The 174,330-nt window shown below is 67.5% G+C and carries 155 protein-coding genes and 5 pseudogenes (1 of these 160 cut by a window edge); 92 read left to right on the plus strand and 68 right to left on the minus strand.

The features are described from left to right. The 10 genes in view from ABNQ39_RS34225 to ABNQ39_RS34270 are tightly spaced (at most 49 nt apart) and all read left to right on the plus strand, a layout consistent with a single transcriptional unit that may run on beyond the window. Positions 1-991: the 3' portion of an acyl-CoA dehydrogenase family protein gene (locus ABNQ39_RS34225; protein ID WP_376966910.1), read on the plus strand. 191 nt of this gene lie to the left of the window's left edge; only the last 991 of its 1,182 coding nucleotides appear in the window; its start codon lies off the left edge, out of view; its stop codon occupies positions 989-991. A 12-nt stretch (positions 992-1,003) separates the two neighbouring features. Continuing rightward, positions 1,004-1,885 (plus strand): branched-chain amino acid ABC transporter permease, encoded by an 882-nt coding sequence (locus ABNQ39_RS34230; protein ID WP_376966912.1) that lies wholly within the window; start codon positions 1,004-1,006, stop codon positions 1,883-1,885. Then, complete coding sequence (locus ABNQ39_RS34235) at positions 1,882-2,850, plus strand: branched-chain amino acid ABC transporter permease (RefSeq protein ID WP_376966914.1); 969 nt, start codon at positions 1,882-1,884, stop codon at positions 2,848-2,850. The genes ABNQ39_RS34230 and ABNQ39_RS34235 overlap by 4 nt, the downstream gene beginning before the upstream one ends. Further along, entirely contained in the window at positions 2,843-3,625 is a 783-nt protein-coding gene (locus ABNQ39_RS34240; protein ID WP_376966916.1) for an ABC transporter ATP-binding protein, read from the plus strand. The genes ABNQ39_RS34235 and ABNQ39_RS34240 overlap by 8 nt, the downstream gene beginning before the upstream one ends. Then, positions 3,622-4,344 carry an ABC transporter ATP-binding protein gene (locus ABNQ39_RS34245; protein ID WP_098734966.1) on the plus strand — a complete coding sequence of 241 codons (723 nt, stop codon included), beginning with the start codon at positions 3,622-3,624 and terminating at the stop codon, positions 4,342-4,344. Before ABNQ39_RS34240 ends, ABNQ39_RS34245 begins: the two co-directional genes overlap by 4 nt. A gap of 24 nt (positions 4,345-4,368) precedes the next feature. Next, positions 4,369-5,532 (plus strand): thiolase family protein, encoded by a 1,164-nt coding sequence (locus ABNQ39_RS34250; protein ID WP_376966918.1) that lies wholly within the window; start codon positions 4,369-4,371, stop codon positions 5,530-5,532. Then, positions 5,532-5,948: a Zn-ribbon domain-containing OB-fold protein gene (locus ABNQ39_RS34255; RefSeq protein ID WP_376966920.1), complete on the plus strand. Its 417-nt coding sequence runs from the start codon at positions 5,532-5,534 to the stop codon at positions 5,946-5,948. The genes ABNQ39_RS34250 and ABNQ39_RS34255 overlap by 1 nt, the downstream gene beginning before the upstream one ends. A gap of 49 nt (positions 5,949-5,997) precedes the next feature. After that, complete coding sequence (locus ABNQ39_RS34260; RefSeq protein WP_376966922.1) at positions 5,998-7,197, plus strand: amino acid ABC transporter substrate-binding protein; 1,200 nt, start codon at positions 5,998-6,000, stop codon at positions 7,195-7,197. A 1-nt stretch (position 7,198) separates the two neighbouring features. Then, positions 7,199-7,969: an enoyl-CoA hydratase/isomerase family protein gene (locus tag ABNQ39_RS34265; protein ID WP_376966924.1), complete on the plus strand. Its 771-nt coding sequence runs from the start codon at positions 7,199-7,201 to the stop codon at positions 7,967-7,969. Further along, positions 7,962-8,801, plus strand: coding sequence for an amidohydrolase family protein (locus ABNQ39_RS34270; RefSeq protein WP_376966926.1), 840 nt, complete (start codon positions 7,962-7,964; stop codon positions 8,799-8,801). Before ABNQ39_RS34265 ends, ABNQ39_RS34270 begins: the two co-directional genes overlap by 8 nt. A 288-nt stretch (positions 8,802-9,089) precedes the next feature. Here the strand turns inward: ABNQ39_RS34270 and ABNQ39_RS34275 are convergent, their stop codons facing one another. The 8 genes from ABNQ39_RS34275 to ABNQ39_RS34310 form a co-directional block, all read right to left on the minus strand. Then, the gene (locus ABNQ39_RS34275) at positions 9,090-9,461 is read right to left on the minus strand and encodes an ATP-binding cassette domain-containing protein (RefSeq protein WP_376966928.1); all 372 of its coding nucleotides are present in this window, start codon (positions 9,459-9,461) and stop codon (positions 9,090-9,092) included. Positions 9,462-9,550: 89 nt separating this feature from the next. After that, complete coding sequence (locus ABNQ39_RS34280; protein ID WP_376966930.1) at positions 9,551-10,837, minus strand: NAD(P)/FAD-dependent oxidoreductase; 1,287 nt, start codon at positions 10,835-10,837, stop codon at positions 9,551-9,553. A gap of 45 nt (positions 10,838-10,882) precedes the next feature. After that, entirely contained in the window at positions 10,883-12,319 is a 1,437-nt protein-coding gene (locus tag ABNQ39_RS34285) for an FAD-binding oxidoreductase (RefSeq protein WP_376966932.1), read from the minus strand. A 58-nt stretch (positions 12,320-12,377) separates the two neighbouring features. Then, on the minus strand, positions 12,378-13,454 hold the full coding sequence (locus ABNQ39_RS34290; RefSeq protein WP_376966934.1) for a polyamine ABC transporter substrate-binding protein: 1,077 nt from the start codon (positions 13,452-13,454) through the stop codon (positions 12,378-12,380). A 47-nt stretch (positions 13,455-13,501) separates the two neighbouring features. Beyond that, positions 13,502-14,626, minus strand: a complete 1,125-nt coding sequence (locus ABNQ39_RS34295) for an ABC transporter ATP-binding protein (protein ID WP_376966936.1) — start codon at positions 14,624-14,626, stop codon at positions 13,502-13,504. After that, positions 14,623-15,429, minus strand: a complete 807-nt coding sequence (locus ABNQ39_RS34300; RefSeq protein WP_376966938.1) for an ABC transporter permease — start codon at positions 15,427-15,429, stop codon at positions 14,623-14,625. Before ABNQ39_RS34300 ends, ABNQ39_RS34295 begins: the two co-directional genes overlap by 4 nt. Next, a complete protein-coding gene (locus ABNQ39_RS34305) occupies positions 15,426-16,310 on the minus strand; it encodes an ABC transporter permease (protein ID WP_376966940.1) in 885 nt (294 codons plus the stop codon). Before ABNQ39_RS34305 ends, ABNQ39_RS34300 begins: the two co-directional genes overlap by 4 nt. A gap of 171 nt (positions 16,311-16,481) precedes the next feature. Next, positions 16,482-17,111, minus strand: coding sequence for a cupin domain-containing protein (locus ABNQ39_RS34310; RefSeq protein WP_376966942.1), 630 nt, complete (start codon positions 17,109-17,111; stop codon positions 16,482-16,484). 220 nt (positions 17,112-17,331) lie between these two features. Between ABNQ39_RS34310 and ABNQ39_RS34315 the strand changes: the two genes are divergently transcribed. After that, positions 17,332-18,819, plus strand: a complete 1,488-nt coding sequence (locus ABNQ39_RS34315; RefSeq protein ID WP_376966944.1) for an aldehyde dehydrogenase — start codon at positions 17,332-17,334, stop codon at positions 18,817-18,819. 79 nt (positions 18,820-18,898) lie between these two features. Further along, entirely contained in the window at positions 18,899-19,798 is a 900-nt protein-coding gene (locus ABNQ39_RS34320) for a dihydrodipicolinate synthase family protein (protein ID WP_376966946.1), read from the plus strand. A gap of 57 nt (positions 19,799-19,855) precedes the next feature. Here ABNQ39_RS34320 and ABNQ39_RS34325 read toward each other — a convergent pair whose 3' ends face one another. Beyond that, the gene (locus ABNQ39_RS34325) at positions 19,856-20,080 is read right to left on the minus strand and encodes a hypothetical protein (protein WP_376966948.1); all 225 of its coding nucleotides are present in this window, start codon (positions 20,078-20,080) and stop codon (positions 19,856-19,858) included. A 257-nt stretch (positions 20,081-20,337) separates the two neighbouring features. Between ABNQ39_RS34325 and ABNQ39_RS34330 the strand changes: the two genes are divergently transcribed. Genes ABNQ39_RS34330 through ABNQ39_RS34340 form a run of 3 tightly spaced genes read left to right on the plus strand, consistent with a single transcriptional unit; the run spans position 20,338 to position 23,026 of the window. Continuing rightward, complete coding sequence (locus tag ABNQ39_RS34330; protein WP_376966950.1) at positions 20,338-21,597, plus strand: DUF2325 domain-containing protein; 1,260 nt, start codon at positions 20,338-20,340, stop codon at positions 21,595-21,597. Continuing rightward, entirely contained in the window at positions 21,594-22,430 is an 837-nt protein-coding gene (locus ABNQ39_RS34335; protein WP_376966952.1) for a substrate-binding domain-containing protein, read from the plus strand. The genes ABNQ39_RS34330 and ABNQ39_RS34335 overlap by 4 nt, the downstream gene beginning before the upstream one ends. Before the next feature lie 2 nt (positions 22,431-22,432). Beyond that, positions 22,433-23,026 carry a DUF2478 domain-containing protein gene (locus ABNQ39_RS34340; RefSeq protein WP_376966954.1) on the plus strand — a complete coding sequence of 198 codons (594 nt, stop codon included), beginning with the start codon at positions 22,433-22,435 and terminating at the stop codon, positions 23,024-23,026. A gap of 114 nt (positions 23,027-23,140) precedes the next feature. Here the strand turns inward: ABNQ39_RS34340 and ABNQ39_RS34345 are convergent, their stop codons facing one another. After that, positions 23,141-24,373 carry a benzoate/H(+) symporter BenE family transporter gene (locus tag ABNQ39_RS34345; protein WP_376966956.1) on the minus strand — a complete coding sequence of 411 codons (1,233 nt, stop codon included), beginning with the start codon at positions 24,371-24,373 and terminating at the stop codon, positions 23,141-23,143. 114 nt (positions 24,374-24,487) lie between these two features. Here ABNQ39_RS34345 and ABNQ39_RS34350 point away from each other — a divergent pair, with 114 nt between their 5' ends. From ABNQ39_RS34350 to ABNQ39_RS34360, 3 genes and pseudogenes are all read left to right on the plus strand, one after another. Further along, positions 24,488-25,978: a PLP-dependent aminotransferase family protein gene (locus tag ABNQ39_RS34350; protein WP_376966958.1), complete on the plus strand. Its 1,491-nt coding sequence runs from the start codon at positions 24,488-24,490 to the stop codon at positions 25,976-25,978. A gap of 416 nt (positions 25,979-26,394) precedes the next feature. Further along, positions 26,395-26,526, plus strand: a pseudogene (locus tag ABNQ39_RS34355) (IS256 family transposase); the annotation flags it as partial. 72 nt (positions 26,527-26,598) lie between these two features. Continuing rightward, positions 26,599-27,163 (plus strand): annotated as a pseudogene (locus ABNQ39_RS34360) (transposase). 16 nt (positions 27,164-27,179) lie between these two features. Here ABNQ39_RS34360 and ABNQ39_RS34365 read toward each other — a convergent pair. The 7 genes from ABNQ39_RS34365 to ABNQ39_RS34395 all read right to left on the minus strand — a co-directional run bounded on the left by ABNQ39_RS34365 (position 27,180) and on the right by ABNQ39_RS34395 (position 36,356). Then, positions 27,180-28,067 carry an MBL fold metallo-hydrolase gene (locus ABNQ39_RS34365; protein WP_376966960.1) on the minus strand — a complete coding sequence of 296 codons (888 nt, stop codon included), beginning with the start codon at positions 28,065-28,067 and terminating at the stop codon, positions 27,180-27,182. 298 nt (positions 28,068-28,365) lie between these two features. Further along, positions 28,366-29,775, minus strand: coding sequence for an amidase (locus ABNQ39_RS34370; protein ID WP_376966962.1), 1,410 nt, complete (start codon positions 29,773-29,775; stop codon positions 28,366-28,368). A gap of 146 nt (positions 29,776-29,921) precedes the next feature. Then, entirely contained in the window at positions 29,922-31,256 is a 1,335-nt protein-coding gene (locus ABNQ39_RS34375) for an MFS transporter (protein WP_376966964.1), read from the minus strand. A gap of 191 nt (positions 31,257-31,447) precedes the next feature. After that, positions 31,448-32,479 (minus strand): ABC transporter permease, encoded by a 1,032-nt coding sequence (locus tag ABNQ39_RS34380; protein ID WP_376966966.1) that lies wholly within the window; start codon positions 32,477-32,479, stop codon positions 31,448-31,450. After that, positions 32,476-33,957: a sugar ABC transporter ATP-binding protein gene (locus tag ABNQ39_RS34385; protein ID WP_376966968.1), complete on the minus strand. Its 1,482-nt coding sequence runs from the start codon at positions 33,955-33,957 to the stop codon at positions 32,476-32,478. The genes ABNQ39_RS34380 and ABNQ39_RS34385 overlap by 4 nt, the downstream gene beginning before the upstream one ends. Before the next feature lie 92 nt (positions 33,958-34,049). Continuing rightward, positions 34,050-35,150: a TMAO reductase system periplasmic protein TorT gene (gene torT / locus ABNQ39_RS34390; RefSeq protein WP_376966970.1), complete on the minus strand. Its 1,101-nt coding sequence runs from the start codon at positions 35,148-35,150 to the stop codon at positions 34,050-34,052. A 291-nt stretch (positions 35,151-35,441) separates the two neighbouring features. After that, positions 35,442-36,356 carry an alpha/beta fold hydrolase gene (locus ABNQ39_RS34395; protein ID WP_376966972.1) on the minus strand — a complete coding sequence of 305 codons (915 nt, stop codon included), beginning with the start codon at positions 36,354-36,356 and terminating at the stop codon, positions 35,442-35,444. 412 nt (positions 36,357-36,768) lie between these two features. Here ABNQ39_RS34395 and ABNQ39_RS34400 point away from each other — a divergent pair, with 412 nt between their 5' ends. The 7 genes and pseudogenes from ABNQ39_RS34400 (at position 36,769) to ABNQ39_RS34430 (ending at position 42,520) form a co-directional block, all read left to right on the plus strand. Further along, the gene (locus tag ABNQ39_RS34400; protein WP_376966974.1) at positions 36,769-38,163 is read left to right on the plus strand and encodes an amidase family protein; all 1,395 of its coding nucleotides are present in this window, start codon (positions 36,769-36,771) and stop codon (positions 38,161-38,163) included. 227 nt (positions 38,164-38,390) lie between these two features. Next, positions 38,391-39,386, plus strand: a complete 996-nt coding sequence (locus ABNQ39_RS34405; protein WP_376966976.1) for an AraC family transcriptional regulator — start codon at positions 38,391-38,393, stop codon at positions 39,384-39,386. A 584-nt stretch (positions 39,387-39,970) separates the two neighbouring features. Further along, a pseudogene (locus ABNQ39_RS34410) lies at positions 39,971-40,126 on the plus strand (integrase core domain-containing protein); the annotation flags it as partial. A 422-nt stretch (positions 40,127-40,548) separates the two neighbouring features. After that, positions 40,549-40,926: a response regulator gene (locus ABNQ39_RS34415; RefSeq protein ID WP_376966978.1), complete on the plus strand. Its 378-nt coding sequence runs from the start codon at positions 40,549-40,551 to the stop codon at positions 40,924-40,926. 5 nt (positions 40,927-40,931) lie between these two features. Further along, positions 40,932-41,309, plus strand: a complete 378-nt coding sequence (locus tag ABNQ39_RS34420) for a response regulator (RefSeq protein WP_376966980.1) — start codon at positions 40,932-40,934, stop codon at positions 41,307-41,309. Positions 41,310-41,499: 190 nt separating this feature from the next. Continuing rightward, positions 41,500-41,943 carry a response regulator gene (locus tag ABNQ39_RS34425; RefSeq protein ID WP_376966982.1) on the plus strand — a complete coding sequence of 148 codons (444 nt, stop codon included), beginning with the start codon at positions 41,500-41,502 and terminating at the stop codon, positions 41,941-41,943. A gap of 70 nt (positions 41,944-42,013) precedes the next feature. Beyond that, positions 42,014-42,520, plus strand: a complete 507-nt coding sequence (locus tag ABNQ39_RS34430) for a response regulator (RefSeq protein ID WP_376966984.1) — start codon at positions 42,014-42,016, stop codon at positions 42,518-42,520. A gap of 43 nt (positions 42,521-42,563) precedes the next feature. Here ABNQ39_RS34430 and ABNQ39_RS34435 read toward each other — a convergent pair whose 3' ends face one another. Together ABNQ39_RS34435 and ABNQ39_RS34440 are read right to left on the minus strand one after the other, a co-directional pair. Continuing rightward, on the minus strand, positions 42,564-43,700 hold the full coding sequence (locus ABNQ39_RS34435) for a mandelate racemase/muconate lactonizing enzyme family protein (RefSeq protein ID WP_376966986.1): 1,137 nt from the start codon (positions 43,698-43,700) through the stop codon (positions 42,564-42,566). Next, on the minus strand, positions 43,697-45,031 hold the full coding sequence (locus ABNQ39_RS34440; RefSeq protein ID WP_376966988.1) for an MFS transporter: 1,335 nt from the start codon (positions 45,029-45,031) through the stop codon (positions 43,697-43,699). The genes ABNQ39_RS34435 and ABNQ39_RS34440 overlap by 4 nt, the downstream gene beginning before the upstream one ends. A gap of 147 nt (positions 45,032-45,178) precedes the next feature. Between ABNQ39_RS34440 and ABNQ39_RS34445 the strand changes: the two genes are divergently transcribed. Next, positions 45,179-46,075 (plus strand): LysR family transcriptional regulator, encoded by an 897-nt coding sequence (locus tag ABNQ39_RS34445; RefSeq protein WP_376966990.1) that lies wholly within the window; start codon positions 45,179-45,181, stop codon positions 46,073-46,075. A 160-nt stretch (positions 46,076-46,235) separates the two neighbouring features. Here ABNQ39_RS34445 and ABNQ39_RS34450 read toward each other — a convergent pair whose 3' ends face one another. From ABNQ39_RS34450 to ABNQ39_RS34470, 5 genes are all read right to left on the minus strand, one after another. Then, positions 46,236-47,441, minus strand: coding sequence for a CoA transferase (locus ABNQ39_RS34450; RefSeq protein ID WP_376966992.1), 1,206 nt, complete (start codon positions 47,439-47,441; stop codon positions 46,236-46,238). A gap of 197 nt (positions 47,442-47,638) precedes the next feature. Continuing rightward, on the minus strand, positions 47,639-48,391 hold the full coding sequence (locus tag ABNQ39_RS34455) for a glucose 1-dehydrogenase (RefSeq protein ID WP_376966994.1): 753 nt from the start codon (positions 48,389-48,391) through the stop codon (positions 47,639-47,641). A 150-nt stretch (positions 48,392-48,541) separates the two neighbouring features. Continuing rightward, complete coding sequence (locus ABNQ39_RS34460) at positions 48,542-49,501, minus strand: LysR family transcriptional regulator (protein ID WP_376966996.1); 960 nt, start codon at positions 49,499-49,501, stop codon at positions 48,542-48,544. Positions 49,502-49,603: 102 nt separating this feature from the next. Continuing rightward, positions 49,604-51,307 carry an acyl-CoA dehydrogenase family protein gene (locus tag ABNQ39_RS34465; RefSeq protein ID WP_376966998.1) on the minus strand — a complete coding sequence of 568 codons (1,704 nt, stop codon included), beginning with the start codon at positions 51,305-51,307 and terminating at the stop codon, positions 49,604-49,606. Between the two features lie 87 nt (positions 51,308-51,394). Further along, a complete protein-coding gene (locus tag ABNQ39_RS34470; RefSeq protein ID WP_376967000.1) occupies positions 51,395-54,079 on the minus strand; it encodes a 2-oxoglutarate dehydrogenase E1 component in 2,685 nt (894 codons plus the stop codon). A gap of 508 nt (positions 54,080-54,587) precedes the next feature. Between ABNQ39_RS34470 and ABNQ39_RS34475 the strand changes: the two genes are divergently transcribed. The 8 genes from ABNQ39_RS34475 (at position 54,588) to ABNQ39_RS34510 (ending at position 64,235) form a co-directional block, all read left to right on the plus strand. Next, the gene (locus tag ABNQ39_RS34475) at positions 54,588-55,673 is read left to right on the plus strand and encodes a TRAP transporter substrate-binding protein (protein WP_376967002.1); all 1,086 of its coding nucleotides are present in this window, start codon (positions 54,588-54,590) and stop codon (positions 55,671-55,673) included. Positions 55,674-55,786: 113 nt separating this feature from the next. Then, entirely contained in the window at positions 55,787-56,434 is a 648-nt protein-coding gene (locus ABNQ39_RS34480) for a TRAP transporter small permease subunit (RefSeq protein WP_376967004.1), read from the plus strand. A 169-nt stretch (positions 56,435-56,603) separates the two neighbouring features. After that, a complete protein-coding gene (locus ABNQ39_RS34485) occupies positions 56,604-58,394 on the plus strand; it encodes a TRAP transporter large permease (protein WP_376967190.1) in 1,791 nt (596 codons plus the stop codon). A 19-nt stretch (positions 58,395-58,413) separates the two neighbouring features. Then, entirely contained in the window at positions 58,414-59,397 is a 984-nt protein-coding gene (locus ABNQ39_RS34490; RefSeq protein WP_376967006.1) for a ketopantoate reductase family protein, read from the plus strand. Positions 59,398-59,459: 62 nt separating this feature from the next. Beyond that, complete coding sequence (locus tag ABNQ39_RS34495) at positions 59,460-60,914, plus strand: aldehyde dehydrogenase family protein (RefSeq protein ID WP_376967008.1); 1,455 nt, start codon at positions 59,460-59,462, stop codon at positions 60,912-60,914. 29 nt (positions 60,915-60,943) lie between these two features. Beyond that, on the plus strand, positions 60,944-62,458 hold the full coding sequence (locus ABNQ39_RS34500) for an FAD-binding oxidoreductase (RefSeq protein WP_376967010.1): 1,515 nt from the start codon (positions 60,944-60,946) through the stop codon (positions 62,456-62,458). Then, on the plus strand, positions 62,455-63,330 hold the full coding sequence (locus tag ABNQ39_RS34505) for an FAS1-like dehydratase domain-containing protein (protein ID WP_376967012.1): 876 nt from the start codon (positions 62,455-62,457) through the stop codon (positions 63,328-63,330). The genes ABNQ39_RS34500 and ABNQ39_RS34505 overlap by 4 nt, the downstream gene beginning before the upstream one ends. Continuing rightward, complete coding sequence (locus ABNQ39_RS34510; RefSeq protein WP_376967014.1) at positions 63,327-64,235, plus strand: aldolase/citrate lyase family protein; 909 nt, start codon at positions 63,327-63,329, stop codon at positions 64,233-64,235. The genes ABNQ39_RS34505 and ABNQ39_RS34510 overlap by 4 nt, the downstream gene beginning before the upstream one ends. Before the next feature lie 77 nt (positions 64,236-64,312). Here ABNQ39_RS34510 and ABNQ39_RS34515 read toward each other — a convergent pair whose 3' ends face one another. Further along, the gene (locus ABNQ39_RS34515) at positions 64,313-65,551 is read right to left on the minus strand and encodes an MFS transporter (RefSeq protein ID WP_376967016.1); all 1,239 of its coding nucleotides are present in this window, start codon (positions 65,549-65,551) and stop codon (positions 64,313-64,315) included. Positions 65,552-65,657: 106 nt separating this feature from the next. Here ABNQ39_RS34515 and ABNQ39_RS34520 point away from each other — a divergent pair, with 106 nt between their 5' ends. Then, positions 65,658-66,110 carry a winged helix-turn-helix transcriptional regulator gene (locus ABNQ39_RS34520; RefSeq protein ID WP_376967018.1) on the plus strand — a complete coding sequence of 151 codons (453 nt, stop codon included), beginning with the start codon at positions 65,658-65,660 and terminating at the stop codon, positions 66,108-66,110. Positions 66,111-66,178: 68 nt separating this feature from the next. On the opposite strand, the gene ABNQ39_RS34525 is transcribed toward ABNQ39_RS34520, so the two are convergent. Next, complete coding sequence (locus tag ABNQ39_RS34525; protein WP_376967020.1) at positions 66,179-66,571, minus strand: winged helix-turn-helix transcriptional regulator; 393 nt, start codon at positions 66,569-66,571, stop codon at positions 66,179-66,181. A gap of 114 nt (positions 66,572-66,685) precedes the next feature. Between ABNQ39_RS34525 and ABNQ39_RS34530 the strand changes: the two genes are divergently transcribed. Next, positions 66,686-67,411 carry an SDR family NAD(P)-dependent oxidoreductase gene (locus ABNQ39_RS34530; protein ID WP_376967022.1) on the plus strand — a complete coding sequence of 242 codons (726 nt, stop codon included), beginning with the start codon at positions 66,686-66,688 and terminating at the stop codon, positions 67,409-67,411. A gap of 123 nt (positions 67,412-67,534) precedes the next feature. On the opposite strand, the gene ABNQ39_RS34535 is transcribed toward ABNQ39_RS34530, so the two are convergent. Both ABNQ39_RS34535 and ABNQ39_RS34540 read right to left on the minus strand, forming a co-directional pair. After that, entirely contained in the window at positions 67,535-67,987 is a 453-nt protein-coding gene (locus ABNQ39_RS34535; RefSeq protein WP_376967024.1) for a hypothetical protein, read from the minus strand. Continuing rightward, the gene (locus tag ABNQ39_RS34540) at positions 67,984-68,967 is read right to left on the minus strand and encodes a GlxA family transcriptional regulator (protein ID WP_376967026.1); all 984 of its coding nucleotides are present in this window, start codon (positions 68,965-68,967) and stop codon (positions 67,984-67,986) included. Before ABNQ39_RS34540 ends, ABNQ39_RS34535 begins: the two co-directional genes overlap by 4 nt. A gap of 170 nt (positions 68,968-69,137) precedes the next feature. Between ABNQ39_RS34540 and ABNQ39_RS34545 the strand changes: the two genes are divergently transcribed. Genes ABNQ39_RS34545 through ABNQ39_RS34565 form a run of 5 tightly spaced genes read left to right on the plus strand, consistent with a single transcriptional unit; the run spans position 69,138 to position 74,035 of the window. Further along, positions 69,138-70,196 carry an ABC transporter substrate-binding protein gene (locus tag ABNQ39_RS34545; RefSeq protein ID WP_376967028.1) on the plus strand — a complete coding sequence of 353 codons (1,059 nt, stop codon included), beginning with the start codon at positions 69,138-69,140 and terminating at the stop codon, positions 70,194-70,196. A gap of 12 nt (positions 70,197-70,208) precedes the next feature. Then, positions 70,209-71,297 (plus strand): ABC transporter ATP-binding protein, encoded by a 1,089-nt coding sequence (locus tag ABNQ39_RS34550; protein ID WP_376967030.1) that lies wholly within the window; start codon positions 70,209-70,211, stop codon positions 71,295-71,297. After that, a complete protein-coding gene (locus tag ABNQ39_RS34555) occupies positions 71,294-72,178 on the plus strand; it encodes an ABC transporter permease (RefSeq protein ID WP_376967032.1) in 885 nt (294 codons plus the stop codon). Before ABNQ39_RS34550 ends, ABNQ39_RS34555 begins: the two co-directional genes overlap by 4 nt. After that, entirely contained in the window at positions 72,175-72,963 is a 789-nt protein-coding gene (locus ABNQ39_RS34560) for an ABC transporter permease (RefSeq protein ID WP_376967034.1), read from the plus strand. The genes ABNQ39_RS34555 and ABNQ39_RS34560 overlap by 4 nt, the downstream gene beginning before the upstream one ends. A gap of 58 nt (positions 72,964-73,021) precedes the next feature. Further along, on the plus strand, positions 73,022-74,035 hold the full coding sequence (locus ABNQ39_RS34565) for a proline racemase family protein (protein WP_109445676.1): 1,014 nt from the start codon (positions 73,022-73,024) through the stop codon (positions 74,033-74,035). Between the two features lie 706 nt (positions 74,036-74,741). On the opposite strand, the gene ABNQ39_RS34570 is transcribed toward ABNQ39_RS34565, so the two are convergent. Continuing rightward, a complete protein-coding gene (locus ABNQ39_RS34570) occupies positions 74,742-76,256 on the minus strand; it encodes a TolC family protein (protein ID WP_376967037.1) in 1,515 nt (504 codons plus the stop codon). 192 nt (positions 76,257-76,448) lie between these two features. On the opposite strand from ABNQ39_RS34570, the gene ABNQ39_RS34575 reads away from it, so the two are divergent. Genes ABNQ39_RS34575 through ABNQ39_RS34585 form a run of 3 tightly spaced genes read left to right on the plus strand, consistent with a single transcriptional unit; the run spans position 76,449 to position 79,756 of the window. Continuing rightward, positions 76,449-77,147, plus strand: coding sequence for an ABC transporter ATP-binding protein (locus ABNQ39_RS34575; protein WP_376967039.1), 699 nt, complete (start codon positions 76,449-76,451; stop codon positions 77,145-77,147). 11 nt (positions 77,148-77,158) lie between these two features. After that, positions 77,159-78,421, plus strand: a complete 1,263-nt coding sequence (locus ABNQ39_RS34580) for an ABC transporter permease (protein ID WP_376967041.1) — start codon at positions 77,159-77,161, stop codon at positions 78,419-78,421. 3 nt (positions 78,422-78,424) lie between these two features. Continuing rightward, on the plus strand, positions 78,425-79,756 hold the full coding sequence (locus ABNQ39_RS34585; RefSeq protein ID WP_376967043.1) for an efflux RND transporter periplasmic adaptor subunit: 1,332 nt from the start codon (positions 78,425-78,427) through the stop codon (positions 79,754-79,756). Positions 79,757-79,813: 57 nt separating this feature from the next. On the opposite strand, the gene ABNQ39_RS34590 is transcribed toward ABNQ39_RS34585, so the two are convergent. From ABNQ39_RS34590 to ABNQ39_RS34600, 3 genes are all read right to left on the minus strand, one after another. Then, entirely contained in the window at positions 79,814-80,593 is a 780-nt protein-coding gene (locus ABNQ39_RS34590; RefSeq protein WP_376967045.1) for a hypothetical protein, read from the minus strand. A gap of 70 nt (positions 80,594-80,663) precedes the next feature. Further along, the gene (locus ABNQ39_RS34595; protein WP_376967047.1) at positions 80,664-81,098 is read right to left on the minus strand and encodes a hypothetical protein; all 435 of its coding nucleotides are present in this window, start codon (positions 81,096-81,098) and stop codon (positions 80,664-80,666) included. Positions 81,099-81,245: 147 nt separating this feature from the next. Continuing rightward, positions 81,246-81,947 carry a calcium-binding protein gene (locus ABNQ39_RS34600; protein ID WP_376967049.1) on the minus strand — a complete coding sequence of 234 codons (702 nt, stop codon included), beginning with the start codon at positions 81,945-81,947 and terminating at the stop codon, positions 81,246-81,248. 339 nt (positions 81,948-82,286) lie between these two features. On the opposite strand from ABNQ39_RS34600, the gene ABNQ39_RS34605 reads away from it, so the two are divergent. The 3 genes from ABNQ39_RS34605 to ABNQ39_RS34615 are packed head-to-tail and all read left to right on the plus strand — an operon-like array spanning position 82,287 to position 86,525. Then, positions 82,287-83,381 (plus strand): hypothetical protein, encoded by a 1,095-nt coding sequence (locus ABNQ39_RS34605; protein ID WP_376967051.1) that lies wholly within the window; start codon positions 82,287-82,289, stop codon positions 83,379-83,381. A 16-nt stretch (positions 83,382-83,397) separates the two neighbouring features. Next, a complete protein-coding gene (locus ABNQ39_RS34610) occupies positions 83,398-85,218 on the plus strand; it encodes a type I secretion system permease/ATPase (protein WP_376967053.1) in 1,821 nt (606 codons plus the stop codon). Then, positions 85,215-86,525, plus strand: coding sequence for an HlyD family type I secretion periplasmic adaptor subunit (locus ABNQ39_RS34615; RefSeq protein WP_376967055.1), 1,311 nt, complete (start codon positions 85,215-85,217; stop codon positions 86,523-86,525). Before ABNQ39_RS34610 ends, ABNQ39_RS34615 begins: the two co-directional genes overlap by 4 nt. Positions 86,526-86,904: 379 nt before the next feature. On the opposite strand, the pseudogene ABNQ39_RS34620 reads toward ABNQ39_RS34615, so the two are convergent. The 3 genes and pseudogenes from ABNQ39_RS34620 to ABNQ39_RS34630 form a co-directional block, all read right to left on the minus strand. After that, positions 86,905-87,564: pseudogene (locus tag ABNQ39_RS34620) on the minus strand (IS6 family transposase); the annotation flags it as partial. Positions 87,565-88,198: 634 nt separating this feature from the next. Further along, positions 88,199-89,023 (minus strand): response regulator transcription factor, encoded by an 825-nt coding sequence (locus tag ABNQ39_RS34625; RefSeq protein ID WP_376967057.1) that lies wholly within the window; start codon positions 89,021-89,023, stop codon positions 88,199-88,201. Continuing rightward, entirely contained in the window at positions 88,941-91,232 is a 2,292-nt protein-coding gene (locus tag ABNQ39_RS34630) for a sensor histidine kinase (protein WP_376967059.1), read from the minus strand. Before ABNQ39_RS34630 ends, ABNQ39_RS34625 begins: the two co-directional genes overlap by 83 nt. Before the next feature lie 374 nt (positions 91,233-91,606). On the opposite strand from ABNQ39_RS34630, the gene ABNQ39_RS34635 reads away from it, so the two are divergent. Beyond that, entirely contained in the window at positions 91,607-93,382 is a 1,776-nt protein-coding gene (locus tag ABNQ39_RS34635; RefSeq protein ID WP_376967061.1) for a sulfatase-like hydrolase/transferase, read from the plus strand. A 152-nt stretch (positions 93,383-93,534) separates the two neighbouring features. Here the strand turns inward: ABNQ39_RS34635 and ABNQ39_RS34640 are convergent, their stop codons facing one another. The 5 genes from ABNQ39_RS34640 to ABNQ39_RS34660 all read right to left on the minus strand — a co-directional run bounded on the left by ABNQ39_RS34640 (position 93,535) and on the right by ABNQ39_RS34660 (position 97,865). Further along, on the minus strand, positions 93,535-93,879 hold the full coding sequence (locus tag ABNQ39_RS34640) for a transposase (protein WP_376967063.1): 345 nt from the start codon (positions 93,877-93,879) through the stop codon (positions 93,535-93,537). A 424-nt stretch (positions 93,880-94,303) separates the two neighbouring features. After that, entirely contained in the window at positions 94,304-95,230 is a 927-nt protein-coding gene (locus ABNQ39_RS34645; protein WP_376967065.1) for a ParB/RepB/Spo0J family partition protein, read from the minus strand. After that, on the minus strand, positions 95,223-96,242 hold the full coding sequence (locus tag ABNQ39_RS34650; RefSeq protein WP_376967067.1) for an AAA family ATPase: 1,020 nt from the start codon (positions 96,240-96,242) through the stop codon (positions 95,223-95,225). The genes ABNQ39_RS34645 and ABNQ39_RS34650 overlap by 8 nt, the downstream gene beginning before the upstream one ends. Positions 96,243-96,402: 160 nt before the next feature. Next, entirely contained in the window at positions 96,403-97,023 is a 621-nt protein-coding gene (locus ABNQ39_RS34655) for a hypothetical protein (RefSeq protein ID WP_376967069.1), read from the minus strand. 11 nt (positions 97,024-97,034) lie between these two features. Next, complete coding sequence (locus ABNQ39_RS34660; RefSeq protein WP_376967071.1) at positions 97,035-97,865, minus strand: helix-turn-helix domain-containing protein; 831 nt, start codon at positions 97,863-97,865, stop codon at positions 97,035-97,037. A gap of 794 nt (positions 97,866-98,659) precedes the next feature. Between ABNQ39_RS34660 and ABNQ39_RS34665 the strand changes: the two genes are divergently transcribed. Continuing rightward, on the plus strand, positions 98,660-99,889 hold the full coding sequence (locus ABNQ39_RS34665) for a plasmid replication protein (RefSeq protein ID WP_376967073.1): 1,230 nt from the start codon (positions 98,660-98,662) through the stop codon (positions 99,887-99,889). Between the two features lie 23 nt (positions 99,890-99,912). Here the strand turns inward: ABNQ39_RS34665 and ABNQ39_RS34670 are convergent, their stop codons facing one another. From ABNQ39_RS34670 to ABNQ39_RS34690, 5 genes are all read right to left on the minus strand, one after another. Next, positions 99,913-100,422 (minus strand): c-type cytochrome, encoded by a 510-nt coding sequence (locus ABNQ39_RS34670; RefSeq protein ID WP_376967075.1) that lies wholly within the window; start codon positions 100,420-100,422, stop codon positions 99,913-99,915. Between the two features lie 19 nt (positions 100,423-100,441). After that, on the minus strand, positions 100,442-101,413 hold the full coding sequence (locus tag ABNQ39_RS34675; protein ID WP_376967077.1) for an alpha-ketoacid dehydrogenase subunit beta: 972 nt from the start codon (positions 101,411-101,413) through the stop codon (positions 100,442-100,444). 17 nt (positions 101,414-101,430) lie between these two features. Then, positions 101,431-102,396: a thiamine pyrophosphate-dependent dehydrogenase E1 component subunit alpha gene (locus ABNQ39_RS34680; RefSeq protein WP_376967079.1), complete on the minus strand. Its 966-nt coding sequence runs from the start codon at positions 102,394-102,396 to the stop codon at positions 101,431-101,433. A gap of 150 nt (positions 102,397-102,546) precedes the next feature. Then, on the minus strand, positions 102,547-103,908 hold the full coding sequence (locus tag ABNQ39_RS34685; protein WP_376967081.1) for a GAF domain-containing protein: 1,362 nt from the start codon (positions 103,906-103,908) through the stop codon (positions 102,547-102,549). Further along, complete coding sequence (locus ABNQ39_RS34690; RefSeq protein ID WP_376967083.1) at positions 103,905-104,459, minus strand: hypothetical protein; 555 nt, start codon at positions 104,457-104,459, stop codon at positions 103,905-103,907. The genes ABNQ39_RS34685 and ABNQ39_RS34690 overlap by 4 nt, the downstream gene beginning before the upstream one ends. 306 nt (positions 104,460-104,765) lie before the next feature. Here ABNQ39_RS34690 and ABNQ39_RS34695 point away from each other — a divergent pair, with 306 nt between their 5' ends. The 9 genes from ABNQ39_RS34695 (at position 104,766) to ABNQ39_RS34735 (ending at position 114,805) form a co-directional block, all read left to right on the plus strand. Further along, positions 104,766-105,089, plus strand: coding sequence for an STAS domain-containing protein (locus ABNQ39_RS34695; RefSeq protein ID WP_376967085.1), 324 nt, complete (start codon positions 104,766-104,768; stop codon positions 105,087-105,089). A 4-nt stretch (positions 105,090-105,093) separates the two neighbouring features. Beyond that, entirely contained in the window at positions 105,094-105,462 is a 369-nt protein-coding gene (locus ABNQ39_RS34700) for a response regulator (RefSeq protein ID WP_098734809.1), read from the plus strand. Then, on the plus strand, positions 105,459-107,468 hold the full coding sequence (locus tag ABNQ39_RS34705) for a chemotaxis protein CheA (protein ID WP_376967088.1): 2,010 nt from the start codon (positions 105,459-105,461) through the stop codon (positions 107,466-107,468). The genes ABNQ39_RS34700 and ABNQ39_RS34705 overlap by 4 nt, the downstream gene beginning before the upstream one ends. Before the next feature lie 53 nt (positions 107,469-107,521). After that, positions 107,522-107,974, plus strand: a complete 453-nt coding sequence (locus tag ABNQ39_RS34710) for a chemotaxis protein CheW (RefSeq protein ID WP_098734811.1) — start codon at positions 107,522-107,524, stop codon at positions 107,972-107,974. Positions 107,975-108,064: 90 nt separating this feature from the next. Further along, entirely contained in the window at positions 108,065-110,293 is a 2,229-nt protein-coding gene (locus ABNQ39_RS34715) for a HAMP domain-containing methyl-accepting chemotaxis protein (RefSeq protein ID WP_376967090.1), read from the plus strand. A gap of 81 nt (positions 110,294-110,374) precedes the next feature. Continuing rightward, the gene (locus ABNQ39_RS34720; protein WP_376967092.1) at positions 110,375-110,905 is read left to right on the plus strand and encodes a chemotaxis protein CheW; all 531 of its coding nucleotides are present in this window, start codon (positions 110,375-110,377) and stop codon (positions 110,903-110,905) included. Continuing rightward, complete coding sequence (locus ABNQ39_RS34725; RefSeq protein WP_376967094.1) at positions 110,902-111,789, plus strand: CheR family methyltransferase; 888 nt, start codon at positions 110,902-110,904, stop codon at positions 111,787-111,789. The genes ABNQ39_RS34720 and ABNQ39_RS34725 overlap by 4 nt, the downstream gene beginning before the upstream one ends. A gap of 3 nt (positions 111,790-111,792) precedes the next feature. Continuing rightward, entirely contained in the window at positions 111,793-112,917 is a 1,125-nt protein-coding gene (locus ABNQ39_RS34730; RefSeq protein ID WP_376967096.1) for a protein-glutamate methylesterase/protein-glutamine glutaminase, read from the plus strand. A 46-nt stretch (positions 112,918-112,963) separates the two neighbouring features. Beyond that, positions 112,964-114,805, plus strand: coding sequence for a methyl-accepting chemotaxis protein (locus ABNQ39_RS34735; protein ID WP_376967098.1), 1,842 nt, complete (start codon positions 112,964-112,966; stop codon positions 114,803-114,805). Between the two features lie 48 nt (positions 114,806-114,853). On the opposite strand, the gene ABNQ39_RS34740 is transcribed toward ABNQ39_RS34735, so the two are convergent. From ABNQ39_RS34740 to ABNQ39_RS34765, 6 genes are all read right to left on the minus strand, one after another. After that, a complete protein-coding gene (locus tag ABNQ39_RS34740; protein ID WP_376967100.1) occupies positions 114,854-116,002 on the minus strand; it encodes an acyl-CoA dehydrogenase family protein in 1,149 nt (382 codons plus the stop codon). Between the two features lie 32 nt (positions 116,003-116,034). After that, a complete protein-coding gene (locus ABNQ39_RS34745; RefSeq protein ID WP_376967102.1) occupies positions 116,035-117,135 on the minus strand; it encodes an acyl-CoA dehydrogenase family protein in 1,101 nt (366 codons plus the stop codon). A 6-nt stretch (positions 117,136-117,141) separates the two neighbouring features. Further along, complete coding sequence (locus ABNQ39_RS34750) at positions 117,142-118,311, minus strand: acyl-CoA dehydrogenase family protein (protein ID WP_376967104.1); 1,170 nt, start codon at positions 118,309-118,311, stop codon at positions 117,142-117,144. A gap of 26 nt (positions 118,312-118,337) precedes the next feature. Then, complete coding sequence (locus ABNQ39_RS34755; RefSeq protein WP_376967106.1) at positions 118,338-119,555, minus strand: thiolase family protein; 1,218 nt, start codon at positions 119,553-119,555, stop codon at positions 118,338-118,340. Positions 119,556-119,557: 2 nt separating this feature from the next. After that, positions 119,558-120,466 carry a 3-hydroxyacyl-CoA dehydrogenase gene (locus tag ABNQ39_RS34760; RefSeq protein WP_376967108.1) on the minus strand — a complete coding sequence of 303 codons (909 nt, stop codon included), beginning with the start codon at positions 120,464-120,466 and terminating at the stop codon, positions 119,558-119,560. A gap of 76 nt (positions 120,467-120,542) precedes the next feature. Next, on the minus strand, positions 120,543-121,349 hold the full coding sequence (locus tag ABNQ39_RS34765) for an enoyl-CoA hydratase/isomerase family protein (protein ID WP_376967110.1): 807 nt from the start codon (positions 121,347-121,349) through the stop codon (positions 120,543-120,545). Positions 121,350-121,606: 257 nt separating this feature from the next. Here ABNQ39_RS34765 and ABNQ39_RS34770 point away from each other — a divergent pair, with 257 nt between their 5' ends. Beyond that, positions 121,607-122,560 (plus strand): IclR family transcriptional regulator, encoded by a 954-nt coding sequence (locus ABNQ39_RS34770; RefSeq protein WP_376967112.1) that lies wholly within the window; start codon positions 121,607-121,609, stop codon positions 122,558-122,560. A 76-nt stretch (positions 122,561-122,636) separates the two neighbouring features. Here the strand turns inward: ABNQ39_RS34770 and ABNQ39_RS34775 are convergent, their stop codons facing one another. Then, complete coding sequence (locus ABNQ39_RS34775) at positions 122,637-124,652, minus strand: FAD-dependent oxidoreductase (protein WP_376967114.1); 2,016 nt, start codon at positions 124,650-124,652, stop codon at positions 122,637-122,639. A gap of 274 nt (positions 124,653-124,926) precedes the next feature. Between ABNQ39_RS34775 and ABNQ39_RS34780 the strand changes: the two genes are divergently transcribed. The 8 genes from ABNQ39_RS34780 to ABNQ39_RS34815 all read left to right on the plus strand — a co-directional run bounded on the left by ABNQ39_RS34780 (position 124,927) and on the right by ABNQ39_RS34815 (position 132,342). After that, positions 124,927-125,610, plus strand: coding sequence for a TetR/AcrR family transcriptional regulator (locus ABNQ39_RS34780; protein ID WP_376967116.1), 684 nt, complete (start codon positions 124,927-124,929; stop codon positions 125,608-125,610). Between the two features lie 267 nt (positions 125,611-125,877). Next, on the plus strand, positions 125,878-126,639 hold the full coding sequence (locus ABNQ39_RS34785) for an ABC transporter ATP-binding protein (RefSeq protein ID WP_376967118.1): 762 nt from the start codon (positions 125,878-125,880) through the stop codon (positions 126,637-126,639). Next, entirely contained in the window at positions 126,632-127,354 is a 723-nt protein-coding gene (locus ABNQ39_RS34790; RefSeq protein WP_376967120.1) for an ABC transporter ATP-binding protein, read from the plus strand. The genes ABNQ39_RS34785 and ABNQ39_RS34790 overlap by 8 nt, the downstream gene beginning before the upstream one ends. An 18-nt stretch (positions 127,355-127,372) precedes the next feature. Continuing rightward, positions 127,373-128,260 carry a branched-chain amino acid ABC transporter permease gene (locus ABNQ39_RS34795; RefSeq protein ID WP_376966670.1) on the plus strand — a complete coding sequence of 296 codons (888 nt, stop codon included), beginning with the start codon at positions 127,373-127,375 and terminating at the stop codon, positions 128,258-128,260. Between the two features lie 9 nt (positions 128,261-128,269). Further along, entirely contained in the window at positions 128,270-129,223 is a 954-nt protein-coding gene (locus ABNQ39_RS34800; protein ID WP_428846427.1) for a branched-chain amino acid ABC transporter permease, read from the plus strand. A 40-nt stretch (positions 129,224-129,263) separates the two neighbouring features. Beyond that, complete coding sequence (locus tag ABNQ39_RS34805; RefSeq protein ID WP_376966674.1) at positions 129,264-130,040, plus strand: SDR family NAD(P)-dependent oxidoreductase; 777 nt, start codon at positions 129,264-129,266, stop codon at positions 130,038-130,040. Further along, positions 130,037-131,122, plus strand: coding sequence for an NAD(P)H-quinone oxidoreductase (locus ABNQ39_RS34810; RefSeq protein WP_376967122.1), 1,086 nt, complete (start codon positions 130,037-130,039; stop codon positions 131,120-131,122). Before ABNQ39_RS34805 ends, ABNQ39_RS34810 begins: the two co-directional genes overlap by 4 nt. Then, complete coding sequence (locus tag ABNQ39_RS34815; RefSeq protein WP_376966676.1) at positions 131,119-132,342, plus strand: ABC transporter substrate-binding protein; 1,224 nt, start codon at positions 131,119-131,121, stop codon at positions 132,340-132,342. Before ABNQ39_RS34810 ends, ABNQ39_RS34815 begins: the two co-directional genes overlap by 4 nt. 50 nt (positions 132,343-132,392) lie before the next feature. Here the strand turns inward: ABNQ39_RS34815 and ABNQ39_RS34820 are convergent, their stop codons facing one another. Then, entirely contained in the window at positions 132,393-133,592 is a 1,200-nt protein-coding gene (locus ABNQ39_RS34820) for an NADH:flavin oxidoreductase/NADH oxidase (RefSeq protein WP_376966678.1), read from the minus strand. 53 nt (positions 133,593-133,645) lie between these two features. Then, positions 133,646-135,325 (minus strand): AMP-binding protein, encoded by a 1,680-nt coding sequence (locus ABNQ39_RS34825; protein ID WP_376966680.1) that lies wholly within the window; start codon positions 135,323-135,325, stop codon positions 133,646-133,648. Between the two features lie 460 nt (positions 135,326-135,785). On the opposite strand from ABNQ39_RS34825, the gene ABNQ39_RS34830 reads away from it, so the two are divergent. The 6 genes from ABNQ39_RS34830 (at position 135,786) to ABNQ39_RS34855 (ending at position 143,004) form a co-directional block, all read left to right on the plus strand. Continuing rightward, positions 135,786-136,844, plus strand: coding sequence for an amidohydrolase family protein (locus ABNQ39_RS34830; RefSeq protein WP_376966682.1), 1,059 nt, complete (start codon positions 135,786-135,788; stop codon positions 136,842-136,844). Between the two features lie 88 nt (positions 136,845-136,932). Further along, entirely contained in the window at positions 136,933-138,174 is a 1,242-nt protein-coding gene (locus ABNQ39_RS34835; protein ID WP_376966684.1) for an ABC transporter substrate-binding protein, read from the plus strand. Positions 138,175-138,295: 121 nt separating this feature from the next. Then, positions 138,296-139,873 carry an AMP-binding protein gene (locus tag ABNQ39_RS34840; RefSeq protein WP_376966686.1) on the plus strand — a complete coding sequence of 526 codons (1,578 nt, stop codon included), beginning with the start codon at positions 138,296-138,298 and terminating at the stop codon, positions 139,871-139,873. 18 nt (positions 139,874-139,891) lie between these two features. Next, complete coding sequence (locus tag ABNQ39_RS34845) at positions 139,892-140,752, plus strand: MaoC/PaaZ C-terminal domain-containing protein (protein WP_376966688.1); 861 nt, start codon at positions 139,892-139,894, stop codon at positions 140,750-140,752. Then, positions 140,749-141,738, plus strand: coding sequence for an NADPH:quinone oxidoreductase family protein (locus tag ABNQ39_RS34850; RefSeq protein WP_376966690.1), 990 nt, complete (start codon positions 140,749-140,751; stop codon positions 141,736-141,738). Before ABNQ39_RS34845 ends, ABNQ39_RS34850 begins: the two co-directional genes overlap by 4 nt. A gap of 45 nt (positions 141,739-141,783) precedes the next feature. Next, entirely contained in the window at positions 141,784-143,004 is a 1,221-nt protein-coding gene (locus ABNQ39_RS34855) for a CaiB/BaiF CoA transferase family protein (RefSeq protein WP_376966692.1), read from the plus strand. Here ABNQ39_RS34855 and def read toward each other — a convergent pair. The 3 genes from def to ABNQ39_RS34870 all read right to left on the minus strand — a co-directional run bounded on the left by def (position 142,952) and on the right by ABNQ39_RS34870 (position 145,536). After that, a complete protein-coding gene (gene def / locus ABNQ39_RS34860) occupies positions 142,952-143,488 on the minus strand; it encodes a peptide deformylase (RefSeq protein ID WP_376966694.1) in 537 nt (178 codons plus the stop codon). The genes ABNQ39_RS34855 and def overlap by 53 nt on opposite strands. Before the next feature lie 89 nt (positions 143,489-143,577). Continuing rightward, positions 143,578-144,438 (minus strand): urea carboxylase-associated family protein, encoded by an 861-nt coding sequence (locus tag ABNQ39_RS34865; protein ID WP_376966696.1) that lies wholly within the window; start codon positions 144,436-144,438, stop codon positions 143,578-143,580. A gap of 165 nt (positions 144,439-144,603) precedes the next feature. Continuing rightward, positions 144,604-145,536, minus strand: a complete 933-nt coding sequence (locus ABNQ39_RS34870; protein ID WP_376966698.1) for a LysR family transcriptional regulator — start codon at positions 145,534-145,536, stop codon at positions 144,604-144,606. Positions 145,537-145,786: 250 nt separating this feature from the next. Here ABNQ39_RS34870 and ABNQ39_RS34875 point away from each other — a divergent pair, with 250 nt between their 5' ends. The 10 genes from ABNQ39_RS34875 to ABNQ39_RS34920 all read left to right on the plus strand — a co-directional run bounded on the left by ABNQ39_RS34875 (position 145,787) and on the right by ABNQ39_RS34920 (position 155,133). After that, a complete protein-coding gene (locus ABNQ39_RS34875; RefSeq protein ID WP_376967124.1) occupies positions 145,787-146,731 on the plus strand; it encodes an ABC transporter ATP-binding protein in 945 nt (314 codons plus the stop codon). Continuing rightward, positions 146,728-148,245 carry an ABC transporter permease gene (locus tag ABNQ39_RS34880; protein WP_376966702.1) on the plus strand — a complete coding sequence of 506 codons (1,518 nt, stop codon included), beginning with the start codon at positions 146,728-146,730 and terminating at the stop codon, positions 148,243-148,245. Before ABNQ39_RS34875 ends, ABNQ39_RS34880 begins: the two co-directional genes overlap by 4 nt. 65 nt (positions 148,246-148,310) lie before the next feature. Then, on the plus strand, positions 148,311-149,333 hold the full coding sequence (locus ABNQ39_RS34885; protein WP_376966704.1) for an amidohydrolase family protein: 1,023 nt from the start codon (positions 148,311-148,313) through the stop codon (positions 149,331-149,333). Further along, on the plus strand, positions 149,330-150,310 hold the full coding sequence (locus ABNQ39_RS34890) for an ABC transporter substrate-binding protein (RefSeq protein WP_109050181.1): 981 nt from the start codon (positions 149,330-149,332) through the stop codon (positions 150,308-150,310). The genes ABNQ39_RS34885 and ABNQ39_RS34890 overlap by 4 nt, the downstream gene beginning before the upstream one ends. A gap of 14 nt (positions 150,311-150,324) precedes the next feature. Then, a complete protein-coding gene (locus tag ABNQ39_RS34895) occupies positions 150,325-151,143 on the plus strand; it encodes an SDR family NAD(P)-dependent oxidoreductase (protein WP_376967126.1) in 819 nt (272 codons plus the stop codon). Beyond that, a complete protein-coding gene (locus ABNQ39_RS34900) occupies positions 151,140-151,946 on the plus strand; it encodes a sugar phosphate isomerase/epimerase family protein (protein ID WP_376966709.1) in 807 nt (268 codons plus the stop codon). Before ABNQ39_RS34895 ends, ABNQ39_RS34900 begins: the two co-directional genes overlap by 4 nt. Before the next feature lie 26 nt (positions 151,947-151,972). After that, a complete protein-coding gene (locus tag ABNQ39_RS34905) occupies positions 151,973-152,533 on the plus strand; it encodes a hypothetical protein (protein WP_376966711.1) in 561 nt (186 codons plus the stop codon). A gap of 178 nt (positions 152,534-152,711) precedes the next feature. Continuing rightward, positions 152,712-153,500, plus strand: a complete 789-nt coding sequence (locus tag ABNQ39_RS34910) for an SDR family NAD(P)-dependent oxidoreductase (RefSeq protein WP_376967128.1) — start codon at positions 152,712-152,714, stop codon at positions 153,498-153,500. Then, positions 153,497-154,195 (plus strand): ThuA domain-containing protein, encoded by a 699-nt coding sequence (locus tag ABNQ39_RS34915; protein WP_376967130.1) that lies wholly within the window; start codon positions 153,497-153,499, stop codon positions 154,193-154,195. The genes ABNQ39_RS34910 and ABNQ39_RS34915 overlap by 4 nt, the downstream gene beginning before the upstream one ends. A 32-nt stretch (positions 154,196-154,227) precedes the next feature. Beyond that, complete coding sequence (locus ABNQ39_RS34920; RefSeq protein WP_376967132.1) at positions 154,228-155,133, plus strand: TauD/TfdA dioxygenase family protein; 906 nt, start codon at positions 154,228-154,230, stop codon at positions 155,131-155,133. A 128-nt stretch (positions 155,134-155,261) separates the two neighbouring features. Here ABNQ39_RS34920 and ABNQ39_RS34925 read toward each other — a convergent pair whose 3' ends face one another. Next, positions 155,262-155,669, minus strand: coding sequence for a DUF7079 family protein (locus ABNQ39_RS34925; protein WP_376967134.1), 408 nt, complete (start codon positions 155,667-155,669; stop codon positions 155,262-155,264). Between the two features lie 212 nt (positions 155,670-155,881). On the opposite strand from ABNQ39_RS34925, the gene ABNQ39_RS34930 reads away from it, so the two are divergent. Beyond that, on the plus strand, positions 155,882-156,586 hold the full coding sequence (locus ABNQ39_RS34930) for a YoaK family protein (protein WP_376966721.1): 705 nt from the start codon (positions 155,882-155,884) through the stop codon (positions 156,584-156,586). Positions 156,587-156,616: 30 nt separating this feature from the next. Here the strand turns inward: ABNQ39_RS34930 and ABNQ39_RS34935 are convergent, their stop codons facing one another. After that, positions 156,617-157,549, minus strand: coding sequence for a LysR family transcriptional regulator (locus tag ABNQ39_RS34935; RefSeq protein WP_376967136.1), 933 nt, complete (start codon positions 157,547-157,549; stop codon positions 156,617-156,619). Positions 157,550-157,682: 133 nt separating this feature from the next. Here ABNQ39_RS34935 and ABNQ39_RS34940 point away from each other — a divergent pair, with 133 nt between their 5' ends. The 3 genes from ABNQ39_RS34940 to ABNQ39_RS34950 all read left to right on the plus strand — a co-directional run bounded on the left by ABNQ39_RS34940 (position 157,683) and on the right by ABNQ39_RS34950 (position 159,364). Beyond that, complete coding sequence (locus ABNQ39_RS34940; protein WP_376966725.1) at positions 157,683-158,381, plus strand: pirin family protein; 699 nt, start codon at positions 157,683-157,685, stop codon at positions 158,379-158,381. A gap of 70 nt (positions 158,382-158,451) precedes the next feature. Beyond that, positions 158,452-159,027: a TMEM175 family protein gene (locus tag ABNQ39_RS34945; protein ID WP_376967138.1), complete on the plus strand. Its 576-nt coding sequence runs from the start codon at positions 158,452-158,454 to the stop codon at positions 159,025-159,027. A gap of 106 nt (positions 159,028-159,133) precedes the next feature. Continuing rightward, positions 159,134-159,364 carry a hypothetical protein gene (locus tag ABNQ39_RS34950; protein ID WP_098735113.1) on the plus strand — a complete coding sequence of 77 codons (231 nt, stop codon included), beginning with the start codon at positions 159,134-159,136 and terminating at the stop codon, positions 159,362-159,364. Positions 159,365-159,417: 53 nt separating this feature from the next. Here ABNQ39_RS34950 and ABNQ39_RS34955 read toward each other — a convergent pair whose 3' ends face one another. From ABNQ39_RS34955 to ABNQ39_RS34970, 4 genes are all read right to left on the minus strand, one after another. Further along, positions 159,418-160,221 carry a FadR/GntR family transcriptional regulator gene (locus tag ABNQ39_RS34955; protein ID WP_376967140.1) on the minus strand — a complete coding sequence of 268 codons (804 nt, stop codon included), beginning with the start codon at positions 160,219-160,221 and terminating at the stop codon, positions 159,418-159,420. Positions 160,222-160,351: 130 nt separating this feature from the next. Continuing rightward, positions 160,352-161,116: an SDR family oxidoreductase gene (locus tag ABNQ39_RS34960; RefSeq protein ID WP_376967142.1), complete on the minus strand. Its 765-nt coding sequence runs from the start codon at positions 161,114-161,116 to the stop codon at positions 160,352-160,354. 17 nt (positions 161,117-161,133) lie between these two features. Beyond that, positions 161,134-162,333, minus strand: coding sequence for a mandelate racemase/muconate lactonizing enzyme family protein (locus ABNQ39_RS34965; protein ID WP_376966732.1), 1,200 nt, complete (start codon positions 162,331-162,333; stop codon positions 161,134-161,136). Positions 162,334-162,390: 57 nt separating this feature from the next. Next, positions 162,391-163,428 carry an L-idonate 5-dehydrogenase gene (locus ABNQ39_RS34970; protein WP_376967144.1) on the minus strand — a complete coding sequence of 346 codons (1,038 nt, stop codon included), beginning with the start codon at positions 163,426-163,428 and terminating at the stop codon, positions 162,391-162,393. Between the two features lie 720 nt (positions 163,429-164,148). Here ABNQ39_RS34970 and ABNQ39_RS34975 point away from each other — a divergent pair. The 4 genes from ABNQ39_RS34975 (at position 164,149) to ABNQ39_RS34990 (ending at position 168,706) form a co-directional block, all read left to right on the plus strand. Next, the gene (locus tag ABNQ39_RS34975; RefSeq protein WP_376967146.1) at positions 164,149-165,189 is read left to right on the plus strand and encodes a 2-hydroxyacid dehydrogenase; all 1,041 of its coding nucleotides are present in this window, start codon (positions 164,149-164,151) and stop codon (positions 165,187-165,189) included. 207 nt (positions 165,190-165,396) lie between these two features. Next, positions 165,397-166,806 (plus strand): MFS transporter, encoded by a 1,410-nt coding sequence (locus ABNQ39_RS34980; protein WP_376967148.1) that lies wholly within the window; start codon positions 165,397-165,399, stop codon positions 166,804-166,806. Between the two features lie 91 nt (positions 166,807-166,897). Next, entirely contained in the window at positions 166,898-167,860 is a 963-nt protein-coding gene (locus ABNQ39_RS34985) for a DUF4862 family protein (RefSeq protein ID WP_376967150.1), read from the plus strand. A 369-nt stretch (positions 167,861-168,229) separates the two neighbouring features. Next, positions 168,230-168,706 carry an Lrp/AsnC family transcriptional regulator gene (locus ABNQ39_RS34990; RefSeq protein WP_098734844.1) on the plus strand — a complete coding sequence of 159 codons (477 nt, stop codon included), beginning with the start codon at positions 168,230-168,232 and terminating at the stop codon, positions 168,704-168,706. Between the two features lie 75 nt (positions 168,707-168,781). On the opposite strand, the gene hpaE is transcribed toward ABNQ39_RS34990, so the two are convergent. After that, the gene (gene hpaE, locus ABNQ39_RS34995) at positions 168,782-170,305 is read right to left on the minus strand and encodes a 5-carboxymethyl-2-hydroxymuconate semialdehyde dehydrogenase (RefSeq protein ID WP_376967152.1); all 1,524 of its coding nucleotides are present in this window, start codon (positions 170,303-170,305) and stop codon (positions 168,782-168,784) included. A gap of 336 nt (positions 170,306-170,641) precedes the next feature. On the opposite strand from hpaE, the gene hpaR reads away from it, so the two are divergent. Beyond that, positions 170,642-171,064, plus strand: coding sequence for a homoprotocatechuate degradation operon regulator HpaR (hpaR, locus tag ABNQ39_RS35000; protein WP_376966744.1), 423 nt, complete (start codon positions 170,642-170,644; stop codon positions 171,062-171,064). A gap of 5 nt (positions 171,065-171,069) precedes the next feature. On the opposite strand, the gene ABNQ39_RS35005 is transcribed toward hpaR, so the two are convergent. From ABNQ39_RS35005 to ABNQ39_RS35020, 4 genes and pseudogenes are all read right to left on the minus strand, one after another. Next, entirely contained in the window at positions 171,070-172,524 is a 1,455-nt protein-coding gene (locus ABNQ39_RS35005; RefSeq protein ID WP_376966746.1) for an NAD-dependent succinate-semialdehyde dehydrogenase, read from the minus strand. A gap of 28 nt (positions 172,525-172,552) precedes the next feature. Next, positions 172,553-173,377, minus strand: a complete 825-nt coding sequence (gene hpaI / locus ABNQ39_RS35010) for a 4-hydroxy-2-oxoheptanedioate aldolase (protein WP_376966748.1) — start codon at positions 173,375-173,377, stop codon at positions 172,553-172,555. Between the two features lie 20 nt (positions 173,378-173,397). Further along, entirely contained in the window at positions 173,398-174,201 is an 804-nt protein-coding gene (gene hpaH / locus ABNQ39_RS35015) for a 2-oxo-hept-4-ene-1,7-dioate hydratase (protein WP_376966750.1), read from the minus strand. A 15-nt stretch (positions 174,202-174,216) separates the two neighbouring features. Further along, positions 174,217-174,330, minus strand: a pseudogene (locus ABNQ39_RS35020) (5-carboxymethyl-2-hydroxymuconate Delta-isomerase); the annotation flags it as partial.

Raw genomic sequence — 174,330 nt, forward strand, 5'->3', positions numbered from 1 at the left:
CATCTACGGCTACAACATGCCGGAGGAGATCGGCGGGCCGGGGTTGAGCCGGGTCGCCATCTCGGCCATCGACGAGGCGACCGGCCACACCAGCATGCCGCTGGCCGAGGCCTGCGGCCATCTGCCGGGATCGCTGCTGTTCGCCGACGCGGCCCAGCGCGACTGGTTCGTCGGGCCGCTGATGCGCGGCGAGCGCACCGTCGCCTATGCCCTGACCGAACCGGACGCCGGGTCCGACCTGAACGCGCTCAGGACGCGGGCGCGGCGGACAGACGGCGGCTGGCGGCTGTCGGGCGCCAAGACCTTCATCTCGCACGCGGAGACCGCCGACCACACCATCGTGCTGGCGGTGACCGAACGCGACGCGCCGCTGAAGGGGCGGCTGACCACCTTGATCGTGCCGCGCGGGGCGCGGGGCTTCACCATTGAGCGCCGGTTCCGCAAGCTGGGCTGGCACGGCTACCACCTCTCGGCGCTCAGCTTCGACGACTGCTTCGTGCCGGACGACCATGTGCTGGGCGCGCCCGGCGCCGGCTTCGGCGTGATGATGGCGACCATCAACAACGACCGGCTGTTCGTGTCCTGCCGCTGCGTCGGCATGGCCCAGCGGCTGATCGATCTGGCGGTGCCGTACGCCCGCGACCGCACCACCTTCGGGCGGCGGCTGGCCGACCATCAGGCCATCGCCTTCATGCTGGCGGACTGCGACGTGGAGATCGACGCCGGCCGGCTGCTCTGCGCCAAGGCGGCGCGCCTGTCGGACCAGCAACATCCCGACGCCCGCATCGCCGCCTCGCGCGCCAAGCTCTACTGCACCGAGATGGTCGGGCGGGTGGCCGACCGGGTCCTCCAGATCTTCGGCGGGGCCGGCTTCATGGCCGACCTGCCGGTGGAGCGCATCTATCGCGACGCGCGCGGCTTCCGCATCGGCGAGGGCACCTCGGAGATGCAGCGGCTCCAGATCGCGCGCAGCCTGATCGACCGGATGTGAGGACAATCGCGGATGGAAACCACGCTTCTGGCCCAATCCCTGCTGCTGGCCCTGACCACCGCCGGGCTCTACGCCGCCATCGCCTCCGGCCTTACCCTGGAATTCGGCGTCACCGGCATCATCAATTTCGCCCATGGCGAGTTCGTCATGCTGGGCGCCTTCCTGACCTATTTCCTGTACGAGACGGCGGGCGTGCCGCCGCTGGCCGGCATGCTGCTCGCCGGTCTGGCGATGACGGCGCTGTCCTGGCTGGTCTTCGACGGCTTCCTGTCGAGGGTGCTGAAACAGGACGAGCACAACCAGATCCTCGCCACCATCGGGCTATCGATCCTGCTGATCAATCTGGCGATGATCGCCTGGACGCCGGATGCCCGCGTGATGCACGCCCCGCCCCTCCTGCCGGCGTTGCAGCTCGGCGACGTCATCGTTCCCGGCAACAATCTGGTCGTGCTGCTGGTCGGCATCGCGCTCTATGCCGGGATGATCTGGTTCATGCGGCACACCCGCCAGGGGCTGCTGCTGCGTCTGGCCGCCGATGACCCGCAGCTGGCGGTTCTGGCCGGGGTGGACGTGACGCGGATGTTCCGCCTGTCCTTCCTGATCGGCGGGCTGACGGCCGGCGTCAGCGGCGGTCTGGTGGCGCTGATCCTCTATGTCCAGCCGCTGGTCGGCGTCGATCTGGTGATGCGTGCCTTCGCCATCGTGGCGCTGGGCGGGCTGGGCAGCATCGGCGGCGCGCTGATCGGCGCGGTGCTGCTGTCGGCGGCGGAGAACCTGACCGCCACCTTCGTGCCGGGCGGGGGAAGCTGGGGCTACGGCGTCGCCTTCGTCATCATCGTCCTGGTGCTGGTCGTGCGGCCCACCGGCCTGTTCGGATCGGAGCGGCGCGCATGAAGACCGGATTGACGCGGCTCCTCCCCTATATCCTCATCCTCCTGGTCACGCTGGCGCTGGTCTGGATCGACAAGCCCTTCTGGATCCAGCTCGCCATCGGCGTCGCCATCACCGCGATCACGGCGCTTGCCTGGGACATCCTGTCGCGCACCGGGCAGGTGTCGCTGGGCTCGGCGGCCTTCTTCGGCATCGGGGCCTACACCCTGGCGATCTCCGAACCGCTGATCGGGCTGACGCTGGCCTGGATCGCGGTCGTGGTGGTCTGCGCGCTGGCGGCGACCCTGCTCGGCCTGCTGACCCTGCGGCTGCGGCGGATGTATTTCGCCATCGCCACGCTGGGCTTCGCCCTGTCGATGCAGGTGTTGGTCGTGGTCTTCCCCGACTGGACCGGCGGCTCGGGCGGCATCGCCCCGCCGGTGCTGGCGGACGGCGATCCACGCTGGCAGCTCGGGTCGATCGGGCTTCTGCTGCTGGCGGCGGTGGCGCTGTCGGACGCGCTGCTCGGCCTGCGCTTCCGCCCGGCCTTCTTCATGATCCGCACCAAGCCGGAACTGGCCGCGGCCAGCGGCGTGCCGGTGGTCCGCATGAAGATCTTCGCCTTCATCGTCTCGGGCGTGCTGATCGGTCTGGCCGGCGCCTGCTACGGCGGCCTCTACGGCTATGTCGTGCCGACCGACGTCTTCACCACCAACTGGAGCGTGCTGCCGCTGGCCATCGCCACGCTGGGCGGCATGGACACCACCATCGGCCCGCTGCTGGGCGCCATCGCGCTGAAGGCGCTGGAGGAGGTGGCCCGCTCCGTCATCGGCGGCACCGGCTATCAGGTGGTCTACGGCGCCGTGATCATCCTGTTCGTCATCGGCATGCCGCAGGGGATCGTCGGCCTGCTGCGCAAGGCCGCAACGCTGGCCGGACGCCGCACCGCGGCCGGCGAGAAGAAGAAGGAGCGGGAACGCCATGCCTGACACAGCTTCTCCCGATCCCGCCCGGCGGTCTGCGCAGCCATCCGGCGGCGCGATCCTGGCGGTCGAGGATCTGACCGTGGCCTTCGGCGGCCTGAAGGCGCTCGACGGCGTGTCGCTGTCCATCGCGGCAGGCGAGATCACCGGCCTGATCGGCCCCAACGGCTCGGGCAAGAGCACGCTGGTCAACACCGTGTCGGGCCAGCTTCCCGTCCGCGGCGGACGCATCCGCCTGCATGGCGGCGACGTGACCGGGCGGCGCCCCGACCGGATCGTCCGCGCCGGGATGGCCCGCACCTACCAGATCCCGCGCGTTCCTCCCACCCTGACCGTCGAGGAGGTGCTGTCGGTTCCCCTGCTCTATGCCGGGCGCGACCGCCACCGGCTGCCGGGGCTGGGCGACGCCGCCGCCATCGCCGCCTTCTGCGGGCTGGGTCCGCTGTTCCGCCGCTTCTGCGGCGACCTGTCGGTGACCGATCTGCGGCGGCTGGAAATCGCCCGCGCGCTGGCCTGCGCGCCGGACCTGCTGCTGCTGGACGAGGCGATGGCCGGCCTGTCGCATGAGGATTCGGTGGAGGTGATGGGCCTCATCCGCAATGTCCACGAACAGGGGATCAGCATCGTGATCATCGAGCATCTGATGCGCGTCATCACCACCCTGTGCCACCGCGTCGTGGTGCTGAACAACGGCCGTCTGCTCGCCGAAGGGGCGCCGGCCACGGTGCTCGCCGACCAGGCGGTGCGGGAGGCTTATCTGGGCAAGGGATTCGCCTCATGAGCCGCTTCGTCGGACGGATCGGCGGCGCCTCCTACGACCGCCTGCGCGTCCTCCACCAGCTCGACATCGCGGTGGAGAGCGGGCACATGCTCGTCATCCTCGGCTCCAACGGCGCCGGCAAGACCACGGCGCTGCGGGCGCTCGCCGGCACCGTCGCCACCAGCGGCCGCCATCTGGCGCTGGACGGCGAGGACCTGAGCGGCTGCGCGCCCTGGCAGCTTCCGGCCCATGGCGTGGTGCTGGTCCCGGACGGGGCGCGCTGCTTCCCGAACCTGAGCGTCGAGGACAATCTGCTGGGCGCCCACGGCGCTGCGGCAGGTCGGCGGCGGCAGGCGCCCTACGGGCAGCTGCGCGACATGGTGTGCGGCTATTTCCCGATCCTGCGCGACCGCAGCCGCCAGATCGCCGGAACCATGAGCGGCGGCCAGCGCCAGATGTTGGCGATCGGCCGCGCCCTGATGGCCGAGCCGTCGGCCCTGATCCTGGACGAGCCCTCGGCCGGGCTGGCCCCGATCATCGTCGAGGAGCTGTTCGTGACGCTTGCCAAGATCAAGCGCGAGACCGGCTGCGCCATCGTCATGGCCGAACAGAATGTCGGCTACGCCACCCACATCGCCGACCATTGCGTCGTGCTGGAGGAGGGGCGGACCGCCCTCTCCGGACCGATGGCAGAGGTCGTCACCCATGAAAAGCTGCGCAGCGCCTATCTGGGCATCTGACGCAGCGGAAACGGAGGACACCCCATGCCGGCAGTCGGTTCCGACGTCGTCATCGCGGGCATCGGCGAAACCCCCGTCGGTCGCCTGCCCGGCTGGTCGCCGGTCGAAATCCAGGCGGCGGCGGTTCTCGCGGCGCTGCGCGACGCGGGCTTCGCCCTGTCCGATCTCGACGGGCTGATCAACCTCGATCCCTACGCCACCCCGAACAGCATGTTCTCGTCCACGCTGGCCGAGCATCTGGGCGTGGCGCCGCGTTTCGCCTGCACGGTCGACGTCGGCGGCACCGTCACCGGCATGACCATGCTGCAGCAGGCGGTCTGGGCCATCGAAAGCGGCTATTGCGACGTGGCCGCCTGCGTCTATGGCGAGAACGCCCTGACCGGCCGCCCAGTCGGCGCCCAGGGTCTGCACATGCACAACCTGCTGGGCGGGGAGGAGTGGGAAGAGCCGTTCGGCCTGCACGGCATGGTCATCCCCTACGCCCTGCTCGCCCAGCGCTATCTCGACCTCTACGGCGCCACCGACGCCGATCTGGCGGCGGTCGCCCTGGTCACCCGCCGCCACGCCCTGCTGAACGACAACGCGCAGATGCGCAAGCCGATGACGCTGGAGGATTACCGGGCCAGCCGCCTGATCAGCAGCCCGCTGCGCCTGTTCGACTGTTCGCTGGTGTCGGACGGCGGCGGCGCGCTGGTTCTGACGCGGGCCGGACGGGCACCGCAGGGCCGCGGCCGTGGCGTCGCCATCCGCGCCATCGGCATGAAGACCACCCACAACTCGGTGGCCCTGATGCCGGACATTCCCGGACTGGGGATGGCCGCCGCCGGTGCCGACGCCTATGAGGCGGCCGGGCTGGGGCCGGAGGACATCCAGATCGCCAACCTGCACGACGCCTTCACCATCTCGGTCCTGGTGTCGCTTGAGGCGCTGGGATTCGCCCGGCCGGGAGAGGGCGGGGCGCTGGTCCGGTCGGGCGCCATGGATCTCGGCGGCCGCTGGCCGCTGAACCCGCATGGCGGCCTGCTGTCCCAGGCCCACATCGGCGGGATGCTCCACATCACCGAGGCGGTGCGCCAGCTGCGCGGCGAGGCCGGGCGGCGGCAGGTGGAGGGCGCGCGCCGGGCGCTGGTCAGCGGCAACGGCGGCATCTTCTCGGTTTGCGGCGCCATGATTCTGGAGAAACCCTGATGCTGGATCTGCTCGCCACCCCGCCGAACCCGACGGGGGCCAGCGCCCCCTTCTGGGACGCCTGCGACCGGGGAGAGCTGCTGTTTCCCAAATGCGGACGCTGCGGCCATCTCTTCTACTACCCGCGCCGGCACTGTCCGCTCTGCGGTGACCCCGGCCTCGGCTGGCAGCGGATGTCGGGCCGGGGCACCGTCTTCTCGCACAGCCATGTCCATGTCGCCTTCCAGGGCGGGGCGTGGGACGGCCAGCTTCCCTACACGGTGGTGCTGGTCGATCTGGCCGAAGGCCCGCGGATGCTGAGCCGGCTGATCGGCGGCGATGCCGCGGCCGTGCAGGGCGGCGATGCCGTGTCCATCGTCTTTCCCCAGATCGGCGGGCGCCGATACCCCTTCTTCGAACGCGCCGCCGCCGGCTGAACCGGCGGAGACCACCCGCGGACAACGACCATAAAAACAGGAGGAAACCATGCGCTTCGTGAAACGGCTGGCGGCCGGCGCCGCAGCATTGGGCATCGCCGCGCTGGCGATGACCGGACCAACCCCAGCCGCCGCCCAGACGGCGGAGCCGATCCGGATCGGCGTGCCGCTGCCGCTGACCGGCGTGCTGGCGGTTGGTGGCCAGACCATCCTGGCCGGCGTCCAGTTCGCGGCGGATGAGATCAACGCGGCCGGCGGCCTGCTGGGCCGTCCGGTCTCCCTGCTGATCGAGGACACCAAGAGCGAACCCAACACCGCCGCCACCATCGCTTCCAAGATGGTCACCGAGGACAAGGTCTACGCCTTCGTCGGCGGATACGGCAGCACGGCGGACTTCGCGCTGCTCTCCAGCGTCAAGCGCTACAAGCCGCTGTTCATCCACACCGGTTCCTCGTCCGTCCGGCTGGAAAAGACTTTCGGCACCGAGGACTGGTACTATCATGTCTACATCTGGGACTATCACCGCCAGAAGGCGGCTTCGAGCTTCCTCGCCGCCATCGATCCCAAGGTCAAGACGGTGGCTCTGGCCTATGAGGACGGGCTCTACGGCGCCGATGCCGCCAAATACGCCGAGGAATATCTGACGAAGGCCGGCATCAAGCTGGTGATGAAGGAGCCGTTCAAATCCGGCTCGCCCGACTTCTCGCCGGTGCTGACCCGCGTCAAGTCGCTGAACCCCGACGCCTTCTTCTCCGTCGGCTATTCGGGCGACAACCTCCAGCTCGTCCGCCAGATGAAGAGCCTGGGGATCAAGCCGAAGCTGACCATGGTGGTGTCGGCCGGCGACCGCCGCGCCGACTATGGCGACATGAGCGAGGGGCTGACCATGATCACCGAATGGTCCACCGCCGACCGCACCCCGGCCGCCGCCGAACTGATCCGCAAGGTGGAGGCCAAGGGCCAGACCATCGCCCCCGTCTTCCCCCAGGGCTATGTCGGCATGATGACCTTGGCCAAGTCCATCGAGAGCGCCGGCACGCTGGATCAGGACAAGGTGCGCCAAGCACTGTCCACCGCCACCTTCGACACCCCCTACGGCAAGATCGGCTACCGGCCGTCTGAGGGCGGCGGGCTGCACCAGCTTCTGTCGGACGAGACGATGGTCATCGTCCAGCACCGCAAGGAGGGCGAGGAGATCGTCTATCCGGCGGCCAAGGCGAGCGGCAAGCTCGTCTATCCGGCACCGTGAGATGACGGTCCGCTTCGAACGGCGCGGAACGGTCGGGCTGATCACCCTGGCGAAGCCCGACCGCCACAACGCGCTGGCCGCCGATCTGGTGGCCGACCTGCTCGCCACGCTCGACCGGCCCGAGGCGCGTCAGGCCGCCGCGCTGGTCATTGCCGGCGACGGCCCGTCCTTCTGCGCCGGGGCCGACATCGGCGACCTGCTCGACGCCGGCTGGATGACCCCGGCTCCTGCCGGGCCGACGCCGATGGATCTGTTCGAACGGCTGGACGGCCATCCCCGCCCGACCATTGCCGCCGTCCATGGCCGGGCGCTCGGCGGCGGATTCGAGCTGTCGCTGTGCTGCGATCTGGTGGTCGCGGCGGCGGATGCCGTCTTCGCGCTGCCCGAACTGGGGCTGGGGGTGGTGCCCAACACCGGGCTGGCGCGGCTGGCACAGATCGCCGGCCCGCGCCACGCCCTGGACCTGATCCTGACCCGCCGCCGCATCGGAGCGGAGGAGGCGGCGGCATTGGGGCTGGTCTCCCGCGTCGTTCCGTCCGGAAGCGCCGTGGACGCCGCGGTGGAGCTGGCGCGCGCCATCACCGACGGGGCGCCGCCGGGGGCCATCGCCACGGTCAAGCGCGCGGTCCGCCGCGCAGCACCCCTCGACTGGACGGCGGTGCGCACGATGCTGGCCGAGCTGCCCCCCGGCGAATGTGCGGAGGGGCTGGGCGCCTTCCGCGACCGGCGGCGGCCCGATTACAGCGAATTCTGGAGGACATCGGATGCGTGACGCCAAATCCTTCCAGGTCTTCGACCTGCATCACCATGTCGGCTCGCTCGACATTGTCGGCGCGAACGGGGGCGGGGCAAGAGGCGGCGGGGCAGGGGAGGGAATGGCGGCGGATGCCGAACAGCGGATCGCCTTCATGGACCGCCACGGCATCGCCCAGGCCCTGCTGATGCCGTCGAACGGCTATCAGGCGCCGAACGGCATCGCCGACACCCGCCGGGTCAACGATTCCGTCGCCGAATACCGCGACCGCTGGAGCGACCGTTTCCCGGCGGCGCTCGCCACCGTATCCCCGCTGGAAGGGGATGCGGCGCTGGACGAGATCGACCGTTGCATCCAGGTGCTCGGGATGAAGGGCATCGTCTGGCACCACCGCTTCCAGGGCTGCGCCATCGACCATCCGCGCATGGACGCGCTGCTGGAGCGCGTGCGCCATCACGGTGTGCCGGCCTTCATCCACATCATCGGCGATTCGAAGCTGGAATCGCCGTGGAAGCTGGAGGTGCTGGCCGAACGCTTCCGCGACGTGCAGTTCGTCGCGCTGGACGCCTTCTCCTCACCCGATTTCGCGCATTGGATGCCGCACATCGCTCGGCGTCATCCGAACATCCTGTTCGACACCGGGGTGATGGTTCCGGTTTCCCACATGATCGAGCGTTTCGTGCGCGAGGCCGGAGCGCACCGGCTGCTGCTGGGCACGGATTTCTACTCCTCGCCTAAACTGTTCAGCGTTCCTTTCCCCCTGCTGGAGATCCTGGCCTCCGACCTGACCGACACGGACTGCGCGGAGATCCTCGGCGGCAACGCCCGCCGCCTGCTGGGGCTTGCCTGAGAAACCGGCCCGGGCGGTGCATCGACGTACCGCCGGGCCGACGTGAAGCGCTTCATCCGCCGCTGTCGGCTCCCGCGCCAATTCTCCAGTTCCGGCGCGGGGACTGACGGAACCATCAAGCGATTTAAGACGAATGCCTTTAATTTCCATAATAAATCTTATGCGTTATTTTTGTGTAAGCACAATGTCAAAATGTCAGTCCAGCGCAACATAGAACTGTCAATCCGCGGCCGGCAGCCGACGCGTATCGGCTTTTGCGTTATGCGGCGTCGCATAAGCTACGCGGCCTCAAGCCAGTGCGTGCAGGCGGCCAATTTTCCAAGCGCAAGCTGCGGTCGGCCCAGCCGGAGAGCGGCTACCGCCAGCACACCTAGGGCGTGTGCGGCACGCCCTGGGTCCAACCCGCTCAGCGGCTCGTCGAGCAGTCAGGGCGAAGCCGATCTCCGTCCGCACCGTCTCGGCGAAGAAATGACGCGGCAGGTCCTGGCGCAGGAAACCGACACGGCCCGGCAGGTCGCGCAGGCTGGGATTGCGCAGGTCGGTGACGGTACCAGCCTCCAGCGGTTCCGCACCGTTCAGACAGCGCAGCAACCTGCTCTTCCCTGCCCCATTGACGCCGCTGAGGTGAAAACGCCGCGTCGCCGACCGGGTGGTTTTCAAGGATGCGGGATGGATCGTCGAATGTACCGGGCCCGACGGGTTCTTTGGCTCCCCACGTCACGAACGGACCCGCAAGCACCGGACAGGCTTTAAAGCCCCAGCCGGTCCATGATGCGGCCGTGCTGCACGACGCTCCAGACGCCCAGCGGCCACAGGGCGTGGAAGCGGATCGCCTTCGGCTCGACGACCGGCAGGTCGAGCCGGGCGGCACTCCCGTCGATCAGCCGCCGCGCCAGCTGCTCGGCAATCGCCGTTCCCAGCGCCACGCCGCGCCCGTTGCAGCCGAGATAGGCGAGCACGCCCGGCGCCGGTTCGTGCAGATGGGGCCAATGGTCCTTCGTGATGGCGAGCCTGCTGTTCCAGCCATGGGTCCAGCGCAGCCCCGCAAGCTGGGGCCACAGTATCTCCGCATAGTCGGTCAGATAGGCCAGTGGTGCCGGCGTGCCGATCGGCCGCATCGGGCCGCGGCCCCCCATCAGCAGCCGCCCCTTGGCGTCGATCCGGTAATAGACGGTGATCCGGCCGCTTTCGTAGACCGCCGGACGGTCGGGCAGAACGCCGCGCAGGCGGTCGTCGCCGAGCGGCTCGCTCGCCGCGATGGCGCTGAACACCGGCACCACCGTGCGCCGCAGCCCCTGCCACAGGTCGTCGGTGAAGCCGTTGGTGGCGATCAGGATCTTTTCGGCCTCGATGGTGCCGGCCGGCGTCTCGATGGACCAGCCGCCGGAGCGCCGGTTCAGCGCCCGTGCCGGCGTGCGGCCATGGACCGCGGCACCGGCGGCGATGGCCGCCGCCGCGAGGCCGCGCACATAGGCCAGCGGATTCAGATGGCCGCCGCGCCGGTCGAGCATCGCGCCGTGATAGGCCGTGGTCCCGGTGGCGCCGGCCGTCTCCTCCCGGTCGAGGAAGGACACCGGCATGCCGCGGACCATGCATTGGCGCGCGGTCTCCGCCACGCCGCCCGTCGATCTGGCGCTGCGCGCGACCCGGAGCGTGCCGCCTTGCCGCGCCTCGCAGGCGATGCCCAGCCGGTCGATCAGCGCGAAGGTCCGGTCGGTCGTCCCATAGGCGAACTCGACCATCCGGGGACCGAGATCGGGTCCCCAGATCCGTTCGATCTCGTCGGGATCGAACTTCAGTCCGGGATTGAGCTGGCCGCCATTGTTTCCCGAGGCGCCCCATCCCGGCTCGCCCTGGTCGATCACCACGGTGTCCACCCCGGCTTCGGCGAGGTGGAGGGCTGTCGTCAGCCCGACGATGCCGGCGCCGACAATCGCCACCGAGGCCCGGCGCGAACCGCCGAGCGGCGGGGTCGGCGGAGCCGGCGGTGCGTCCAGCGAATAGACATTCGGAGGCAAGGCGAGAGGCGCGGTCATGAGGACGGCTTTCCAGAGAGAGGCGACGATTTTCCGGCGAAACTCTCAGGCCGGTTCGGCCGGCAGGAAGATCTTGCCCGGATTCATCAGCCCGTTCGGATCGAGCATCTGCTTGATCCCGCGCATCAGCAGAAGCTCGTCGGGGTTCTTGGTCCGCGCCAGCCGCTTGCGGTAGGTATAGCCGACGCCATGCTCGGCCGTGATGCTGCCGCCGAGATCCATAGCGATGTCGTCGATGATCACATCAACGTCGTCGGACGCGGCCTCGAACGCCTCGGCCGTCGCGAAACGCTCGTGCGGGAACAGCACCACGACGTGGATGTTGCCGTCGCCGATATGGCCGACCATCATGACGTTGGCGTCGGGATAGGCGGCGAGCACCGCCGTCTCCACCCGCTCGACGAAGGCCGGCTGCTCGGCGACCGGAACCGAGGTGTCGTGCGACATGGTCTTGCCGGCGAGCTTGAATTCGCCGGTGACGCCATGGCGCAGCTTCCAGATCGCCTCCTCCTGGGCGAGGCTGGAGCCGATGACGGCGTCGCTGACCAGACCGGCCTCGAAGATCTCGCCGAGAAACGCCTCCATGTCCGCCGCGAGCGGGGCGTCGGGCCGCGAATCCCCCACCTCCAGCAGCAGATACCAGGGGGCCGGCTGGGCGAAGGGCATCACCGTGCCGGTCACGTATTTCAGCACGAAATCCATATAGGACGAGCCGATGATCTCGAAGCTGGAGATCCGCTCGCCGAAGGTCTTCCGCGCCTGTGCGAACAGGGTCAGCGCATCCGCCACGCCCGCTATCTGCATCATCGCGATGGAGCGCGAGCGGATGGCCGGGAACAGCTTCAGCGTCGCGGCGGTGACGATGCCGAGCGTGCCCTCGGCACCGACGAACAGCTGCTTCAAATCGTAGCCCGAATTGTCCTTGCGCAGCCGGCGCAGGCCGCCCAGCACCGTGCCGTCGGCCAACACGACCTCCAGCCCGAGCACGAGCTGGCGCATGTTGCCATAGCGCAGAACGGCGATGCCGCCGGCGTTGGTGGCGATGTTGCCGCCGATCTGGCAGCTGCCCTCGGCGCCAAGGCTCAGCGGGAACAGCAGCCCGTCACGGGCCGCCGCCGCCTGGATGTCGGCGAGGATGCAGCCCGCCTCCACCGTGATCGTCTCCTCCGCCGCGGAAACCGCGCGGATGCGGTTCATGCGGTCGAGGCGCAGGACGATGCTCGGCCGCGGTCCGACCGGCGTGGCGGCGCCGCACAGGCCGGTGTTGCCGCCCTGCGGCACGATGGCCACCCCGGCCGCGGCGCAGGCTTTCACCACGCCGGACACCTCCGCCGTGCTCGCCGGCTTGACCACGGCCAGCGCCTCGCCCGTGTAGCGGCCGCGATGGTCGGTGAGGAAGGCCGCGGTGTCGGGGGCGGCGGTGACGACATACCGCTCCCCGACAATCGAGATCAGTTCGGCAAGCAGGGCATCGTGGGACATGGCATTCGCACCGATGGCAGCGGCAAAGGGCAGGATGGAGGACGGGATCGTCCGGCGGTCAGGTCAGCATCCACTCGGCATAGCGTTTCTGCATCGCCGTGTAGTTCTCGCTCCACCATTGGGAATCGACGATCACGTTCTTGCCGTTGGTGAGGTCGGGCAGATACTGGCTGGCGGGGCCGGCCTTCACCTCGTCCATCGCCGCGACGCTGTTCGGCAGATAATAGCCGCGTGTCGCCCAGGCGACCTGACGGTCCGGCCGCAGGCAGAAGTCGATGAAGCGCATCGCCGCTTCCTTGTTCTTCGTGCCCTTGGGAACGGCGAAATAGTCGAGCGAATTGATCGTCTGCGCGAAGGAGAAGTCCAGGCTGGCGCCCGCCTTCTGGGCCGATTTCACCCGGTTGAAATAGCTGTAGGAGAAGTCGGCCTCGCCCTGGACAATGGCGTTCACCTGATCGGGGGTGGTGGCCGCCCATTTGCTGACATGGGGCTTGATGCGGTCGAGCATGCGGAACGCCCGCTCGACGTCGAGCGGATAGAGATCCTTCGGCGCGACGCCGTCGGCGATCAGCGCGGCCTCCAGCGTTTCCGACGCCAGCGACCGCATCACCCGGCGGCCGGGGAAGCGCGCGACGTCGTAGAAGCCGGCGAAATCGACGGGATGCTTGCCGTCGGGAGAGCGCTTGGTATCCCAGACCAGCCCGCCGCTGTAGAGATAGAGCGGCATGTAGTCGGGCGCCGCGGCCTGCACCAGCGGACCCGGCTTGATGATCGAGAGGTCGAGTTCCTCCCACAGCTTGTCGCGGGCGCCGGAGGTGGCGAAGGCGGCGGGGGCGTCGATGACGTCCCACTGCACGGCCTTGCTCTGCACCTGCGCCTTCACCTTGGCCATGTCGCCGTTGTCGACCAGCGCGACCTTGATGCCGGTCTCCTGGGTGAAGGGGTCGGCGAAGATCTCGCGGACCATCTTGTTGTAGTCGCCGCCCCAGGAGGTGACGGTGAGGGTGGTGTCGGCGGCATGGGCGCGGCGGGAGAACACCGCCGGAGCCGCCGTCAGGCCCACGATGCCGGCGAGGCCGGCGGCACCGCCCTTCAGCAGCCCGCGCCGCGAAGTCAGGAACGTCGTCTTGGTCATGGGCACTTTCCCCCTCGTTTTTCGGCAGTGGTCAAAACCGGTCGGCGTCAGCCGGCGGGCAGCATTGTGTTGGGCAGCTGTGTGTTGGGCGGCGGCAGCAGCCGGGCGTGGTCCATCGTCCAGCCGGCGCGGACCGTCTCGTCGCGGCGGGCGCCGGCCCGGCCCGGCTGGTTGAGTTCCTGGACGATGACCATGCTGCCGTCGGCGCAGCGCACGAAGTGCCGCACCACCCCGCCGAGCAGGATCGAATCCTCGATCCGGCCGGCGACGCTGGTGGGATCGGCGCGGTCGGTCAGCATCATGTTCTCCGGCCGGACCAGCAGGACGCCGCGGTCGCCGAGCCTGACCGGCCGGTCGGGCGCCGGGACCGGGAAGGCGCCGAGCGCGGTCTTCAGCGTGACGGTGCCGCCCTCCCCCGCCGCGATCTCGCCGGGAATCAGGTTGGAGCTGCCGATGAACTCGGCGCTGAACACGGTCTCCGGCTTGAAATAGAGGGTGTCGGGCTGTCCCTGCTGCTCGATCCGGCCGCCGTTCATCAGGACGATGCGGTCGGACATCGTCAGCGCCTCGTCCTGGTCGTGCGTCACGTAGAGCATGGTGATGCCGAGTTCGGCATGGAGCCGCTTGATCTCCAGCTGCATCTGCTCGCGCAGCTTCTTGTCGAGCGCGCCGAGCGGCTCGTCCATCAGGATCAGCGCCGGATTGTAGACGATGCAGCGGGCGAGCGAGACGCGCTGCTGCTGGCCGCCCGACAGTTCGCGCGGCTTGCGGCCGGCGACATGGCCGAGCTGGATCAGGTCGAGCACGCCGGTGACCTTGCGCCGGATCTCGTCCTTGGGCAGGCCGCGCACCTGCAAGGGGAAGGCGATGTTCTCGAACACCGTCATGTGCGGCATCAGCGCGTAGTTCTGGAACACCATGCCCAGGCCGCGCCGGTTGGTCGGCAGGGTGGTGGCGTCGCGGCCGTCGATGATGATCCGGCCGGAACTAGGGCCGATCATGCCGGCGATCAGGTTGAGCAGGGTCGACTTGCCCGAGCCGCTCGGCCCCAGCAGCGTGACGAACTCGCCCTTGGCGATCGACAGGTCGATGCTGTGCAGGGCCTCAAACTCGCCATAGCGTTTCGTGACGCCCTGGAGCTGGACCATGGCGGGAGCGGACGGAGCGTTCATGAGTGCGCCTCGGTCTTGCGCTGCAGGGCGATGATGCCCAGAGCGATGAGCAACGACAGGACGGTGAGCAGGGTCGATACCGCAGCCAGGACCGGCGTCAGTTCCCAGCGGATGGAGCTGTACATCTTGACCGGCAAAGTCATGGCGTCGGTGCCGGTCAGGAAGTAGGCGACCACCACCTCGTCCAGCGACATCAGGAAGGCGAAGAGCGCGCCGACAGCAATGGCGGGCCCGAGCTGCGGCAGCACCACGCGGAAGAACACCACCCGCCGCGAGGCCCCCATGATCGACGCCACGGTCTCCAGCGCGATGTCCGAATGCTGCAGTCCCGACATCACCGAGATCATGATGTAGGGCGTGGTCAGCATGACATGGGCGAGGACGACGCCCGCGGTGGTGTCGAGCAGCCCCCAGTTGGAGAATTGCAGGTAGAGGCCGAGCCCGAGGACGATGACCGGCACCAGCATCGGCATCATGAAGAGGCCGCGCAGCAAGCCCCGGCCGGGCAGCTCCGACCGTGCCAGCGCATAGGCGGCGGGCACCGCCAGCAGCAGGGCGATCACCGTGGTGGCGACGGCGACGACCAGGCTCTGCACCATCGATCCCCACCAGGCCGGATCGGTGAAGAACTGCCGGTAGAGCCCGAGGGAGAATTCCCGCGGCGGGAACTCGATCTGTCCGGAATTGCCGAAGGAGATCGGCACGACGATCAGGCTCGGGACCAGCAGGAAGAGATAGCAGAGCCAGGCGGCGGCGGTGACGAGGCGGCGGGCGATGTGGCTGGAGCCGAACAGCGGGTTCATGCCGCACCTCCCGACAGGCCGCCGCGCACCCGGCCCAGCATCGCGACCAGCAGGCCCGAGATCGCCAGCAGGGCCACGGCCGTCGCCGAGGCGGCGGTCCAGTCCAGCGTCTGGCGGGTGTAGAAATCGACGAGGTTGGCGACCATCATGTCCTGCCGCCCGCCGAGCAGGGCCGGGGTGATGTACATGCCGATCGACAGCGTCACGTTGATCAGCACCCCGGCGACGACGCCCGGCATGCTGAGCGGCAGGATGATCTTCCAGAAGATGCGCAGCGGGCCGGCGCCCATCGTCTCGGCGGCGAGGATGAGCCGGCGGTCGAGCGCCAGCAGGCTGCCGAGGATCGACAGGATCATGAAGGGCAGCAGAAAATTGATCATGCCCAGCACCACGCCGACGCGGTTGAACATCATCGGCAGGTTGATCTGGCCGCCGCTGAGGAAGCCGAGAAGCTGGTTGACCAGCCCCTGGTTGCCGAACACCGCCACCAGCGCGAAGCTCTTGACCAGGATGCTGGTCCAGAACGGCAGCATCACCATCACCAGACAGGCCGTCCGCCGCCGCGGCGGCTGGGCCGCCAGATGCATGGCGACCGGATAGCCGAAAATCAGGCTGACCAGCGTGCCGGTGATCGCGATCTCGAAGGTGTTGCGCAGGACCTTGAGGAACAGGGTGCTCGACGCCAGCTCGGCGTAGGCCCGCAGGGACAGATGGCCAGACAGCTGGCCGGACGTCTGGCCGTCATAGAGGCTGGTCCACAGCGTGAGGCCCAGCGGATAAAGCAGGATGGCGAACATCAGAACGGTCAGGGGGGCCAGAAGCACTATCGCCGACCAGGGACCGAGACCCGATGCGCCCGATGCGGTGGATGAACTGGTCAACGCAGCACGTCCTTCAGTTCCGGCACGGGATCCGGGGGGCGCCTGCGGCGCGCCCCGGCGGGGTGTGTTGAAACTATGGGCGCCAATTTTCAGTAAGGCAACGGGTATTTTCAATATTCTAAAAACAGCGGACCGGATGGGCCTTGGGGAATCCGCATAGCGGCAGCCGCATCAGATGTCGGCGTTCACCCAGAACACCGTGGCCGGGCGCGCGCTGCTGTTGGCGAAGCGGTGCGGCTTGTCGCTGGAAAAGGCGAAACAGTCGCCCTCGTAGAGCATGAAGGTCTCGCCGTCGATCTGAAGCTCCAGCGCGCCGGACAGGACGAAGCCGATCTCCTCGCCCTTGTGCGTGTAGGGTTGCGCCCCGGAATTGCAGCCCGGCTGGATCGCCATGAAGAAGCCGCGCAGCCGCTTGCTGGCGACCGGGGACGCGACGTCTTTGCGGATTCCGTCGAGGTCGAGCAGCTGCGACCGCTCCCCGGCCCGCACGATATAACGGCTTTCGGTGGTTTTCGACGATGACGGGTCGATCAGCCAGGCCGGCATCACCCCGAAGGCGGCGGCGACCGTGTAGACCGTCCGCACTGTCGGCGACACCAATCCGCGCTCCAGCTGCGACAGCGTGCCGATGGACACGCCGGTCGCCTTCGCCAGATCGGTCAGCGTCATGCCCGCCTTGAGCCGCAGATCCCGGATCCGCTGCCCGAGCTTCTGCGTCTCCTCATCCACATTGGTGCCGGGGTTGGCACCGTTCGCCTGGACGCGCTCGGCGCCATCCTCAGCGGTCTTCGTGTGCGGCATCGACGTGGCGCATCCGTTCCTGTGATCAGGACCGGTATCGGCGAAGCCGGGCGGTCCCATAATGATCGCCAGGATAGCAACCGGTTTCAGTGGTGTCAGTTCATTTTTCAGAAAACCAAAAATTTGCGGTGGAGCGATCCGCCGGGATCACCTATCATCCCGTCACCTGATGATGGCCGGACGGCCTCTCAACCGACCCCCCCTGGCGGAAAGAACCCCCATGTCAGCGACGATCGATTGGCACGCTCGCGCCGCCGCGCTCAGCGTTACCGGCAGCGCCTTCATCGACGGGCGCTATGTCCAGGCCCGTTCGGGCAAGACCTTCGACTGCATCAACCCGGCGACCGGCAAAATCCTGGCGCAGATCGCCGCCTGCGATGCCGAGGATGTCGACCATGCGGTCGCGGCGGCGCGCAAGGCCTTCGACTCCGGGGTCTGGTCGCGCATGGCGCCGCGCGAGCGCAAGAAGCGCCTCGCCGCCTTCGCCGACCTGATCGCCGCCAACACCGAAGAGCTGGCGCTGCTCGAGACGCTCGACATGGGCAAGCCGATCCGCGACAGCCTCGCGGTCGACCTGCCGCTGTCGGCGCAATGCATCGACTGGTACGCCGAAGCCATCGACAAGCTCTATGACGAGATCGCGCCGACCGCGCCGACCGCGGTGTCGCTGATCCGCCGCGAGCCGCTCGGCGTCGTCGCCGCGGTGGTGCCGTGGAACTTCCCGCTGCTGATGGCGGCGTGGAAGCTCGGCCCCATCCTCGCCGCCGGCAATTCGGTGATCCTGAAACCGGCGGAGCAGTCGCCGCTCACCGCCATCAGGCTCGGCGAGCTTGCCGCGGCGGCCGGCATTCCCGACGGCGTGTTCAACGTGGTTCCCGGCTTCGGCGAGACCGCCGGGCGGGCGCTCGGCCTGCACATGGACGTCGATGCGGTGGCCTTCACCGGCTCGACCGAGGTCGGGAAATACTTCCTCCAATATTCCGGCCAGTCCAACATGAAGCGGATCGGCCTGGAGTGCGGCGGCAAGAGCCCGAACATCATCCTGGCCGACGCGCCGGATCTCGATGCCGCGGCGACCGCGGCGGCCTGGGGCATCTTCTATAACCAGGGAGAGGTCTGCAACGCCGGCTCGCGCCTGATCGTCGAGCGGAGCGTGAAGGACGAGGTCGTCGAAAAGGTGATCGCGGTCGGCGGCGCCATCAAGGTCGGCGACCCGCTCGACCCGGCGACGGAGATGGGCGCCATGGTCGATGCCCGGCAGGCCGAGCGGGTCATGGAGTACATCGACAAGGGAAAGGCGGAGGGCGCCACCCTCCGGCTCGGCGGCAAGCGCATCGCGTCGGACGGCTGCTTCATCGAGGCGACGCTGTTCGACGACGTCACCGGCGGCATGACCATCGCGCGCGAAGAGATCTTCGGCCCGGTGCTGGCGACCATCGCCGCCAACGACGTGGACGATGCGATCCGCATCGGCAACGACACGGCCTACGGTCTCGCCGCGGCGGTCTGGACCCGCGACCTCAACACCGCCTTCAAGGCGTCCTCGGCGCTCCGCGCCGGCGTGGTCTGGGTCAACTGCTTCGACCATGGCGACATCTCCTCGCCCTTCGGCGGGTTCAAGCAATCCGGCTTCGGGCGGGACAAGTCGCTGCACGCGCTGGAGAAATACACCGAGCTGAAGGCGACCTGGATTCACCTCGGCCGCTGACGCCGGCACGGGGAAGGGCCGGGCCGCCTCCCTGCGGCCCGGCCTGCCCTTCCAACATCCGCATAAGGAGACCCTGCCCTTGCCGCTGCCGATGTTCCGCGGGCTGATCCCCGCCTTCCCGACGCCGCTGAACGACGACGGAACGCTCGACGAGAGCGGGCTCGAACGGATCGTCGCCTACCAGATCGAGCGCGGCGCGTCCGGGCTGCTCCCGCTCGGCGGCACCGGCGAAGCGGCCTCCTTCGACCTCGCCACCGCCCGGCGCATCATGGAGGTCACCGTCTCCGCCGCCGGCGGGCGCGTGCCGGTGATCGGCGGCGTGCTCGCCCCCGGCTTCGGCGGCGCGCTCGACATCGGACGGATGTGCCGGCAGGCGGGGGCCGACGGCCTCATGGTCATCCCGCCCTATTATGCGCGCACCGACCAGGAGGGGATCCTGCGCTATTTCCGGGCGCTCGCCCCGGAACTCGGACTGCCGATCCTCTATTACGACAACCCCTTCCGCAGCCAGATCGTCACCGCGCCGGAAACCATCGCCCGTCTGGCGGCGGAACGGCTGATCGTCGGCATGAAGGCATCGAACACCGATCTCTACCATCTCGACCGGCTGTCGAAGCTGATCGACGAGGAGTTCAGCCTGTTGAGCGGCCAGGACACCCTGTTCGTCCAGCAGGTGATCCTCGGGGCCAAGGGCGGCATCCTGACATCGGCCGCCCTGCTGCCCGGCTATTGGGCCAGGATTCAGGCGCTCGCCGAGAGCGGCCGGGTCGCCGACGCGCTGGCCGCCCAGGGCAGGCTGAATCCCCTGATGGACGCCCTGTTCGCCGAGCAGTTCCCCGAGGCCGTCCGGCGGGCCTTCGCCCTGATCGGCCTGCCGATAGGCCGGTCGCTCCCGCCGGTCGGACGCCTTTCCGATGCCACGGAAGCAGCGCTCGCTGCCGCGGTCGGGTCGTTGGTGGCGGACGGCACGCTGGTCTAGCGGCCGCATCGTCACGTCAGCCGGCGCAGTGCAGCGGGGCGGCGAAGCCGTCGCCGGTCAGAGGTCGACGTAGTCGATCCGCCGCATCACCTGGGCGATGGACCGCGCGACGGCCGCCACCTTGGGATCGTTGACGCCGGTCCGATAGCAGATGAAAAGCCGTCCGTTCTCCACCAGCGGATCGGACGTCACCCGCGCTCCCTCCGGTGTCAGGACGGCGCCGCCGCCTTTGTGCCCGCCGGCCCTGTCAGCGACCAGGGGACGGCCGAACAGGTTGTTCATGGCGTCGACGGCGCCCCAGGCCGCCTTGTCGGTGATGCCGACCGCCCGCGCCGCAGCGGGGATGCGTTGGCCGCAGCGAAGGAAGGCTGGGCGCGCATCGCGAAGGCCGCCGTTGACGGTCTCCGCCGGTCATGGCGACGAGGCCGGAGCAGGCTAGCCCAGCTTCCGCTTCTGCGGTCACGCAACAGGATGATTGCCCGATCCTCACCGAGCCTGATACGTTATATTCAATGGAATATAGAGGTGCGGGCATCCCGATGGTCCATCTCCCGGTTCTTCGCAGGTCCGCCGCCGGCGCGGTCGGTGCGCTGCTTCATGACGAATGGGCCGCTGCCTTCCCCGATCCGGGGCCGGCGCCCACCGGCTCGCGCCGGGCCCGCATCTGGGACATCGCGCCGAACCTGCATTGCTCGGTCATCGGCACCTGCCTGAGCACCGGCGAACTGCGCCAGTTCTTCGTCAAGCTGGGGGACGCCGACGCCCGCACCGCAACCGACCACACCCTGCATGGTCGTGGCGTCCAGTTGGCCGGGCAACGCGGCACGGCCGGCAAGCTGCTGCACAAGACGCTGGATCGGCGCCATGACACGGCGGTCCGCCGCTTCGCCAAGGCCGGCACGGTTGAGGAGGTCCGCCGGCTCTGGCTCCAGTCCTTCGAGCAGGGCGACATCCCCGGTGCCTATTGGGCCGTGCTGACCCACCCTGCGACCGATGTCGTGCTGGCACAGGAGGTGTTCGGCGAGGTCCATATGCTGTCGCACATGGTCGGTTCCTCCAACCGGCTCGACATCGCGCGGCTGCGCCGGACCGAACAGGCTCTGGCCGAGCGCGACGACACCATTTCCCGCCAGCAGACGCGGTTGAAGAGGGCGGCGGAGGAGCGGGCCGGGTTGTTGCTCCGGCTGGAGGCTATGGAGGTCCTGGCCGCCCGGACAAGAAACGAACCGACCGCGGTGCCGGTCACAGCCGATAATGCCGACGCGTTGCGGCGCAAGCTGAACGACGAGAAGGCGCACGCCGCAGCCCTTGCCGCGCGGCTGGCGGAAACCGAGGAGTCCTTGCTGGCTGCGGCCAAGAGCATCGCCGCTCTGGAAGCACGCGAGAGGACGCTCCGGGCCGAATTGTCCGCCTTCGAAGCGGCGTTGGCCGATGAGAGCGCGTGCGGACGGGGATGCGGCGAGGATGCCGGCCCAGGCCATCTCGCCGGCCGGCGGCTGCTCTATGTCGGCGGACGGCCCGGCCTGATCGGCGCCCTGCGAACGCTGACCGAGCGGCGGGGCGGCACGATGCTCGCCCACGATGGCGGGGTGGAGGACAACGCAGCCCTGCTGCCCGGCCTGATCAGCCAGGCCGACATCACCTTCTTTCCGGTGGATTGCGTCAGCCATGCCGCCGCCGGACGCATCAAGACGCTGTGCCGTCAGGCCGGCAAACCCTTCGTCCCGCTGCGCAGCGCCAGCATCGCCAGCTTCATCGCGGCCATCGCCGCCCCACCGATCGAGGTCGAGGATCCATGAGTCCGCTCCGCCGCCTTGCCACCCTGACGCTGTTGGCCGCCGCCGCCGCCATGTCGGCCGCCCCTGTGTCCACGGCCCGTGCCGAGGAACTGGTTCTCTATGGGGCGGGCAGTCTGCGCACCGCGATGACCGCCATCGCCGCCGACTATGCCAAGGCGACCGGCAACAGCGTGCGCACCGCCTTCGGGCCGTCCGGCCTGATGCGCGACCGGATCGAGGCGGGCGAGGCGGTCGATCTCTTCACCTCGGCCGACATGGGACATGCGCTGACCCTGCGCAAGGATGGGCGGGCCGCCGCCGCGGTGATGTTCACCCGCAACCGGCTGTGCGCCTTCGCCAAACCCGAGGCAAGGCTGGAGCCCGCCTCCTTCGCCGAGCGGCTGCTCGACCCATCGGTCCGGATCGGCACCTCGACGCCCAAGGCCGACCCCGGCGGCGACTACACCTGGGAGATGTTCCAGCGGATCGGGAAGCAGCATCCCGGCGCCTTCGCCACGCTCGACGCCAAGGCCAGGAAGATCGTCGGCGGCAGCACCGCGGCCGACCCGTCCGATCCCGACCCCATCGCCTCGGCCTTCGCGCGCGGCGACATCACCGTCATGATCGCCTATTGCAGCGGCGCCGAGCAGCGGCGCCAGGCCACGCCCGACCTCCAGGTGGTGCCGGTTCCGCCGCCCTACGCCACCGGTCCCGAATATGGTCTGGCGATCACCAGCCTCCAGAAGCCGGCCGCCGTCGGGCTGATGCTGGCGATCCTGTCGCCGGAGGGACAGGCGACGCTGGCGCGCTTCGGTTTCGACCCGGTCGGCCTGCCGTCGGGCGCGGAGCGCTGACCATGCCCCGCCCCCTCCGCGAACATCAGTCCCTCGCCGGCATGCCTCCGGTCCAGCCTCCGTTCGACGACCGCTCCGACGTTGCGGCGGTCGTCTATGGCGGCACGGACGATCCCGACAGGCTGCTCTCCGGCTTCCTGCTCGACCTGCAGACGCAGGGCTTCGACGCGGTGGGGATCGTGCAGGTCCGCCGGGAGGCACCGTTGGAAGGACGGCCGGCGCATGGCTTCCGCCTGCTTTCCGGCCAGGGCAGCCCTTCTCCCGATGACGATCCCGGCGGCGAAAGCCTCGCCGGGATCGGACGGCGGCTGGCCGCTCTGGTTGAAGGGCGCCCCGACATTGTTGTGCTGAACCGCTTCGGCTGGCAGGAACTCAACGGCTCCGGCCTGCTCGATGTCCTGCACCTCGCGATGCTGCGCGAGGTGCCCGCGGTCATCGCGGTGCCCGAGGCGCTGTTCCCCCACTGGCTCGAGCTTGCCAATGGGCTGACCGTCAGGCTGCCCTGCGACCGTGCCGCGCTGGACCGCTGGTGGGTGTCGCTGTGGCGGGCAGCGCCGGGCGGACGTCCTCCGACGGTGTGCGAGCGCGACAAGTAACCGCGATCCCCTCCACACGATCATCCTCAGACGGCAAGGTCGTCAGAACCGCCGCAACATTCAGCACATGCGCGACCTTGGTCTGGATCGAGATGACGGAAATGGTCATCGCTGTCACTTCGCGGTCCTTTCGGTCATGGTGAGGCCGGCCTGCTCACGGCGCGGCAGGCGGCCGTTCAGGACGAGGTAGGCGACAAGACCGATCACCAGCCCCCAGAAGGCCCCGCCGACGCCGAGCAGCTTGATGTTCGCAGCGGATGCCAGGAAGGTGATGAGCGCCGCTTCACGCGATGTCGGATCGGCCATCGCTCCGGCAAGGCTGCCGCCGATGGTGCCAAGCAATGCCAAACCGGCAAGCGTGGTGATGAAGGTGGCCGGAAAGGCCATGAAGACGGCGGCGAGCGTCACCCCGAACACGCCGACCAGCACATAGAAGCAGCCGGCCGCGATGCCCGCGATCCAGCGCTTTCGCGGGTCTTCATGTGCTTCCCTGCCGGTGGCGATCGCTGCCGTGATCGCCGCGATGTTGAAGGCGTGCGAGCCGAACGGGGCCATGATGAGCGAGCCGAGGCCGGTCACGGCGACGATGGGATTGGCGCTGGTCTTGAAGCCGTCGTTCCGCAGCACCAGCATCCCCGGCATGTACTGGCCGGTCAGCGTGATGAGAAACAGCGGCAACGCGACAGACAGCAGCGCATTCAGCGAGAACGCCGGCATCGTGAAGACGGGCGCGGCGAACTCAAGCTTCAGCCCCGACAGATCCACCCGGCCCTGCGTCAGCAGGAACACCAGCCCGAGACCGAGGATACCGACCACGGCATAACGGGCGGAAAAGCGCTTCAGCACGACATAGGCGACAATCAGCAGTCCGACGAGCAGTGGATCGACGCTCGCGCCACCGAAGGCACCGACGCCGAATTGCAGCAGGATGCCGGCCAGCAGCCCGGAGGCGATCCCCGGCGGGATCAGCCGGATGACCTTCTCGAAATAGCCCGAAAGACCGAGCGCGACGAAGGCCACTGCCGAGATCATGTAAGCGCCGACCGCTTCCGCATAGGGTGTCGTCGCCAGCGCGGTGACGAGAAACGCCGCCGCTGGCGTGGACCAGGCGGTGATGATCGGCTCGCGAAAGCGCCAGCTCAGGAACAGTCCCGTCAGTCCGACGCCGACGGAAACCGACCAGACCCATGAGGCCGTGAGTTCGGGGCTTAACCCAGCGGCCTTCGCCGCCTGAAACACCAGGATGAAGGTGCCGCCATAGTTGACGATCACGGAGATCAGCCCCGCCACGATGGGATGGGTCAGGTCGTTCAAGCGGATCGACGACGGTGAAGCATGTGAGGACATGATCCTGATGGGTCTCCTGAAGTTCGGGGCGCACAGGCCAAAACCGCTGCATTGACAAATAGCCGGCCAATGGCCTGAATTACCCATCCACTTCGTTCGAGAGATTCAGACCATTTGTTCAAGCATTCCCAACTGGAATCCGTGAAGGCATGGATTGCCCATCCCGCCCATTCCGCGATGCCGCTCCATGCGCGGATTCAACGGGCAATCCGGCACCTGATCGTCGATGGCGCGCTCGGGCGTGGGAAGCCGTTGCCAGCCTCACGCCCGCTCGCCAAATCGCTCGGCGTGTCGCGCGACACGGTTGAAGCCGCCTACGCCCAGCTTCATGCCGAGGGTTTCATCGACCGCCGGGTCGGCAGCGGCAGCTTCGTCGCCGAGATGACGGAGTTCACGCCGGGGCTCCGGCTATCCCGGCGTGACGCGCTCGCGCGCAGTCAGGCCCCGAACCTCAGCAGACGCGGGGCCGCAATGTCCCGCAGCGGCGGGGTGCGCGAGATGATGATTCCGCGACCCTTCGCGCATGGCGTGCCGGAAACCCGTACTTTTCCGCTTCGGCTCTGGGAAAGGCTGGAGCGACAGGTGCGCAAGGAGGCCAGCGCGCAGACACTGTTCCATGGCGATCCGCAGGGGACCGAACCGCTGCGCCGCGCCATCGCCGACTATGTGAATCTTGAACGGGGAGCCCGCGCCACGGCCGACCGGGTGCTCATCCTCACCAGTTCGCAGCAGGCCATGTCGCTTTGCGCCAACATGCTGCTCGATCCCGGCGACCGCATCTTCATCGAAGATCCCGCCTATTACGGCGCACGCAAGGCATTCGACGCGGCGGGGTTGGAATGCGTGCCGGTTCGTGTGGACCGGCAGGGCATCGTCGTCGATCAGATCCTTGCCGAGCCCCGCAAGGCGAAAGCCGTTTCCCTGACGCCTTCCCACCAGTTTCCAACCGGAGCCACACTGGCGCTGGATCGCCGCCTTGCGCTCATAGAATGGGCCTCGCGGCATCAGGCCTGGATCATCGAGGACGATTACGACAGCGAGTTCCACTATGCGGGCAAGCCGACCGCCTGCTTGCAGGGGCTCGATGCCCACGACCGGACCATCTACATCGGCACCTTCACCAAGTCGCTGTTTCCGGGTTTGCGGATCGGCTACGTCGTGCTGCCGCCCCAGCTCGTAAAGCCGATGACGGTGGCGCGCACCCTGCTTGATGGGCATTCGGCTCCGATGCCGCAACTGACGCTTGCCCGTTTCATGGAGGGAGGGCATTTCGGCGCCTATGTGCGCACCATGCGCGCCATCTATGCCGAACGTCTCGATGTGCTCGTCGACCTCGTTCAAAAGCATCTGTCCGATTTCGTCGAGCCGCGCGTTCCAATCGGCGGACTGCAAATGCCGTGTCTGCTCATCGGCGATCTGTCGGAGCGTATGGCGATCGACGCCGGGCGGCGTGTCGGGGTCGAGCTTCTGGGATTGACGGCACTTCACGCAACGAGCGACGCCAAGGGCGGTTTCCTGATGGGCTTTGCCGCTTACACGCCGGCCGAGATCGAGAATGCCGTCAAGAAGCTGGCAAACGCCTTTCTGGCGGTGGTCAAACCGTAGAAGACCGCCACTGCATTCCTTTGCCGAGGCGTCGCAACCGTCCTTTAATACCAGGGTCAGAAAGTTTTGACTTTTGCCCCTGGTATCGGCCGCGACGGCCGCCGCGCGGGCACATGCCCGCGAAGCCAAGGCCCGCGGACGCGGGCCGCCCGGCGTCTGAGGGACTGGAAAGTGCCGACCGCAGGTCGGAACTTTCCGGCACTGGTATAGACCTATGCGCACTCAGTGATCGAAAATTGCCGAGTGCTGGCGCAGATCCTGGCCGATGGCAGGCTGACAGTATGGCACTGGCCGACCTGCTCCAGAAGGCCGGAGACGGCGATTTCCTGCCCAGCGTCACTGAGACGGTGTTGCAGATGCTGATGGAAGCCGACGCCGAGGCCGCTCATCAGGCCTTCCGCCATGTCGCCGATCAGATCGGAGCGGTGCTGCTCGAACAAAACGACGAACGGCAGACCCAGAACCGCTACATGCAGATCGCGGCCATGGCCGAGCTGCTCCCCACCGAAGCCGCTCCGGCCATCACTTTTCCACCCAAGGCCGCCTGAACAATGGCCACCTCTGCAGCACCCCCAATTTCCACCACATTGACGGACGCTATCTCCAGGACGGAGGCAAGGATGTGGACGGCGGAAAAACGAGAGCGCCATGACCACAGCAGGCTGCGCTACCCGAGCGACCTGAGCGATGAAGAATGGCGGATCGTCGAGCCGCTGTTCCACCAGCGCGGCGCGGTGGCCAGCACCGCAGCGTCGATCTTCGGGCCGTGCTGAACGGCGTGATGTACGTTCTGGAGACGGGCTGCCAATGGCGTCACCTACCCAAGGACCTGCCGACGCGCAGCACGATGCACGGCTATCTGCACCAATGGGCCTGGGAGGGAACGCTGGAGCGCATCCACCATGACCTCTACCAGCGGGTCCGCGCGCAGGAAGGCCGCGAGCCCAGCCCGACCGCCACCGGCGGCTGGCGGCTGGCGGCTGGCGGCAGGAGATCGTCAAACGCTCCGATCAGGCCAAGGGCTTTGTCGTGCTCCCGAAGCGGTGGCTGGTCGAGCGAATGCTGTCATGGCTTACACGCTGCCGCCGCCTCCTACGCCATTACGAGCAGGACTTCCGAACCTCCGTCGCCTTCATCCGCATCGCAATGATCCGGCTGATGCTCCGGCGACTCGCACGGAAATAATCTTTCAGGGCAGACTCTAACGCATAGTGTAGGACCACGGCTCCGGCAAAAGATGATAGCCATCACGTCGCTGGACGATATGAGAAAACCCGGGGAAGTCAAGGTGGGAGCCGGCGACGAGAAGCTTTCTCGACGAAGCCTCTTCGAAAACCTTCTCTCTCGTCTTCGCGGCGAGCGCCTGATCACAGTCGAATGTGAGCGTCACATCCGGTCTGAAAATCTGTACTTCAGGGATATGAACTGTGTCACCCCAAATGAGAAGCTCTTCTCCCTTCGATGAGATCACGAAACCGGAATGCCCGGGTGTGTGCCCCGGCAGGGGCCTGGACATGACACCCGGAAATACTTCCGTCTGGTCCTCAAAAGATTGAACGACGTCTTTATAAGGGGTGACCTGCTCGCGAGCAGTATCGAAGAAGAAGCGCCGATCCTGGTCGCTTACCTTGGCCATCTCGACATCATCGAACCAATGAATGAGCTCGTTCCGGTGGACCACAAGTTTGGCATTGGCAAAGATGCGACGCCCGCCTGCCAGATCCGTCAAGCCCGCTGAATGATCCGGATGGATGTGCGTTAAAAGTATTGCGTCGATATCCTCGCCCTCGATGCCGATGGCGCTGAGGTTTCGCAGGAGCTGTCCAGCGGTCGGGCCGAAATAAGGGCCACAGCCGGTGTCGATCAGGGCGAGCCGTCCTTCCGAATAAACGAGGTAGCAATTGATCGATGCCCGTCTAACCGGCCGAAGCTTTTCCTCGAACAGCAGCAAAGCGTCAGAAGGATCGATATTCCTCAAGGGTTCGATACCTGCATCTGCATATCCGTCGGAAACCGCGGTTACGATGATATCGCCAATCGCACGATGATAGATTCCTGGAACTTGACCAAGCGGTTTTCTGGGCATCATTGACTCCTGCCATAATTTCAAGTGCTCGGAGCAGGGTTTCGCCGTGCAATGCGACCTTCCGAGCTTGGCGATCCCGCCACTCTTTGAATCTTTACAGAACTTCAGGCTTTGACGCTTTGCGTGGATTGCCCACTTCGGTGGCAGAGATTGCTGTGAAGGTTTCGACGCTCTGTTCCGCCAGAAAAACGCGGAGTTGTCGTGCCGTACCGACCAGCCTCAACACCACGTCATGGAATACGGCCTTCGAACTGGAGCAAGGCCATGTCCCCTCCGCCACCATTTAGATGGAAATAACCTGTCAGACCTTTCTATCGCCTTGTGAGTGCTCTACGGGCCATCGGCCGCCGGGTTGGATGAAGCGGTCTCGATACAGTGCTTCGTAAGTTTGTGCGGCGCTGAGAACGGACCTATCGTCTCCTCTGGCCCCTATGATCTGAAGGCCGATTGGAAGCCCTCGATGACTGAAACCGCAAGGCAGCGAACAGGCAGGCTGTTGGCTTAAGTTGATTGGGAAACTGAAGGACGACCACTCGACCCAGCTCCGCTCATCGCCGTCCGGCGAGTGTGCTCCTGCCTCGAAAGGCAGGATCGGCACAGTCGGCGAAACGATCAGATCGTATTCGCAAAGCAAAGCGTCCATAGCACTCCCAAATCGGCTACGGCCAATTTCGGCGTTCATTCTCTGAGCGCCACTATATTTTTGACCGACTTGGGCCGCGGCAACGAAGCCCTGATCGAGTTCGGAAATTTTTTCGCCGTCGATTGTCGAAAGGCGGTTCGCTGCACCGACACACCAGTGCCGTGTATAGATTTCCAACAGATCGTCTTGATCGGGAAGACGCAACTCCTCAACCTGCGCGCCTGCCTTCCGCAAATCGGCGATGACGCTGTCTACGGCGCTCAGCACCTCGACATCCACATCTCCCACGCAGGGCGTCCGCCAATAGCCAATCCGCTTTCCTTTCCAACCGTATTCGAAGACATCGAGATCGGGAAAAGGCATGGGAGGCTGGGTCCAATCGCGCAAATCCTTGCCCGACATGATTTGCAGCATCACCGTGGCATCCGCGACCGTGCGTGTCATCGGCCCGACATGGGCAACGGTGCCAAAGGAACTCGGAGGAGCGAACGCCACCCTGCCGTAGGACGGTTTATGCCCAACGATGCCGGTGAAGGATGCGGGGATTCGCACCGACCCCCCACCGTCTGTGCCGACGTGAAGCACACCTGCACCGCATGCAGCCGCAACCGCGGCGCCACCGGACGAGCCGCCCGGTGTCAGTTTTGGGTTCCAGGGGTTTCTCGTGACACCAAATGCAGGACTGTCGGTGACGGCTTTCCAGCCATATTCCGGGGTTGTGGTTTGCCCGATGAAGACGGCTCCCGCCTGCCGCAGTCTCCCGACTGCCGGAGCGTCGCTTTCAAACGGGGTGGGATCCGTGACACGACTGCCATAACGGACCGACCAGCCCTCGACATGCAGAATATCTTTGACCGTCGTTGGCACGCCATCGATAAGCGACCGGGGCTCGCCTTTGCACCAACGACGCTCCGAGGCTTCGGCAACTCGCATTGCCCTATCGAAATCGAGAAAGGTGAAGGCATTCAAATGGGCGATTTCCTCTGCGCGCTCCAGCGCCGAGCAGACGACTTCCACTGGCGACAGCTCTCGCTTTCGAAAAGCCGCAGAGAGTGTTGCGACATCCATCGCGTATAATTCCCCAGCCTGGGAAGACGATGGGTTTGGATTCGAGCACATGTGCCGCTTCCTCTACTTTTCTGGATGTCAGGATGTTCGGATTGGACAGGCCGAGGCTTACGCGACTGCGGATCTCGGCCCAACCGGGAATGAGGTTACCGTTTGGCCGCCTCGGCCACGGGCATGTTGGACCCGCCAATCTCGCTGCCATCGGCCTGCGCATTGGAGGCGCCGATTTCCGCGAGATCCACTCCCGCCGTTTCGCGGATAAGCAATCCTGCGGCAACGGCTATGAAGCCTAAGAAGATAACGTAGTAATGATAGAGGTTCTGCTGCCCCATGTCTGAAAGGTAGGCATTGAGATAGGGGGCCGTTCCCCCAAAAATTGCCACAGAGACCGAAGACACGAAACCGACGCCCTGCGCCCGTGCCTGGGTGGGGACCTGTTCCGACAACACCGCTGGGAATATCGATGCAATCAATCCCCATGCTCCCAGCGCCATTACCTGGGCAAAGAACAGGGTGTGCGGCTCGGTCGTAACCATTGTGGCAATAGGGTAAGTAAGCACGACGACCGATACCCCCCATGCGATCATCACGGGTTTTCGCCCGAAGCGATCCGAAATCATCCCGCAGACCGGCAGCCAGAATATGCAGAGGGTCATGGCGAGCAAGCTGGCACGATAGGCGCCGCCAGGATCCATGCCATTGGAAATTGCCGTCGCGGGCGCGAACGTCACCCAGGTGTAGTACGCAACGTTTGTTGTGCAATTGAGCATGACGAGGTTGCGGGCGATGCGAAACATGTCGCCTCGCGACAATTTCTTCTCCGCAACCTTCTCTTGTTGCTCGAAGACATGCGACTCTTCAACCGATTTCCGCATAAGAATGGCATAGATGCCAAGAACGCCACCGATCGCAAAACCAATACGCCAGCCGTAGCTGTTCATTGCGTCCGAGTCCAGAAGTGCGGTGAGAGCGGCCGCAACGAGCGTAGCGGCGATCACACCGACGATGACACCGGCATAGACGGAACTAGACCACAAACCTCGATGTCTTTTGGGCGCGATTTCGGCCACGTAAGTATAGGATACGCCTGTTTCTCCGCCATGGGCCAAGCCTTGGAGCATACGGAAGACCAGCAGAGCGAAGGACGCGAGCAGCCCGCTCGTTTCATAGGTTGGGATAAGCGCAATTCCCAGGCTGCTGAAGGCCAACAGCAGCATCGTAGCGACCAGGATCCGTTTGCGGCCCAATCGATCACCCAGCCGTCCGAAGACGAGGCCGCCGGCTGGTCGCGCGAAAAAGCCGGCCGCGAAGACTGCGAGCGTGGATAGCATCGCCGATCGCGAATCGGTCTTGTCGAACAAGTTATTGGCCAGGTAAACGGAAAAAGTTGCGTACAGAGTCCAATCGAACCACTCGAGCGCATTTCCGACAGAGATTGCGGTCAGCGATCTCCAGCCCGTCTCATTTTTTGTCAGTTTCATTGTTGTCTCCCCTACTCGTCCGTAAACCGATGCGATCGGTCCACTGTTGGCTCGAGCGAATTCAAACGGCCTCCATCGTTCCCAGCTCGCGCTGGGCAACCTAAGGAAGGCGCGAACAAATGTGATGAGCGACTCAGTGAATGTTCATGCGCACTGACTTCTATCGGCACGCATGAGGAGGTCGGTCTATTCTATCGTCTTCCCGAAATCAGGAGCCGTAGCTGTTCCGCCAGGACGGCCAGAACAAGAAGCCCACCCAGAATGATCATCTGATAGTAGGAGGAAATATTCTCCAGATTCATGCCGTTGCTCAGCACGGCAATGAAGAGGGCGCCGAGGGCTGCACCGAAAAGCGTCCCCTCTCCTCCACGAAGCGAAATTCCTCCGAGCACGCCCGCGGTGATGGATTGAAGGACGAAATTTCCGCTCAGGTTGGTGTCACCGGTCGATACGCGTGCACTCAGGAGGATGCCGGCGAGCGAGGCCAGCACACCGCTGGTCATGAAGACGAAAACGATGTGGCGCTTGACGTTTATGCCGGACAATCGCGCAGCGACCGGATTGCCGCCTACCGCATAAATGTACCGTCCCAATCGCGTTCGGGTCATCGTGAGATGCAGGACGATGGCAAATAGCACCGCAATGTAAACCGATGTGGAAATGCTGCGAAGATCGGGTGTTCCAAAGACCGCTATGAAATCCTCTGGCAGACCGGTGACCGGAGCACCCCCGGAAATCTGGTATCCGGCGCCAGCCGCTATTCCTGAAACTCCCAAAGTTACGATAAACGATGGGACATTCAGATATGCTACAGCGACACCATTTGCCAAGCCGAGTATCATTCCGACCGACAGACCGCCTGCGATCGAAATCGCGATGGCGAGGGGGAGATCGACCCCATTGGCCGCCAGAGCGATCATCAGCGTGGCAGAGACCACACTCGTGAGGCCGAGCAGAGTGGCGACCGCCAGGTCGAAACCTCCGCTGATCAGAACCAGACCCTGCCCAAGTGATACGATCATCAAATATGAAGACTGATTCAGAATATTGATGAGGTTATTGCTGTTGGTGAAGCGAGAATTCGCGACAGCGAAGAAAGCAAACACTATAAGAACAAGCGCGCTGATGATGCCTGTCGTTTTCAGGCGCGAAAGCATCTCTCCGGCGACCCGGCGCAGAGCAAAGGGTTGTGCCGGCCGGGAAATTTGCTGCAAAGGCGTCATGCCGCCGCTCCTGTCTTTGAATCGCCGTCTTTCCGACCGACCGCGAAAAATGACGATAAGATCGCCGCTTCGCTGATCTCTTCCTGCTGGAACTCCGCGGTCTGTCGGCCGAAGGCCAGCACGTATGTCCGGTGCGTGAGGTGAAGGATTTCCGGGAGATCCGATGATATGAGAAGGATGGCGGCCCCGGCCTCACACAGCTGCTTGAGAATCCCGTAAAACTCGAGTCTCGCTCCGACATCCACACCGACCGTCGGCTCGTCGACGATGAGAACCTTCGTTTCACGCAGGAATGCTCTCGCGAAAACGACCTTCTGCTGATTGCCTCCCGAATATGCCGAAACGTTCCTATCGAGAAGTGGGGGGGTGAGGTTCAAGCGGTTCAGAACCCGCTGCACTGCGCTATCTTCAGATTTTGTTCTCAGCCATTGCCCGAAAGCAAAAGAGCGCAAGTTGAGGCATGAGAGTGTCGCGTTCTCCCGAACCGATCTGTTGAGCACAAGCCCTTGCCTGCGTCGATCGGGCGGCAGATAGACGACCCCGGCATCGAGCATCGACTGAGGCGATAGGGATCGAAGGGGCTTCCCAAAAAGCTTCACCTGGCCGGCCGCCAGCCGCTCTTCGCCGAACAGGCTGCGACCGACCGCCGACTTGCCGCAACCGACCAACCCGGCTATGCCGACAATCTCACCGGCGCGGACGCTGATCGACACATTCTGGAAACGCCCCGACGCGGCGCTTGCCCCTTCCAGCGCGATGGCTTCATCCGCCGGCTTGAAGGCAATCGTCGGATAGATGTTCAGCGTCTCACGGCCAGTCATGAGCCGGATGAGTTCATCTTCGTCCGTTTCGGAGACGAGCTTGGTGGCGATGCGACGACCGTCACGCAATATGCTGATGCGATCTCCGATTGCCCTGATCTCCGCCATCCGATGGGTGATGTAGATGACGCCGACACCGAGGCGCTTGAGTTCCGCCACAATCAAGAACAGTCGTTGGGTTTCGACATCGGTGAAGGCGGTGGTCGGTTCATCGAGGATCAGAAGCCGGGGATCGTTCTGCAGCGCCTTGGCGATCTCGACCATCTGCTGTTCGGCACGCGAGAGGCCGGCAACCGGAGCCTGCGGATCGATGGCCATGCCGAGCCGAGCAAAAATCGCTGTGGCCTCCCTCGACATGGCGCCTTCATCGAGCAATGCCGACTGTCGTTTTTCCCGTCCAAGAAATATGTTGGCGCAAACAGAAAGCGTCGGAATCAAACTCAATTCCTGGAAAACGACGCTGATACCGGCATCACGCGCCGCGCGTGGCGATCCCGCCGGCAGGGCCTTTCCATCGAAACGGACGACGCCACCCTCGGGCGCGTAGTTTCCGAGGATGATGTTCACCAGCGTGGATTTTCCGGCGCCGTTTTCGCCGAACAGAACATGCACCTCTCCCGCGCGCACATCCAATGAAACGCCGTCGAGCACGCGCACACCGGGAAAGCTCTTCTCGATGTCGCATGCTTCGAGGAGAGCACCAGGGCAAGGGTCAGGGACGGGCGCCGAGTGTTGAAATCCGGCCGCCATCACGGCCGCACCGAAAACACCGGCTTGAAGCCGTTCGGAGCAAAGCCGGCTGTTGCGGCGTCGGAAGCGGCGTTGTCTTTCGTCAGCTTCTGCGGGACCGGCCACACCTCGGTGCCCTGCTCCAAGGAGCCATCAATCGCCTTGACCGCCATGTCAAGTCCGATCGACGCCATCAACGCAACGTTGTCGCTGAGCGCCCACTCGATATCGCCCTTCTCGATGCCGTCCCTGACGGGCCCCGTCTGATAGGTCGATCCGATCTTGACTTTGCCCGAGAGGCCGGCCGCTTTCACAGCGCCGCTTGCAGCGTCCGCGGCGACGGCGTTGCCGATAACCCAATTCAGGTCGGGAAAGGTATTCAGGGTATCTGCAACGAGATTGTACTGCGTGTTCTTGTCGGTATCGCCATACTTGATTGCGACGATTTCGATTTTTGAATCGGCAATCCCTGCCTTGAAACCTTCGAGCGTGCGCGCCGCCCAGTCCGCGCCAGCGGGGCCGGGGAGCAGCGTCACTTTGACAGGTGCGTCCCCAATGCTTTCCTTGAGATACTTCGCACTTGCGATCCCGACCTGGTAATAATCCAAAGTCGAACGGCCCATGAGATTGTCGGCGGCAGCGATCCGAGGAATGATGTTGATGACGGGAATGCCGCTCTTCTTCAGGGAGGAGACCGCTGACGATACGCCCTCCGCGCTGATCGGGGCCACCAGCACGGCATCGGCTCCCTTGGCCGCGCAGTCGTTCAACTGATTGACCTGGGCGCTCAGATTGCTGAACGAGCCGGCGTTCAGAATATCCACCTGCACCCCGAGACGTTTTGCTTCAGTGACGATCCCGTAATTGGCGGCAATCCAATAAGGGTCCTGCATCGTTGGGAAGCTGACGCACACATAGCCTTTCTTTTCGGCTTTTGCCGGGGGCTGCCAGACCGACTCCGATACCGTCTTGACGTCGCTCTTGTCGGGAATGAATATTTTGACGGGCTTCGAGAAGATGGCGGATGGATCTTCTGCGAACGCGACACCGACCGAGACACCTTGATGGCATATCGCCGTTGCTCCGAAAAAAATCGCCGCCTGCAGCATGTTTGAGGTCATTGCTCCCTCTCCAGTCGTTGAAGGCCTGTTTTCCAGCATGTTCTTGTTATGGCGCTCCTTTCCGGCCGTATCGGCGTGGGCGAGCGAAGTCCCTTTGCCTCTTCCGAGCCAAGCGGCCCGCTATTCATGCGTCAACCCGAGGCAAAGATTGAGCGTGTTGCCGACCAGAGCTTCCGGCTATAGCTCCGTGCGTTTAATTTGAAACACGCGGAGCTATAGCTTTATGTTTGACAGTCGGGTTGACGATTCAAATCGGGTCCGATTTTACGTGATCCGATCCAGGCTGGCGCATCACTCCGCAGCCTGCCTCGCTTCGGCGCTCCAGTGTTTCTGGATGAATTCCAAGGCTTCCTGGTTGACTTCTTTGGGATTCGTCGCGCTCAGGAAGTGATGTCCACCCTCGATGGCTTTGAACGACACATTTTTCGCGCGTGGGAACAGCTTCGCTTCTCGCTCCGCATGCGAGACGGAATACACAACGTCTTCGGTCCCATGCAGCCACAGTACCGGGCTCACGACGCCGTCAAGCCGCCCGCGCAGGCCGTCCCGGTCACGAAGATTTATGGTACACATGCGCAGACGGCTGCGGCCGTCGTCGCCTTTGTAGTTTTCCTTCAGCCGAGCCGTCCAGAAAGCACGCGTTTCCTGGTCGATGTCGATACCGAAGGCTGGATCGATCAGATCGTTGCAATATTGATCCGATGGCGCCCAAGCCGAACCCACTTCCGTCGCCAAATCGGTTATCCACGGATCGCAGAACGCCGGGGCGTCCCAGCATCCGAGTTCCCTGCTCGCTGCACTTTCATAGTCCATCGACGTGCCCAGGGGGATGACGCCATCGATTTTCGATGGGGCAAGAAGTGCCATTCGCATGGCAATCCAACCGCCCTGCGACGTGCCCAGGACGAACGCAGACTTGATGCCAAGGCGATCGAGAACCTGGATGTTCGCGATCGCACTGTCCCAGTAAGTGAATTGCTCGCTCGCCGTTCTTGTCGCTCCGTGCCCATACGGTTCGAGTGCTAGAAGATTGACTTTGCTGGTCAGATTCGCGTCGGCGAATTGGCGCCGGTACAACTCCGATGAGGTCGTGAATGAATTGATCATTACCAACGTCGGAAGTTGGGGATCGTACTCTGTGGCGGTTCTGCAGCCGATCTTCGAACCGCCCAGATGTGGAACGTCGATAGTCTGAAATTTTGTCATGAGTCTCTCGCGGTCTTCGATCTGGTTCAGATGATCTCCGAGATTAAATAACACCGATTGAGCCGCCGGCCCTTTCGAGGATTGCGGAGTGTGGCAGCACAAATTGCGGTTCGCTGCGTCTCTTGTGCGGGATCAATGACGCCCCGCACAGCGGTCGAGGATCGCGCCTCACAAGGCAATCCCCGGTCACAAGATCGTTATTATCTCGTCAATACAATTAGTTAGCAGATATGTTCCACAAGGGATTTCATCCGACACCCCGCTTTCGAAACATCTTTATAGAGAAATTTTACTGATACAAAACAATCCCTGAGGGTTTTTTGGCCTCGGTTGACATTTCAGTTACGACCGTGATTGGGTCGCTTAGAGATCGATACTCTCGCCGGTTTTGCTGAAAGAGGGAGGAGTGAGGGTGCATGATTTCTTCTTTGGAAAGTCAGCCCTGGAACTGCAAGAATTGCTGGCTACGGGAGCGGTGACGCCGTCCCATCTGCTGCAGGAAACGCTGCGCCGCATTGCATCGAGTGACCCGGCTGTATTCACTCAACAAACTGTTGCGAGAGCGGAAGTTGAAGCTGCCGCTGCGTCGATGCGCTACCTGGAGGGCCGGCCGCTCAGCATACTCGACGGCGTTCCCGTGGCCTGGAAGGACCTCTTCGATGTTCAGGGCGAGGTCACTCGGGCAGGCTCTTTGGTGCTGGACAATGGCCCAGCGCCTCGTGACGCGGAACTGGTGCGTCGGCTCGCGGCCTGTGGTGCGGTCACGACCGGCAAACTGAACATGACGGAATTCGCATTTTCGGGACTGGGATTGAATCCGCATTTCGGTACACCCAGAAATCCATGGGCCGGTGGCGAGGATCGCATTCCCGGCGGATCATCGTCAGGATCGGCGGTCGCGGTGGCGCTTGGACTGGTTCCCATCGCGATTGGGACAGACACGAGCGGTTCCGTCCGAATTCCCGCTGCGTTCAATGGCGTCGTCGGCTTCAAGCCGTCAGCGGGTCGGTGGCCGTTGGAAGGAGCCTTTCCATTATCCCGCACGCTGGATACCGCCGGTGTGTTGACACGCACAGTCGCGGACGCGGTCGTCATAGATGCGGCCGCATGTGGACTTCCCCCGTCCGAGAATTTGCCCCATATCGACGGTGAAATCCGTTTGGTTGTGCCGACCAATGCGGTATGGGAAAGCGCCGACGCTGACGTAGTCAGAAACTTTAAAGAAGCCGCCCGCAGATTGGAGGATTGCGGTGTCAGAATTGAACGCCGCCGCTTGCCGGTCCTCGATGAGGTGCTTTCGGTAGTGTCAAAGCATGGCGCTCTCGTGGGGAAAGAAGCCTTTGAGTTGCACAGAAGCCGGCTCGCTTCGCCCGCAGCCAAGCACATGGACCCACGAGTGCGGACGCGAATGCTCCTCGGCAACCATATGAGCACAGAATCGGAGAAGATCGTCAGGCAGGCACGGCTACACCTGATTGATGAAATGGCGGATCTATTCGATGGTACAACATTCATCGGATACCCCACCGTTGCGATCGCCGCGCCTCTCCTTCGCCCCCTGGAACTTGACGATCATCTATTCGCCTCTACCAACATGCTTGTATTGCGAAATACCCTCATCGGCAGCTTCCTAGACTGGTGCGGTATTTCCATCCCAAATGGATTCGACGACAACGGCATACCGACCGGATTTCTTGTGTCTGGCGGACCTGGAAGTGATCATGCCCTGCTGGCTCTGGCCACCCGAATTGAGGCCGTGGTACGAGGAGGGCTATCCTTCGACTTCGCTCATCGCAATCATGGCTGAGTGGAGGTTGGTAGGAAAATATCGCACAGTTTCCCAACAATCTTCTATGCTTCATCCAGCCACTTAGGTTGATGGTCGGCTGGCGCGGCGAATCCATCCGTCCGGAAGAGCGGAGACCTTGGGCACATATGATTTGCTGCCGGGGAATATGAGACCACTTAAATCCCGTTCTTGAATAAATAGCAGGGTCGCACCGGTTTCCAGCGTGGCAACGTCAGGAGGAATGAATGTCCGCAGCAACTTCAGTGGCAGCCTCACGTCCGAGTTATCCGCTGAAATTTGGCGTGATGCCACAAAACGATCACAGCATCGGTTCAACCGCCGGCAGCAAATACACCAAGGGAGGCAGCCAACTTATCAGAGCGTCATCCAGGACTGGCGATGTTAATTCGGTATGTGCCGAGATTTATCAACACAATCGCCTGAATTGTAATTCTTTCGTGCAGCCTGTTACTGAGATTGTAGTCAATGTTTCCGGGAGCGCAAACTTTCGTAGGCGTGCCGACGGTGCGGAACAGAAATATCTTTCTCAGATCGGCTCGGCAAGCATTTGCCCCGCCGGTGTGGAGGTGCGGTATCTCCACATCGAGGCCGGCCCCCTCAAGATGCTTCATTTTTACTTGCCGACAGATTTGTTCGGCGCCTTGGAATCCGTCGGCGATGGAACGAATATTTCGTGCCTTCTATACAAAGGTGGGATCAACGACCCCCTCATCCAAAGCATCGGTTTCGCAGTCGCAGAAGAGCTGATGCAGGAGGAGAGAAGTGAAAGAGCAACTCAAATGCTCTTGGAGTCGTTCGGTGTCGGCTTGGCGGCCCGCCTTATGCAGCGGTACACGCGCGATGATCAGTGTGGTTTGTCAGAATCCTATTTCGATGCTTATTCAGGCAGGGGATTGGATCGATGCCGCCTCAGCCGGGTGATGGAATTTATCCAGGAAAACTTGGAAACCGACATTTCCCTGGACGATTTGGCCAAAGTCGCCTGTCTCAGTGTATTTCATTTTTGCCGGGCCTTTAAGACAGCGACTGGCGCGTCACCATTCCGATACATCTCCGAGGTTCGGATCGGTAAAGCGAAAACTCTTTTAAAAGATCCATATATGACCATTGACGATATAGCGCTATCGGCTGGTTTCTCCTCTGGTGCAAACCTCGCACGGGCATTCAAAAAATCTGTCGGTGTCTCTCCTACCCAATATAGATCAAAATGCTGCGGGTAATATGCGAGTTCCATTATGTAGGATAGCGTCCGTCAATGTGGTGGAAATTGGGAGTGCTGCAGAGGTGGCCATTGTTCAGGCGGCCTTGGGTGGAAAAGTGATGGCCGGAGCGGCTTCGGTGGGGAGCAGCTCGGCTGAAGTGGTCCCCGTTTTCCAGACAGTCTGAAAGCTTGGTTCGCCCAGGAAGAAGGACGGCCCCTATGACGGGGAAACAGAAGCGGTATTCGGCAGAGTTCAAGGCGAAGGTTGGCGCTGGAGGCGATCCGGGGTGAGCTGACGGTGTCGCAGTTGGTCGTGGAGCGGGATTTTTTGCACAAGGCCTCCAGTCGATGAGCATCCGTCGGAGGCGGGATCTGGTCGAGGCGGATCATCCGCGTCTGTCGATCACCCGGCAATGCGATCTGGTTTCGATCACAGCTCGTCAACGCCCGCCATGAACGCGGCGCCATGATCCTGACCTCCAACCGCAGCGAGGCCGGCCACCGAAAGCGAGGAGCGCTGACACCGAAGCCAATCCACAGCCCTTCAATCCATCTGGGGATTTTTCAACCGACCGTTCTGAGGAAACTTCATTCGGCCTTTACGAACGCCTGTGGCGATCGATGAAATACGAATGCGTCTATCTCCACGCCTTCGAAACGGGCAGCGGGGCCAGAGCCGGGATCGGACGCTGGATCGATTGCTACAACGCCGAACGCCCGCACTCGGCGGCAGAAGCAGAGGCCTACGAGGGCACATGAGATCGCGCCCTGGGCAGTGCGCCGGTACTGCCGATACGGCATCAGCGACCGCAACCTCAACCAGATGAAAACGCGGGTCGAGCTGTTGGATGCTCTCGGTCACCATGGAGACGGCAATGGTCGACCAGAACTCCACCCCAATCACCGTCACGATCAGGATCATGATGGCGCGCGCAGGATGTGGACGCCGGTCACCCACGACGGCGCCAGCCCACGGGCGCGGACGACGCGCTATCCAATTGTCCAGCCCGCTATGCGCAAGGCGCCAATTGACAGTGATGCATTTTTTACCCGCTATATGAAAACTGTTGGGACCAAGTAAAAAACAATCGGCGATAATAAGAATTGTTCTCAACAAAGCATTGCTATGATCTCTGGAAGCGTCGAAAAGTGCCCACAATTTTTATAAGAGAACCCGCGTTTTGAACGTCTTCCCCTTGTCCGGACTCACCGTTCTCATCATTGAGGATGAGCCTTTGATTGCGTTGAGTCTGGAAGATGTCCTGACCGACAACGGTGCAGTCTGCATCGGCCCCATCGGATCGATCGGCAGTGCGTTGAAAGCGATTGCAACGCACCGCGCCGACATTGCGCTGGTCGACATCAACCTGCGTGGCGAGCGGATCGATCCGGTGGCCGACCGCTTGTCCACCATGGGAATCCCATTCCTCTTCACCACCGGCTATGGCGAAGAAGCGCGTCCCAAGGCGCATCGTCATCGTCCGGTGATCGCCAAACCCTACAGCGATGCCGAGGTCATCGACGCTCTGCTGCGACATCGTCCGCAGACGTGTGGGTGATCCCGATGAGCCTTATGCCCCATGTCCTGATCGCCGAGGACGAGACTCTGGTTGCCTTGGCGATGGCCTTCGTCCTGGAGTCCGAAGGATACCGGGTCACGGTCGCCTGCAACGGTGCCGAAGCGGTCGAGGCCGATGTCGGCGATCCGGCCGACATTCTGATCACCGACATGCGCATGCCGGTGATGGATGGCGCGGCGCTGATCCGAGCCATCCGGGAGCGGCGTCCGGAACTGCCGATCATCGTGGTGAGTGGGTTCAGCGATCATCTTCCACGGCCGGAACCGGGGCGGCTGGTGGTCATGCGTAAGCCCTACGACGTGACCGTGATGGCGCCGACGATCACCGCGCTGTTGTCCGGTGAAGCCGGCTCCCCTTCCTGATGCCGGACCCGTGGTTGCACGCAGCAGGCTGTCTGCCGCCGGGAGTCCGCCCTTTCGGCGTAGGCATCGCATCCATCCGGCCTGTTTGCGGATATTCTGTATGCATCAATTGACCGATATAGCCGCCGGGTCTGTTATGGAGGACCGGCGATAAGCTGGAGAACCGGGCACAGAGCGGGCGATCCGAATCATGAATTACACATTATTTCGCTCGGCTCGCGGAAATATGGCAGTTCCGGCCGAACCGGCAGGACGGGAAGCGGCTCAGGCCGAACGGTCCTTTGCCGGCCTCACGGTCCTGATCGTCGAGGATGAGATCCTGATCGCGATGGACCTGGAGGATCTCCTCACCGACCACGGTGCGACCTGCCTCGATCCGGTCGGCTCAATCGGAAAAGCGTTGACGACGATTGCCGGACACCATGTCGACATGGCGTTTCTGGACGTCAACCTGCGTGGCGAGTTGATCGATCCGGTGGCGGACCGTCTAGCGGCGGCCGGCACGCCCTTCCTCTTCACCACCAGTTACGGTGTGGACGCGCTTCCCCCGGCACACCGCCACCGTCCGATGATCGCCAAGCCCTATGGCGAGTCAGCGATCATCCGGGCCTTTGCCGAGCATTGCCCGAACTGACACGCCGCTTCGACGGTCGTCGCCGACCGGACAGGTCTTCGTGCTCCATCTTAGAACCGGAAATCCAATGATGAACCGCAAGCCTATCCTGCTGGTGGAGGGCGATGCCAGAGACCGAGACCTGTTTCTGGAGGCCTGCCGGGAGGCGGGGCTTGGCCAAGCCCCGGTGGTGGTCCGGGATGGGGAGGAGGCGCTCCGGCTGCTGTCTCCCCCGCTGGCATCGGCCGCACCGCTGCATCCCGCCGTGGTCGTATTTGCCCTGCCGGCGCTTGGCGGGATGGAGGGGTTGCGCCGGTTCAAGGCGGCGGCTCCGGACAGCCGGCCGATCCCGATGGTGGTGTTCTCGGCTGCGCGGAACCGGGAGGATGTCGGTCTGTGCTACGCGGCCGGGGCCAATGCCTATGTCGTGAAGCCGGAGGCGTTTTCCGAGCTGGTGCAAACCGTGCGGACAATCGACCGGTTCTGGTGCGGATTGAACCGGCTTCCGTCCCGTCAGAAGCTTGCCTCCATCCCGATGCGGCGCTCCGACGCCGGCGGAGTGGGGAACCGTCCGGCGGCCGCCATGAACGGTCCATGACGGGCCCCGTGCCGGCGTGGTCGCCGGGTTTGCACCCGGTGGGTTACCGTGCCGTCACGTCGTGCCGTGCGACGACGAAGGGTGCCAGCATGTCGGCGGTCAGTTCGATGCCGAAGCCCGGCCCGTCCGGCACCGTGACGGTCCCGTCGCTGTTGACGGCGGGACGGCCGCAGAGGTCCAGCAGCGGGTTGGGTCCGGCATCGAATTCGAGGAACGGATAGCCTCCGGCAGCGCCGCCGCTGCGCAGCGCGGGTAGGGTCGCGGTCAAATGCAGGGCTGCCTGGAAGTTGACGATGCCGCCCCAGACATGGGGAACGACCGGCCGGTCGTACAGCTCCGCCAGAACCGCCACCCGTCCGACGCCGGTCAGCCCGCCGCAGACGGCGATGTCCGGCTGCAGCACGTCCATGCAGCCGGCCTCCAGGAAGGGGCGGAAGGCACGGGCGTCCGTGAATGTCTCTCCGCCGGCCAGGGCGGGCGTCATCAGGCCGGACAGCATGCGGTATCCTTGCAGGTCGCCCGGAACCGTCGGCTCCTCCACCCAGAGCAGGCCGGCCTCCCGCATGTTCGATACGGCGGCCAGTGCCGCCCGCGGCGCGTAGGACTGGTTGAAATCCAGCATCAGCGTGCCGTCCGGCCCCATCATCTGCCGGACGGTGTTGACGATGGCCGCATCGTCCGCCGGAGCGAAGCCGCTGCGCAGCTTGATCGCCTTGAAGCCCGCCCGGAGATAGCCTTCCACCTCGCGTTCGAACTCGCGGTAGGGATGGCCGCCGGGCTTGAAGAAGGGGCCGCTGGCATAGGCGGCCACCCGGTTCCGCAGGGCGCCGCCCAGCAGCGTGCTGACCGGAATGCCGCGCTGGCGCGCCGCAAGATCGTGCAGCGCCATGTCGATGGCGGCGACGGCCCCCATCGCCCCGCCGGCGGCTTCGCGCATCTCCTGCCAGAGCCGGCCGATCTGCTGGGGGTCCTGCCCGAGCAGGCGCGGGGCCAGACGCGCGGCGATGGTGGCGCGGTCGGCGGCCGGGGTGTGCCAGGCCTCGCCCCAGCCGGACCGGCCGTGGCGGTCCACGATCTCGACGAACAGGGTCTCGCGGCGGTCGAAGGACACCAGCGCGTTGCCGATGACCTCGGGCAGCGGGGCGACCAGATGATGGAGGCGGACTGCGGCGATGCTCATGCCTTGCTTTCCTGTGTATTTTCCCGGGCGGACCGGGATGCGGGAACGACGCCGCCGCGCATCATGTCGCGCATCAGATGGCCGAGCAGCAGGATCGCGCAGGCCGTCAGCGCCATGGCGCCGGCGAGGACCAGCTGCGCGCCGGCGAAGCCGCCGGTGGCGTCCCGCACCCAGCCGATGATGGTGGGGCCGAAGAAACCGCCGGTGCTGCCGACCGAGTTGATCAGCGCGATGCCGGCCGCGGCGGCGGTGCCGGTCAGCAGGGTGGTCGGGAAGATCCAGATGTTGGGCGAGGCGCCGCCGATGCCGGCCGCCCCGATGGTCAGCCCGACCAGCCCGATCAGCGGATCGCTGCTGAGCGCGGCGAGGACGAAGCCGGCGGCGCTGACCAGGAACGGCCCGGCTGCGTGCCAGACCCGCTCGCCGGTGCGGTCGGCGTGGCGGCCGACCAGCAGCATGGCCAGCGCCATGAAGGCGGAGGGGATGGCGGCGACGAAGCCGGTCTGCACGGTGCTGAGGCCGAAGGCCTTGACGAACTGCGGCATCCAGATGGCGATCCCCGTGGTGCCCATGACGAGCCCGACCGCGATCAGGCACATCAGCAGGACGCGGGGATCGCGGACGGCGCGGCCGACGGTGAAGCGCTCCGTCTTCTCCTGGGCGGCGCGCTCGGCCTCCAGCCGGGCGGACAGCCAGCGGCGCTCGTCCTCGGCCAGGAACCCGGCCTTCTCCGGCGAGGACGGCAGGAAGAGTGCGACGACGACGCCCATGACGATGGCGGGCATGGCCTCCAGGATGAACATCCATTGCCAGCCGGCCAGACCGTTCCAGCCGTTCAGATGCTCGATGATCAGGCCGGAGGCCGGCGCACCGATGACCGACGACAGCGGCACGGCGATGTTGAAGGTTCCGAACATGCGGGCGCGGTATTCCCGCGGGAACCACAGGGTCATGTAGAAGATCATGCCGGGAAAGAAGCCGGCCTCGGCGGCGCCCAGCAGGATGCGCACCAGATAGAAGCTGCCGGGGCTCCAGACCAGCGCGGTCGCCGCCGAGAGCAGCCCCCAGGTGATCAGGATGCGGGCGATCCACAGCCGCGCGCCGTAGCGCACCAGCAGCAGGTTGCTGGGAACCTCGCACAGCACATAGCCGAGGAAGAAGATGCCGGCGCCGAAGCCGAAGGCGGACGCCGAGAAGCCCAGATCCTGGTTCATGGTCAACGCGGCGAAGCCGATGTTCACCCGGTCGAGAAAGGCCGCGAAATAGCAGACCATCAAAATCGGCAGGATTCGCCATCCCACCTTGGCGATGACGTCGGATCGCTCTTTCATCCTGGTTTCCTCCGGATTGCGCGGACTCCGCCACGCTTTGCGCCACGTTTTGCTTTGATGACAAACAGTGTCCGTTCATTGACATTGATAATCAAATAGGATGTTCTTAACATCTGATATTGAGAAAACTGATATTAGAAACCGGCCATGCGGATCACCGTCGCACAGTTGGAGGCCTTTTTCTGGACAGCGCAGCTGGGCTCGGCGCAGCGGGCGGCCGAGCACCTCAACTTGGCGCAACCCACCCTGTCGCTCCGCCTGAAGGATTTGCGGGACGCGCTGGGAAGCGACGTGTTCGAACGGACGGGGCGTGGCCTGCGGCTGACGCCGGAAGGGCGCCTGCTGCTGCCGCGGGTGTCCGCGATCATGACCGAACTGCGGGCCATCGGTGGACAGGACGAATCCCGGACCGTCGCCGGCCGCGTCCGGGTCGGGCTGGCCGAGGGCTTCGCCGTCACCTGCCTCTCGCCGCTGCTGGCCGGGCTTCAGGAGGATCATCCGGCCTTGCAGCCGGACTGGGTGGTGTCGACCAGCACCACGTTGGAGAGCGCCCTGCTGCGCGATGCGCTGGACGTGGCGGTCCTGCTCAACCCGATCGGTGACGAGCAGCTCCACCTCCAGCCGCTCGGCGCCCAGCCGACGAGCTGGGTCGTTCCAAAATCCTGGGGGCAGACCGGTCCGCTGACGCCGCGGGACCTGTGGTCGCAGCCGGTCTTCTCCAACCCTCCGCCGTCGGCGATGCACCGGCAGATCAGCGGCTGGTTCGCGACGGCGGGCCTCTTTCCCAGCCGTCTCAGCACCTGCACCAGCGTCGCGGTGATCGCGGAGCTGGTGGCCGGCGGGGTCGGCGCCGGGCTGCTTCCCATCCCGATGGCGCAGCGGTTCCTTGCGCTGGACCAGGTCGAGCTGGTGGCGTCCGATCCGCCGGTGGAGAACGGACGGCTGTTCATCTGCTATCGGACCGGCGTCAACGATCCCAAGGTGGTTGCCGTCGCGCGGTCCATCGCGCAGGTGATGCGGCGGATCGACTACGTCGACCTCTGACCGGCGACGGCTCCGCTGCGGATGATCTCACCGATGAGGGCGGCGGTATCGGAGCACCAGCCCGTGAGGTGATCCCCGTTTGTCATCGGGTCCGTCCTTCATTCTGGCCGAACCAAGCTTATCCGACGGTCCGGGAAACCGCCGGACCGCCCTATCCGCCCTATTCAACGATGCCGGCATCGTGCAGGCGGCCGATCTCCGCCGACGGCAGGCCCAGCAGATCGGCCAGCACCGCGTCAGTGTCCTGCCCCAGGCCGGGGGCCGGGCGATGGTCGGTGCGCTCGCCCAGGCCGGGAAAGCCGAGCGGCGATCCGGGAACCAGCAGCGGCCCGACGCCGGGCTGGTCGATCTCGCGGAAAAGCGGGTTGGCGGTGGAGCAGCGGGCATCCTCGGCGACGAGCTGGCCGAAATCGCGGTAGGGCCCCCACAGCACGCCCGAGCCGGCGAACGCGCTTTCCACCTCCGACAGCGTGCGCGCGGCGAACCAGGGGGCGAGCACGGCGGAGATCGCATCGCGGGCCTGGAAGCGCCCGCCTTCGTCATCCATGTCCACGCCCATCAGCGGGCCGATCATCGCCAGCCGGTCGGTCAGCCCGGTCGCCTTGCCGAGCGCCTTCCACTGGCGGTTGGAAATGGCGACGACCATCGCGCGCCGCCCATCGGCGGTGGGAAAGTCGCGGCCATAGGCGCCGTACAGGTCGTTGCCCATCGGCTGGCGCACGGCGCCGTTCACCCGGACGTCGGCGAGATAGCCGAGATTGCCGACGGTCGCCAGCATCACGTCGGCCAGCGCCACCGTCACCTCCTGCCCCCGGCCGGTGCGGCGCCGCTGCCGTTCCGCCGCCAGCAGCCCGGTGGCGAGATAGAGGCCGGCCGCCACGTCCCAGGCCGGCAGCACATGGTTCACCGGCTCCCCTCCCCTGCCGGTCGCCATCGGGAATCCGCCGGCGCAGTTGACGGTGTAATCCACCGCGGCCGATCCGTCCGGATTGCCGGTCAGCCGCAGCATGATCAGGTCGTCGCGCTTGGCGGACAGCGCCTCATAGCCCATCCAGCCGCTGGCCGGCAGGTTGGTCAGCAGAAAGCCGGCATCCTTGCCCGACGCGGTGATGATGGCCTGGGCGATCTCCCGCCCCTCCGGCCTGTCGAGCGCCAGGGTGACCGACCGCTTCGCCTTGTTCAGCGCCGTCCAGTAGAGGCTGGTGCCGTTGGGTGCCAGCGGCCAGCGGCGGTAATCGATGTTGCCGCCGATGGGGTCGATGCGGATCACCTCGGCACCCAGCTGGGCCAGGGTCATGCCGCCCAGCGGAGCCGCGACGAAGGCCGAGACCTCGACGATGCGCAGATCGGAAAGGAGCGAGGACATGGGGGACGGATTCCGCTAGAGTGCGATCGGTTCAAGCGGAATCGCTTGAAGCGTGAATCGCACGGAAAATCAAAAGCTTAGAGTTTGTCCGGTGCTTCAATAAGCATCGGACAAACTCTATGGGGTGGATGCAGAGGGGCGGCGGGAGCCGGTCGGGCCGGAGCGCGGACGCAACCCCGGCCTTGCACGGCCCGTCCTCAGACGCAGCGGCCGCCGTCGACCTCCAGCACCACGCCGGTGATGAAGGCCGCCTCGTCGGAGGCGAGATACAGCGCGGCGTTGGCGACGTCGGAGGGCTGGCCCAGGCGGCCGAGCGGAACGATGCCCAGCATGCGCGCCCGCTTCTCCGGAGTGTCGCCGCCCATGAAGGTGGCGAGCAGCGGCGTTTCGGTGGCGACCGGCGCCAGCGCGCAGACGCGGATGTTGTCGGGCGCCAGTTCCAGCGCCAGCGACTGGGTGATGTTGTGCACCGCGCCCTTCGTGGCGTTGTACCAGACCAGGCCCGGACGCGGGCGCAACCCGGCGGTGGAGCCGAGATTGAGGATAACGCCGGACTTCTGCGCCCGCATCGTCGCGACCACCGCCTTGGAATAGAGGTAGATCGACTTGACGTTCAGGGCGAAGACGCGGTCGAACTCCTCTTCGGTCACGTTTTCGAACGGGCCGTTGGCGTGGGTGGAGCCGGCATTGTTCACCAGGATGTCGAGACGCCCGAATTTCTCGACCGTTGCGGCGATGGTCATCTCGACATCGGCGGTCCTGGTCACGTTGGCGGCAATGCCGATGGCGGCCTCGCCCAGCCGCTCCGCCACCGCATGGGCGGCGTCGCCGTTGATGTCGACGACCGCCACGCGGGCGCCCTCGCGCACGAAGGTTTCGGCCATCGCAAGGCCCAGGCCCTGCGCCGCCCCGGTGATCAGGGCAACCTTGCCGTCCAGGCGCTTCGTCATTCTCGGTTCCTTCCCCAGGGAATTCTGTGGTGATGGGGGGAGGCTATCCGCGCCGAACCGGCCGTGCTATGGACCATCCGTCATAACTGCTATCAGCAGCCAAAGCATAACGGGGCGGGGCACGGCCCCGGGCGCCTTAAAGAGACTTTGTCAAAGCGCGCTGTCCTCCCCGGCACTGCCGGGAGCGACGACCTTGCCCTTGAGCACGCCGTTGGCGACGCATTTGACGACTTCGACATGGATCAGCCGCAGCAGGGCACGGGTCGCCTTCGACACCGGCTGATGCAGCGGCGTCGCGGTGACCAGCATGGCGTGCATGTCCTTCGACGCGATCTCGCGCGCGATCAGCCGGCCCTGGCGCACCTCGCGGTGGACGGCGCCGAAGGGAAGGATGGTCGATCCCATTCCCTCCTCCACCAACTGCTTGATGGCGGTGACGGAGTCGATCTCCATATCGACCTGAAGATCGATGTCGGCCCGGCGCACCGCCGCATCCACCACCCGGCGCAGGCCGTTTTCCAGGCCGGGCAGCACGAAATGCAGGTCGGCCAGCCTCTCGACCCCAACCGGCCCGTCGTCGCCGGCCGCCGCGTCCTTGGCCGACTGGACCAGTTGCAAGCTTTCCACCAGCAGGGGAGACGACAGCATGCTGCGCCCGCGCCGCGCGTCGTAGAGGACGGCGAGGTCCAGCCGCCCGCCCTCCACCCATTCCAGCAGCGTGCCGCTGAACACCTCGTGGATGCGCAGGGTCGCGTCGGGATAGTTCTCGTGGAAGCGGCGGGCCAGCGGAGCGCCCAACGTGGCGCAGATCGACGGCGGAAGCCCCAGCGTGACGGTCCCGGTCAGCCGTTCCGACTGGTCCTGGATCTCCTCCTTGATCTCGCTGAGCGCGCCCAGCAGGTGACGCACCACGTCGTAGAGCTTGCGCCCCTGCTGGGTCAGCGAGACGCCGCGGCCGTGACGGTAGAACAGGCTGGTGCGCAGCTCGTGCTCCAGCTTCTGGACCTGCCGGCTCAGCGCCGGCTGCGTGATGCCCAGCTTGACCGAGGCCTTGGAGAAGCTGCCAAGGTCAGCCACCTGAACGAAATAGCGCAGTTCCAGAAGTTCCATCGCGGGCGGCCTTGTCCTTTCAGTCCTCCCCGTCGGATAGCGAATACGCCGGTATGATACAAGCGTGGTCGCGACAGGTCAGTTCCGCCCGGCCGGCACCCCTCAATTGCGGCGTGACAACAAACCACGGGCGACCACCTGGGCCTGGATTTCCGCAGCGCCTTCGAAGATGTTCAGGATACGGGCATCGCACAGCACCCGGCTGACCGGATATTCGACGGCGTAGCCGTTGCCGCCGTGGATCTGCACCGAGTTGTCGGCGTTCGACCAGGCGACACGCGCGGCCAGCAGCTTCGCCATGCCGGCCTCGATGTCACAGCGGCGGTCACTGTCCTTTTCCCGCGCGGCGAAATAGGTCAGCTGGCGGGCGATCATCGTTTCCACCGCCATCCAGGCCAGCTTGCCGGCGACGCGCGGGAAGGCGGCGAGCGGACGGCCGAACTGGACGCGGTCCTGGGCATAGCGCAGGCCCAGCTCCATGGCGTTCTGCGCCACGCCGACGGCGCGGGCGGCGGTCTGCACGCGGGCGGATTCGAAGGTCGCCATCAACTGCTTGAAGCCTTGGCCCTCGACGCCGCCCAGCAGGTTTTCACGGGGGACGGCGAAGCCATCGAAGCCGATTTCGTATTCCTTCATGCCGCGATAGCCCAGCACCGGGATCTCGCCGCCGCTCATCCCCTCGGCCGGGAAGGGATCGGCCTCGGTGCCGCGCTGCTTCTCGGCCAGCAGCATCGACAGGCCGCGATAGCCGGGGGCGTCCGGATCGGTGCGCACCAGCAGCGTCATCAAATCCGACCGGCTGCCATGGGTGATCCAGGTCTTCGCCCCGGTGACGCGATAGAGGTCGCCGTCCGGCACCGCGCGGGTGCGCAGGCTGCCCAGGTCGGACCCGGTGTTGGGCTCGGTGAAAACGGCGGTCGGCAGGATCTCGCCGGACGCGATGCGCGGCAGCCAGCGCGCCCGCTGTTCGGCGGTGCCGCCCATGCGGATCAGTTCGGCCGCGATCTCCGCGCGCGTGCCGAGGGAGCCGACGCCGATGTACCCGCGCGACAGCTCCTCCGTCACCACGCACATGGCGAGCTTGCCCATGCCCAGCCCGCCATCCTCCTCCGGCACGGTCAGGCCGAACACCCCCATGTCCGCCATCCGCTCGATGACGGGAAGCGGGATCAGCTCGTCCTTCAGATGCCAGTCATGGGCATGCGGCTCCACCGCGTCGGCGACGAAACGGCGGAACTGGTCGCGGACCATGTCCAGCGCCTCGTCCTCCAGGGCCGCGTCGCCGAAGCCGCCGCCATGCAGCGCATCGGTCAGCAGCTCGGCGATGCGCAGCCGCAGGGCCGAGGCGTTGCCGGCGGCGATCAGCCGGCGCACCGCCTCGGTGCGGAAGGCGTCCCGCTCCGCCTCGCCCAGCCCGAAATCGGACGGACGGACGATTTCGCCCTGGCTCATCGCCAGACCGCCGTCGAGCTGGGCCAGATACTCGCCGAACGCCGCCTGGAGCATCGCCGCTTCCAGTTCGCCCAGCCGGCCGGCATGGTCCAGCCGTTCCGCCCAGCCCCGCATCTGGCGCAATGCCGCGGCATAGGTCGCCACCCAGGCGAAGCCATGCGCCGCCACCTGATGGCGGTCGAGCAGGGCGGCGTCCACCCGCCCATCCGGCGCCACCAGTGCCGCGACGCCGCGCTCCGCCGCCTCGGCCAGCTGCGCCACCGCGTCGAGCGCCGTGGCCGTGGCCTGCAAGAGATCGGGGAGCAGAAGCGGAGAGGCTTCGGGCGGGCTGGCGGTGGTCAAGCTGGAAGACATCGGCGCGTTTCCCCAGTGTCCGTTATACGGTGTTCGTTGTGCGGTGTTTGCTGTCGGGTCCGACCGTCGCGGAGGACGGACGGCCCGTCACTCCGCCGCCGCTTGTCCACGGGACGGCAGGGCGGCTGCGAGCCCGGCGAAGGCCTGCTCGACCAGCCGACGCTGGTCGGCGTCATGGTCGCCGTGGAAGCTGCCGGCGGGAGAGGCCGCTTCGGCACGGGCCACGCAGGCGACGCGCGGCTCGGCACAGCCGACCGCCTCCCGCAAGGCCTCCAGCCGGCGGTCGAGGTAGCTCCAGGCGCCGAGATTTTCCGGCTCCTCCTGCACCCACAGGCAGGACGCCTCCGGCCACCGGCGGAACAGGGCCGACAGTTCGGCCGCGGGCAGCGGATACAGCATCTCCAGCCGCACCACCGCCACATCCCCGGCGTCCAGGGCGGCCCGCTCCCGCTCCAGCTCGTAAGCCAGCTTGCCGCTGCACAGCAGGATGCGGCCGACACGCTCGCCGGCGGTGACGACGACCGGCTGGAATCCGGTGCCGGGCGCGACATCGGCCAGAGGCGACACCGCCGACGGCAGGCGCAGCAGGGTCTTTGGGCTCAGCACCACCAGCGGCTTGCGGTCGCGCCGCAGCATCTGCCGGCGCAGCAGGTGGAAATAGTTCGCCGGGGTGGACGGATGCGCGATGCGGATGTTGTCGCGCGCCGCCATCTGGAGGAAGCGTTCCGGCCGGGCGGAGGAATGTTCCGGCCCCTGCCCTTCCAGACCGTGCGGCAACAGGATGACGAGGCCGGAGGGCTGGCGCCATTTGTCCTCCGCGCTGACGATGAACTGGTCGATCAGGATCTGGGCGCCGTTGGCGAAATCGCCGAACTGCGCCTCCCAGATCACCAGCGCGTCGGGCCGTTCCAGGCTGTAGCCGTATTCGAAGCCGAGCACGGCATATTCCGACAGCGGGCTGTTGACCACGTCGAAGCGGGCCTGGGCGACGCCCAGATGGTTCAGGCTGACATGGCGCTTGCCGGTGACGGCATCGGTCAGGGCGAAATGCCGGTGGGAGAAGGCGCCGCGCACCACGTCCTGACCGGTCAGCCGCACCGGCACCCCGTCGGCCAGCAGCGTGGCGAAGGCCAGCGCCTCGCCGGTCGCCCAGTCCAGCGGCTCCTCGGCGCGGCGGCGGATGACGCGCTCCACCTTGCGGTCGACGGTCAGGCCATCCGGAATGGCGGCCAGCGCCGCCAGCAGAGCCCGCAGCCGGTCGGGGCCGATGCCGGTGTCCGGTTCGACGGCAGCAGGCCCGCCGGAAGCGAACGGCGCCCAGCGTCCGCCGGGGAAGCCGTCATGGTTCGGACGGTGATCGGCGGCGGCAGCCAACGCCTCCTGGAAGCGGGCCTTGTGACCGGCGGCGAGCGCCTCGACATCGCCCTCCCCAACCGCCCCTTCGGCGGCCAGACGCCCGGCATAGAGCGCGCGGACGGGCGGGTGGGCGTCGATGGCCGCGTAATCCAGCGGCTGGGTGAAGCGCGGCTCGTCGATCTCGTTGTGACCGTTGCGGCGGTAGCCGACGAGGTCGATCACCGCATCGCGCCCGTGCGTCTGCCGGAAGGCGACCGCGAGGTCGGCGGCCCGCAGCGCCGCGTCCGGATCGTCGGCGTTGACGTGCAGGATGGGGCTGTCCACCGCCTTCCACAGCCCGGTGCAATGGAGCGAGGTCCGCGCTTCGTCGCGGTCGGTGGTGAAGCCGATCTGGTTGTTGACGATGACATGGATGGTGCCGGCGACGGTGAAGCCGGCGACGCCGGACAGTTGCAGCGCTTCGGTCACGCTGCCCTGGCCGATCACGCTGGCGTCGGTGTGCAGCAGCACGCACAGCACCCGGCGCGCCTCGCCACCCTGCTCCCGGACCAGATCCTGACGCGCCCGCGCACGGCCCAGAGTGACCGGATTGATCGCCTCCAGATGAGACGGGTTGGGGGACAGGGTCAGCGCCAGCGTGCCGTCGCCGAAGGACAGGCTGCTTTCCACCCCCATGTGATAGGGGACGTCGGCGGGGACCGGCGGGTCGGCCTGGAAGGGATGCATGCCCTTGATCCCGGCGAACAGCTCGACCAGAGGCTTGCCCAGCACGTTGGCCATCAGGCTGAGCCGGCCGCGATGCATGGTCCCGACCTGCACTTCGGTGACGCCCGCCGCTGCCGCCGCCGCGAGGATGCGGTCCAGCAGCGGAATCAGCGTCTCCATCCCCTCCGCGCCGAAGCGCTTCTTCGTCGGGTAGCGGGTGCCGAGCAGCCTTTCGAACTCCTCCGCCGCGCTCAGCAGCGACAGCGCCCGGCGCCGGGCCTCGGCCGGCGGGACGGCAGCCGCTCCCTCATAGGCGTCGCGCAGCCAGGACCGCAGGGCCGGATCGTCGATGTGGGCGGTTTCCAGCGTCAGCGTGCCCTGATAGAGCCGGCGCAGCCTGATGGTCTCCGCATCCCCGGACGCCAGTTCGGCGGAAGGCGCGGCGCGGCCCAGCGGATCGAGGGCGGCGGCGGCATGGCCGCGCTGGCGGATTTCCTCGTGCTTGAGCGACAGCGGCCCGGATGCAGGCCCACCGGACGCCGAAGCACCGGATGCCATCGCGTCCGGAGCGAGCGCGCCCAGCTCGTCCAGGATCTGGAAGACAGCGCGCCAGCTCACATCCACCGATGCGGGATCGTCGCGGAAGCGCTCCTGCAACGCTTCGAGATAGGCGGCCCCGGCGGCGTTGAGCGGAGAGGACGGCCTAGACATGGCGCTTACCGTTCATGCGGTTGAACATCCGTCGTTTGAGGCATTGGGAACAGTTCCCCACAGACTACCGGTCAGCCTCGCATCGCGGAGCGCATGGCGTGCCTGTAACAGATATTCATTGCGGGCATAGCAAACCGTCAGCATTTACCCCGGTTTCGCGGGGGGCTGCGGGGCCCGGCGGAAACGGTTCGTGTGACTGATGGCTTGCCCAGCTTATGGCTGGTATGCCCACGAAACACATTCCTCTGTGCGGACGGTTGCTCCACTGTCAGGGTCACCACATCGACCCGTCCATTCCCGGACAGTCACCATCGCCCCCGGGACCAGCCGCCGCCAATTCCCCGGACACCGCGAGCAAGGAGACGTCGCACCCGCCGCCAGACGCCGCAAGCCACGATTTCCATCCGCTCTTCCGCATTTCGATGGATGTCTTGCCGGGAAAAGCGGTCGTGAACGATCAGCCCTCATCGTGCCGTCACACAACAAGAACTTCGGGAGGAACAACAGCATGAAGCGCCGTCAATTCTTCAAGGGTGCCGCCGTCGCCGCCGGTGCCTCCACGCTTGCGGCTCCGGCCATCGCGCAGTCGGAGCCGACGATCCGCTGGCGCTGCGTGTCCAGCTTCCCGAAGAACATCGACGTGCTCTATGGCAGCGCCGAGGTGATGGCGAAGAACGTCGCCGAGGCCACCGACGGCAAGTTCCAGATCCAGGTCTTCGCCGCCGGCGAGGTGGTCCCGGCGCTCCAGGCGCTGGATGCCGCCAGCAACGACACGGTCGAGATGTGCCACACCGCGTCCTACTACTATGTCGGCAAGGATCCGGCCTTCGCCTTCGGCTGCTGCCTGCCCTTCGGGCTGAACACCCGCCAGCAGAACGCCTGGTTCTACCATGGCGAAGGCGGCAAGCTGCTGGAGGAGTTCTACGCCGGCTACAATCTCAAGGCGCTGGCCGGCGGCAACACCGGCGCGCAGATGGGCGGCTGGTTCCGCAACGAGATCAAGAGCGTCGAAGACCTGAAGGGGCTGAAGTTCCGCATCTCCGGCCTGGGCGGCCAGATCCTGGCCAAGCTCGGCGTGGTGGCGCAGCAGGTCGGCGGCGGCGACATCTATCCGGCGCTGGAACGCGGCACCATCGACGCCGCCGAGTTCAACGGCCCCTATGACGACGAGAAGCTCGGGCTCTACAAAATCGCGCCCAACTATTACTATCCGGGCTGGTGGGACGGCACCTCGCTCCAGCATTTCTTCATCAACACCAAGCGCTGGAACGACCTGCCGAAGCATTATCAGGCGGCGATGACGGCGGCGGCGGCGCTGGCGAACATCGACAGCGTGGCGCGCTACGACGTGCTGAACCCGGCCGCGCTGAAGCGCGTGGTCGCCAATGGCGCCAAGCTGCGCGCCTTCCCGCAGGACGTGCTGCAGGCCAGCCACAAGGCGGCGATGGAGCTTTACGACGAGCTGTCGGACAAGAACCCGGCCTTCAAGAAGTTCTACGAGAGCTACCGCCGCTTCCAGAACGATTCGAATCTTTGGTTGCAGGCTTCGGAATATGCCTATGACAGCGCGACCCTCCGCCTGACGCGGCGCTGATCGGCCGCCATTCCTCGCGATATCCCAAGCCGGGACCGGATGCCGACGTTGCCGCATCCGGTCCCGGCACCGTTGCGGCCTTCGCCGCCGGCCCTCCGGGAGAAGTTGCCACCATGACGAGCCCATCCCCCTCCCCCCTGATGACGGCCCTGGTCGGGGTCTGCCGGCTGGTCGACGCGGTCACCGCGCGGCTGGGCAAGGCGATATCCTGGCTGATCCTGCTGGCGATCCTGGTTTCGGCGGTCAACGCCGTGATCCGCAAGCTGTTCGACGTCAGTTCCAACTCGTGGCTGGAACTGCAATGGGTGCTGTTCGCCGCGGTGTTCCTGCTCTGCTCGCCCTGGACGTTGCGGGAGGACGAGCACATCCGCATCGACATCGTCAACGCGATGCTGACGAAGCGCGCGCGCGACGGCATCGACCTGTTCGGCCATATCGCTTTCCTGCTGCCCTTCAGCTTCGTGATGATGATCACCTCCTGGCCCTTCGCGCTCGCCTCCTACGCCATCGAGGAACAGTCGATGAACGCCGGCGGCCTGCCGCAATGGCCGGCGAAGCTGCTGATTCCGCTGGGCTTCACCGTGCTGTTCGTCCAGGGCCTGTCGGAGCTGGCCAAGCGCGCTGCCATCATGGCCGGCCATCTGGAGGATGGAACCCAGCGGGCCGGAGGCCATCAGGCGGCCGCCGAGGCCGAGGCCGAGCGGCTGCTCGCCGCCGAGCGCGAGCGGGCCACCCCTCCCGACACCATTCCCAGCCGGTAGACGCGCGATGAGCACGACCTCCCCCTCCCTGTCGCCGCGCACCGTCCGGCTGTCCGTCATCTCCCTGCTGCTGCTGGCCGCCGTCGCCGTGGCGCTCTACGTGCTTCCGGTGCCGGGCGCCGGCGCGCTCGCCGAACAGGACGGCTGGCGCGGCTGGTTCGGCCACAACATGGCGCCGATCATGTTCGGCGTGCTGGTGGTCATGCTGCTGCTGGGCTATCCGGTCGCCTTCGCGCTGGCCGCCAACGGTCTGCTGTTCGGCCTGATCGGCATCGAACTCGGCCTGTTCCGCCCCGACCTGTTCCAGGCGCTGCCGGAGCGCATCTACGGCACGATGAACAACGACGTGCTGCTGGCCGTGCCCTTCTTCACCTTCATGGGGCTGGTGCTGGAGCGTTCGGGAATGGCCGAGGATCTGCTCGACACCATCGGGCAGCTGTTCGGTTCGATCCGCGGCGGCCTCGCCTATGCCGTCATCTTCGTCGGCGCGCTGCTGGCGGCGACGACCGGCGTGGTCGCCGCCTCGGTGATCTCCATGGGGCTGATTTCGCTGCCGATCATGCTGCGCTACGGCTACGACCGCCGTCTGGCGTCGGGCATCATCGCCGCGTCCGGCACGCTGGCCCAGATCATCCCCCCGTCCCTGGTGCTGATCGTGATGGCCGACCAGCTCGGCCGCTCCGTCGGCGACATGTACGAGGCCGCCTTCATCCCCGGCCTGCTGCTGTCTGGCCTGTACGCCCTCTACGTCTTCGTAGTCTCGCTGATCTGGCCCAAGGCCGCCCCCGGCCTGCCGCCGGAAGCCATCGCCTACCGCGAGCCCAACGGTGCGCGCGGCGTCTGGCAGCTCGGCCTGCTGGCGCTGTTCTCGGGCGCCGTCGCCTATTGGGTGATGGGGCGAACCGGGGTGAAGTCCGGCGCCGATTATGTCGTGCTGCTGCTGTCGGTGGCGGTGACGGTGGCCTTCCTGGCCGCCACCTTCAACCGGACCTTCGGTGCGCAGCGTCTGGCGCTGCAAGCCGTGGTGACGGCGGTGCTGACGGCGGGAGCCGCATGGCTGACGCTGAACGGTTCGACCACGCTGGCACTGCTGGGCGATTCCGTCGCGGCCGGTGCACTCTACGCCCTGGCCGTGGCGCTGGTGGAGCGGACCAGCGGCCGGCGGCTGATCTCCCGGATGGCGGAGCAGGCGACCTTCGTGATGGTGCCGCCGCTGGCGCTGATCTTCCTGGTGCTCGGCACCATCTTCATCGGTCTCGCCACCCCGACGGAGGGCGGCGCCATGGGTGCCGTCGGCGCGCTGGCGCTGGCGGCGATGAAGAAGCGGCTGAGCTTCGACATGGTGCGTCAGGCCACCTACTCGACCGCGAAGCTGGCTTCCTTCGTGCTGTTCATCCTGATCGGGGCGCGGGTGTTCTCGCTGACCTTCTACGGCGTCAACGGCCATGTCTGGGTCGAGGAGCTGATGGTCTCCCTGCCGGGCGGCCAGATGGGCTTCCTGATCGCCGTCAGCGTGATGGTGTTCCTGCTCGCCTTCTTCCTCGACTTCTTCGAGCTGGCCTTCATCGTCATCCCGCTGCTGGCTCCGGCCGCCGACCGGCTGGGCATCGATCTGGTGTGGTTCGGCATCATCCTGGCGGTGAACATGCAGACCAGCTTCATGCACCCGCCCTTCGGCTTCTCGCTGTTCTTCCTGCGCTCGGTGGCGCCGAAACTGCCCTACATCGACCGCGTGACGAAGAAGGAGACGGCGCCGGTCCTGACCAGCCAGATCTACTGGGGAGCCGTGCCCTTCGTCGTCATCCAGCTGGTGATGGTGGCGCTGGTGATCGCCTTCCCGCAGATGGTCATGCATTACAAGTCGGCCGCGGTCAAACTGGACGACAAGCAGATCGAGGAGCAGTTCCAGGGCCTGGGCAGCGGTATGGACAACGAGCTGCCGCCGCTGGAATTCAAGTGAGACAGGAAGGGAAGACGACATGCGCATCGCCGTCGTAGGGGCCGGCGCCGTGGGCGGCGCGCTGGCGGGGTACTTGGCCGCGACCGGCCGGCACGACGTGTCGCTGCTGGCGCGCGGCGCCCATCTGGCGGCGATCCGCGAGCGCGGCCTGACCGTCCAGACGCCGACGGGCACGCTCAGCAGCCGGCCACGGGCCAGCGACGACGCCGGCGACCTCGGCCATCAGGACATGGCGATCGTCACGGTCAAGGGGCACGGATTGCCGGCGTTGGCCCCGTCCTTCCCGGCGCTCTGCGGCCCGGAGACGCTGGTGGTGGCGGCGCAGAACGGCATCCCCTGGTGGTATCTGTACGGCGCCGGGGACGACGTGACGGCGGAACCGCTGGAGGTGGTCGATCCCGGCGGCGCCCTGTGGGCGGCCATCGGGCCGGAAAGCGTCGCCGCCTGCGTGATCGAGGTGCTGCCCGCCCGCATTGTCGAGCCGGGCATCGTCGCCCACAGCGCCATGCCGGTGCTGGCCTTCGGGGCGCCGCGTCCCGGCGACCATGCCGAAAAGCTGGCGGCACTGGCCGGCGCCTTCAACGCCGCCGGCGCCACCGCCCGGCTGCCCGCCGACATCCGCATCCCGCTGTGGAGCAAGCTGATGCTCAACATGGCGGTCGGCCCGACCAGCGTGCTGACCGGCGCCACCATGGGCGCCATGGAGCAGGCACCCGGCATGGCCGCCGTCCAGGGCCGGCTGATGCGCGAATGCCTGGCCGTGGCCCGCGCCTGGGGCATCGACCTGCCCGACGACGTCGACGAGCGGCTCGGCCGCGGCAGCGGCGTTCCAGGGCACAAGCCGTCGATGCTGCAGGATTTCGAAGCCGGGCGCAGCATGGAGATCGACCCCATCGTGACCGCCGTCCTCGAACTGGCCCGCCGCCGCGGCGTGCCGGTGCCGACCATCGAAACGCTGTGGGCGCTGACCGCCCTGAAGGAGCGGGCGGCCCGCGCCGGCTGAGCCAAGAGCTGCCTCAAGGCCGCCGCCCCCTAGACCGAACGGATTTCCGGAGAAGACCCTACATGCCTTCCGACATCAGTCAAAACACCAACTTCATCGCCGGAACCTGGCGGCCGGGCCACGACCGGCTCGACATCTTCAATCCGTCGGACCTGGACGAGCTAGCCGGCTCCTACACGTTGGCGACCGCCGACGACGTGGCCGAAGCCGTGGCCGCCGCCCGCAGCGCCCAGCCGCAGTGGCGCGCCGCGACGGTGGAGCAGCGCTCCCTGGTGCTCGACGCCATCTCCCGCGCGTTGTTCGACGGCAAGGACGAGCTGGCGCGGATCGCCGCGACCGAGGGCGGCAAGACCATCCCCGACGCGCTGGGCGAGATCGTCCGCGCCGCCCATCTCGCCCGCTTCTTCTCCGCCGAGGCGTTGCGGGCGCCGGGCGAGACGCTGGGCTCGGTGCGTCCGGGGGTCGAGGTGGACGTGACGCGCGAGCCGGTCGGCGTCATCGGTCTGGTGACGCCCTGGAATTTCCCGGTCGCCACGCCGATGTGGAAGATCGCCCCGGCGCTCGCCTTCGGCAACGCGGTGATCTGGAAGCCGTCGGAAAAGACCCCCGGCATCTCCATCGCCGTCACCCGCATCATCGCGGCGGCGCTGGAAGCGCACGGCATGCCGGCCGGCCTGTTCAATCTGGTGATCGGCGCCGGTCCGAAGGTCGGCGCCGCGGTGGTCGATGCGGTGGACGCGGTGTCCTTCACCGGGTCCGTCAACACCGGACGGCGCATCGCCGTGCGCTGCGCCGAACGCATGATCCGCGTCCAGCTCGAACTGGGCGGCCAGAACCCGCTGGTGGTGCTGGGCGACGCCGACCCGGAGCGCGCCGCCGAGATCGGCGTCAACAGCGCCTATTTCCATGCCGGACAGCGCTGCACCGCCACCGGCCGCTTCATCGTCGAGGACAGCATCCACGACGCCTTCGTCGCCGCGATGGTCGAGCGGATGGCGGCCCTGCGCATCGGCCACGCCCTTCTGCCGGAAACCCAGATCGGTCCGGTGATCGACGAGTTCCAGCTGACCAAGAACCTGCACTACATCGATACCGGCCTGAACGAGGGCGCCCGGCTGGCGTCCGGCGGCGCGCGGCTGGAGCGGCCGACGCGCGGGCACTTCCTGGCACCGACGCTGTTCACCGAAACCGGCAACGCCATGACCATCAACCGCGAAGAGGTGTTCGGCCCGGTCGCCAGCGTCATCCGCGTCAAGGATTACGAGGAGGCGCTGGCCGTCGCCAACGACACCGACTATGGCCTGTCGTCGGGGATCATCACCAACTCGATGAAGCACGCCCGCCATTTCCAGGCCAACATCCAGGCCGGCATGACCATGCTGAACCTGCCGACGGCGGGCGTCGACTACCATGTCCCCTTCGGCGGGCGGAAGATGTCGAGCTACGGCCCACGCGAGCAGGGACGGTCGGCCATCGAATTCTACACCATCATCAAGACGGCCTACCGCGCGCTGTGACGCAGGCCCGAAGCCCAGGGAGAGCTCCCTTGCCGAACGACATCCAGACCAGCGGGCCGACCACCGGGCAAGCCACCCTCCGGCCGGACTTCGAGACGGCCGTGCTCGCCCCCATCCGCGCCATCGTCGGCGACCGCGGCCTGATCACCGACGCCGAAACCATGAAGCCCTTCATGGAATCCTGGCGCGACGGCTGGGTCGGCCGGTCACCTGCCGTGGTGCTTCCCGACAGCACCGAGGCGCTCGCCGCCGTGGTCCGCATCTGCGCCGAAACCCGCACGCCGATCGTGCCCCAGGGCGGCAACACCGGCCTGACCGGGGCCAGCCAGCCGCATGCCGACGGATCGGAGATCGTCATCTCCACCAACCGGCTGAACCGCATCCGCGAAATCGACATCGACAACGACACGATGACGGTGGAGGCCGGCTGCATCCTCGCCAACATCCAGAGCGCGGCGCGCGACGTCGGCCGGCTGTTCCCGATGAGCCTTGCCGCCGAAGGGTCGTGCCAGATCGGCGGCAACATCGCGACCAATGCCGGCGGCGTCCAGGTCGTGCGCTACGGCAACATGCGCAACCTCGTGGCCGGGCTGGAGGTGGTGCTGCCCGACGGCCGGATCTGGGACGGGCTGCGTGGCCTCCGCAAGGACAATGCCGGCTACGACCTGAAACAGATCTTCATCGGATCCGAAGGCACGCTGGGCATCGTCACCGCCGCAGTGCTGAAGCTGTCGCCGCTGCCGCGCGCCACCGCCACCGCCCTGGTCGCCGTGTCGGCCCCCAGCGACGCCGTCGATCTGCTGACCCGCGCCAAGGGCGTGGCCGGCGACCGCATCGTCACCTTCGAGCTGATCCAGCGCGCCTGCATCGACGTGGCCCGCCGCCATGTGCCGGACGTGCCCGATCCCCTGCGCGACCGCTATCCCTGGTACGTGCTGGTGGAGCTGGCCGACCAGGATTCCGGCAACCGGCTGGCCGAGATGCTGGAGGGCATCCTGGAGGCGGGCATGGAGGCCGGCGAGGTTCTGGACGGCGTGGTCGCCGCATCGAAGGCCCAGGCCGATTCGCTGTGGCGCATCCGCGAAGGCATCCCGGAAGGCCAGAAGCGCGAGGGCGTGTCGTTCAAGCACGATGTTTCCGTACCGATCTCCCGCGTCGCGCGCTTCCTCGACCGCACCGACGCGGCGTTGGAGCGGGCCTGTCCGGGCATCCGCCCCTTCTCCTTCGGCCATCTCGGCGACGGCAACATCCATTACAACCCGATCCAGGCGGAGGACGGCGACCCGGCCGAATGGCGGGCGAAGCTGGCGACGGTCAACGCCATCGTCCACGACATCGTCGTCGATCTCGGCGGGTCGATCTCGGCCGAGCATGGCATCGGCCGCCTGCGCATCGACGAGATGCCGCGCTACAAATCGCCGGTCGAACTGGAAATGATGGCGACGCTGAAGCGTGCCTTCGATCCGCACAACCTCATGAATCCGGGCAAGATCCTGCATTCCTCCGAGGTGGCCCCCGAGGTGACCTCCAAGGTGGCGCCATGACCTTCGACACTCTGAAGGACTGGATCGGCCGGGTGGAGATGCGGACGGACACCGCCATCGCCGCACCGCTGGCCGGGCTGGCGGCGACGCTGGACCACGACACCCCGCCCTGGTCGGCGGGGGAGCTGCCGCCGCTCGGCCATTGGCTGCATTTCCTCCCCAACGCGCCGCAGCGGGACATCGGCGAGGACGGCCACCCGCACAAGGGCGGTTTCCTGCCGCCGGTGCCGCTGCCGCGCCGGATGTGGGCCGGCAGCGACATGCGCTTCCTGGCGCCGATCCCCATCGGTGCGGAGATGCGCCGCACCTCCACCATCGAAGCGGTGGAGCGCAAGGCCGGCCGGTCGGGCGAAATGGTGTTCGTCAGCGTGGTGCACGAAATCGCGACTGATGCCGGTGTCGCCATCCGCGAAAAGCAGGACATCGTCTACCGCGAGGTCGCCAGGCCGGGCGAGGCGCCGCCCCCCGCATCCGCCGATCCCCTGCCCACGGCCGACTGGAGCCGCAGCGTCACCCCCGATCCGGTGCTGCTGTTCCGCTATTCCGCCCTGACCTTCAACGGCCACCGCATCCATTACGACCGTCCCTACTGCCGCGAGGCGGAAGGCTATCCGGGGCTGGTGGTACATGGACCGCTGACGGCGACGCTGCTGATGGATCTGGTGTTGCGCAACCTTGGCGGCGAGTCCGATGGCCGGCGGGTCGCCGGTTTCCGCTTCCGCGCCCGCCGGCCGCTGTTCGACACCGCACCCTTCACGCTGAACGCGGCGGACAGGGGGGATGGCGAGATCGCCGGATGGGCGGTCGGTCCGGACGGTCAGGTCGCCATGACGGCCGAATTCGCGGTCACGCCGGGAGCAGACAGGCCATGAGCGGACACCCCGTGAATGACCCGGTTCGGGACGGAGGATTGTCCAGCGAACAGCCCCGGCGCAGCTGGCTGTTCACCCCGGCGACGCGCCCGGACCGCTTCGACCGTGCCGCCAGGTCCGGTGCCGATGTCCTGATCGTCGATCTGGAGGACGCCGTGCCGCCTGCCGACAAGGCGATGGCGCGCGATGCGGCATTGACAGCCCTGGCGGCGGCACCCGCCGCGCCGATCCTGCGGGCGCTGCGCATCAACGCGCCGGTGACGCCGGAGGGGTTGGAGGATCTGCTGGCCCTGATGCGCCGCCCGCAAGGCGGTGGCCCGGATTTCGTCATCGTGCCGAAGGTCGACAGTCCCGAGACGATCCGCTGGATCGACACGCTTCTGAGCGGAGCGGGCAGGCCCCTGCCGCTGGTGGCGCTGATCGAGTCCGCCCCCGGTATCGCGGCGGTGGAGGAGATCGCCCGCGCATCGCCCCGGCTGGCCGCCCTGTTCTTCGGTGCCGCCGACCTGTCCGCCGATCTGGGCTGCGCCACCGCGTGGGAGCCGCTTCTGTCGGCTCGGTCCCGGCTGATCAACGCCGCAGCGCTTGCGGGCATCGAAGCGGTGGATTCCCCCTTCTTCGATCTGACGGACAGCGCCGGGTTGCAACGGGAAGCGGCATCTGCCCTGGCGCTGGGCTTCGGCGCCAAGGCGGCGATCCATCCCGGCCAGATATCCACCATCACCGCGACATTCACCCCGACCGAAGCCGAGATCGCCCAAGCCCGCCGCATCCTGGCTGAAAGTGCAAAGGGCGTCGCGGTGGTCGATGGCCGCATGATCGACGAAGCGATGGCGCGCAAGGCCCGCCGCATCCTGTCCCGCGCCACATGTGCAACCCGGCCGCAAGAGGATCGCCTTCCATAAAAATCCTTTCGACAGAAAACGCCTGGCGACGGCGGTGTTCCACGTGCAAAAGAGGGTGAAGTCGGCAAACCAGAAGCTCAGGGTCCGTTGGCGCATTCCGTCGCTTCGCTACCGGCCGACAAGTGGTGCGCACCAGCCCAAATCACCATCGCGGCTGCACTGAATGCCGCTCCCAGCATGGAAACGCCGTGCCAGCCGGCATGGGCGTAGACCATGGTCGCGGTACTCGCTCCGATGGCACTGCCGATCGAGTAGAAAACCATGTATCCGCCGACGAGACGGCTGCGTGCCGTCGGGTGGCGAGCGACGATGATGCTCTGGTTGGTGACATGGACCGCCTGCACGGCAAGATCGAGCAGGACGACGCCGATCAGCAGAAGCGGAATCGACGACGGCAGAAACGCGATCAGCCCCCACGACAGCAGCAGGAGCGTGAGAGACAGTGCCGTCGTCCATTGGCCGAGACCGCGGTCCGCGAGGCGTCCCGCACCTGTCGCGGCTGCCACTCCTGCCAGACCGACCAGACCGAACAGCCCGATCTGCGTGTGCGAATAGGTGAAAGGAGCCATGCTGAGCGGCAGAACCAAACTTGTCCAGAATGTGCTGAAGGTCGCGAAAATCAGCAGAGCGAGAAGACCGCGCACCAGCAGAACCCGGTCACGAAGAAACAGGGAGGGGATGGAGCGCAGTGCCTCTGCGTAGCTGTCGGTGCTGCCCGGCAGTGGATTTCGCGGCAGAACGCGCGTCAGCAGCCCGACCATGGCAGCCATCAGGACGGCCGATGTCAGATAGACCGCCCGCCAGCCACCGACATCGGCGAGCAGTCCGGCGACAAAGCGGGCGGCGAGGATGCCGATGACGACGCCGCTTGTCACTGTGCCGACTGCCTTGCCCCGTTCGGCAGGCGCTGCCAGCGTCGCGGCAAAGGCAACCAGAACCTGTACCACAACGGCGAGCAGACCCATCGCGGCAAGGCCGGTGAATAGAACCCAGTCGGTTTTCGCTGTCGCAACGGCGACCAGCGCGACGACCGACAAAAACCCTTGCCCAATGACAAGCCGACGGCTGTCAACTATATCCCCAAGCGGAACGATGAAGATCAGCCCCAGCGCATAGCCGACCTGGGTCAGCGTCACGACAAGTCCAACCGCAGCGGGCGAAATTCCAAAATCCCTCGCGATCGCGTCGAGCAATGGCTGGGCGAGATAGACATTCGCCACGCTGATGCCGGCGGCAATGGCAAAGATCAGCGTCGTACCTCTTGATAGCCCACCATCCGGCCGGTGTCGTCTCAATGATTCCCTTGCGCTCTGCATGGCGATCCCGTTCGTGCAGCCAATCTGGTTTCATATCGAGACCACTTGCACGAAGAGAAATCCAGTTCTAATTTAGGACCAGTTTCGTGTGGTGGAGGCTGGTGGCATGGTCAAGCGGGTCAGTCTTTGGGATGCGGGTTGCCCGGTGGCGCGGGCGCTCGATGTCATCGGCGATTGGTGGTCACTGTTGATCATTCGCGACGCCTTCGACGGAGTGCGACGGTTCAACGAGTTCCAGAGCGGCCTTGGTATTGCCAAGGGAATGTTGGCAACCCGGCTGCGCGATCTGACCGAACGCGGCATCCTGGAGACCGCGCCGGCTTCGGACGGCAGCGCCTACAAGGAATATGTCCTGACCGAAAAAGGGCGTGGCCTTTTCCTCGTCATCGTCGCGCTGCGCCAGTGGGGCGAAGACCATCTCTATGGCCCCGATGAACCGCGATCCTCGATGATCGCCGTCGAAACGGGCCTCCCGGTTGCCCGTCTGGAACTGCACGGCGGAGACGGGCGGATTCTGACATGGCGCGACACAAGGGTGATGAAGGCCACTCAAAACTGATCGAATATCGAGATGGAAAAGCGGCGTTCTGGGAGGATGTGCGAAGGAGGCAGCATGCCATCCGGCTGCTAGATCTCCTCCTCCAACCCTCCCTCCCCTCTCGATGTGTCATAGGCGCGCTGCGCTCTTTCCATCGCGGGGCCGTTGGCGAGCGACCAGTTGTAAAGGGCGGCGAAGGGTTCGCGCAGCGAGCAGCCAAGATCGGTAATCGTGTACTCGACGCCAATCGGCTGCGTTGGCAGGACTTTGCGACTGACGAGGCCGTTGCGCTCCAGACGCTTCAATGCCTCGGACAAAGCCTTGTGGGTGATGCCGTCGAGCCGGCGCTTGAGGTCGTTGAACCGCGCCGGCTGCGTGCAGAGGACGCTCAGGATCAGCACCGTCCATTTGTTGGCGATATGTTCGAGGATGGGCCGCGTCGCGGTGACATCGAGTGGCAGTTCGAGCACGTCTCTGGCCATGGGTATACGCCTCAATATCTGAGCACGATCTGGTATCTAAGCACCATCAGGTGCCTTCTTGTAATTAGATATAGGAATGATAGCTGTTCGTCATCACCAGCGATGTGAGGACGCATGAACGGGCTTTCAGGAAAAATCGCCGTCGTGGTCGGTGGCCATGGCGGCATCGGTGGCGCCATCGCAGAGCGGTTCGCGGCGGAAGGCGCCACGGTTTACGCCACCAGTCGCCGCGCCGAAGAGGGGGAGGTCGAGCTTGGGGCCGGCAGGCTGCGCACGCGCCGCGTCGATGCTTGCGATCTGACGGCGCTCGCCGCCTTCTTCGAGGCGGTGGGCGCCGAGGCCGGGCGGGTGGACGTGCTCGCCGTCAACGCCGGCATCTCCGAGTTCGCAACCCTCGACGGCATCGGCGAGGATCATTTCGACCGCACCTTCGGCCTCAACGTGCGTGCGCTGCTGTTTGCCGCCAAGGCTGCGACGGCGATCATGCCGGATGGCGGCTCTATCGTACTGGTGGGCTCGATCGCCGGCGCGATCGGCACCAAAGGCTATGGCGTCTACGGGGCGACCAAGGCCGCCGTGCGCTCGTTCGCGCGGACCTGGGCCAACGAGCTGGCGCCCCGCAACATCCGCGTCAACGTCGTGGCACCGGGACCGACCGACACCGCCATGATGGCGGCGGCGTCCGACGAGGTGCGCGAGACGCTGACGACGCTGATCCCGCTCGGCCGTATGGGTCGTGCCGACGAGGTGGCCGCGGCCGCGCTGTTCCTCGCCAGCGACCAAAGCAGCTTCATCACCGGGGCCGAACTGCCGGTCGACGGCGGTATGGCGCAGGTCTGACCTGTGCGCCGCCGGCCGACCGACAGGGCGCGAGCCATTTGATCAATCCCCGGCAAGCCGGGGCCTGATCGTTCCGCGTCTCGGGGCCGTTTGGTTCGGCGTGGTGAACGGCACTTCCAAGTCCTACACCAGTTCGGCGAGTACGGCTGCGACGACCTCTGCGGCAAAGCGCGAGCGTTCGCCGATTGTAACACCGCCGTAACGGTCGGTCCGACGGTTGGTGGCGGCCCAGAAGAACTGGTCGAACAGGTAGCCGTGCGCCCCGTGCAGTTCGATGGTGTCGAAGCCGAGACGCTTTGCGTCGCCGGCGGCGCGGGCAAATGGATGAGAGAGTGAGCGCCGGCTTGATCGTGCAGGACGAGATTCGTGCCCGCGCCAGCATCGTCTCCACACGGGCCGGGCTGAGGTCGAAACTCCGAGGAGCGGCAGTCGCGCCCCGGTTCCATGCGCCAGAGACGGGATGCGGCTACGCTGGCGGTGGCACCGTCCGCGGCCGGCCGGCGGGTCGACGAGACCTGCGTGAAGGCCTGTGGCAGGTGGGATCGCCCGACACCGTCTTGCCCTTGGGACAGTCACGAGTCCGGCGCGGGGCCGCGCGCCTTGCTCGGCATCCGGCCGAACTGGGCCTTGAAATCGCGCGAGAAATGCGCGGTGTCGGCGAACCCGCAGTCGAACGCGATGTCGGTGATCGTGCGGCGCGTGTTCTCCAGCAGCCAGCGCCCGTAATCCAGCCGCAGCCGGCGCTGGAAGGCCGCCGGCGACACGCCGAGCGCCGCCTGGAAGGCGCGCTCCAACTGCCGGGCGCTCACCCCGACATAGCGGGCGATGGCCTCGACCGACGGCGGGGAATCGAGCCTCTGCTCGATGAAATGCGACGCCTGCCGGACGCGGATGTCGGCGATGCCGTCCAGGTTGGCATAGAAATGGGCCTGCGGCAGCGCGGCGGACCGGATGTCCTGCAGCATCATGTGGCGGACCGCCTGCCGCGCCTTCTGGCCCCCGCAATGCCGTCCAACGAGATAGAGGCCGAGATCGATGGCGGCGGTCGATCCCGCGCAGGTGATCAGGTCGCCTTCGTCGATGAACAGCTGGTCGACCGCGGCGCTGACGGTCGGGAAGCGCTCGCGGAAGGCGTCCAGGACGTTCCAATGGACGCACACCCGACGGCTGCCGACAAGGCCCGCATGGGCGATGGCGAAGGTCCCGGTGCAGACGCCGAGCAGCCGGACGCGGCCGGACACGGCCCGCCGCAGATAGTCGGTCAGCCGCGCCGGCTGGACGTCGTTCAGGTAATCGTTGCCGCCGCAGACGGCGACATAGTCGAAGGACGTCGGATCGCGCAGATCCTCGTTCGGCGTGACCAGCACGCCGCAGCTCGACCGCCGGGCCTGCCCGCCGACGCTCATCACCGTCCAGCTGGCGTCGATCTGCCGGCTGCGCCCGCCGAGGTCGGCGGCCAGTCGGACCGCGTCGATCAGCCCCGAAAAGGCGGTCAGGGTGAATTGATCCAGAAGGACGAAGCCGATCCGCAGGCGGGGGACCGTGCCGGGGACCATGGTTGGGTCCGCGCCGGAAGGGGATCGGGTGCCGGGGTGTTCGCTGCTCATGTCGGAATTATTCAAGCATCCGTCCGCAATCTTCTATCGGAAAAAGCTGCCCCCTCGCTAGCATCGACCCTGTTGCAAGGGTTTCACGCCCGCAAGGGCCGACATCGAGGGAGAGCGTCATGACTTCTCTGCGTGCTGCCACCTGTTGCGCCGCTCTGATGGCCGGTGCCGCCTTCGCCCCAATTGCCGCTGCCCAGTCCGCCGCCGCACAGTCCTCCCTGACCGTCGCCTGGTACGGCGGCAATTGGGGCGAGGCCTTCCGGACCTGCGTCGCGGAGCCCTTCACCAAGGCGACCGGGATCAAGGTCGTGCCTGAGATCGGCACCTCGACGGTGACGCTGGCCAAGCTCCAGCAGCAGAAGGGCGCGCCGACCATCGACGTCGCCTGGATGGATGGCGGCATCAGCGAACTGGCGCAGGCCGCCGGCGTCACCGGCGCCATCGACCCGCAGGCCGTGCCCAACCTCGCGAAGGTCTCGCCCGAAGCGGTCTACAAGGCCGACGGCGCCGTCTTCGCGGTGGGAACCGGCTACTACTCGCTGGGCCTGACCTACAACACCCAGAAGGTCAAGACGCCCCCGACCTCGTGGAACGATCTCTGGAACCCGGAATTCGCGGGCGCCGTCACCATCCCGTCCCCGGCCAACTCGTCGGGCGTTCCCTTCATCCTGTTCCTCAACAAGATCTGGGGCAACCCGGCCAACGACCTGTCCAAGACCTTCGCGAAGCTGAAGACCCTCGACACCGCGCTCTATTTCGACAGCTCGGGCGCGGCCTCCAACGCCTACCAGAGCGGCGAGGCGATCGTCGGCGCCCATTTCAGCGTCGGCGCCTGGGATCTGGCGGACAAGGGCCTGCCGATCGGTTTCGTCGTTCCCAAGGAAGGCGTGTGGGCAACCGACGCGCGCCTGCATCTGGTGAAGGGCACGCCCCGCGCGGCCGAAGCCGCACGCTTCATCGACACCGCCTTGACCCCGCAGGCCGCCACCTGCCTCGCCGAGAAGCTCTATCTCGGCCCGTCCGTGCAAGGCGTCTCCGTGGCGCCGGACATCGAGCGCAAGCTGCCCTGGGGCGTCGGCGGATCGGTCAAGAACCTGCAGCTCTTCAACTGGGCCGACATCAACCGCGACCGGGGCGCGATCACCGACGCCTGGAACCGCGAACTCGCGCGCCAGTAAGGGGGACGAGGCATGCCCCCGGCCCTGCTGTCCATCCGCGATCTCGGCAAGCGCTTCGGTGGATTCCACGCGCTCAAGGGCGTCTCGCTGGAGGTCGAGCATGGCGAGTTCATCGCCCTGCTCGGCCCCAGCGGCTGCGGCAAGACCACGCTGCTGCGCTGCATCGCAGGTTTTCTCACCCCCGATTCCGGCGACATCCGGATCGGCGGCGACAGCGTGACGCGGCTGCCGCCCCACCGGCGGCCCCTGAACACGGTCTTCCAGAACTACGCGCTGTTCCCCCACATGAGCGTTCTCGACAACATCGCCTACGGCCCCCGCCGGCACGGCGTTCCGCGGGGCGAGGCGGCGGAGCGGGCGGCGCAGGCGCTGCAACTGGTCGGGCTGGAGGCGCTGGGCGCGCGGTACCCGCGCGAGCTGTCCGGGGGGCAGCAGCAGCGCGTCGCCCTGGCGCGCGCGGTGGTCAACCGGCCCAAGCTGCTGCTTCTGGACGAACCGCTGAGCGCGCTCGACATGAAGCTGCGCAAGCGGATGCAGATCGAGCTGAAGCATCTCCAGGAGAAGCTGGGCATCGCCTTCGTGTTCGTCACCCACGACCAGGAGGAGGCGATGAGCATGGCCGACCGGATCGTCGTGATGAATCGCGGCCTGATCGAGCAGGTCGGGTCGGGGACGGCGGTCTACGCGACGCCGGCCACGCGCTTCGTCGCCGAATTCATCGGGGAAGCGAATTTGCTGCCCGGCGCGGCGGACGGAGACGGCGGGCTGCGGCTGGCCTTCGGGACGGCGGCTGTTCCCCATCCCGGCCCCGGCCCCTGGCCCGACATCAGCGCCGGGCAGAGCCGCACCGGTGTGCTGCGGCCCGAGCATCTGGAGCTTCTCGACCGCGCCGACGAGCCCGGTTTCCTCACCGAGCGAGGCATCGTCGAGGACGTGATCAACACCGGCGGCCAGACCCTCGTGATGGTCCGGGTCGGCGACGCCCTGCTGGCAAGCCGCCGCCTGGGCATGCCGGGCGCCGGCCTGGGCCGGGGAACCCAGGTCGTCGTCGGCTTCCGTCCGGAGCATCTGCACGTCGTAGCCGGCGAGCCGGCGCCATGACCGCCGCGCTGACCGGCGACCCCGCGGTGGCTCCCGCCGCACCGCCGCCCACCGCCCTGCGCCGCGCCCTGCCGCTGCTGGCCGCCCCCGTCGCCTTCTTCGTGGCCTTCTTCGCCGTGCCGATGGTCGTCGTGCTGTCCTCCAGCCTGATGGCCGGCGGCGCGCCGTCCCTGGCGAACTACGCCCGCGTGCTGCTCGACCAGTATCATTGGGACGTCCTGGCGGTGACCTTCCGGATCGCCGCGCTGACCACGTTGGCCGTCACGCTGCTGGGATATCCGCTGGCCTATTATCTGGTGCGGGTGGTGTCGTCGAACGCCCTGCGGCGAGGCTGCGTCATCCTGCTGCTGCTGCCGCTGTTCACCAGCAACATCGTGCGGTCCTTCGGGTGGATGATCCTGCTCGGCCGCAACGGTCTGGTCAACGACACGCTGGTCGGGATCGGGCTGCTGGACCGGCCGGTCCGCTTCCTCGGCACCGAGACGGGCATCGTGATCGGCCTCGTCTACATCCTCCTGCCCTTCATCGTCCTGGCGGTCGGCAACGCGCTGGCCACGGTGGATCCGACGCTGGAGGAGGCCTCGGCCGATCTCGGCTCCAGCCCCTTCACCACCTTCTGGACCGTGACCTTCCCGCTGTGCCTTCCCGGCCTGATCGCCGGCGTGATCATGGTCTTCACCCTGGCGGCGAGCGCCTACGTGACGCCGGCCCTGCTGAGCGGCGGCAAGATCACCGTCTTCCCGATGCTGATCTTCCAGCAATACAGCACGGTGTTCGACGTCCATTACGGCGGCGCGCTCAGCATCACCCTCCTGGTCGTCACGCTGGTACTGGTGGCGCTGGCCGGACGGATCGGCAACGGCGGAGGCAACCGGTCATGATCGCGCGCATTCTCCTGCGGATCGTCGCCTGGGCGGTGATGGCCTATCTGGTGCTGCCGCTCGTGGTCATCGTCGGCGCGTCGCTGACCGCCACCAGCTATCTGGCCTTCCCACCGCAGGGCCTCACGCTGGACTGGTATGGGCGGATGCTGGCCGACACCTCCTATGTAGCGGCCTTCGGGACCAGCACGGCGCTGGCGCTGGCGGCCACGGCGGGGGCGGTGCTGCTCGCCCTGCCGGCGGCCCTGGCCATCGCGCGCCACGATTTTCCCGGCAAGCGGACACTGCTTTCGTTGCTGATGTCGCCGCTGGTTCTGCCGCACGTCGTGCTGGGCGCGGCCCTGCTGCAATACTGCGCCGCCCTGGGACTGATGCGCAGCTTTGCGGCCCTGCTGGTCGGCCATGTGGTGATCGTGACGCCCTTCGTGCTGCGCTCCGTCCTGCCGCAGCTGACGCCCGAGCAGCGCGCCCTGGAGGAGGCCTCGGCCGATCTCGGCGCCCGGCCCTTCGAGACCTTCCTGCTGGTGGTGCTGCCGCAGATCCGCGGCGGACTGACCAGCGGGGCGATCTTCGCCTTCATCTCGTCCTGGATCAACGTCGAGCTCAGCATCTTCAACACCACCGCCGAGCTGACGACGATCCCGGTCAAGCTGTTCAACTACGTCCAGTACACCATCGACCCGGTCATCGCCGCGGTCTCGTCGATCACCATCGCGGTGGCGGCGGTCACCATCGTTCTTCTCGACCTGACCGTGGGGCTCCACGTGCTGTCGAAGCGGCGCTGACCCCGTCCCGATCCTCCATCCCCTTTCTCCCCGCCAACACCCCGAGAGGCCCCAAGTCATGCGCAAGCAAGACGTGTTCGACGTTGTCTACACCCATACCGAGGGCGAGCCGCTCTGCATCGTCCACAGCGGCATTCCCTATCCTCCCGGCTCCAGCATCCTGGAGAAGCGCCAGTTCCTGGAAACCCATTACGACTGGCTGCGCTGCGCCCTGATGCGCGAACCGCGCGGGCACAAGGACATGTTCGGCGTCTTCCTGACGCCCCCGTCCGGTCCGGACGCCGACGCCGGGCTGATCTACATCGACGGCACCCAGTATTCGCACATGTGCGGGCACGGCACGATTGCCGTGGCCATGGCCATGGTGGCGTTGGGGCTGGTCCGGCGCGGCGAGGGCGACCGCACCACCATCCGCTTCGAGACCACCGCCGGCCTCGTGGTGGCCGAGGTGGCGACGGACGGCGACGCCGTGCTGTGGACCCGGTTCGAGAACGTGCCGGCCTATGTCGCGGCCCAGGACGTGGCCTTCGAACTGCCCGAGATCGGCCCCCTGAAGGCCGACATCGTCTGGGGCGGCAATTATTTCGGCATCATCGACCTGACCGGCACCGCGCTCCGCATCGGTCCGGAGAACGGCACGGCGCTGTCGCGCTACGGCGTGCTGGCGCGCGAGCAGCTGCGCCAGAAGGTCGCCATCCAGCACCCGGCCTCGGCCCACATCAACAACTTCAACTTCGTGACCTTCTGGCATGAGCCGACCATCGAAGGCGCCTTCTACAAGAACGTCCATGTGTTCAGCGCCGGGCAGCTGGACCGCTCGCCGGGCGGCACCGGCACCAGCGCCATGATGGCCATGTTCGAGGCGCGCGGTAAAATGACGATCGGCCAGACGATCCGTTCGGAGGGCCTGCTGGGCAGCGGCACCTTCGAAGGCTGCCTGCTCGGCGAGACCCGCCTGAACGGCGTGCGCGCGGTTCGGCCGACCGTCAAGGGCACCGCCAGCATCCTGGGAACGGCCCGCTGGGTCATCGACCGCAACGACCCGGTCGGATCGGGCTTCCTCGTCGCCTGATGGAACCGGCGGCGGCCCCGGCTCCAATCAGCCGGGGCCGCCGATTGCAATGGTTGCTGGAAAGCAGCGATCGGCTCATTCCTTTTTCCGCATTCCCTTCGCCACGCGGCCAAGACTGTACCGCGCCGGATTTCCAAATCTATTCAGTTCAAACCGATGTTCGCACGGCAACTTTACAGCCCCCGCTCGGTTTCCCATTTCACGCCCTCTTCCCTGAACCGGGAATGACGTCTTGCCTGGCTCAGCTTGAGTTGGGGCATAGGGGCTTGAAATCGGGCGCACCAACGAGATCGGACGCGATGCACGGCAGCCTTGGACCAAACAGCAGACTGGACTTCCTCTCTGGTGAAGGCGAGATGGCGGCGCTCATCCGTGCCCATGACTGGGCGGCGACGCCGCTCGGCGAGCCCACCGGCTGGCCCTCAAGCCTCAAGACCCTGGTGGGGGTCAATGGCTGCATGCAATGCAGCAATGCGGTCCCTAACTGTATGCATTTTATGACCGTACGCTTCACTCGCGAATCCGCAATGCTGGCCGCAAGGTTGCTGCCACGATTTTCGCCACCCGTCATGCTGGGACGATGCGGCGGACTCCCCGGCACAAACCCCGGCACAAACAATGTGGCACGGGCGATGCCGGTCTCCCGCAAGTCCGCCGGAACCGGCGAACGCGCCGCGTCGGCTCCGGGCCAAGCAACGGAATGGCCTTATCGGGCGGCATCGTTCAACTCGATGCGCCAGGTGTCCAGCGTGGTGCCGAGCAGTTGGTCGAGAGCCACCAGACTGTCCAGATAGGCGATCAGCGTGCCCAGCTCCGCGCTCTCGGCGGCGCGCAGCTGGTCCTGGAACGCCACGACCTGGAAGTTGGTGGAGCGCCCGGCCCGCAGCTTCACCGTTTCAACCGCCAGCGTCCGCTCCGCCAGGTCCCGTGAGCGCCGGCTCAGCGTGTAACGGCGCCAGGAGGCCTCCAGGTCGCGCACGCCATCCCGCACCTGCGTCTCCACCTGGATCCGCAACTGGTCGAGTTGCACCTCGGCTTGGCGCAGGCCGACGGTGGCCTGCACCTCCTGCTGCTCGATGGCCGGGTTGTTGATGGGGATGCTCAGCTGGATGCCGCCCCGCAGATCGGTCTTGGTGCTCGGCAGGCGTTCGCTGGCGCGCAGCCCCGTTCGGCCGCTGCCGGACAGGCTGACCCCGGCAACCACCGTCAGGTCCCACAGCCGCTGGTTCCGGGCGACGTCCAGCCCGATCTTGGCGGCCTCGTTGGAGATGATCTGCGACAGATAGTCGGGACGGTTCTCGAAGGCGAGCGCCCGCGCGGTCTCCAGCTCCACCCGGACAGGCTCGGCCGTCAGCCGGTCCGACGGAACGATCCGCGTATTCAGGTCGAGCGCCAGCAGGCCAAGCAGGCGGAGCCGCGCCGCGTCGAAGCCGCTCTCGGCCTGCAACACCGCCAGTTCCTGGTTCACCGCGGTCGATTGCGCCTGGACCAGCTCCGCCTCCGCCATGCGGCCGGCACGGATCAGCGCCTGGTTGGTGGTCTCCAGCTCGCGGGCGCGGTCAAGCGCATTGCGGGCGAGCGCGATCTGCTGGCGGGCCTGGAGGAACTGGTGGTAGGCGCCGACGATCTCGGTCACCGTGTTGGCGACGGTGCTCTTCAGGCGGAGCCGGTTGTAGCGTTCCTCAAGCCGTGCCTGACGGAGCGGCGCCGTCGCCACTTCGGGGCCGGCGCCTCTCAGCAAAGGCTGGATCACGCTCAGGGTCAGGTCCGAACTGCCGGCCAGCATGCCGTTGCCCACCTGCCCGTTTCCAGTCTGGCGCCGTGCCCGCTGGCCGACATCCCAGCCGAAGCTGATGGTGGTGCCAAGCGGGGTCAGCAGCTGCACCGTGGGTGCCGCACGGAGTTCGCCGTTCCGGCTGGAACCGGTGCGGTCGATGAGCGCCGAAGTGGTGAGGACGCCTTTCGGCGAGAACAGCGATTCCGCGACGCGCAGGTTGAAGCTGTCGAGGACCCGTTGCAGATAGGCGCCGCGTACCGCCGAATTCTGGCGCAGGCCCAGATAGACCGCTTCCGGCAGGGTCAGGGGCAGCTCCGGTCCCGGAACAACCGCCGGCACCGGCGTGCCCGGCTGGACGTAGGACCGCACGGGCACGGTCTGCGCCCGGACGGTACCGGCCCAAAGCGAGGCGGTGACCAGAAAGGCACCGGCCAGCGCGATCAAGACCGTGAGACGGCCCTCACACGTTGTGAATTCCGCTCCCAAACTGCCCCGCCCTTCACCATCCGCCTTGAAACAGGGTTGGAAGACTAACGGAAGATGATTGTTTTCTCCACCCATGCTTGCAAGCGATGTGCGTACAGGCTAGAAGCTGCACAGCCTCCGGGCGGTGCATCGAAGCGGGACGGCCTGCCCATGCTCGACCTTACGGGCGTTCACAAGACCTATGGCACCGGAGCGGCGCGGGTCCCGGTGCTGCGCGACGTGTCGCTCGCCATCCGGGCGGGTGAGGTCTGCGCGATCACCGGAGCGTCTGGATCGGGCAAGTCGACGCTGCTCAACCTGCTGGGGCTGCTGGATCGACCGGACGCCGGCCGCATCCTGTTCGACGGCGAGGATTTGGGTGTGACATCGGTGGACCGGCGCGCCCGGCTGCGCAACCGCTGCATCGGCTTCGTCTTCCAGTCCTTCCATCTGCTGCCCCGGCTGTCGGCCCTGGACAATGTGGCCCTGCCCTTCCTGTACCGGGGCCTTTCGCCGCGCTCCTGCCGCGACCGGGCGATGGCGGCCCTGGAGCGGGTGGGGCTGGCCGACCGCGCGCATCATCGGCCCGATGCCATGTCCGGCGGCCAGCGGCAGCGCGTCGCCGTCGCCCGCGCCATTGTCGGCAAGCCCCGGCTGCTCCTGGCCGACGAGCCGACCGGCAACCTGGACAGCGAGTCGGCCCGGCGGATCATCGACCTGTTCGCCACACTGAATGCCGACACCGGCGTGACGATCGTCGTGGTGACGCACGACCCGGCCATTGCCGCGCGCTGCCCGCGCCGCATCCTCATGCGGGACGGTCGGGTGGCCGCCCCGGAGGACGCGGCATCCCGGACGGCAGACGCATGACCGGATCGCCCATGACCGGTTCGTTTCCTGCCGGAACGGATGCGGCGGAACTGGAGGAGGCCGGCGGTCCCGGCCTGTGGCGTGCGCTGGTGGCCGACGCGCTCGGCAACCTCCGGGCGGTGCGGCAGCGATCCTTGCTGGCGCTGCTGGGCATCGGGATCGGCACGGCGGCGGTCATCGCCATGCTTGGCGTCGGTGACGCCGCCAAGCGGCAGGCGCTGGGCCAGTTCCGGGCGATGGGCACCGACCTGCTGGCGATCCAGGCGGACACCGCCCAAGCTGGCCGGCCGGCGCCGCTGATGCCAAGCGACGCCTCGGCACTGCTCGGGCGGTCCGGACTGGTGGCGGTCGCTCCCATCGCCGTCACCGGAATGGAACTGGCGCACGGACGCGCCCGCGCAGTGGCAAGCGTGGCCGGGGTGACCGGCGACCTTGCGGCGGTGGCACGTCTGGGCATGGCCGAAGGGCGGTTCCTGTCCGCGTTCGACGGATCGCAAAGCTTCGTGGTGCTGGGCGGCGGGCTGGCCCGGAAGCTTGGCGGCAATGGCGGCCGGAATGATGGCCCGGATGGAGCCGGTCCGGCGGTCGGCGACGATTTGCGCCTGGGCGGATACCGCTACACGGTCATCGGCATCCTGGAGGAAACGCTCCCCAACCCGCTGCTTCCGGTCGACCTGAACGGCGCAGCGCTCGTTCCCCTCCCCGGCCTGCGGCGCATCGCCGCGGACACCGGACTGACGGCGCTGGTGGCCCGCATGGCACCGGACACCGACGACACGGCGGCACGGCACGCCGTGGCCGCGTATTTCGCCGATGCCCCCCATCCCCGCCCCGTGGTGGTCCAGAGCGCCCGCCAGATGATCGCCGCCATGGCCGAGCAGATGCAGGTCTATACGCTGCTGCTCGCGGCGGTCGGCGGGATTTCGCTGATCGTCGGCGGCGTCGGGGTGATGAACGTCATGCTGATGAGCGTGGTGGAGCGGCGGCGGGAGATCGGCATCCGTCTCGCGCTCGGCGCACGGCCACGCGACATACTGGGCATGTTCCTGGTCGAAGCGTCCGTGCTGTCGCTGGGCGGCGGGATTCTTGGCACCGCGCTCGGCATCACGGCGGCGGCGGTCTATGCGCGGTCCGCCGGCTGGCCCTTCGCACTGCCGGCAACGGCTTTGCCGCTGGGACTGGGCATGTCGGTGCTGGTGGGCCTGCTCTTCGGCATCCTGCCGGCCCTGCGCGCCTCCCGCCTCGATCCAATCCAGGCCCTGCGGGGAGAGTGAGCCATGAAGGAACCTGCGGGCATGACGGGATCGCCCAGGATCGGCATGACGAAGGTCGTGGGGGTGGCGGCAGTGGCTGCGGTGGCCGCGCTCGGTGGCTGGGCCGCCTCGCCCGGCACCGGCCTGCTTCCCGGGGGGGACACGTCCGGCCCGGCGATGGTGGCACAGGCCGTGCCGGAACATGCGCCGGGCGCCACCATCATCGCACAAACCACGCCCGTGACGGCACGCCTCTCCCTGGTCGGCACCATCGAGCCCGCCCGCACGGTGAACGTCATCGCGCCGTTCGGCGGCATGGTTCGGGACAAGCGATTCGCCTATGGCGAGCGCGTGGAGCGCGGCCAGACACTGTTCGTCATGGATTTCTTCGACTTGGATCTGCGGTTGCGCGACGCCGAAGCCGCCATGCTGAAGGCGGCACAGCGGGTCGGGGAACTGGCCGACTGGTCCCGCGGCGCCGAGGTGTCCCGCGCCCGCCGTCAGGTCGCCGGCGCGGAACGCGACGCCGCCCAGGCGCAACGGCGCGTGCGGGACGCCAAGCCACTGATCGACCAGGGCATCATCGCTCGCCAGGAATACGAGGATCTGCGCCATCAGGCGGAGGGTCAGGCCGCCGCCCTGGCGACGGCGCGCGAGGATCTGGACGCCCTGCTCCGCCGCGGCGGAGCGGAGGCCCGCCGCCTGGCGGACTTGGACCTCGCCTCCGCGACGGCCCGGCTCGCGGATTTGCAGGAGCAGCGCAGCCGCGCCACGGTGGCGGCGCCGGTATCCGGGCTGGTGTTGAAGCCGCCAGCAACCGCCCAGACGGGCGCCACCGCCGTGGAGACCGGCAGCAGCGTGACCGGAAACCAGATTCTGCTTCTGATCGCCGAACTGGAAAGTGTGGCGGTAACGGCGCGCGTGGACGAGATGGACGTCAACCGCCTGCGCGTCGGCCAGCCGGTGACGGTGACCGGCGACGCTTTTCCAGGCGGCCCGCTGCATGGGCGCCTCGCCTGGGTCGCGCATCAGGCGACGCCGGCGGAGAACGGGGCGCCGGGCGCGTCTTTCGCCCTGCGGGTGGAGTTGCCGTCGCTGACGGAGGAGCAGCGCGCGCCCGTGCGCATCGGCATGTCGGCCGCCCTGTCGATCACCCTGCACGACAACCCGGCCGGCATCGTCCTGCCGCCCGAAGCGGTGCGGCGCACCGCCGCAGGACCCGCGGTGCTTCGGCGCGATCCGGCGAGCGGTGCCGAGGAGGAGGTTCCCGTCACCCTCGGCGAGGCGACGCCGGCCGGTGTGGAAATCCGCAACGGCGTGCGGGTGGGCGACAGGGTCGTGGTCGGGCCGCCCTGAGCGGCTTTCCTCCAGCCTGCCCGGTTCCGTCACAGCTTTTCAGTCACACCTCTTCCGTCACACCTTGCTGTCGAGCAGGGACCCCTGTTTGGTCGAGGCGCGGTGGGCCTGGTCGATCTGCGCTTCGAGGCCCTTCGCCCAGGGCTGGCTCTTCAGGCTTTCCAGACTGTCGATGCGGCCTTCGCTCCGCTCGCGGGCGGGGTCGCCTTTTGCCGCGCTCAACGCGGCCTTGATGACCTTGACCAGCGGATTGTCGCTGTCCAGGTTCTCAACCGGCTGCCCGTCCCGTTCCGCAAGCATTTCATGGCTCTGCTGCATCGACGCGCGGGACATGGCCCAATTTACCGACTGCTTTTCCTCGTCGCTGACCGAGTCGAGGAATTTTGCCCCGGCTTTCATCGCGTTCGCAAGATTTCCCTGGAAGGCGGCGATGCTGGCGGGATTGGCCGAATCGATGCCCTGCGCCTGCTCCACCTGCTTTCCCATCAGGAAGTCGGCCGCGCCCTGCTCGTCCTTGCTGAACTGGCCGCCCGCATTGCTGGCGACGGCATAGAGCGCGCGACGGTCCATGCCCTGGAAGGCGGCTTCCCAGTCCTTGCCGGACGTGTGCATGTCCATGGCCTTGCCGCGCTGCTGGTAAACGGCATCGAGCGCGGCACGGGCGTCCTTGGCGACGGTGGCGAAGTCCTTCTTCACCGCGCTCCCCCCGGCGGCGGTGGCGGCAGTGGCGGTGGCGGCCCCGCCGTCCGCCGTCGCGTTCGCGCGCGCGTCCGCAGAGACTTTCGCGCTTTTAACCGTGACGGCGGTGCTTGCCACGCTCTGGCCGGAGATCATCATCGCAACATCCCTCCTTGGAAAAGAGAGGCGTCCGGCCGCCACGCGATGCGGCCGGACGCCCAGGCAACGATCAGTTCACGTTCAGCGTCACGGCCCAATCACCGTTCGAGCTGACGCTGGTGATGGTGTAGGTGCAGGTGATCCCGCTGCCGCTGGCGGTCGTGTTGACCGTCGGGTAATTCCACGGGCCGGTCAGCGAGCTGCGGAGCCGCGTGGCGACGAAGCGGCAGGAACGGCCATTGTCGGCCCGCTGATAGGTGACGCTGCACCCGTTCGACGTCAGCGAGCTTGTGGCCGTGCGGGTGGCGAACGAACCGGCCAGGATTGAGGACGGCCAGGACTGATTGAGGGTGCCAACACAGCTGCTGGTCTGGTAGGTCAAGGACACGGCGGTGTTGTCCTTCAGCGTGAGCGTCGCGGCGGATTGCGCTGAAGCCGCGCCGGCCCCCAGCGAGACGAACGACGCGACCGAAAAGCCGATGGCACCCTTGAGAATGGCGTTCATTTTTGGATCCTTTTTGCCTTTGCGGCGGCCTGTCCGGCAGATCGTTCCTGCGGCAGGCGAGCGTTGAGAATGTTTTGAAGCGGCCACCGCACCGATGACCGCCAATGGACTGGAGTCAGCGGCGAAATGCTTCGTCAGCGCGCAAGATCAAAGATTCTGCGTGACACTGTTGAACCAGTAAGTGGTTCCGCCAACGTAGAGATACTCCACGCGCCCGGCGCCCGGCGCCGTCCCGCTCCAGTAATTGTCGATGTAAACGAACTCGCTGACGGCGCTGTCCCCCACCCGCTGGACGACGAGATCGTTGGAATCGTTGGTGGAGCTGTAATAGGTCGCCCGATGGAACTCCAGGCCGGAGATATTCGTGACCCCGCCGACGTTCAGAGTGTCGTACTCCCCTGAACTGTCGGAAATGTAATCCTGCCCATCGGCGTTGAAGGTGAACAGATAGGTGTCGTTGTAAGCTCCACCGTACAAGGTGTCGCTTCCGGCCCCGCCGGCCAGGACATCCTGTCCCAGCGCATCCCCGCCGTCGCCGTAGATCAGGTCGTTTCCGGCACCGCCATAGAGCGTATCGTTGTTGTTGCCGCCGACGAGTGTGTCGTTTCCGGCCTCCCCCACCAGCAGATCGTTTTCATTGTTGCCGTAAAGAATGTCGTCCCCGGTTCCGCCATAGATGGTGTCGTTTCCGCTCCACCCATACAGCGTGTCATTTCCATCGTCGCCGGAGATGAGGTCTGCGCTGGTCGTTCCAAGCAGATCGTCATTACCCGCGCCGCCATAGAGCGTCGTCTCATCCGGGAGAGCATCATGAACATCGTTCCCGGGACCGCCAAACCACGTCGTCATTGGGTGCCTTTCCGGTAGTAGAATTTCTTGCATTTGCACGCGCCGCGATGCCGTAGCGGTGGTAGCGCTTATAAAATACGTCCAATGGGTTGTATATAGAGATTTTTACTCAACTTAGTTTGATTTCAAATCTTTTCCCGTCTTTTCATGCGGAGGATTGCATGGTTACAAGGGTTTCATTGGAAAATCCTTAGAATTCTAACGATTAGAATTCTATTCTCTTGCTCCTGCTCTTTTGACCTGATGCTATTTGATTATGAACCATAGAATTTTAACATTTCGCTAATAATCCTGTGAAAGGAATCTGCTCGGAGAGAATATCAACCGGAGGACGGGGAAATGACCATGTCTATCGATCATATCGGGCGATCCCCCGCACCGTTGTCTTCGGCAGGTGGAACCCGGCGCGCTGCGGACGCGGCGCCCTCCACCACCGCATCCTCCGTTTCGGCCGGCGCCGGCACCCCGACCGGCGACAGCGTGTCCGTGGGGAAGCTCGCCAAGGCGCTCAAAGGTCCCGCGGCCGATGCCTTCCAGTATCTGGACCCGAAGGCCCGCGGGATGCTGGAAGGGTTGGTGACCTCGGGCAAGATGAGTGCCGACGAGGTCGTCGACGGCCTGAACCATCTTGCCAAGACGGCAGGGTTCGACCGCTTCATGACGCAATCCCCGGCGACGGCAGGCGAAGCGCAGGCGGGTCAGAAAATGGCGGACCTAAGCCGGCAGGTGGGCGAGCGGGGACAGGCCGGCGACCGCGCGCTTGCCGCCATGTCCGCTCTCGACCTGGCCCACGGCAAGGGCCAGGTCTCGGACGCGGACTATGCCGTGCAGGTCAGGCAGGCGGGCAAGGCGTTCGAGGCCTCCCAGGCGAAATACGCCGATAGCGGGAACGCCCTCGAAGAGATGGGGCAAAGCATGGGCTTCGTCATTTCGAGCCGGCGCGACCGGTATGCCGACCAGCAGGGTGCGGATCAGCTGCCGACCAACGACACCCAGTCGAAGGAGTTCAAGGCTTACGACAAGCTGACGTCGATGGGTTTCGACGCGTCGGTCTACCAGTCCGCCTTTACCCGCTATGCCGCCGGGGCCGAACCGGCCGCGTCCGCGAAAGCGACCTCCCAGGCCGCCCCCAACTCCGCCCCCCAGGCCACTTCGCAACCCGATGCGCCGCCGACGCCCCCAACCGCCGCAGCCACAGCCGAACCGCGCCCCGCCGCCGACCGCTCCAACGCCGCGGCGGCCCTGTCGATGCTGCAATCGGCGCTCACCGCCCGTTCGGCGTCGCAGCAGGCCAGCCCGTTCAACGGCTCGGCGTCGGCCGGCACCGGGTCGGCGACCGGTGCGGCCGAAAGCATGCTCCAGGCACTGAAGACGGGCACCAACACTGCGGCGGCTTCGCAGAAGGCCGACCCCCGCGACCCTCAGGATGGCTGAGCGTGCGACAGCCGCCATGTCCGGCCCACTGGATGGCGTCGACGTGACGGACACGGCTGGCCTTCTGTCCCGTTGCCGGGCCCCCTTGATCTGGGCAACGGGATTCAGCCTGCTGATCAACATCCTGATGCTGGCCTCGTCACTCTACATGATGCAGGTCTACGACCGTGTGCTGCCCTCCGGCAGCCTGCCGACATTGCTGTTCCTGTCGCTGATCACCGCCGGCGCCCTTGCCCTGCTGAGCGCGCTCGATTTCTTGCGGGCCCGTCTGCTGGGCACGCTCGGCGATTGGCTGGAACGCCGCCTCGCCCCACCGGTCCTGGACCGCATGGTCGAGGCGGCGTTGCTCGGGCGGCGGGACGGGACAGCGATGCTGAGGGATCTCGGCACGCTGCACAGCGTTCTCGGCAACGGCGCCGCCTTCCTGTTCGATGTTCCGTGGGTCCCGGTCTACCTCGCGCTGATCTACGCGCTCCATCCGGTGCTGGGGCATCTGGCGGTGGCCTCCGCCCTGCTGCTGTTCGCCCTGGCGCTGGTCAACGACCGGATCACCCGCACCTGCCTGCGCGACGCAACGGTTGCCAGCAACCGCGCGGTCGCCACCGCCGAGGCCGCCTTGCGCAATGCCGAGGTGGTCGATGCCATGCATCTGCTGCCCGGGCTCGCCCGCCGCTGGGGCCGCGACCACAGCCTTGCCCTCGATGCGCAGGACCGCGCCCATCGCCGCGGTGCGGTCTTGCTCAACGTCACCAAGTTCGTGCGCCAGCTTGTGCAGGTGGTCCTGCTCGGCACCGGGGCTTGGCTGGTGGGGCGCCACGAGATGGGCGCCGGCTCCATGATGGCCTCTTCCCTGGTGGTCGGGCGCGCCCTGTCCCCGGTCGAGCAGGCCATCGGCGGCTGGCGGCAGGTCAGCGCCGGGCGGGACGCCTGGCGGCGCCTGTCCGCCGCCTTCCTGCGGCCACGGCGGCGCGTGCCCGGACTGCCCTTGCCGGAGCCGGTCGGACAGCTCACCGTGCGCAACGTCGCCTTCCGCATCGGCGAAGGAGAACAGGGCGGGGAACCGGGTGGCGCGACGCCGGGGCGGGCCGTGCTACACAACATCTCGTTCGACGCGCGGCCGGGAGAAGCCCTGGCGGTCATCGGGCCGTCGGCTGCCGGCAAATCCACGCTGGCGCGCCTGCTGGTCGGATTGCACCCGCCGCTTGCCGGGGTGGTGCGGCTCGACGGGGCGGACCTGTTCCAGTGGCGGCGCGACGACGTCGGCCGGCACATCGGCTATCTGCCGCAGGACGTGGAGCTGTTCGCCGGCAGCGTGGCGGAGAACATTGCCCGGATGGGCGACCCCGATCCCCGGGCCGTGGTGGAGGCTGCGACCCAGGCCGACTGCCACGCCATGATCCTGCGCCTGTCGCAGGGATACGACACCCAGGTCGGCGACGGCGGCGCCTTCCTGTCCGGCGGCCAGCGCCAGCGGGTGGCGCTGGCCCGCGCGCTGTACGGCGCTCCCAAGCTGGTGGTACTGGACGAGCCGAACGCCAGTCTGGACGCCGAGGGCGAGCAGGCGTTGAACCGCGCGATCACTGCCCTGAAGGACCGTGCGGCCTGCGTGGTCGTCATCGGCCACCGCCCCGGCACGCTGGCCCAGGTCGACCGCATCCTGGCCTTGCGCGATGGCCGGGTCGAAGCATTCGGCCCGCGCGCCGAGGTTCTGGACGCTCTGAAACGCCGGACGATGCATCCGGTGGCGGGCCGGCCGGCGCTTCCGGACGCTGCGGGTGACCGGATTGGACCTCCTGCGGCACCGGTGCCGAAACTGCACAGCGTGGAGCTGGAATGACCGTGGATCCCTTGGCGCGCCCGCCGGTCGGGCGCCTTGTCGCCGCAGGGCTGGCACTCTCGCTGGCGGGCTTCGGCGGCTTCTGTGCCTGGGCGGCCCTCACGCCGCTTGCCAGCGCCGCGGTCGCGTCCGGAACGATTACCGCGGACAGCAACCGCAAGGCCGTGCAGCATCTGGACGGCGGAGTCATCGCGGCGATCCTGGTGCGGGACGGCGACCGGGTCAACGCCGGACAACCCCTGATCCGCTTCGACGATCTGGAGGCCCGGTCCACCGTGACACTGCTGGATGGTCAACTCTGCTCCCTGCTGACCCAGGAAGCCCGCCTGCTGGCCGAGCGCGACGGTGCCCTGTCGCTTGCGCCGATCCCGCTCCTGGCGCAACGCCTTGGCGCCGGCGATCCGGCGGTGGCGGAGATCGTCGCCGGACAGGAACGCATCTTCACCAGCCGCAAAGCCAGCCTGGACGGGCGCATCTTGATGACCCGGCAGCGCATCGCGCAGTTGGAGGCGCAGATCGCCGGTTTGGAGGACCAGCGCCGGGCCGGGCTCAGGCAGTTGGCCCTGATCCGGGAAGAGACCGAGGCCGTCGCCGACATGGTCAACAAGGGGCTGGAGCGCAAGCCGCGCCTGCTCGCCCTGATGCGGCAGGCGGTCGATCTGGAAGGCGGACAGGGCGACCTCGCGAACCGCATTGCCCAAGCGCGCGAGGGCATCGCCCAGGCCGAGCAGGAGATCCTCACTCTGCGCGACGACCGGCAGAGCGAGGTGGCGGCGGAGTTGCGCGACGTGCAGATCCGTCGTGCCGAGACGGAGGAAAAACTGTCGGCTGCCCGCATCCGCCTGGAACGGCGCGATCTGCTTGCACCGGAGGCCGGCACGGTGATGACCTTGCGCCGCTTCGCTTCCGGGGCGGTCGTGTCGCCGGGGGAGACGGTGCTGGACCTGGTGCCGCTGGATGACCGCCTGGTGGTCGACGCCCGCATCAGCCCGACGGACATCGACGTGGTCCATACCGGGCTACCTGCCAAGGTGGTGTTGAGCGCGTTCAAGAGCCGCACGACACCGCAGCTGGACGGCACGGTGTTCCGAGTCTCTGCCGATGCGGTGACGGACGAGCGGACCGGACAGCCCTATTATCAGGCCCGCGTCGCCGTCGATCCCGGCCAGCTCGACCGTCTCCCGGAAATCCATCTGCTGCCGGGGATGCCGGTGGAAACCCTGATCGTCACCGGAGAGCGCACACTGCTGCACTACCTCGTGCAGCCCATCGAGGACAGCTTCCGGAAAGCGTTCCGCGAAGAATAGGGAGCTTGTCCCCGTTTCCCGGGCAGATTTGCGGCTGAAATAAGCTTGGCTCGGCTCTGTCACAGGAACCATTCCGACACGCGGAGATCCTGAAGTTCCCGACGGGCTCACGCCGCAGCGGTCGCGGCCTGCCAATTGGCTAGATCGGATCGCGTAAAATCGGAATCGATTTGAAGCGTGAATCCGATCGTCAAACAGAAAGCTATAGCTCCGTGCGTTTCATATTAAACGCACGGAGCTATAAGGCCTGCGCTCGAAAGGTACGCAGGGTGCGGCGGGAGACTAGAGTGTGATCGGTTCAAGCGGAAGCGCTTGAAGCGTGAATCACACGGAAAATCAAAAGCTTAGAGTCTGTCTGGTGCTTCAATAAGCATCAGACAGACTCTAGATGACGCTGGAGGTTGAAGGTGTTGTAGGTGGCGGCATGCATTGAGACGAAGCGCTGAGTGGAGCCCGGGGACTTGAACCGTTGCATCTTTCTTTCCCGTCGCCGTACCGGCTGGTGTGAGACCTCGGCCCGGTTGTTCTTTCGCCGGCCTTGCTCATGGTGCGCCGCCAGACCGATTTCACGCAAGGCAGCCCCATAGGAACGCAGTTTGTCGGTAATGATCTGGGTAGACGCGAAGCCGTGCTTCTTCAGGAGTTTGCGCATCAGCTTGCAAGCCGCGGCTTTGTCCCGGCGGCGTTGGACGAGGACTTCCAGCACCTCGCTCTCGTCGTCGACGGCACGCCACAGATACACATATTTCCCGCCGACGCGCACCACCATTTCGTCCAAGTGCAAGCGCGGGCTGGGCTTCGGCCGGAGTCGCCGCAGGTTGGCAGCAATGGTCGGCCCGAACTTCACGACCCAGCGGCGGACCGTCTCGTAGGACACCTCGATGCCGCGTTCGGCCAGCAGCTCCTCGACATCCCGATAGCTCAAGGTGAATCGCAGATACAGCCAGATCGCATGCTGGATAACGGAGGGCGGAGGGCGGAGGGCGGAAAATGGTGGCGGGCATACGAGAGCGGTGACATCAGGCGAGAATATCCTCATGACCGGCAGGCTGCCAACAGCTGCCGTGACAATGCCTCGCCATCGTCTAACCAACCGTGCCGGAAGCCGGACGCGCTCATTCGCCCGGCTTGGCGCGAAAGCTGACGGAACCCGCTTCGTGGCCATGAAGGCGCTCCACTGATTGAGCCGCCCTCAGAGCCACGACTCCTACACCGCCTCAGCTGCGGAAGACCTCCTAGGCCTTCAGCTCAGCAAGGCGCTGCAAGACGGCTTCTTCCCGGACGCTCTCCGCTCGGGCATCGGTCCAGGCGTCCCCGCAGGCGCCGCACGTGGTGACAGGGACCTGCACATCGACGGTCGCCATCAGGACATCCCCGGGTCCGTAGGGGAAACGGACCGCCTGCGTTTCCACGCTGTGGACGAGGTTTGCGCTCCCGCACTTCGGGCAGAGCTTGTCGAGGGGTTCCCCGAAGTCCGTGTTCAACAACACTATCTGTTTTCCTTTACGGGTGTCGAGCGCAGGCAGTCCCAGCGACGGACCTGCCGGCCCATTATCGCCCACCGCAGGGGAAACGCATTTGAAAAAAGAGCCAGTCTGACTGAAAGGGATGCAGTAGGGGCTTTCCCAAGTGGTGTATGGATCCCCCGCCCGGTCCCCAGCCCCGTCAGGCGATCATTGCGGCCCCGCCCTGTCGATTGCCTTGTCCGGACCGCCGATTTCCAGCACCGGGGCCGAAAACAGGTAGCCGCGGTTGTGCACCGTCTGGATCGGCGCCTTGCCGCCCATGGTGATCTCTATCTTCCGGCGCAAGCGGGAAACCAGCACATCGAGGCTGCGGTTGCCGGACTCGTCCTCGCGATAGCCCAGCGCCGCCAGCAGCGCGCCGCGCGAAACGGTCGCCCCCGGTTCGAGCAGCATGGCGTCGAGCAGACGCATCTCCGACGAGGTGACCTGCACCGTCCGGCCACGGGGGTCGCGCAGCAGCCAGTCGACATGGTCCAGCACCCACGCGTCGGCCGCCGGACTCTCCACGGAGGCGGCACGGCCCGACGCCGGGCTCTCGGTTCCGGCCGCCGCCCGTCTGGGCAGCCGGCCGACCAGATTGAGCAGGGCGGCGGCCAGTTCGCGGCAATCCACCGGCTTGACGAAATAAAGGTCGGCGCCGCTCTGAAACCCCTTGATGCGGTCTTCGGAGGCGCCGCGGGCGGTCAGCATCACCACGCCGATCTCCCGCCGCCGGCGTAGAAAGGAGGCGATCTCGAATCCCTCCTGATCCGGCAGCCCGACATCGATCACCGCCACATCGATATCCATGGTCGCCAACGCCTGGAAGAACTCCAGCGCCGTGCCGACGCCGATGGTGGTGAACCCCGTCAGCTTCAGATAATCCTCGATGCTCTCGCGCAGGTCGCCGTCATCCTCGACCAGGATCACGCGCGGCCGCATGGCGCCCGATTGATCGTGCCCGGCCATAACCGCCGGCTTCGGATCGGTCATTCCCATCTCCCTCCCCCTCTCCGGCGACAGGAGCGCCGTCGGCCCCCATGTCCAATGCCGGGATTTCAACCGTCGCCGTGGTCCCCACCCCGATCCGGCTCGCCAGGGACAGGCGGCCGCCATGCAGTTCGACGATGCGCCGGGCAAGCGCCAGCCCGATGCCGGTTCCCGGCATGCTCTGCGCCTGCTGCGACCGGAAGAACTTGCCGAACACCCGTGGCAGGTCGGCCTCGGCGATTCCCATGCCGCGATCGCCGACCTCGACACGCAGCCAGCCTTCCGCAATCGTCACGCCGATCCGCACCGGCCGGTCGGCCGGCGAGTATTTCAGCGCATTGTCGAGCAGGTTGACGAACACCGTGGTCAGCAGCGGCCGGTCGGCCAGCAGCATGACATCCGCCGCGCCCCCATCCCCCGGCCGGTCATCCCTCACCCGGCCATCTGTCGGTCGGCCGTCGGTCACGACGATCACACGATCCGGGGAGTGGCTGCGCACGATCGACAGCGCCTCGTCCAGGCACTCGGACAGGGCCATCGGCTTCCTGGTCGCCGCCAGCCCGTCGACATCGATCCGCGCACGCTGCAAGCCGACATCGACGATCTCGACCAGCCGGTGAACCGCCCGCCTCATGCGGGCGAGCGGGCGTTCAAGCCCGCTGCGGTCGCCGCCGGCCATATCGCTCCCGATCTGCAGGGCCAGCACGTCCAGGCTGGCGCTGATCACGGACAGGGGGGTGCGATATTCGTGCGAGATCATGTCGACGAACTGGGTGCGGTCGCGGGCCACCTTCCGTTCCGCCATCAGCGCCTCCTCAAGCTGGCGCGTGGCCTCCATCAGCTGCTGCGTGCGGCCGGCGGCGAGGGTCTGGGCATGCTCCTCGGCATCGCGCGCCGCCGCCAGCGCCGCCTGCTGCGCCTCCCGCCAGTCGCGCTCGGCCTGCTTGACCCGCTGGGCGAGGCTGAGTGTCATCAGCAGCATGTGGAACAGCGCCCCCGCCATGTTGCCGTATTCGACGGACTCGATCATCGGCAGAAGCCCGACATTGCGCAGCAGAAGCATCACGCCGCCGGCGAGCGGCAACAGGAAGGCCAGCAGCCACAGCCGGGCCTGGCGATGCCCGCGCAGCGCCAGCCTGAGCGACAGCAGCGCCGCCAGGATGAACAGCATGGCGGCGACGAACTGGATGACGGCTCCGATCGCCGCATAATGTCCGGCGAGCGCGACCAGGGTGCCGGCCAGACCGACCGCGACCATGACAGTGATCGTCCCCCGCAGCACCGGATTGCCCCGCCGCAGATCGAACAGCGCCCCGGTGAACAGCGCCCCGAACAGCAAGACCGCGCACAGCGCCGTCCCGATTAGCCAGTCGGCGATGCGGTGCGCGCCGGATGGCCACAGCAGGAACAGCATTCCGCTGGCCGGCAGGTTGCCCGCCAGCATCGCCAGCACGTAAAGCCCATACCAGCCATAGACCCGATCGTGCAGCCACAGCCAGAAGACGAGGTTGATGGTGCCGATCATGACGGCGATGCCGAACCAGGCGCCGAGGATGGACAGGTCCAGCGTCGCATGCGTCATGAAGGCGGACGGCGACCACAGCCGCAGACTGAGCGCCGTGGTCCGCACCGTGGCGATGCGGATCAGGATCGCCGTCTCGCAACCGGAGCGCAGGGTCACGGGAACGACGAGGGAGGGAAACGGTATCGGGCGCCCGGCATAGGGCAGGCCATCCCCCAGGACCGTCTCCACGACCGCGCCATCATCGTCACAGGCCAGCGCATAGACGCGCAGTTCGTTCAGATAGGGCGGCTTCATCTCCAGCAGACGGTCGAGCGCCGCCGGTGAGGTGGCCGGTGAGGCGGACGGCGGATAGCGCAGGCGGATACGGACCCAGGTCGCTCCGGAAACGAAGCCGCGGGCGAGGAAGCCGGGAATCGGCCGGAATGAGGCCGCCGCCGGGCCGGACCGCAGGTCGTCCAGGCCCAGCGCGCCACCCGGATCGTCCAGAACCTCCAGATGTCCCGCCAGCGACAGCGACCGATCCTCCGCCCGGACGGTCAGCGGGGCCGCCGACGGGGGCGGCTCCATCGGAACCGCCCCGACCGGCCACAGCACGGCCAACGCCACAGCCAGCACCACGGCCAGAGGACCGGCCAGAGGACCGGCCAGAGGACCGGCCAGCAGCCCTATGACGACACGCCTTCGCACCGTCCGCTCCCCCGCCTTTCCCATTGCCGGCCTGCCGGGCCGCGCAGGCTTCATTCATTGCGGGCATTTACGACCGTATTGCACGCCAGACGCATTCTTCCACAGATAACAAAAAGAACATCAAGTCATACCCATCAAATCCGCCGAGCCGTCCAATTACAATCACGAAACAATCCAAAAAACACCATTATTCACCCTGCATACTGCGGTGTGGTTAGATCTTGTGATGTTTGTTGATATAGATCACCTGTACATTTCTGGAAAACAAGCACTAGATATTTGCCGGGACCTTATTTTTCTTGAAGTAATCGACATCTACCCCTGTGCATGCTCACCAGCGGCCAGTCCCCATTCTCATTCCTGCGGAGACGGATATGGCGACCCAGACCGGCACGAAGCCGAACATCATTCTGCTGACCCTGGACGAAATGCGCTTTCCAAGCGAATTTCCCAACGGCGTCCAGTCCGCCGGGGAATTCCTGGCGAAATACATGCCCTATACCCACCGCATGCTGTGGGAGAAGGGGGTGAAGTTCAGCAATTACCAGACCGCCGCGGCCGACTGCACACCGTCCCGCGGGGTCATGGCGACCGGTCTCTACGCACAGCAGACCTGGCTGATGTTGACCCGCGCCAACATGTTCAACGCGCAGAGCACGGCGGCGCCGCAGCCATCCCTGGAGACGGCCTTCCCGACCTACGGCAAGCTGCTGCGCGAACAGGGGTACGACACGCCCCTGATCGGCAAGTGGCACATGTCGAACTACCCCGCCGGCCCGACCTCGGCCGCCGCCTACGATTACCTGGAACCCTACGGTTTCGAGGGGCTGACCATGCCGGACCCGCTGGGCCAGCCGGGCCAGGGATCGGGCGCCACCGTGGCGAGCCCCCCGCCGGTCGGCGCCGACCCGGTCCTGAGCGATGCGAACATCGTCGCCCAGGCGAATTACTGGCTGAAGAGCCGCTCGAACAGCGGCAACAGGAAGCCGTTCTGCCTGACGGTCGGGCTGGTGAACCCCCATGACAAGCAGTTCTTCTGGGCCGGCATCGAGGGCGCCGTCTATCAACAGCAATACAGGAAGGCCGGCAAGACGGCGCCGGTCGCCTACACCGGCATCGTCGCCGGCCAGTCCGACCCGCCGGACTACGGCTATCAGCTGCCGGCGAACTGGCAGCCGGCCGACGCACTGCTGGAAAGCGGGGTGAAGCTGCCCCGGCTGGGCCGGGATTTCTTCTCCTATGTGATGACCGGCGACGTCAGCGACGATCCCAACCAGACCGATTTCACCATGGCGCCCACCTCGGTGACGGACAGCGTGGTTCCCTATGCCCCCTTCGGCTATTGGACGAAGGCGCTGGACATGTACACCTGGGCGATGACTCAGGTGGACATCCAGATCGGCCAGCTGATCGGCAATCTGCCCGAGGATCTCGCCGCCAACACCGTGATCGTGTTCACCTCCGACCATGGCGAATACGCAAGCGCCCATGGTTTGCAGGGCAAGGGGTTCAGCGTCTACAAGGAATGCCTGAACGTCCCCCTGATCGTCGTCGATCCGCGCCCGGACGGCGTGGTTTCCGCGCCGGACGTCATCCGCGAACAGCTCGCATCCTCCGTCGATCTGGTTCCGCTGCTGGTGTCGATCGCCCGCGACGGCACCGAATGGATGCGGGAGGAGCCTTACAAGGCGCTCTATGGAACGCGGGCGCGCCTGCTCGACATCCTGCGCGACCCCGGTGCGCCGGGCCGCAAATACGCCCTCTACACGACGGACGAGGCGTTTCCGACCAGTTACAACTACCTGAAGGCTCCTTTCCACGCCATCGGGGTGGTCACAGAACAGGGCAAGCTCGGCACCTATGCCTTCTGGGATCCCAGCACGAACGGCGGGCAGCCCCTGAAAGCCGGGGTGGAGGTCGAGTATTTCGACTACACCGCCGCGGACGGCAAACTGGAAATGACCAGCACGGCCGACAGTCCAGCGGCGCAGGAGCTGCTCCACACGCTGATGACCACGCTTCTTCCCGATGAGCTTCAGGCGCCTTTGCCGGAGCAGTATCAGTCGGCCCAGCAGAACGCCCTGGACGCCTATTGGAAGTATGTGAAGGGGATCGACGCGGTGTCGATGATCGGCGGCCGCCGCAGCTGACGCCGCCCCCGAGGCTGGAGCGTCCCGCGGTTCACGGCCAACAGCGGACGCTCCAGCGACTTCCCCCGGCCGAAAGGACACCGGGTTGGATGGGCTAAAGTCTGTCTGATTTATGTAGAAGCACAGCCCGCATGTCGATGTATGCGGCGCACTCATGATTGCAGGAAGTGCTCCAGCAGGTTTCGGATGCGCCGCCATACGGCTTCGATGGTCCTTTCCTCGGCTTTCCGGACCAAGGTTTTGAGCTTTGCGAACATCATCTCGATGGGATTGAGATCGGGACTGTAGGCCGGCAGGAAGAGCAGATGGGCACTGACATTCCGTATGGCGCTGCGTACCGCGGCTCCTTTGTGACTGCCCAGGTTGTCGAGAACGACGACATCGCCCGGTGCCAGGGTGGGCACCAGGAATTGCTCGACCCAAGCCGTAAACATGGCCCCGTTGATCGGACGATCCAGGGTCAGGGGAGCCACGATCCTGCCGTGACGCGGGCCCACCAGAACGGTCAGCGTTTTCCAATGGCCGTGGGGAACTTTGGCCAGCTAGGGCTGGCCCTGCGCACACCGACCGCGGCTGCGGGTCATGTTGGTTTTCACCCAGGTCTCGTCGATGAAGACCAAACGCTTGGGATCAATCTTATGCTGGTGGGCTTTCCAGCACGCTCGGAAGCGAGCCAGCTTCGTCCCATCCTGCTCCTTGGTCAGCAGCTTTTTTTTGGAAGCTGAGGCCAACCGGTGCACGCATCGCCAGAGGGGCCCCAAGGATCGCGGTGCCGCAGGCGGGTCACGGGATGGTCAATGGGAACCGTTCCCATCGAACAGACCGGCAGGAACAGACGTTCGACCGGGTATGCCATCACCGGCACGACTCCGGCCGAGAAGGCCGTGCAATGGGAACCGTTCCCATTGCACGGTCCTTTCCCTAGGCCTTCCGCTGTTCAAGCAGCGTGTCGATCAGCGACCGCATCTGCATCAGCCGCTGCCAATCCTCGTCGGTCAGCGGGCGCGGCTTCTCGACCATCGCGCTGATGGTTTCCTGAGCCCGGTTGAGCACGCGGAATACCCGCTGCGGCAAGGCGCTCAGCGCCATCTCCGGCGAGCTGTCAGGCGGGTTGTGGGTGGAGCGCTCGCCGTCCTCCGCGGCGTTCGTCCGCTGCTGCGGCTCGCCGTCCGGATCGGGATTTCCCAGCCCATCACCGCTCTTCCATTGGGTCCACATGGCAAGGGCGGATGCTTCCGACGCCGCCCGGCTCAGGGTGAGGAGGAAGCGAAGCGTCGGCTCATGCTCCGCATATTCCTTGCGGATCACCCCGGGCAGGGATTGCAGTCGGAGCAGCTTGGAGATCATGCTGCGGTCCTTGCCGACGATGCCGGCAAGCGCCTCGTCCGTGTAGCCGTGACGCTCCTTCAGCCCCTGCAGCGCATCGGACTGCTCGAACGGAGACAGGTCGACACGCTGCACATTCTCGACCAGCGCCACCTCGAGCGGATCGCCGGCGGTCAGGACCGCGGTGATGGTCGGCCAGCCGAGCGCCCGGGCGGCCCGCCAACGCCGCTCGCCCCACACCAGAAGATACTCGCCGTTGCCCTGCTGCTGCACACCGATGGGCTGCTTCAGGCCATGCCGGTCGAGCGAGGCGGCCAGAGACGCCAGATCCTCCTCCCGGAAGATCTTGCGCGGCTGGTCGGGATTGGTCACCACCAGCCCGATGTCGCAGGCGAAGGGCCGCTCGAAGGGCACGGCCTTGCCGGTCAGCGCATTGCTGTCGAGCCGCACCGGGCTGGCGCTGTTCTGATCGCTGCTCTTGGTGATAAGCCCCATGTTGGAGCGCGGAATGCCCTTAGCCATGCGTCATCACTCCATGACCGGCCGGGACGATGCGGCGGTCGCGTTCCGCGATCAGGGTCTGCACCACCAGGCCGAAGGTTCCGATCCCCGGCGCCTTGGCGTTGAAGGCGACCAGCGCATCGCCGCCGGCCGAGGATTGCGGGTAGAGCGTGGTGTTGGGAATCGGCGGGAAGATGTGAACTTCCTGCCCGTAAGTGTCGTGCATGTCCTTCAGGGTGGCCTGATCCTGGGTCGTGCGGCCGGAATAGAAGGTCGGGACGATGCCGAGCAGCGACAGGGTGGGATTGCCGCGCTCCCGCACGAAGTCGATCTGCTTGCGCAGCGTGCCCATGCCCATGAAGGCGAGCGGCTGCGTCTGGCACGGGATCAGGACCGTGTCGCTGGCCACCAGGGCGTTGGTCACCAGATGCCCCAGCGTCGGCGGACAGTCGATGAGGATGAAATCGACGCTGCGGCGCAGTTCGGCGAGACGGCTGCGCAGCGTGTTGTGCGAGAACTGCTGGGCGGCAAGCTCGGTCTCGCTTTCGGCCAGCTTGAGGGAGGAGGGCAGCACCCGGAGGCGCGGGTTGCGCGTCTCGACCAGACACTCCTCCGCCTTTGCCGCCCCCTTGAGGACATAATAGAGAGTCCTCTCGGCTTCCTCGCAGGCGACGACGTCGACGCTGAGATGGATGCCGGCGTTGGCCTGGGGGTCGGAATCCACCAGCACGACAGAATAGCCGCGGTCGGCCAGCATGCGGCCGACATTGACGCAGCCCGTGGTCTTGCCGACACCGCCCTTCTGGTTCGCGAGCGACACCACCAGCGCCGGGCCGGGCTTCTCGACCGGAAGCACCGGGTGCTTGCGGACGAAGCCGACGACGGCCTGCGGAATGCGCTCGCCGCCATTCTCCCAGCGCGAAATCCGCTGGCGGTCGTAAGAGCGGTCCAGCCCCTCGTTCAGGAAGGCCGCGAAGTCTTCCCTCGATTGCCCGCGCGCCTCGCGGTACGCCTTCAACTGTTCGCCGAGCATGCCCCCTCCCCAATCCGTCCAATCCAGGCGGATCACCGATAGTGTGAGACACTCACACCTGTCAACGCCGTTCGGATGGGTCGGCCATGCCCGCGTTAGCGTCTCACCGCCACCCTGTCTTTTCGGCAACACCGGTGGAACCCGCGATCAAGGCCCGGGATCAGGGAAAACGGCGGATGCAGGAAGCCTCGGCCAGCCGGGTGAAACCCGGAACCGATGGCCTCGGCAGGGCGGCGCCCGACAGTTTGCGGAGACACTCGGCAAGCTGGCGCTCCTTCGCACAGGCCTCCTCGCACAGCGCCCGCATCTCGGCGATGCTCGGCCGCCATTTCCGTGTCCGGCGCCAGCTGCGTGCCGCCTGATCGATTGCCCAGCCCGGAAACTCGCCCAGATCCTCGACCCAGTCCATCGCAACCAGCTGCTCCACCTCGGGCGTCAGCCCCTTGGCGGGGTAATGCGACAGCAGCGCCAGAATACGGCCGAGCAGCCGGTCGGGCTCCGTCGGCGCCAGGACCGACCCTTCGAGATCGGCCAGCGCCCATTGCGCCATGGCGGCCTGCCGGGCAGTGACGGTGGCGGGCGGCGACCAGATCTCGGACAGTCCGTCGAAACCATTGTCACCGAAGCGCGTGCGGTGTTCGAGCCGGCCGGCGGCCAGGATTTCGCGCAGCGGTTCCGGCAAGGCGGCAACGAGCAGCCGGCGGCGGTCGGTCGGCGGCATCGCGGGATCGAACGGCAGCGGCGAGCGCTCTGGCACCGGCATGACGGCGGCGGCTGACATGGCGGTTCTCCTCATAGCCGGGAACGTGGTTCGGGTTTCGTGTCCTTGAGCCGGGCCGCGACAGTCATCCAGGCAGTGACGCGCTGTTCGGCAGCGCTTTCGCGGGACCGGGTAGGCGGCGAAGCGGACGGTGAAAGGGAGGCGCCGGCCGCCGCACTCTTGACCGCGGGTGCTTTGCCGGCGGCGGCATCCTGGATCAGCCAGGCGCGCCATGCTGCGGAGATGTCGCGGTAGCGATAGCCATGCGCCTGACAGCGCAGGACGAAGCCCTCGACATGCCGACCGAGATCGACCGTGCCGAAACGGCTGCTGGCCCAGGCGAGATCGTCGGCGCTCGGCATCCAATCGGGAGGCACGTCGGACATCCGCTCACGCCCTTGCCCGCGCCCGCCTGTAGCGAGCGAGTCCGGAATCTGTTCGGAATGGAGGTGTTTCTGACTCGCTGGCGGACAGGGTACGTTCACCACCGAGTCATCCCTGTCCCGCGCATGAACATCTCCAGCGGCAGGGCGCGGCGCCGCCCCCGCCGCCCTGTCCCCGTCCTGCTCGATGCGCAGCCGGTACAGGCAGGACAGCCGGGAGCCGTCGCGGCCGCGGCGGTGCTCGATGCGAACCAGACCGATGTCGTCCAGCCGTTGCAGGATTCGGTTGATTGTCGGACGAGACCGCTTGAGTTTGGCGGCGAGCGTCGACTGCGACGGCCAGCAGACGCCATGCTCGTCGGCAAAGGTGGCGAGCGCCGCCAGGATGGCAAATCCGTCGGCGTCGAGATCGGGGTGGTCGAGCCACCAGGCGGGGATCCTGCCCCAGCGGCTGGTGCTGTCGGTCGGCGAGCTGGGCATCGGGTGCTCCTGCGAGGTCTGGCAATCGGCATGGGCCGACGGATCTGCGGACAGGATTCCCCGAAGGACGGGCATCGGCCAAATTGCACCCGGCGCCCACCGCTAGGTGTCGGGTGCAGATGCGTAGGTGCCGGATGCAGCCCGGTAGGGTGCGGGTGCCGATGGATAGGCACCGGGTGCAGAAACACTGCGAATCGGAGCGGCTCATCTGCACCCGGCTCCTATCGGCGGCCGGCGCTGGATTCCGCATTCTTCTGCCGCGGCAGGACGAGCCGGAGGAGAGTCCGCCTTCTGCACCCGGTGCCTACCGTCACGCCAAGGGGAAAGGCCAACCGGCGATCCCGAAAGCGCCGGGGGCTCTGCTGCACCCGGCACCTATCGACCGCTTGCGCTCTCCGCCTGCCTGCGCGGCGGGGGAAGGGGCCTGCCGGCGTGAGCGCCGGCGCGGATGGGTAGGCATCGGGTGCAGATCGATGTGGAGGCTGGAGATCCTGGCGCCTCAGGGGGCGCCCCAGAGACCGTGGCCGGAAGCCGGTCGGGCAATTCCTGCCCGATTCGGACGGGTTGCCGGTAGGTGCCGGGTGCAGAAAGGAGTGTCCGCCTGCCTGTCCCGGCGTTTCCTGCACCCGGGACCTACCGGTCTGCACCCGGCACCTATCGCTTCTGCACCCGCAACCTGCCTATCTGCACCCGGCACCTACCGGCGTGGAGAAGGGCATGCCAAATCCGTCGTTGCGCATCGGACGTCCGACCCCATAGCGTGTGTCGTTGGAGACGCGGCTGGAGACCCCAAGATGTCGAGCAACACACCGGGCGGAAAGGGCGACTTGAAGCAGATGGCGTTGCCGCTCCAGTTCGCGCTGTTCGAGATCGACGAGCCCGACGACGCCAAACGCACGACCCATTTCGTCGGTCTGTACGATGTCGCGCCCAAATGGGTCTTCTTCGCCTCCGATGTCGCACGCTCCAACGGCCGCAAGCGCTCCGCCGGCGCGGTCGATGCCGCGGAGCCCGATCCGACCAAGCCGCGGTTCCTGCGTCAGGTGAAGCGCGAGTTCGTCTTCAACGGCAAGAGCTATTCGCTCAAGATCCTGCCGGCCCGCATCGAGCGCCGGGTGAAGGAGGGCGCCACCGAGGTCGTCGAGGAAATCGACATGTTCCCCGGCGAGAAGGAGCAGGTCGTCGAGGAGGTCATCCGCCGGCTTGCGGCCGAGAAGGCCCGGCTGTCGACCGGGGACAAGGACTCCATCGTCTTCAAATTCACCCTCTACGAGGTGATGCAGGAGCTTCGGCGGGTCAAGCACACGCTGAGCCTGCCGGAACTCAAGGAAGCGCTTCTCGTCCTGCGCCGCTCGACCATCGTCATCGCGGAGAAGGGCGGGAAGAACGCCCTGCTCGATTCCAGCGTCTTCCCGCAATTGTGGATGCGCAACCAGGACGTCAACGCCGGCGGCTCGCCGGACGAGAACGGCCGGGCCGATGTCGAAACCGCCGTGCAGTTCAACTGGATGGTGGAAAACACCATCCGCAGCGTCGAGCAGCAGCGCATCTCCTATGAATGGCTGATGCGCATCGCCAATCCGTTCTCGCGCTGGCTGTTCAAGCGCGTCGCCTTCACGCTGCTGCAACGCCATCACCAGGACCGGTCGAGCATCGAGATCACCGCGCGGGAGATCATGCGCGACAGCGGCATGACGGAATGGGCGCGCTGGTCGAACATGCTCCGCTGGATTTCCGACATCGTCGATGTGCTGAAGAAGGTCGGCGCGCTGGCGGAGGTCGAACGCGAGGTCATCAAGGTCGGCAAGCGGCACGACGACATCATTTTCCGCCTGCGTCCGTCCGACCTGTTCCTGCATCAGATCGCCGAGGCGCATCGGGTGTCCGCGTGGAACCGGCGGGAAATCGCCCGTGCGGCCGACGCCGCACAGGCGCCGGGCAGCTTCGTCCGGGTCGATTCCAGGGAACTGGCCGACACCCGGCGCCGCCGGAAGACCGAGCTGGTGTCGATCGGCGAGGACTGAACAAACCGGTCGGGACGCCGGTTTCACTCGCTCTGCGGCGCCACCACCCGCATCACGAACCCGGTCGGCTTCGCCGTCGGGCCGAAGGGGCCGGGGACCTTGTTGGCGACCGCCGGCAGGCTCTTCAGGTAGGCGGCAATGGCGTAGGCGTCGGTATCCGTCAGGGCGGAGAAGGCCATCCAGGGCATCACCGGCGCCAGCATGCGCCCGTCCGGCCGCTTGCCGGTCCGCAGCGTGGTGACGATCTGATCCTCGCTCCAGTCGCCGAGCCCGGTCACCGTGTCCGGCGTCAGGTTCGGGCCGTGGAACACGCCCATTCCCGGGATCTCGAAGCCGACCTCCGACCCGCTCAGCGCGTGGGCGAAATCCGGCTTGCCGAGGAAGTTGCCAGGCGTGTGGCAGTCGTTGCAGCCGCCGAGGGCGACGAGGTATTTGCCGCGCTCCACCCTTTCGTCGGCGCGGGCCCCATCGGCGTGGGAGACGAGAACGGCGGCGGACAGCAGGAGGGCGGTGCACAGGGTCTTGCGGAACATCGTCGGCAACTCCGGATGATCAGGCGGCGAGCGCGCCATGGATGAGGGACTGAACCGCCGCGACCACCGCGTCGGCCTGGGGAACGAAGGCCTGCTCCAGCGGGAAGCTGGCCGGGGCCGGGGCGTCGGGACCGGTCAGCCGCAGCACCGGCGCCCGCAGGCTGGCGAAGGCCTTTTCGGCGACCAGCGCCGCGACCTCCGCCCCGACGCCGCACAGGCGGCTCGCCTCGTGGACGACCACCAGCCGGCCGGTCTTGGCGACCGACCGCAGGATGGCGTCCTCGTCCAGCGGCTTCAGGCTGCGCAGGTCGAGGACATCGGCGGAAATGCCGGCCTCGGCCAGCCGGTCGGCGGCAGCCAGGCAGATTCCGACGGTCTTGGCGTAGGAGACCAGCGTCACGTCGTCGCCTGTCCGCCGCAGCGCGGCCTGCCCCAGCGGGATCGCGTCGATGTCCTCGGGCACCTCGCCGGCGCTGTAGCCGAGTGCGATGTCGGCGAAGACCAGCACCGGGTTGTCGTCGCGGATCGCCGCCTTCAGCAGCCCCTTGAAGTCGGCGGGGGTGGAGGGCATGGCCACCTTCAGGCCGGGGCTGTGGACGAACCAGGATTCGATGTTGTGGTTGTGCTGGGCGCCGACGCCCCAGCCGGCGCCGGTCATCGCCAGCACCACCATCGGGAACTTGAACTGCCCGCCGGAGACGTAGCGCAGCTTGCCGGCGCTGTTGACGATCTCGTCCATCGCGTAGCACAGGAAGGGGGCGAACAGCAGGTCGATCACCGGGCGCAGGCCGGTGGCGGCGGCCCCGGCGGCGGTGCCGGCGATGATGCCCTCGGCCAGCGGGGTGTTGCGGACGCGGGCCGGGCCGAATTCGCCCAGCAGGTCGCGGCGCTTGGTGGCGACGCCTTCGCCGAAGATCAGCACGGAGGGGTCGCGGCGCATCTCCTCGGCCAGCGCGGCGGAGATCGCATCGTTCACGGTCATCTGGGTCATGATGTCGGTCTCCCGGGTCAGGCGTAGACGTCGCGGGTCAGTTCCTCGGGCGCCGGGTACGGGCTGGCCTCGGCGAAGGCGGCGGCCGCCTCCATCCGCGCCCTGACCGACTCCTCCATCCGGGCGGCGGCAGCGCCATCCAGCAGCCCGTCGCGCTCCAGCCGGCGGCGCAGCAGGATGACGGGGTCGCGCTCGCGCCAGCGGGCCAACTCGCCGGGGTCGACGTAGGACTGGTCGTCCGGTTCGAAATGGCCGCGCAGCCGGTAGGTCATGGCTTCCAGCAGGAAGGGCTTGCCGGTGCGGCGGATGGTGGCAACGGCGGCAGCAGCGGCCTCGAACACCGCCAGCGGGTCGTTGCCGTCGACCACCGCGCTGTCGATGCCGTAGGCGGCGGCATGGCCGGCGACGCCGTCGGCCGTCATCGTCTCCTTGCGGTGGACGAAGGCCTGCCACTGGTTGTTCTCGCAGACATAGAGGATCGGCAGGCTCCACACCGCGGCGAGGTTCAGCGATTCGTGGAAGCGGCCCTCGCAGGCCGCCCCGTCGCCGAAGAAGCAGACGACGATGCCGGGACCGCCCTGCATCGAGCGCGACAGCCCCACGCCGGTCGCCAGCGCCAGCTCGCCGCCGACGATGGTGGAGGTCAGGACGACGCCCAGCTCCTTGGCGGAGATGTGCAGCGACCCGCTCTTGCCGCCGCAATAGCCGCCGCTCTTGCCCTGCACCTCGGCCAGCATCCGGCCGGGGTCGGCGCCGCGGGCCAGCAGATGGCCGGCGCTGCGGTGGTTGGTGAGGATCAGGTCGTCGGGGGTCAGCGCCGCGACGACACCGACGGCCGACGCCTCCTGCCCGATGGCGGTGCAGGTTCCGGCGGCGCGGCCGCGGCCATGCAGGTCGACCAGGGTTTCTTCGTAGGCCCGGATCAGCATCATGCGCTCCAGCATCATGCGCTCCAGGGCCTCCTCGGGAGGGAGGGCGGTCATGTCGGTCGGCTCCGTGACGTTGTGTGTGGAACGGACCCTACGCAGGCAATCGCCGCCGGCTTGCTAACTGTTGCCTAACGGAATGCTAAAATATTCGTAACTGTTTCTGGCCCGATAACTGTCGGAATAGAAAGTAAAGCCGGGCGGCGTTCACGCTGTCTCCTGGAGGAGGAGCGGCTTCGTCACCACCAGGCGGAAGCGTCCGCGCCCGGTCTTTTCGATGCGCAGCACGCCGCAGCGCTCCTCCAGCCGGCGTTGCAGCAGGATCAGCCGCGCTTCCAGATTCTCGGCGAAGTCGGGCAGCGGGATGTCGGGGGCCAGCCGCAGCTCGCGGTTGGTGAAGTCGGTGCGGCCGAGCGTGGTGTGGTCGCGCACCAGCTTCCACAGGATGGCGCCGGCCACGCCCTTGATCAGATAATCGTGATCGACGAACACGCTGTCGTCGGCGGCGTAGTGGCGCACCACCACCGGTGCGCCGCCGGCCTCCGGGCAGGCGGCGGGGACCGGCGCCACCTCCTCCGCCGGGGGCAGGGCCTGCATCAGCGCGCCGAGCTGGGCCGCCAGCGTCGCCAGCGCATCCTCGTCGTCGTAGGTGAAGCGCATCTCCTGCCGGCTCTCGACGAACAGCACGCCGGCCAGACGCCGCCCGGCCAGGATCGGCACCGCCAGCTGGCTGTGTGGACGCTCCAATCCGGGAAAGGGAATCTCGCGGGCCGGGCCGCCGGTCAGCCCGGCGTCCTCCGCCCCGTCGCGGGCGGTCAGGCTGTAGGCGACGTCGCTGGTCATGTGGGTGATGCGTATCGGCACCCGTTCCCGCGCGGCCACACCGATCACCCCCTCGCCGGGCGCCACCTCCGACCCGACGCCGGAGGAATCGTAGCCGAGCGCCGCGACGGTGAAGAGCCGGCCGGTCGCCTCGTCCGGCATCAGGATCAGCGCATGGTCGACCCCGAACAGCCGCCGCAGCACGCACAGGCTGTGGTCGAGCAGCTCCGTCAGATCGGCGCAGCCGCGCAACTCTTCGCAGGCCCGCCGGGTCGCCGACAGGAGGCTGCGCTGGGCGACCGGGGCCGGGAGGGGCGCGCCGCCGGGCACCGCCTCGATTGCCGTCACCCGGTAGAGGTCGGCGCCGAGCAGCCGGAACACGTCCTGCATTCCGACGTGGGAGGCGATGCCGGCCAGCTTGGCCTTCATGCTTTCGAACAGCGGCCCGGTGGTCTCGGTGCGCAGGTAGCACAGCTCCATCCGGTACTGCGCGGCGGTCGGCGGGTCGATCAGCTGCAGGACGGCAATCGGATTGGCCAGGATGTTCGCGCGCGTCTTGTTGAAGAATTGGTAGGACAGCGCGACGTGGTCGGGATCGACGTAATGGACCTGCGACAGCAGCGAGACGTTGGGCGTTCCGTCCGGCGCGCAGGTGGCGATGGTCGCCGGCACCGCCCCCTCCAGGCAAGCGCGGATCGCATCGAGCGTCAGGGAGGCACCGATGGCGGCACTGATGGTGGTGCTCATGGCGGCACCGCGCTACCGGCCTTCGGGCCCGGTGTCTGGTCGTAGAGTCGCGACGGGCAGAAACGGACCACCGCCAGTGTGGCCGGGTCATGCGCCATCAGGGCGCGGGTGAAGGCGTCGCCGTAGCCGATCAGCGCCAGTTCGGCGGCGAAGGCATCGACGTGGCGGGCGGCCAGCGCCGCTGCCTCGGCATCCGCTGCGGTGACGGTGGCGTCCTCGCCGATCAGCTGGATGGAAAGGTGCGTGCTCGGCTCGGTCGCCGCCAGGGCGATGCGTCCGGTCTCGGCAACCGCAGCGAGCAGGGCGGCGTTCGCCGTCCGGTCGAGGCAGACGCCGATCCATGCCGCGTCGGCCGGCACCTGCACCGCCAGCGCCCGGCCGACCCGCGGTCGGTTCGCCCGGTCGCTCGACGATACGACCAGACTGACGCCACGCTCCAGGAAGGTCAGGATCGTCTCGCTCAGACCTGCCCGCGCCGGCCTTCCGCCCTCCGGCCCCAGTCTTTCCGGCCACCCGCCCCGCTGCCCACCCTGTTGCCCGCCGTTCGCCACGAAAGCCTCTCCGGTCGTCCAGCCCCAGACTACCAAGAGGCGGGCAGGGGCCGCAAACACGCACACGATTGCCGGCCGTGACCGGAAGGGGAGGGGGAGTCGCCCGCCACCCGTCCGACCGGCCCGGTGCCAATGAAGAGTCTAATATAGACGCTATATCATCTTTCGCGCCCATTAAGTTGCGATGAAATCGGGGTTGGGGATATCCCGAATTTCAATCACGCAGGCCAACAAGATATTAAATTTCAACATGTGCCTTGTAGCGACGTGGCGAATGCGATGGCGCGGCGAATGCGGTGAAGACGAATGGCCGATCTCAGTGGAAGCGTTGTTGTGGAGTGCGTTGGCCCGATGACGCTCATCGAAGTCGAGGAGGTTCGCGACCGGCTTCGGGATTCGCTGAGTTCGGCTGGCCGGGTCGATGTCGATTGCAGCGAAGTTGGAGAGACGTCGATCTGCTTCATTCAACTTCTGCTGGCGGCGCGCACGAGCGCAGCCGGGCGGGGCGTCAGCCTGCATCTCAAGCAACCGATCTCCGCATCGATGCGCGATGCGCTTGAACGGGGCGGCTTCATCGGTATGTCCGGACCGACGCGCAAAGCGGATGAATTCTGGATTGGAGTGCCCTGATATCATGGCGAAGACCATACTAGCCGTCGACGATTCCGCCAGCATGCGCCAGATGGTCAAGTTGACCCTGTCCTCCGCCGGTTATCAGGTGGTGGAGGCCACGGATGGGCGTGACGCTCTGGTCAAGGCGAAGTCCGGCAGCTTCAATCTGGTGCTGACCGATCTGAACATGCCGAATATGGATGGCCTGACGCTGATCCGCGAATTGCGGACGCTGCCGGCCTATCGCGGCATCCCGATGGTCTTCCTGACCACCGAATCCGACGCCGGCAAGAAGGCCGAAGCCAAGGCGGCCGGCGCCACCGCCTGGATCGTCAAGCCGTTCCAGCAGGACCAGCTGCTGAGCGTCGTCCGAAAGATCGTCGGCACATGACCGGCGGCGACCCGGGCCAGATCTTCCGCGAAGAGGCGGCGGAGCTTCTGGCCGCTCTTGAGTCCGCGCTGCTCCATCTGGAACAGAACCCCACCGACCGCGAGCCGCTCGACACCGCGTTCCGCGCCCTGCACACGATCAAGGGCTCCGGCTCGATGTTCGGGTTCGAGGCTGCGGCGAGCTTCACCCATCATCTGGAAAGCGCCTTCGACCGGATGCGCAAGGGCGAACTGGCCGCCACGACCGCGATGATCGGCATCGCCCTTGCCGGCAAGGACCACATCCGCATCCTAATCGAGGATCCCGCCAGTGCCGACCCTGCCGTCGCCGACGGCATCCTGGCCCGGCTGGCGGACCTGAGCGGCAGTGCCGCGATGTCCGCTCCCCTTCATGGGGAACGCGACGACGAGGACAGCCGGGCGACCTGGCGTGTCCGGTTCCGGCTCGCTCCCGATGCGCTGGAGCGCGGAACCAACCCGCTGCTGCTGCTCGATGAACTGCGCGGGCTGGGCGAGGCCGAGATCGTCGCCCTGACCGACGACGTTCCGCCGCTGGGCGAGCTGGAGCCGACCCGCTGCCACATCGGCTGGGAGCTGATCCTCACCACCACGCATCCGCGTTCGACCATCGAAGACGTCTTCATCTTCGTGATCGACGAGACCGAACTGACCATCGACCCGGTGTCGGCGCTGCCGGAGCCGGGGGTGGAGCAGGAACCGGTGCCGGTGACAGTGCCGGCGCCCGTGCCGGCGATGGTCGCCGCGCCTGTCCCGCCGAAGGAGCCGGCCCCGCCGAAGGCGGAGACTGCGCCTGAGAAGGGCAGGGCGCAGCCGGCGGTCAACTCGATCCGCGTGCCGGCGGAGCGGCTCGACGATCTGATGGATCAGGTCGGCGAACTGGTGATCGCCCATGCCCGCCTGAAGCAGCTGATCTCCGACAGCGTCGATCTCCAGATCAAGTCGGTGACCGAGGAGATCGAACGGCTGTCCAACGGGCTGCGCGACATCACCATGGGCATCCGCATGGTGCCGGTGGAATCGCTGTTCGGCCGCTTCCGCCGGCTGGTCCGCGACCTCTCGCAGGAGCTGGGCAAGGACGTGGCGCTGACGATGTCCGGCGAGGAGACCGAGCTGGACAAGACGATGATCGAGCGGCTGAACGACCCGCTCGTCCACATCATCCGCAACAGCCTGGATCACGGGCTGGAACCGGCGGCGGAGCGCGTGGCGGCGGGCAAGGCGCCGCAGGGCCGCATCCATCTGTCGGCCCGCCATGCCGGAACCCGCGTGCTGATGACCATCCGCGACGACGGGCGCGGGCTGGACCGCGACCGCATCCGGGCCAAGGCCGAGGAGCAGGAGCTGATCCCGCCCGGCGCCAAGCTGTCGGATGCCGAGCTGTTCCAGCTGATCTTCCATCCCGGCTTCTCGACGGCGCGGACCCTGACCAGCGTGTCGGGCCGCGGCATCGGCATGGACGTGGTCAAGCGCACGATCGATGGGCTGCGCGGCACCATCGAGGTGTCCAGCCTGCCGGGCGGCGGCACCGAGATCACGCTCGGCCTGCCGCTGACGCTGGCGATCATCGACGGGCTGCTGGTCCGGGTCGGGCAGGGGCGCTACGTGATCCCGCTGTTCGCGGTGGAGGAATGCGTCGAGCTGCCGGCCGATGTCGAACGCCGCCATGCCAACCGCAACTTCCTGAACATCCGCGGTGCGCTGGTGCCGTTCCTGCGTCTGCGCGACAGCTTCGCCGTCCGCCATCCGCCCGATCCCTATCAGAAGATCGTCATCATCTCCTCCGGCGACAAGCGCGTCGGTCTGGTCGTCGATCAGGTCCTGGGCGACCACCAGACCGTCATCAAGTCGATGTCCAAGCTGCATGCCGATGTCGCCAACTTCTCCGGCGCCACCATCCTCGGCGACGGCTCGGTCGCGCTGATCCTCGACATCGCGCAGATCGTGGCCGCCGGCCAGACGCAGGAACTGCGGCGCGAAGCCTGCTGAGCGGCCTTCACGAGCGCACCGATTTCACCGACAGACGTCACAGGGAGGCCGGCATGGCCGTCACCGGGACAGAGACCTTCGAAGCGCTGACCCTGGGGCTGGGCGGCGAGATCTTCGCCATCGACGCCAATTCGGTCCACGAGATCCTCGACATCGTTCCCCAGACCGAGGTTCCGGGCGCGCCGCCGCTGGTCGGCCACCTGATCAACGTGCGGGGCAAGGTGGTGCCGCTCGCCGACCTGCGCATCCGCTTCGGCATGGAGCGCACGCCGCCGACCATCGACACCCGCATCGTCGTCGTCGAAATCCTGCTGGATGACGAACCGACGGTGGTCGGGCTGCTGGCCGACAAGGTCCACGAGGTGACCGGCATCGCCGGCGCCTCCATCGAGGACACGCCCGACATCGGCATGCGCTGGAACCCCGACCTGATCAAGGGGATCGGCAAGCGCGGCGACGACTTCATCGTCATTCCCGACATCGTCCGGATCTTCACGACCCACTGACTCGACCGAAACCCGGTCAACGGAAACCAGACGAACCAGCGCCGTCCCATCGACCGGGAGCGGTTCAGGCCTGGGGAGCAAGGAGCGACCATGCGCATCTCCATCAAAGCGAAAATCGTCGCGGCATTCGGCACGGTCATCCTGCTGTCCGCCGCCACCGCCGGCATCGCCCTGAACGGGCTGTCGGACCTGAACCAGAAGATCGAGGAACTGGTCAACGTCTCGGCCCAGCGCATCGACATCGCGCGTCAGATGCCGACGACGGTCTATCTGATCCAGCGCGAGGAGAAGAACTTCCTGCTGTCGAACAGCGAGGAGGATATCGACCGCTTCGACAAGGCGATCCTGGCGCGCCGGGAGGAGTTCAAGGGCATTCTGGAGCAGTACCGGCGCGTTGCCGATACCGAGGCCCAGCGCAAGCTGACCCAGATCGAAGCCGTGATGGCGGAGTTCACCACCGCCCAGGACAAGGTGCGGTCCGTGGGCCGCATCCACTCCAACGGCAAGGGCGCCGAGCTGCTGACCGGCACCGCCAACGAAACGGTCAATACTGCACAGGAGGCCCTGCGCCCGCTGCTCGACCGGGTGGAAAACGGCTCGCAGGCCAGCGCCGAGCAGATCGCCATCGCCCATCTGGTCCGGCGGATGACGACGGACTGGATGGCCGCCCGCGTGGTCGTCCGCAATGCGCTTCTGGTGTCCGACGACGCCTCGACGGAAGCCGCGCTGAAGTCGTTGCCCGATCTGTTGAAGCGTGTTGCCCAGCAGCAGGAGCAGATCCGTGCCCGCCTGACCGCCGACGACGACATCCGGGTGTTCGCTGGCTTCCTTGAGCGCTATCAGGCCTATCTGCGCCTGACCGACGACGTCGTGGCCCTCGCCCGCAAGAACACCGAGGTGAAGGCGCTGGCGCTGTCCATCGGCGAGGTGCGGACCGCCGCCGCGAAGCTGGCGACGATCGCCAACGATCTCGTCGCCGACGCCGAGAAGGGCATGACCCAGGACCGGCAGGCGGCGGAGGCCACCTACGCCCAGATCCGCGCGATCACCATCGGCGCCGTCGCCATCGCCCTGCTGATCGCCATCGCTGCCGGCGCCTACATCGCCATTTCCATCGCCCGCGGCCTCAACAAGGCGGTCGGTCTGGCCGATGCGGTCGCCATCGGCGATCTCGGCCAGAAGGTAGAGGTGACGACCGACGACGAGATCAAGGATCTGGTCACGGCGCTGAACAGCATGACCGCCAACCTGCGGGCGACCGCCGAGGTCGCCGACGAGATTTCCCGTGGCAACCTGACCATCCAGGCCCGTCCGCTCTCCGACAAGGACACGCTGGGTCTGGCGCTGGAAACCATGCTGGAGAAGCTGCGCGGTGTGGTGACCGACGCGCTGTCCGCCTCCGACAATGTCGCCGCGGGCAGCCAGGAGCTGTCGGCCAGTTCCGAACAGCTGTCGCAGGGCTCGACCGAGCAGGCGTCCGCCGCCGAGGAGGCCTCGGCCTCGATGGAGGAGATGGCCGCCAACATCAAGCAGAACGCCGAGAACGCCACCCAGACGGAGAAGATCGCCCGCCAGTCGTCCAAGGACGCCCAGGCGTCGGGCGAGGCGGTCAACAAGGCGGTGCAGGCGATGCAGACCATCGCCGAGAAGATCAGCATCGTGCAGGAGATCGCCCGCCAGACCGACCTCTTGGCGCTGAACGCCGCGGTGGAGGCGGCGCGGGCCGGCGAGCATGGCCGCGGCTTCGCCGTGGTCGCCTCGGAGGTGCGCAAGCTGGCCGAGCGCAGCCAGGGGGCGGCGGCGGAGATCAGCTCGCTGTCGGCGGAATCGACCAAGATCGCCCAGGAGGCCGGGCAGATGCTGGGCCGGCTGGTGCCCGACATCCGCAAGACCGCCGAACTGGTCGAGGAGATCAGCGCCGCCTGCCGCGAGCAGGACATCGGCGCCGAGCAGATCAACCAGGCGATCCAGCAGCTCGACAAGGTGACGCAGCAGAACTCCAGCGCGTCGGAACAGATGGCCGCGACCTCGGAAGAGCTGTCGTCGATGGCGACGCAGCTTCAGGACACCATCTCCTACTTCACGGTGGAGGAGAAGGCCGCCGCCCGCTCCGCCGCCCGCAGCCCGGTCGCCGTGGCCGCTCAGGCCCGGCCGGCGCAGGCTCAGTCCCCGGTTCCCGCCGCCCGCCGTCCGTCGACGGCGGTCACCATGACGCACAAGCCGGCGGCGAAGCTGAACGGCAGGGACCGCGGCGTGAAGATCGCGCTGGAGGGCGGCAGCGGCCCCGACGCGCTCGACGCCCGCTACACCGCGTTCTGATTGGCGGGCCGTCTTGACGCCCAAGGGGATGGTGCTTGCAGCGCCATCCCGCCGTTCCGTCCCCCGAACCGGAAGCCGCAGATGACCAGCGCGACCGCGCCCCGCGAACCGGCGCAATATGTGACGATCGGCATCGATCGCGAAGTGTTCGCCATAGAGGTCGCCATCGTGCGCGAGATCCTCGATCTCCAGCCGATCACTCGCCTGCCGCACGCGCCGCCCTTCCTGGTCGGCATGATCGACGTGCGGGGGCAGGGGGTGCCCACCGTCGATCTGCGGGTCAAGCTGGGCCTGCCGGCGGCACAGCCCACCGCCAACACCCGGATCGTCGTGCTCGACGTGCCGCAGCGCGGGCAGTCGATCACCGTCGGCGTCATCGCCGACCGGGTGTTCGAGGTCACCTCGCTCGACGAGCGCGGGCTGGAGACGCCGCCCCAGGTCGGCGGGCGCTGGCGCTCGGACTGCATCCAGGCCATCGGCCGCTCCAACGGCAATTTCGTCATCGTCTTCGACATCGCCCGGCTGTTCGCCGAGGACGACGTGGCCCTGCTCGACATGGCCGATGGCATGGTGAACGGTATGGCGGGCCTGATGGCGGACGGGGTGTCATGATCGATCCCGACGATCCGCAGCCAGAGGAAGGATCGCGGCGGCCGTCCTCCGACACCTTGTCGGAGCGGGACTTCGCCCGGCTCGCCGTCATCATCGAGCGCCATGCCGGCATCCGGATGCCGCCCAGCAAGCGGACCATGGTGGAAGGCCGCCTGCGCCGCCGCCTGCGGGCGCTCGGCCTGCCGGACATGAACGCCTATTGCCGCCATGTGCTGGACGAAGGCGGTCTGGACGGCGAGATGGTCGACCTGATCGATGCCGTCACCACCAACAAGACCGACTTCTTCCGCGAGATCGAGCATTTCCGCTATCTGATGGGCACCGCCATTCCGGCCCTGTCCCGTCTTCCCCACCGGCCCGGCCAGGACCGCCCGCTCAAGATCTGGAGCGCGGCCTGTTCGACCGGGGCGGAGCCCTACACGGTGGCGATGCTGCTGCTCGATTGCGCGAGCACCGGAACGCCGATCCGCCACGAGATCGTCGGCACCGACATCTGCACGGAGGCGCTGGCCGCCGCGAAGAGCGGCGTCTACCCGCTCGACATGGCAAAGATGGTGCCCGCCCCCTTCGCGTCACGCTATCTGATGCGGTCGCGCGACGACGGCAATCCGACGGTCCGGCTGGTGCCGCCGGTCCGCCAGTCGGTCCGCTTCGGCCATCTCAACGTGATGGATCCGGTCTATCCGATGGCGACCGACATGGATGTCGTCTTCTTCCGCAACATCCTGATCTATTTCGACAAGAAGACGCAGCAGAGGGTGCTGGAGAAGCTGTGCGGCCATCTGCGGCCCGGCGGCTACCTGTTCGTCGGCCACAGCGAAACCATCGCCAACATGGACCTGCCCGTGAAACAGGTGGGTTCCGCCATTTTCGTCCGGAGCTGAACGATGGGCCAGAAGATCCGCGTGCTGATCGTCGACGATTCCGCGACCGTCCGCCAGACCCTGGCCGGCATCCTGTCGTCCGATCCGCAGATCGAGGTGATGGGGACGGCCGCCGATCCCTATGCCGCTGTCCGCCGCATCGCGGAGGAGGCGCCGGACGTCATCACGCTCGACGTCGAGATGCCGCGCATGGACGGCATCACCTTCCTGCGCAAGCTGATGAGCCAGCACCCGATCCCGGTGGTGATGTGCTCCTCGCTGGTCGAGGATGGCAGCGAGACGCTGATGCAGGCGCTGGAGGCCGGGGCCGTCGACGTCATCCTGAAGCCGCGGATCGACACCCGCCAGAGCCTGCTCGACGCCCAGGTCCGCATTTGCGACACGGTGAAGGCGGCGGCCCGCGCCCGCCCGCGCCCCTCCGCCCGCCCGGCATCCGCCTCCGCCATGTCCCCCGCCACTCCACACGCCACTCCCCTCGGCCGCACCCGTGCCCCGGAACCGAAGCTGAGCGCCGACGTGATGATGCCGGCCCCCAGCGGCGGCGCGATGGCCCGCACCACCGAGCGCGTCATCTGCATCGGCGCGTCCACCGGCGGCACCGAAGCCCTGCGCGAGGTGCTGGAGGCGCTGCCTGCCGACAGTCCCGGCATCGTCATCGTCCAGCATATGCCGGAGAGCTTCACCGCCGCCTTCGCCCGCCGGCTCGACAGCCTGTGCGAGATGACGGTGCGCGAGGCGCGCGACGGCGACACGGTGCTGCGCGGGCAGGTGCTGATCGCGCCGGGCAACCGCCATATGCTGCTGCAACGCAGCGGCGCCCGGTATCTGGTGGCGGTGAAGGAGGGGCCGCTGGTGTCGCGGCACCGGCCGTCGGTCGATGTGCTGTTCCGGTCGGCCGCCCATTGCGCCGGCGGCAATGCCGTCGGCGTCATCATGACGGGAATGGGGGACGACGGCGCCACCGGGATGCGCGAGATGCAGCAGGCCGGCGCCTTCACCGTCGCCCAGGACGAGGAGAGCTGCGTCGTCTTCGGCATGCCGAAGGAGGCCATCGCGCGGGGCGGGGTGGACAAGGTGGTGGGACTTTCGTCGATCCCGCGCGAGATCCTGCGCCATGACCGCTCGTGACGTCATCCGCTTCCCCTGACGCATCCGTTTGGAAAAGGCTTCCGGCATGTACAGCACCGTTGACGAAGCGGCCTTCGGGGGTCCGGACGCCGGACTGATCCGCTCGCTGAGCGCCGAACTGCGCGCCGCATCGGCGCCCATCGAGACGACCTTCCTGACGGTCGGCGAAACGCTGTCGCAGACGCTGGAGCGGATGACGGCGATCGCCGGCCGCTTCAGCGCCTTGTCCATGCTGATCGACAGCGAGGACGGTGCCGAGGCTTGCAAACGGCTGGGAACCGTCCGCAGCGTGACCGACGGTCTGGCGGGCAACCTCCGGCAAACGCTGACCGATCTGACCGATCTCGATGGGACGGGGGCCGACATGGCCGCCCTGCTCGCCACCCTGTCGAAGATCATCGGCGAGATCACCGCCCTGGCGATCAACGCGAAGGTCCAGTCGGTCCAGATCCGCACCGGCAGCGACGATTTCAGCGTGTTCAACCGGGAAATCGACCGGCTCCACCGTCTGGCCGAGGCGGCGACGACGCAGGCGATCGGGCGTCTCGCCGATCTGCGCACGACCATGTCCGCGGCAAAGGACGGCGCCGGTACGTTCGAGCGCGACAACCGCACCCGCCTCGACGATGTCGGCAGCCGTCTGCAAGCGAGCCTGGAGCGCTTGACGGCCTACCGCCACACCGCGCAGGCGGCATCAATGCGCTTCGTCGGCCGTGTCGAGGAGATCGGCCGGCGCATCGCCCGCTGCATCAGCGACCTTCAGGTCGGCGACTTCACCTGCCAGCGCTTGGCCCACATCGGCGTGGCCATGGATGTGCTGGCCCTGCTGGCGGACCCACCCCCGGAGTCCGCCCTGGCACGGGATCTGCGATGGCTCGCCGGGCTGGACCGCGGACACCGGCAGGATCTGTCGGCGGCGATCTGCACCCTCGAAATCCGCCAGTGCGTCGAGGCGTGCGCCGATTTCGCCAGTCAGGTGGCGTCGCTGAAGGACAATCTGGAAGCGCTTGCCCGCGATGCGGACAGCATCGCGCAGGAAGCGCGGGAGCTGTTCGGGTCGGGCGGCGACATCCCGGCCGCCGGCAGGCCGGCAGGCCGGTCCGTTCTGCACGATGTCGCGGGCGACGTCGACCGGGCGCTGGAGCTGCTGCATCGCTATCGCCGCTCCGACGACATCATCCGCGGGCAGGTGGGCGAAGTCTCGGGCGGTTTCGTCGCCATGGGACGGGATGTTCTCGCCATCCGCTCCATCGACACCGACATGCGGCTGATGGGGCTGAACACGACGCTGAAATGCGCGCGGCTTGGCGATGCGGGGCGGGCGCTGGGCGTGGTGGCGCAGGAGCTGCGCGCGTGCAGCCGCCGGACCGAGGACATGTCGAAGGCGATCACCGAGGCGATCCAGGCGGCCACCGACCGGGCGAACGGCCTGGACCGGCGGTCGGGCACCAACCATCGGGTGGCGATGGAGCTGGTGGATGCCATGACCGGCTCCATGGACTGCCTGAAGCGGCTGCACGCCGATCAGATGCGCTCGCTGTCGACCATGACCGGCGATTGCGCGGAGGCCTCCAAAGTGCTGACCGGCACGGTCGGCCGATTGGGCATGGAGCTTCGGCTCGGAGGATTCACCCAGCGCTTCGTCGACCGGATGCAGCCCTATGCCGGACGGGGGGACATCCATGCCCCCGGAATTTCCGACGACCTGAACCGGCTCTTCGCGTCGCTGTACACCGCGGAACGGGAGAGAAGCATCCATTCCGACCTTTTCGGCGGCCTGCAAGGCGGCCAGAAGCAAATCGGCCAAAAGCAACTCGGCCACGGGCAAATCGCCAAGGAGCAAACCGGCCAGGAACAGGGCGGTGAGATCGACGAGTTCTTTCTTTGAGAAACCGCCTTTGAGAAATTGGACCGGCTTGCGCCCAGTCACATCCGCTCAGCGCAGCCCCAGGCCGCGCGCGATGATGCCGCGCAGGATCTCGCGTGTGCCGCCGCGCAGGGAGAAGGCCGGCGCGTTCATCACCGTATGGGCCAGCACGGCCGAGAATTCGCGCGTGGAGTCGAGGTCGGGCTCGGCCTCGACCAGCTGGCGGGCGATCTCCGGGATCTCCTGCTCGAACAGGGCGCCGAGATCCTTTACCAACGATGCCTGTAAGGTCGGGTTCTCACCCTTGTCGAGCATGCCGGCGACCGAGCGCGACAGCCGGCGCAGCACGACCAGATGGCCGACCAGCCGGCCGACCGCGATTGCGGCATGTGCCGAGGGCGACGGCCCGAGCGCCCGCACCAGCTCGGTCAGCAGGGCCATGGAGGACAGGAAGCGCTCCGGTCCGCTGCGCTCGAAGGCCAGCTCGCCCATCACCTGATTCCAGCCGTCGCCGCGCTGGCCGATCAGCGCATCTTCGGGCAGCAGGACGTCCTCGAACACCACTTCGTTGAAATGGTGCGCGCCCGACAGGTCGAGGACGGGGCGGATGGTGATGCCGGGCGTGGAAAGATCGACCAGCAGCTGGCTGGTGCCGCCCTGGCGGTCCTCGGCGGCGCCGTCGGTGCGGCAGAACAGGATCATGTATTGGGCGCGGTGGGCGTAGGTCGTCCACAGCTTGGTGCCGTTGACGCGCCAGCCGCCGTCCACCGGTACGGCGCGGGTGCGGACGGCGGCGAGGTCGGAACCGGAATCGGGCTCGCTCATGCCGATGCAGAAGGTGCAGTCGCCCGATGCGATGCGCGGCAGGATGGCCTGGCGTTGCGCTTCCGTGCCGCTCTTCAGCAGCAGCGGGCCGCTCTGGCGGTCGGCGATCCAATGGGCGGCGACGGGCGCGCCGGCCGCCAGCATCTCCTCCAGCACGACATAGCGTTCCAGCGCGCTGCGCTCGTGCCCGCCATAGCGCTTGGGCCAGGTCATGGCGATCCAGCCGCGGGCGCCCATCTTCCGGCTGAACGCGCGGTCGAAGCCGTTCCAGGAGTCGGCGCGCAGGCGGGGCGGCCGGTCGGCCAGCTCTGTCTTCAGGAAATCGCGGACCTCCGCCCGCAACGCCTCGGTGGCGTCGCCGGCGGGCGGGGGCGGGAAGGCGATGCGGGGCATTGGTGTCTCTCTCCGGAGCGGGCGGCGCGGGATCAGGCGGCGGTGACGAGCGGCCAAAGACCGTCGGCGCCGGCCGCTGCGGCCTCCTGGCCGAGTTGCCGGGCCCAGAAGGCGTCGTTGCCGTACTCGTCGCGCCAGGACCACAGCCGGCGGGTCAGGGTGTGGAGGACATGTTCGTGGGTGAAGCCGATGGCGCCGTGCATCTGGTGGGCGATGGAACAGGCGATTCCCGCGGCCTCGCCGCACCGCATCTTCGCGGCGGCCACCGGCAGAATGCGCGATCCGCCCGCCGACAGTTCGGCGAAGGCCTCCGCGGCGCCGTCGGCGGCGGCCCCGGCGGCGGCGGCCTGTCCGGCGAGCACCGCCAGATTCTGCTGGACCGCCTGGAACTTGGCGAGGGGCCGGCCGAACTGCACGCGCTCGCCGACATACCGAACCGTCAGGTCCAGCACCCGCTCGACGGCTCCGGCCATGGCGAGGCCGCGCAGGGTGGCGCCCAAGCCGTGCAGGACGGCCCCATTCAACCCATCCGGCGCCGGAGCGACGCGGTCGTCGGCCAGCACGAGGCCGAAGCGCAGGCCGTCGCGCGGCTCGCCGGCGATGTTGCGGCCGGTCTCGGCGATCTCCCAGTCCCCGGCGTCGAGGCGGACGACATGCGTGCGGCCATCATGCTCGGCGAGCAGGGCGACGGCCGCCGCGTCGCGTCCCCAGGGAACCCGGTCCGCGGTCCCGGACAACTGCCAGCCGCCAGTGTCGCGGATCAGCGACGGCATGGCGCGTCCGGCCCTGGGCGCGGCGACGGGCGGCGCGATGGTCAGCGGTCCGGCCGGCACCTCCAGCCCGGCACCGGCCAGCATCCAGGCGGCCAGCATGCTGTCGGCCAGCGGCAGCGGGGCGGCGGCGGAGCCGGCGATGCGGACCAGCCCGAGCGCCTCGACGATGTCGAGGCCGAAACCGCCGGCCTCCTCAGGCACCAGGGCCAGCGGCAGGCCCATCTCCTCGACGGCGGCCCAGAGATCGGCGGGCCAGTGCCCCTCCTCGGCCAGCCGCAGGATGTCGGGCGTCAAGCGGCCGGCGAACAGGCGCCGGGCGGTGTCGGCCAAAATGTTGTCGGCCAAAATATGGTCGGTCATCGGCCGTCAGTCCTGCTGGTGGGTCTTGATGAGGTCGCGGGCGATCACGAGCTTCTGCACCTCCGACGCGCCCTCGTAGATGCGCATCGGCCGGACCTCGCGGTAGAGCTTCTCGACCACGCTGCCGCGCATGACGCCGGCGCCGCCGAAAAGCTGGACGGCGGCATCCACCACGCTGGCGGCGGCCTCGCTGCCGGTCAGCTTGGCCATCGAGACATCGCGCGTGCAGCGTCCGCCGGTCGTGTCCTTGGCCCAGGCGGCGCGGTAGACGCAGAGCGCCGCCTGCTCCAGCGTGGTCGCCATCTCCGCCAGCTTGGTCTGCACCCCGTCCATCTCGGCCATCGCCTTGCCGAACAGCCGGCGCCTGGTGACGCGGGCGAGGCTCTCGTCGAGCGCCCGGCGTCCGGCGCCGATCCCGGCCGCCCCGACCGAGGCGCGGAAAACGTCGAAGGTCGCCATCGCCACCTTGAAGCCCTGTCCGGGGGCGCCGACCAGACGGTCGGGGCCGACACGCACGGCGTCGAGACGCAGCGGGGCGGCCGGGTGGGGGGCCATGAAGTCGATCGGCGGGCCGGCGCTCAGCCCTGCGGCGTCGGCGTCGACCAGGAAGGCGGTCAGGCCGCGCGACCCCGGCGCTTCGCCGGTCCGGGCGATCACGAGGTAATGGTCGGCGAAGCCGGCGTTGGAGATGAAGGTCTTCTCGCCGCTGATGCGCCAGCCGTCGCCGTCGCGTTCCGCTGCCGTGGCGATGTTGGCGACGTCCGAACCGGTCTCCGGCTCGGTCAGCGCCAGCGCCGCGATGGCCTCGCCTGTCCGGGCGGCGGGCAGGTAGCGGCGGCACAGCCCGGCCGAGCCGGTCTGCCACAGGGCGGCGGTGCCGATGCCCTGCATGACGAAGACCGAGTCCGCGAGATCGCCGAAGCGGTAGGCCAGCACCTCGCGCGCCAGGCAGACGCTGCGCAGGTCGATGGCGGCGCTTCCCGCTTCCGCGCCGGGCGGGACGACGATGTCGAGCAGACCCTGGGCTCCCATGGCGCGGGCGAGGACGCGGCTGACGGCGCCGAGGTCGCGGCTGTCCTCGTCGATTTCCGGAAGCTCCATCTCCAGCAGCGTGCGCGCGAAGCTGCGGTGCCGGTCCTCGAAGAACGGGGTGTCCCAAAGCGGCCAGGGTTTCATGCGGCACTCCTGCACGGCAGCGGGACTCAGCCCAGCCGTTCGATGATGGTGGCGGTGCCGAGCCCGCCGGCGCAGCACATGGTCTGGAGGCCGAAGCGGGCGTCGCGCCGTTCCAGCTCGTGCAGAAGCGTGGTCATCAGCCGCGCGCCCGACGCGCCCAGCGGGTGGCCGAGCGCGATGGCGCCGCCATTGACGTTCAACCGCTCGGGATCGGCGTCGAACTCGCGCTGCCAGACCATCGGCACCGGGGCGAAGGCTTCGTTCACCTCGAACAGGTCGATGTCGCCCAGCGTCAGTCCGCTGCGGTCCAGCACCCGGCGGGTCGCCGGGATCGGGCCGGTCAGCATCAGGGTCGGATCGGCACCCAGGGTCGTCACCGCGCGGAAGCGGGCGCGCGCCTTCAGCCCATGCGCCTTGGCGACCTCCGCCGCCATCAGCAGCAGGGCCGAGGCACCGTCGGCGATCTGCGAGGAGTTACCGGCGGTGATCCGGCCATTCTCGCGGAAGCTGGTCTTCAGGGTGGACAGCTTCTCGCGGCTGGTGTCGCGGCGGATCGTCTCGTCCCTGGTCAGGGTGACGCCGCTTTCCGGCAGGTCGCGCTCGCGCCACGTCTCGACCGGCACCGGCACGATCTCGCGGTCGAACCAGCCGGCATCGGCCGCCGCGGCGGCCTTGCGGTGGCTGGCGATGGCGTAGTCGTCGATCTCGTCGCGGGTCAGGCCCCAGGCATCGGTGATGCGCTCCGCCGCCTCGCCCTGGGAGATCTGCGGATGGGCCTCCAGCAGTTTCCAGCCGAAGGGCTTGCCGTGGACGTCGCGGTTGCCGCCCATCGGCACCCGGCTCATGCTTTCGACGCCGCCGGCCGCCACCACGTCGTACTCGCCGGACGCGATGGAGCCGAGGGCGGCATGGACCGCCGCCTCCGCCGAACCGCATTTGCGGTCCACCGTCATGCCGGGAATGGACGCCGGCCAGCCGGCGCTCAGCAGGGCGGTGCGCGCCGGGTTGGTGGACTGCTCGCCGACCTGGGTGACGCAACCGAACACGACGTCGTCCACCAGTTCCGGCGAAATGCCGGCGCGGCGGACGAGTTCCTGGAGAACGACCGCCCCCAGATGGTCTGCCCGCACCGGGGCCAGCGCGCCGCGGAAACGGCCGATGGGGGTGCGGACGGCCTCGACGATGACGACATCGCGTGGGTTCAGGGGCCGCGCATTCAAGGCCCGTGCGTTCAGGGAAGGCATGGTCAGTTGCTCCCCAGCAAGCCGGAGCCGGGCACCTTTGCCCCGTTCTCGTACCGGTAGACGCCGTGGCCGGCCTTGCGGCCGGTGCGGCCCGACTTGACCATCTTGGCGATCAGCGGGCAGGGCCGGAACTTCTCGCCCAGCGACTGGTGGAGGTATTGCAGCACCGCCAGCCGGGTGTCCCAGCCGGTCATGTCGCCCAGTTCCAGCGGCCCCATCGGATGGCCGAGGCCGAGCCGCAGCGCGGTGTCGATGTCCTCGGCGCTGGCGACGCCGGATTCCAGCATGTACATCGCCTCGTTGCCGAGCATCGCCGACATGCGGCTGGTGGTGAAGCCGGGCGCCTCGTTGACGACGATGGAGGTTTTTCCAAGGGCGTCCGACCAGGCCTTCAGCCGTTCGACCACGCTGTCCTCGGTCGCCAGCCCGCGGATGATCTCGACCAGCTTCATCTTGTGGACGGGATTGAAGAAATGCATGCCCGCGACGCGCGCCGGCCGGGCCGAGGCCGCGGCGATCTCGGTGATGCTGAGCGCCGAGGTGTTGGTGGCGATGACCGCGTCCGCTGCCACCACCGCGTCGATGGTGCGGATGATGTCGATCTTGACGGCCAACTGCTCCGACGCGGTCTCCACCACCAGATCGGCTCCGGCGGCGGCGGCGGCGAGGTCGCTGGCCGGGGTGATCAGCGACAGCGTCCGCGCCGCCGTCTCCTCCGTCAGCTTGCCGAGACCGACCGCGTCGGAGACGATCTTGCGGATGTTGCCGAGCGCGTCGTCCAGCGCCGCGCCCTTCACGTCGAACAGCACGGTGGGATAGCCGCGCACGGCGAAAGCGTGGGCGATGCCGCGCCCCATGATGCCGGCGCCGACCACCGTGACCTTGGCGCCATCGGGAATGCTTGCGTTCATCGGTTGGTTCACCCTTGTCTTATCGCCCCGTCTTCCGGGGCGGTGTCTCAACGTCCCGTCTTCCCAGGGCGGCGTCTCAGCGCCCCGTGAAGACGGGGCGGCGCTTTTCGCGGAAGGCGGCTGCCGCTTCCATCCGGTCCTCGGTGGTCAGCAGCAGCGTGAAGAGGGTCTTTTCCAGGGCGATCCCGGCGTCCAGGTCGAGGTCGGCGCCGTTCATCACCGCTTCCTTGACATAGGCGGCGGCCGTGGGCGACTTGGCGGCGATGGCGTCGGCCAGGGCAAGCGCCTGCTCGTCCAGCGCCTGGCGCGCCAGTGCCAGACGCGAGACGACGCCGAGCCGCAGCGCCTCCTCCGCGCCGAAGCGCTCGCCGGTCAGCATCAGGTCGAGGGCACGGCCGGTGCCGATCAGACGCGGCAGCCGCTGGGTTCCCCCGGCGCCGGGAATGAGGCCGAGATTGACCTCCGGCAGGCCGAAGACGGCGTCGGCCGAGGCGATGCGGATGTCGCAGGCCAGCGCGATCTCGAAGCCGCCGCCCAGGCAGAAGCCATGGATGGCGGCGATCGCCGGCTTGGTCAGCGACGCCACCGCGTCGATGTAGGCGATCCCGGGGTCGACCCGGCGCGCGGAAACCGCGGAGTCGACCTGCCGGAATTCCTTGATGTCGGCGCCGACGCAGAAGCCGCGTTCCCCCGCCGCCCGGATCAGGACGGTGCGGATGGCGGGATCGGCTTCGAGATCGCGGCAGGCACTGGTGAGGCCGCGGCGCACCGCCATGTTGATGGCGTTCAGTGCATCCGGGCGGTTGAGCGTGACGATGCCGACGCCGTTGCGCCGTTCGACAAGGACGGCGTCGTCGCCGTGGGTGTCTTGGTCGGTGGGCATGGGGATTTCCCGGAAAACCGTGAGGGCCGGCGGGGAACCGCGCGCCGCCGCGGACTGCGGCCAGGAGGGGCAGCCAGGAAGGCGCTGCGTATCGCGGACTGTCCGTGCCGCCACCGTTACGCTATGCCGGGCGACGGCGGGGCGCAAGCGGTTTTTCTCCATAGAGAATTCTTTTCTGACGATATAAATTAATTCCGCCGATGCCGGCCGCGTTCCATAAGTCGGGTGCGGCGGTCGAAACGAGGGGGGAGCGGAACGTGCAGGCAAAGCCAGGCGGGACGGAGACGGCGGCGGACGCCGATGCCGGCGATGCACCGAAGGCGCCGCGCCCGCGCGGCCGTCCACCCAAGGACGCGGCCAAGCAGGCAGCCAGGGCGCAATCCGGGCCCTCCGCCAGGCTTGCGGACGGTGGGACGAAGGCGCAGGGCGGCGTCGATGCGGAGACGGCTGCCGACGCCGCCGGCAAGCCGGTCGGCGCGGTGCTGAACTGCATCCGGATCCTGAAGCTGCTGAGCCATGCCGCGGCACCGGTCAGCCTGACCCACATCGTGCAGGAGCTGGGGATGAACACCAGCACCGGCTTCAACATCCTGCGCACGCTGGTCCAGGAGGATTACGTCCGCTTCGACCCGCAGACCAAGGTCTACGCCATCGGGCTCGGCGTGATGGATCTGGTGCGCGGGGCGGCGACCGTCGCCAGCGACATCAACCTCGTGCGCCCGCTGATGGAGCGCGTCGCCCGCGACCATGGGGTGACGGTGACGCTGTGGCGGCGGATTTCGGCCGACCGCATGATGCTGGTGCTGGAGGCGCTCGGCACCGGCAACATGCGCATCAAGATGGATGTCGGGCAGCGGCTGCCGCTGACGATCGGCGCCGCCGGCCGCGCCATGGTGCCGCATGCCGGACTGACGGAGGCGGAGTTGCGCCGGCAGTTCGCCGCGTTGCGCTGGGACCGGCCGCTGTCCTTCGAGGCGTTCATGGCCGAGGTGGAGGAGACGGCGCGGCGCGGCTGGGCGCTCGACAATGGAAACTATGCGCTCGGCACCGCGTCTGTCGCCGTGCCGATCCTCAATCCGCAGGGGGGGCCGCTGATGGCCTGCACCGCCACCATGTTCCTCAGCCAGTTCGACGAGGCGCGGGCGGCGCGCATCGCCGGTGCCCTCGGCGAGGTCGCCCGCGCGCTGGCCCCGGCGCTGCCGCACCTTTAGAGTGCGATCGCTTCAGACGGAATCGTCTGGAGCGTGAATAGCACGGAAAACCAAAAGGTTAGAATCCGGCGGCCGGTCAGCAGGCCAGGGCGGTGACCGGCTCGGCCGCATCCGTGTCCCCGGCAACGGTGCGGGTGGCGAGGCGCACCGCCGCATAGGCGTCGTGGACGGCATCGCCGATGCGGCCGACCTCCCGGCTGTCGCCGATCACATGGGTCGGCACTCCGGCGGCGCCCAGTGCGGCGGCCAGTCCGGTCTCCGGCATCCGGCCCAGCGCCAGCAGGACCTGCGCGGCCGGGCGGCGGTGGTCGGCGCCGTCGCGGTCGCGCAGCACGACCTCCCCGCCGCCGACCGCGGCGAGTTCCATGCCGGTCTCGATGCGGATGCGCGGGTTGCCCTCCAGCCTCGCGATCAGCTGGCGGCGATAGACATATTGCGCGCGGCGCGCCAGCCGCCGTTCCGGCGAGCGGCTGACCAGAAGGACGTCGCGGCCGGATTCCGCGACATACTCCGCGCATTCGCACCCCGTCTCGCCGCTGCCGACGATGACCACCGGCTTCTCCGCCGCCGGACCGGCGGCAAGCGGCTCCTGCCCCGTCAGCAGGTCATGGGCGTAGCCGACCGGGACCGACCCGCTGCCGGCCACCGGGAGCGCACGGTTGGACGCCCCGGTGGCGACGATGGCGAGCGCCGGCCGCAGGGCGAGGATGTCGTCCGGTCCGGCTTCGCAGCCGAGCCGGACCTCCACCCCGGAGGCTTCCAGCCGCCGGACCAGATAGTCGCGGTACCAGAAGAACTTGTCCTTGCCCGGCGGCGTCGCCGAGGCGACCAGCCCGAGACCGAGCCTGTCCGCCTTCTCGAACAGGGTGACGCGGAAGCCGGCATCCTGGAGAAGCAGGGCCGCCGTCATCCCGCCCGGTCCGCCGCCGACGACCGCGGCGGTGCGGCCGGCGCCGCTGCGCAGGATCGCCGGCTCGGTCTCGCGCCCGGTGCGCGGATTCTCGGCGCAGCCCAGCCGCTTGTGGGCGAGAAGCTGGTCGACGCACCAGTTGCAGGAGGTGCAGGGGCGGATGTCCTCCACCGCGCCGCGCCTGGCCTTCTCCGGCCATTGCGGGTCGGCCAGCAGGGCGCGGCCGAGCGCCACGAAATCCGCCGACCCGTCGGCGACGGCGCGCTCCGCCACGTCGGGCTGGCGGATGACGCCGACGGTCAGCACGGGAACGCCGGCGACCTCCCGCAGCCGGCGGGCCAGCGGGATGCGCCATCCCTGGGGGGACGAGACCGGATCGACGTTGCAGTCCATCCGTTCCGCCGTTCCAGTCGACACGTGCAGCGCGTCGGCCCCGGCGGCGACGAGCTCCGGCGCCATCCGCACCGCCTCGTCCAGGGTGGTGCCGCCCTCCACGAACTCCTCGGCGGACAGGCGGAAGATCACCGGCGCCTCGCCGGCCGCCGTCCGGACGGCCGAGACCACCGCCAGCGGGAAGCGCAGCCGTTTCTCCAGTGTTCCGCCATACGCATCCGTCCGCCGGTTGCTGGCGCCCGACAGAAAGCCGCCGATCAGGTAGCCGTGGGCGCCGTGGATCTCGACGGCATCGTAGCCGGCGGCCACGGCGCGGGCAGCGGCACGGCCGAATTTTGCGGTCAGATCCCCGATCTCCGGCACGGCGATCTCACGCGGCTCCTCGCGATAGACGCGGCAGGCGATGGCCGAGGCGGCGACCGGAGCCTGTCCGCCGGTGAAGCGGCGCAGGGTCTGGCGCCCGGCATGGAACAGCTGGAGGCAGGAGCGCGCGCCCGCGGCGGCGATGGCGGCGGTCAGCCGCCGGTGGCCGGCGATGAGGCTGTCATCGTCGATGCCGAGCTGCGGCGACCCGCCCAGCCCGAGCGGACGGTCGACGCAGGCATATTCGACGATCACCATTCCCACCCCGCCGGCGGCGCGGGCGGTGTAGTAGGCGAGCATCTCGTCCGACACCGAGCCGTCCGGGGCCGCCATGTTGGATTCCATCGGCGCCATCACCAGCCGGTTCGGCAGCACGAGTCCGCGCAGGCGGCCGGGGGAAAACAGAGTGGGGAATGCGGGGTCCATCGTGGCGTCCAATCATGTCCATGGCGTTCGGTCGCGGCGTCGGGCCGGGCCGCGGCGCGGATTCGTGGCGCCGGGGGCTGTAGGCCGGAAAGGGAGCGGGGCGGCAAAGGCCAAAGCCCGGACAAATACAATCACACACGACTTTTTTTGTCGTCAACGGTCTTCTGCGAAGTGTGCTAGCATCCCCACGGTTGTGAACGGACGACCTGCCGGGCCTGTTCACCTGATGCCGGCTGGCGCCGGGGACGTCCGGGCAGAAGGGAGACGGTGGGGCATGGCGCGGGTGATCCAGGACGAGACGGTGGAAACCGGCGAGGAAGAGGGGCGCAAGGCCAAGCGCAAGCCCCAGCAGGAGCGGAGCAACGCGACGCGCCGCAAGCTGGTGCGGGCAACCATCGATCTGCTGCGCGAGCGCGGCTATGCCAGCGTCACCACGCCGGACATCGCCGACCGGGCCGGGGTGTCGCGTGGCGCGCTGCAATATCACTTCGCCGGCAAGGAGGAGATCTACTTCGCAGCCATCCAGGAAATCACAGACTGGATGGACAAGGAGATGAATCTGGCGGAATTCGTGGGTCTCCCCATCGCCGAGCGGGTGGAGCGGGTGGTCAACCAGCATTGGGAGGTCTTCGGCAGCGACGATTACGTCGCAGCCCTCGAAATCCGCCTTTACGAACGCTTCAACGACTGGCTGCACCAGAGCATCCGCACCCAGCTGGGCAAGGTGACGGAAGCGCGCGACCTCGAATGGGTGCGGCTGTTCGCCGACTCCCCCGCCGACACGGCGACCGTGGTTCGACTGCGCCGCATGGTGCTGGACACGCTGCGCGGCTTCGCCCTGCGCAAGATCCAGGAGGGGCCGGCCGTGGATTTCGCACCGCAGCTCACCCTCCTGAAGAGATTTCTGGTGAGCGTGCTCCAGCCGCTTCCGCGTACCGTCCAGGACGAGCGCACATAAAAATCATCAGTGAATGATTCTTGTTGCAAGGCTGGTCCGCCTTGCCTATGGTTTGTCTTGCGGACAGTTTGCCGCGTTGCCGATGTTTGAAATGTGCCAGCGCTTCGTCCGGCACTCTGCGCCGTGATGTTCCGGCAGCTCTCCAAGAACTTTCGGGCCAAAGCCTTATCAGGCACCGATGCGTCACCGGCCCCGGAAGGCAGACCGGTTTTGGTCCGCACCCCGGCTCTTCGATTTCAGCCTCATCATCATGGGGAGAACCCCGTCGTGATCGACATCATCCTGGAAGCGCGTGGTCTGACGAAGGAGTTCAAGGGCTTCGTGGCGGTTCGGGATGTGAACCTTCAGGTTCGCCGCGGCACCATCCACGCGCTGATCGGCCCGAACGGCGCCGGCAAGAGCACAGTGTTCAACCTGCTGACCAAGTTCCTCACCCCCACCCGCGGCCAGATCCTCTACAAGGGCCGCGACATCACCCGCACCAAGCCGGCCGACATCGCGCTGATGGGGCTGGTCCGCTCCTTCCAGATCTCCGCCGTCTTCCCGCACCTCAGCGTGCTGGAGAATGTCCGCGTCGCGCTCCAGCGGCCGCTCGGCACCAGCTTCCATTTCTGGAAGTCCGAATCGTCGCTCCACGACCTGCACGACCGGGCTTTGGAGCTGATCGAGGCGGTCAACCTCACCCCCTGGGCCGGCCATCTGGCGGCCGAGCTGCCCTATGGCCGCAAGCGCGCGCTGGAGATCGCCACCACCCTGGCGCTCGACCCGGAGGTGATGCTGCTCGACGAACCGCTGGCCGGCATGGGCCATGAGGACATCGAGGGCACCGCCGCCCTGATCAAGCGCGTCGCCGCCGACCGTACCGTGCTGATGGTGGAGCACAACCTGTCGGTCGTCGCCCACCTGTCGGACACCATCACCGTGCTCCGCCGCGGCGAGATCCTGGCGGAGGGGCCGTACGAGGTCGTCTCGAAGAACCCGCAGGTGATGGAAGCATATATGGGCACGGGGGGGACCGGACATGCCTGACGGGATGAACACCAAGACGGCCATGCTGGAGATCGCCGACCTGCACGGCTTCTACGGCGAGAGCCATGTGCTGCACGGCGTCAGCCTGGAGGTGCGGCAGGGCGAGGTGGTGACGCTGCTGGGCCGCAACGGCGCCGGCAAGACCTCGACCATGCGCGCCATCATGGGCATCATGGGCAAGCGCACCGGCTCGATCCGCTTCCAGGGGCAGCAGTTGATCGGCATGGCGCAGCACAAAATCCCGCGCCTCGGCATCGGCTATGTGCCGGAGGAGCGCGGCATCTTCTCAAGCCTCAGCGTGGACGAGAACCTGACGCTGCCGCCGGTGGTCAGGGAGGGCGGGATGACGGTCCCGCAGATCCATGAGCTGTTCCCCAACCTGAAGGGCCGCGGCTCGACGCAGGGCACGCGGCTGTCGGGCGGCGAGCAGCAGATGCTGGCCATTGCCCGCATCCTGCGCACCGGTGCCACGTTGATCCTGCTGGACGAGCCGACCGAAGGGCTGGCTCCGGTCATCATCGAGCAGATCGGCGTCGCGGTGCGCGCCCTGAAACAGCGCGGCTTCACCATCGTGCTGGTGGAGCAGAATTTCCGCTTCGCCGCCACCATCGCCGACCGCCATTACGTGATGGAGGAAGGCCATGTGGTGGACATGATCCCCAACGACCAGCTCCACGCCAACATGGACAAGCTGCACACCTATCTCGGCGTGTGAGCGGGAGAGGACCGTCCGATGTCGCACCTGTTCGGCATTCCGCCGCAAGCCCTGTTCGGCCAGCTTCTGCTCGGCCTGATCAACGGCTCCTTCTATGCGCTGCTCAGCCTGGGGCTGGCGGTGATCTTCGGGATGCTCAATGTCGTCAACATGGCGCATGGCGCCTTGTACATGGTCGGCGCCTTCGTGGCGTGGCTGCTGCTGACCTACCTCGGCATCGGCTATTGGGGGGCGCTGGTGCTGGCGCCGCTGGCGGTCGGGGCGGTCGGGCTGGTGCTGGAGCGCACCATGCTGCGCCGGCTCTACAAGGTCGACCACCTCTATGGCCTGCTGCTGACCTTCGGGCTGGCGCTGATCTTCGAGGGCGCCTTCCGCCACCAGTATGGCGTGTCGGGGCAGCCTTACCCGATCCCCGACCTGCTGAAGGGCGGCACCAACCTCGGCTTCATGTATCTGCCGACCTACCGCGGCTGGGTGGTGGCGGCGTCGCTGCTGGTGTGCCTGGGCACCTGGTTCGCCATCGAGCGGACCAAGCTGGGCGCCTATCTGCGGGCGGCGACGGAGAACCCGACGCTGGTGCAGGCCTTCGGCATCAACGTTCCGGTGATGGTGTCGCTGACCTACGGTTTCGGCGTGGCGCTGGCCGGTCTGGCAGGCGTGCTGGCGGCGCCGATCTATCAGGTGTCGCCGCTGATGGGGTCGAACCTGATCATCGTGGTGTTCGCGGTGGTGGTGATCGGCGGCATGGGCTCGATCCTCGGCGCCATCGTCACCGGGCTGGGTCTGGGGCTGCTGGAGGGGCTGGCCAAGGTCTTCTACCCGGAGGCCTCCAACATCGTGGTGTTCGTGATCATGGCCGTGGTGCTGATGGTGAAGCCGGCCGGTCTGTTCGGACGGGAGAGATAAGCCATGACCATGCAAACCCAGGCACTGCCGCGGGCGGGTATCGGGACGGCGTCGCGCCGGGCGTTGCTGATCGGCGGCGGCCTGCTGCTGGCCCTGGCGGCACCCTTCCTGCTGTATCCCGTGTTTCTCATGAAGGTGCTGTGCTTCGCGCTGTTCGCCTGCGCCTTCAACCTGCTGATCGGCTTCGCCGGGCTGATGAGCTTCGGCCATGCCGCCTTCTTCGGCTCGGCGGCCTATGTCACGGCGCATGCCGCCAAGGTCTGGGCGTTGCCGCCGGAACTGGCGATGCTGGCGGGCGTGCTCGTCGCGGCCGGTCTGGGTCTGGTCTTCGGCCTGATCGCCATCCGCCGCCAGGGCATCTATTTCGCCATGATCACGCTGGCGCTGAGCCAGATGGTGTTCTTCCTGGCGTTGCAACTGCCCTTCACCCATGGCGAGGACGGCATCCAGGGCGTGCCGCGCGGCACCCTGTTCGGACTGTTCGACCTCAACCAGCCGCTGACCATGTACTACACCGTGCTGGCGATCTTCGTCGCCGGCTTCGCCCTGATCTGGCGCACCGTGCACTCGCCCTTCGGCCAGGTGCTGAAGGCGATCCGCGAGAACGAGCCGCGCGCGGTGTCGCTCGGCTACCGCACCGACCGCTACAAGCTGGTGGCCTTCGTGCTGTCGGCCTCGCTGGCAGGGCTTGCCGGCGGGACCAAGGCTTTGGTGTTCCAGCTCGCCAGCCTGACCGACGTGACGTGGCAGATGTCGGGCGCGGTGGTGCTGATGACGCTCTTGGGCGGCATGGGCACTTTGTTCGGTCCGGTGGTGGGGGCCGGGCTGGTGGTGACCTTGGAAAGCTACCTCGCCGCGACCAGCCTGCCGGTGCCGGTGGTGATCGGCTGCATCTTCGTCGTCTGCGTGCTGGTCTTCCGCCGCGGCATCATCGGCGAGCTGCTGGCCCGCCTGCCGAAGTGACGCCGGGCCATCTCAAACCCTCTTCAACGGGATATCGATCATGACGGAATGGGCGGTCGTCACCGGCGGCAACCGGAACATCGGCGCGGGTATCGCCCGCCGGCTGACCGAGGACGGCTTTCAGGTGATCGTGGCGTCGCGCACCCCGCCGGAGCATGATTTCCATGCCGGCCATGTGCCGCTGGACCTTGCCGACCCGGACGCCTCGGCGGCGGCGCTGGCTGAAGCGGTCGGCGACCGGCCGGTGACGCGCTTCGTCCATAACGCGGCCATCGCCCCGCTGGCGCCGGGAGCCGAACTGTCGGTCGCCGAACTTGCGCGGGTCTATGCCGTCAATGTCGGGGCGTTCGTCGCGCTGACGCAGGTGCTGCTGCCGTCGATGCGCCGCCAGGGGGTCGGGCGCATCGTCGCCATCGGCAGCCGTGCCGCGCTGGGCAAGGAGGGGCGCACCGCCTATGCCGCCAGCAAGGCGGCGCTGTCCGGTCTGGTCCGCACCTGGGCGCTGGAACTGGGAAGCGACGGCATCACCGTCAATGTGGTGGCGCCCGGACCGGTGCGGACGTCGCTGTTCGATGCCGCCAATCCGCCCGGCCATCCGATGACCGAGAAGCTGATGCACGGCGTGCCGGTCGGCTTCATCGGCACGCCGGACGACATCGCCCATGCGGTGTCCTTCTTCACCAGCGACGCCGCGCGCTTCGTGACGGGACAGGTGCTGTTCGTCTGCGGCGGCACCTCCATCGCCTTCAAGGAGCCTGACGGCCGCCCGCCGGTGATTCACCGGCACGCCGCGACCTTCCCGGGGACGGGCCGGTGACCGGATTTGCCGGTTTCACTTCTGGCGGTTCCGCGGCCGATCCGCCGGGCGGCCGGATGGCGGCCGTCGAGATCGAACAGCCCGGCGGGCCGGAGGTGCTGCGCCTGACGGAACGGCCGATCCCCGTGCCGGCCGATGGCGAGGTTCTGATCCGGGTGGTCGCCGCCGGACTGAACCGGGGCGACCTGCTGCAAAGGCAGGGGCTCTATCCGCCGCCGCCCGGTGCCTCCGACCTGCCGGGTCTGGAGGTGTCGGGGCTGGTGGCGGCCTGCGGCGGCGGGGTGGAGGGATTTGTGCCGGGCGACCGCGTCTGCGCGCTGGTGGCCGGCGGTGGCTATGCCGGGTTCTGCGCCGCCCCGGCGGCGCAATGCCTTCCGGTTCCCGACGGGCTGGATCTGGCGACGGCTGCGGCGCTGCCCGAGGCGCTCTGCACGGTCTGGACCAATCTGGTCGAGCGGGGAGCCCTGCGCTCCGGCGACGGCGTGCTGATCCATGGCGGGGCCAGCGGGATCGGCAGCATCGCCATCCAGGCCGCCCGCCTGCTGGGCGCCGCCTCGGTGTTCGCCACCGCCGGCAGCCCCGACAAGCTCGCCCTGTGCAGCGAACTCGGCGCCGACCGCGCCATCGACCACCGCAACGAGGATTTCGTCCGCGCCGTCAAGGACGCCACCGGCGGACGCGGGGTGGACGTGATCCTCGACATGGTCGGCGGCGACTATCTGGAGCGCAACATCGAGGCGCTGGCCGTCGGCGGACGCCTCGTCCACATCTCCTTCATCGCCGGGTCGCGCATCTGCGCGGATTTGCGTCCGGTGATGACCAAGCGGCTGACCATCACCGGTTCGACCCTGCGCGGACGCAGCACCGCCGACAAGGCGGCCATCGTCGCCGGGGTCAGGGCCGCGCTGTGGCCGCATGTCGCCGACGGCGGCCTGCGTGCCGTGCTCGACCGCGGCTTCGCGCTGTCGGCCGCCGCCGACGCCCACCGCTACATGCATGAGGGCCGCCACCGGGGCAAGATCCTGCTTCACACCGGCTGGCACCCGTCCGGAAACGATCCAGGGGAGGAAACAGGGACATGACCAAGCGAGCGTTGTTCGCCAAGGCTACCGCCGTTACCGCCACCGCCACTGTCTGCGGCCTGCTGGCGGTTGGGAGCGGAAGCGCCGAGGCGGCCGAGGATGCGGTCGTCATCGGCCTGCTCGACGATCTGTCGGGTCCGACCGCCGACCTGTCGGGCAAGGGCAAGGTGGTCGCCGCCCAGATGGCCATCGACGATTTCGGCGGCAGCGTGCTCGGCAAGCCGGTCAGGCTGCTCGCCTCCGACCACCAGAACAAGCCGGAGATCGCCAGCACCCAGGCGCGCGAATGGTACGACCGCGGCGGGGTGGACATGATCACCGGGATGTCCAATTCCGCCGTCGCGCTGGCGGTTCGCGCCATCGCCCGCGAGCGCGGCAAGGTCGACGTCATCGCCGGCGGCACGGCGGATTCGCTGGTCGGCGCCGACTGTTCGCCGACCGGCATCCTGTGGACGGCGACCGCGCATGCCATCGCCGGCACCACGGCGTCCGTGGTGTCGGAAACCGAGAAATCCTGGTTCATGCTGACCGTCGACTATTCGGGCGGCAAGTCGCTGGAGGCGGCGGCGGTCGAGGTGCTGAAGGCCAAGGGGGCCACAATCGCCGGCGTCGCCCGCCATCCCTTCAACACCGCCGATTTCTCGTCCTTCCTGCTCCAGGCGCAAAGCTCCGGCGCCAAGGTGCTGGCGCTGTCGAACACCGGCGCCGACACGCTGACCGCGCTGAAGCAGGCCAACGAGTTCGGCATCCGCGAAAGCGGCATGAAGATCGTCGGGCTCTATTTCGACACCACCCAGATCAAGGCGCTGGAGGATGCGGCGGTCAAGGGACTGGTCTACACCTCCAGCTTCTACTGGAACCGCGACGCCCAGGCGACGGCCTGGGCCAAGCGCTTCATGGACCAGCGCGGCGTCCTGCCGTCGCAGAGCCAGGCGGCGACCTATTCCAGCGTGCTGCATTACCTGAAGGCGGTGAAGGCGGCGGGGACCACCGGCTCGGCGAAGGTCATCGCCGAGATGCAGAAGATCCCCGTCGAGGATCCGGTTACCGGCAAGGGTTGGATCCGCGCCGACGGCCGGGTCATGTACGACATGTATGTGATGAGGGCGAAGGCGCGCGACGCCATGACGGGTCCGCTCGACGTCGTCGATCTGGTGAAGATCGTGCCGGCGGAGGAGGCCTTCGGGCCGATCAGCCCGGACTGCCACGTGAAGAGCTGAACGAAGCCGGGCCTCCTTCCGGTTCTGCGGGAAGGAGGCCCGATCCTCGATCAGGACAATGGAGGATCGGGCAATGGGGTATCGGCGGCCCCGGCGCCCATCCCCGGCCCCCAGGTGGAGAGCGAGCCGGTGAAGCCGGACACCGACCGGCGGTGCAGGAAATGGCTGTGCTGCACCGGAGCCAGCGTAAAGGCGGGGTCGACCCCAAGCTTCTGCGCGGCGTCGAGCGGCCAGTTCGGGTTGTAGAGCAGCTCGCGGGCGACGGCGACCAGATCGGCGCAGCCGTCGCGGACGATGGCCTCGGCCTGATCGGCATGGATGATCAGGCCGACCGCCATGGTCGGCAGTCCGGCCTCGCGGCGCACCCGCTCGGCGAAGCCGACCTGATAGCCGTAGGCGAGCGAAATCCGCGTCTCGATGGGCGAGGCGCCGGAGATGCCACCCGACGAGCAGTCGAAGGCATCCACCCCCAGCGGCTTCAGGATGCGGGCGAGCGCCACGCTGTCCTCGACCTCCCAGCCGCCGTCATCCTCGGTGGAGACGCGCAGGACCAGCGGCTTGTGCTCCGGCCAGGAGGAGCGAACCCGCTGCACCACCTCGACCGCGAAGCGGATCCGGTTTTCGAAGGAGCCGCCGTAGCCGTCCGTCCGCCGGTTGGAGGCGGGCGACAGGAACTCGTGGATCAGATAGCCGTGCGCGGCATGCAGTTCCATCACCTCATAGCCGGCGCGGTCGGCCCGTGCCGCGGCGGCGCCCCACGCCTCGACGCAGTCGTCGATGTCCCGGCGCGTCATCTCGCGCGGCATCGGATAACCCTCGTCCTGCGGAATGGCGCTGGGCGCCACCACGTCCCAATCGTCCCAGTCGGCGATCTGCGGGTCGCGCGGCAGGGCGCCGCGCCCGTCCCAGGGAAAGCGCTGGCGCGCCTTGCGGCCGGCATGCATGAGCTGGATGCCGGGAACGGCGCCGCAGGATTTGACGAAGCCGACGATGCGCCGCAGCGGCTCGACGAAGCGGTCGTCCCACAGGCCGAGATCGCCGACGGTGCCGCAGCCGCGCCGCTCCACCGTGGTCCCCTCCTGAAAGACCAGCCCGGCCCCGCCGGCGGCGAAGCGGCCGAGATTCATCAGGTGCCAGTCGGTGGGAAAGCCGTCCACCCCGCAATACTGCCACATCGGGGCGACCACGATCCGGTTCTTCAGCGTGACGCCGCGCATGGTGTACGGCGTGAACAGCGCGCTCTGGCCCAAGGCCTTCTCCTCCCGATTGTGGGTGTTTCGTCCGGTGGCGGGGCGTGGGCGGTTCACGCTGTGGCGGTTTCGCCGGATGGGGTCATCCAGGCCGTCGCCATGTCGCGCAGGACGTTCTTCTTGACCTTGGCGCCGTTCGGCCCGTCGGTGACCGGCATGGCCTCTATCGCGAAGATGCGCGCCGGCACCTTGTAGACGGCGAGTTGAGCCCGGCAGGCGGCCAGCGCTGCCGCCTCGTCGAGCGCCGTGCCCGGCTCCATGACGACGAAGGCGATGGGACGGACGCCGGCCGGGCAGCTGGCGGCGACGGTCTGGCAGACGGTGACGCCGGGCAGCGCCAGGATGACCTCTTCGATCTCGGTCGGGCTGACCAGATAGCCTGCGATGCGCAGCACGTCCTTGATGCGCGAGACGAAGATCATCCCGCCATCGGCCAGCCGGTACCCGTAGTCGCCGGTCCGCAGATAGCCGTCCTCTGTAAAGACCGCGGCCGTCGCCTGCGGGTTGTCGAGATAGCCGATCATGGCGTTGGGGGTCCGCACCTCCACCTCGCCGATCTCGCCGTCCGGCAGCAGGGCGCCGCTGTCCGGGTCGCGCACCCGCAGGTCGGCGGTGGGGCAGACCGGCCGGCCGCCGCCCTGGGCGCGGCGCTCCAGGGGGGCGTCGGCGGGCTGGGCGGCGAACATGGCCAGCGTCTCCGTCATGCCGAAGAAGCCGCGCAGCAGCACGCCGTGCGCCTCCGACTTGGGCGGCAGGATGGCGGTCAGGGCCGGCGTGAAATTGGCATGGCCGAACATGCGCAGATCCGGGAAGGGCTTGCCCTCCGGCACCACCGACAGGATCTTGTCGAGCATGTCGTCGGTGCCGAGCATGTGGGTGATGCCATGTTCCACCAGCAGGCGGGCGGCATCCTCCGGCACGAAGGCTTCCATCAGGACCAGCGGGCGCTGCGCCCGGATGGTGGTGATCGCCAGCGTGTATCCGAAGGCGCCGCACATCGGGATTCCGAGCAGCAGGCTGGTCCCCGGCCCGGTCAGCCCGACCGCAGCGGCGGCGTCCCCGGCATGGCGGGTGTTGCGTTCCTGCGTGTGCTGAACCAGCTTGGGCGCGCTGGTGGTGCCGGAGGTGGCGAGGATCAGACTGACATCCTCCGGCCGACCGTCGGCGACCTCCGGCAAGGGGAGCGGCGATTCCGCGATCAGGTCGGCGAACCGGGTCTGGCGCACGCCGTCGAGCGGCGCCGCCTCGGCCTCGCCCAGCGTCACCACCAGATCAAGGGCCGCGCGCTCGGCGGGATCGACGGCGCGCAGAACGTCGGCGCAGGCGCCGTTGCGGTAGCCGGGGGCGAGCACCACCGCCCGGCAGCGGGCGCGCGACAGCAGGAAGGCGACCTCATGGGCGCCCAGCCGCACATTCATCGGCACCACGGCGACACCGAGACGCGAACAGGCGAGCGCCGTGGTCAGCCATTCCGGGATGTTGGGCAGCCAGAGCGCCAGCCGGTCGCCGCGCCGCAGGCCGAGATCCTTCAGCCGCGCGGCGAGCCGGGCGGACTCGGCGCGCATCCGGCCGTAGGTGACGGGCCCTTGCTGTCCCACCACCATGGTTGCGTCGTCGGGCGCGCCGTCCAGCATTTCGAAAAGCCGGGACGGCGCGCACGCGCCGCTCCGGGCTGTATCGCTGTCGGGGCTGCCGGCGGGGACGCCGCTGTCGATCATGCCGCTTTCGTTCATCGGAAAGGCTCCAAACGGCGGGGCCGGCCGGCGGCGGGCGGTTGGGGGACATTGAAACCGCGGGGCCGCGACGGACCGGGGGGCTGCCGGCACCGGCCGGAAGCGCCAATGCGCCGGCCGGGGTTGTTGGTCGGTTCAATACAATCACACACGAATTATTTTATCTGTCAATCCGCTTCTCGGCTCCTGGCCCGCCGGCGGCTTGGCGACACACCTCTCAGCCGAAGGGTGGAGAGCGGCGGCGGAGCCGGGCGCACATGAAGCACCGCTAAAAATCAATCCTGCGTGATTTTTTATGTTCCATGTTCGTTAGGCTTATGATTGACTTGTCCAGCAATAAACGGTGTGCGAAGCGCGGACCTCGCCGCGCCGGCTCCGACACCCGCCGGGATGGCGGCGGAAGGATCGGCGGCGCCGGTTCGTTTCCCGGCCGCTCATCCGACGTTCACGAGAGGACCGAATGACCGAGACCAAGAGCGGCACGCAGAGCGCGATCCTGCCTTCGGCGGACCCGAACTGGCTGGCCCTGCGGGAAGAGGCGATCCTGGAGCCGGATCTGCCGATCATCGACCCGCACCACCATCTGTGGGACTCTCCGCGGTCGCCGCGCTACCTCGCCGAGGAATTGCAGCGCGACGCGCAGGCGGGCCACAACGTCGTCGCCACCGTCTTCGCCGACTGCACCGAGGGGTACCGCACCGACGGGCCGGAGAACATGCGGCCGGTCGGCGAGACCGAATTCGTCACCGCCATCGCCGACCGGTGCGAGGCGGGGGTCTACCGGCCGGCCGGCCTGTGCGCCGGCATCATCAGCTATGCCGACCTGCGCGAGGGCGAGGGTGTGCGCGCCGTGCTGGAGGCCCACATCGCCGCCGGCAAGGGGCGCTTCAAGGGCATCCGCCAATCGACCTCCTGGGACCCGAACCCGGAAATCCGCACCACCATGCGCACCCCGCCGGAAGGGCTGCTGCGCGACGGGCAGCTCCGCCGCGGCTTCGCCTGTCTGGCGCCGCTGGGCCTGACCTTCGATGCCTGGGTCTACCATCACCAGCTTTCCGATGTCGCCGATCTGGCGGCGGCCTTCCCGGAAACGTCCATCGTCCTCGACCATGTCGGCGGCCCGGTCGGCATCGGTCCCTACGCCGGCCGGCGCGACGAGGTCTTCGCGCAATGGAAGGCCGGCATCCTGGAGGTGGCGCGCCGTCCCAACGTGACCGTCAAGCTGGGCGGGCTGGCGATGCGGCTGGGCGGTTTCGGCTTCCACGAACGGCCGGTGCCGCCGTCCTCCGAGGATCTGGCCGCGGCATGGCGTCCCTACATCGAGACCTGCATCGAGGCCTTCGGTCCCGACCGCGCGATGTTCGAAAGCAACTTCCCGGTGGACCAGCTGTCGTGCAGCTACGCGGTCCTCTGGAACGGCTTCAAGCGGCTCGCCGCCGGGGCGTCGGCCGACGAGAAGGCGGCACTGTTCAGCCGCACCGCGGCCAGGGTCTACAGCATCGAGCATGTTCTGCGCTGAGCCGCGCCGGCCGGCGGGCATGGACCGGCGAGAAAAGCCGGCAGCCAGAATCCAAAAGCGAAAAATCCGAATTCCGGGGAGGAAAGCCATGTTGTTCGCCAAGTCGCTTCGTGGTGCCGTGTCCTGTCTGGCCATCGCCGCCGCCCTGTCGGCGGTGACGGCCGCCGCGCCCACCGCCGCCGGGGCCGAGACCCCGGTCAAGGAGGTGAAGATCGGCGTGCTCACCGACATGAGCAGCATCTATTCCGATCTGGTCGGACCCGGCTCGGTGCTGGCGGCGCAGATGGCAATCGACGACTTCACCGCGGCGGAGAAGCCGGGCTTCAAGATCTCGCTGGTGTCCGCCGACCACACCAGCAAGGCCGACGTCGCCTCCAGCATCGCCCGGAAGTGGATCGACGAGCAGGGCGTCAACGTGCTGACCGACGTGGCCGGCGCCTCGGTCACGCTGGCGGTGTCGAACATCGGCGCCGAGAAGAACACGCTGGTGCTCGCCACCGCCTCCGGCCAGAACAGCCTGTCCGGCGAGGACTGCAAGCCGACCACCCTGCACTGGAGCTACAACACCCGCGCGGTCGCCGCCACGACGGCGAAGGCGGTCACCATGGACGGCGCCAAGACCTGGTATTTCGTCACCGCCGATTATGCCGGCGGCCGTTCGCTGGAGGAGGATGCGACCAAGGGCGTGCTGGCGGCCGGCGGCACGGTGCTGGGCTCGGTCAAGCATCCCTTCAACAACAACGACTTCTCCTCGCAGATCCTGATGGGGCAAAGCTCGGGCGCCAAGGCCATCGGCTTCGGCAACTCCGGTCCCGACACCATCAACGCGGTGAAGCAGGCCAACGAGTACGGCCTGAACGGCAGCGTCGCCCTGACGCCGCTCCTGCCGATGATCACCGACATCGACGCCATGGGGTTGCCGATGGCCAAGGGGATGTACGTCACCGAATCCTTCTATTGGGACCTGAACGACCAGACGCGGGCATGGTCGAAGCGCTTCTTCGACAAGCGCGGCAAGATGCCGACCATGGTGCAGGCCGGCCTCTATTCGGCGGTGAACCATTACCTCAAGGCCGTCAAGGCGGCGAACAGCACCGACACCGCTCCGGTCCTGAAGGCGATGAAGGAGACGACGATCAGCGATGCGGTGACCAAGCCGTCGCATCTGCGCGCCGACAACATCGTGCTGCGCGACATGTACCTGTTCAAGGTCAAGGCGCCGTCGGAGAGCAAGCAGCCCTGGGACTATTACACCCTGCTGAAGACCATCCCCGGCGAGGAGGCTTTCGCGCCGCTGTCGGAGAGCAAGTGCCCGCTGGTGAAGAAGTGAGCGCATGACGGCTCTCGCCCCCTCCCTCACCCTTCTCCCAACGGGGGAGGGGGCCTTTTACCGCAATTCGCCGGGCCGGTTTCGGCTTTCACGCCATCATTGCCCGTGAGGGGACCGTTCGATGCCATCCCTGCACACCGGCGGCACGGCGGGGCGCCTGATCGCCGACGCCGTCGCCCGCTTCGCCGACCGCCCGGCGCTGGCCGACCGCCGGACGCGCTGGACCTATGCCGAGCTTGGCGGCTGGATCGGCCGCTTCGTCACCTGTTTCCGCTCCCTCGGTCTCGGCAAGGGCGACGGCGTCGCCATCCTGACCGGCAACCGGGTGGAGCCCTGGGCCGCCATCTGCGCCGCCAACATCCTCGGCATCCGCTACACGCCGCTGCATCCGCTGTCCGGCGAGGACGACCACGCTTTCATCCTGGCCGACTGCGAGGCGCGCGCCCTGATCGTCGATGCCGAACGGTTCGGGCCGCGCGCGCTGGCGCTGCGCGCGCGGGTGCCGGCGCTGGACCATCTGCTGTCCCTCGGTCCATTGGGCGGACCGGACGGCGGCGTCCGGGATCTTCTGGAGGAACTGCCGCGGCTGGAGCCGGCACCGCTCGACCCGCAGGTGGAGGCGGAGGACATCTCGCTGCTCTGCTACACCGGCGGCACGACCGGCCGGTCCAAGGGCATCATGCTGCCGCACCGGACCATCGCCGCCATGGCCTCCACCATCGCCGCCGAATGGGAATGGCCGGCCGAGCTGCGCTATGCCGCGGTCACGCCGATCAGCCATGCCGGCGGCATCATGCTGTACCCGATCATGCTGATGGGCGGCTCGGCCCGGCTGCTGCCCGGCTTCGACGGCCCGGAGTTCTGCCGCACGGTGGAGGAGGAGCGCATCACCGCCGCCTTTCTGGTGCCGACCATCGTCAACACGCTGGTGGAGGATCCGGCCCTGCTGGCCCGGCACGACCTGTCGTCGCTCGGTCTGATCGTCTACGGGGCGGCCCCGATGGCGCCGGACCTGCTGCGCCGGGCCATCGACGCCTTCGGCCCCGTCTTCCTCCAGCTCTACGGCCAGTCGGAGGCGCCGCAATGCGTCACCACGCTGCGCCGGGTCGACCATGACCTGCGCAGGCCGGAGCGGCTCGGCTCCTGCGGGCGGCCGACCGCGCTGTGCGACGTGAAGCTGTTCGACGCCGACATGCGCGAGGTCGCGGTCGGCGAGCCGGGCGAGCTGTGCGTGCGCGGACCGCTGGTGATGGCCGGCTACTGGCGTCAGCCGGACCTGACGGAGCAGGCCTTCCACGGCGGCTGGCTGCACACCGGCGACGTCGCCCGGCGCGATGCCGAGGGGTTTCTGCACATCGTGGACCGCACCAAGGACATGATCATCTCCGGCGGCTTCAACATCTATCCGCGCGAGGTCGAGGATGCGCTGATGGCGCATCCGGCGGTGTCGCTGGCCGGGGTGATCGGCATCCCGGACAGCAAATGGGGCGAGGCGGTGAAGGGATTCGTCACCCTGCGCCCCGGCGCCGCGGTGGAACCGGCGGACCTCCAGGCGCATGTGAAGGCAGTGCGCGGCGCGCCCTGGTCGCCGAAATCCATCGACATCGTCGCCGACATGCCGCTGACCGGCCTCGGCAAGGTGGACCGCAAGGCGTTGCGCGAACCCTACTGGCGCGGCAGAACGCGCGGGGTGAACTGAAGCGGAAGGGAGCGGACCATGCTGGATCATGCGGCGATCATGGCGCTGAGGACCCAGGATCCGGTGTCCTGGACCGAGCGCGACGTGATGCTTTACGCGCTGGGGGTCGGGGCGGGGGCCAGTTCCATGGACGAGAAGGAATTGCCCTTCGTCTACGAACGCGGCCTGAAGGTGCTGCCGACCTTCCCCATTGTCCCGACCTTCGCCGGGGGGCCGCTGTTCCAGATCGGGCTCGACACCCGCTACCTCCTGCATGGCGAGCAGTCCATCACCCTGCACGGGCCGATTCCGCCGAGCGGCAGGGGCATCGTCGAGGGCCGCATGGTCGGCGCCTGGGACAAGGGGGCAGGGAAGGGCGCGGTCTTCGCCCAGGAGAAGATCCTGCGCCTCGACGGCGACCCCGAGCCGCTGGCGACCGTCGTCACCACCGCCTTCGGCCGGGCGGAAGGCGGCTTCGGCGGGCCGGCCGACGGACAGCCGGCGCCGCATCCGGTGCCCGGCCGTGCACCCGACCTGTCGCTGGACATGCCGACCACGCCGTCGCAGGCGCTGCTCTACCGGCTGTCCGGCGACCTCAACCCGCTGCACGCCGACCCGGAAGCGGCGCGCACCGCCGGCTTTCCACGCCCGATCCTGCACGGGCTCTGCACCTATGCGATCACCGCCCGCGCCGTGCTGGCGGCCTGCTGCGATTTCCAGCCGGAGCGCATGCTGCACCATCAGGCGCGCTTCTCGGCCCCGGTCTTTCCGGGGGAGACGATCACCGTCGATCTGTGGGTGGACGGCGACGCCGTGTCCTTCCAGGCGCGGGTCAAGGCGCACGAAATCGTCGTGGTCAAGAATGGCCTGAGCCGGCTGCGCGGGGGGGCCATCCGATGAAGGCGTTGCAGTGCCTGTCCTACGGCGATCCGCCCGAATTGCGCATCGCCGAGACCGCCGGACCGGAGCCCGGCCCCGGCGAGGCGCTGATCGCGGTCGAGGCGGTCGGCATCGGCGGCTTCGACGCGGTCCTGCTGGGCGGACGCTACCAGGAGCGCCCGGCCCCCCCCTTCGTTCCGGGCCGCGAACTGGCCGGGCGGGTGCTGGCGGTGGGGGAGGGCGGCGATCCGGCGCTGGTCGGCCTCCGGGTCGCCGCCATCGCCTTCACCGGTGCGCTGGCCGAACGCGCGGTGGCCCGCTGCGACCATTGCATGGCGACGCCGCCGGACATGGACGCCGCCACCGCCGCCTCGGTCCTCAGCGCTTACGCGACCAGCCTCTATGCGCTGGAGACCTGCGGGCGGATGCGCGCCGGCGAGACGGTGCTGGTGCTCGGCGGTGCCGGGACGGTGGGAGCGGCTGCCATCGACATCGCGCGCGGGCTTGGCGGCCGGGTGGTCGCGGCGGCCTCCTCGGCGGAGAAGCTGGCCTTCTGCCGGGCGCGCGGCGCCGATCTGGCGGTCGATTACGGCGCCGCGGACTGGCGCCGCGCGATGACGGAAACGCTGGGCGGCGGGGTCGATCTGGTGCTGGACCCGGTGGGCGGCGCCCTGTCCGAACCGGCCTTCCGCAGCCTCGCCCCCGGCGGGCGCCATCTGGTCGTCGGCTTCGCCGCCGGTGAGATCCCGCGCCTTCCGCTCAACCTGCCGCTCCTGAAGCGGGCGAGCGTCGTCGGGGTGGATTGGGGCGGCTTCATGCAGCAGGAGCCGGCGGCCAACCGGGCGCTGCTGGCGCGCCTGCGCACGCTGTTCGAGGCCGGTATTCTCCGGCCGGAACGACCCATCGTTCATCCGCTGTCCGCGCTGGTCGGGCTGCTGGACGATTTCCGGAACCGGCGCAGCGTCGGCAAGCCGGTGATCCGGCTCGATTTCGACACCGTGCGCTGACCGGGACGCCGCACGCCCTGAAAAACGGCGCGCGGGCTGCGGCGAATGAGCAGAAACCTTGTGGAGCGGGATGCGATGGAGAATGGGAAGCCGACGGGGCCGCTGGCGGGCCTGCGCGTCATCGAGATCGCCGGTATCGGGCCCGGCCCGTTCTGCGCCATGATGCTGTCCGACATGGGGGCGGAGGTGATCCGCATCGACCGCGCCTCGGCGCCCGACCAGGGCATCGACATTCCGGTCCCCAGCAACGTCACCAACCGCGGCCGGCGCTCGGTCGTGCTCGATCTCAAAAGTCCGGAAGGGGCGGCGGCGCTGAAGCGGCTGGCGGTCCGGGCCGACGCCCTGATCGAAGGCTTCCGGCCCGGCGTGATGGAGCGGCTCGGCCTCGGTCCCGACGAGCTGCTGGCTGTCAACCCGCTGCTGGTCTATGGCCGGATCACCGGCTGGGGTCAGGAGGGGCCGCTGGCGAAGGCCGCCGGGCACGACCTGAACTACATCGCGCTCAGCGGCATGCTGCACGCCATCGGCCCGGCCGACCGGCCGCTGCCGCCGCTGAACCTGATCGGCGATTATGGCGGCGGTGCCATGTATCTGGCGTTCGGCATCGTCTGCGCCCTGCTCGAACGCCAACGGTCGGGGCGCGGGCAGGTGGTCGACGCGGCGATGGTCGACGGGGCGGCCTCGCTGGGCGCTGCGCTCTACGGGCTGCTGGATGCCGGGCTGTGGCGGGACCGCCGGGCGGGGAACCTGCTCGACGGCGGCGTTCCCTGGTACGACAGCTACGAGACCAGCGACGGCAGGCATGTCGCCATCGGCCCGCTGGAGCCGCGCTTCTACGAGAGACTGCTGGAACTCCTCGGGCTGACCGACGCGGCCTTGCGCGACCGCAGCGAAGCCAATTGGCCCTGTCTGCGCAAGGCCTTCGCCGAGGCCTTCCGGACGCGGACGCGCGACGAGTGGTGCGCTCTGCTGGAGGGGACCGACGTCTGCTTCGCCCCCGTCCTGTCGATGGCGGAGGCGCCGCACCACCCGCACATGGCTGCGCGTGGAAGTTTCGTCCAACTGGACGGCGTGGTTCAGCCGGCGCCGGCCCCGCGCTTCAGCCGCAGCCGGCCGGCGGTCCAGGGGCCGCCGCCGGAGCCGGGAGAGCACACGCGGAGCGTCCTGGAGGAGTGGGGGTTTTCGGCGGAGGACATCTCCCGCCTGGATCGGGTCAGTGCGCTTCCAGATCGGCCAGTCCGGACTCCGGGAACAGGACGTCGATGAAGCCGAACTTGGTCATGTCCACGATCCGCTGGGGATAGAGGAAGCCGTCGAGGTGGTCGAACTCGTGCTGGAAGACCCGCGCGTGGAAGCCTTTCGCTTCGCGGACGAGCGTCGTGCCGTCCTCCAGGGTGCCGCCATAACGGATGTGCGTGCAGCGCGGAACCATCCCGCGCAGACCCGGAACCGACAGGCAGCCCTCCCAGGATTCCTCCACCTCTTCGGTGAGTTTTTCGAACCAGGGATTGATCAGCGTGGTGACGGGGACGGGAGGCACGTCCGGGTAGCGCGGATTGGCGTCGAAGCCGAAGACGATCACCCGCAGGTCGACGCCGATCTGCGGAGCGGCCAGCCCGGCGCCGCTGGCGGCATGCATGGTTTCGAACATCTCGGCGATCAGCGACGTCACCGCCGGGTCGTGGATATCCTCGACCGGCCTCGCCACCCGCTGCAAGCGGGGATCGCCCATCTTCAAGATTTCGCGCATGATGTGTCCGTCACTCCGCTCGATAGCCGCTCCATTGAGTCATCGGGATCGGCCGCGGTGCAAGTGCGATCTGCGATGTCTGGAGCTGTTCAGCAGCCGTGGCTTCGGTCGTAGCCATTGATGGCCGGTGCGCGCCATCCCTCCGGCAGTCGGGCGGGCTTGTAGATCTCGACGAGGAGCGGATGGCAACTGGCCGCGTCCGAGGAATGCTCCGACGAGCAATCGCCGCCGGGGCAGGCGGACATGCAGCCGAGCAGGTCGACTTCGGCGAAAAACTCGAGATAATCGCCCGGCCGCACCGGGCTGGCCTTCATGAAATACTGCCCGGTGTCCCGGCTGAAGCCCGTGCACATGAAGACGTTCAGCACATCGTGGATGTGGGGTTCGGCCTCGGGCAGGGTCATGCCGGTGGCTTTCGCCAGGGCGCGGGTGAGATTCGAATGGCAGCAGTGGTGGTAATGGTCCCCGGCGCTGAGCAGATTGTGCGTGTAGGGGTCGCAGCGGGTGCCGATGACGTCATGCACCGACCCGCCGAATTCGTCGAAACCGTACCAGTCGAGCGTGTCGTGCGTGATGGTGGCGATGGGGCGGAGATAGGGGAGGTTGGAAAACAGCTGATCGCCAAGCCCGACATGGGTGCCGTTCAGCGCGCGGGTCTTGCCGGTATAGAGCCGCTCCTTCAAATCGTTGGCGTTGAAGAGGTTGAGGTCGCCAACCTGTGCGCCCTCGGTCGAGACGATGCGGCAGAAATGGCCGGCGGGCACGGTCCAGGTGGCCGCATCGCGCGGCGGGACCACCGCCGTCCCGACCAGCTCCATCCCGTCCCGCACCGCGCGGTAGGCCGCCAGATCGGCACGCGGCAGGCTCTGCGTCGGATAGCAGATGACCGGCCTGACCGCCTTGCGTGCAGCGGCATCTGCGGGGGGCGCGGTGATGGGGGCGGGCTTCATTGGCTTTTCCGTTCGATTGTGCCCTCTCGCGGCGAGGGCTGTTCAGGGACTGTTCAAGGATTGTTTAGGGGCTGGTGCGCAATCGGGGTGCGCCCTGGGCCGAAGCCTTAACCGGGATCACCACCGACAACACCATTGAAATCGGTAACGGCCATATGGAAACCATCACGCCTCTTCCGTCGCGACGGTGAAGTTCCGGTCCCTCCGCCTCAGCTCGTCCAGCAGGCCGTCGATGATGCGCAGCGCCTCTGCCGTGGCGGCATTCACGTCGGTTCCGGCGGGATGGATGAGGAACAGCGTGCGCATCAGCGCCGGGTCGCAGATCGGCCGGATCACCAGGGCGCCGGACTGGATGTCTTCCGCGACGGCGCTGTGCGGCAGGATCGCGCAGGCCAGCCCGCGCCGGACCATGTCCTTGATCGCCTGCATCGATTCGAGTGAGAAGGCGATGTTTGGCACCAGCCCGCGCGCCGTCATCGCGTCGGTGACCAGACGCCTGACCAGATCGCCCTCGTTGGGCATCGCCAGTTCGGCGTCGGCGATGGCCGCCAGTGACAGCGGGCCGCTCCCGTCGAACCGCGAACCCGGATGGGTGATCAGGCACAGCGCCTCGTTCAGCCGCGGTTCCCGGTGCAGCAAGCGGCTGCGCGGCACCGTGTAGGCCAGCGCCAGATCCAGCTTGCCCGATGAGACATGGCCGATGAGGGCATGGCTCAGCTCTTCGAACAGCTTCAGTTCCACCCCCGGCAGGGCGCCGTGCAGCCGTTCCATCAGCCTGCCGGCCAGCAGCCCGGACAGGCTGGGGGTCAGTCCCACGGCCAGCGTTCTCGGGACCTGCCCGGCGACCTCGCGCAGCGACCGTTTCAAATCCTGCAGGCGCCGCACCATCAGCCGCGCCTCTTCCAGAAAGAGCAGGCCGGCCGGGGTGGGGTGGGTTCCGGTGACGGTGCGGACCAGTAGCGGCACGCCGAACTCCCGCTCCAACGCCTTGATCTGCACCCCCAGCGCCGGCTGCGCGATGTTCAGCGCCAGCGCCGCCTTGCTGATGCTGCCGAGTTCGCAGACGAGGATGAAGCTTTCCAACTGGCGGCTGCGCATCGGTCGGGATCCATCGTTGCGGCCCATCCTGGCAGCCCAGGTGGGGCGGCCCAAGTGGGGCAGCCGTGGGGCACGCCACCGGCAGGGACAGAAGCCTCGCATCGGCGGCGGGGGAGGGCAAACAATTTTTGTATGGGGGTGGTCCAAAGCTGTCCTAGACAGGGCCGGCGGGCTGCATTTGTATGCTTACAAAACAAACAGAATTCAGGCGCAACGCCGAATGCCCGACACCGGGAGGGAGATGCAGCCCATGCGTGGCCTATCGTCAGAAAGAGCACCGATCCCCCAGGATCCTTCCAAGGATCTCTCCCAAGGTCCGGCAGGTGCGTCCCATCCGGCGCAGCCCATTCCCTTCGGCCGCGCCCAGGGTCCGAACGGTGCCCAGAGTTCCAACGGCCTCGCGGCCGGCGCCCACGCGGTGATGACCGGCGTCACCCGCATCTTCGGATCGGCGGTCCATGCGCTGGGTCCGGTCGATCTTGAACTGCGCCGGGGAGAGTTCTTCTCCATCGTCGGGCCGTCCGGCTGCGGCAAATCCACCCTGCTCGACGTGCTGGCCGGGCTGAGCAGCCCAACCGACGGCACCATCACCTTCGAAGGCAAGCGCGTGCGCGGCACGGTTCCCGACGGGGTCGGCGTGGTCTTCCAGGAGGATGCCTCGTTCCCCTGGCTGTCCGTGCGCGACAACATCGCCTTCGGCCTGCGCCGCGCCGGCTTCCGCGGTGCGGAGGCGGAAGAGCGCGTCCGCCATGCCATCGATTTCATGGGGCTGAACGATTTCGCCGACGCCTATCCCAACCAGCTGTCCGGCGGCATGCGCCAGCGCGTCTGCATCGCCCGGACGCTGGTGATGCGCCCGCGCCTCGTGCTGCTCGACGAGCCGTTCGGCGCACTCGACCAGCAGACCCGCCTGCTGATGGGGGACGAGCTGCTGCGGCTGTGGCGGGCCAGCGGGGCGACCGTCCTGCTGATCACCCACGCGCTGGACGAGGCGGCGATGCTGTCCGACCGCATCGGCGTGATGTCGTCACGCCCCGGCCGCTTCATCGAGATCGTCGAAACCGGCTGGCCGCGCGACCGCACCAGCGCCATCGCCGCCCAACCGGCCTTCGGTGAGGTCACCACCCGGCTGTGGAACACGCTGCGCGAGGAATCGCTGAAGGCGATGGCCAGCCAGCGGAGGGTCATGGGATGACGCGGGCCGGCATCCAGCGCCTGCTGATCACCGCCGCGGCCGTCCTGGCGCTGGAGGCGTCCTGCCGGCTGGGCTATGTCGGGCGCGCCACAATGATCCCGCCGTCGGAGATGCTGGCCGAGCTGGTCCGGCTGATGGGAACCGACGGCTTCTGGTCGCAGATCGGCTTCACCCTGCGCAACATCCTCGCCGCCGCCGTCGCCGCGATGGTTGCAGGTTTTGCCGGCGGCGTCGCGCTCCACGCCCTGCCGCGGGTCCGCCGGGCGGTCGAGCCGCTGATCGCCAGCTACTACGCCCTGCCGTTCTTCGTGCTGTATCCGCTGTTCATCGTGCTGCTCGGCATGAACGCGCTGCCGATCATCGCCATGGGCTTCCTTTATGCGGTGATGGCGATGGTGACGGCGACGCTGTCCGGGCTGGACCGCATCCCGCCGGTGCTGCGCAAGGTCGGCCGCACCTACCGCCTCGACCGCGTCCAGGACGCGCTGCTGATCCAGCTTCCGGCGGCCGGGCCGCACATCTTCACCGGGGTGAAGCTGGCGTTGAGCTATTCGGTGACCGGCGTAATCGGGGCGGAGTTCATCCTGGCCGGCAGCGGGCTCGGCTACTCCATCGCCTTCGCGTACAACAATCTCCAGGACCGGACGATGTACGCGCTGCTGCTGTTCGTCGTGGTCTTCGTGTCCAGCCTGACCGTGCTGCTGCACTGGGCGGAACAGCGCGTGCGCCACCGCTCGGGCGCCGGCCGCGTCGGCGCCGCCCGCGACACCGCCGGGGCGGGGGAGAAGCTGGTGGCTGCCGCCGTCATCGCCCTGCTGATCCTGGGCGGCTGGCAGCTGTTCCACGGGCTCGCCGGGGACGAGGCGCTGGCTTCGCCCACCGTCACCCTGAACCGGATGACCGTCCTGTTCGGCAACCCGTCCTTCTGGGAAAACGTGGCGGAGACCGCCAAGGCGCTGGGGCTGTCGCTGCTGATCTCCTGCATCGGCGGTGGGCTGGCGGGTGTGCTGATCGGTGCCAACCGCGCGCTGTCGGACGTGCTGGAGCCGCTGTTCGTCACCCTCTACGCCATTCCCAAGGTCACGCTCTATCCGGTGATCCTGCTGCTGTTCGGGCTCGGCATGCCGGCGAAGGTCGCCTTCGGCACGCTGCACGGCTTCATCCCGATGATGCTGGTGACCATGGGCGCCATCCGCGCCATGAACCCGGTGCTGCGGCGCTCGGCCCGCGCCATGCGGCTGACGCGGATGCAGACGCTGATCGCAGTCCTGGTGCCGGCGACGGTGCCGGAGATCGTGACCGGCCTGCGCATCAGCTTCTCCATCACCCTGCTGGGCGTGATGGTCGGCGAGATGTTCGCGTCCAAGCGCGGGCTGGGCTTCATGATCATGAACGGCATCAGCGTCAACGACACCGCGACGATGATGAGCGTCACCGTGCTGATCGGCCTGTTCGCCCTGGCGGTCAACAGCGCGCTGCTCGCGCTCGACAACCGGATGCACCGGGCCGCCTGAGCCATCCGGCACCTCCGTTCACCTCCTTCCCGGCCGCCGGCCCGCCCGGCGGAAAGGACCTTCCCATGCCCATCGAAACCGCGACGCTGATCGACGTCCATGCCCATGTCCGCCTGGAGGCGACCAACGGTGCCGCCGGCATCCACGGGCCGGAGCATGGCGTCGACGAGACCGGCCAGCCCTGGTACCGCGTCGGCAATTACCGGCTGAGCGGCGTCCGCCACCTGAACAGCCCCTTCACCGATCCGGAGCTGCGGCTGCGCCGCATGGACCAGGCCGGCATCGATTTCCAAGTGCTGTCGGCCAGTCCGCTGAACTACTTCCACCACATCGACGTGCCCTCGGCCGTCTCCTTCTGCCGCCGGCACAACGACGCGCTGGCCGAGCTGGTCGCGCGCTATCCCGACAGGCTGGCCGGGCTGGCCGCCCTGCCGATGCAGGACCCGCGCGCCGCGACGGAGGAGCTGGAGCGCTCCGTCGGCGAACTGGGACTGTGGGGGGCGGCGACCGGCACCGAATTCGCGGGCGAGCCGCTGCACAGCCCGGAGTTCGACAGGCTCTACGAGGCGTTCGTCCGGCTGGACGTGCCGCTGTTCCTGCATCCGGCCCCGGCCGGCATCGACGGGCCGCCCGGCGACCCGGCGCTGAAGCGCTTCGACCTCGACGTCATCATCGGCTTCGCCGCGCAGGAGACCATCGCCGTCGCCACCCTGATCTTCGGCGGCGTGCTGGAGCGTCATCCCCGGCTGGACGTCTGGATCAGCCATGGCGGCGGGGCGGCCGCCTTCACCGCCGGGCGGCTGGCGCAGGCCGGCATGAAGCGGCCCTGGGCCAGCCAGTCGATGAAGAAGGACGGCGCCTTCGAGGAGATGCTGTCGCGCCTGTGGTTCGACACGCACCTGAACGACGACCGGGCGTTGGCGCTGCTGACGCAGGTGGTGGGGCCGGACCGGCTGGTCTTCGGCACCAATTTCGCCGGCTGGGACCAGCCGGAGGACGGGCATCACGGCGCCGTGTCGCCCGCGCTGGCTGGCAACGCCCGCCGCCTGCTGAGAAAAGACAAAACTGACAACGGAGGGACGCCATGACCATCACCCGTTTCCTGACCCGCGCGCTGGCGGCGGTGCCGCTGATCGGCGGCCTGCTGGCCTCCGCACCGCAGGCCCATGCGCTGGAGATCATGGCGTCCCACTATGGCGCCCTGCTGAACACCGCCCCCATCGCGGTGGCGCTGGAGCGCGGCGACTACAAGAAGAACGGCGTCGACGTCACCGACGTGATGAGTTCGGTCGGCGGCGGCACCGGCATCCGCAACATGGTGGGCGGCGGCCTCGGCTACGGCATCGTCAGCACCTCCACCGCGCTGGCCGGCATCAGGCAGGGCATGGACATCCGCATCGTCCATACCGCGATCCGCCGGGTGGACGACCTGCTGTGGGTGACGCGGCCGGACAGCGGCGTGTCCTCGGTCAAGGATCTGGTCGGCCGCAAGGTCGGCATCACCGCGCCGAAATCGTCGAGCGAGCTGATGGTCGTCATGGCCTTCGAGGCGGCCGGCTATCCCGGCAAGGCCGACATGGTGGCGCTGGGATCGGTCGGCTCGGGCCTGTCGGCGCTGGAACAGGGCGGGGTGGACGCGGCGCTGATCCTGGAGCCGCTCTACAGCGCCCGCAAGGACCGCTACAAGGTTGCCTTCTCGCTGGAGAACCTGCCGTCGATGACGCCGACCGTCGGCGTCGCCACCGGCGACTTCATGCGCAAGAGCCCGGACCAGCTGCGCGGGCTGCTCGCCGCCTGGCGCTCGGCGGTGAACTTCATCTACGAGAACCCGGAGGAGGCCGCGAAGATGGTCGCCAAGCGCTATGGCGACACGCTGCCGGTCGATGTCGCCACCGCCTCGATGAAGCGCATGGCGGCGATCAAATACTGGAGCCAGGGCGATTTCGACATGGACGCCCTGAACATCTGGGTCAAGGGCATGGAGCGCATGGGCGAATGGTCCGGCCCGGTCGACTGGTCGAAGGTGCTGGACAGCTCCTTCCTCGCCGCCGACCTGCGCAAGTGACGGAGGCCCCCGCCATGACGCAGCAGACCTCGACCGCGGACGGCGCGCTGGCCGTCGTCATCGGCGGCGGCAACGGCATCGGCGAGGAGACCGCCCGGCTGATGGCGGCGCGCGGCTGGCGGCTGGCGGTCGCCGACCTCGACTCGGACGCCGCGGAACGGGTTGCCGGCGACCTCGGCGGCGCCGCGCTGGCGCTCGACATCGCCGATGCCGGCGCGGTGGAGCGGGCGGCGGCGGCCATCGAGGCGGCGCATGGCCCGGTCGGCGCGCTGGTGGTCGCCGCCGCCGTCTTCCAGCCGGTGCTGCCGCCGGCCGAGCTGCCGCTGGAGGTGTGGGAGCGCACAATCCACGTCAACCTGACCGGCACCTATTACGCCAACCGCGCCTTCGGCACCCGCATGGCGCGGCAGGGGCGGGGCAGCATCGTCAACATCGCATCGATTGCCGCCATCGGCTCGGTGCCGGTCCATGCCTATGCGTCGAGCAAGGCGGGGGTGGTCAGCCTGACGCTGAACCTCGCCGGGGAGTGGGGCCGCGCCGGGGTCCGGGTCAACTGCGTCTCGCCCGGCTCGACGCTGGTCCCTCGGGTGGTCGAACGGATCCGGTCGGGCCGCTACGCCGCCGATCCGGCCGAATTCACCGCGCTCGGCCGGATCGTGCAGCCGCGCGAGGTGGCGGAGAGCATCGAGTTCCTGGCCTCCGACCGGGCGTCGGCGATCACCGGCGTCAATCTGGTGGTGGATGCCGGATGGCACGTTGCCGGAACCTGGGCGCAATATGGAGGTGTCCGTCCGGCTCCCTTCCCCCTCCAGGCGGCGGGAGGCGCGGCATGAACCCGCTGTCGCTCTCCTACTACACGGTGCCGGAGCTGTCGCCGACCGACATGGTGACGGTGGCGGCGGACCAGGGCTGCGCCCATGTCGGCCTGCGCCTGCTGGGCGGCCAGCCCGACGGCGATCCGATGCCGCTGCTGGCCGACCCCGCCCTCAGGCGCGAAATGAAGCGGCGCATGGCCGACCGCGGCGTCACGGCGCTCGACGCCAACACCGCCCGCATCCTGCCCCACACCGACCTCGACGCCTTCCGCTCCTTCCTGGAGGCGGCGGCCGAGCTGGGCGCCCGCCATGTTCTGGCGACCGGCGACGACCCCGACGAGGGGCGGTTGGCGGCAAGGCTGGGGCGGCTGTGCGACGATGCCGCCGGCTTCGGCCTGACCGTGCAGTTCGAGTTCGTGCCCTGGATGAGCGTGCCGAACGCCACCGCCGCCGCCCGGCTGATCGGCCGGGTGGGGCGCCTGAACATCGGCATCGCGCTCGACGCCTTGCATTACGACCGCTCCGGCGGCACGCCGGCCGAGGTGGCGGCGATCCCGCCCGGCCTGTTCGCCTACATGCATCTCTGCGACGCCCCGCGCGATTATGGGACCGACCGCGACTCCCTGCTGCACACCGCGGTGAAGGAGCGGCTGTTTCCCGGCGACGGCGGCATCGACCTGACCGGGCTGCTGCGCGCGCTTCCGCCCGGCCTGCCGCTCGCCCTCGAAATCCCCACCGCCGCCCTGGCGCGGACGATGGACGCGCCAGCCCGCGTGGCGCGGGCGGTCGCCGCCACCCGCCGCCTGCTGGCGTCGCTCTGACCACCGCCCACCCAGGAGGAACCATCATGGCCGCCAGCCCCGAGACCGGCACCGCCATCCGCGCCTGCGCCCAGGCGGTCATCCGGGCGATCGAGACGCACGGACACGACACCGCCCGCCTGACGGAGGCGCTGCGCGAACCGTTGGCCGCGCTCGCCGCCCGGCCCGACCTGTGCACGGCCGGCGTGCCGCGCATCGGCAACCACGTCGCCAATTCCCAGTACCTCTACTATGACGGCGACCTGTCGATCCTGCTGTTCGAGCTGCCCGACGGCCAGCCCATCGCCGTCCACGACCATGGCAACTGGGAAAGCATGGCGATCTACCGGGGGCGGGTGAAGCACACCGTCTACGAGCGGCGCGACGACGGCTCGGTTCCCGGCAAGGCCGACCTGACCATGGTCGAGGACCGCGTGCTGGAGCCGGGCGACAGCGTGGTGATCGCCCCGCCCGCCGACATCCACGGCTTCATGGCGCTGGCGCCGGGAAGCTGGGGCATCACCGTGGCGAGCGGAACCTACAAGCCCGAGCGCAGCTATTTCCAGCCCGAGGCTGGAACCGTTGTCAGCAGGCGCCCGCGCGGCTGATGGGCCGCCGCATCCGGAACAAGGAAGACCACAGCGATGGATATGGCACTGAAGGGCAAGGTCGCGCTGGTGCTTGGCGACAGCCAGGGCATCGTGCAGAGCACGCTGTGATGAGTGCGGAGCGCGCTGTGATGAGTGACCCGTCAAGCTTCGAAACCCGTTTTTCCGGGAGGATCGCATGACCAAGACCGCTCTGGTGACCGGAGCCGGCGGCGGACTGGGCGCGGCCATCGCGCGCCGTCTGGCCGGCGAAGGGTACCGCGTGGCACTGCTCGACCTCGATGCCGCCGGGCTGGAGGTCGAGGCCGCGCGCATTCCCGGTGCCCTGGCCTTCACCGCCGACGTGACCGACGAGGCGCAGATCGACGCGGTGGTCGCCGCGATGACCGAGGCGTTCGGCGACGGCCCCGACCTGCTGGTCAACAATGCCGGCATCGTCCGCTTCGGCGACCTGCTGGAGCACAGCGTCGCCGATTTCCGCCGCGTGGTGGACGTGAACCTGACCGGCACCTTCATCGTCACCCGCGCCGTCGCGCGGCGGATGGCGGAACGCGGGTCGGGCGCCATCGTCAACATCACCTCGCTGAACGCCGTCGCCCCCAGTCCCGACGCCGGGGCCTATCCGGCGACCAAGGCGGCGGTCGCGCTGCTGACCGAACATCTGGCGCTGGCGCTGGCGCCGCGCGGCGTCCGGGTCAACGCCGTCGCCCCCGGCTTCATCGACGCCGGCATGTCGGCGCCGATCTATGCGGATGCCGAGGTGCGCGCGGTGCGCGGCGCCGCCGTCCCCGCCCGGTCGCTCGGCACCGCCGACGATATCGCCGACGCGGTGCTGTTCCTGGCCTCGGACCGGGCGCGCTACATCCACGGACAGCATCTCATGGTCGATGGCGGCGTGTCCTTCAGCCTGAAGATGCACCTGCCCCGCCGCGCGCCGGCGGTGAAACCCCTGGCGGGCGACCGATGAGCGGGGCGGTCCGCAACCTGATCCTGACCGGCGGCATCGGCCACCCCTTCGCCGACGCCGCTCCGGCGCTGGAGGGGATTCTGGCCGGTGCCGGAGTCGTCTCGACCGTCACCGACGACATCGAAGGCGGGCTGGCGGCGTTGGAACAGGGCGGCTTCGACCTGCTCACCGTCTATGCGCTGCGCTGGCGGATGCTGGGCAGCGAGAAATACGCCCCCCACCGCGAGCGCTGGGCCTTCTCGCTGTCGCCCGACGGGCGGCGGAGGCTGTGGAACTTCGTCACCGGCGGGGGGGGGCTGCTGGGCCTGCACACCGCGCTGATCTGCTTCGACGACTGGCCGGACTGGAAGGATCTGCTGGGCGGCGCCTGGGTGTGGGGCCGCTCCGCCCATCCGCCGCGCGGTCCGGTCACCCTGGTTCCCACCGACCTTCCCCATCCGCTGACCGCCGGCCTGCCGCCCTTCACCGTCACCGACGAAGCCTACGGCGACTTCGATCTGGCCGGCGACGTCCGGCCGCTGGCGCTCGTGGCACCGGAAGGGGGACGCGCCTGGCCCGCCCTGTGGGCGCGCGACGTCGGGCTGGGGCGGGTGGTGGCCGACACGCTGGGCCATGACCACGCGTCCCTGGAACACCCGGTCCACCGCCAGATCCTGACGCGTGCCGCCCTCTGGGCCTGCCGCCGACCGCTTTGAAAACCAACCGACCTGCACGAGGAACCGTCCCGATGACCAGCCTCCATGCGCCAGCCGCCTCTTCCGCCGCTCCTTCCGCCTCCTCGGCCGCGACCGTCCCCCTGTTCACGCCGCTCGACGGCATCATCGGGGCAGAAACCGACAGGCTCGACCTGTCCCGCCCGCTCGACGACGCAACGGTCGATGCGGTGCGGACGGCCTTCCGCGACCATCATCTGCTGGTGATCCGCAACCAGTCGCTGGACAAGGAGCGCATGTACCGCTTCGCCGAACTGTTCGGCCCAATCGAGGGCCACATGATCCGGCTGGCCGACGGGTCGAAGTGGGACGCGGTCCACACCATCACCAACCTGGACGCCGCCGGCAACCCGGTGGCCAAGCCCTTCATCAGCTCCAACTATTTCTGGCACACCGACAAGTCCTTCCTGCGCGAGCCGTCGCTGCTGACGATGCTGCAGGCGGTGGAACTGCCGCCCGACGGCGGCGACACCCAGTTCGCCGACATGACCGCCGCCTACGAGGCGCTGCCGGAGGCGACGCGCCGGCGGATCGACGGGCTGAAGTCGGTACAGAGCCTGGAGTTCATGCGCCGCTACACCAGCAGTGCCCCGCCGACCGAGGACGACATCGCCGCCGCTCCGCCCATCGCCCATCCGCTGGTCCGCACCCATCCCGAGACCGGGCGCAAGAGCCTCTACATCGGCATGTACAGCTCCCACATCGAAGGCATGCCGGAGGAGGAGGGGCGCGCCCTGCTGGAGGAGCTGCTGGAGCATGCGACGCAGGACCGCTTCATCCACACCCACCGTTGGCGGCACGGCGACCTCGTCTTCTGGGACAACCGCTGCCTGCTGCACCGCGCCACCGCCAATTACGAGATGGGCAAGCACCGCCGCGTGCTGATGCGCGTCGTGGTGAAAGGCTCCGTGCCGGAGTGACGGGTGCGGTCCCGGCGGCAAGGCGATGCCACCGCCGGGGCCGATCCCCCATGCGTGGGCGCGAATTCCAAAAATAAGTCTCAGACGCGGGTGCCCGGCCTCACCCGTGCGCCCCTGCACGGTAACGCTCATGTCTGCGATGCTCCGGGCTGGCTGCGCCGACGGGCGACCTCCTGGCGCGTGACCGTCCATTCCTCCGTCGGGAAGCACCCCGGCAGGGCCAGGCTGAGCCTCGCCAGCAGCCTGGAGCGCCGGCGCGTCCGGCGACCTTGAATCGCCTGCTCGAGCCTGCCGGGATCGAAGCCGGCCCATTCGCCGGCAGGCTGGAACAGGTTCGAAAAGCAGACGGGGTGGATCTCCTCGCGAAGGATGGCGTCCATCTCCTCCAAGCTGTAGGGCGAGGCCGAAAGGACCTGCACCCGCCATGCGCGGGACAGCGAAACGTCGGTGTCCAGATACATCGCCGACAACGCTTCCCAGACCGGGCGGCGCTCGTCCAGCTGTGAGTCCGAAAAGCGGATGGCGCTGCTGTTCATGGGGATGACGGCTGGTGACGACCGGGAGTTCCGGCAGCCTAACCCATCCGTCCATCCTGTCGAGGCTGTTCGCCATGCGGTCAGATCCGATGCCGCCAAGCCTGCCGGGAGGTCCAGAATGGTCCAAGGTCGTGCCGATGCGACAAGACCATGCCGGCTGCGGCCGCCGATACTGCCCTCTTCGCCCGAAGAAACCGCAGGAAACGACAGCCATGTCCGCACCGGCCGCATCCGGCACCTCCCCACTGCCCATCCTCCTGCTGCTGCTGTCGGTGACGACGGGGCTCGTCGATGCCGTCAGCGTGCTCGGCCTGGGCAAGGTCTTCACTGCCAACATGACCGGCAACATCGTCTTCCTCGGCTTCGCCGTCGTCGGGACGCCGGGTTTCCGGGTTCTGCCGGCGGTGGCGGCGCTGCTGTCCTTCCTGAGCGGCGCCCTGATCGCCGGCCGGCTCGGCAGGACATTCGCCGGCCGGCCGATGCGGCATTGGCTGCTGACCGCCGCTTTGTTCGAAACGGCCCTGTTCTGGATCGCCGCCGCCGTCGCCGCCGGCTTCGATGTCGGGACGCAGGCTCCGGCGGCCGCTCTCTATGCGATCATCGTCCTGACCGGTTTCGCCATGGGATTCCGCAACGCCACGGTCCGGCAGATGAAGGTTCCCGACCTGACGACGACGGTCCTCACCCTGACCCTGACCGGACTGGCCGCCGATTCCGGCCTTGCCGGCGGGCCGAACACCAATGCGCGACGCCGGATGGCCAGCGTGGCGGCGATTTTCCTCGGTGCCGCGCTCGGTGCCGTCATGGTCATGCAGAGCGGGCTGGTGCTGCCCCTGGTCGTCGTCGGCGCGCTGGTGCTGGCCGGCACCGCGTTCTGCGCACTTCACCCGGCCTCGACCGCGCCGGTTGCGGCCTGATGCCGGATTGACGATGCCGGGAACCGTCCGTCAGAGGTCGGTGAAGCCGTCCTCCTCACGGTCGCCGGCTCCCAACTGCACGAACTGGGCGAGCAGCCAGGAGGCGGCCGGGCCGGGCGGCGTGTCGCGCCGCCAGACGCCGGAGAAGCGATAGGTGCCGCCCGGATGGTCGGGCATGGCGAGCCGCACCAGGGTGCCGGCGACCAGGTCGGGCTCGACCATCGGCAGCGGCATGTTGCCCCAGCCGATCCCTTCGCGCAGCAGCGCGTGCTTGGCGCCCAGGTCGGCGAGCCGCCATGTGCGCGGACTCATCACCGAGAAATCCTGCCCCTCGGTGGCACGCGACCGGTCGGTGAGGACCAGCTGCACATGGTCGCGTCCGGCGCCGGGGGCGATCTGCGCCATGCGGCCCAGCGGATGGTCGGGGGCGGCGACCGGCACCATCGGCACCGATCCGGCGGTCGTGCGGTCCAGCCCGTCCATGCCGGCCGCCACCGGGCCGGAAATGCCGAGCACCGCCCGGCGGTCGAGCACCAGGGCGGCGACCGCGCCCAGGGTTTCGACATGCAGGCGCAGCGAAACCGTCGGATGGCTGCGTGCGAAGTCCCGCAGCACCCGGCCCAGACGGTCGGCCGGCAACATCACGTCGACGGCGAGATCGACCTCCGCCTCCAGCCCCTCGTGCAGGCCCCGCACCTTTGCGCGCAAGCCGTCCATCCCCTGTGCAATCGTCCGGGCTTCGGCCAGCAGCGCCCGCCCGGCGGCGGTCAGCGTCGGCTTGCGCGACCCTTCGCGGTCGAACAGCGCCAGACCGAGCTGGGCTTCGAGGTTGGCGATGCCGTAGCTGACGACGGAGACCGCCCGGTTGAGCCGCCGTCCGGCCCCGGCGAAGCTGCCGGCATCCACCACGGCGAGGAAGATGCTGAGTTGGTCGAAGCTGGGGGTCCCGACGCTGCTCATCATTCAACTTTCTTGAACATCTTGCGGCGTTTTATAGGGGTAAACCTGAAAGGAGACCAAGGCTATTGTCCTCTCAAGCGAAACACGGCGGCCGATGCGGCAAGGACCCATCGGTCGCACAATCAGGAGACGGACCATGATCGACCTGCGTCCCTTCGAGACCCTGGGCGGCGAGAACCATGGCTGGCTGGATGCCAAGCACCACTTCTCCTTCGCCAACTACTATGACCGCAAGCGGATGAACTGGGGCAACCTGCGCGTCTGGAACGACGACACCATCGCCCCCCACACCGGTTTCCCGACGCACCCGCACCGCGACATGGAGATCATCACCTATGTCCGCGAGGGCGCCATCACCCACCAGGACAATCTGGGCAACAAGGGCCGTACCGAGGCGGGCGACGTCCAGGTGATGTCCGCCGGCACCGGCATCGCACATTCCGAATACAATCTGGAGGACGTCACCACCCGCATCTTCCAGATCTGGATCATGCCGACGCGCAGCGGCGAGAAGCCGGGCTGGGGCAGCAAGCCCTTCCCCAAGGGCGACCGCAGCGGCCATTTCGTCACACTGGCGTCGGGCTATTCCGATGACGGCGACGCCCTGCCGATCCGCACCGACGCCCGTGTGCTGGGGGCGACGCTGAAGGCCGGCGAGACGGCGACTTACCCGCTCGGCAAGGACCGCCGCGCCTATCTGGTTCCGGCCAGCGGCGCCGTCGAGATCGACGGGGTGCGGGTGAATGCCCGCGACGGTGCGGCCATCGCCGATCTCGACACCCTGACGGTGACGGCGCTGGAGGACAGCGAAATCGTCATGGTGGATGCCGCCTGACGAGACCGATGCCGTGCCGGGGCTTTGCCGCCCCGGCACGGCGTCCTCTGCAAAGACAGGAGTTCGGAGCATGAAGGCCGGCCGGCTGGAAGCGTTCACCGATGGCGTGGTGGCGATTGCCATCACCATCATGGTGCTGGAGTTGAAAGTGCCGGAGGATGGCAGCCTCGCCGCCCTGGCGGAGCGCGTCCCCATCCTGCTGGCCTATGTGCTGTCCTTCATCAATGTCGGGCTCTACTGGAACAACCATCACCATCTGCTGCAAGCCACCACGCGCATCGACGGGCGGGTGCTGTGGGCCAACCTGTTCCTGCTGTTCTGGCTGTCGCTGGTCCCCTTCGTCATCCGCTGGCTCGATGCCAGCGACTTCTCGCCGGTGGCGACGGCATCCTACGGGGTCGTCCTCGGCATGGCGGCCATCGGCTACAGCCTGACCGAACGCGCGATCATCGCCTGCGGCGGACGCGAGTCGGTGGTGGCGCGGGCGGTCGGGTCCGATCGGAAGGGCAAGATCAGCCTGGGGCTGTATGCCCTGGCCATCCCGCTGGCCTTCGTCCTGCAATGGCTGTCCATCGCTCTCTACATCCTGGTGATCCTGCTGTGGCTGGTGCCGGACCGGCGGATCGAACGCATCGTGGAGGAGTGAGGGAAAACCGGCGACAATGCGGTTGTCATCGGCGGCCTGACGGCCGGTGCTGGCTGGCTCCCCCGACCCTGTGCTACAGCATGCCGAAACTGATGGGGACGCCGGCATGCCAACATTGACGGACTGGACGATTCGGCACGCGGTGACGCGGGTTCACGGGTGCGACCTTGCCGTGATCTGGCGGGGGCCGGAGATGTGGGCGTGGGTCGTCACCGTCGCCGGCGAGCAGGTCCGCTCCGGAACCGCGCGCACCATGGCCGGGGCCCAGGATGCCGCATTGCGTGCCGCGAAAGCCCATGCGGACGACGGCGGCCGCGTCCAGCTCCCGCTGTTCTGACGGCGTCGATGCCGCGCGCGGAAGGGGCCGGCCGCCTGCCTTCACGCCTGCCTTTACAAGGCCGCGGCCTTGGGGCGCCGCTTGCGGACCGGCTTTCCGGACTCCGCCTCGCCGTCGGCCAGCGTGGCGTCGGTGTTGCCGTCGCGGCGGTAATGCTCGTAGGACTTGTCGATGTGCTGCTTCATCAGCTTTTCGGCTTCGTCGGGCTTGCCGCTCTCGATGGCGGCGATGATCGCATCGTGCTCGTTGGCGGCGGCATGCATGCGGCCGTCCTTGTAGGTGGCGTGCTGGTGCGAGAAGCGGAGCACGTCCGGTCCCATCAGGGCGATCAATGAGCGGAGCAGGTTGTTGTTGGTCGCTTCGGCAACCTTCAGATGGAACAGCAGATCCTCTTCCAGCGTGTAGGCGTTGGCCTCCGCCTGCTCGCGCATGCGCTGCTGCGCCTTGCGGATTTCGGCGATCTGGGCGCCATGGGCGCGTTCGGTCGCCAGCCGGGCGGACAATGCCTCCAGCGCGCCGCGCACCTCGATCAGCATTTCCGGGCTGGTGTCGCCGGCATTCAGGATGTTGCTGATCAGGCCGATCAGCACATGCTCGCTGAGATTCTCCACCACCGTCCCGCTCTGCGGCGATGTGCGGACGATCCCGAAGAACTCCAGGCGGCGCAAGGCCTCCCGGACCGTGCCGCGGCTGACGTCGAAGCGCTCCGCCAGCACCCGTTCGGCCGGCAGCTTCTGGCCGGCCTTGATGATCCGGCGGGCGATCAGGTCGCTGATCTGCTCGATGATGATGTCGGGCGGGCGCCGGATCTTGATCTTCTGAAAGTGGCGGGAGACGTCGAAATCAGGATCATCCATGCCGCTCTCCGATCACCGAACTGGTTCTCTGGTTTATGATCACTCCAGTTGTTTAGGCATCCTTGACGGCCGAGTCAATCGCAGGCCCCGCCGGGCATTTCCACCCGGCGGGAGGGCGAGATCGGACGGATCAATAGACGGCCATGATACCGCCATCGACGAAGATCAGCTGTCCATTGACGAAATCGGAGGCCGGCGAGGCGAGGAACACCGCGGTGCCGACGAGGTCCGCCGGGTTGCCCCAGCGGCGGGCGGGCGTGCGCTTTTTCACCCAGCCGTCGAACTCCTCGTTCTCGATCAGCGGCTTGTTCATCTCGGTGACGATGTAGCCCGGACCGATGGCGTTGATCTGGACGTTGAACTCCGCCCATTCCGCGGTCATCGATTTGGTCAGCAGGCGGATGCCGCCCTTGGCGGCGGCATAGGGCGCCACGGTGACGCGGGCCTGCTCGCTGGTCAGCGAGCCGATGTTGATGATCTTGCCCGCCCGCCGCGCGACCATGCGGCGGCCCGCCTCGCGCCCGACGAGGAAGGCGCTGGTCAGGTTGGTGTCGATGACCTTGCGGAAGTCCGCCACCGGGAAATCGACCAGCGGGCTGCGGATCTGGATGCCGGCGTTGTTGACCAGGATATCGACGGAGATGCCCTGCTCGTCGAATTGGGCGAAGGCCTTCGCCACGGCGTCCTCGTCCGTCACGTCGAAGGCGGATTCATGGACGGTATAGCCCTTGTCGCGCGCCCTGGCGGCGGCATCGGCGAGGGTGTCGGGGTTGATGTCGCTGAGGATGATCGCGGCACCGGCCTCGGCCAGCCCTTCGGCGATGGCGTTGCCCAGCCCGCGGGCCGAGCCGGTGACGAGGGCGGTCTTCCCGCTCAGATCGAACATGGTCGTCATGGTGGTGGGTCTTCCGGTTAGAGGCTTGTGCGGCGGACGCGCAGATCGGGACGCTCGAAGACGGCCGGCAGCAGTTCGGTGCCGAGCCCCGGCCCTTCCATTGGCAGGACATGGCCGTCGACGATGCGGGGAACCTCGGTGACGAGTTCCGCGTACCAGCCGGTGTAGAAGGCCCGCACCGACTCCTGGATCAGCGTGTTCGGGTTCGACAGCGAGGAATGGACCGCGGCGACATAGGCGACCGGGCCGGTGCAGTCGTGCGGGGCGTAGGGGCGGTGGTAGGTGTCGGCGAGCGCCGCGATCTTGCGGCCCTCGGTCAGCCCGCCGGTCCACACCAGATCGGTCATCACCACGCCGATGGCGCCGGATTCCAGCATGTCCTTGTAGGGGAAACGCGATCCCAGCGTTTCCGAGGCGCAGATCGGCACGCTGGTCGAGGCGGCCAGCTCGGTCAGCGCATTGACCGAGTTCATGCGGATCGGATCCTCATACCAGGTGGGATCGTAGTCCTCCAGGACGCGGGCGATCCGCTTGATCGTCGGCAGGTTCCACAGGCAGTGGAATTCGACCATGATCTGCATGCGGTCGCCGACCGCCTTGCGGATCTTCTCGAACGGTTCGACGGCGCGCTTCATCTGCTCGGCGGTGATGAAACGGCCGTCGTTGGCGATGGCGGCAGGGTCGAACGGCCAGATCTTCATGCCGGTGATGCCCTGTTCCAGCAGGCTTTCCGCCAGCCGGCCGGCATCGCTCATGAAGCCGTTCAGATCCTCGTACGGCCCCTCGCTGGAGCCCAGGTTCCAAGTGTCGACCGGCTTGATCTTGTTGGAGCGCACATAGCCGTAGCCGGCGCAGGTGTTGTAGACCGGCACCCGGTCGTGGCAGAGCCCGCCCAGCATCTGGTGCACCGGCTGGCCGCAGACCTTGCCGAAAATGTCCCACAGCGCGAGGTCGATGGCCGACGCGGCGCGGTATTCGGCGCCGGTCGAGGACTGCGCCATCGGCAGGTTCACCAGTTCGCGGGCGTGGGCCTCGATGCGCAGCGGGTCCTTGCCGAGCAGGCGGCCGGCCAGCACGTCATGGATGTGCGCCTCGACCGCGCCGGCGCCGTAGAAGGTCTCGCCGAGGCCGATGATCCCGGCATCGGTGTGGACGCGGACCCAGACGACGTTGGAGAACTCGTCCGTCCTCAGTGTTTCCAGCTGCGTGATTTTCATGGAGCGCTCGCAAGGGAGGGGTGGGCTTGCGCCGTGCCGCGGCACGGCGCCACCGGATCAGAAGACGATCTGGACCTTCATGTTGCTGTTGCGGTCACGCGCCGCGGCGAACGCGTCGGCCGCCGCCTCGAACGGGAACTGCGCCGTGGCCAGCGGCGACAGGTCGACGCCGCCGGTGGTCAGGGCGGACACCGCCCAGGCGAATTCCTCGTGGAAGCGGAACGAGGTCTTGAACGTCACTTCCTTTGCCAGCAGCCGGTTCAGCGGGATCGGGGTGAGGCCGGGCGCCAGCATGCCGACCTGGACGACGGCGCCGCCGGGGCGGGTGCTGAGCACGCAGGTCTCCACCGCCCTGGCGCTGCCCGACGCTTCGAAGCAGACGTCGAAGCAGCCGCGGTCGGCCTGCCAGCGGTTGGGGGTTTCGCTGTCGGCCAGCACGTTGACGGTTTCATCGGCGCCGATCCGGGCGGCGATCTCCAGCGGCTTGTCGGACAGGTCGGTGATGGTGATGTGCTCCGCCCCCGCCCGGCGCGCGGCGACGGCGATCAGGCAGCCGATCGGCCCGGCGCCGGTGATCAGCACCCGCCGGCCGAGCAGGCTGCCGGCCTGCGCCACCGCATGGAGGGCGACGGCGAAGGGTTCGGCGAAGACCAGATTGGTGTGCTTCGTGTCGGCCGGCACCGGGAAGCACTGGAAGTCGCGCACCACCAGCGTTTCACGGAAGGCGCCCTGGACATGGGGGAAGCGCGAGGCGCTGCCGAAGAAGATCATGTTGGCGCAGAGATTTTCCCGGCCGCCCAGGCAGTGCGGGCAGGTCCGGCACGGCTTGCCGGGGTTGACGGCGACGCGGTCGCCGATCCTGGTCCGGGTGACGTCGGCGCCGACCTCGACGACATCGCCGCTGATCTCGTGGCCCAGGACCATCGGCTCCCGGACGTTGAAGTCGCCGACGCGGCCTTCGAAGAAATAATGGAGGTCCGAGCCGCAGATGCCGCCGGCGGCGATCCTGACGCGGACCTCTCCCGGCTTCAGCGCCGGTTCGTCGAGCGTTTCAAGGCGAAGGTCCTTTTGTCCATGCAGAACACAGCCGCGCATCTGGTCTCTCCTGAAAGGTAACGGCGCGCCGTCGCGCCTCGTGTCCGTGTGGTGTCCCGTGTGGGATGCGGTCCGATTGTCCGGCCCCGCGGACGCCCCGTGCCTTGCCGGGTCGCCCGGCAGCGGTGGCGGCGCGTATCCGGTAAAATGGACCAATATACGAATTGGTCTTCTGGTTTGATGATTATGCTGGTCGCGCGGACTTGTCAACACGGCGTGTTCGGACTTGGGGCTGGCGTCGTCGGAAAGGGGCAGCGGCGATTGCCGGCGTGCCGGGGGTATCAGGAAAAATTTAGCGTTCTATCAATGGGATGGGCGCGAGCGTCCAGGCGGAGATCCCTGTCGGGCCGGGGGCTCGGTCCATAAAGGGGCGGGAAGTCAAGGCGTTGCCCTGCGACCGTCGGTCGCACGTTGGCAAAACATTTTGTGCATCCAGCGTTATGCAGTTGACAGGCCCTCGTCCGGTGCACTATCCACTGGAATAGAAGACCAATGTACCAATTGCCCAATTTTCGGCGGCCGGTCCGGCAGGTGCCTTCGGGATTCGGGGCGGCATGGGGTGCCTTGCGCCGCCGCCCGCGATAAGAAGCACGCAGCATCCGGCCGGAGCGTGAGCGGACCGGAGCAGGGCATCGGATCCGGTCGGGCAATCAATCCATTCCGCTGGCCTCAGCGCTCCGTCGCTGCGGAATCCGGCGGGAAAACCATCGAGGGGGAACCATGAGTGCTATGCCCAAGGGGAAATCGCAGGCCGGCGGGGGCGCCGCGCCGCCCGTGTCCCCCCTCCGCGTGGTCATTGCCGACGCCAACTTCCTGCCCCACCGCGCCTTGATGGAGGCGCAGCTTCCCGCGGGCACCGTCGTGTCCTGGCATCCCGCCTTCGACGAGGCGGCGGTCGCCGCCGACCTGCCGGGCGCCGACGTCTTCGTCGGTCCGCGCTTCACCGCCGCGATGGGGGCCGCCGCCGACAGCCTGCGGCTGGTCCATGTCGGCGGTGCCGGCTATGACGGCATCGACGGCAAGGCGCTGCCCGCTGGCGTGCTGTGCGCCAACACCTTCTGTCACGAATCCTCGATTGCCGAATATGTCGCGGCGACCAGCGTCGTCATGCGCCGCCAGCTTTTGCAGCAGGACCGCGAACTGCGCCGGGGGCACTGGGATTCCTCCGTCTACGAATCGCAGCGCTCTCAATTGGGGTCGCTGGCCGGTGCCACCGTCGGCATCGTCGGGTACGGCCATATCGGATCGCATGTCTGGAAGCTGATGCGGGCGTTCGGCGCCTCCGGCGTCGCCGTCACCTCACGGCCTGCCAGGGCCGAAGGGGAGGGGTTGAACTGGGTCGCCGGCACCGACGGTCTCGACCGCCTGCTCGCCGAGAGCGACATCGTCGTGCTGTGCCTGCCGCTGCTGCCGGAGACGCGCCACCTCATCGGCAAGGCCCAGCTTGCGGCGATGAAGCCCGATGCCCTGCTGGTCAATGTCAGCCGCGGTCCGCTGGTCGATCCCGAGGCGCTTTACGACGCGCTGAAGGAGCGCCGCATCGGCGGTGCCGTCATCGACGTGTGGTACCAGTACCCGAACGGCGGCGCCCATGCCCAGCCGGCGGCGCTGCCCTTCGACACGCTCGACAACATTCTGATGACGCCGCACATCTCCGGCGTCACCACCCAGACCTTCCAGGGCCGCGTGCGCGACGTCGCCGCGAACATCGCCCGGCTGGCGGCGGGAGAGCCGCTGCGCAATCCGGTCAGCCCCCGCTGAACGCCGGCTGACACCGTCGCGGGCCTGCCCGGCGGCAAGCCCGGACGGGTCCAACCGTTGGGCCATTCGCTGGCGCCGCACCGGCCGGCTTGTCCATCGCCGGCACCCTCACGATCGCGCCCCTCATCGCGCGGCCCCTCATCGCGCGGTTCCGGCCGCGCACGCTCATTGCTCCACCGCTGCGGTGGTTGATGAAGGAAGCAGGACATGTCTCAGATATCCAGCTCCATCGCGGAAACCGAACGGATCGCCCGGGCAGATGCCCCTGCCGACGCTCCTGCCGCCACTCCTGCCGACGCCAAGAATGTGCGCCGCGCCGCGCTGGCGGGGCTTATCGGCACGATGCTCGAGAATTACGATTTCGTGATCTACGGCACCGCGTCGGCCCTGATCTTCAGCAAGCTGTTCTTCCCGACGATCTCCCCGGCGGCCGGCATCATCGCCGCCTTCGGCGCCTATGCCATCGGTTTCCTCGCCCGGCCGCTCGGCGGCCTCTTCTTCTCGCATTACGGCGAGAAGTTCGGCCGCAAATGGGTGCTGGTCACCACCCTGTTCCTGATGGGCGGGGCGACCTTCGCCATCGGCTGCCTGCCGACCTACGAGACGGCGGGCGTCTGGGCGCCGCTGCTGCTGGTGCTCTGCCGCTTCTTCCAGGGCTTCGGCGCGGGCGCCGAGCAGTCGGGCGGCGCCACGCTGCTGACCGAAACGGCTCCGCTGGGCCAGCGCGGCCGGCTGTCGTCGCTGATCATGGTGGGCGCCGCCTTCGGCACCGCGCTGGGCGCCGTCGCCTGGATCGGCGCACAGCAGCTTCCCAATGAAGCGCTGATGAGCTGGGGCTGGCGCGCGATCTTCTGGAGCAGCATCGTCGTCACCATCGCCGCCTTCGTCATCCGGCTGAAGCTGTCCGAAAGCCCGGTTTTCCTCGAACTCAAGAAGAAGGTGGACGTCAAGAACCAGGCTCCGCTCCGCGTCGTCGCGAAGCATGGCAAGAAGAACGTCATCAAGGTCATCCTGATGAACTGGGGCGTATCCACCCAGTCCTACACCTATCAGGTCTTCATGATCTCCTACCTGATCAATGTGGTGGGGGTCGATACGCACTTCGTTCCGCCGGTCCAGCTTGCCGCCGCCATCGCCGCCTCCTTCGCCGCCTTCCTGACCGGCAGCCTGTCCGACCGTTTCGGACGCCGGCGGATGACGCTGGTGCTGACCGGGATCCTCGTCGTCACGCCGTTCCTGGTCTTCCCCGGCCTCAACACCGGCTCGCCGGTCCTGATCACCGCCATCATCGTGTTCGGCTACATGGTCGCCGCCCAGGGCGTGACCGGCGTGCACATGAGCTTCTTCCCGGAGATCTTCGGCAGCCGCTACCGCTATGCCGGCGTGACGCTGGGGCGGGAGTTCTCGTCGATCATCGGCGGCGGCATCGCCCCGCTGCTGTGCGCCTCGCTGCTCGCCTGGTACGGCAATTCCTGGGTTCCGGTCGCGATCTACATGGCCGTCACCATGCTGGTGTCGTTCCTGGCCACCTACTCGCTGCCCGAAACCCTCGACCGCGACCTGAACACGCCGACGGATGCCGAATGGGGCGAAGCCCGGTCTTCCGGCCGCACCTGACCCGTGCGACGGCCAGTGCGGGGGGCGCGATCCGGGATTGCGCCCCCCGCACCCGTGAAAAACTGCCCGCGAGAGAGAAGAGTCGACAGCCATGACCACCGAGCATCGTTACAAGCCCCTCCGCGTCGTCGGCGCCTATGCCGCCCAGCCGGATGAGGCTCATGAGCGCAGGGCGTTTCTGGAGGAGGTTCTCTCTCTTCCCGGTGTCGACGGCCTGGAGATTTCCTGGGGCGCGCCCGGCTGGGAGCAGGATGCCCCGCTTCTGGCCGAGCTGCTCGGCAATCGAGGGGGGCGGGGAGGGCATGTGCTGACCCTGATCGGGGCTGCGGCGACGATGGCTGCCAAGGCTCCGTCCGTCGGCTTGGCCTCACCCGACCGCGATGGACGCGAGCGGGCGGTCCAACTGGTTGCGTCGGCCCGCGAGGCCGCCCTGGACTGCCTAGCGCGCGGGCAGCGCATCGTCGCCGTCGAGCTTCAGTCGTTTCCGACGCTGGCGCCGGCCGATGCCGGGCTGGGCGGCGAGGCGCTGGAGCGGTCGCTGTGCGAGATTCTGGCGTGGGACTGGGACGGCATCGCCGTCGTCCTCGAACATTGCGACGCCCGCACCGCGACCTTGCCTTGGCAGAAGGGCCTGCTTCCCCTCGGCATCGAGATCCAGGCCGTTGCGGCTGCCGCGGCAAAGTCGCCGACGCCCACGGGAATGGCGGTGAACTGGGGCCGCTCGGCCATAGAGGAGCGGGACGCGTCGGCGCCCGAACGGCATGTGCAGCGCCTGCGCTCCGCCGGCTTGCTGCGCGGCGTGATGTTTTCCGGCGCGACGGATCGCGATGGCGCCTACGGCATGGCCTGGAGCGACGTGCATCCGCCGCTCCGCGAGCAGATGCCCGATTCCGTCATGGACCGCTTCACGGTGGCGGCGACGCTCGACGCCGCCGGCAGCGGCCTGCTCTATGACGGCGTCAAGGTCGCGGTACGGCCGCCGCAAACCACCGTGAAGGACCGCATCGCCGCAATCCGCGGCACGCTCGCCGCACTCGATGGCACGTCGCCCTGACCACGTGTGAAGCGGAGAGAACACCGCGTTCGTTTTCGCAGGCCCTGACAGGGACGGCGGGTTGCGGTTTCCGCCTGTTCGGACAGGCTCGGGGGAGACGGGATGGTTTGCGAAGGGGCGGGCATGGCGCGGGTCTCCGATTACGGCATGGCACCACCCAGCCATGGCGCGGATCGGCGGGCGCTGCTTTGGCAGACTGAACGGCATTATCTTCTGTCGATGACGGAAAGCCCGGTGCTTTGTTCTGCCGAAAGAAAGCCACTCGGCCGTCGACAGGCGGGCGGTCCGTGTTAAGCTCCCCCGCCATGCCCGGCAGAATTATCTGCTGCCGTCGTTCCGCCCCCCGCCTTCGAACCGGATGGGTTCCCCATGAAGCTGGACCGCATCGACATCAAGATTCTGCATCAGCTCCAGAAGAACGGCCGGATCACCAACGTCGAGTTGGCCGAACTGGTAAATCTGTCGCCCAGCCCCTGCCTGATGCGGGTCAAGAAGCTCCAGGCGGAAGGCTACATCGAAGGCTACACGGCGCAGATCAATGTTAGCAAACTGGGGCAGACCCTGACCGTCTTCACCGAGGTGACGCTGAAGAACCACCGGCAGGTCGATTTCGCCCGCTTCCTGGCCGCCGTCAAGAAGATCGAACAGCTGCTGGAATGCCATCTGGTGTCCGGCGGCTACGACTACATGCTGAAGTTCGTCACCTCCGGCATCGGCGAATATCAGGAGATCATGGAAAAGCTGACCGACATGGACATCGGCATCGACAAATATTTCAGCTATGTCGTGCTGAAGTCGCCGATCGTGCGTGCCCACATGCCGCTGACGACGCTGTTCCAGATGTGATAGCGCGCGGGGGGCGGTGCAGCGGACGGATCGTCCGCCGCATCGCCCCGGCTTTCAACGCACGAACGCTGTGACTCAGGCGCCGAGCTTCGGCACCGTGTGGGTGTCGAGCGCCACGCAGATGTTCTTCGTCTCCATATAGAAGTCGAAGCTGTAGTCGCCGCCGTCACGGCCGATGCCGCTGGCCTTCATGCCGCCGAAGGGGGTAGGGAGGTGGCGGTTGTTCTCCGAATTGATCCACACCATGCCGGCATCGAGCTTCAGCGCCACGCGGTTGGCCCGGCTGACGTCGCGGGTCCAGACATAGCCGGCCAGCCCATAGGCGACGTCGTTGGCCACCGCGACCGCTTCCGCCTCGTCCTGGAAGGGAATGGCGGTCAGGACGGGCCCGAAGATTTCCTCCTGGGCGATGCGCATGCGGTTGTTCGCGCCGGTGAACAGCGTCGGACGGACATAGTTGCCGCCGCTGCCCGGCTCTCCGGCGCGGACGCCGCCGACCTTGACCGTCGCGCCGTCCTCCTGCGCGATGGTGCAATAGCTCAGAACCTTGTTCAGATGGCGCTCGTGCACCAGCGGGCCGACCTCGGTGGCGGGATCCAGCGGGTGGCCGACGCGGATGCGGGCGACACGCTCCGCCAGCCGGTCGACGAAGGCGTCATGGATGCCGCTCTGCACCAGCAGGCGCGAGGACGAGGTGCAGCGCTGGCCGTTCAGGCTGTAGATCATGAACACCACGGCGTCCAGCGCCCGGTCCAGATCGGCGTCGTCGAACACGATGACCGGGTTCTTGCCGCCCAGCTCGAAATGGACGCGCTTCAGCGTCGGGGCGCCCTGGGCCATGATGTGGCTTCCGGTGGTCGATTCACCGACGAAGGCCACCGCCTTGATCGCCGGATGCTCGGTCAGCAGCTTGCCGGCCTCCTCGCCCAGCCCGTTGACCAGATTGGCGACGCCGGCCGGCACGCCGGCTTCGGCCATGATCTCGGCCAGCAGCATGGCGGTCAGCGGGCTCCACTCCGCCGGCTTGTGGACCACCGTGCAGCCGGCGGCCAGCGCCGGGGCGATCTTCCAGGTCGACAGCATGAAGGGCGTATTCCAGGGCGTGATGACCGCCACCGGTCCCAGCGCCTGCCGGACGGTGAAATTCAGATGGTCCTTGGCCGGCAGCGACAGGCCGTTGGCGGCATCCGGCGCCCGGTCGGCAAAGAAGCGGAAATTCTCCGCCGCGCGTTCGGCGGCCTTGCTCATGAAACGGATCGGCTGGCCGCTGTCCAGGCTTTCCAGCACGGCGATCTCCTCCGCCCGCGCCAGGATGCCGTCGGCGACCCGGTGCAGGATGCGCTTGCGCTCGGTGCCCGGCAGGGCGGCCCAGGCGGGGAAGGCGCGCTGCGCCGCGGTCGCGGCGGCATCGACGTCGGCGGCGTTGCCGGCATGGACCCGGTTGATGATCCCGCTGTCGATGGGGGACAGATTGTCGAACAGCCGCTCCGACTGGCCGGGCACCTCCCGCCCGTCGATGAAATGGCCGAGCGGACGATCCCGGAACCGGGTCAGGAGCCGTTCCGCGGTTGCGAGATTCGTTTCGAAAGCGGATGCCATGGCGTTTCACTCCAGGTTTTGGTTGGCGCTTGTTGGGTGGTGCTATGCGGGGCCGGGATATGGCGGGCCGGGGGGTGCCGCGGGCGGCGCGCCCGGCGGAGAACTTGATTTGTTAATATTTAACATGTTATATAAATCGCGCTGCGGTGCTGTCAAGCGCTTTCCCTGCGCAGGGCCGCCGCGTTATGGTGCGGGAAACCTCCAGACATGCGTCTACTCTTTCCAGATGAGGCCGGAGCCTTGGGCAGACCTTCCAGAAAAGCCGCGGCGGCAGAACCCACAGGAGTAACCGGGCAGTCCGCTGGCGAGATGCGGGCCTTCCGCCGGTCCCTGCCGATGGCGCTGCTTAAGGCGCGCGAGGCGGTGATGGCGCGCTTCCGTCCGCTGCTGCACGAACATGACCTGACCGAACAGCAGTGGCGGGTGCTGCGCGCCCTGACCACGGCGGACGAGTTCCGTGCCGGCGAGTTGGCGCGGGTCAGCAGCATCAGCATGCCCAGCCTGTCACGCATCCTGCGCACGCTGGAAAAGCGCGGGCTGATCCAGCGCGGGATCGAGGACAAGGATTTGCGGGCGGCCCAGATCTCGATCACGCCGTCCGGCCGCGACATGATCGCGCTGATCGCCCCCCACAGCGAACGGCGCTATGCCGAAATCACCGAGGCCTTCGGCGCCGACCGGCTGGCGACGCTGTACGGGCTGCTCGACGAACTCGCCGATTGCCTGGGCGGTGCGGACGGCGGCGGCGAGGAGGAGTAGGGGGGCTACAGTCCCCCCATGCACAGATATTTGATCTCCACATAATCCTCGATGCCGTAGCGGGAGCCTTCACGGCCGTAGCCGGATTGCTTCACCCCGCCGAACGGCGCCACCGCGGTGGAGATCAGGCCGGTGTTGATGCCGACCATCCCGTATTCCAGCGCTTCGCCGACGCGCCAGACGCGGGCGTGGTCGCGGGTGAACAGATAGGCGGCGAGGCCGTAGTCGCTGTCGTTGGCGAGGCGCACGGCCTCGGCTTCATCGGTGAAGCGGATCAGGGGAGCGACCGGGCCGAAGATCTCCTCCACCGCCACCCGCATCGACGCAGTGACGCCGGTCAGCACCGTCGGCTCGAACCATGTGCCACCCAGCGCATGGCGCCGGCCGCCCACCGCCACGCTGGCGCCGGACCGGGTGGCGTCGGCCACCAGCTCCTCCACCTTCGCCAGGGCGGCGGCATCGATCAACGGCCCCTGCTGCACGCCGTCCTCGAGCCCGTTGCCGACCGTCATCGCGGCCACCGCCTCCGACAGCCGGGCGGCGAAGCGGTCATAGATGCCGTCCTGCACCAGGAAGCGGTTGGAACAGACGCAGGTCTGGCCGGCGTTCCGGTATTTGGAGGCCAGGGCACCGGCGACCGCCGCGTCGAGATCGGCGTCGTCGAAGACGATGAAGGGGGCGTTGCCGCCCAGTTCCATCGACAGCCGCTTGACCGTGCCGGCGCATTGCCCGATCAGCAGCCGGCCGACCTCGGTGGAGCCGGTGAAGGTCAGCTTGCGCACCGCCGGGCTGGCGGTCAGCACCGCGCCGATCTGCCGTGCCGGCCCGGTCACCACCGAAAAGACGCCGGGCGGGATGCCGGCGCGCTCGGCCAGTGCCGCCAGCGCCAGCGCCGACAGCGGCGTCTGTTCGGCTGGCTTGACGATCATCGTGCAGCCGGCCGCCAGTGCCGGCGCCGCCTTGCGGGTGATCATCGCCGCCGGGAAATTCCACGGCGTGATGGCGGCGCAAACGCCGACCGGCTCCTTCACCACGACGATGCGGCGGTCGGGCAGGGGGGACGGGATGACGTCGCCATAGAGGCGCTTCGCCTCCTCGGCGAACCATTCGACGTAGGAGGCGGCGTAATCGATCTCGCCACGTGCCTCGGCCAGCGGCTTGCCCTGCTCCCGCGTCATCAGCAGGGCGAGATCCTCGCGGTTCTCCAGGATCAGCTCGAACCAGCGGCGCAGCAGGGCGGCGCGGCGGCCGGCGGTTTCCGCCCGCCAAGCGGGGAAGGCGGCCTCGGCGGCGGCGATGGCGCGCGCGGTCTCCCCGGTGCCGCAGCGCGGGACATGGGCGATGGTGGCGCCGGTCGCCGGGTCGGTGACGGGGCTGCGCCCGCCGTCGTCGGCGTCGATCCAGGCGCCGGCCACGAAGCAGCGCTCGCGCAGCAGGGTGCTGTCGGTCAAATCGATCATGGATCTGTATCCTGCGGGGCTGGGGCGGTCAGTAGCCGCCGGGCGCCGGAGTGGCCGCCGTCGGAGAGGTCGTCGGCGAGGCAGATGGCTGGCGGAAGCGGGCGGCCAGGTCGGCGGCGGCGCGGGCGAACAGGGTGGTGTCCACCCCGACCCCGACGAACAGGGCGCCGGCCGCCAGATAGGCGCGGGCCAGCGTCTCGTCGGTCGCCAGCACGCCGGCGGCCTTGCCCGCCTTGCGGGTGCGGGCGATGCCGTTCTCGATGGCCGCGCGCACGGTCGGATGTCCCGGCTGGCCGCGCAGGCCGAGCGATGCCGACAGGTCGGCCGGGCCGAAGAAGACGCCGTCCACCCCCTCCACCGCGGCGATGGCGTCGAGATTGTCCAGGCCGCGGGCGGATTCCACCTGCACCAGCAGGCAGATCTCGCCGTCGGCCTCGTCCAGATAGCCGCCGATGCGGTTCCAGCGCGAGGCGCGGGCGAGCGCGCTGCCCACCCCGCGGATGCCGCCGGGCGGATAGCGGGTGGCGGCGACCAGCGCCGCCGCCTGCTCCGCCGTCTCCACCATCGGCACCAGCAGGGTCTGGGCGCCGAGGTCCAGCATCTGCTTGACGATCGCCGCGTCGCCGACCACCGGGCGGACGATGGGATGGCTGGGATAGGCGGCGATGGCCTGGAGCTGGGCCAGGATGCCGCGCAGGTCGTTCGGGGCATGCTCGCCGTCGATCAGCAGCCAGTCGAAGCCGGCCCCGGCCGCGATCTCCGCGCAGTAGGCGTCGGCCAGCCCGAGCCACAGGCCGAATTGCGGCTGTCCCGTCGCCAGCGCCCGCTTGAAGGTGTTTTCCGGGTTCTTCATCGATGCACTCCTTGGGATCTTTACACGAAGCGCAGCGCGATGGAGCCGAAGGGGCCGTAATCGGCATGGACCGTGTCGCCGGCCTTGACCGGCACCGGGCGGGTGAAGGAACCGGCGAGCACGACCTGCCCCGGCTCCAGCGCCACGCCATGCGGTGCGAAGCGGCGGGCGAGCCAGCAGATGCCGTTGGCCGGGTGGTTCAGCACGCCGGCCGCGACGCCGGTCTCCTCGATCACGCCGTTGCGGTAGAGCAGGGCGGCGGCCCAGCGCAGGTCGGTGTCCAGCGGCCGCATCGGCCGGCCGCCCATGACGATGCCGGCATTCGCCGCATTGTCGGAGATGGTGTCCATCACCTTGCGCGGGCGCTTGCTGTCGGGATCGACGCGATGGCAGCGGGCGTCGATGATCTCCAGCGCCGGAATGACATAGTCGGTGGCCGACATCACGTCGAACAGGGTGACGTTCGGACCCTCCAGCCGCGATTTCAGGATGAAGGCCAGCTCGACCTCCACCATCGGGGCGATGAAGCGGTCGATGGCGATGTCGCCGCCGTCGGGGAACAGCATGTCGTCGAGCAGGGTGCCGTAATCCGGCTCGTCGATCTGCGAGGATTGCTGCATCGCCCGGCTGGTCAGGCCGATCTTGTGGCCGATGACCTTGCGCCCCCCGGCGATCTTCGCCTCCACCCAGCAGCGCTGGATGGCATAGGCGTCCTCGATGGTGATGTCGGGGTGGTCGAGGGAAATCTGGCGGGTCTGGACGCGGGTCTTCTCCGCCTCGTGCAGGCGCGCGGCGGCGGCCCGGACGGCATCGGAACTGAGCATGGGGAATGCCTCGTCTCAAGCGGCCTTGTAGCGGCCGTGGATGTTGTTGTGCTTCCAGGTGCCGGCCTCGCTGAATTCCTGGATCTCCAGCGACAGGGCGAGGAAGCGGCTGGCGAAGAGCGCCGCGAA

It is taken from the genome of Azospirillum sp. A26, assembly GCF_042604635.1.
In the GTDB taxonomy this organism is placed as follows: Bacteria; Pseudomonadota; Alphaproteobacteria; order Azospirillales; family Azospirillaceae; genus Azospirillum; species Azospirillum palustre.

Excerpts from the sequence above, each read along its gene's own strand:
- ABNQ39_RS34890 (WP_109050181.1), top strand. The coding sequence starts at position 149,330 with ATGACCATCACCCGTTTCCTGACCCGCGCGCTGGCGGCGGTGCCGCTG.
- ABNQ39_RS34605 (WP_376967051.1), top strand. The coding sequence starts at position 82,287 with ATGACCATGTCTATCGATCATATCGGGCGATCCCCCGCACCGTTGTCT.
- ABNQ39_RS34345 (WP_376966956.1), bottom strand. The coding sequence starts at position 24,373 with ATGTCCTCACATGCTTCACCGTCGTCGATCCGCTTGAACGACCTGACC.
- ABNQ39_RS34505 (WP_376967012.1), top strand. The coding sequence starts at position 62,455 with ATGACCTTCGACACTCTGAAGGACTGGATCGGCCGGGTGGAGATGCGG.
- hpaE (WP_376967152.1), bottom strand. The coding sequence starts at position 170,305 with ATGGCATCCGCTTTCGAAACGAATCTCGCAACCGCGGAACGGCTCCTG.
- torT (WP_376966970.1), bottom strand. The coding sequence starts at position 35,150 with ATGACCTCAAACATGCTGCAGGCGGCGATTTTTTTCGGAGCAACGGCG.
- ABNQ39_RS34470 (WP_376967000.1), bottom strand. The coding sequence starts at position 54,079 with ATGTCTAGGCCGTCCTCTCCGCTCAACGCCGCCGGGGCCGCCTATCTC.
- ABNQ39_RS34830 (WP_376966682.1), top strand. The coding sequence starts at position 135,786 with ATGACCGAGACCAAGAGCGGCACGCAGAGCGCGATCCTGCCTTCGGCG.
- ABNQ39_RS34310 (WP_376966942.1), bottom strand. The coding sequence starts at position 17,111 with ATGCCGCACACGAAGACCGCTGAGGATGGCGCCGAGCGCGTCCAGGCG.
- ABNQ39_RS34420 (WP_376966980.1), top strand. The coding sequence starts at position 40,932 with ATGAGCCTTATGCCCCATGTCCTGATCGCCGAGGACGAGACTCTGGTT.
- ABNQ39_RS34520 (WP_376967018.1), top strand. The coding sequence starts at position 65,658 with ATGGTCAAGCGGGTCAGTCTTTGGGATGCGGGTTGCCCGGTGGCGCGG.
- ABNQ39_RS34895 (WP_376967126.1), top strand. The coding sequence starts at position 150,325 with ATGACGCAGCAGACCTCGACCGCGGACGGCGCGCTGGCCGTCGTCATC.
- ABNQ39_RS34695 (WP_376967085.1), top strand. The coding sequence starts at position 104,766 with ATGGCCGATCTCAGTGGAAGCGTTGTTGTGGAGTGCGTTGGCCCGATG.
- ABNQ39_RS34475 (WP_376967002.1), top strand. The coding sequence starts at position 54,588 with ATGAAGCGCCGTCAATTCTTCAAGGGTGCCGCCGTCGCCGCCGGTGCC.
- ABNQ39_RS34615 (WP_376967055.1), top strand. The coding sequence starts at position 85,215 with ATGACCGTGGATCCCTTGGCGCGCCCGCCGGTCGGGCGCCTTGTCGCC.
- ABNQ39_RS34825 (WP_376966680.1), bottom strand. The coding sequence starts at position 135,325 with ATGAACGAAAGCGGCATGATCGACAGCGGCGTCCCCGCCGGCAGCCCC.
- ABNQ39_RS34900 (WP_376966709.1), top strand. The coding sequence starts at position 151,140 with ATGAACCCGCTGTCGCTCTCCTACTACACGGTGCCGGAGCTGTCGCCG.
- ABNQ39_RS34745 (WP_376967102.1), bottom strand. The coding sequence starts at position 117,135 with ATGACCGACCATATTTTGGCCGACAACATTTTGGCCGACACCGCCCGG.
- ABNQ39_RS34430 (WP_376966984.1), top strand. The coding sequence starts at position 42,014 with ATGAACCGCAAGCCTATCCTGCTGGTGGAGGGCGATGCCAGAGACCGA.
- ABNQ39_RS34515 (WP_376967016.1), bottom strand. The coding sequence starts at position 65,551 with ATGCAGAGCGCAAGGGAATCATTGAGACGACACCGGCCGGATGGTGGG.
- ABNQ39_RS34405 (WP_376966976.1), top strand. The coding sequence starts at position 38,391 with ATGTCCGCAGCAACTTCAGTGGCAGCCTCACGTCCGAGTTATCCGCTG.
- ABNQ39_RS34920 (WP_376967132.1), top strand. The coding sequence starts at position 154,228 with ATGACCAGCCTCCATGCGCCAGCCGCCTCTTCCGCCGCTCCTTCCGCC.
- ABNQ39_RS34590 (WP_376967045.1), bottom strand. The coding sequence starts at position 80,593 with ATGATGATCTCCGGCCAGAGCGTGGCAAGCACCGCCGTCACGGTTAAA.
- ABNQ39_RS34885 (WP_376966704.1), top strand. The coding sequence starts at position 148,311 with ATGCCCATCGAAACCGCGACGCTGATCGACGTCCATGCCCATGTCCGC.
- ABNQ39_RS34480 (WP_376967004.1), top strand. The coding sequence starts at position 55,787 with ATGACGAGCCCATCCCCCTCCCCCCTGATGACGGCCCTGGTCGGGGTC.
- ABNQ39_RS34940 (WP_376966725.1), top strand. The coding sequence starts at position 157,683 with ATGATCGACCTGCGTCCCTTCGAGACCCTGGGCGGCGAGAACCATGGC.
- ABNQ39_RS34380 (WP_376966966.1), bottom strand. The coding sequence starts at position 32,479 with ATGACGCCTTTGCAGCAAATTTCCCGGCCGGCACAACCCTTTGCTCTG.
- ABNQ39_RS34705 (WP_376967088.1), top strand. The coding sequence starts at position 105,459 with ATGACCGGCGGCGACCCGGGCCAGATCTTCCGCGAAGAGGCGGCGGAG.
- ABNQ39_RS34610 (WP_376967053.1), top strand. The coding sequence starts at position 83,398 with ATGTCCGGCCCACTGGATGGCGTCGACGTGACGGACACGGCTGGCCTT.
- ABNQ39_RS34545 (WP_376967028.1), top strand. The coding sequence starts at position 69,138 with ATGACTTCTCTGCGTGCTGCCACCTGTTGCGCCGCTCTGATGGCCGGT.
- ABNQ39_RS34970 (WP_376967144.1), bottom strand. The coding sequence starts at position 163,428 with ATGCGCGGCTGTGTTCTGCATGGACAAAAGGACCTTCGCCTTGAAACG.
- ABNQ39_RS34980 (WP_376967148.1), top strand. The coding sequence starts at position 165,397 with ATGTCTCAGATATCCAGCTCCATCGCGGAAACCGAACGGATCGCCCGG.
- ABNQ39_RS34840 (WP_376966686.1), top strand. The coding sequence starts at position 138,296 with ATGCCATCCCTGCACACCGGCGGCACGGCGGGGCGCCTGATCGCCGAC.
- ABNQ39_RS34675 (WP_376967077.1), bottom strand. The coding sequence starts at position 101,413 with ATGACCCAGATGACCGTGAACGATGCGATCTCCGCCGCGCTGGCCGAG.
- def (WP_376966694.1), bottom strand. The coding sequence starts at position 143,488 with ATGCGCGAAATCTTGAAGATGGGCGATCCCCGCTTGCAGCGGGTGGCG.
- ABNQ39_RS34485 (WP_376967190.1), top strand. The coding sequence starts at position 56,604 with ATGGCGCCGATCATGTTCGGCGTGCTGGTGGTCATGCTGCTGCTGGGC.
- ABNQ39_RS34960 (WP_376967142.1), bottom strand. The coding sequence starts at position 161,116 with ATGACGACCATGTTCGATCTGAGCGGGAAGACCGCCCTCGTCACCGGC.
- ABNQ39_RS34915 (WP_376967130.1), top strand. The coding sequence starts at position 153,497 with ATGAGCGGGGCGGTCCGCAACCTGATCCTGACCGGCGGCATCGGCCAC.
- ABNQ39_RS34235 (WP_376966914.1), top strand. The coding sequence starts at position 1,882 with ATGAAGACCGGATTGACGCGGCTCCTCCCCTATATCCTCATCCTCCTG.
- ABNQ39_RS34905 (WP_376966711.1), top strand. The coding sequence starts at position 151,973 with ATGGCCGCCAGCCCCGAGACCGGCACCGCCATCCGCGCCTGCGCCCAG.
- ABNQ39_RS34270 (WP_376966926.1), top strand. The coding sequence starts at position 7,962 with ATGCGTGACGCCAAATCCTTCCAGGTCTTCGACCTGCATCACCATGTC.
- ABNQ39_RS34645 (WP_376967065.1), bottom strand. The coding sequence starts at position 95,230 with ATGGCTAAGGGCATTCCGCGCTCCAACATGGGGCTTATCACCAAGAGC.
- ABNQ39_RS34250 (WP_376966918.1), top strand. The coding sequence starts at position 4,369 with ATGCCGGCAGTCGGTTCCGACGTCGTCATCGCGGGCATCGGCGAAACC.
- ABNQ39_RS34490 (WP_376967006.1), top strand. The coding sequence starts at position 58,414 with ATGCGCATCGCCGTCGTAGGGGCCGGCGCCGTGGGCGGCGCGCTGGCG.
- ABNQ39_RS34775 (WP_376967114.1), bottom strand. The coding sequence starts at position 124,652 with ATGGACCCCGCATTCCCCACTCTGTTTTCCCCCGGCCGCCTGCGCGGA.
- ABNQ39_RS34560 (WP_376967034.1), top strand. The coding sequence starts at position 72,175 with ATGATCGCGCGCATTCTCCTGCGGATCGTCGCCTGGGCGGTGATGGCC.
- ABNQ39_RS34555 (WP_376967032.1), top strand. The coding sequence starts at position 71,294 with ATGACCGCCGCGCTGACCGGCGACCCCGCGGTGGCTCCCGCCGCACCG.
- ABNQ39_RS34540 (WP_376967026.1), bottom strand. The coding sequence starts at position 68,967 with ATGGTCCCCGGCACGGTCCCCCGCCTGCGGATCGGCTTCGTCCTTCTG.
- ABNQ39_RS34650 (WP_376967067.1), bottom strand. The coding sequence starts at position 96,242 with ATGCTCGGCGAACAGTTGAAGGCGTACCGCGAGGCGCGCGGGCAATCG.
- ABNQ39_RS34685 (WP_376967081.1), bottom strand. The coding sequence starts at position 103,908 with ATGAGCACCACCATCAGTGCCGCCATCGGTGCCTCCCTGACGCTCGAT.
- hpaH (WP_376966750.1), bottom strand. The coding sequence starts at position 174,201 with ATGCTCAGTTCCGATGCCGTCCGGGCCGCCGCCGCGCGCCTGCACGAG.
- ABNQ39_RS34375 (WP_376966964.1), bottom strand. The coding sequence starts at position 31,256 with ATGAAACTGACAAAAAATGAGACGGGCTGGAGATCGCTGACCGCAATC.
- ABNQ39_RS34510 (WP_376967014.1), top strand. The coding sequence starts at position 63,327 with ATGAGCGGACACCCCGTGAATGACCCGGTTCGGGACGGAGGATTGTCC.
- ABNQ39_RS34945 (WP_376967138.1), top strand. The coding sequence starts at position 158,452 with ATGAAGGCCGGCCGGCTGGAAGCGTTCACCGATGGCGTGGTGGCGATT.
- ABNQ39_RS34335 (WP_376966952.1), top strand. The coding sequence starts at position 21,594 with ATGAGTCCGCTCCGCCGCCTTGCCACCCTGACGCTGTTGGCCGCCGCC.
- ABNQ39_RS34580 (WP_376967041.1), top strand. The coding sequence starts at position 77,159 with ATGACCGGTTCGTTTCCTGCCGGAACGGATGCGGCGGAACTGGAGGAG.
- ABNQ39_RS34365 (WP_376966960.1), bottom strand. The coding sequence starts at position 28,067 with ATGATGCCCAGAAAACCGCTTGGTCAAGTTCCAGGAATCTATCATCGT.
- ABNQ39_RS34565 (WP_109445676.1), top strand. The coding sequence starts at position 73,022 with ATGCGCAAGCAAGACGTGTTCGACGTTGTCTACACCCATACCGAGGGC.
- ABNQ39_RS34875 (WP_376967124.1), top strand. The coding sequence starts at position 145,787 with ATGCGTGGCCTATCGTCAGAAAGAGCACCGATCCCCCAGGATCCTTCC.
- ABNQ39_RS34530 (WP_376967022.1), top strand. The coding sequence starts at position 66,686 with ATGAACGGGCTTTCAGGAAAAATCGCCGTCGTGGTCGGTGGCCATGGC.
- ABNQ39_RS34880 (WP_376966702.1), top strand. The coding sequence starts at position 146,728 with ATGACGCGGGCCGGCATCCAGCGCCTGCTGATCACCGCCGCGGCCGTC.
- ABNQ39_RS34735 (WP_376967098.1), top strand. The coding sequence starts at position 112,964 with ATGTACAGCACCGTTGACGAAGCGGCCTTCGGGGGTCCGGACGCCGGA.
- ABNQ39_RS34755 (WP_376967106.1), bottom strand. The coding sequence starts at position 119,555 with ATGCCTTCCCTGAACGCACGGGCCTTGAATGCGCGGCCCCTGAACCCA.
- ABNQ39_RS34665 (WP_376967073.1), top strand. The coding sequence starts at position 98,660 with ATGTCGAGCAACACACCGGGCGGAAAGGGCGACTTGAAGCAGATGGCG.
- ABNQ39_RS34990 (WP_098734844.1), top strand. The coding sequence starts at position 168,230 with ATGAAGCTGGACCGCATCGACATCAAGATTCTGCATCAGCTCCAGAAG.
- ABNQ39_RS34795 (WP_376966670.1), top strand. The coding sequence starts at position 127,373 with ATGTCGCACCTGTTCGGCATTCCGCCGCAAGCCCTGTTCGGCCAGCTT.
- ABNQ39_RS34955 (WP_376967140.1), bottom strand. The coding sequence starts at position 160,221 with ATGGATGATCCTGATTTCGACGTCTCCCGCCACTTTCAGAAGATCAAG.
- ABNQ39_RS34550 (WP_376967030.1), top strand. The coding sequence starts at position 70,209 with ATGCCCCCGGCCCTGCTGTCCATCCGCGATCTCGGCAAGCGCTTCGGT.
- ABNQ39_RS34670 (WP_376967075.1), bottom strand. The coding sequence starts at position 100,422 with ATGTTCCGCAAGACCCTGTGCACCGCCCTCCTGCTGTCCGCCGCCGTT.
- ABNQ39_RS34725 (WP_376967094.1), top strand. The coding sequence starts at position 110,902 with ATGATCGATCCCGACGATCCGCAGCCAGAGGAAGGATCGCGGCGGCCG.
- ABNQ39_RS34450 (WP_376966992.1), bottom strand. The coding sequence starts at position 47,441 with ATGTCCTCGCTCCTTTCCGATCTGCGCATCGTCGAGGTCTCGGCCTTC.
- ABNQ39_RS34300 (WP_376966938.1), bottom strand. The coding sequence starts at position 15,429 with ATGAACCCGCTGTTCGGCTCCAGCCACATCGCCCGCCGCCTCGTCACC.
- ABNQ39_RS34800 (WP_428846427.1), top strand. The coding sequence starts at position 128,270 with ATGCAAACCCAGGCACTGCCGCGGGCGGGTATCGGGACGGCGTCGCGC.
- ABNQ39_RS34805 (WP_376966674.1), top strand. The coding sequence starts at position 129,264 with ATGACGGAATGGGCGGTCGTCACCGGCGGCAACCGGAACATCGGCGCG.
- ABNQ39_RS34595 (WP_376967047.1), bottom strand. The coding sequence starts at position 81,098 with ATGAACGCCATTCTCAAGGGTGCCATCGGCTTTTCGGTCGCGTCGTTC.
- ABNQ39_RS34790 (WP_376967120.1), top strand. The coding sequence starts at position 126,632 with ATGCCTGACGGGATGAACACCAAGACGGCCATGCTGGAGATCGCCGAC.
- ABNQ39_RS34750 (WP_376967104.1), bottom strand. The coding sequence starts at position 118,311 with ATGAAACCCTGGCCGCTTTGGGACACCCCGTTCTTCGAGGACCGGCAC.
- ABNQ39_RS34465 (WP_376966998.1), bottom strand. The coding sequence starts at position 51,307 with ATGTCTTCCAGCTTGACCACCGCCAGCCCGCCCGAAGCCTCTCCGCTT.
- ABNQ39_RS34815 (WP_376966676.1), top strand. The coding sequence starts at position 131,119 with ATGACCAAGCGAGCGTTGTTCGCCAAGGCTACCGCCGTTACCGCCACC.
- ABNQ39_RS34715 (WP_376967090.1), top strand. The coding sequence starts at position 108,065 with ATGCGCATCTCCATCAAAGCGAAAATCGTCGCGGCATTCGGCACGGTC.
- ABNQ39_RS34950 (WP_098735113.1), top strand. The coding sequence starts at position 159,134 with ATGCCAACATTGACGGACTGGACGATTCGGCACGCGGTGACGCGGGTT.
- ABNQ39_RS35005 (WP_376966746.1), bottom strand. The coding sequence starts at position 172,524 with ATGATCGATTTGACCGACAGCACCCTGCTGCGCGAGCGCTGCTTCGTG.
- ABNQ39_RS34265 (WP_376966924.1), top strand. The coding sequence starts at position 7,199 with ATGACGGTCCGCTTCGAACGGCGCGGAACGGTCGGGCTGATCACCCTG.
- ABNQ39_RS34280 (WP_376966930.1), bottom strand. The coding sequence starts at position 10,837 with ATGACCGCGCCTCTCGCCTTGCCTCCGAATGTCTATTCGCTGGACGCA.
- ABNQ39_RS34655 (WP_376967069.1), bottom strand. The coding sequence starts at position 97,023 with ATGTCAGCCGCCGCCGTCATGCCGGTGCCAGAGCGCTCGCCGCTGCCG.
- ABNQ39_RS34290 (WP_376966934.1), bottom strand. The coding sequence starts at position 13,454 with ATGACCAAGACGACGTTCCTGACTTCGCGGCGCGGGCTGCTGAAGGGC.
- ABNQ39_RS34585 (WP_376967043.1), top strand. The coding sequence starts at position 78,425 with ATGAAGGAACCTGCGGGCATGACGGGATCGCCCAGGATCGGCATGACG.
- ABNQ39_RS34765 (WP_376967110.1), bottom strand. The coding sequence starts at position 121,349 with ATGCCCACCGACCAAGACACCCACGGCGACGACGCCGTCCTTGTCGAA.
- ABNQ39_RS34245 (WP_098734966.1), top strand. The coding sequence starts at position 3,622 with ATGAGCCGCTTCGTCGGACGGATCGGCGGCGCCTCCTACGACCGCCTG.
- ABNQ39_RS34395 (WP_376966972.1), bottom strand. The coding sequence starts at position 36,356 with ATGACAAAATTTCAGACTATCGACGTTCCACATCTGGGCGGTTCGAAG.
- ABNQ39_RS34425 (WP_376966982.1), top strand. The coding sequence starts at position 41,500 with ATGAATTACACATTATTTCGCTCGGCTCGCGGAAATATGGCAGTTCCG.
- ABNQ39_RS34720 (WP_376967092.1), top strand. The coding sequence starts at position 110,375 with ATGACCAGCGCGACCGCGCCCCGCGAACCGGCGCAATATGTGACGATC.
- ABNQ39_RS34575 (WP_376967039.1), top strand. The coding sequence starts at position 76,449 with ATGCTCGACCTTACGGGCGTTCACAAGACCTATGGCACCGGAGCGGCG.
- ABNQ39_RS34260 (WP_376966922.1), top strand. The coding sequence starts at position 5,998 with ATGCGCTTCGTGAAACGGCTGGCGGCCGGCGCCGCAGCATTGGGCATC.
- ABNQ39_RS34975 (WP_376967146.1), top strand. The coding sequence starts at position 164,149 with ATGAGTGCTATGCCCAAGGGGAAATCGCAGGCCGGCGGGGGCGCCGCG.
- ABNQ39_RS34295 (WP_376966936.1), bottom strand. The coding sequence starts at position 14,626 with ATGAACGCTCCGTCCGCTCCCGCCATGGTCCAGCTCCAGGGCGTCACG.
- ABNQ39_RS34660 (WP_376967071.1), bottom strand. The coding sequence starts at position 97,865 with ATGCCCAGCTCGCCGACCGACAGCACCAGCCGCTGGGGCAGGATCCCC.
- ABNQ39_RS34855 (WP_376966692.1), top strand. The coding sequence starts at position 141,784 with ATGAGCAGAAACCTTGTGGAGCGGGATGCGATGGAGAATGGGAAGCCG.
- ABNQ39_RS34525 (WP_376967020.1), bottom strand. The coding sequence starts at position 66,571 with ATGGCCAGAGACGTGCTCGAACTGCCACTCGATGTCACCGCGACGCGG.
- ABNQ39_RS34460 (WP_376966996.1), bottom strand. The coding sequence starts at position 49,501 with ATGGAACTTCTGGAACTGCGCTATTTCGTTCAGGTGGCTGACCTTGGC.
- ABNQ39_RS34780 (WP_376967116.1), top strand. The coding sequence starts at position 124,927 with ATGGCGCGGGTGATCCAGGACGAGACGGTGGAAACCGGCGAGGAAGAG.
- ABNQ39_RS34870 (WP_376966698.1), bottom strand. The coding sequence starts at position 145,536 with ATGCGCAGCCGCCAGTTGGAAAGCTTCATCCTCGTCTGCGAACTCGGC.
- ABNQ39_RS34435 (WP_376966986.1), bottom strand. The coding sequence starts at position 43,700 with ATGAGCATCGCCGCAGTCCGCCTCCATCATCTGGTCGCCCCGCTGCCC.
- ABNQ39_RS34625 (WP_376967057.1), bottom strand. The coding sequence starts at position 89,023 with ATGACCGATCCGAAGCCGGCGGTTATGGCCGGGCACGATCAATCGGGC.
- hpaI (WP_376966748.1), bottom strand. The coding sequence starts at position 173,377 with ATGAAGAACCCGGAAAACACCTTCAAGCGGGCGCTGGCGACGGGACAG.
- ABNQ39_RS34835 (WP_376966684.1), top strand. The coding sequence starts at position 136,933 with ATGTTGTTCGCCAAGTCGCTTCGTGGTGCCGTGTCCTGTCTGGCCATC.
- hpaR (WP_376966744.1), top strand. The coding sequence starts at position 170,642 with ATGGCGCTGCTTAAGGCGCGCGAGGCGGTGATGGCGCGCTTCCGTCCG.
- ABNQ39_RS34700 (WP_098734809.1), top strand. The coding sequence starts at position 105,094 with ATGGCGAAGACCATACTAGCCGTCGACGATTCCGCCAGCATGCGCCAG.
- ABNQ39_RS34965 (WP_376966732.1), bottom strand. The coding sequence starts at position 162,333 with ATGAAAATCACGCAGCTGGAAACACTGAGGACGGACGAGTTCTCCAAC.
- ABNQ39_RS34935 (WP_376967136.1), bottom strand. The coding sequence starts at position 157,549 with ATGATGAGCAGCGTCGGGACCCCCAGCTTCGACCAACTCAGCATCTTC.
- ABNQ39_RS34285 (WP_376966932.1), bottom strand. The coding sequence starts at position 12,319 with ATGTCCCACGATGCCCTGCTTGCCGAACTGATCTCGATTGTCGGGGAG.
- ABNQ39_RS34440 (WP_376966988.1), bottom strand. The coding sequence starts at position 45,031 with ATGAAAGAGCGATCCGACGTCATCGCCAAGGTGGGATGGCGAATCCTG.
- ABNQ39_RS34740 (WP_376967100.1), bottom strand. The coding sequence starts at position 116,002 with ATGCCCCGCATCGCCTTCCCGCCCCCGCCCGCCGGCGACGCCACCGAG.
- ABNQ39_RS34760 (WP_376967108.1), bottom strand. The coding sequence starts at position 120,466 with ATGAACGCAAGCATTCCCGATGGCGCCAAGGTCACGGTGGTCGGCGCC.
- ABNQ39_RS34845 (WP_376966688.1), top strand. The coding sequence starts at position 139,892 with ATGCTGGATCATGCGGCGATCATGGCGCTGAGGACCCAGGATCCGGTG.
- ABNQ39_RS34445 (WP_376966990.1), top strand. The coding sequence starts at position 45,179 with ATGCGGATCACCGTCGCACAGTTGGAGGCCTTTTTCTGGACAGCGCAG.
- ABNQ39_RS34495 (WP_376967008.1), top strand. The coding sequence starts at position 59,460 with ATGCCTTCCGACATCAGTCAAAACACCAACTTCATCGCCGGAACCTGG.
- ABNQ39_RS34710 (WP_098734811.1), top strand. The coding sequence starts at position 107,522 with ATGGCCGTCACCGGGACAGAGACCTTCGAAGCGCTGACCCTGGGGCTG.
- ABNQ39_RS34255 (WP_376966920.1), top strand. The coding sequence starts at position 5,532 with ATGCTGGATCTGCTCGCCACCCCGCCGAACCCGACGGGGGCCAGCGCC.
- ABNQ39_RS34240 (WP_376966916.1), top strand. The coding sequence starts at position 2,843 with ATGCCTGACACAGCTTCTCCCGATCCCGCCCGGCGGTCTGCGCAGCCA.
- ABNQ39_RS34730 (WP_376967096.1), top strand. The coding sequence starts at position 111,793 with ATGGGCCAGAAGATCCGCGTGCTGATCGTCGACGATTCCGCGACCGTC.
- ABNQ39_RS34680 (WP_376967079.1), bottom strand. The coding sequence starts at position 102,396 with ATGACCGCCCTCCCTCCCGAGGAGGCCCTGGAGCGCATGATGCTGGAG.
- ABNQ39_RS34985 (WP_376967150.1), top strand. The coding sequence starts at position 166,898 with ATGACCACCGAGCATCGTTACAAGCCCCTCCGCGTCGTCGGCGCCTAT.
- ABNQ39_RS34315 (WP_376966944.1), top strand. The coding sequence starts at position 17,332 with ATGTCAGCGACGATCGATTGGCACGCTCGCGCCGCCGCGCTCAGCGTT.
- ABNQ39_RS34910 (WP_376967128.1), top strand. The coding sequence starts at position 152,712 with ATGACCAAGACCGCTCTGGTGACCGGAGCCGGCGGCGGACTGGGCGCG.
- ABNQ39_RS34600 (WP_376967049.1), bottom strand. The coding sequence starts at position 81,947 with ATGACGACGTGGTTTGGCGGTCCCGGGAACGATGTTCATGATGCTCTC.
- ABNQ39_RS34230 (WP_376966912.1), top strand. The coding sequence starts at position 1,004 with ATGGAAACCACGCTTCTGGCCCAATCCCTGCTGCTGGCCCTGACCACC.
- ABNQ39_RS34455 (WP_376966994.1), bottom strand. The coding sequence starts at position 48,391 with ATGACGAAGCGCCTGGACGGCAAGGTTGCCCTGATCACCGGGGCGGCG.
- ABNQ39_RS34330 (WP_376966950.1), top strand. The coding sequence starts at position 20,338 with ATGGTCCATCTCCCGGTTCTTCGCAGGTCCGCCGCCGGCGCGGTCGGT.
- ABNQ39_RS34930 (WP_376966721.1), top strand. The coding sequence starts at position 155,882 with ATGTCCGCACCGGCCGCATCCGGCACCTCCCCACTGCCCATCCTCCTG.
- ABNQ39_RS34850 (WP_376966690.1), top strand. The coding sequence starts at position 140,749 with ATGAAGGCGTTGCAGTGCCTGTCCTACGGCGATCCGCCCGAATTGCGC.
- ABNQ39_RS34325 (WP_376966948.1), bottom strand. The coding sequence starts at position 20,080 with ATGAACAACCTGTTCGGCCGTCCCCTGGTCGCTGACAGGGCCGGCGGG.
- ABNQ39_RS34865 (WP_376966696.1), bottom strand. The coding sequence starts at position 144,438 with ATGAAGCCCGCCCCCATCACCGCGCCCCCCGCAGATGCCGCTGCACGC.
- ABNQ39_RS34340 (WP_376966954.1), top strand. The coding sequence starts at position 22,433 with ATGCCCCGCCCCCTCCGCGAACATCAGTCCCTCGCCGGCATGCCTCCG.
- ABNQ39_RS34370 (WP_376966962.1), bottom strand. The coding sequence starts at position 29,775 with ATGGATGTCGCAACACTCTCTGCGGCTTTTCGAAAGCGAGAGCTGTCG.
- ABNQ39_RS34925 (WP_376967134.1), bottom strand. The coding sequence starts at position 155,669 with ATGAACAGCAGCGCCATCCGCTTTTCGGACTCACAGCTGGACGAGCGC.
- ABNQ39_RS34635 (WP_376967061.1), top strand. The coding sequence starts at position 91,607 with ATGGCGACCCAGACCGGCACGAAGCCGAACATCATTCTGCTGACCCTG.